Raw genomic sequence first — 228,522 nt, 5'->3', positions numbered from 1 at the left:
CCCGGCGCTTTTGTTCTCCTTGTTCCAGCCCAGCAGAATGCGCTCCTGGTTAGTGCCGGAGCCGACAATCACCTTTTTGCCTGAGAGATCGGCGGCGCTTTTAATCGATTGCACCTCGCTGGTGGATTTTACCGAGAAGGCCAGGTTATCGACGCGATAGGTGGCAAAATCAAACTTCTCTTTACGCTGCTCGGTCACCGCAATGTTCACCAGCGCCACGTCGTAACGCCCGGAGGTGATGCCCAGCGGCCAGTCCTCCCACGCCGTCGGTACCAGCTTCAGCTTCAGGCCGAGGCTGCCCGCCAGCAATCGGGCGATATCCGGGTCGCTGCCGATGCGGGTGCGGTTGTCGCTGGCCAGCAGCGCCAGCGGCGGGGAGTTGAGCGCCGAAATGGCCACCGTCAGGGTGCCCGGTTCGACAAATTTATAGTTAGCCGGGATCTTCGCCACCGCCTGCTTGTCCACCGTCACCGGCAGTGGCTGTTCGTTGGCCTGTAAATCAATCGCGGCGTGGCTTGTGGATGCCACCATGAGTAACGCCAGTACGCCCTTTTTCATCTTCACTCCTTACAGCACTTTGGACAGGAACTGCCGCGTTCGGGCGTGGGACGGTCGGTTCAGCACCTCGTCGCTGCTGCCCTGCTCCACGATTTTGCCGTCGACCATAAACACCACCTGGTCCGCCACTTCCCGGGCGAAGCCGATCTCATGGGTCACCACCACCAGCGTAGTGCCGGAGCGGGCCAGCTTTTTGATCACATCCAGCACCTCGCCAACGAGTTCGGGGTCCAGCGCCGAGGTGGGTTCATCAAACAGGATCACCCGCGGACGCAACGCCAGCGCCCGGGCAATGGCGATGCGCTGCTGCTGCCCGCCAGAAAGATGACGCGACCAGGCGTCGGCTTTATCCCGCAGCCCCACCACGTCCAGCAGTTCGTAAGCCCGCTCGATGGCCTCTTTACGGCTCAGCTGTTTGTGGGCGATGGGCGCTTCGATCAGATTCTCCAGCACCGTCAGATGCGGGAACAGGTTGAAGTTCTGGAACACGTAGCCGACATTGACCCGCTGTTTGAGGATCGCCTTCTCTTTCAGCTCGTATAGCGTATTGCCCTCCCGGCGATAGCCGATGTAATCCCCGTCAATCTGAATAAAGCCCTCATCGACCCGCTCCAGGTGGTTAATGGTGCGCAGCAGGGTCGATTTACCCGAGCCGGACGGGCCGAGGATCACCGTTACCGAGCCGGGCGGGATCTCCAGCGAGACGTTATCCAGCGCCTTGTGGCGGCCAAAGAACTTGCTCACACCGGTAATGGAAATATGTCCTTCAGGAGAGGCTGGCATGGACGGGCTCCTGTGTGGTTGGAGTGGTGACTGAACGGGTGCGGGTGGCGCGGGAGCTGTTCACTGCCGAGCGGCGCTCGCTGCGGGCCAGGCCTCGCTCAACCAGGTGCTGAATGGCAGACAGCACGGTGGTGATCGCCAGATACCAGACGGCACCGACCATCAGCAGCGGGATCACCTCCTGGGTGCGGTTGTAGATCATCTGGATGGTGTAGAACAGCTCCGGCATCGCCAGGACGTAGACCATCGCTGTGCCCTTGGCGAGGCTGATGATTTCGTTGAACCCGGAAGGCAAAATGGTGCGCAGCGCCTGCGGCAGAATGATACGCAGGGTACGGCGTGAGGCCGGTAAGCCCAGCGCCGCTGCCGCTTCATACTGGCCGTGATCGACCCCTAAAAAGCCGCCGCGAATGATCTCCGCGGTATAGGCGCTCTGCACCAGCGTCAGCCCGACCACCGCCGTAGAGAACTGCCCCAGCACGTTGATAGTTTCAAAGCTGCCCCAGGTGATGCCGGTAAACGGCACGCCGAGCGACAGCCTGTCGTAGAGATAGGAGAAGTTGTAGAGAACGATCAGCACCACAATCAGCGGCAGGGAGCGGAAGAGCCAGATGTACCCCCAGGCGAGGCTGCTCAACAGCCACGAGGAGGAGAGCCGCGCCAGGGCCAGCACGCCGCCAAACACCACGCTAAGGAGGGTCCCGATCAGCGTCAGGAGCAATGTCTGCCCCACCCCCTCGAGGATCACCGGGTCGAAGAACCAGCGGGCAAACACGCTCCACTCCCAGCGGGGGTTAAAGGCGACCGACTGAATGACCACCGCCAGCACAAACAGCGCCACAATCGCCCCCACCGTGCGCAGCGGATAGCGCGCCGGGACCACTTTGATGGTTTCAACGTTGTTCATCGTCGTTCCTCAAGCTGATTTGCTGAACGCTTCGCGTACCAGCGTTTTGGTGAAGCGCAGCCGTCCGTCAAACGGCGGCTGGCTGTACTCTTCCGGGTCGCGGTTAAGATCGAACTGCGCCGCGTAGCCCTGGCTCAGGTAGAGCCGCACCGCTTCCGGCTGGCGGAAGCCGGTGGTGAGATAGATCTGGCTGTAACCGGCAAGCCGCGCCCGGCGCTCCAGCTCCTGCACCACCCGGGCGGCAAGCCCCTGCTGGCGCAGGGATTTGTCGGTCCAGATACGTTTGATCTCGGCGGTTCGGGCATCGAAAGGCTTGTAGGCCCCGGTGGCGATAATCTTTCCGTCGCGCTCCAGCACGATAAACAGCCCCTGGGGCGGCAGATACCACTCGGTCAGTTCCACCTCGGTATCTTTAGAGAAGTAGTCCCCGTAGCGCGCCGCGTATTCACCGAACAGCCCGTTAATAATGGGCTGAAGATCGGCATCCTCCGGTGAAACGTCACGAAAAAGGTCGCTCATAGGATCTCCTTAGTCGCCAAGACCAGCCGGGTTAACTTCGGAGTACGGGATGCGCTCCACCCCTTCACCCCAGCGGTTCAGTACCTTGTCGTAGTCGCCGTTCTTGATCACGCCGTTGAGCGCGGTCTGCACCGGCTCTGCCAGGCCACTGCCTTTTTTCAGGGTGACGGCGATGTGCGCCGCTTTCGGCCAGCCGCCGTCCACGCTGCCCACGAGTTTGGTTTTCCCGTTCAGGGCCGCTTTCCATGCGCCGATCACGTTCGGGCCAAAGTAAGCGTCCGCGCGACCGGACTGTAACGCCAGGGTCTGGGCGGCTTCGTCTTTGGTGTAGATGGGGGTGAACGGCTTCAGCCCCTTCTTCTGGTTCTCCGCATCCCACGCCAGCAGGATCGCCTCCTGGTTGGTGCCGGAGCCCACAATGATCCGCAGCCCGACGATATCCTCAGCCTGCTCAAGTTTCTTGATCGGGCTGGTGGATTTGACGTAGAAGCCCAGCGAATCTTTCCGGTAGGTGGCGAAATCGAACTTCTCTTTGCGCGCTTTAGTCACGGTGATGTTGCTGATCGCCGCGTCGTATTTCCCGGAGGAGACCCCCAGCGGCCAGTCTTCCCAGGAGGTGGGCACCACGTTCAGCTCCAGACCGAGGCTGTCGGCCACCAGACGGGCGATATCCGCCTCGCTGCCAATCAGCGTTTTGTTGTCATCGGCGAAGACCGTCAGCGGCGGCTGGCTCAGGCCTGCAATCGCTACGGTGAATTTTCCCGGTACCACCGGTTTAAAACTGGCGGGCAACTGGGCGATGGCCTGGGGATTTTTTGCCGTGTTGATCGGCGTTTTATTGGCCTCGAGGCTCACCCCGGTGCCGTTAATTGTGACGTTCTCTGCCCAGACGGCAGGGGTAAAGGCCAGCGCGAGCGCCAGAATAAGCGATGATTTTTTCATGGCAGGTTCTCTTATTGTTTTGTGAACTGATTAACGGGCTGCGCTAAACCCAGGCTCTCGCGCAGGGTGGTGCCGGGGTATTCAGTGCGGAACAGGCCGCGCGCCTGCAACAGCGGCACCACCTGGTCAACAAAGCGCGGGAAGGTGTCCGGCGTGCCGCCCTGAATAATGAAGCCATCCGCCGCATGGCCTTCAAACCACTGCTGTAACCCATCGGCCACCTGCTCCGGGGTGCCGGAAAAACGCGGGCGCGGCGAGGCGGCTTCCAGCGCCACCTGACGCAGGGTTAAGTTGCGCTCCCGGGCGTTGCGCTTGATCTCATCGGTGGTACTGCGGAAGCTGTTTTTGCCCAGCTCGCCAATGTCCGGGAAGGCTTCATCCAGCGGATACTGGCTGAAATCGTGATGCTCAAAGTAGCGGCCAAGATAGTTCAGGGCATCGTTGATGGAGACCAGCGCGGCGGTGGTCTGGTACTGCTGCTCCACATCGTCACTGTCTTTCCCGACGATGACGCTTACCCCCTGGAAGATGTGCAGTTCGTCCTCGCGACGGCCATGCTGTTTAAGCTGGCTTTTCACGTCGTGCCAGAACGCCCGGGCCTCATCAAAGGTGTCATGGTGGGTAAAGATGGCGTCGGCATGTTTCGCCGCCAGCCTTTTGCCATCGTCCGAGGCGCCGGCCTGGAAGACAATCGGCCTGCCCTGCGGTGTGCGGCCAATATTCAGCGGCCCGGCCACCTTAAAGAAATCCCCGTGGTGATCGAGGGTGTGCAGCTTTTGCGGATCGAAGAACTGCCCGGTCTCTTTGTTACGCACAAAGGCGTCGCCCTCCCAGGAGTCCCACAGCCCTTTCACCACGTCGAGATATTCGTCGGCAATCCGGTAACGCAGGGCGTGCTCCGGGTGCTTATCCCGGGAGAAATTTTTTGCTGACCCCTCCAGCGGCGAGGTGACCACGTTCCAGCCCGCCCGGCCATGGCTCAGGTGATCGAGGCTGGCGAACTGGCGCGCCACGGTGAACGGCTCGCTGTAGGAGGTGGATAATGTCCCCACCAGCCCCAGTCGGGAGGTGACGGTCGCCAGCGCCGACAGCACGGTCAGGGGCTCAAAGCGGTTGAGGAAGTGCGGGATCGACTTCTCGTTGATGTAGAGGCCATCCGCGACAAAGATAAAGTCGAGCTTGCCCGCTTCGGCCTTCAGGGCCGTCTCTTTGACGAAATCAAAATTGATGCTGGCATCGGCGATTGCTGCCGGGTGGCGCCAGGCCGACATATTCCCCGACGCGCCATGCAATATCGTGCCCAGACGCAGCTGTCGTGTTGCGGTCATAGTGACTCCTTCCCCTTAAAGTTGATTCAGTGCTTTTTCTGCAAGCCGGGCGAAATAGCGCGCGGCGGGTGCGATGAGGGCTTCGTCCGGGTTAAAAGCCGGATGATGCAATCCATAGGGGCTGGCGCTGCCAATGCTGACGAAGGCGCCGGGGATCTGCTGGAGGTAGACGGCGAAATCCTCCCCGCCCATGTGTAGCTCCGCCTGCTGCGTCTCGTAGCCAGTTTCCCGCGCCACCGAGGTGGCAAACTCGGCCCAGGTGGCGTCGTTGACCAGCGCGGTAGGCCCGGCATACCAGGTGATATCGATCTGCGCATTAAAGGCGCTGGCGAATCCGGCGGCGATCTCAGCTACCCGGGCCTTCACGTTCTGCTGCACTTCGGTGCGATGGGTGCGCAGGGTCCCTTCCAGCTCGACGTGCTCCGGCAGCACGTTCCAGGTGTTTCCCCCGGTAATGCGCGTCACGCTCAGTACCACCGAGTCGAGGGTGTTGACGTTGCGGCTGGCAACGCTTTGCAGGGCCGTCACCAGCTGACTGGCGGTCACGATGGCGTCGTGACCTTCATGAGGACGGGCGGCGTGAGCGCCTTTACCGGTAATGCGCAACACGAAGCGATCAACGTTGGCGTAAAACGGGCCGCCGCGGGTGGCAAAGTGTCCGACCGGTAAACCGGGTTCGTTATGCATGCCGAAGATGGCGCTGACGTCGCGCAGGGCCCCGGCGCGCACCAGGCTTTTGGCGCCGCCAAAGTTCTCCTCCGCGGGTTGGAACAGGATCCGCACCCGGCCATTGAGCGCCTCTTCCCGGGCTTTCAGCTGCAAGGCGGCGCCGAGGATCACGCTGGTGTGTATGTCGTGGCCGCAGGCGTGCATCACCCCGGCACGCTGAGAGGTGAACGCCACCCCGCTGCGCTCCTCAATCGGCAGGGCGTCGATATCGGCGCGCAGGGCAATCTGTTTTTCACCCCTCCCCACCTCGGCGACCACGCCGGTTTGCAGATCATAGGGAAGGATGGCGATCCCGGCATCACCCAGCCACTGGCGCAGGCGAGCGGTGGTTTCTACCTCCTCGCCGGAAAGCTCCGGGTTCTGGTGCAGCTCGCGGCGCCAGGCGATCAGCTGTTGCTCCAGGCTCATGCCGCCACCTCCCGTTGCTGTCGGGCCTGGGCCAGCAGGCGCAGGGACTGCACCCGCGCAGCGCCGTCAGCCACCGGGGTATCGATGATGAACTCGTCAATGCCCCACTGCTGATGCAACGCCTCCAGCTGTTCCAGCACCGACTCCGCAGTGCCCACCAGCAGGGACTGGGCGCGACGGGCGATGCGCAGCGGCTCGCTGTTCGCCTGGCGGGCAAAGGCGTAGGCCTGCTCTTCGCTGGCGACGGTCACCCGCTGGCCGTTGGCCAGCTCAACGCCCCATACTTCTACTGCGCTTGCCAGCGCCCCGGCCTGCGCCTGTGTGGGGGCAACGATGGCCTGCACCGCGACAATGACCTCCCGGGCGCTGTGGGCGCGCCAGGTCTCAATGACCTCACGCAGAAGTTCGGGGTCACCATTCAGATGGGCGGCAAAGACAAAGTCCCAGTTGAGACGGGCGGCGAGACGCGCGCTCTCCACGCTGGCACCGAGCAGAAAACCGGCGGCAGGCACCTGCGGCCGCGGGGTGGCACGCACCGCCTCCTCCTCTGAACCTGGGTTGATCCAGCCATCCAGCTGCGCCAGCTGTGCGGCGAAATCGCCCTTCTCCTGCTGGCTGAGGCCGAGCTGTAATGCCCGGGTCGACAGCGGCAGCCCGCCGGGCGCCTTGCCGACGCCCAGATCCACACGCCCTGGGGCAATCGCCGCCAGCAGGTTGAAGTTTTCCGCCACTTTGTAGGGGCTGTAGTGTTGCAGCATGACCCCGCCGGAGCCGACGCGAATGCGCCGGGTCTGCCCGAGGATCCAGGCAATCAGCAGCTCCGGGGACGGGCTCGCCAGTTGCGGGGTGTTGTGGTGTTCGGCAATCCAGAAGCGGTGATAACCCAGCGTCTCCGCCTGCTGCGCCAGGCTCAGGGTGCGGGCCAGCGCATCGGCGGCCGTTTCGTGTTCTGCGACAGGACTTTTATCCAGAATGCTGATTCGCCAGGACATGTTGCAATCTCGTTTGACTAAACATGTCGCCATTATTAAGGGGCGATTTCACCGCTGAGAAACAATTAATTTACATTTGGTTTGCCATATTTCAGAAATACCGCGGCGGGTTAGCGCGCTGCACGTAGCTCCGCGAGCAGCGCTTCGGCCTGTTGTCGGGTGGTAATACGGACGAAGCGGATATGGGCATAAGAGGGGTTGCGCATATCCGCCTCGTAGCGCGCCCGGTTGCTGCGCCAGGTTTTAAGCGTCCAGAGCAGGATCGACTCGCGGCTGAAAAAGGAGCGGCGAAAGCTCTCCCGGTTGCCGGTGCCGGGCCACAGCTCCTGCTGCGTCCAGGCGCGTTTTACCGCCCGCGTCACCGCCTGACGCAGGGTGCGGGCCAGGCCGTAATCCACCCATACCACCAGATCCACGTCGCGCCATTTCAGGGGCCGGGTGCGGTTATAGTTGCCGTCCAGCACCCAGCCAGGTGTCGCGCTGAGGGCGGCTTCCAGTTTCGCAAAGAGAACATCGTCCGGGGTACCCTGCCACTCCGGGAGCCAGTAGAGGGTATCCATTTCGATACAGGGCAGCGCCAGTTCAGTGGCGATCCGGCGGGCGAGCGTGCTCTTGCCGCTGCCGCTGGTGCCAATAATATTAATTTTCATCGTCTCACCTGTTAAGCGGATAACCGTGGTCAACCATGATAATGTTTTATCATTGTTAATGAAACGCTATTTCGAAGAGTCCGGTTTCGGTCAGGTATCCATTACTTTCTTTATATTTGGCTTAAGTCAATTTATTCCCCGCCACCCCCAACCTTTTCTCCTTGTTGATGACATTTTTATTACGCGCGCCACCCATAACCAATAAAAAATAGTTAATGGCGATACTTTCTAATTATCGGGAATTTGTGGAGAATACGCCGTCCGGACTATTTAAAATAATATACAACCTTACCTGAATCTTTTTTGGGTGGCTTTTATTTACGCAGACATCAGCCTGGAGTAATTTATGAGGCGTAACAATCACGTTACACAAAACGAGTATTTGCTTAACGAAGGCTCGACCTTAATGTCGACCACCGATATCCAGAGCCATATTACTTACGCGAACTCGGCCTTTATTGATGCCAGCGGTTATAAAGAAGAACATCTTATTGGTGAACCTCATAATGTGATCCGCCATCCGGATATGCCCGCAGAGGCGTTTGCCGATATGTGGTTTACCCTGCAAGCGGGTGAAAGCTGGACGGGACTGGTGAAGAACCGCCGTCACAACGGGGATCACTACTGGGTGCGCGCCAACGTGACGCCGGTTTATCAGAATGACATGCTTACCGGCTATATCTCGGTGCGCAATATTCCCGCGCGCCATGAGATTGATGCCAGTGAAGCGCTCTATGAGCGGGTGCGTAATAATCAGGTAAAAGGCCACCGCTTTTATAAAGGGGTGCTGGTTCGCCGGGGACTATTTTCCTTTCTCTCGCTTTTCAAACGTCTCAGCACGGCAAAACGGATTAATTACTCCCTTGGGATAACCGCCCTGCTCGCCTTTGCCGTTTCTTTATCTCTCCCCGGCGGATTAATTCAAATTGCGGCGCTGGGGCTCCTCTTTATTTTGCTGGGGTTGTTTCTTAATGCCCAGATTTGTCGCCCGTTAAAAACCATCGTCAAAAAGATGCAGTGCGTGGTTTCCGGGCGCAAAACGGACTCTACCCATTTTGAACGTGTCGACGAAATAGGCTTAATGATGCGACTGGTTAACCAGTCCGGCTTAAACCTCAATTCGCTGGTGGATGATGTGGGAACGCAAATCAGCGGCATTCGCGCTATCAGCCAGCAGGTGGCGAAGGAAGGCGATGCCCTGCAGGCGCGATCCGAAGAGACGGCGGACGATCTCCAGCAGACGGCCGCGGCGGTGGAAGAGATAGCCAGCGCGGTTCAGCAGACCGCAGAAACAGCAGAGCAGGCTATTCAGATGGCGGACCAGACCAGCGCCAGCGCGTACCGTGGCGAAGCCGTGATGAAGCAAACCATCGGCGTGATGCAGTCGGTATCAAAGGATAACGGTCAGATCGTCGATATTATCGCAGTGATCGACCGGATCGCCTTCCAGACCAATATTCTGGCGCTCAATGCCGCGGTAGAAGCGGCCCGCGCCGGAGAAGCCGGACGCGGTTTTGCGGTGGTGGCCGCCGAGGTGCGTAATCTGGCCCAGCACTCGGCGTCAGCGGCAAAGGAGATCGCCGCGCTTATCGAGAAAAACGTCGCCAGCGTCAATGCCGGGGTGGATATGGTAGCGCAGACCGAAGCGCAGCTGACCACCATGATTGGCAACGTACTGAATATGTCATCGCTTATTAAGGAGATAGGACATGCTACCCAGGAGCAGACCCAGGCCCTGAGCCTGATTAATGAGTCCATCTCCCGTATCGGGGTAATGACCCATAACAATACCGGGATGGTCGAGCATGTCACTCAGGCGGCCAACCACCTCACCCAGCGCACCACCCGCCTGCAACAGGCGATTGCGGTGTTTGGCGGCTAAAAGTGATGGGGTAAGACGATAAAAAACAGACGGTGGTCGCACGCCAACTGAAGATGACTTGATGGAAAGCGCATCTGGGTTAAGAATATGTTAAACCATGCATAATCAGACAGATACCTGTCGCTGTTTTCCACAAGGGCAACCTGAATGAGTGATAGACTGCCAGACGAAAGAGTGAATACCCGTTCCGCCAGAAATAGCGGCTTAATCATTACGGCCAGGTTTATCTCTGATTTTGGTGCTTTCCTGAATATGGTGGTGCTGTCCACCTATGTCTATTTGCTGAGCCAGAGCGTAACGCATGTGAGTATCTTTCTGGCCTGCCGGGTGACAGGAGGCATCATTGCAAGTGCTGTCGGTGTGCCTTTTTTTCGCCGCTTTCATGGCCGTCTGCCTTTAGTGGCTTTTGATGTAATACGCGCTGCGCTGTTAGCCTCGCTGTTAATTTTGCCTGCGGCGACTCAGCTTTATATCTTGCCTTTGATTGCACTGGGTATTGGACTGGGAAATTCGATGTTCGCTATCGGGCTTAACAGTCAGCTGCCCTTGTGGATTGATGAGTCCCGACGTGTATCCACAAACGCCTGGTTAACCTCTGCCTCTGCGACGGGGGCGGTGACGGGAAGCCTTGTATCCGGTATTCTTCTGGCGACCAGCGGCTACGAGATTGTGTTTGCTGCGAATATTGTGACTTATCTGGTGGCGGGTTTGTGCGTACTGCCGTTACGCTTTTTGGTGCAGCCTGTTGCTGATGAGTCAACACAGCAGCGTAAAGAGTGGCGTAATCTGGTCACAGGGCTGCGGACGGCTCCGCTGTTAGCAGGCATGTTGCTGGTAACCATGGCCGATACCCTGGGCAGTGCTGCCCATAACGTAGGCTTTCCCATCATTTCTGCGCTTTTTACACCCGCATTAGCCGGGAAAACAATGGGTCTTTTGCTGGCAGTCTGGGCCAGTGGAAAATTCGCCGGGGCGCGTCTGGCAAACTACCTGTTAGTGCGCTGCGAGATGCGTACAGATCGGCTGTTTTTTTATGGCGTGGCGTTTATGTCCCTTGGTTTTATCTTTACCTTTCAACAGACAGCCCTTCCGCTGGCACTGCTGTTTATCGCAGTGGCCGGAGTGGGAGATGGTCTGGCGGACGTCAGTCTGATCTCGCGTATTCAACGCGAGCCTGAATCATTACGGTTGCCTGTTTTTAGCCTGATGACGCTGCTACAGATGACCGGATTTGGCGTGGGTATGTTAATTGTCGTGCCATTCTATATCTGGTTTACCCCCGCGCTGGTTATTGTCATTTTTCACGGTATTCCGTTACTGACATTAGCTGCCGTATTGCTGTCTCTCCGACGCCCATCCCCCAAAAAGGCAGAACAGCACTCTGATATTTGAACAACACGCGTGAATATCGGGTGCAAGACATGAGATCGGGGGTTTGACTAATACGCCTTACCGATCACCGCAAAAATGGCTAACCCGGCGAAAAGGTCATATCTTTTTAAAGCGATAACCGCCGCCGGGAGCCTGGATGAAAGCAGCGAAACTGACGTCAGCGTATTCCTTACTCGCCTGGGGTGCCCTCTACTATCTCCTGGGATGGCTGTCGCTCTGTCTCGACGGCCCCGACATCCGGACGGCTTTTATCTGGCTACCTTCAGGTGTTGCCGTCACCGCCTTTCTGCTGAGTCCAAAAAAGCAATGGCTCGCGCTGTGGCTGGTTCTGTTTATTGCCCGTCTGGTGCTGGGGCTCACCTTTCACCATACTTTTCACGTCTCCCTGGCGCTGGGGGCGTTTTCACTGACCAGCCATCTGGGGATTGCCTGGTCGGTGCATTACTTTTCACGGAATTACGATCGGCTGCATAAGATCGTCACCTGGACGATTGCCACGGTCGTCTTCAGTACCCTGAACGCGCTCGCAGGGGCGATCTGGCTCTCTTCTCTTGCCGGCACCCTTCAGATGAGCTGGTTCTGGCTCGCCTGGGGCGCCAACGTCACCGGCACGCTGTTTGTCACCCCGCCGCTGATGGGCCTGCTGGCCCCGGGGGATAAAGCAGCGCGGCGCGAGTCGCTGTTCGGGGTCTGTTTAGTGTTTGCAATACTGCTGGCGACCCTGTTCATCTTTAGCGATGTGCCCGATCGCGGCGACAATATCGCCCTGATTTACTCCCTCGCCTGCCTGCCGTTGATCCTGCTGACTGCAACCACCGTGGTGTGCGGTAATCGTCTGGCGTCGCTGGCCTTTATTCTCTTTAGCGCGGTGGTTATCTACGCCTCATGGCGGGAGACCGGCCCCTTCTATTTTGCCCGCCTGATGCCGGAAGAGTCGATATTGCTGGCACAGTGCTACCTTTCCGCGGCCGCCCTGCTGCTCGTCTTTATCCGCGCCCAGAAAACACACCGTCCAGGGGATGGCCGTTTTCAGGGCGTGGCGTACTCTTTGGATCCTGAAAGCGGTCGTCTGGTCTGGGAGTCTCATGCCGACCCGCGCCTCAGTGCCGTATTAGCCCCTCTCACCAGCCGGGAAGCCCTGCTCGCCCGGGTTCCCGATGCAAAGCAGAAGCAACAGATGGTTGCCCGCTGGCAGGCGGTGGCGCAGGGTCAGCCCGTAACCGAGCCCTTTCGTTTCAGCCTGGCGCTGGCGGACCGCCCACCGCTATCGATAACAGAGCGCAATATGCTGCTGATGGCGGATAAGGATCGCCCGGTAATTGTCGCCTTCTGGTCCGGCGAGAGAGGAAGCCTGTTCCAGACCACGCCGCAGGAGGAGGTTTAACGATGCTGCAGATCGCCTTTTTGCTCGCCGGTGCGACATTTGTCCGTAAAGCGGCACCTTACTTTATGCTGGCAGGCGTGCTCTGGGGCGGGCTTGGGCTGGCCATTTTTATCGATGGCTTGCAGGGCGGGCTGCACTTTCCGCTGCATATCTTTGGCCTGTTTCTGCTGCTCGACAGTCTGGTATCCCTGACATTGGGGTCGGCGGCGAAAGGAACCCAGCGCGGCATCTTTTACTTCAAGGGCGGCCTGTTCCTGCTCATCGCCATGTTGATTTTATCCGGACGCCACGACGGCACGCTGGCGCTGGCCATCGTCTTTGGGCTGGCGTACTTCATTACCGGCCTGTTCACCATCGCCTCTGCCGTGGTGGTGCGTTTTACCCACTGGCGGCGAGCGCTGCTCGCCGGGGTGGCACAGATCCTGTTCGCCATTTTTCTGTTCCTGCCCTTTCCAACGCAGCATGATGGCACCGTCTCGCAGTTTATCGGCATGGTCATGCTCACCGGCGGGGTGCAGTCGGTGCTCCTCTCCCTGCGGATGCGGCAGGTCCGTCATGGCCGCTCGGTGTTTGATATACTCGCCCCGCAGACGTTGATCCCCGCCCCGCGCGAGGCGCTGCCCCCCACCGTGACAAACACGCCGGGCAATCAGCTGATTGTGCATGTCTGGACCCCGGAAGGATCGGCAAAACAGCAGACCCTGCCGCGCCCGGTCATTAACCGCTATATCGCCGCCGTGGATGCCAACGGGGTGATATCCACCGGCCATGCGGCGCTGGAGTGCCCTCCCCACCTCTACATCAGCCTCTATCCGGCAGCGGAGATCGACCGTTCCCCCTCCGAGTTTTTTAATCTGCTCAAAGCGGTGGAAGCGAATACCGTGGCGGGGAAATACCAACCTGACTATCGCTATGAGGCGGGGATCTGGTGCGAGTCTAACCGCAAAATCCACTTCTCCATTTTTAATGCGGCGTCGCTTAACAGTTTCTGGACGCAGTACCGCCAGACCGAAACCTATAACCTCACCTGGCGCAACTGCTCCAGCAGCGTGGCGTATGCCCTTGAAGCGGCTCTGGATGGCGTGTTGAAAGAGCGCTGTACCCGGGGCGGTTTTTTGCGGCTGCTGCTCATTCCGGAGCTGTGGATCGCCGCGCAGCTGCGCAAACGCGCCACCAATATGGCCTGGACGCCCGGGCTGGTGCTGGACTATACCCGGGCGCTGCACGCCATCGTGCATCCCAATGGCGTTTCGCTGATCGCGTTTATCAAAAACAGATTTTCTACATCTGCGGATAGTGCTCGTCGGTGACTTTCTCCAGCCAGTCCACCGGGCTGCCGTTCACCGCTTCGACGATGGCGATATGGGTCATCGCGGCCTCATTATGCGCCTGCCACACATGTGGTCTGTATGCCTGGGCGTTTATCGTTCAGGAACAGGTAATCCGCATCCAGTTGGACGCAAATAATCATTCCATCTGCATCACTTTCACGCCGTTATTTTTTGCGTCGTTTATTAATTGCAGGTAGGATGCTTCGCCATGTTTTGCCTTATCCATACGCAGAATGACTGGAAAGGCAGAATATTTCCGCGCGAGAGCAATCGTTTGTATTGCCTAGCGCCGGTTATGGACACGATGTTCTTGATTCAGACAGGCAAACAGGTAACTCAATGAAAACAAGCAATAAAAGCGCAGCCGATCATCACGCTGCGAAACGTCGCTGGTTGAACGCCCACGAAGAGGGCTATCACAAGGCGATGGGCAACCGTCAGGTGCAGATGATTGCCATCGGCGGCGCTATCGGTACCGGGCTGTTTTTAGGTGCAGGCGCACGTCTGCAGATGGCTGGCCCGGCTCTGGCACTGGTCTATCTGGTGTGCGGGATCTTCTCCTTCTTTATTCTGCGTGCGCTTGGCGAGCTGGTGTTACACCGTCCGTCCAGCGGCAGCTTTGTCTCTTACGCTCGCGAGTTTCTCGGTGAGAAAGCCGCTTACGTGGCGGGCTGGATGTACTTTGTAAACTGGGCGATGACCGGGATCGTGGATATCACCGCCGTGGCCCTCTATATGCACTACTGGGGCGCGTTTGGCGATGTGCCGCAGTGGGTGTTTGCCCTTGGCGCGCTGGCGATTGTCGGCACCATGAACATGATCGGCGTGAAGTGGTTCGCTGAGATGGAGTTCTGGTTTGCGCTGGTAAAAGTGCTGGCGATCGTCATCTTCCTGGTAGTGGGCACCGTGTTCCTCGGCAGCGGTAAAACGCTGGATGGCAACATGACCGGCTTCCACCTGATCACCGATAACGGCGGCTTCTTCCCGCACGGCCTGCTGCCTGCCCTGGTGCTGGTCCAGGGCGTGGTGTTCGCCTTTGCCTCCATTGAACTGGTGGGCACCGCGGCGGGCGAATGTAAAGAGCCGGAGAAAACGGTACCCAAAGCGATCAACAGCGTGATCTGGCGTATCGGCCTCTTCTATGTCGGCTCCGTGGTGCTGCTGGTTCTGCTCCTGCCATGGAACGCCTATCAGGCGGGCCAGAGCCCGTTCGTGACCTTCTTCTCGAAGCTCGGCGTGCCGTACGTGGGCAGCATCATGAATATCGTGGTGCTGACCGCGGCGCTCTCCAGCCTGAACTCCGGCCTTTACTCCACCGGGCGTATTCTGCGCTCCATGTCGATGGGCGGCTCTGCGCCGCAGTTTATGTCGAAAATGAGCAAACAGCAGGTGCCCTATGCGGGCATTCTGGCGACGCTGGTGGTCTACGTCTTCGGCGTATTCCTGAACTATCTGGTGCCGTCCCAGGTCTTTGAGATCGTCTTAAACGTTGCGGCGCTGGGCATTATCGCCTCCTGGGCCTTCATCGTGGTGTGCCAGATGCGTCTGCGTAAGGCGATCAAAGAAGGCACCGCCGCCCCGGTAAGCTTCAGAATGCCGGGCGCGCCGGTCACCTCCTGGCTGACCCTGCTGTTCCTGTTCAGCGTGCTGGTGCTGATGGCGTTTGACTACCCGAACGGCACCTACACCATCGCCACCATCCCGCTGCTGGCGGTTCTGCTGGTTGCGGGTTGGTTTGGTGTGCGCAAGCGCGTGCATGCGGTCCACAGCACCGCGCCAAAGCACCCGGATGAAGAGAAGCATGACGCTCCGCTGGTGGAAGAGACCGCGCGTTAATCGCTTCAATAAAAAAGGGAAGGCAGATGCCTTCCCTTTTTTTTGCCCCGGAACCTACGCAACCGGAGCAGGAATGCGCGCGATGACCTTAATTTCGAAATCAAATCCGGCAAGCCAGGTGACACCAACGGCGGTCCAGTTCGGATAAGGGGCCTGCGGGAAAATCGCCTGTTTGACCTGCATGATCGTTGGGAACTGATTCTCAGGATCGGTGTGGAAGGTTGTCACATCAATCAGATCGTCAAAGGTACACCCCGCCGCGGCAAGGGTCGCTTTCAGATTATCAAACGCAAGCTGCACCTGAGCGGCGAAATCGGGCTCGGGGGTGCCATCGGCGCGGCTTCCCACCTGACCCGAAACAAACAGCAAATCGCCGGAACGGATGGCGGCAGAATAACCGTGTGCTTCATAAAGAGCATGACGGTTGGCGGGGAAAACCGGTTCGCGCTGAATCATAAGGTATCCTGTATTGTATTAACGTTGGAAAAGGCAACGCGCAGCGCGTAAAGATGATTTAATATACGCGGCGTATGTGAAATTAATATCACATACGCCGCGTATGTCAAATGAAATTGGAGAGCTTATGGTTGCCAGACGCCGCAGCGAAACGATGGAAGAGAACCGTGCAAAACTGCTGATGGCTGCACGGAAAGCCTTTGCGGAAAACGGCTTTGCCGCCGCATCCATGGATGAATTAACCGCAAGCGTCGGCCTTACCCGCGGGGCGCTGTACCACAATTTTGGTGATAAAAAGGGGTTGCTCGCCGCCGTTGTCGACCAGATAGATCGAGATATGGCGCAGCGTGCGAAGGCTGAGGCCGCCGGGGTGGAAGATGACTGGGAAAGACTGCTGGCGGAGGGGATCGCCTATATCAAAATGGCGCTTGATCCGGAGGTGCGACGCATCGTGCTGCTTGATGGCCCTGCTTTTCTCGGCGATCCCGCCCAGTGGCCCGGTCAGTTGAGCTGCCTTGAATCCACGCGCCAGACCATCCTGAAGATGCTCGAACGCGGTGTGATTAAGCCTGTGGATGCGGGCAGTGCAGCCTATATGTTAAACAGCGCCGCCATGAATGCCGCGCTGTGGATCGCCGCCAGCCAGGACCCGCAGAAGGCGCTGCCGGACATTATTAAGGTGTTTACGCACCTGGCAAGCGGCCTGTGCCAGCGCCCTGCTCCGTAGGCCGGGTAAGGCGCAGCCGCCACCCGGCATGAAGACCGCACTCGTCCTCATTGCCCGGCGGCGCTGCGCTTGCGCGGGCCTACGGTTTGGCCGTTGGTAGGCCGGGTAAGGCGCAGCCGCCACCCGGCATAAAGACCGTACCCGTCCTCGTTGCCCGGCGGCGCTGCGCTTGCGCGGGCCTACAAAACCCGCATACATTCGTAGGCCGGGTAAGGCGCAGCCGCCACCCGGCATAAAGACCGTACTCGTCCTCATTGCCCGGCGGCGCTGCGCTTGCGCGGGCCGACGGTTTGGCCGTTGGTAGGCCGGGTAAGGTGCAGCCGCCACCCAGCATAAAGACCGCTCTTGTCCTCGTTGACCGGCGGCGCTGCGCTTGCGCGGGCCTGGGGTTTAACATCCATCGGGCGGCATAACCAACCTTACAGCGCGATACGGATCACATCATCCGGCTGGGTGGCTTCCTGCTGGCGGGTCGACTTCTGCTTCACCGTCACGTACAGGGTTTTGCCGTCGGCGGAGAGCGCCAGGCTGTTCGGGAAGGTCGGCGTGTCGTGCGTTTTGGTCACTTTGTAGGTTTTGGCGTCAATCACGCTCACCTTGCCCGCTTCACGGTGGGTGACGTAGGCTTCGTCCCGGGCCGGGTTAAACAGCACCGCCAGGGATTCCGGGGCTGCCACCTTGCTGATGATGCTGCCATCTTTCAGGGAGACAACCAGCACTTCCGGCTGTTTAGAGTCGGTGATGAACGCACGCTGGCCCTTAACATCCAGGCTCAGGTTCAGGTAGAAGTGCTCTTTCCCGTCGTCCTGCAGCTTCTTACGCGCGATGATTTTGTGGGTCGCGGTGTCGATGGTCACCAGCTCGCCGTCGCCGTTGGTGGTGTAGAGACGCTTCGCCTGGGCATCCAGCGCCAGACCGGTGCTGAATTTGCCGGTGCCGGTGATGGTCTCTTTCAGCTTCAGCGTTTCGCCGTCCACCACCCAAATCACGCTCTCTTTGCCGATACCGGTGATATAGACAGTGTTCGTGGTGTCATCCGCCACCAACTCACGCGGTTGCAGCGGTTTCACAGTCTCGCTGCGCTTACGATCGTCAAGCACCAGACGGCCCTTCACGTCACCGGTTTTGGCATCAATAGCCGTTACCGCGCTGTTGGTGGTATTGCCAAACCACAGGGTCTGGGTGGCGTTATTGATGGTGGCGCCAAACGGCTTCAGGTCGCTATGAATGGCCTGCGTCACTTCCAGTGTCAGCGGATCGAGGCGGTAGACCACCCCACCTTTATCCATTTTGCGGCTCTGGGTGGTGGCAACCCATAGAGCATTTTCCTGCTGGCTGACGGCCATTTCATATGCGCCTTTGCCCACCGCTTTACGCAGCATCTCTTCTGCGGCATGAACATTAAAAGAACCGGCTACCAGCAAAGACCCCAACAGCAGTGAGCTACGCAGACGCGGCGAGCACAGGTGACGTAAATTCATAACAACTCCCTTCGAGTAAATGGTACCGCTGACATCGCTTCCGGCTGGCAAAGTCATCGCTTCGCCTGATTATGGATGAGAATAGTAATCATTATTTATCTCAATGTGGAGTAATTCTTGATCGCATCAAGCTTATTCGCTGATTTAACCTACACTTGGGTTAACGCTATGTGCTGTTTTGGTTTTCAAAATATTTACAAAAGATTTACCATACCCGCACATGTTCCATTTGGTTCGTCTCTCTTTTAAGCGGTTTTTTAATTCATGAAAATCTTTTCTGCCCGCAGGGCAACGCTCCCCCTGCTGTTGGTTCCTGCTGTTTTAACCCCTGTCGCGGCGATGGCGGCCGACGAACAGACCATGATCGTCAGCGCGTCCCCACAATCGCTCTCTGAGTTAGATACCCCCGCAGCGGTCAGCGTGGTTAACGGCGAGGATATACGTCATGCGACCCCGCGGATTAACCTCTCTGAATCCCTCGGCAGCGTGCCGGGATTACAGATCCAGAACCGACAGAACTACGCCCAGGATCTGCAGCTTTCAACCCGTGGTTTTGGCGCCCGCTCCACCTTCGGGGTGCGCGGCATTCGCCTCTATGTGGACGGTATCCCGGCGACGATGCCGGATGGTCAGGGGCAAACCTCGAATATCGATCTCAACAGCATTGAGAGCGTAGAAGTGTTGCGCGGGCCGTTTTCCGCCCTCTATGGCAACGCCTCCGGCGGGGTGGTTAACATGACCACCGAAACCGGGCGTGAGCCGAACACCGTCGAGGCCAGCAGCTATTACGGCAGCTACGGCAGCTGGCGCTACGGGCTGAAGGCCACCGGCGCGATGGGCGACGGCACCCAGCCGGGGGATGTGGATTACACCGTCTCCACCACTCGCTTCACCACCCATGGCTATCGCGACCACAGCGGGGCGCGTAAAAATCTCGCCAACGCCAAGCTGGGCGTGCGCATCGACGACGCCAGCAAGCTGAGCCTGATTTTCAACAGCGTGGATATGAAAGCCAACGATCCCGGCGGGCTGGACTATCAGGAGTGGCGGGACAACCCGCGCCAGTCGCCGCGCGGCGATCAGTACAACACCCGCAAAACCATCAAGCAGACCCAGGCCGGCCTGCGCTATGAGCGCCAGCTCACCGCGCAGGACGACCTCAGCGTGATGGCCTACGCCGGTGAACGTGAGATGACCCAGTACCAGTCGATCCCGTACCAGCCACAGCTGCGCCCTACTCACGCTGGCGGCGTGATCGACATGCAGCGTCACTACCAGGGCATCGATACCCGCTGGACCCACCGCGGGGAGCTGCTGGTGCCAATGACCTTTACCACCGGCCTGAACTACGAAAACCTGAGCGAAGATCGTCGCGGGTATGAAAACTTCGTGATGAACAACGGGGTGCCGGACTACGGCGTCAAAGGGGCGAAGCGTCGCGATGAACGTAACCTGATGTGGAACGTTGACCCTTATCTGCAAACTAACTGGCAACTGACGCAAAAGCTCTCTCTCGATGCGGGCGTGCGCTACAGCTCCGTCTGGTTCGACTCGAACGACCACTATGTGCAGGGCGCTAATGGCGACGACAGCGGCGAGGCCAGCTACCACAAATGGCTTCCGGCCGGGGCGCTGAAGTACCGCGTGACCGACGCCTGGAACCTCTATGCCGCCGCAGGCCGCGGGTTTGAGACCCCGACCATCAACGAGCTCTCCTACCGTTCCGATAACCAGAGCGGCCTGAACTTTGGCCTCAAGCCGTCGACCAACAATACCTATGAAGTGGGGAGCAAAACGCGGATCGGCAATGGTCTGTTCACCGCGGCGCTCTTCCGCACCGATACCGACGATGAGATCGTCGTTGACGCCAGCGCGGGCGGCCGCACCAGCTACAAGAACGCCGGTAAAACCCGCCGTCAGGGGGTGGAGCTCTCTCTGGATCAGCAGTTTGCTGAGAACTGGAAGCTGAAAATGGCGTGGACCTATCTGGATGCCACCTACCGCACCAACGTCTGTGGCGATGGCGACTGTAACGGCAACCGGATGCCGGGCATTGCCCGCAATATGGGCTATGCCTCCTTTGGCTGGCAGCCGGTCGAGGGGTGGTATGCGGGATCGGATGTACGCTATATGAGCGACATCGAAGCCGATGACGAAAACACCGCCAAAGCGCCCTCTTATACCGTTGTGGGTCTGAACACCGGCTATAAGCTGAACATGGGCAACTGGGGCATGGACATCTTTGGTCGCGTGGATAACCTGTTCGACAAAGAGTATGTCGGCTCGGTGATTGTGAACGAATCCAACGGGCGTTACTACGAACCGGCTCCCGGGCGTAACTACGGGGTGGGCCTTTCCGTCTCGTATCGCTTCGAGTGATAAAAAACCGGCAGCCGAGGCTGCCGGTTTTTTTTACGCCATCTGTGCGCGCTGTTCCAGACGGAACGCCGCCACCAGCGACTCCAGCAGACGGGCCTGATCTTCCAGCGCTCCTGCCGCCGTCGACGAGGCGCCTACCAGCGAGGCGTTCTGCTGGGTAGTGGTGTCCAGCTCCATCACCGCCCGGGAGATCTGCTCAATACCACGGCTCTGCTCTTCCGAAGCCGAAGAGATCTCGCCCATGATGTCATTTACGCGGGTGACGGAATCCACCACCTGCTCCATGGTCTGCCCGGCTTTCGCCACCAGCTCGCTGCCGGTAGAGATGCGGGAGACCGACTCGCTGATCAGCTGCTCGATATCCTTCGCCGCCTGAGAGCTGCGCTGGGAGAGGCTGCGTACTTCGCTGGCCACCACTGCAAAGCCCCGCCCCTGTTCTCCCGCCCGCGCCGCTTCCACGGCTGCGTTGAGGGCCAGAATATTGGTCTGGAAGGCGATGCTGTTGATCACCGCGGTGATATCGGCGATTTTTTGCGAGCTGGTGTTGATATCGCTCATGGTGCTGACCACGTCGCGCATCACCCGTCCGCCCTGGGTCGCAGTCTGCGAGGCCTCTGCCGCCAGCTGGCTGGCATGACGGGCGTTATCGGCGTTGTTCTTCACCGTGGCGGTGAGCTCCTCCATGCTGGCGGCGGTCTGCACGACTGCCGCAGCCTGCTGCTCGGTGCGCGAGGAGAGATCGGTATTTCCTTCGGCAATTTCGCTGGCGGCTAGCGACACCTGCGCCACGCTGCTGCGCACCTCGCCAATCATCAAGCGCAGTTTATCGTTCATCCGCCCCATCGCTCCGGTCAGTTTGCCCAGTTCGTCTTCTCCTTGCGGGTGGATATCGGAGCTGAGATCGCCGCTGGCGATACGCTCAGCCAATTGCAGGTTCTGTTTTACCGGACGGGTGATCTGGCGGGTCACCCACCAGGAGACCAGAATGCCGAAGAGGATCGCCGCCACGCCAATAATAGCGGTGATGGTACTTGAGCTGTAGGCCAGCGAATCGTTATGGGTCTTGACCAGGGCAATGATCTCGCGGATTGAAGCGCTGCTGTCGTCGCCAGCGGTTTTGACTTTGTCTTCCGCAGCTTTCAGCGCCGCGGTGGCCGCCGGGTCGTTTTTGTTGGCGTTCCAGGCTATCATCGCGCTCTGCATTTCCGTCACGCTGCTGCCAAAACGGGCCAGGTGCCCGGCAATGGCGTCAACGATGGCCTTCTCTTTTGCCGTCCACTCCAGCTCACGGGCCTCTTCGGTCAGTTCCACGGCGTGTTTGACATAATTCGCCATCAGCTGGCCAGATTTTTCATCACCGGTATAGAGGAATTTAAGGCGGTTGATCTTGGCCTGGAAGACTTAGATATTAATGTTGTAGATCAGGTTGGTTTGCTGGTAAACGTCGCGAATTTCTTTAAAGCGCATCACGCTGAGCAGGGTCGATACTGCAACCAGCAGCAGTACCAGACCAAAACCCGCCGCGAGCTTTCTGCTCATTTTTATATTACGTAATCGTTGACTGACACTCATTCCTGGCTCCTTAAAAGGCGAATGTGCCTTTTAAGGTTATCGGCAGAGGTCAGGGTTATTTCATAGTTAAGCTGGTCTTATCAGTAGGCTAATAAATAAACTTTCCGGCAGCAGCACGTCTGCCGGAAAAAAGAACAGGTCATATTTAGTGAAATTACCGCTTCGTTTATTTATGGCGCGGTTAGTTCACAAACTGCCTGATTAATATCTCATTCGCTTCGTCGATCACTTTATCAATCGCCGCACGGCTGGCCTCCTGATCGCCCTTCGCAAGGGCATCAAGCAGTTCATCATAACGATAGGAGCGGCTCGGCAGCACAATGTCTGGATTGTACAGACAGTTGAAGCAAGGCCCTATGCGCACCCAAAGCTGTTCGATAAGCGACATCAGCGTGGGCATATCGGCATAATGATAGAGCGTAAAACGAAAAGCACGGTTGGTGTGAAGCGCCCGCTCCACCTCACCATTGCTCATCGCCTCGTGAAATTTTTCTGAAAGATCGCGCAGCGTCTCTAACTTCTCGTCGGACATTTGATTGCATGCCGCCGCGACAGCCATGCATTCCAGCTCCTTACGGATGGCATTGACTTCGCTATAACGCTCTAAACTGACTTCCGGCACCAGAAAAGCCTGCGCCGGGGTCGCGTGCAGCGCGCCCGCGGAGACCAACCGCAGCAGCGCTTCACGAACAGGAGTAATACTGGTACCGAGTTTATCCGCAATATCTTTGGTGACGAGCCGTGCGCCTGGCTTTAACGCGCCGGCAATCAGCGCGCTTTTCAGACTCACCTCAACCTGCATCGTCAGACTCATTCGTTGAGCTTTTTCTAAATTATCCAAATCCAGCATGTTCTATTCCTGTTACCCACACTTAACTATATTTCACAGACGGTTAAATAAGGACCGCTGAGTATTTGATATATCCTGTATCGCATGCCTGATTTACGTCAAAAGATAACCTTCAATCATAACTTTGTGTGATTGAAAAAATAATAGACCCCGATTTGTATACCGCGTTTCGTTTATTCTATGCCTGTATAATTAAAGACGTTATTTTGGAATTTGCACAGTTTAGTATGGCGGAATAATCCGCCATACCCGGTACTATTCGTTATTGTTCGCGACACGTATCACGACTTTGCCGAAGTTTTTCCCCTCCAGCAGGCCAATCAGCGCATCGGGCGCATTTTCCAGGCCATCCGTCACATGTTCGCGATAGTGGATGTTGCCCTCTTTGACCCACTGCCCCATCTGCTGCTGAAACTCTTCGATGCGGTGGCCGTAATCCTGGTTGATGATGAACCCCTGCATGCGGATGCGTTTTTTCAGGATAGTGCCCATCAGCAACCCGAGACGATCCGGCCCTGGCGGCAGGTCGGTGGCGTTATATCCGCTCACCAGACCGCACACCGGCACGCGCGCGGCGGTATTTAGCAGCGGCAGCACCGCGTCAAACACTTTACCGCCGACATTTTCGTAGTAGATATCAATCCCCTGGGGACACGCCTGTTTAAGCTGTTCGGCAAAGTCATCCGCGTGATGATCCAGGCACTGGTCGAAGCCCAGCACCTCGGTGGCGTGACGGCACTTCTCCGCCCCACCGGCAACGCCTACCACCCGGCAACCTTTCAGCTTGCCAATCTGCCCAACGGTGGAACCTACCGGGCCGGTCGCCGCGGCCACTACCAGGGTCTCACCCGCTTTCGGTTGGCCGATATCCAGCAGTCCCATGTAGGCGGTAAAACCTGGCATGCCCAGAATACCTAACGACCATGAAGGGTGCTCCGGGTTCTCACCCAGTTTCACCAGCCCGTTGCCGTCGGAGAGTTCATACTCCTGCCAGCCGCTGTAGCCGAGCACCCATTCACCCGGCTGATAGTCAGGATGGTTCGAGGCCTCAACGCGGCTGACGGTGCCGCCCACCATTACGGCACCGATCTCTACCGGCGGCGAATAAGATGGCGCATCGCTCATGCGGCCACGCATATAAGGGTCCAGAGAGAGCCACATCGTGCGCAGCAGGAGCTGGCCGTCGGCGGGCTGAGGGATGTCGGTGGTTTCTAAACGAAAGTTATCAGCGGTGGGGGCACCATGGGGACGAGAAGCCAGAACCCATTGACGATTTTGCGTTGAAGATTGACTCATACCTCACTCCTTTTTATAGAAACGTCCTTAGAGCCTAGCCTCATCTTCCCCTGCCCGCTTTAACATTATGAGCCGGACTGGTTAAGCCTGACGACAAGGTAGACGCACGGCTCGCCGCTTTCGTTAATAAACCGGCAGTCGTTCGGCGGGCCTAATTCCAGACAATCTCCGGCCCGCATTTCATGGCGGGTATCCCCCTCCTGAAACACCAGCTCCCCCGACTGAAGCCAGATAAGCTGGCGCGCAAGGGCATAAGAGGAGGCGGGCATCGGTACATCGCTGTTGCCGGGCAATTCAACCTGCACCAGGTCGATAGGCAGATCGGTACGCGGCGAGACGTGTCGACGCAGATAGTGGGTTTGTGGGTCGCGCCAGACAGGCTGGCTTTCAAAGCGCAGCAGCTTGCCCTCCTGCATCTCGGCGCGGGCGATAAGGGTCGACATGCTGATGCCAAACGCGCCAGAGAGACGGGCCAGCAAGGTGGCGGTCGGGCTGCTGTCGCCGCGTTCGATTTTATGGATCATCGCCCGCGACACGCCCGCCCGCTCGGCAAGCTCGCTCAGGGACCATCCGCGCGACTCGCGTTCAAGCCGAATGCGCGCGCTGATCCGTTGATTCATATTGTCTGACAGAATATTCATCACGCCATACTATAGACAAAGTAATGGATTACAACTGGCATTTCTCATAACGAAAAGATATGTGTTATGCCGTAGCGTTTTCAGCGACTGTTTGTGTAATATTGTGACACTGCGTACCACTATAGTGAACAACACACCCCGAGGTTTCAGATGCTTATTCGTCACGCCACTAAAGAGGATTGCGCCGCTATCGGCGAGATCTATAACCACGCCGTACTGCATACCGCCGCCATCTGGAACGACACCACCGTGGACACCGATAACCGCATCGCCTGGTTCGAGGCGCGCCAGGTGATGGGCTATCCGGTGCTGGTCAGCGAGCATGATGGCGTAGTCACGGGATATGCCTCTTTCGGCGACTGGCGCGCCTTTGACGGGTTCCGTCATACGGTTGAGCATTCGGTGTATGTGCATCCGGATCATCAGGGCAAAGGCATCGGGCGGGCGCTGATGGAACAGCTGATTGTTGAGGCCCGACGCATCGGCAAGCACGTGATGGTGGCCGGGATCGAAGCGCAGAATCATGCCTCTGTACATCTGCATGAGACGTTAGGTTTTGTCACCACTGGCCAGATGCCGCAGGTGGGGACTAAGTTTGGCCGCTGGCTGGATCTGACCTTTATGCAGCTTCAGCTCGATGAGCGCAGCGAACCGGATAACATCGGATGAACCAGTCCCTGACGCTGGTATTTCTGGTGGCGGCGGGCATTGGGTTGGTGGTGCAGAACACCCTGATGGTACGCATCACCCAGACCTCAAGCACTATTCTTATCGCCATGCTGCTCAACTCGCTGGTGGGGATCGTCTTGTTTGTCTCGATTTTGCTGATTAAAAACGGCGTCGCCGGGTTCAGCGAGCTGGTTCACACCGTGCGCTGGTGGACCTTAATTCCCGGCCTGCTGGGCTCATTTTTTGTCTTCGCCAGCATCAGCGGCTATCAGTATGTCGGGGCCGCGACGACCATCGCCGTGCTGGTTGCCAGCCAGTTAATCGGGGGTCTGGTGATGGATGTGGTGCGCAGCCAGGGGGTGCCGCTCAAGGCCCTGATCGGCCCGGTATGCGGCGCGGTGCTGCTGGTGGTTGGCGCCTGGCTGGTGGCCAGACGCCAGTTCTGAATCAGAGGATCACGCCGCCTTTGGTCAGGCTGTCATGGCGGGCCTCCTGGTCCTCTTTATACTGTTTACCGTGGTGGGCGATGGCGTTACGCAGGCGCTGCTGCTGGGTATAGCGATCTTCACGGGTTAACTCGCTATCCTCGCTAAGCTCGATCAGCAGTTCATTCATATGCGCAATCACGCTTTCGGCTATCGTCGCGTCAACGCGGGCGGTAACATCCTCTAAATGTGACATTGTCACTCCTTCTCAGCTTGCCCGGCGGCGCTACGCTTGCCGGGCCTACGGGTGCCATAAGCAGGCCGGGTAAGGCGCAGCCGCCACCGGGCGCTCTGTCAGTTTACTTTCGCCTTCGAGAAATCACTTCCCATCAGGCTCACGCTGTATCCGCTAATGTTGCTGCGGGTAGCAAAGAAGGTTTTGCCGTTGGCCAGCGCAATCCACGGTGCCTGCTGATAGAAGATCTCCTGCGCCTGGCTGTAGAGCTTCGCACGCGCGCCGGGATCGCTGGTGAGCTTCGCCTTCTGCACCAGGTCATCATAGCCCTTGTCGCACCAGCGTGCAGCATTGGAGCCGGTTTTGATGCTGTCGCACCCCAGCAGCACGTCGGCAAAGTTATCCGGGTCGCCGTTATCCGACATCCAGCCAAACAGGGCGCTGTCGTGCTCGCCTTTACGCATGCCGGAGAGGTATTCGCCCCACTCATAGGAGACGATTTTCGCTTTAACACCCACCTTCGCCCAGTCGCTCTGGATCATCTCCGCAATGCGGCGCGAGTTTGGGTTGTAAGGGCGTTGTACCGGCATCGACCAGAGGGTCACTTCCGCGCCCTGCTCCAGCCCCGCCTGTTTCAGCAGCGCTTTCGCTTTTTCCGGATCGTAGCTGTAGTCCTGCACATCTTTATTAAAGCCCATCATATTCGGCGGGATCGGCGATTTTGCCACCGTGCCGGAGCCCATAAATACCGCGTTGATAATGGCCTTTTTGTCGGTGGCGTAGTTCAGGGCCTGGCGCACCAGCACGTTATCAAACGGTTTTTTCTCGGTGTTAAACGCCAGATAGCCGACGTTCAGCGCATCGACGCTGTGCAGGGTCAGGTCTTTGTTCTTCTTGATCACCTCAAACTGCACCGGCGATGGGGCAGGAATAATCTGGCACTCGTTGGTTTGCAGCTTGGCGAGGCGGGTTTCGACGTTCGGGGTGATGGAGAAGATCAGGTGTTTGGTCGGCACCGCGCCATCCCAGTAGTTCGGATTGGCGATATAGCGGATAAGGGAGTCAACCTTATACTGCTGGAGCACGTACGGTCCGGTGCCGATCGGCCAGGTATCGACATTTTCTGGGGTGCCTTTTTTCAGCATCGCGTCGGCATATTCCGCCGACAGGATCGAGGCGAAGTCCATCCCCCAGTCGGCGAGGAAGGCGGCGTTCGGTTCGCTCAGCACAAACTGCACGTGGTTGTCGTCGATCTTCTTCACCTCCTGGATCAGCTTATCCAGGCCGACGTCGTTAAAGTATTCGTAGTTGCCCTGAGAGACGTTGTGGTATGGATGGTTAGGGTCTTTCTGACGCATTACCGAGAAAATAACGTCATCGGCGTTAAAATCGCGGGTCGGTTTAAAGAATTTGTTGCTGTTGAACTTCACCCCTTTGCGCAGGGTAAAAGTATAGGTTTTGCCATCCGGCGAAATGGTCCAGGATTCAGCCAGTGAAGGCACCGGGGTATTTTTGACCGGATCGAAGTTAATCAGGCGGTTATAGAGCACCTGTGAGCTGGCAACGAAGCTCGGGCCGGAGCTGGCGATCTGCGGGTTAAACGACTCCGGTGACGCTTCAGAGCAGTAGATAATGGTATCGTTATTGGCCGCCCATGCGGCACCCGCTGGCAGTAATGCGCTTAACGCCAGCGCAAGAAGAGTTTTCCCTGTAGACATGTTAATTACCTGTTTGGTTTTATTATATAGAACGATAATAACAGCACAGCACCTGCCCACAGGCAAATAACGAAACACTATCAGGTTATTCTAAAGCAGTTATTTCCGCTGATTTTCCCGCCAATCGCCAGACGGTGATTTGCCTTAAGGTACATTCAACGTCAAGCACTTTCGACCGCCGCAATGCTGCAAGAAATCGCCCCTTTTGCCGTCTCTTCTGCCGTTTGTTTGCCGGCAGATTTCGTAAAGTAGACGCGTGAAAAAGTCTATGGGACCAAATCGTGGCAAAAACCCTTTTACGCAGCGGCAATCTGGATGATTTTCAGGCCGTTGGCGGCGGCGGACAGGCCGTTTTTGAATCAGCATTGCAAATCCGTGAGGCGCTGCGTCTGCGCAAACAGCAAGCCATTGTCGATTGCCTTGCCATTCCGCAGGTCAATGACGAGGGCGACCGGGTGGACTGGTACTCACCGGTTGAGGGCGCCGTTAAAAGCTGGAAAGCCGCCGATGAAGATGCGCGTTTTCGGGCGCTGCGCCTGCTGGAAGGCACCCTGTCGAGTGTCGAATCCCTGAGCAAAAAATCGCTTCAGTCGCCAAAAACCGCCCAGCAGCTGTTTGGTTCCCTGCTTTCCAAAGCATTTCAGTTCCCCGGTGAAAACTTCCTCTTCCTGGTTGATGGCAAGCCGGTGATCACCTTCTGGGGTTTTGTGAACCTCAATGAAAACGCGCGGGAGGATATTCTCGACTGCCTGCGCGCCTCGCTGCTGCCGGACCCGATGCCCGCGCCGGTGGCTGAGCCCGACCCCGAGCCTGAAACGGCCCCGGCCATCGTTTTCGAAAAAGCCGATGAACCGCTGGTTGCCGCCCCGGCGACGGTGAAGATCACCGCCAATGACCTCTACGAAGCGCAGTCCGCGCCGGTAATGAGCGCCAGCGAGCCAGAGCCAAAACCGGAGCCTGCCGCGCCGGTGGTGCAGGCGAAAAAACGTCGCGTTCCGCTGTGGCCGCTGCCGGTTGCCGCCGTGGTGGTGGCCGCCGTTGCCGCCCCGCTGCTGTGGCCGAAACAGGCACCTGTCGCCGAGCCGGTCAAAACCGCTGTTGCTGCCCCGGTGGCGATTGAGCCCAAACCCGTTGCCGCGGTTGAGCCTCTGCCACTGAATCTGCCGCTGCATCAGGCTGAAGTGGTGGCCGTTAAAGCCGAAGAGCCAGCCCCTGCGGAACCGGTGGTGATTGCCGCCATCCCGAAAGATGCGCTGGTCATGGACGCCGGGCAGGTGAAAGCCGGTTCAACCCGTTTTCTCAACGGTAGCTGGCGGGTCATGCTGGATGTCACCGATCCGATCACCGGCAAGCCGCCTTCACTGCGCTATCAAATCCAGAACAACAAAGGCACTGCCCGCGTGGTGCACGGCGACAACGTGGTCTGCCGCGTGGAGGTCTTCTCCGGGCTGCACAGCAACGGCGAGCTGCTGATCAAAACCCGGGGCCATGCCCGCTGCGCTGACGGCTCGCGCTACCCGATGCCGGAAATTACCTGTAAGGCCGGCACCAGTGATGTGGCGGAATGCAGCGCGCGCTACGACGCGAAGACCGTGGTTCCATTGACATTCAGGAAGGCAGGTGCGTGATCCTATGCTGGTAAACCTTTGCGACTACAAACAGAGCGTGACGCTGATTGCGAACAGCGGCGTACAGTTTCTTGATTTTGGCCTGACGCCGCAGGACTCCGCCCAGAGCGGGCGGTTTGTGCGTAAAACCGCCAACGGCCCCCTGCTGCGCCTCGATTTTGATCTGGTGAATGGCCGCTATACCCTGCCCGCCACCAACGGCGGACAGCCAGAAGTGGTGAAACCCGAAAGCACCATTCCGCTTCAGCAGTCGCTGGCGGTGCTCGACGGTGTCTGGCTGCCGGTGCCGTTCCTGCGCTTTAACCCGCCGCGCACCTTCGTTGAAGGCCCGGACAACTGGGCCCGCGTGCAGGTGCGTAAGCTGGAGACCCCGGATAACGCCGGAAACAGCCACCGCGTGACCCTGGCGCTGGACAGCCAGATCGCCGCCCACGCCACCAGCGCCCTTTCACCGGTGGAGAACGACATTCTCAACGGCACCCGTTTCGCGCTGGCCTGGCGCGACGACGAGGTGGCGAACTTCCTCGACCAGACCTGGATTGACGGCTGGCTGCGGGAAGCCTTCACCCAGTACGCCACCGGCGTGGAGAACCGCGCCGAGCGCGATTTACAGCTGGCGATGCGCAATTTTGAATACCAGGCGCACTGGCTGAACATTCTGGCGATGCTGGGCGAACAGCTCACGGTGCCGGAAGTCAAATTTGTCACCCACACCCTCAGCACCCCGGCTATCCCGGTGGATCTGATCCTCGATGTCGGCAACACCCATACCTGCGGGGTGATCATTGAAGATCACGGCGACGCCAACGACGGCCTGCGCCAGACCGCCGAGCTACAGGTGCGCTCGTTAAGCGAGCCGCAGTTCCTCAACGAGCCGCTGTTTACCAGCCGCCTGGAGTTTTCCGAAGCCCGCTTCGGCAAGCAGCACTTCTCGGTGGAGAGCGGCCGCGAAGACGCCTTTGTCTGGCCCTCTATCGTGCGCGTCGGCGACGAGGCGCGCAAGCTCGCTACCCAGCGGCTGGGCACCGAAGGCAACAGCGGTATCTCCAGCCCGCGCCGCTACCTGTGGGATGAAACCCCGGTGGTACAGGACTGGCGTTTCAGCCAGATGAACAGCAAAACCCAGCGCGAACCGCTGGCGACCGCCTTCCCGCTGATGAACCTGATGAACGATGACGGCCAGCCGCTGTTCACCCTACCGCAGGATGAACGTCTGCCGGTCTTCTCCCCGCAGTACAGCCGTAGCACCCTGATGACCCACATGCTCTGCGAGCTGCTGGCGCAGGCGCTGGGGCAGATCAACAGCGTCGCCACCCGTCTGCGTCTGGGCTTCCCGGCGTCACCGCGCCAGCTGCGCACCCTGATCCTCACCCTGCCGTCGGCGATGCCGAAGCAGGAGCGCGAGATTTTCCGCCGCCGTATGTTTGAAGCCATCGCCATCGTCTGGAAAGCGATGGGCTGGCACCCGCAGGATGAGGACTTCTCCAGCCGTAAACAGCAGGAGAAAAGCGTGGTGCCGGTGCCGGAAATCCAGATGGAGTGGGATGAGGCCAGCTGCGGCCAGTTAGTGTGGCTCTATAACGAGGCCATCTCCCATTACAACGGTCAGACCGAAGCCTTTTTCGCCGCCCTTGCCCGCCCGGATCGCGAGCCGGAGCCGGGTTGTCAGCCGGGCCGGGCCCTGCGCGTCGCCTCGATTGATATCGGCGGTGGCACCACCGATATGGCCATCACCCATTACCAGCTCGACGACGGTTCGGGCAGTAACGTCAAGATCGCCCCGCAGCTGCTGTTCCGCGAAGGCTTTAAGATCGCAGGGGATGACACGCTGCTGGATGTGATCCAGCGCTACGTGCTGCCCGCCCTGCAAACCCAGCTGCAGAAATCGGGCATTGCCGACGCGTCTCTGCTGATGGCCTCGCTGTTTGGCGACTCCGGGCGCATCGACACCCAGGCGGTGCTGCGCCAGCAGACGGCTTTACAGCTGTTTATGCCGATTGGACATGCGATCCTCGCCGCCTGGGAAGCCAGCGACGTTGACGATCCGCTCGACGGACTGCACGCCACCTTTGGCGATCTGCTGACCCGCAAGCCGACGCGCAACGTGATGAACTACCTGCAACAGGCCATCGAGCACGCCCTGCCAGCCGGGTCGGCACCGTTCGACCTGTTTGCCGTCCCGCTGCACGTTAACTTCCGCGAAATGCAGGACGCGATGCTGGCCGGACACTTTACCCTGGCAGCACCGCTGCATGCGGTGGCAGAGGCGATCTCCCACTATGCCTGCGATATTCTGCTGATCACCGGGCGTCCTGGCTGTCTGCCTGGCGTTCAGGCGCTGATCCGCCATCTGCAGCCGGTGCCGGTCAGCCGGATGGTGTGGCTGGACAAATACCGGGTACATGAGTGGTATCCGTTCAGCCAGCAGGGGCGCATTGGCAATCCGAAATCCACCGCGGCGGTTGGGGCGATGCTCTGTAGCCTGGCGCTGGATCTGCGCCTGCCGCGCTTTAACTTTAAGGCGGCCGATATCGGCGCTTACTCCACGGTGCGCTACCTCGGGGTACTGGATAACACGGTAAATACCCTGCGCGAGGAGAACGTCTGGTATCAGGATATCGACCTCGACAAGCCGGGGGCGAAGCTGGATACACGCCTGCACTTCCCGCTGCGCGGCAATGTGACGCTGGGCTTCCGTCAGCTGGCGAACGCCCGCTGGCCTGCCACCCCGCTCTATACCCTGAGCATTAACTCGGCGGAGCTGGCGAAATCCATTGCCGGAGACGGGGTGCTTAACGTGCGCCTGAAGCTCTGCGGCGGCAATAAACAGGATGGTCCGGAAGCCTTTGAGCTGAGCGATGCCTGGCTGCAGGACGGTACGCCGGTCCCGGCCGATGCCCTGACCTTTAAACTGAATACTCTGGCCGATCGCCGACACAGCGGTAGCCATTACTGGATCGACAGCGGGAGCGTATACCTGAAATGAGAGCCACGACGACCACGACTCAGGCATTAATCGGGTGGATCAACGCAACGCGTCAGCACGCCCCGCTCCTCGACAATGACGCCGATGCCCTGCTGGCGAGACTGGCGGTTGCCGACGCGCGGGAAAAGGCTATTCAGCGGGCGCTGAGCGCCGGGAGCACCATCGGGTTATATGGTCACTCCCAGGCGGCGAAAGCCCACCTGCTCGCCACCCTGTGCGGCAGCGACAATCAGCGAATGAACGTGATTGTCGGCCAGCGAACCTTTGACTACTTTTCGCACATCAATCCCGGCCACGCCCTGACCAACATGGCGTTGCGCTTTACCCCCACCGCAACGGAGGTGGCCGATGACGCGTTTCCGCTGCGCCTGAGCCTGCTCACCGAAGCTGAACTGGTGCAGGTGTTTCTGGCCCGCGCCACGCTCCCGGCGGTGGATAAATCCGTTATCGAGGCGCGTCTGGAGAAATGGCGCGCCCTGCGCCAGCCTCAGAGCGTACCGGGGATCACCGCCGCCGACGTCGGCACTATCGCCCGCTACTGGCGCGACACGGTGCCCGCCGCCGCCCAGCAGATGGACGATGCCCTGTGGCATCAGTTTGCCCTGCTGCTGCCGTCGCTGGATCTGAGTACCCGCGCAAGCGTCTGGTCCTTACTGTGGGGCGAACAGCAGGAGCTGACCCAGCAGTGGCTCAAGCTGGCGCAAATTCTGCACCAGACCAGCCACGCCCAGGCGCTGGCCGCGCCGCTGAGCCTGCTGGTGGATAATTTTGGCCTGCCGACCGAAGGGTTCCTCACCCGGGGTGATATCGCCCTGCCGGAGGTCCAGCAGGCGGTACTGCACCCGCTGCACAACGGCGAGCTGCTTAACGCCATCAGCATCCCGCTGGACGTGCTGGCCCTGCTCACCCGGGAGCTGATCCTGCCGGTAGAAAATAGCGCGCTGGCCGGAGTGGATATTATTGATATTCCGGCCCCGTCAGCGCAGCCCGATTCACCGCTGGCCCAGGCGAAACTGCAGTGGCTGCTGGAGCACTATCGCCAGCAGCTGCAGCCGGATGTCCTGGTGATCTGCAATGCCACTGCCCATCACGGCCAGACCGCCCGCACCGCGAAAATGTTGCTTAACTGGGTGAAAGCGACCCAGCAGGGCGACGATGCCGCCCTGCCAGGGCTGGTGTGGGCGATTACGCCCCAGGATGCGCGCTTTACCCGCCGTTCCAACCTCGACGAAGCGGTGCAACAGCTGCTCGGCAAACCCGGCCAGCACTGGGGAACGTTGCAGGCGCTGGACAGCAGCAGTATGCAGCGGGTGATTGAGTGGTTATCCCAGGCGACGCTGCCCGCCCAGCGCGAGACGCGTTTGCAGGGGTTACGCCAGCAGCATCAGCGGGAACTGCATCAGCTGATGCGGGGGTATCTGGCCCCGCTGACTCAGGATCCTGACGCCCAGCGCGGCACCGCCGAAGCGATGGTGCGTGCCCTGCAGGGGAGCGCCGCCCGTCACGGCGAGCTGCTGGAGGGATTACTCCCGCCGCTGCGCGCCTTTGAGACGCTGCTCGCCGTGCAACAGCCGCGCGAAGAGCAGGTTAACGGCCTGTTTACCGATACCATCGACCTGTTTGCCGACAGCGCCCAGGATAGCGATGAAATGTTGCAGCCGACGGACAAAGCGCGTCTGGCCCATCAGGTGTGGATCAACCATCTGCGCCAGTGGAGCCGGGATGAAGCCGTCGCCAGCCGTCTGGGGCTGGATACCGCGATCCTGCAGCAGATTGGCGATGTGCTGGTGATTGCCAGCTATCGTCTGAATCTGCTGGCGCAGCTGAAAAAGATTGTTGATACCGATAAAAGCAGCGCTGCACAGCTGCATGCCGCACTCGGCAATTTTGTGGGATGGGTCGGCTACGCTCAGACACCAGCTTCCGCCCGCCCGGCCAGCCGCATCCGCAAAGGGCAGCCGGTGTTTGTCACGCCTGTGGTTAACAGCACTGCGCCACGCTTGACCCGTCTGGGAGAGCAGCCGGTGCATGCAGCCACGGCCTATGTCTATGACTGGCTGGTGGCGCTCTATACCCAGGCGATTGATAACATCGGGTATCAGCATCCGCATGATATTACCCATGACGATCGCAGAGCGTTGCAGGCTTTGCTCGCCTGATACGGTGCAAGAACTTTAGCCGGTAACACTGGGTACAGGAGCGGTCTGTACCCCCCTCATTCCAGGCTTGTCTCGGTGGGGTGAGGGGAATATGCGGCAGTGGCGGTGCTTCCGTTCACCATACTTTCCTTGCTTCTCTGTAAACCGCGTCACTCGTGAACGTGTTAAGGGGGCTATCGCCGCCCCCTTAACAATCCCGGCTCCCGGCAAGAAAATCGCCGCTTCGCGGTGGCCCTCAGCTTATTCCTTCAGGCTTTCGGGTCGGGTTTTTTAGGCCGGGTAAGGCGAAGCCGCCACCCGGCAGTGTTGCGCCGGGCGGCACTGCGTTTGCCCGGCCTACAAACAGTGGTTAACAGCCCTGCGCCACGCTTAATCCGTCTGGGAGAGCAGCCGCATGATATTACCCATGCCGATCGCAGAGCGTTGCAGATCTTGTTAGTCTGAAACAGACGTTTGATGGCACTGTCCTGCAACCCTGCGGCTCATCATAGACGGATCGCTATTCCTGATGCATACAGTCGAACAACGCCTTCGCCAGCGCTGACGGGTTCTCCCACGACATCGAATGTCCAGCATCAGGGATCATTTTCACTGCGACACCCTGCTGGCGCATCTCATCCAGATCGGTATCCGGCAGCGAAAGCTCGCCAAAAATCAGCCATATCGGGCAACTCAGCTGCAAATAGCGCTCGCTCCAGCTGGGCTGTACCCCATTAACCAGGCTCGTTGCTCCGCGCCACACTGCCCAGGGGGCAGTGCTTTGGAGGCAACCCTTCCAGGGTGAGGTTTCCGCCGACAGCATGGCCTGATAACCGGCACTGACAAACTCCTCCTCCGTCTGAGCAGTGATACCCCGGCTGAACATGCCCCCGCCAGCATGAAAATTGGGTTCAGACACGATCAATCCTGACAGACGATCCCCGGCCAGTTCAGCCGTTTCTATTGCTATGCTGCCGCCCATGCTGTGGCCATATAACCAGAATGAGGTTAGGGCTAAATGGTTGAGCAGTTCGATGACCACCTGCGCCTGCGCTGAGGTCTGATAGGTATAAGCTTCCGGTTTATCACTGTAACCACTACCGGGGAGATCGATAAGAATAGCCCGGCGGGAGCCGAACTGAGGGTCGCAAACTATCCGGGGATACTCGTAGGAAGAGGCGCAGCCGAGACCGTGGATGAAGACCAGCGGTTCCCCCTTCCCGGGCAGTTCCTGCCAACGCACCAGGCAACGGGCCTGTTGCGAATAAAAGCTGTTCATAAGCACTCCTTTTCAGACGACTGTGTTTTTATACAGCTCATCAAAGAGGAATGCTATCGCCGTAACGTAAAACGGGGGGCGTTGTCAGAAAAGCGAAATCAGCAGCGCAACCGGAAAACTCATCGGCCAGGTGGAGCCCACCAGAAAGGCGCTCAGGAAGCGGATACGTTTGCGATCTTTAGAGAGAAACCAGGTGATAAGCGCGCTGATGGCCGCCATGACGGCGTAAAACATTAACATCTTTTGATACAACGTCATTTCAAATACCCAATGTGCTGTTCAATAACCGCGCGCAATATGCGACATATGTTGATATGGATCAAGTATTTTTGTTACACATTATCCACAGTTTTTGCGTGGTAATAACAGTTAGGTATATTTTGCTACAACTTTTTGGCGGGAGCTGGCGGGACAAACGCTGACCAGGACCGCATTTTGCGGCCCTGGAAGTCCGGTTCTACTTCTTAACCGGTTGAGGCTTTTTGTTACCCGAATCGGGTACTTTGCGGGATTTGTCTTTATCGACTTGTAGCATCAGACTCTCCTTTGTGGCCTTCGGCGTAGATAAGTATAGCCTGGAAAAAGCCCCCCCTTTAAAGTTGCATTTAAAATGCAATTTATGATACAAAATAGCCATCACCCGAGCTGTAATGACCTCATCCACAGGGAGGACGTTATGCTGCGTATTCCGCAACACTCTATTCACACCCGTTCCACACCGTTCTGGAACAAAGAGACTGCCCCGCCGGCCATTTTTAAGCGTCATCTGGATACCGGCACCCGTCCCGGCGTTTATCCGCGTCTTAGCGTGATGCAGGGTGCCGTGCGTTATCTGGGTTATACCGATGAAACGTCACCCGATCCGGACACCACATTGATCATTGAAAGCGGCCATTTTGCTGTTTTCCCGCCTGAACGCTGGCATCACATCGAGCTGATGAGTGACGATACCCTCTTTAATATCGATTTTTTTGTTGAACCCGAGGTTCTAAAATTTGCCGGGCGTTCTCACGCCTGAGGAGCTAACGATGTTACGTATTCCTGCCAATTTTGTGCATACCCGTGCCACTCCCTTCTGGACTAAAGAGACTGCACCTGCCGCGCTTTTCACCCATCACAACACCAAAGCAGGCATCTATGGCCGTCTGTCCGTGATGCAAGGCGCCGTAAAATATTTTGGATTTCCGGACGGCGACGCCACCGAATCTGATATGGAGCTGTTGATTGAAGCCGGAAGTTTCGGTATTTCCCCGCCGCAAAAATGGCATCGTATCGAACTCATGACCGAGGACACCGTGTTCAATATCGACTTTTTTGCCGACCCTGAGGTGACGCTGAATGGCGCAGGCTTGGGTAAAGTCGTTAATACTCACAAGGAGTAACGTCATGGGCAAAGCAACGTATACCGTTACCGTCACCAATAACAGCAATGGGGTGTCGGTGGATTACGAGACGGATGCCCCCATGGAGCTGCTCGTCCCGGATGTCGCTGCCGACGTGGTGAAAGAGCTGGTGAACACCGTGCGCGCCTACGACACGGAAAACGAGCACGAGGTGTGCGGCTGGTAGTTTGCCGCTCCCTTCTTACATTTTGAGCAGTTCAAGCACCGTTTGCGGCGCCTGATTCGCCATTTTCAGGGCCGCATTCTGGCTCTGCGCCAGGATCTGCGCCCGGGCAAGCTGGCTGGCCTCGGCGGCATAGTCGGCATCCTGGATGCGGCTGCGGGCGGCCTGCATCGCCACACCCTGCTGTGAAAGCACCGCTTTGCTGGATTCAAACCGGTTCATCATTGCGCCATACTGCCCACGATAGCTGCTCACTTTCTCCAGCGCGGCATCCAGTAATCCCATACATTTTCTGGCCCCCGCCTCGGAGGCCATATCGCTATTTTCCAGCTGCAGCGTCTTTAAATCCGTCGGGGTCGGCTCGATGGTGGTGGTTTGCATCTGCTCCCCAAAATTGGCGCTGGTCACCACCTCTATGGGACGGCTCTGCTTCGGCGGAACCGCCGGGGTCATTGTCGGCGTCGGCAAGGTTCCCCAGGTAATGTTGCTGGTAAAGGAGCCGCTCCCCACCACCATCACCAGCAGATCTTCGGAGACGGTATCCAGCGTCATGCGTTCGATGCGGTTCGAACCGTTAGCCCCGTCGTTCCAGGCGCCAATCGCTTTATCTTCATAGCGATCGCCATCGCCGCTGTAGGTAATGGTCATCCCGTTATAGTTAAGCGATTCCCCGCTGAGGCTCCAGCTCGGGCCGCCCTCAATTAGCTGGCTATCGTCATAGACCGCCCCGCTGCTAAAACCGTTTTTAGCCGTCAGTACCGATGCGGTGGCTTTGGTGCCATCAGTGATGCCGCGGCTGACCCAGGTATAATCCGCATCAGGGCCGGATAAAGGTGTCCCGGCGAGATGTTTTCCATCCCGGGTAAATAACTGTAGATCGTCATCCAGACCCAGCGAATCAATGGTAATGGTGATATTCGTCGACCCGGCCGGAATATAGGCCAGCGGAATAATTCCAGAACTGAATGAATAATCGGTTCCGGCTAGCGGGAATTTGTTGTTTAACGGCGGTACGTCGCCGATTAATTGCGGCGGTAATACCGGCTTATCGGTCGCCAGCGGATATTGACCGAAGATCTCAGTCTGCTCCGAGACCTGGGTAATGGTCGCCAGGATCTGCTGATACTCCTGGTTGATACTCTCCCGGTCAGACGGCGACAGGGTGCCGTTCGCCGCCTGGATCGCCAGGCTTTTGGCTTTAATCAGCATATTCCCGATATCGCTCAGGCTCCCTTCCGCCGTCTGCGCCAGGCTTATGGCGTCATCGAGCCCGCGGGAGATAACGCTATCCGCATTGATATTTGAAAACATCCGGTTGGCAATGGCCTGCCCGGCCGCGTCATCCTTCGCGCTATTGATACGCAAGCCGGATGACAGGCGTTCAATGGTTTGAGAAAGCATCGTCGTGTTTGCTTTCCGGGACTTAAGCGAGAGCCCGGCAATCTCGTTATGATTAATTGCAAGCATGATGAACAGGGCCGTTTGTCTGGTCTGACTACTCTATCGGCCCGCTCAAAATTTTATTTAGGAAATATTTTATAAAACCAAACGATATATTTTCCCCCTGAGATAAGGGGCAGCAAAATATATTTCTAAGTTAATGTATTCAATAAAATATATTATTGCGCGCCGGTTACCGTGCAGTAACCGGCGCTGGGCACAGATCAGTGCTTAAACATGATATGACGAACCACGGTGTAGTCTTCCAGACCATACACCGACATATCCTTGCCGTAGCCTGACATTTTCATCCCGCCGTGGGGCATTTCGCTCACCAGCATAAAGTGAGTGTTAACCCAGGTGCAGCCGTACTGGAGATGGGCGCTGACGCGGTGCGCGCGGCCCACATCCTGGGTCCACACGGAAGAGGCCAGCCCATACTGCGAATCGTTGGCCCAGTTCAGCACCTCCTCTTCGTCGTCGAATGGCGACACGCTCACCACCGGACCAAACACCTCCCGCTGGACGATGGCATCTTCCTGCCTCGCCCCTGCCAGCACGGTGGGCTGGAACCAGTAACCTTTACCGTCGTGCTTGCTGCCGCCGGTGATCACCTGTACATGTCCCAGGGCTTTCGCCTCATCCACCGCTTTGCACACCCGGTCGAGATGCGCCTGGGAGCTTAACGGACCCAGTTCGGTGCTCTCGTCATTCGGATCGCCGATCTTCAGGCTGGCGACCGCGGCCCCCAGTTTTTCCACCAGCGCGGCGTATATCCCTTTTTGGGCGTAGATACGACAGGCGGCGGTACAGTCCTGCCCGGCGTTGTAGAAGCCGAAGGTGCGTACTCCCTCCACCACCGCGTCGAGATCGGCATCGTCAAAGACAATCACCGGCGCTTTGCCGCCCAGCTCCATATGGGTGCGCTTAATCGTCGAGGCGGTATGGCCGATGATATGTTCGCCAGTGGCGATAGAGCCGGTGAGCGACACCATGCGCACCTTTTCGTGCCCGGTCAGCGGGTCGCCCACGGTTTTACCCCGGCCAAACAGCACGTTAATGACCCCGGCCGGGAAGATATCTTTTGCCAGCTCCGCCAGCTTCAGGGCGGTGAGCGGCGTGATTTCAGACGGTTTCAGCACCACGCAGTTACCGGCCGCCAGCGCGGGCGCCAGCTTCCACGCCGCCATCATCAGGGGATAGTTCCACGGTGCAATGGACGCGACAACGCCAACCGGGTCGCGGCGGATCATGGAGGTGTGCCCTTCCAGATATTCTCCTGCCGCCGAACCATGCAGGGTACGCGCCGCCCCGGCAAAGAAGCGGAACACGTCGGCAATCGCCGGAATCTCATCCCCCATCACGCAGTGCAGCGGTTTGCCGCAGTTCTGCGACTCCAGCTGGGCTAAGGTGTCGGCCTGAGCGTCGATGGTGTCCGCCAGCTTCAGCAGACACTCGGCGCGGCTTTTTGGCGTGGTCCGCCCCCAGCTGGCAAACGCGCGGTCCGCGGCCTGCACGGCTGCGTCCACCTGGGCGGGAGAGGCCTCGGCGATCTCCAGCAGCACCTCGCCGGTGGCAGGGTTATAGACCGGCTGCTTTTCCCCTTCGCCGTTGACCAGTTCACCATTAATCAGCAGTTGAGTTTGCATAGCTTTGTCCTGTTTCAGTCAAGGTTATTTCCCGCTTCCGGCTACGTTTTCGCCGTCGCGGGTCAGCCACCAGGCCCCCAGAATGGGAATGGCGGTCACCAGCATAACCAGCAGTGCCACCACGTTTGTTACCGGTACATCGCGCGGACGCCCAAGCTGGTTTAACAGCCACAGCGGTAACGTGCGCTCATGTCCGGCGGTAAAGGTCGTCACGATAATCTCATCGAACGACAGGGCGAACGCCAGCATACCCCCCGCCAGCAGCGCCGACCCCAGATTGGGCAGCACCACGTAGCGGAAGGTTTGCCAGCCGTTAGCGCCTAAATCCATCGAGGCTTCAACCAGGCTCCAGGAGGTGCGCCGGAAACGGGCAATCACATTATTGAACACCACCACCACGCAAAACGTGGCGTGACCGAGGATGATGGTGAAGAAACCAGGCTCCAGATTAATGGTCTTGAACGCCGTCAGCAGCGCCAGACCGGTGATGATCCCCGGCAGGGCGATGGGCAGGATCAGCATCAGCGATACCGCGTTCTTGCCAAAGAACTCCCGCCGCCATAGCGCCGCGGCCGCCAGAGTGCCCAGCACCAGCGCAATGGCCGTCGACAAAGCCGCGATTTTCAGTGACAACGTCACAGCTTCAATAATGTCGCTGCGCGTCGCCGCGGCACTGAACCACTTCAGCGTCAGCCCCTGTGGCGGAAAACTGAACGCCGCGTCCTCGGTATTAAAAGCATAGATGGCAATAATCAGCAGCGGAAAGTGGAGGAAGATCACCCCGCCCCAGGTGGCGATTTTCAGAAACAGCGGTGCGCGTTCAGAGTGCATCAAACGCTCCCAGACGTTTCACGAACGCCAGATAGAGGGTAATGAGAACAATCGGCACCAGGGTGAAGGCCGCCGCCATGGGCATATTGCCAATCGCCCCCTGCTGGGAGTAGACCATCTGGCCGATAAAGTAGCCCGGCGGCCCCACCAGCTGCGGCACGATGAAGTCGCCCAGCGTCAGGGAGAAGGTGAAGATCGACCCGGCCGCGATGCCCGGGATCGCCAGGGGCAGCACGACATAGCGGAAGGTCTGCCGCGGCCGGGCGCCGAGATCGGCTGAGGCTTGCAGCAGTGACGGCGGCAGACGCTCCAGCGCCGCCTGCACCGGCAGGATCATAAACGGCAGCCAGATATAGACGAATACCAGAAAGCGCCCCAACCCGGAGGTGGAGAGCGTACTGCCTCCCACGCCCGGCACCGTCAATAGCGAGGTGAGCAGCGGCTCCAGCCCCATATGGCTGAGAAACCACTGCGCCACGCCATCCTTGGCCAGCAGCAGCGTCCAGGCGTAGGCCTTGACGATATAGCTGGCCCACATCGGCAGCATCACCGCGATATAGAAGAAGGCTTTCCACTTTCCGTGGGTGTAGCGCGCCATATACCAGGCCATCGGGAAGGCCAGAATCGCGCTGCCGATGGTGACGGCAATCGCCATCGTCAGGGTACGCAGGATGATGTCGTAGTTGGCGGGATTAAACAGCGCGCGGATGTTGGCGAAGGTCAGATCCGGCGTGACCGCCATGGTGAAGTCATCGAAGGTGTAGAATCCCTGCCACAGCAGGGTGAACAGCGACCCGAGATAGACAATGCCAAACCACATCAGCGGCCCGAGCAGGAGTAAAAACAGCCCCAACGACGGCCTGCGCCAGAACAGCGCCGACAGACGTCCCGACAGGCCGTGCGAAGCCGGTGGCGGCGAAACGCTCATCTCCATTTCACCTCTCCTCATGCAGCGGCACCATAGCGTCGCGCGCCCACGAGGCGGTCACCTGCTGCCCGGCCTCAACCCCCGGGGCCAGCGCGGAGCCGGTCAGGTTGGCCTGGCTCACCAGCAGTTTCTCCCCCTCGGCAAGCCGCAGCTCGTAACGGGTCGCCGCCCCCTGAAACTGCACCGCCTGCACCTGGCCCAGCACCTGAATTTCACCCTGCCCGTCCAGACGAATATGCTCCGGACGCAGGGAGTAGCTACCGGCCATGCCGCAGACGCGCCGGGCGGTGGCGTCGGTAAAGACGTTCGAGGTGCCAACGAAGCTGGCGACGAACGGGGTGCGCGGACGCAGATAGAGCTCCCGCGGGGTATCCACCTGCTCGATTCGCCCGTTGTTAAAGACCGCCACCCGGTCAGACATCGACAGTGCTTCCCCCTGATCGTGAGTGACGAAAATAAAGGTGATGCCCAGCTCCTGCTGCAGTTTTTTCAGCTCAAACTGCATCTGCTCCCGCAGCTTGAGATCCAGCGCGCCGAGGGGTTCGTCCAGCAGCAGAACACGGGGCTGATTGACCAGCGCCCGGGCAATCGCCACCCGCTGACGCTGGCCCCCGGAGAGCTGGGAAGGCTTGCGCGCTTCGGCAAAACTGAGGCCGACCTTCTCCAGCGCCTCGCGGGCCTGGGCCTGGCGGGTAGATTTGTTGATCCCCTTCACCATCAGCCCGTAGGCCACGTTCTCGAGGATAGTCATATGGGGAAACAGGGCATAGTCCTGAAAGACGGTATTGACGTCGCGCTCCCAGGGAGGGAGTTCGCTGGCGTCTTTGCCAAAGATAGATATAGCGCCGCCGCTCAGCTGTTCGAAACCGGCAATCAGGCGCAGGCAGGTGGTTTTGCCGGAGCCCGAAGGCCCCAGCATGGAGAAAAACTCCCCGTCACGGATCCGGATCGTTACCCCATCCACCGCACGCACATCCCCATACAGGCGGGAGACATCGTTAAACTCTACTGCGTAGGTCATATTCCGCTCCCTGCGCTTAACGACCGCCCATGATGGCGATATAGTCCTGAACCCAGCGGCTGTAAGGGACAAATTTGCCACCGTTGGCGACAGGGGTTTTCCAGAACAGGATCTTGTCGAAATAGGTGTAGCCGTTGGTTTCACAGCCTTTATCGCCGAGCAGAGTGCTGGCTTTACAGCCTTCTGCCACCACTGGCAGGGAACCGAACCATCCCGCCAGATCGCCCTGCACTTTTGGCGTCAGGGACCAGTTCATCCACTTATAGGCGCACATCGGGTGTTTGGCATCGGCGTGCAGCATCGTGGTATCCGCCCACCCTGTCACCCCCTCTTTCGGGAAGACGGTGCCTATCGGCTGATTCTCGCCTTTGAGGGCGTTGGCCTGATAGGGCCAGGCGCTGGAAGCCACCACCCCTTCGTTTTTGAAGTCACTCATCTGCACCGTCGTGTCGTGCCAGTAGCGGTGCACGAGTGCATGCTGATCTTTCAGCACGTTTAACACCGCCGTGTACTGCGCTTCCGTCAACTGGTAGGGATCGGTGATGCCCAGATCTGGCTGGGTGGCTTTGACATAGAGCGCCGCATCGGCAATGTAGATCGGCCCATCGTAGGCCTGCACGCGCCCTTTGTTGGATTTGCCGTCCGGCAGGGTCTGTTCTTTAAACACCACGCCCCACGTATCAGGCGGGGTCGGGAAGGTTTTGGTGTTGTACATCAGCAGGTTTGGCCCCCACTGATAGGGCGTGCCGTAGGCCTTGCCGTTAACGTTGAACCACTCCCCTTTGACGATCCTGGGGTCGAGGGTTTTCCAGTTGGGGATCAGGTCCGGGTTGATGGGCTGAACGCGTTTGCCCATGATCAGGCGCAGAGAGGCGTCGCCGGAGGCGGTCACCAGATCGTATCCGCCCTTCGCCATCAGGCTCACCATCTCATCGGATGTCGCGGCGGTTTTGACGTTAACTTTACAGCCGGTCTCTTTTTCAAACTGGGTGACCCAGTCGTAGTTTTTATCGGTCTCGCCCCGTTCGATATAGCCCGGCCAGGCAATGATATCCAGACGACCTTCGCCATTGCCGATCTCTTTTGGCGGCTCTGCCGCTTGCGCAGTCAAAATAGTCATGCCGAGCGCGCACAGGCTGCTACGGGCAAATGTTTTGCTCATACGTATTACTCCTGTCGTAATGAAATCAGAAGGCAGCCGTGCCGGTAGAATATCTCCTTAATTAAACGTAGACCGCGCCATTGCAGCGCACCCGGCAGGCCTGAGAAATTTCGCCAGGTTGTGACCGGGGGCGCATTCCCCGGTAACTGGATTATAGACAAGGGGTTAGCAGGCGAAGAGGTTATGCATATTTCCTATGAGCGATAATAAAAAACGCCGCAAATTAATTGCGGCGTGATTAAGGGGATAAGAAATGATTATTTAGCGGCTACGATCAATAGCGAGAAAAACTTATTTTTGCGTTTTTAACATCCCGCTAATTATTTGCCCTAACTGGTTCACCGCCTGCTCCTCCCGCTCTCCCCAGGCCCACGAGGTATTAAAGCGGAAAAATGGCGTCCAGGTATCGGAGGTGGAGAACATTTTGCCTGGCGCAATGCTGATGTGGTGCTTCAGCGCCCGGGCGCTGAGCTCACCGGCGTCCAGCGGCGCGGGCAGCTCCAGCCATAAAAAATAGCCGCTGTCGCTGTGGTGAATTTTCACCTCATTGGGCAGATGGCGCAGCAGCGCCTGCCACGCCTGCTGCTTGCGCTCAGCCAGGGTGCGGCGCAGGCGCCTGAGATGAGCGTCGTAACGTTTGGTGGCGAGATAATCCACCAGCGCCAGCTGCATGGGCGAACTGGTGGACAAGGTGCTCATCAGTTGAAGCTGCTGGATGCGGCGGGCATGTTTCCCGGCGGCGACCCAGCCAATGCGGAACCCGGCCACCAGACATTTGGAGAAGGAGGAGCAGTGCAGGGTCATGTCGCTGCGATCCCAGGCTTTCGCCGGGAGCGGCTTTTCGCGGCCATAATAGAGCTCGCTGTAAACATCATCTTCAATCAGGGTGACGTTGTGCCGGGCGAGTAATGCGACAAGCTGCGCTTTTTTGTCGGCGCTGAGGGTAAAGCCCAGCGGGTTCTGCGCGTTGGTCATCAGCCAGCAGGCTTTTACCGGGTAGTCGTTCAGCGCCTGCGCCAGGGCGTTGAGATCGATACCGTCGCGCACGTCGGTCGCCACCGACAGCGCCTTCAGCTTCAGCCTCTCCAGCGCCTGCAGCGCGCCATAGAAGCAGGGATTCTCCACAATCACCCAGTCGCCCGGCTCGGTGACCGCCTGCAGGCTGAGGTTCAGGGCTTCCAGCGCACCCGCGGTAATCACAATTTCATCCGGGGAGATGTTCATCCCCTGTTGGGCATAGCGGCGGGCGATGGCGTGGCGCAGATCGACGTTGCCCGGCGGCAGGTTCTCGATCACGCTCATGGCGGTGGCGGTTTTGCTGACGTTTGCCAGGGAACGGTTCAGCTGCTGTAAGGGAAAGAGACGCGGGTCGGGAAAGGCCGAGGCAAAGGGCACCACCGCGGGATCGCGGCTGGCCTGCAGCACATCGAAGATATAGGTATTGATATCCACCGACTCGTCGCGCATCACCTGCGCGGGCGGCATCGGCTGCTCTCCGCTGGGACGGGCGGCGACGTAATACCCCGACTGCGGGCGCGCCACAATATGCCCCTGGCTCTCCAGCATCTGGTACGCATGGCCGACGGTCATAAAGCTCAGCCCGCTGCTGGTCACCTGCTCACGCAGGGAGGGCAGCTTATCGCCGGGCTGCCAGACGCCCAGGTCGATCTGCGAAATGATTTGCTGCGCCAGGCGCTGGTATTTTTTCATCGGGTTCTCCTTGCTGCGTTACATAGTATATCAGCAGGAGAAAAAAGGCAGAATTAATAAACTGTTATAGGTGAGAGAGGAATGTCAGCAGGCGTGACGGCGCCTGACTGAATTACTTGCGCAGCTCAAACGGGACCTGGCGGGCATGACGGGAGGCCGCTAAATGGTCGAGGGTGATCATGGAAGATTTGCAGAAAATGCACTTCGCACCGTGTGGATTTTTTTCAGACACGTCGAAAATGGAAGTACGGAACTGCGAACCATGACAGCATGGGCAACGAAAATGGATAGTAGAACTCATGTAAATCTCCTGTACGTATACACGTAAAAACTAATGGGCCTTAAAGGCAATAAGGGTCTGAGACAAAACTAATCAGAGCGTAAAGATAAAACCCAGGAGCGACTGTGGAGAGGCACAACGTGATGAGATTGCTTTAGGAACTGCTTCAGATATTTTTGGATTTCAAACCGAAAGAGCATTAACGCATTAATGATGGAAGGATGCAAGCGGTATTTACACTATCCTTCCATAAAACAAGCAGAGCCGCTGAATTCATTCAAATTTTTTGACCTCATCTGTGAAATAAACGCCATTTCTTCTCATCGGGTAATCCGTAAAGTAAGGGTTATGTTGTTTCTCAGAAATCAGGAATCCCCGGAATGAAAAAGATCGGTTTTTTATCATTTGGTCACTGGACGCCCTCACCGCAGTCCGGCACCCGCAGCGCCGCTGACGCGCTGCTGCAGTCTATCGATCTGGCGGTCGCCGCCGAAGAGCTGGGCGCGGATGGCGCTTATTTCCGGGTGCACCATTTTGCCCGCCAGCTCGCCTCCCCTTTCCCGCTGCTGGCTGCCATTGGCGCAAAAACCAGCCGGATTGAGATCGGCACCGGCGTAATCGATATGCGCTATGAAAACCCGCTCTATATGGCGGAAGATGCGGGCTCAGCCGATTTGATCTCTGGCGGACGCTTACAGCTGGGGATCAGCCGCGGCTCGCCGGAACAGGTGATCGATGGCTGGCGCTACTTTGGCTATGTGCCCGCGGAGGGCGAAAACGAGTCGGACATGGCGCGCCATCACACCGAAGTGCTGCTGGACGTGCTGCGTGGCGAAGGGTTTGCTAAACCCAACCCACAGCCGATGTTCCCTAATCCGCCGGGCCTGCTGCGCCTGGAGCCGCACGCCGAAGGTCTGCGGGAACGGATCTGGTGGGGCGCAGGCTCTAACGCCACCGCCGTGTGGGCCGCGAAGCTCGGGATGAACCTGCAAAGCTCTACCCTGAAAGATGACGAAACCGGCGAGCCGTTCCATATTCAGCAGGCAAAACAGATCCGCGCCTACCGTGCCGCCTGGGCCGAAGCGGGACATACCCGCACCCCGCGCGTCTCGGTCAGCCGCAGCATTTTCGCCCTGATGGACGATCGCGACCGGATGTACTTCGGCTCCAGCCGTAACGAAAGCGACAGCGTGGGCTATCTGGATGAGAAAACCCGCGCCATCTTCGGGCGCAGCTATGCCGCCGAGCCAGACAAGCTGATTGCCCAGTTGAAGCATGACGAAGCGATTGCCGAGGCGGATACACTGTTACTGACGGTGCCGAACCAGTTGGGCGTGGAGTACAACGTGCATGTGATCGAGTCGATCCTGAAGCATGTAGCACCGGCGATGGGGTGGCGGGACGCGTAAAATAATAGAGGTCCCGTGAAATAGATAATACACGGGACGTTTACTCACACCTTTAAATTGATTTAATTTGTATAACTGCAAAATATATTTGCCATGACTATGGCACGATATGCCTGGTCTTTATTAAACATCCGATGTTAAGTAATGGCTGTTTTTAAGCTGGCTGACAAAAGGAGTTTGAGATGGCAATTCCTGCGTATTTGTGGTTAAAGGACGACGGAGGAGCGGATATCTGCGGGTCTGTGGATATCCGCGATCGTGAAGGCAGTATAGAAATACTCGGATTTGGTCACGGTCTGCATTTACCTACGGATAGTAATACTGGAAAGATAACCGGTACACGCGTCCATAGCGCACTTGTGTTTGAGAAAGAGTTCGACTCTTCCAGTCCTTATCTTTATAAAGCTGTTGCCAGAGGGCAAACGCTAAAATCCGCCGAGTTTAAATGGTACCGGATCAATCATGCCGGGCAGGAAGAAGAGTACTTTAATATGTTTCTTGAAGGGGTCAAAGTCGTGTCTGTTTGCCCTCTCATGCATGATATAAAAAACCCTTCGACGGAAAAACATAATCATCTTGAATCAATCTCCCTGCGCTATGAAAAAATCACCTGGAAACATTGCGATGGGAATATTATTTTTTCTGATGCGTGGGATGAGAGATGATTCGTTGTACATTTCATTTAAATGGTGGGCAGATGTCTACTCTAAGTTGTCCTGGCGTTGGTTTCTTTCCGGCTTATTCTGGACACGCCGGTGCCAACCGAAATAATCCAGAGTCTATTGCTATGAAAAAAAAAGGGCCATTGCCGCCTGGAAAATATTTCATTGTTACGCGTTCCCGTGGAGGGCTTCGCTCCCGCTGGCACGATATGCTTAAAGAACTCGAGAGCGGTTCAAACCGGGACTTTTGGTTTGCATTATACCGGGACGACGGGGCTATCGATGATTCAACTTTTATAGACAACGTAGAGCGCGGAGCTTTTCGCCTGCATCCCGCAGGCAGTTCTGGGATTAGCGAAGGATGCATAACATTGCCAAATCATTCCCACTATCAAATCCTCCATCACGCATTGTTAAGCGCAGGTTCTTTACCCATTACGGCCGAGCTTAAAGCATTTGGCACCATACAGGTATATTAATGAAACCCAGTACTACTGTAATGATATGGTTGATGGAGTTAGCTCTACTGTGTCTGGTTTATTCGTTAGTTTGTATCGTTATGCCCGATATCTGGCTATATGACCTTTATACAGATAAATTTGGTTTTTTGACCGAGGCCGAATGGTACGATCGCTACATTTTTGCGTTGTCTCTGTTATCGCTGCTTTTGACCACGCTTTTAATCTGGCTGATCTCCCACTGTATGCGAAAACGTAAGGCACACTAGCAATAAAGGGGCTCACGCCCCTTTATTGCCTTACCCGGCCTACAAAACCTCTGCCCGTAGGCCCGTGCAAGCGAAGCGCCGCCGGGCATCATGCCGGGTGGCGGCTAACGCCTTACCCGGCCTACAAAGTCCCTGCCCGTAGGCCCGCGCAAGCGAAGCGCCGCCGGGCGTGGTGGCAACTAACTTTAACACTTCCGGATAACGCCCTGTTTTCCTGAAACTGTTATACAAAAATTCCCCTTTTCTGTCTCTGATACTGATTTTCGCGCTGATTTACCATAACAGTCACACCGATTGACCTTGAGGTTGTGCATGTTTGGTTTAGATGCGTTTGTACTTGCGAGGATCCAGTTTGCTTTTACTGTCTCCTTCCACATTATTTTCCCGGCGATCACCATTGGCCTCGCCAGCTATCTGGCGGTGCTGGAGGGGCTGTGGCTGAAAAGCAAAAACCCCGTCTGGCGCTCGCTGTACCATTTCTGGTCGAAGATTTTCGCCGTTAACTTTGGCATGGGCGTCGTCTCCGGGCTGGTGATGGCCTACCAGTTTGGCACCAACTGGAGCGGTTTTTCCCAGTTTGCGGGCAGCATTACCGGTCCGCTGCTGACCTATGAAGTGCTCACCGCCTTCTTCCTCGAAGCGGGTTTCCTGGGGGTGATGCTCTTCGGCTGGAACAAAGTCGGGCCGGGGCTGCACTTCTTTGCCACCTGCATGGTGGCGCTGGGCACGATTATCTCCACCTTCTGGATCCTCGCCTCCAACAGCTGGATGCAGACTCCGCAGGGCTATGAGATCGTCAACGGCCAGGTGGTGCCGGTGGACTGGTTGGCGGTGGTGTTTAACCCCTCTTTCCCCTATCGCCTGCTGCATATGTCGATTGCCGCGTTTCTCAGCAGCGCGCTGTTTGTCGCGGCCTCGGCGGCCTGGCATCTGCTGCGCGGGAACAATACCCCCGCCATTCGCCGCATGTTCTCAATGGCGCTCTGGATGACGCTGATCGTCGCCCCCCTACAGGCGCTGGTCGGGGATATGCATGGCCTCAATACCCTGAAGCATCAGCCGGCCAAAATTGCCGCTATTGAGGGTCACTGGGAGAACCCGCCCGGCGAGCCGACGCCGCTGCTGCTGTTTGGCTGGCCGGATATGGAGCAGGAGCGCACCCGCTATGGCCTTGAGATCCCGGCGCTCGGCAGCCTGATCCTCACCCACAGCCTGGATAAGCAGGTTCCGGCGTTGAAAGAGTTCCCGAAAGCGGATCGGCCCAACTCAACCATCGTCTTCTGGTCGTTCCGCATTATGGTCGGGCTGGGCCTGCTAATGCTGCTCCTGGGCGCGATCGCATTGTGGCTGCGCTACAGGCAGCGGCTCTATTACTCCCGGCCTTTCCTGTGGTTTGCCCTGCTGATGGGACCGTCGGGCTTAATTGCGATTCTCGCCGGGTGGGTGACCACCGAAGTGGGCCGTCAGCCCTGGGTGGTCTACGGACTCCAGCGCACCAGAGATGCCGTATCGGCCCACGGCGATCTGCACATGAGCGTCAGCCTGCTGGCCTTTATCGTGGTCTACACCTCGGTCTTTGGCGTCGGCTACAGCTACATGGTGCGCCTGATTAAAAAAGGGCCGCAGGAAGAAGAGAGCTTCCCGACCGAAAACGATGGCCGCCCGGCGCGCCCGCTCTCGGCTGCGAGCGCTGAATTCACTCACAAGGAGACACCATAATGGGCATCGACCTCTCCCTGATCTGGTTTGTGATTATTGTCTTTGCCACCCTGATGTACATCGTGATGGACGGCTTCGATCTCGGTATCGGTATTCTGTTTCCCGCCATCAAGGACGCGGACGACCGGGACGTGATGGTCAACAGCGTCGCCCCGGTGTGGGACGGGAACGAAACCTGGCTGGTATTAGGCGGAGCCGCGCTGTTTGGCGCCTTTCCGCTGGCTTATGCGGTGATCATCGATGCCCTGACCATTCCGCTCACCTTAATGCTGATCGGGCTGATTTTCCGCGGGGTGGCGTTCGAGTTCCGCTTTAAGGCGACGCCCGCACATCGTCCTTTCTGGGATAAGGCGTTTATTGGCGGTTCACTGCTCGCCACCTTTACCCAGGGGATGGTCGTGGGCGCGGTAATCAACGGCTTTCCGGTCAGCGGCCGCGCTTTTGCCGGGGGGCCGTTCGACTGGTTTACCCCGTTCAGCCTCTTTTGCGGCCTGGGGTTGGTAGTGGCCTACGCCCTGCTGGGCGCCACCTGGCTGGTGATGAAAAGTGAAAACCCGCTTCAGGGCCGGATGCGTCAGGTATCGAAGCGCCTGCTGCTGGCGCTGCTGGTCATCATTGCGGCGATCAGCCTCTGGACACCGCTGGCGCACCCGGCCATTGCCGATCGCTGGTTTAGCCTGCCGAACCTGTTCTTCCTGCTGCCGGTTCCGCTGCTGGTGGCGCTGCTGGGCCTGTGGCAGTGGCGCTGCCTGGATAACCCGCATAGCCACCATCTGCCGTTCGTGCTGACTCTTGGGTTAATCTTTCTCGGCTTTAGCGGGCTTGGGATCAGCATCTGGCCGTATATCATTCCGCCAGCCATCACCCTCTGGCAGGCCGCTGCGCCTGCACAGAGCCAGGGCTTTATGCTGGTGGGGGCGTTGTTTATTATCCCGATCATCCTTGTCTACACTTTCTGGAGTTACTACGTATTTCGCGGAAAAGTCCAGCCTGGGGAGGGCTATCATTGATGAATCAACCTGTCTGGAAACGTCTGATGTGGATGGTGATTATCTGGGGCGGCAGCGTGCTGGCGCTGGCGCTGGTGGGGTTTTTCTTCCGTGTGCTGATGACGGCGGCGGGGTTTAAGTCACACTAGCCAACTTAAAGCGATAATTTGGCCGCTACATAACACTCAATTTACAGCGGCTCCCTGGTCCGGCTGAAAATCGCCGAAGCGTTGACCGCAGGCCGGGGCGAGGCGCATGGATGCGCCGAGAGGGGGCGACCTACAGGGATGTAGGATCGCCCCCGACCCGATAGCCGGAGGGAATAAGCTGAGGGCACCGCGAAGCGGCGATTTTCTTGCCGGGAGCCGGGATTGTTAAGGGGGCGGCAATAGCCCCCTTAACACGTTCACGGGTGACGTGGTTTGCAGAGAAGCAAGGAACGCAAGGTGAACGGAACTCCCTCAACCGCCGCATATCCCACCTTCCCCATCCCTACAAATCCCAACAAATCCTTTCCCGCCTTTAAAAACCCGAATAATAACCTCACGAAACTATCGGCATCATACTGCGTAAACGTAATCAACCGGTGGCAAGATGTTTAAAAAAACGTTATCAACAATAATGCTCACCTGCGCCCTTTTCTCCGGCCAACTGATGGCCAACCATAAAGGACATGAATTTTTTTGGGTGAAGAACGTCGAGCAGCAGCTGCGCCACGAGGCGGATAGCGATGAGTTACGGGTGGTGGCAGAAGAGTCGGCAGACGGCTTGCGCGAACATCACCACTGGCAGAAGTCGCGCAAACCGGATACACATTTTCGTTAATTACGCGCCTTTACGCTTCGGCAGCGTTTTGAGCAGATCGTCAGGGCTGACGGAAGCCACCACGCTGCCCGGCTGAGGCATTTTAAGGATGTGATTTTTCATCTTGCCGATGACGTGCATCTCGCATGGACGGCAGTCAAATTTCAGGGTTAACACCTCATCACCATTCACCAGCTGCATCGGCGTCGCCTTCCAGCTCTTGATATTGCCTTTGGCCTGTTTTGGACAGAGGTTGAAGGCGAAGCGCAGGCAGTGCTTGGTGATCATCACCGGTACGTCGCCCTTCTCTTCGTGGGCTTCATACGCAGCATCAATGAGTTCCACGCCATAGCGCTGATAGAATGCCCGCGCCTTGTGGTTGTAGACGTTCGCCAGGAATGAGAGATGCGTTTCCGGGTAGACCGGCGGCGGTACAGAGACCGCTTTGCGGCTGCCACGCGGGTAGTTGGCCAGGCGCGCGGCGTCCAGCATCTCGGCCGTTTCACGACGGAACTGGTTCAACAGGCTGTTCGGCACAAAGAGCGCGCCAGGCAGGTTGACCTGAATATCCCGGGCGTAATAGATAGTCTGACCCAGCTTAGCGACGCCATCCTTCAGGTTGTTCAGCGCTTTTTCGGCGTTGTTCGCCACCTCAAACTGCCCGTCCAGGGTATGGGTGACGCTGGTACCGTCTTCGCTGGTCATGGTCAGGATCAGCTGCTCTTCCCAGCCGCCCAGCTCGATGTCCACCGCAACGCGGCGCTCGCTGGAGGTTTTCAGCAGCGCCTGCTGCCAGTTATGGTCCAGGTTACGGTTCAGGGGGGTATGCGGACGCACTTTATGCAGGTCGGCAGGCATTTCGTTTGGCCAGACGCGGTAGCGATTTTCACCGGTTTTCTCCACCGTGTTGGCGCGGAAGCCGACCACTTCACGTTTGATCATCACGTTCAGGCCATCGCCATTCGCCAGCGGTTCGGTCACTTCCACATCCAGATGCTCTTTGGAGACTTTAAGCACTTCACCCACCGGCAGGCCGATAAACTTCGGCGAGTCGAACGCGCCGATATCTCCTTTGCGCGCATTCACAAAGTAGTCGGTACTGCCGCGATGGAAGGTCTTGTCGGTAGACGGAATAAAGAAGTGCTCGGTACGTCCGGCGGAGCTGCGGGCCAGATCGCCGCGAGCTTCAATAATGGCATCGAGCATCTGGCGGTAATGGGCGGTGATGTTCTTCACATAGCTCATGTCCTTGTAACGCCCTTCAATCTTGAAGGAGCGCACGCCCGCGTCGATCAGCGCGCCCAGGTTAGCGGTCTGGTCGTTGTCTTTCATCGACAGAAGGTGTTTTTCAAAAGCCACCACCCGGCCCTGATCGTCTTTCAGGGTATAGGGGAGACGACACGCCTGGGAGCAGTCGCCGCGGTTGGCGCTGCGCCCGGTCTGGGCGTGGGAGATGTTGCACTGCCCGGAGTAGGCCACGCACAGCGCGCCGTGGATAAAGAACTCGATGGTGGCGTCGGTCGCCTGGTGGATATCGCGGATCTGGTTGAGGTTCAGTTCACGGGCCAGCACGATCTGGGTGAAACCGGCATCCGAGAGGAACTTCGCCTTTTCCACGGTGCGGATATCGCACTGGGTACTGGCGTGCAGCTCGATCGGCGGGATATCCATCTCAAGGACACCCATATCCTGGACGATCAGCGCATCAACGCCGGTCTGATACAGATCGGTAATCAGACGCTGCGCCGGTTCCAGTTCATCATCATGAAGAATGGTGTTCAGGGTCACGAACACTTTCGCCCCAAAACGGTGGGCGAACGGCACCAGGTCGGCGATATCGCGCAGGCTGTTGCTGGCATTATGGCGGGCGCCAAAACCAGGGCCGCCGATATAGACCGCATCGGCACCGTGAAGGATCGCTTCACGGGCAATGGCGGCGTCACGAGCCGGGCTTAAAAGTTCAAGATGATGGGATGGCAGGCGCATACTTCGTCGTTATCCGTTATGGTCAAAATGGCGGCTATTGTAGTCAGAAGTATGGGCCAGTGAAACAGTTTTGCGTGTCTTTATCGGGGATAATGGATGAGTGAGTGAAAGTGCACCGTCTGGCCGCTGCTGTTGCGGTAGGCGTGCGGTTTATCTCCGGCAAAACGCAGGCCGGTATCAGGTAAAAGCGTCTGCCAGACGCCGTCGATCTGCATCTCCAGCTCACCGCTTATTACTACCACATGCTCAATTACCCCGGCCTCGTGCGGGGTGGATTCACTGAGGGCGCCCGGCGCGAGGGTAATCGAGAAATGATCGTATTTCAGCGCCTCATCCCAGGGAAAGAGCGGTTTCACCACCATCGCCTGCTGCTGGGGATCGAATACCGGCGGGTTTTCCGCTTCGGGGGTGATAAAGGTGGAGAACGGCACGTTGAGTCCGGTAGCGATTTTCCACAGCGTCGAGACCGTCGGGCTGGATTCGTTCCGCTCGACCTGGCCGAGCATTGCTTTTGACACCCCGGTCTCTTCAGCCAGCTTCGACAGGCTCCAGCCGCGCGCCTGGCGCAGCGTTTTCAGCGTAATTGCAAGATGTTGCGTAATGTCCATAGCCCCTCCTCTTGCCGCGAGTGTACCACTTGCATGCTATAACGCACAGTGCTACATTCACGGCTGTTATAACGCACAACGGAGTTCTCATGCGCGCATCCTCGCTCACCTTTCCCACCCTCTTATCCGGTTTCGTTGCCGTACTGGTGGGCTACGCCAGCTCTGCCGCTATTATCTGGCAAGCTGCGGCAGCGGCAGGCGCAACGGCCCCGCAGATTGCAGGCTGGATGACCGCCCTGGGTCTGGGGATGGGGATCAGCACGCTGGGGCTGTCGTGGTGGTATAAAGCTCCTGTGCTCACCGCCTGGTCGACACCGGGTGCCGCCCTGCTGGCGACCAGCCTGCAAGGAGTCACGCTTTCAGAAACCATCGGCATCTTTATTTTTGCCAATGCCCTGATCGTTATCTGTGGCGTCAGCGGCCTGTTTGCCCGACTGATGAAGATCATCCCCCATTCACTGGCGGCGGCGATGCTTGCCGGGGTGCTGCTGCGCTTCGGGTTACAGGCCTTCAGCAATCTGGAGGGGCATCTGCTGTTATGTGGCAGTATGCTGCTGGCCTGGCTGCTGACCAAAGCCTTTGCCCCACGCTATGCCATCGTCGCCACCCTGCTGGTGGGTGGATTAGTCGCGGCGCTGAAAGGTGACGTTGTCACGGACAGACTCACTTTCGCGCTGGTGATGCCGCAATTTATCGCCCCCACCTTCAATCTCACCACGCTTATCAGCATCGGCCTGCCCTTCTTTTTAGTCACCATGGCGTCACAGAATGCGCCGGGGTTCGCCACGATGAAAGCCTCCGGCTATCCGGTGGCCGTCTCGCCGCTCATCATTGTCACCGGCGGGCTGGCGCTGCTGCTGTCGCCGTTTGGCGTCTACTCCATTTGCATTGCGGCGATCACCGCCGCCATCTGTCAGAGCCCGGATGCGCACCCGGATGCCGGTAAACGCTGGCTGGCTGCGGCTGCGGCGGGAGTCTTTTACCTGCTGGCCGGCATTTTTGGCGGCTCAATTAGCGGACTGATGGCGGCTCTGCCGCTAAGCTGGATCCAGACGCTGGCAGGTCTGGCGCTGCTGGGCACCATCAGCGGCAGTCTGCATCAGGCGCTGCATAATGAGGCCGAGCGCGATGCCGCCATCGTGACCTTTCTGCTGACCGCCAGCGGCGCAACCCTTGCGGGGATAGGCTCGGCGTTCTGGGGGCTGGTGGCGGGCGGCGTCTGCTACGCCCTGCTGCTACGTACTCGCCGCTCGTAGCTGGGACGGCGTAAGCCCGGTTGCGGCGCGAAAGCGGTTGCTGAAATGGCTGGCGGAGCTGAATCCGCAGGCTAGCGCAATGTCGGTGAGCGGCTGGCGGGTGGTTCGCACCAGGGTTTTGGCCTTCTCCATCCGCCGCTGCATCACATACTGGTGTGGCGCCATCTGCATCGACTGACGGAACATGCGGGCAAAATGAAACTCGCTTAAGCTGGCCTGGGCGGCCAGATCCGCCAGGGTCAGCGGCTGGGCCAGATTCTCTTCGATAAAGGCCAGCACATTACGCAGGACGAACGGCGACAGGCCGCCCGTGACCGTTGGCAACGCCCACTGCACGTTACTGTAATGCTGCACCAGATGGGTCAGGAGCAGCGTGGAGGCGGTACTCAGCGTGAGCTGGTTAGCAGACTGCTGCCAGTCGCAGCCAAGGATAAAATGGCGATACAGGGCGGTGATGCTGGCATCGTCACCAAACAGATTTTCGTCAAGGGTAAAGCTGTAGGGGCTTTTGTCCCACACCTGCTCCCCGACGTTACGCAGGTGGTCATCGGTACAGTAGAGATGCACAAACGACAGATCGTCGCGAATATCCCAGGTGGACTCGCTCTCTTTGGGCATCAGGCAGAAACGGTCCGGACCGCCGCCATTTTTCCAGCCGGCGGTGGTTTTGTGATAGCTCTCGTAGCCGTCGGCGATATAGAGACTGAGCGTATGGTGATCGCAATACTGGGTGATGGTGTCGCGCTTATTCGACCAGGCCGCCAGCTGGATCCCTGAATTCAGCGCCACGGCATTGTGCAATACCGCTTTATGTTTGCGCAGATTTTCAAAGGCACCGTAGGTCTCAGCCATAACCACTCACCCGGTTGTTAATAAGAGTTAACAAGTCTAAAAAGTTCTTCGCCTCAGTGCCAGTCCTCTTCCGCGCGGGTCAGGAAAAAAGCGCAAGATTATGCAAGTCCACCGCAAGCCTGTGAAAGAAGACCCGTTTCCCTGCCGCCATACTGACCCCAGACTTTGCTGAAAAGAGAAATAGGATGAACGCATTTTTGTACGCTCTGGTCGTCATTATCTGGGGAACCACCTGGATTGCCATCTATCTACAACAAGGGCCGGTCCCCGCGCCGGTCTCTATTTTCTGGCGCTTTGCCGTCGCCACCGCCACCATCATGGCGGTGCTGCTGATTCTGCGCCGCCTGCGTCCGCTGGCCTTGCGCGACCATCTGTTTTGCGGCCTGCAAGGATGCTGCGTCTTTTGCTTTAATTTCTGGTGTTTTTACACCGCGGCGGCGTATATCAATACCGGGCTGGAGTCGGTGATTTTCTCCATGGCGGTGCTCTATAACGCCCTGAACAGTTTTCTCTTTTTTGGTCAGCGTCCGCCCGCGCGTTTTTATCTGGCGGCGGCGCTGGGGCTGCTCGGCATCATAACACTCTTCTGGAACGACCTGCTGGCCAGCGGCTGGAGTGCCGGTCTGCTGTTTGGCATTGCCCTCTCGGCGCTGGGCACCTACGGTTTTTCGCTGGGCAATATGATCAGCCTGCGCCACCAGCGCAACGGTCTGGAGACCATGACCACCAACGCCTGGGCGATGCTGTACGGTACGCTGGTGATGGGGGCGATTGCGCTGATCCGCGGGGATGACTTTACGCCGGTCTGGTCGGTAAGCTACATGGGTGCGCTGCTCTATCTGGCGCTCTTTGGCTCGGTGATTGCCTTTGGCGCCTACTTCACGCTGGCAGGAAGAATTGGCGCAGGCAAGGCGGCTTACAGCACCCTGCTGTTTCCGCTGGTGGCGCTCTCATTTTCTACGGTGTATGAAGGCTATGTCTGGCACAGCAACGGGATTGCGGGGCTGCTGCTGATCTTAACGGGGAATCTGGTGATGTTTGCCCGCCCGGAGAGCTGGTTCCGACGGCTACGAACGGCGTAACAAAACCGGCCTGCACGCGGCAGGCCGGCCTGATATTATTGGGTTTTATGCACATCAAACATGGTGGCATCGGTCGCCATGTCATCCACAACCTGCTTCAGGGTTGCGAAGGTCATTGGCGTACTTTCGTTGCTCAGCTCTTTACCTTCCCCTTTACGCACCACTTTAATCACCGGCTTGTTGGTCTGGGCGTCAATCAGCTCGCCTTCAAAGTAGAGATGGGTATCCATGGTTCGGTGGCCGGTTGCCATCTGCGTACCCGCCACGACCAGCGCAACAGGAACCACTTCATAGAACTGCAGACCTTCTTTCTGCGAGCTGACGCCCGTGATGGCACCGCGGAAAATCAGGCTGTGCTTACCAGGCGACGCAACAACAGGTTTGCGCTGGCCGATAGCGGTCTTCATTTTGGTGTTGGTATAAGCTAACAATTCATCCAGAGTGCGCTTACCGATTTGGGTGGTCGGTCTTGGCTCCGGATAGTAGGTAATATTGTTCCAGATAATGCTGTCATATTTCGATTCGTCATAAGACGGATCGACCCAGCGCAGCGTTGGTTTGCCCGATGCGGAAGTTGTTTCTTTAAGCCCTGAGTAGTCTTTTAAAAAACCTGAATATTGATCAGGCTCCGCCACTTTTGACGCACAGCCAGCGAGAAGCAACAGGCCGGAGAGCGCGGCAACTTTAAATAAAGTAGTAGTACGCATAATGGGTGTATCCCTGTGAAGTGCAAATATGCAAGTGAAGTTATAGCAAAAGTTGGCCGGAAAAAAAGTGACAAAAAATGAGGAAAACAGCACAAATTGAAAAAAGAGTGCCCGTAACGATAACGGGCAGCATTAAATGATTATTTTATATCCACTTGCCAGAATAAATGTTTACCGAACGGGTCTATTTCATAGCCAGTCACCTCTTTACGGACGGGTTCGAAAATAGTGGAGTGCGCAATCATTACCGCAGGCATTTGATCGTGCATCATTTGTTGCGCCTGTTTATATAACGCCACCCGTTTATCGTGATCGGTAATAGATTTAGCTTCAGCAATAATTTTATCAAATGGTGGATAGCACCATTTCGCGGAATTAGAACCGCCGTTGGCCGAGGTACAGGTAAAGAGCGGACCAAAGAAGTTATCCGGGTCGCCCGTGGCCGTGGTCCAGCCCATCAGGGCCGCCTGATGCTCGCCCCCCTTCACCCGCTTAAGGTATTCCCCCCACTCGTAGGTGACGACTTTGGTCTGCACGCCAACTTTTGCCCAGTCGGCCTGAATCATCTCGGCCATCCGTTTGGCATTGGGGTTGTACGGACGCTGCACCGGCATCGCCCACAGGTCGATGGTCATCCCGTTGGCAAAGCCGGCCTCTTTCAGCAGGGCTTTGGCCTTTTCAGGATCGTAATCGTAGTCCTTCAACTCGCTGTCCGCGCTCCACACGCCCGGCGGCAGCAGATTTTTAGCCGCCGTTCCGGTCCCCTGGAATACGGCCTCGATAATAGCCGGTTTGTTAATCGCCATCGCCAGCGCCTGGCGCACTTTGACATTATCCAGCGGCGGTTTCTGGGTGTTAAACGACAGGAAGCCGGTATTCAGCCCGGCCTTACTCATCAGGTTAAGATCTTTGTTGGCCTTCATCCGCGGCAGGTCGGCGGGGTTCGGGAACGGCATCACCTGACATTCGTTTTTCTCCAGCTTGGCGAAGCGCACTGAAGCGTCCGGGACGATAGTGAACACCAGACGATCCAGTTTTGCTTTACCCTGCCAGTACTCCGGGAAGGCGGTGAACAGAATGCGCGAGTCTTTCTGGTATTTCGCCAGCTTAAACGGCCCGGTGCCAATCGGCTCCATATCCACCTTCTCTGGCGTGCCGGCTTTCATCATCGCATCCGCATACTCAGCGGAGAGGATCGAGGCGAAGTACCACGCTAAGTCCGCGACAAACGGCGCTTCCGGATGCGCCAGGGTGAAGCGCACCGTGTGATCGTCCACTTTATCAATGGCGGTAATCAGCTTGCCAAACTCCAGGCTTTCGAAATTCGAATAGTTACCGTTAGAGACGTTGTGATAAGGATGCTTCGGATCTTTCTGTCGCATAAACGAGAAGATCACATCATCGGCGTTAAAGTCTCGCGTTGGAGTGAACAGCTTGTTGCTCTGGAACTTCACCCCCTTGCGCAGATGGAAGGTGTAGACCTTGCCGTCTTCGCTCACTTCCCAGCTTTCGGCCAGGCTTGGCACCAGATCGGTAGTGCCCGGCGTAAAATCCACCAGCCGGTTATAGACCGGCACCGCGCTGGCATCCACGCTGGTGCCGGAGGTATAGAGTTGCGGGTTAAAGTTCTCAGGCGATCCTTCGGAACAATAGACCAGCGTTTTAGCGGCAACGGTGGAACTGACCGTCAGCGCGGCGACGGTTAGCGCCAGTTTTGTGAGGTTGCTTTTCATCGCGTTTTCCTGTCTTTTAATTTGACGGCTAATGAATTTTTTGTCGTGCCAAACCATAAATATCATTAAAGTGATTTCGCAAACACCTGATAACTCAAATAAAGAAGGATCCACCATGGCTTCTGCGCTCGCCAGACAATTAACCCAACGCTTCTTTCGCTACCTGGCTGTCACCAGCCAGAGCGACCCAAAGGTGAAAACCCTGCCCTCCACACCCGGCCAGCATGAGATGGCACGGATGCTGGCCGCAGAGCTGCAAACGCTGGGTTTGTCGGAGATCGTGATCGACGAATTTGCCACCGTCACCGCGGTAAAAAAGGGCAATGTTCCCGGCGCGCCGCGAATCGGTTTTATCACCCATATCGATACCGTTGACGTCGGTTTGTCACCGGATATTCATCCACAGATCCTCACCTTTACCGGAGATGATCTCTGCCTGAATGCAGAAAAAGATATCTGGCTGCGGGTCAGCGAACATCCTGAAATCCTCGCTTACCCCAATGAAGAGATCATTTTCAGCGACGGCACCAGCGTACTGGGCGCCGACAACAAATCGGCGGTGACGGTGGTGATGACGCTGCTGGAGAACCTTACCGCTGAGCATAAGCATGGCGATATCGTGGTGGCCTTTGTGCCGGACGAAGAGATTGGCCTGTGCGGGGCGAAAGCGCTGGATCTGGCCCGTTTTGATGTCGATTTCGCCTGGACCATCGACTGCTGCGAGCTGGGGGAGATTGTTTACGAGAACTTCAACGCGGCGGCAGCGGAGATTCGCTTTACCGGCGTGACGGCGCACCCCATGTCGGCGAAGGGCGTGCTGGTGAACCCGCTGCTGATGGCAACCGACTACATCAACCATTTCGATCGCCTGCAAACCCCGGAGCATACCGAGGGCCGGGAAGGTTATATCTGGTTTAACGGCATTCAGGCCGGACAGAACGAGGCGCTGCTGAAGGCGAGCATTCGTGATTTCGACCGTGAGAGTTTTGCCGCCCGTAAGGCGCAAATTGGCGAAGTGGCGGAGAAGATTGCCGCTCAACACCCCACCGCGCAGGTAAGCTGGCATATCGAAGATACCTACAGCAACATTAGCAATGCGGTAGGTGACGATCGCCGGGCAATCGACCTGATGTTCGAGGCGATGGAAAGTTTAGGCATCACGCCAAAACCGACCCCAATGCGCGGCGGCACCGACGGTGCAGCGCTCTCGGCGAAGGGGCTGTTAACCCCGAACTTCTTCACCGGCGCCCATAACTTCCACTCAAAATTTGAGTTTTTACCGTTGAAATCATTCGAGGCGTCGTACAACACGGCGCTGCGGCTCTGTCTGCTGGCGGCACGTTAAGCGGGTTGGCGTTTTATTCGGTTTTCACTTAGCGTGCGCAAACTGGAGAACCCGGTCATGACATGACCGGGTTAATTTTTTATTTAACCTGACGGTTATTATCTGCTTTAAGCTCTTCCCAGGATGCTTCGAGTATCCAGAGACATTTAGCGCCATCGCTCGTTTTCAGTAACGCCTGCCGCGTACGCTGGTAGAACGCCTCGATCTCTACCGCTGATTTCTCGGTCGGAGGGGTACAGATGATGTCGCTACCAATCATGTGCGGCCATTTTCCAGCATCAATGGTTTGCAGCACCCGGAGCGTAACGGTGGTGTTCGTTGACAAGGCTAAGGCCATCGCGTCTTCAAGTTGTTGAGCCTGCTTAACGTCAGCCATTGCAGCCAGCACCGGGATCTGTTCAATCCACTCCGCCTCGCCAGCAGCCACGCCGTGCAGAGCGGAAGGCCAATCTGTTTCTTCAGCCATTGCCGGAAGTGAGATAATCGCTAGCAGTAAAACGGCCAGCCACTTCATCGCACCACCTCCAGATCGGTGCTGTCGCGGATTATCTGCCGACGTGTCGACAACGAAAGAATAATACAGCCTGCAGATGCGAACCCTGCAGGTCCTTCGATTCGTTCGCCATGTATACGAAACGCTGAGCGACCAAAGCTCTCGCCGGTGACTTGCTCAAGAATGATAGTTACCGGTCCTTTTGAATTTGAATGCCCTGAGATTTTATAGGTCCCTCTTGGTATAGGTCCCAATCCCCTGACATGCTGACGGTCAGGATTGTTTTTATTGGTGAGTGCGCCGGAGTAGCCGGTCTCGATTAGCTTGCCATCTTTATACATCTTGCCAGTCGACTGCTCATACTTCCATCCCATTACCTTCTCCTTATGCCGTCTTACGGTCGTTCCAGCTGTCTGCATGCATAATGTTACCATCGGCATAGCGCCACGTTATTTTTTCATACAACAGCTCCACCAGCTCAATGTGATTATGTTTCTCATAATCTGGATCTTTGACATCCAGCATCATTGGGCAGACGCTGACAACCTTTACGCCCTCCATAAGAGTTGAAAAGTATTCCACCTCTTGTCCTGCGTCATTAATGCGGTAAAACTTCAACTCAGCGGATTTAAGCTTCTGGCCCGTGCTAACGGCCTTGTAGAGATAGGGACTGGAGGCGTCGATCTCTTTATCGAATGAGTAGGGAGAATGTACACGCAGGCTGGTTGCCTTGCCGTTGTGCTTGTCGGTGGGTTGCATTACGCCATGATTGAGGCCGATGACTTCTATGCTGCCTTCACGCCCGTAGACGTCGACAGAACCTTTAATATCTGCACCACCGTCGTCTTTAAGCCATAAATACGCCGGAATTGCCATTTGAGTTAAACTCCATTTAAGAAAATCCTGTAATGTTATGCACTTACATGCCAGTCCACGCTATAGCTTAAAAAATCATCCGTCAACTTTTGTGCGACGGTACATAAAACGATCTGATGTTTCCTTGATGCAAATAAAAAAGACCGGAAAAACCTGACCGGGGTCTGATAACGAACCTATTTACTATTGTATTCGCGGATAGGCCGGGTGGCGGCTGCGCCTTACCCGGCCTACGGTATTACAGGCCCGTGCAAGCCCTGCGCCGCCGGGCAAGAACGGTTACGTCGGCTTACGCGCCAGCATCGTGGCAAAACGCAGCTTAATGCGGTTCCCCTGGGCGTCGGTGCGGTGCAGCTCGCCCACCTCCTCGTTATATTTCAGCAGTTCCCAGCCCGCATAGTAGTCGCTTAACTCGCCGGTTTTAAACGCGAACGGGAAGCCGACGTTGCACGGATAATCGTCGGTATCCATTGCGGCCACAATCAGGTTATAGCCGCCGGGTTTCGTGCAGCGCTGCATGTTGTCGATAAGATTGGGGATGGTTTCCGCCTGCAGGAACATCATCACCACGGTAGAGAGAATAAAATCGTATTCGCCGTCAAAGCGCAGGATGTTGATATCCTGGACCGCCGTCTGCAGGTTAGTGATCCCCTCTTTCGCCTTGATGCTCTCGATATTCTCGATGCCCATCGGACTTTTATCCCACGCGGTGACGTCAAAGCCGTTCGCCGCAAGGTAGAGGCTGTTTCGCCCGTTGCCGCAGCCGAGATCCAGCGTCTTGCCCGGCTTAACAATCCCGGCGCTGTAGAGCACTTCGGAGTGGGTACGGGTCAGGCCATATTTTTCGGTAAAGTAGTTCTCATCAAACACAGTCATTCTTTTTCCTCAGCTTGCATAAGCGTTGCTTTGTCTGCACGAACCAACAGTTTCCCCTGCATCAACAGGATAAACGTACGCACCAGTAATAGCGCAATGATGGCATTGGTAAAAATAAAGAGCGGAATGGCGATGGCGTGAAAGAAACCGGACGGGCTACTCTGCCCCAGATGCAAGCCGGTGGTGGCCAGCGCCGAGACGCCGAACGAAAAGCTCCAGAATGAAGCATTAAAGGGCTGCGACAGATACCAGGGCATCAGCCGCAGGGTAAAGAGTAATTGCAACAGGCCATAGCCGAACAGCATTTTGGCAAAGGTATCCGCCTCGCCGCCGTTGACGCTGAGCCACGCGCTACAGGCCACCAGCGCAGGGGCCAGCTGAATACCGAGAGATGAGCGCATTGGCGCAGGCAGTTCACCCGCGCTGCGCAGCCGTTGCAGTATCACTGGTTCCAGGCTCAGCCAGGAGAAGACCCCCGCGCCGAGAAACACCAGCCCGGCATCGTGAAACCCGAGTGCGCCGCAGGCCATGGCGCTGATAAAGTTGTTAGCCACCGTCGGCAGGTAGAGCCCCGGGGTGGTCGCCTCCTCCGGATGTTTGCCGCGCCACAGCCCGGCGGACTGCCACGCCGCATAGCTCAACTGCACCACCACGCCCACGCTGAACAAGGCCAGCGCCAGCGGGCGATACCAGGGCACAAAGCCAATCGCCACCAGCATGGTGGTGGCCGGGAACAGACTCACAAAGCTGCTCATTACCGGATGACGCATCTCCGCCAGGACGCTGCCGGGAAACCGCACCGCGCGGGTGATAAACGCCACGGTTAACAGCAGCCAGATCGTCATCGCCAGCAACACCAGCATCTCCCCCGGCCAGTGCGGCACCGGCCAGATGGTGCTGGCATAGCGCCAGGCGAAGCCCATACCAATCGTACCCAGCACCATACCGTAGTAGCCAGCGGGCAAATTAAGAACGCGTTCAGCGGGTTGAGTCTTGTACATTTTTTTTAAGCTATAAATTATATTTGAAATGCTAGTTTAAGGAGTTTCATTTGCCGATGCCACTCTTTCGATCAAGCCAAAGTTTGCTACGGTTAGTAAAGAGGACAACTGCGGACACAGTGATGAATAAATATCAACTCAGCGAAGAGAGCCGTCTGCACCACTGGCAGGATGGCGAGACCAAAACAGCGGTAAAAGTACGCCAGATTATCGCCGCGCGTGATTTCAGCGATGTGAAAAGCGGCACCCGGGGGGGCTGGATCGATGACCAATCGGCGCTCTCGCAGGAGGATGACTGCTGGATCTACGACGAGAACAGCGTGGTCTTTGCCGGGGCACAGGTGAGCGGTAACGCGCGCCTTACCCGGCCATGCGTAATTAGTCATCAGGCGTCTGTCGGCGATAACGCATGGGTTGACGGAGCCGAGATCGGCCACGGCGCGCGCTTAAGTGACAACGTCACCGTTCAGTCTTCGGTGGTGCGTGGTGAATGCCATCTGTTTGGTAATGCCCGCATCCTGCACAACAGCATGGTGATCGCCGCTAAAGGGTTAACCCCGGACAATGAGCAGATCCTGCGTATTTTTGGCGAGGCCACGGTCAGCCAGTCGCGGGTGGTACATCAGGCGCAGATCTACGGCAACGCCAATGTCAGCTACGCCTTTGTTGAGCATCGCGCTGAAATTTTTGACAACGCGCTGATCGAAGGCAACGAAGTGAACAACGTCTGGGTATGCGACTGCGCCAAAGTGTACGGCAACGCGCGCCTGCTCGCGGGGCTGGAGGAGGATGCCATCCCTACCCTGCGCTACAGCTCCCAGGTGGCGGAAAATGCCCTGGTTGAGGGCAACTGCGTGATTAAACACCATGTGCTGATTGGCGGCGAAGCCTGGCTACGCGGCGGACCGATTTTAATAGATGACAAAGTGGTGATTCAGGGTCGGGCACGCATTCGCGGGGAAGTGCTGATCGAGCATCATATTGAGATTACCGATGACGCGGTGATTGAGGCGGCGGAAGGCGAGATGATCCACCTGCGCGGTGAGAAGGTGATTAACGGCGCGCAGCATATCACCCGCACGCCGCTGATTGGTGCATTATGAGGTGCAGATCCGGGCATAGATGTTCTGGTCGTCATAGCCTCCGTTGAGGAATTCCGCCTCTTTCAGACACCCTTCCAGCACAAAGCCGTTGCGCAGCGCCACCTGATTGCTGGCGGCGTTGTCAACGCGGCACTTGATGACGAAACGGCGGATCTCTCCGCGTCCGGCGTAGTGGCGGATAAAGGCCTCCAGTGCCTGGGACAAAATACCCTGCCCCTGATGCGCTTCATCCAGCCAGTAGCCGATATAGCCGGTTTTATTCAGCGGCTCGATGGCGTTAAACGACAGCACCCCCACCAGCGCATTATCGTGAAAAATCAGGAACATCTTGGCGTAACCCCGTTGATGCAGCATCTGGTTGCTCTGAATGTTCTGGCGGGTGTCCTCTTCGGTGCCGACATATTGCGGCCAGTTAAGGTAGTCCTGTAACCACGCCCGGTTTTTGATCACCAGATTATGCAGCTCGGAGGTGTAACGCTCGTCGGCGGCACGCAGTTCGATATGCGCATTGACGGGAATGATCTCTTCAGTTGGTGTGGTCATCGTGCTTCCTCTGCAACGCCGGGCGGCGCATGCGCTTGCCCGGCCTACGGTTTGGTGCAGTTCGTAGGCCGGGTAAGGCGCAGCCGCCACCCGGCAAAGGCTTAACGCATTACGCGGTCGTCTACATACTGACGTTTATCCGGCGCGGGCGGGAAATAGTGATACAGCCAGGTTTCGCTGATCGCTTCGCCCTGACAGCGCAGGAACATCCGTATATCCACCGTATCGGTCGAATCGCTGGTCGGGTACCAGTCGAACAGGATGCGATAGCCATCGAACGGCTCCACATAGAGGATCTCAATCTGCTTCGCTTCGCCACTGGAGAGGGTGATTACCGGCTCGATCCCTTTTGGCGCGGCCGCTTTCAGATCGCCGCCGACAAAATCGACCGCAAAACGGCGCGCCCACACCTTCGGATAGTGCTCGCCAGGGGCCCAGCCTTCCGGGAAGCCGCCCATGCCGGTACGGGTGGCCAGCACGTTTGCCAGCGGGGAACGGACCGGCGGCCTGGCGCTCCAGTAGAGACGGTACTGGAAGTTCAGTTTATCCCCCGCCTTCACCGGTTTTTCCGGCTGCCAGAAGCAGACCACGTTATCCAGGGTTTCGCCGGTGGTCGGGATCTCCATCAGCCCGACGGTGCCTTTGCCCCACTGGTTACGCGGCTCAACCCACAGGCTTGGGCGCTTGTTGTACCAGCCCATGATGTCCTGATAGTGGGAGAAGTCGCGGTCAAGCTGGAGCAGACCAAAACCTTTCGGGTTTTTGTCGGTATAGGCGTTGTATTGCAGCTTTTGCGGGTTATTCAGCGGGCGGCAAACCCATTCGCCGTTGCCGCGCCACATCGCCAGACGATCGGAGTCGTGGATCTGCGGATGAATGGTGTCGCAGACGCGGCGCTCGTTGTTGCCGCAGGCGAACATGCTGGTCATCGGGGCAATACCCAACTGCTGGATCTCTTTACGGGCGTAGAGATGGTTTTCGACATCCATGATCACCTGGGTCTTCTCGCAGTGGATCACAAACTTATAGGCCCCGGTGATGCTCGGGCTGTCGAGCAGGGTGTAGACCGTGAAGGTGGTCGCCCCGGGTTTAACGGTTTCAAACCAGAAGGCGGTGAAGTCCGGGAACTCCTCGGTGCTGTCGGCGTAGGTGTTCAGCGCCAGGCCGCGGGCGGAGAGCCCATACTGATAGGTGTCGTCAACCGCGCGGAAGTAGCTCGCGCCGAGGAAAGAGACGATATCGCGGCGCGCCAGCTCCGGCGATTTAAAGGCGCGGAAACCGGCGAAGCCTAAGTCGCTCTGCCCTTCCAGCTGCTTAGTATCGACCCCCGCGTCGTGGTAGTTGAAGAGTTCCGGGCGGAAGTGGATCTCACGCGCCTGGGCGGTCTGGTTATCCAGGGAGAACATGCGCACCCGACGGCGGAAGCCCATCCCGACGTGGAAGAACTGCACATCAAGCTGGCGGTTTTCGATGTTGTTCCACAGCGACTGCTTTGGATCGTACTGGATGCTGTTATAAGCCTGCGGTGTCAGTGTTGCCAGCGTATCCGGCAGCGGACGCGGCGCACCACCCCACGGTGTTTGCGCCAGGTCGTGAGCCATGGATTGCAGCACAGAAAAGTCGAAACGGCGGCTGGTGCCGTCCGCAATATCCGATTCAGCTGCACTGGCCGCCTGGGAAAAGAGTGCGGCGAAACCGGAAGTTCCGCTTACTGCGGCGACGGCCAGAGATCCTTTTAAAAAACGTCTGCGATTCATGCCTGGAAAAACGTCCTTATGGTCGTGGGGTGGTGGGTTTCGCTTAAGGCGAAACAACGGCAAGAAAGAACATCATTAAAAGGGCACAGCCTAAACAAAAACGGTTAAGAATCCAATTGTTGGCAGGCGAGAATATGAACAAAGCGCGAAAGAATTTTCTGTCGAGGGGAATTGCCTGAAACGGAGGTAAAGTTATGTTTAAAAAAGCCCCCGACGGACATCATCGTCGGAGGCTTAGCGTAAGATGATTATTTCACGCTGACATCGATGCCCGGGAAGTACTTCTGCGCAAGCTTGTCGATAGTGCCGTCAGCACGGACTTTATCAATGGCGGCATCAAGCTGCTTTTTGGTGGCCTCATCGCCTTTACGCAGGCCATAGCCGATCCCGCTGCCCAGGATGGTGTCATCGGCGACCGGCTTACCGATAAAGCCAAAGCCTTTCCCCTGTGGCTTGCTCAGGAAGCCCGCCTGTCCGGCGGCAGACATCACCAGCGAGGCGTCAATACGGCCATTCAGCAGATCGCCCCAGGCCATGTTCTGATCTTTATACGACACCACGGTGACACCCTGTTTTTCCCAGTGCTCCTTGGCGTAGGTTTCCTGAATGGAGCCCTGCAACACGCCCACGGTCTTGCCCTTCAGCCCTTCCGGGGTGGCGTCCACCGCGCTACCGGTCTTGCCCACCAGCTGAGATGGAATACGGTAGATCGGCTGGGTGAAGTCGATGCTCTGGCGACGCTGGTCGGTGATGTTCATCGCCGAGTTGATGGCGTCGAATTTCTTCGCCACCAGCCCCGGGATCAGCGCGTCAAACGAGGTTTCAACCCAGCTGCACTTCAGGGCCGCCGCCGCGCAAATTGCGTTCCCCAGCTCAATATCAAACCCTTCCAGTTCACCCGAGGCGTTACGGCTCTCAAAAGGCGGATACTCAGCTTCTACGCCGTAACGTAATTCGGTTGCGGCAAGTGAGGAAAACGAACACAGCAACCCCAGGCCGACAACGAAGGCTTTTACTTTCATATCTGAACTCCTTAGCGTGGTTTTACCCGACACAGGGCCTGCGCACCTGCCCGTAATGTCGCCTCATCTTTGGCAAAAGAGAGACGGATTAATTTGTTATCTGTCCCGTCGGTATAGAACGCCGAGAGCGGGATCGTGGCAACACCGTAATCAACAATCAGCCGTTTCACCATCTCGCTGTCGCGTTCATCGCTGAAGTGGCGGTAATCCGCCAGCAGGAAGAAGGAGCCTGCGCTCGGCAGCAGGCGGAACGGTGAGTCGGCCAGCAGGTTGACCAGCAGATCGCGTTTGCGCTGGTAGAACGCCGCCAGCGACAGCCAGGTTTGCGGATCGGCCATATGTTCAGCAAACGCATACTGCATAGGGGTATCGGCAGAGAACATCAAAAACTGATGGATTTTGCAGATCTCATCCATCAACGGCGCCGGGGCGACACAGTAGCCGACGCGCCAGCCGGTGACGTGGTAGGTTTTGCCAAACGACGAGACGATCACGCTGCGCTCCGCCAGCCCCGGATGGGTAGCCATGCCGTGATGCGGCACGTCGTCAAACACCACGTGCTCGTACACTTCGTCAGAGAGAATAATGATATCGGTGTTGCGGGTGATCGCCGCAAGCTGCGCCAGATCCTCCGCCGAGAAGACCTGCCCGCTCGGGTTATGCGGCGTGTTGACAATAATCATCCGGGTGCGCGAGGTAATAGCGGCGCGCACTTCATCCCAGTTAACGGCAAAATCCGGCACCGTCAGCTTGATGGCTACCGGCGTGGCGCCCTGCAGACGGACAATCGGCGCGTAGCTGTCGAACGACGGCTCAAAGTAGATCACCTCATCACCAGCATGCACCAGCCCGCTGATGGCCGAATAGAGCCCTTCGCTGGCGCTGGCGGTAACTAACACTTCGCTGGCAGGATCGTACTGCGTACCGTAGAGGGAGGCGATCTTATCGGCGATGCGTTCCTTCAGCGACGCCAGCCCGGTCATGGACGCGTACTGGTTGTGGCCCGCCTGCATGGCGCGGTGGACACCTGCCACCAGCGCGGGATCGCAGTCGAAATTCGGCGCCCCCTGAGAAAGGTTGATGGCATTGTGTTCAGCGGAGAGCTGACCGATAACGGTAAAAATCGTGGTGCCAACGTCCGGCAGTTTGGATCGGGGTTGTATCGGAGTACGCAGCGTCATCGGAATTTCCTCTGGTGAATAGTGCATAACTATTCAACCTGAACGCTATTGTGGCGACAATCGAATTGTTGTCATAATAGCCATGATAAAAAATCATACCTGGAGGTTCTGTGTCGCATCGCGCATTCCCGCTCACTGCCGTTGAGGCGTTTATTGTTACCGCCCGACATCTGAATCTGACCCATGCGGCAAAAGAGCTCTGCCTGACCCAGGGGGCGGTGAGCCGTAAGATCGCCGCGCTGGAAAGCTGGTTTGGTTTTCCGCTGTTTGAGCGCCACGCCCGCGGGCTGCGTCTCTCCTCTCAGGGCAGCGCCCTGCTGCCGGATTTGCGCGCGTCGTATGAACACTTTCTCACGGTGGCGGACCAGGCCCGGGCGCAACAAACCGTGGTGCGCCTGAAGGTGCCCACCTGCGCCATGCGCTGGCTGGTACCGCGGCTGTTGCAGGTGGAGCGCGAGCAGCCTGAATTGCAGATTGCCCTGACCACCACCAATGAACACAGCGTCAACTTCAAAACCGAATCCTATGATGCCGCCATTGTCTTTGGCACCCATCTGAGCGCGGGCGATCTGCTGTTTGAAGAGGCATTAACACCGGTATTAAGTCCCCTGCGCCAGGGCACAGCGGTGGAGTCGCTTACCTACCTGCACCCGACGCGGGATAAAACCGACTGGTCGCTGTGGCTGGAGAAACAGGCCGTACAGCCGCCTGCCATGCACAAAAATCAACACTTCGACACCATGGATCTGGCGATCACTGCCGCTATTCAGGGGCTGGGCGTCGCCATTGCCGACGAGACGCTGGTGGCGGAGGATATCCGCGCCGGGCGGCTGGTGCGGCCCTATGCCAGCAGCGTAAGAACCGGCGCCAGCTACCGGCTGGTGCTGCGGGAGTCGCGCGGCAAAGCGGCGGGGCTGGCCGCCTTTCGCGCGTGTCTGCTTAATCCAGGCTGACGTGGTGTTTCATCACCCGTTTAAACAGCACCATGCGGGCGCGCATAAATCGGTTTTCAAGCTTAAATCCCGCATGTTTATTCACTCCGATACGTAGCAAAACGTCCCGCCTGCGGTGACAGGCAGGCCAGCGCGTCGGGCCATTCAGCGTGTCGCACTCCCGGCTGGCATGGCGGGCAAAGTTGACCCAGTAGTCGGCAACCTGGGCGGCAAAGGCCAGGTCGTTGGCATTAACATACTGTCGGGCAGGCTCGGCGAGGGTAAGCGTATCAAACACATACGGCACCTCGTTGCCATGCCAGGCCCCGTTGATGTAAGTGGCATGTTCGGCTTCGGCTACATAATCGAACCAGTAGCGCCAGCACGGCTCCCCTACCCGCTGCTGGGCCTGCATCACGACAAACCCCAGGGTGGTGAAGGCCATATCGCGGCATACCTGACGCCCCAGTTCGGTATCGTCTTTGACGCCGGGATAGAGCAGCTTGATCAGCCCCAGTCCCAGCCGCCGCTCCCGGCGCAGCTTCTGGATCTGTCCGGCGAGATCGATGCCAAACACCGCCATCACGCTCGCTTCATCGCTGTTGGAACCGACCATGATCGGCACCGGATGGTGGCGGGCGGCAAAAAAGACCTCCAGCATCGGCTCCGGCAACACACAATCCCCATGGATCGGCGCGGGGGCTATGTTGTGCGGTGCCGTCAGCGGCCAGAAAGCCTCAGGTGGGATCGCCCGCAACTGCTCTGCGGTGGCGTTTTCCAGCCCAAAATGGGCCGCCAACGCCTCGCCTTTTTTAAGCGCCTGCTCCCGGGGCGTGTCCGGCAGGGTGTAGCCGCTCTGGATTATCGCCTTATGAAACAGCCCCTTTGCCAGCGGCGAGGCGAGCAATGACAGCACGCTCCGCGCCCCGGCAGATTCACCAAACAGGGTGATGTTCGCCGGATCACCGCCAAAGGCAGCAATGTTGTCGCGCACCCACTCCAGGGCCGCTATCTGATCGAGCAGGGCAAAATTGTGTACCACCCGCTCCTCTTCTCCCGCCAGCGCCGGATGGGCAAAAAAGCCCAGGTGGCCGAGCCGGTAGTTGAGCGTCACCACCACGACCCCGCGCTGGGCCAGCGCTTTACCATCGTAGGGTGGCAGCCCGCCTGCGCCAATGGTAAAGCCGCCGCCGTGCAGCCAGACCATTACCGGCAGCGGCGCGGCACGTTCCATCGGCGACCAGACGTTCAGATAGAGGCAATCCTCCGAGAAACGGCCCGGATCGCCCCCACCCAACTGCTGGCAGTACTCGCTGCTTTGCCAGCTTGAGGGCGAAAAGGTGGTGGCCTGGCGCACGCCCTGCCAGCTTGCCACCGGCTGCGGCGAACGCCAGCGTAATGTGCCCACCGGCGGCGCGGCATAGGGAATGGCGCGCCAGACCTGTACATCGCCATCGGTTATGCCGCAGATATCGCCCTGGCACGTGGTCACTATCGGGGAAGAGACGTTTTCCATATCGACCTTCAGTTGCTATCACATCCCCGCAGAGTACCGTTTTTAAAGCAAACCGCAACGTCGCTTGCTGCGCTCTTCCGCCTCCTGATAGAGGGTGAACTCGTCCAGCACCGGGCAGCCCAGCGCCTCTTCAAAGGCATCACGGCTGGCATTGCCGCGGGTGCGGGCCTGGGTTTCGTTACCAAGGTTGGACTGGAAGATCCCGGCGGCACTCACCGGCAGGAAATCTTCATAGGTGATGGGCTGGGCGACCACCCAGCCGCGCTCGATGAGCGGCTGCGGATCGTCACCGGGTCCAAAGGCGTGGCGGTGCGCCTCTCCTGCCGGGGTCAGGCGGTAGCGGAACCACGCCAGTCCCTGGCGACGCAGGAAGATATCGCTGTCGGGAAAGGCCTGGAAAACCTCCTGCAGATGCAGCTGGTGGGTCAGATTATCCTTGCCGGTCCCGGCCTCCGCCAGCAGGCGGTCATAGAGCTCGCGCCCTTTCGGGGTTAACGCCACGCCGCGCTGTTCAATTTCGCCAAAACGCGCGGTATGGGTTCCGCGCGCTTCTCCGGCAAACAGTACCGGCTCCTCCAGCGCCTTAAAGCTGGTCTGACGCAGCAGAAGCGGCGTCTCCCTGCGCGGCGGCCCCTCGATGAGCATCTTCGGCTCGATGCCATATTCCGGCATTAACGCCTGCACCCGGTCGATATCCAGCGTGCGCGGCGTCAGGTGGTTGATATGGCAGCCCGGGAAGCAGACCACGTCGGCAATCAGCCGGTGTTCGTTGTGCAGCGCCAGGTATGTCTCATGATCGACCGTGGCGTGACGATGCCAGCGGAAGGTTTCCAGCGCCTCCTGAACAAACTCGTCGGCCTGCGCCGGGGTGAACGCTCCTTCCGCCTCGTGCAGGTCAATCAGCGCCAGGCAGCGGGGAGTAAAGATGTTACGCCGGGCGAGGATCTCTGCCGCTTTTTCGCGCAGGGCCACGTTGTCGATCAGTTCCAGGCGCAGCAGCGAGGTAAAGATACGAAACGGGTTACGGCACAGCGCGGCATCGTCTACCGGGCGAAAGGCGGTGGAGTGGACCGGCACCCCGGCCTGGGAGAGATCGTAATAGCTGACCGGGAACATCCCCATAATGGCGAACATACGTCGCAGGGTCGCCAGCTCCAGGGCCGTACCAACACGGATCGCCCCGTGGCGTTCGAGGTTGAGACGGGCGAGTTCATCCGCGTTGGCCAGTTGTTCGTGCAGCTTCGGGTTATTTTCCAGTACCGCCAGATTCACATCCGCTACCAGCTCCAGCAAAGTGCCGTACTGCGGAACTTCCTGCTGGTACATCGCCGACATAGCCTGCGAAAAGTTTTCCCGAATATCATCAGCCGTGATGGTGTTCGCCATGATGTCATGCCTCCAGTGAATATTACCTGGAGTGTAGAGAAGGCCGTTGCTGCTGTTTGGAAGAATTTACGAATTGTGATCTGAGTGGTTGGCTGCCTGTTTTTCATGCTTCGCTGTTAAAGAAGGATTAAAGCCCCGATCTGAAGTGAAACGAAAATATCCGCTAACAAACATTTATATCCTGCATTATTAATAGTGGCAGCACTGTACATATTTTAACTTTTATTATTCTGATTATTTATTGAAATTCCCGCTGTCATTAACCCCATAGCAAAATTATTCGCTCATTTTCCGCACTATGAATAAATGATAATTATTATCGCAACAGTGTGAATTTTCCGCCGTTAAATCTGGTTAATGACCCTCTTTGATAAATATCAACCACCTCTTTTAAAGCATCAGGGAAAATAATGACATTTTTTATGAGGGAATAATATGTCTGTACCTGAAAACAATGAAGATGCCTTCCCGTCCGGGGTGTCGCGCAGAAGTTTCCTGAAGGCGGGTTCCGCCGCCATCGCCTTGCCTTTTTTGACCTCCGGGCGTGCAAGCGCCTCTACCCCTGGCGCAGAGGCCCCTGCGGTGGGTACGACGCCTGCCGCACGGGTGGTGCAAACCTGCAGTACCTTTGACTGCGGCGGTAAATGCGATATTCGTGCGCATATTGCCGATGGCGTAGTGACCCAAATTACGACCCGGCCGGATGCCGCACTCGATCCCGATATGCCGGTGATGCGAGCCTGTGTGCGCGGTCGTAGCTATCGTAAATTTGTTTATCATCCCGATCGTCTGAAATATCCCATGAAACGGGTAGGTAAGCGTGGCGAAGGTAAATTTGAACGCATATCCTGGGATGAGGCGACAACCCTGATCGCGGATAATATTACCCGCATTACGAAGAAATATGGTCCTGAATCCCGCTTCGTGCACAATAATACCGCAGTCAGCGGCGGCACTTTTTCCGGCGATAAAATGATGCGCCGTTTATTGAACCTGACCGGCGGGCATCTGGAATATTACCACTCCGTCAGTATGGGCAATACCGCCGCCGCCACACCTTATACCTACGGTACGGTCGCTACCGGCAATTCCCTTGATACGTTGCAGGATACCCGCCTGGTGATCCTCTGGGGGCATAACCCGACGGAAACCATTTTCGGCCATACCAACCACTATTTTCAGCAGATGAAGCAGAACGGCACCCGCTTTATTGTCGTCGACCCGCGCTACTCCGATACCGTGTCGTCGCTGGCCGATGAGTGGGTTCCGCTTTTACCGTCAACCGATAACGCGTTGATGGATGCGATGATGTACGTCATCGTCAGCGAAAACCTGCACGATAAAGCCTTTATCGATCGCTATACCCTGGGCTTTGATGAGGAGAACATGCCGGAAGGGGTGCCCGCTAACGAGTCGCTGGTAGCCTATCTGATGGGCAAAAAAGATGGTGTGGTGAAAACGCCGGAATGGGCAGAAAAAATCACCCACGTCCCGGCCCAGACCATTCGCCAGCTCGCCCGCGACTACGCCACCACCAAACCCGCGGCGCTGATCCAGGGATGGGGGCCGCAGCGCCATATCTGCGGCGAGCGCACCGCCCGTGGCTCCACGCTGCTGGCGACCATCACCGGTAACGTCGGCGTAAAAGGCGGCTGGGCAGCGGGCTACGGCGGCATCGGCAACCGTAAGTTTGCCACCGGCCCGGAGATGCCGGACAACCCGGTGAAAGAAAAAATCTCGATCATGAACTGGGTGCAGGCCGCCGATGATGCCAGCAAGGTGACGCCGGAAGATGGCCTGACGGGGGCAACGCAGCTGAAGAGCAATATCCGGCTCCTGTTCTCGCTGGCGGGCAACTATCTCGCCAACCAGAACCCGGATATTCATCAGGCGGTGAAAGTCCTGGAAGATGAATCCAAAATTGAGTTTATTGTCGCAAGCGATCTCTACCTGACGCCCAGCGCCCGCTATGCGGATCTCCTGCTGCCGGAAACCAGCTTTATGGAGCGCTGGAACATTGGCGAAAGCTGGGGTACCGGCAGCTATCTGATTCTGTCCGAAAAGATCGTTGAGCCTGAGTTCGAACGTCGCTCTGACTATGACTGGCAGCGGGAAGTGGCGGCGAAGCTGGGTATCGAAGCGCAGTTCAGCGAAGGCCGCAGCGAGAAAGAGTGGATTGAGCACATCTGGGAGCAGACGCGCCTCTCCATGCCAGATGAACATCTGCCTACCTTTAGCGAGTTACAGCAACAGCGTCAGCATCTGTTCAAAAGCAAACCGCTTATCGCCTTCGAAGCGAACATCCGCGACCCGGAGAATAACCCGTTCCCGACACCATCGGGCAAAATTGAGATCTTCTCAAAGCGGCTCTATGACATGCATAACCCGGACATCCCTGCCCTGTCGCACTACGTTCCAGCCCAGGAAGGCCCTGAAGATGAGCTGACGAAACAGTTCCCGCTGCAGCTCATCACCTGGAAGGGCAAAAACCGCGCTAACTCCACCCAGTACGCCAACCCGTGGCTGCAGGAGGTGCAGGTTCAGAAGCTGTGGATCAACCCGCTGGATGCGGAAAAACGCGGCATTCGCCAGGGTGACACGGTCCGTATTCATAACCAGCGCGGCATCTGCCAGGTGCCGGCAGAAGTGACCGTCCGGATCATGCCTGGGGTCGTCGCCATGCAGGCTGGCGCCTGGTGGCTACCGGACGCTAACGGCGTCGATCTCGGCGGTTGTCCAAACGTTCTTAGCTCGGCGCGTATCACTCCGCTTGCTAAAGGTAATGCTCATCAAACCATGCTTGTGGAGGTCGCAAAGTATGACGCAGCAGTTTAATGATTTTCCACCCGTCAGCGATAAACAGCTGGGGTTCTTTATCGACTCGTCCCGCTGCTCAGGCTGTAAAGCCTGCCAGGTGGCCTGCAAGGATAAACATAATCTCGAGGTGGGCCGTCGCTTCCGCCGCGTTTACGAGGTGAAAGGCGGCGGGTTTATCCCAACCGGACAGGGCGGCATGGCGCAGAACGTCTTCGCCTATACCCTGTCGATCTCCTGCAACCACTGCGCAGATCCGATCTGCACTAAAAACTGCCCGACAACGGCCATGCACAAGCGGCCCGGCGACGGCATCGTGCGGGTTGATACCCGCAAATGTGTGGGCTGCGGCTACTGCGCCTGGTCGTGTCCTTATGGCGCGCCGCAGATGAATGAAGAGACGGGCCAGATGTCCAAATGCGATTTTTGCGTCGATCTGCAGGCCAAAGGAGAACAGCCGATCTGCGTCGCTACCTGTCCGCTGGGTGCCATCAAGTTCGGCCCGATTGACGAACTGCGCGCCCGCTACGGCAGCGTCTGTGATGTGCAGGGACTGCCGGATTCATCCATCACGCATCCTAACCTGGTGATCAAGCCACACCAGGGCGCTGAGAAAGAGGAGCAACCGCATGCATGAGTTGCCGTTACTGATATTTACCCTTCTGGTACAGGGTTCCGTTGGCATCACGCTGTTCCTCACGCTCAGCGCGGGTGCGGCAAAACCGCTCCCGCAGGCAACGCGCCAGCTGCTGCCGGTGTTGCTGACAGCCTGCGTGATGGGTGGCCTGGGGTTAATCGCCTCCACCCTGCACCTGGGCTATCCGCTGAACGCCTTTAACGCGCTGCGCCACGTCGCCAGCTCGTGGTTAAGCCGTGAAATCGTCTTTGCCAGCTTCTATCTGGCTGTGCTGGGGCTGTGTACGCTGATCCTGCTGGTGAAAAAGCGACTGGTCAGCGTCCTGTTGCCCGTTGCGGCGCTGCTGGGGCTGATTGACGTCTGGTGCATGAGCGCCATTTACGCCAACAGCTCTATCATCACCTGGATGCACTTCAACACCTGGCTGATGTTCTATGGTGCGGTGGGCATCCTCGGCGCGGTGGGGATGGCCTGGCTGCCGATCCTCAACACCGGGCCGGTAATGCAGACGCGCAATACCCTGTTACGCCTGGCGGTGGTGTGCGTGGTGGGCATTGTCGCGATCCGCCTGCTGGCGCAGCCGGCATACATGGATTATCTGGCCAACGCGCCGCTGAAGAGCGTGGTGACCCTGCCTCATCAGCCGCTGGAGGCATTTGCCCGGCTTGAAGGGCTGCGCCTGGTCTGCTGGGTCGCCTCTGTCGTCGGAGCGGTACTGTTTGCCGTAAGCGGCTGGCGCAACCGCAGAACCGGGCTTCTGGCCGGTGGCGTGCTGCTGGTGCTGGCGGAGATCGCGTTCCGCTTTGTTTTCTTTAACATTCACTGATGGCTATTTTTCGCCTTAACGCTAAGCCCCCTGCGCCCCCCGGCGTGGGGGCTTCTTGTTTGCGCCGCACCTTCCCTCGCCACCCCTGCCGCGCCTGCGCAGACGCGTGCCCGGTGGCGGCTATTACCCTTTCCGCCGCCGGGCAGACGATCGATGACGCAAGCTGTCTGCGCTGCGGTAACTGCCTCTTTCCGTGTCCCACCGACGCCCCGGAAAATCTGACTCCCACGCTCAGGAACTATCAGGCCGATCGCTTAGTCGCGCCGTTTTCAGCCTGCATAACCGCCGATGAATTATTGATGTGGCATTTCCAGTACGCCATCCGGGGCGTGGCGCTGGAGAGCGCCGATCATCCGGTGTGGGTCCGGGTCGTCGCCGAATTAAACCTCACCCTGCGGCAGCTCCGGGAGCCGGAGTGGCAGATTTTTCCGCCGACGCCCCGCGCCGTTAACCCGCTACGTCGTCACTGGCTGCACATCCCCGAGGAGAACGTCCAGTCAGGCCGGGTCAGCGCCGGTCGCCGCGCCCGCAGAGCGTTATTATCGTCCTTCAGCGAGTATCAGTTCTCCTTGTCGTTGTCCCTGTGTATGGCCTGCGGCGCCTGCGCCAGAGCCTGCCCTGAAAATGCGCTTCAAATAACTGAGACGGCGCTGGCGTGGGACCCTGCCCGCTGTACGGGCTGTAACAGTTGTACCGCGGTCTGTTTTTCCGCTGCGATCCGCATTGAGCACCAGCTACAGGCCGCAACGCCACAACGCTATCCGTTTGCGGTAAAAACCTGTCGTAGCTGCCATCACACCTTCTACACCTTCTCCCCTGAGGCGGATCGCTGTCATATCTGCCAGCGCCACGCTTTCGCAATGCGGGAAGCGTAACCCCTTTAATGTTGCCATTTTGTTATGCAAAATGGCTCTCTCCCCCTACATCTTCTCACCAGGTCTCCCCTGATAGCGCATGTAAGCGACAGATTTTATTCGATGCTTTACTAAAACTGATGAAATGTTAATGATATTTTGCTATCAAGTTATCAAAATTAAATAACTTTTCTTGTCACGCTGAAGGCTCTGTTTTTAACATCGCTTATGGAAAAAAATGGCTTGTTTTCTCAGCGCATTCGTCTGCGCCATCTTCATACTTTTGTGGCCGTCGCTCAGCAGGGTACGCTTGGGCGCGCGGCTGAAACCCTTAATCTGAGCCAGCCTGCGCTTTCAAAAACGCTGAACGAGCTGGAGCAGCTCACCGGCACGCGGCTGTTCGAACGCGGGCGCCTGGGCGCGCAACTGACGCTCATGGGCGAGCAGTTCCTGACTCATGCCGTCAAAGTCCTGGATGCCCTGAATACCGCGGGCCAGTCGCTGACGCGGCGTAACGATGTGGTGCCCGATGTCGTGCGCATTGGTGCCCTGCCCACCGCGGCGCTGGGCATTTTGCCGGCGGTCATCGGCCAGTTCCACAAGCAGCAGCGCAACATCACCTTGCAGGTCGCCACCATGAATAACACCATGCTGCTGGCGGGCCTGAAGTCGGGCGAGCTGGATCTGGGGATCGGCAGAATGTCGGACCCGGAGCTGATGAGCGGCCTGAACTATGAGCTGCTCTTCCTGGAGTCCCTGAAGCTGGTGGTCCGTCCGCGCCATCCCATCCTCAACGATACCGTGACCCTCAGCCGGGTGATGGAGTGGCCGGTGGTGGTGTCGCCGAAAGGCACCGTGCCGCGCCAGAATGCCGAAACCTTGCTGCAAACCCAGGGATGCAAACTGCCACCAGGCTGCATTGAAACCCTCTCGGCCTCGCTGTCGCGTCAGCTGACGGTCGATTATGACTATGTCTGGTTTGTCCCGTCCGGGGCAGTGAAAGAGGATCTGCGTCAGGGCACGCTGGTGGCGTTGCCGGTGACAACGCCCGGTCCAGGCGAACCGATTGGGGTATTAACCCGCGTGGACGCCCCGCTCTCCGCCGCCACCCAGACGCTGCTGAGCGCGATACGTAAATCGATGCCAGTCTAATCTCACCCCTCTCCAGCCCGTCGTGATGACGGGCTTTTTGTTTCCATTACTCAAATAATGCGAAATCATTCATTAACAATTGCACTAAACAATTTAACAGATTTATCATACCCGCCGATTTCACCAAATGGTTCATTTTAATAACACAGCGGTGATCTCTCAGGCGCCACAATGGCGTCATGCCCGACATTTTCATTAAGGATCTTCTCTTCTGTTACCCATTTGGTTCAGGTTTGAATCTACCCTGGCCAGAGAAGAGGCGATTATTTCAGGAGACAGAAATGGCTATAGGTAATTCGCTACGTGGGTTCCCCCGGTTCCTGCAGTGGCTACTGGTTGGTCTGATGGCGATCATCGGGCTGGCCGTCGGTGGGCTGGGCTTTAAGCTCGCCACCGTAGGGGGAAGCTGGTACTTCCTGATCATGGGCGTGGTGATGCTGATCGCCGCATTCCTGATCGCACGCGGGCGCACCAGCGGTATTCTCCTTTACGCGGTGGCGTTTATCGCCTCGCTGATCTGGGCCGTAAGCGACGCAGGCTGGGATTTCTGGCCGCTCTTCTCACGCCTGTTCACTTTTGCGGTGCTGGCGTTCCTGGCCGCCCTTGTCTGGCCGTTCCTGCGCGGCGCAGATCGTCCGGTCAATAAAACCCCGGCGTTCGGCGTTGCCGCCGTGCTGGCGGTGTTGATGCTGGTGAGCCTTGGCTGGATGTTTAAACCGCAGACCCTGGTTGCCGCTAACGAACCCGTACCGGTAAAACCGGTGGCCGCGGGGCAGCAGCAGAAAAACTGGGCGCACTGGGGTAACACCACCCACGGCGACCGCTTTGCCGCCCTGGATCAGATTAACAAGCAGAACGTGAGCGATCTGAAAGTAGCCTGGGTTGCCCACACCGGCGACATTCCCCAGAGCAACGGCTCCGGGGCGGAAGATCAGAACACTCCGCTGCAGATTGGCGATACGCTCTACGTCTGTACGCCCTACAGCAAGGTGCTGGCGCTGGATGTCGACTCCGGCAAAGAGAAGTGGCGCTATGATTCCAAAGCCACCGCGCCAAACTGGCAGCGCTGCCGTGGTCTGGGCTATTTTGAAGAGAGTGCAAATGTGACAACGTCACAGGCTGAAACCCAGCCTGCCGCCTGTCCGCGTCGTCTGTTCCTGCCGACCACCGATGCCCGTCTTATCGCCATCAACGCCGATACCGGCAAGCTGTGTGAGGACTTCGGCGAGCATGGCGTGGTCGATCTCAGCGTCGGTATGGGTGAAGTGAAGCCTGGCTACTATCAGCAAACCTCCACCCCGCTGGTGGCGGGCAACGTCGTGGTGGTAGGTGGCCGCGTGGCGGATAACTTCTCCACCGATGAGCCGCCGGGCGTGGTGCGTGCCTATGATGTGCACAGCGGCAAGCTGGCCTGGGCCTGGGATCCGGGTAACCCGAACATCACCGGCCTGCCACCGGAAGGCCAGACCTATACCCGCGGGACGCCGAACGTCTGGTCAGCCATGTCCTATGACGCGAAGCTGAACCTGATCTACCTTCCGACCGGTAACGCCACCCCGGACTTCTGGGCCGGTCAGCGTACCGAACTGGATGATAAATACAGCTCCTCCATTGTGGCAGTGGATGCCACAACCGGTCAGGTACGCTGGCATTTCCAGACCACCCACCACGATCTCTGGGACTTCGACCTGCCGTCGCAGCCGCTGCTGTACGATCTGCCGGATGGTAAAGGCGGCTCCACGCCAGTGCTGGTGCAGACCAGCAAGCAGGGCATGATCTTTATGCTCAACCGCGAAACCGGCCAGCCGGTGGCGAAGGTGGAAGAGCGTCCGGTGCCTGCCGGAAATGTTGAAGGCGAGCGTTACTCCCCGACCCAGCCATACTCCGTCGGCATGCCGATGATTGGCAACCAGACCCTGACCGAATCGGATATGTGGGGCGCTACGCCGGTTGACCTGCTGCTCTGCCGCATCCAGTTTAAAGAGATGCGCCACCAGGGCGTCTTTACCCCGCCGGGTCTCGATCGCTCCCTGCAGTTCCCGGGCTCGCTCGGCGGCATGAACTGGGGCAGCGTCTCGGTTGACCCGAACAACAGCCTGATGTTCGTGAACGACATGCGCCTGGGGCTGGCGAACTACATGGTGCCGCGCGCCAACGTAGCCAAAAATGCCAGCGGGATTGAGATGGGGATTGTGCCGATGGACGGGACACCGTTCGGTGCGATGCGCGAACGCTTCCTGTCGCCGCTGGGTATTCCGTGCCAGAAACCGCCGTTCGGCACCCTGTCTGCCGTGGATCTGAAGTCCGGCAAGCTGGTGTGGCAGGTGCCGGTAGGTACTGTGGAAGATACCGGTCCGCTGGGCATCCGCATGCACATGCCAATCCCGATTGGCATGCCGACGCTGGGCGCGTCGCTCTCCACCCAGTCTGGCCTGCTGTTCTTCGCCGGTACGCAGGATTTCTACCTGCGCGCGTTCGATACCGCCAACGGGAAAGAGATCTGGAAAGACCGCCTGCCGGTGGGCAGCCAGTCCGGGCCGATGACCTACGTGTCGCCGAAAACCGGCAAGCAGTACATCATCATCAATGCGGGTGGCGCGCGTCAGTCTCCGGATCGTGGAGATTACATCATCGCCTATGCGCTGCCTGATAAGCAGTAATCGCCTTTAACCGTCGAGCCGGCTACCTTTGTGGCCGGCTTTTTTATTTCTACGGCTTAGCGGAGAGAGAATTTTCGATCCAGGTTGCCGTCTTGCCGTTCTGGTAACTGACCACCAGGTTCTGATGGACGCCTGCTGGCCAGCAGCTGCGTAAGACGGCGCGTTTTGTCTCATCAAAGAAAGGTTTATCCCCTGCGGCCCGGTAATCCGTCGCGCGGCCATTGAGCTTGACGTTAAACGAAACCGTCACCCTGCCGGAGTAGTTCTGCGCCGCGGCCTGCTCAGGATAGCGCGGCTGCACCCGGTATACGTCGCCGTCGCAGTCCGCCTGCCCGTTATCGACGGTCGATGTGCTGCCGCCCACCGGGAAAGATAACCCGACCCCCACTCCGCTGCTCCCCCCGCCGCCGCCGATCCCGATGCCGCCCACCCCCACGCTGCCGCCGGAGGCACACCCGGCCAGTAACCACGCTGTGCAAACCACCTGCGTAAATCGTTTCATCGTCCTGTTCCTCTTTAGCCCTTACATCCATCATAGCGGGGAATAAAAAAAGGGTTCATGTCGAAACATGAACCCTTTTTTGCCCGGCGGCGCTTCGCTTGCACGGGCCTACGGTTTTGTAGGCCGGGTAAGCGCAGCGCCACCCGGCAGGATGCGGCTGGGGATCAGAAGGTTTCCCAGTTATCCCCATCGGCAACCGCCGGACGCAGCGGTGCGGCTGGCGCGACAGGCGCCGCTTTACTGCTGCTGCGGGCCTGGCCCATACCCTGCAAGCGGAAGGCGCCTACCGCTTCGGTCAGACGGGCAGCCTGATCTTCCAGCGAGGCCGCCGCGGCGGAGGCTTCTTCCACCAGCGAGGCGTTCTGCTGGGTCACTTTATCCATCTCCGAGATCGCCTGGCTGACCTGCTCAATGCCCCGGCTCTGCTCGTCGGAAGCGGCGGCAATCTCCAGCATGATATCGGTGACGCGTTTAACCGCTTCCACGATTTCGCTCATGGTGTTACCTGCGGCAACCACTTCCCCGGAGCCCTGATCGATGAGCGAAACCGACTCGCTGATTAGCCCTTCAATCTCTTTCGCAGCGTTGGCGCTGCGGCTGGCCAGGGTGCGGACTTCGCTGGCGACCACCGCAAACCCGCGCCCTTGCTCACCGGCACGGGCGGCTTCCACCGCGGCGTTCAGCGCCAGGATGTTGGTCTGGAAGGCGATGCTGTTGATCACCGCGGTGATTTCGGAGATTTTCTTCGAGCTGCTGGAGATGTTGCCCATGGTTTTCACCACCCCGGAGACCATCTGGCCGCCGCGGCTGGCTTTACCGGAGGCATCTTCCGCCAGCTTGCTGGCGTGGTGCGCGTTATCGGCGTTCTGCTTCACGGTGGCGGTCAGCTGTTCCATGCTGGCAGCGGTCTGCTCGATAGCGGCGGCCTGCTGTTCGGTACGTGATGAGAGATCGGTGTTACCGGCAGAGATTTCGCTGGTGCCGCGGTAGATCTCTTCCGCGCCCTGACGCACGGTGCCCACGGTATTCACCAGCGAGCGCTGCATGGTTTGCAGATCGTGGGTCAGACGGCCAATTTCACTGCGCCCGGTCTGCTCTTCTGGCAGCGTCAGATCGCCTTTCGCAATATGTTCAATGCGGGTTGCCGCACGTTGCAGCGGGTTAATCACCGTGCGACGCAGAACGATAAAGGTGATCACCGTCAGCACCAGGGCCAGACCAAAGGCACCGATCATAAACATTAGCCCCAGCTGGGTGCGGGTGTGCGCCTGTTCGGTGAGCATATTCGCGCGTTCGGTACGGATCTTGATCGCTTTCAGCAGCACCTCGTTATAAGCATCATCCAGCGGACGCGCCGTCTCATTTTCGTGGTTGATGATGGCTTCAAACATGCCGTTTTTGGCATATTTCAGCATCGGCTGCATGCCATCAATGTAGGCCTGGTAGTTGGTCTTCAGATCGCCATCCAGCGCTTCGTCCGCCGGGGTGCGAACGCCACGGCTCATGTAGGCGGCAAAACCGGCCTGGGACTGTTTAAGGCGCTGCTCTGCTTCCGCGATGTTCTTTTTCATCTCATCCATTTCGGCGATACGGCTGGCAGCGCCCGCATGGATCATGTTGATACGCGCCGTGCGCAGATGGTTTGAACTGTTTGACAACCCGGTACGGACCTGGATCTCAGCCGTTACATCCTGCTGATCTTTATCTGCCTGGAGTAAAAAATAACCTGCCAACCCCGCGCTCAGGGCAAACAGCAAAATAATGCCACCCAAAATCGAGGAGAAAAGCGGAAGCAGCCTGATGTGATGCAGGAAGCCCAGCTTATGTTGCGCCCGAACTGTTGTTGTTTTGTCCATAGCCGTAGACTCTCTCATAGGTAAGATGCGTGGAAACACGCCTGTAAAGTAGTCATCGGCACGACAGAGAATTTGATTACGGCTAAAATCGCAACACTGGTCACACTTTCGCAATGATTTTTAAAGAGATGTCGTCCCGCTGCCCATAAAGGCGCAGCGGGAGAGAGAAGGTTTATCAGTTATCGCCGAAATGGATAACGGTACGGATGGATTTCCCTTCGTGCATCAGATCGAAAGCCTCGTTGATCTGATCCAGCGGCAGGCGGTGGGTAATGAACGGATCGAGCTGAATTTTGCCCGCCATCGCGTCCTCTACCATACCCGGCAGTTGGGTGCGCCCTTTTACGCCGCCAAACGCGGAGCCACGCCATACGCGGCCAGTCACCAGCTGGAACGGACGGGTTTTGATCTCCTGACCCGCACCGGCCACGCCGATAATCACGCTTTCGCCCCAGCCCTTATGGCAGCACTCCAGCGCGGCACGCATGACGTTGACGTTACCAATGCACTCAAAGCTGAAGTCGACGCCGCCGTCGGTGAGTTCAACAATGACGTCCTGAACGGGCTTGTCGTAGTCGTTCGGGTTGATGAAGTCGGTCGCGCCCATTTCACCCGCCAGCTTGAATTTTTCCGGGTTGGTGTCCACCGCCAGAATGCGTCCGGCTTTCGCCTGTACCGCCCCCTGGATCACTGCCAGACCGATGCCGCCCAGACCGAATACCGCCACGGTATCGCCCTCTTTCACTTTGGCGGTGTTGTGGACGGCACCAATACCGGTGGTGACGCCGCAGCCCAGCAGACAGACCTTATCCAGCGGCGCCTGCGGGTTCACTTTTGCCAGCGAGATTTCAGCGCAGACGGTGTATTCGCTGAAGGTGCTGGTGCCCATGTAGTGATAGATCGGCTCACCGTTGTATGAGAAACGGGTGGTGCCGTCCGGCATCAGCCCTTTACCCTGGGTGGCGCGCACCGCCTGGCAGAGGTTGGTTTTGCCGGATTTACAGAACTTACACTCGCGACACTCAGCGGTGTACAGCGGGATGACGTGATCGCCCGGTTGCAGGCTGGTGACGCCCTCGCCGACTTCCACCACCACGCCACCGCCCTCATGACCGAGCACCGCCGGGAAAACGCCTTCCGGATCGTCACCCGACAGGGTAAACGCGTCGGTGTGACACACGCCGGTGTGGGTGATTTTGACCAGCACTTCACCCTTCTTTGGTGGCGCCACATCAATTTCAACGATTTTCAACGGCTGGCCTGGGCCAAATGCAACAGCAGCACGTGATTTCATCTTGCTTTCCTTTTAGTGATGTCAGGTGTTTATTTTAGATAAGAGCGCAGCAAATGGCCGACTTCCGCCATTCTTACAGCCCGCTGATCGGCGGTGGTATCGCCCGTCACCAGCTCATCTTTGAGGTGAATTTCAACCATCTCGCCCATCAGCCCGTTTGCGGCGCCGCGCACCGCGGCGATTTGCTGCAGGATAGCAAGGCAAGGTTCGCCGGACTCAAGCGCCCGCTCCAGGGCATCGACCTGTCCGCGAATGCGGCGCACGCGCGTCAGGACACGTTTTTTGTCTTCAGGTGAATGTGGCATCGGAGGGCTCCTGGATACTGTAGGGGGGTATACTATTTTATTTTACACGGAGCTGCAAACGGGAATGTTCAGAGAGGTGTCGCAATGAGACGGGGAAGTCAGGGTGGGGCAGGTGTGAGGATACTTCAGAAGATGCTGCTGCCCTGGTTAAGGGCAGTTTGCGTCGGCTATTTTACCAGACCTTTATTATGCGGGTGCCACCGGCGTAAGTGATGCTTAAATATCATCCTGCGTGAAACCCACAACAATTTCGAGCGTATTGCGTATGACGTCGGCAGCTTCCTGATCCGCTGTTTGTTCAAGCGCGTAAATTAGCTGAAGAATAATTTGCTTATTAGTGAGGTTATCACCACTGAGAATAATACATCTTATCGCTGAACCTAAGATGGCAGACTCCACGGACAAGGCACCGCCGGCTGAACGGAAGTAGGATGCCAGCGCCTGATCCTGAAGGGCATTGAAATGCGGTGTGTGCTGAGAAATATTAGGTTGCATATTATCCACCCAAAGATTAATGTTTTTTATCGTATTTATGCTGAGTATCATTCACCATAAGATGGTGCATTCTGTTGACATAACAATGACTTCTGTATTCTGTCTGTACGCCACGACTGGATTTAACCTTTTGCTCAACCTCTAATGCTGCCGCCGACAGTGCACTTCGTCGTTCAACATCACGCTCTGTGCTGGCCATAATTTTCAGTTTTACTGCCAGCGTCTTAAAATTTATCGGACCGTTGTCTTTTAAAATTAACAACACAGCTTCGCCAATAAGATCGTCCCTCAGCTTTTCAGATTTCGTTCTATGCATAACTGTTCTCACGCGACTGAACGTAGCCGGGCTACCTCTCATCGCTATCAATATACTATTTTGCGTAAGATGCTTTTCCACTTTGCGCAAACGCCTATATCGACTGCTTTAAGACACAGAAGCGCTAACACTCTCTATCGTTCAAAAAACAGTGCGATCAGCTCATTATAGTGGGCAATTTCTGCTTCATCTTCCGTCTCTTCTACCCGGCGTAATAACCTGGTACAGATAGCCAGTCGGCTCAGGTTACGTCCCTCATTCAGAATCTCACCGACAATGAGCCCCAGCGTCTCCTGCTGGCTACGCAGACTGGCTTTATTAAAATAGGCGGTGATTGCCTCAGCTGAACTTTGGCGCGAACTGTTACCTCGCATAGATGCTCCGGATTGACATTTAGGTTAGGGGTTAAAGTGATGTTAAAATATACCAAACCGCTATAGTTGTACATGGTGCATGTACAAGTTTTTGCGATTTTACATAGCAACCTAAGTTAATTTTAAAAATATCAACGCCTTAAAAGGCATTAAAAATTATCTGGCGTTCAAAGCTTACAAAAAACTATTTTCAGTAAGCGATTAATTAATAAGACTTAAGAATCCCCCATTAATCATGGAACTCCGCTTGAAAACAGCGCTTCCCGCGCATCATAAACTGCCCTACTAACCGCTCAGTTCTACATCCAGGTTGTACAGCTTCGGCCACGTCAATGACACTTTAATGATTAACATGATTCCGGGAGAGTGGAGGGGGAAAAGGCTGAGCGTAACCTGACGCTTTTCAGCATAACCTTAAGGCAATATTTGCAATCCCCTACCATGCTTAGGCTTTTTGTCTATAAGGAGCCCACGCTATGAGACGCCTGTTTACCTCAATTTTCTCCAGCCCTGAGTCGCTGCTACAGGTGATGAGTCAGCAGGAGATTATTGAGGCCGTGGAGGACGGGGACCGCATCATTATCGATCAGGATGGTAACGCCTCGGTCAACTATAAAAGTAAAGAGGTGCGACAGGACTTCCTGCGCCATGTTAACGCGCTGAAGAGGGCCTGATATGGGAACAGCGATCTTTATGGTACTGATGGTGAGCGGATACTGGTACACGAGTCGCGACCTCTCCACCCGGTTTAAAATTAAGCGCTCCTTTGGCTGGGATGTCTATTTTCTGGTCGCGCTGTACGGCTGTATCTTCGTATTGCAGGGCGTGATCGCCACCGGCCTGCTTTGGCTGTTACTGCTCGGGCTCTCTTACACTGCCAATACCTTCCACTTAACTGCGCAGGACAACGCCAACTGGCAAGTGGATTTTATGAACTGGAGCTTCCTGGGCATCCAGGCGCCGGTAGTGGTGATGCTGGCTTTTGCCATCCTGTTTTGTCTCTACCGCTCGAACTGGGCGGGCAGCGCCAGGCTGGACGGCGAAGGTCGCAAGCAGCTTTACAAGCGCCTGTCACAAGCAAGCGGGATTGAGCAGTTGCTTTATCAGTGCATGGAGGAAGGCGAACTGGCGCTGGTGACGCTGAAATCGCGGCGGATTTATATCGGGATGATCCATACCGCAACCCTGGAATATGAAAAGACCGCTAACATCGTGCTGATCCCGATGCTGAGCGGCTACCGCGACGGCGAGACGCTGAGCCTGCGCATTGAGCATAACTACAGTAAATGGTATGCCGACCACGATATTACGCTCGATTCACAGCCTAAAAGCGCCATGGCGTTTCGCAAGGTCATCATGCTGGATCAAATTGAAAGCCTTTCACTTTTCGACCCCGCCAGCGCCAGTGCGCTGGATCTGGAACGGCATGCGGAGAGTGCAGAGTGAAATTTTTTCACCATCATGAAGATGACTCATGTTGCAATGAAATTTAGTCGCTTTCACTCCCTCCCCGGCTCTGGCATAACTTAAGCCATATTAACGTATTAGCAACATACAGACTGACTTCTGTAACCGCGAGGGGATTTCAGTCTTTATGTCAGAGCCGGGAAACATCACCATGAATAACGCTTTCACCTTCACGATTACCCACAGTCGTTTCGATGAAAATTACAACCCATCCGAAAACACGCGGATCACCACTAACTTTGCCAACCTCGCCCGCGGGGAAAGCCGTCAGCAGAACCTGCGCAATACGTTAGTGATGATTGACAATCGTTTCAACGCCTTAGCGCACTGGGACAACCCGAACGGCGATCGTTATTCCGTAGAGCTGGACATCATCTCCGTAGAGATGAATATCGCGGGAGAAGACAATCACGCCACCTTCCCGGCGATTGAAATCTTAAAAACCAACATCATTGATAAAAAAACCAACGAGCGCATTGAAGGGATCGTCGGGAATAACTTCTCCTCTTATGTCCGGGATTACGATTTCAGCGTTCTTCTGCCGGATCATAATAAACAGCAGACGACCTTCACCATTCCGGCTAATTTTGGCGAACTGCACGGCAATATCTTTAAGCACTTCGTTAATTCCGATGAATATAAGGCCAATTTCAGCAAGCCGCCGGTTATCTGCCTCAGCGTCTCCAATAAAAATGTCTATCACCGCATCGGTAATGCCCATCCTGTTTTAGGCATTGAGTACCAGCAACAGGGCTCTTCGTTAACGGAAGCGTACTTCAAAAAGATGGGTCTGCAGGTGCGCTACTTTATGCCGCCACACAGCGCCGCGCCGCTGGCGTTTTTCTTCACCGGCGATTTGCTGAGCGACTACACCTTCCTGGAGCTTATCGGCACCATCAGTACGATGGAGACATTCCAGAAGATTTATCGTCCGGAAATTTACAACGCGAATTCGGTCGCCGGGCACTGTTACCAGCCCAGCCTGACTAACGAGGATCACTCCCTGACCAAAATTGTTTACGACCGCGAAGAGCGTAGCCAGCTGGCCATTGAGCAGGGGAAATTTACCGAGAAACACTTTATCAAACCGTACAAAACTCTTCTTGAGCAATGGTCTGCTCAGTACGCGCGTTGATTCCATTAAAACGATAAGGTCACCTGTTATGAAAACATTGCTCCCCACCTCCACTGCCGGCAGCCTGCCGAAACCCTCCTGGCTGGCACAGCCGGAGACCCTCTGGTCGCCGTGGAAATTGCAGAACGAAGAACTGCTCGCCGGTAAACAGGATGCGCTGCGTTTGTCCCTCGACGATCAGCTGCGGGCTGGCATTGACATCGTCAGCGACGGTGAGCAAACGCGCCAGCACTTCGTCACTACCTTTATCGAGCACCTCAGCGGCGTCGATTTTGAGAAACGCGAGGTGGTTAAAATCCGTAACCGCTATGATGCGAGCGTACCGACCGTCGTCGGCGCCGTGGCCCGTCAGAAGCCAGTGTTCGTTGATGATGCGAAATATTTACGCCAGCTCACCACCCAGCCAATCAAATGGGCGCTGCCGGGTCCGATGACCATGATCGACACGCTCTATGACAACCACTACAAAAGCCGGGAAAAACTGGCCTGGGAGTTTGCAAAAATTCTCAACCAGGAGGCCAAAGAGCTGGAAGCGGCCGGGGTCGATATTATCCAGTTCGACGAACCCGCCTTTAACGTCTTTTTTGATGAGGTGAATGACTGGGGGATCGCCGCCCTGGAGCGCGCCATTGAAGGGCTGAAGTGCGAAACCGCCGTCCACATCTGCTACGGCTATGGCATCAAAGCCAACACCGACTGGAAGAAAACGCTGGGTTCAGAGTGGCGCCAGTACGAAGAAGCGTTCCCCAAACTGCAGACCTCGAATATCGATATCATCTCGCTGGAGTGCCACAACTCGCGCGTACCGATGGATCTGCTGGAGCTAATCCGCGGTAAAAAGGTGATGGTCGGCGCCATTGATGTGGCAACCCATACCATTGAGACGCCAGAGGAAGTGGCCGCTACGCTGCGCAAAGCGTTGCAGTTTGTGGATGCAGACAAGCTCTACCCGTCGACCAACTGCGGAATGGCTCCCCTGTCCCGTCAGGTGGCTAACGGCAAGCTCCATGCGTTAAGCGCAGGGGCGGAGATTATCCGCCGGGAGCTGGCGGCGCGATAAGTTTTCAGGCCGGGCAAGCGCAGCGCGCCCGGCTTTTCCCCTCTCATCTCTCTGCTTCGCCTGCATTAATCAGCTTTCAAGTGCAGCGACGATAGCAGCCTCCATTTTCTCCGGGGTGGTCATCGGTGCAAAACGTTTGAGCGGTTTGCCGTCGCGTCCGATAAGGAACTTAGTGAAATTCCACTTGATTCGTCCCCCCAGTACGCCGGGCAACGCCTCTTTCAGATAACGAAACAGAGGATGCGCTGTTGCGCCATTGACCTCCACTTTCCCGAACATCGGGAAGCTGACGCCGTAATTGACGTGACAGGTCTGGGCAATGTCGTCCGCGCCGCCAGGCTCCTGCTTACCGAACTGATTGCAGGGGAAACCCAGCACCACCAGCCCCTGGTCGGCATACTTTTTGTAGAGTTTTTCAAGACCAGCGTACTGGGGTGTAAAGCCACACTGGCTGGCAGTGTTCACCACCAGCACCACCTTCCCCGCATAGTCGGCCATAGAGATGGGCTGACCGCGCAGGCTGGTGGCCGTAAGTTGATGAAAGGTCGTCATCGGGGATCCTCAGTGCAGAACGTTTTCAGGCGTGGAGGATTATAGGGCCTCATCCTGGATATGTCCGCTTCTGACCGGTATCGAATCTGCCAGCAATAAGAAAAATACCCGGAAGATAATGACAAATGAAAAATGCGATCTAAGATTTTTACCAAACAAAACTGAGAACATGGAGTCGAGGATGACGATTGTTTTATTCACCGCGCTGGCCTTTGTGCTGATTTTGGCCGGGCTTATTTGCCTTCTGAAGCAGTTAGTCGATGGATTTTGTCATCCGGAGGGGTCTTAAACCCGCCTGAGATGCCCGATGCTTGACGCAGCATCATCCCGGTAGATATTCCCGTCAATACGCCTGATTCTGGTGTTATTCCATCTACTCGTTTTTCGGTTACCGGGCAGCCAAATCGCTTCACCTTTACCGATGTGGTGGTGACGCGTTAATCGCTCTTAGCACAACCGTCCGCCGCAGAGGTTACGGTTCCGGGAAATTCACCCTCTATACTTAAGAAAACCACCGGAGGTAACTATGTGCGGACGTTTCGCCCAGGCGCAGACCCGGGAAGAATATCTTGCTTTTCTGGCGGATGAAGCAGACTGCGATATCCCCTACGACCCGGAACCCATCGGGCGCTATAACGTTGCGCCCGGCACCAAAGTGCTGCTGCTCAGCGAACGCGACGATCTGTTGCATCTCGACCCGGTATTCTGGGGTTACGCCCCTGGCTGGTGGGATAAAGCCCCGCTGATTAACGCCCGACAGGAGACCGCCGCCACCAGCCGGATGTTTAAACCGCTATGGAACCATGGCCGGGCGATTGTCTTTGCCGACGGCTGGTTCGAGTGGAAAAAAGAGGGGGAGAAAAAACAGCCCTACTTTATCTACCGTGCCGATGGACAGCCCATTTTTATGGCCGCGATCGGCAGTACGCCGTTCGAGCGCGGGGATGAAGCGGAAGGATTCCTGATTGTGACTGCGGCAGCGGACAAAGGGCTGGTGGATATTCACGACCGACGGCCGCTGGTGCTGACGCCGCAGGCGGCACGTGAATGGCTCCGCGAGACGGTAAGCAGCAAAGAAGCTGAAGAGATAGCGCAGAGCGGCGCCGTTCCCGCAGATGATTTCCACTGGCATCCTGTCACCCGGGCGGTGGGAAACGTAAAAAATCAGGGGCCAGAATTAATCAATAAAATAAGCGAGCCGTAAAAATAAAGCCCGCTATTTTTCAGAAATAACGAAACGGCAGTTAATATAAAAGCGTCGTCAACGTAGCGGCAAAATCATTTATCGGGAGGGCCAGCATTAGCCCCCCTTTAACACCTAAACCACCTGTTTTGGCCAGCGTCTTCTTTTTGGCATTGGCACGCATGAGTGTGCGGTGAGTCGGGTTCCACAGACGGAACAGACAGCACCATGAGGTTGGGTTTGCGTAGGGCTAAAAGAGGTAAAACGAAACCGCTTGCTCGTGCAAACCGGGCACTCAAATTTTATGTTAGGAATAGCCCCTCCGGGCAGGTGTGTGCTGAGCCACCACCATAGCGCAATTATTGATCGTCCAGGGATATATCTTTCCTGTTCGACAAATATTTACTTTCAGGCTTTGCACTATTTTGGTGAAAGCGATTTATTTAACGCGCAGTAAATCCGAAAAACGTGTGGTATATCGCGGAGACAACATCTCCCTTTTCATTTGCCACTGCTGCTCTATTCCCTGCCCCGCAAACCAGATTGTTCCGCGCCCTTGTTCATTTAATTTGTCGACGAGAGCCATCAGCTTTTCGCTATTGCGCCGCGGCGGATTTTCATCAAATAAATTAAGCTGCGCGACGCCAGAGCTGAAAAAGTCTCCCAGCATGACGCCCGCTTTTTGATAGCGTAGCCCCTCTCGCCAGATGAGATCCAGACAGCGCGTCGCCGCGTTAATGATGTCCCGGCTGTCTTCGGTTGGCGTCAGCAGTTTGACGGAGGCGCTATTGCCGTAGTAAGGCTCGTTCAGCGCAAACGGCGAAGTCTTCACGAAAGCCGAAATAAACCGGCAGTACTGGTGCTCGGCCCGCAGCTTCTCGGAGGCGCGAGCGGCGTAGCTACAGATGGCCTGGCGCATCGCCTCATAGTCTGAGATCCGCTCCCCGAACGAGCGGGAGCAGATGATCTCCTGCTTGTGCGGGGCAAACTCTTCAAACCCCAGGCAGGACTCGCCGCGCAGCTCGCGGACGGTGCGTTCCAGCACCACGCTGAAATGCTTGCGGATCAGGTCGGTGGGAGTGTTCGCCAGATCCAGCACGGTATGAATGCCCATCGCACTGAGCTTTTTACTCAACCGTCGCCCGACGCCCCATACCTCTTCGACGGGCAGCGCCGCCATCAGCTTGCGCTGACGCTCAACGCCGGATAAATCGACCACGCCCCCGGTCTGCCGCTGCCATTTTTTTGCCGCAAAGTTTGCCAGTTTGGCGAGGGTTTTGGTGGGCGCGATCCCTACCCCGACGGTGAGGTGTGTATGTTGCAGTACCGTTCGGCGGATTTCGCGGCCAAAGGCGTCCAGATTGTAGCAGTTACTGACTCCGGTAAGATCGCAAAACGCCTCATCAATCGAGTAGATCTCGACCCGCGGCGTGAGCTCTTCCAGGGTGGTCATCACCCGATGGCTCATGTCAGCATACAGTTCATAGTTACTGCTGAAGGCGACAATCCCGTGGCGGCGGAAGATCTCTTTCTGTTTGAAATAAGGCGCCCCCATCGTCACCAGCCCTTTCGCCTCGGCGCTGCGGGCAATCACGCAGCCATCGTTATTCGACAGCACCACCACCGGGCGCCCTTTCAGATCCGGGCGAAACACCGTCTCGCACGAAGCATAGAAACTGTTCACATCGACAAGCGCAAACATGATTATTTGCGCCCTTTAACGAACGCAGCAATGCGCGGGAAGGTGAATAGCATAGTCTCAAATCCGTTTAACTGTATATATATACAGTATCAGTGATTTTACGAACAAATCAAGGTGCTTACCGGCACAACGGTTGAGACTATGGTTCAGGTTAATAACCAGAGACGGTTATTTACAGGCCACCAGATCGGCCATCTGCTTAGCATCCGGCAAGCCGACGATCTGCTGCAGGGCGCGATCTTTATTCAGGTAATAGATGGCAGGCGTACCGCTGGCGCCGAGCTGCGTCATCAGCTGCTGGTTATGCTCTATCTGCTTAAACACCGCAGGCGGCGTATTACTCGTCAGCGCCGGTTTGGTTTTACCGTCGCTGCTCTCCATCTCATACCACACTTTAGCCGGATCCTTCGCGGAGAGGATGGCCGCCGCATACTGCGCGCTGTCCGGGCGGATCACGCCCACCAGCAGGGTTGTGGTGTTGATGCTTTTATCCTTGATAAAGGGCTGCGCCTGATGCCAGAACTTATTGCAGTAGGGGCAGAAAGGATCGGCGAATACCACTACCTGACATTTCGCGTCCGCGCTGCCCTCTTTGATCCCCGGCGCGGCGGTGAGCTGTTTCCACATTTCGCGCCCGGCGGGAATATAGATCTCCTCGTTGATGATCTTCTCGCTCAGGTTATTGCCCTGGGCATCATACATATAGCCTGAAACAACATGTTTTTTATCCGGCGTGAGATAGAGCGTGACGCCCATGTCCTGATATTTGCCCAGCCACCCTTCTACGCCGCCGGGCGCGCTGAACGGCTTGATGATTTCAATGCCCTGTTTCTGGATTTGCTTAACAGGTTCGGGTAAATCACCGGGCTGCGCCTGCGTGGCGGCGCTGAACGTCAGAATCAACAGGGACAGGATCTTCTTCATTATTTTTCCTCAGTAAAATCAGATGGTGTAGCCGCCCCGGCCTTCGCCAGCGCGGTCAGTAAGGCCTCTTTGCTCAGCAGGGAGGGCAGAACATGCCCCTGCGGAAGTGAAGGACCAAAAATGGCGTTAAAGGGGATACCGCTGGCGCCGTAGCGCCTCAGGAACTGCTCGATTTCCGCCGAGGGCTGGCTCCAGTTACCCTGCAACAGGACCACGTCGTCGCGGTTTAAAGCCGCCACTACCTCAGGGCGATGAAGCACCATAACCTCATTAACCCGGCAGTTCAGACACCAGTCAGCGGTGATATCTACCAGCACGCGCTTTCTGGCAGTCAGGGCCTCGCTGAGCGCGGCCTCACTCAGCGGCTGCCAGTTGAGGGGAGAATCATCCTTCCCCTGAGGTTGCGGCGCCAGAAACGCATACAGCCCGGCGCCAAACAGGACGCCAAACGCCAGGCTGCGCAGATTCTCTCTGTGATGCGGCATGGCCTTTGCGCAGCGGTAGAGGAACAACGCCACCATCAGGCCGCCGCCAATCAACACATAGCGTGCGCCCCACTCTTTGACCAGCAATGACATCAGCCAGATGCAGGAGCCCAGCATCAGGAGCACCAGCACCAGACGCAGTTTGCCCATCCAGGGGCCGGGCTTCGGCAGCCAGCGCGCCACGCCGGGGGCCATGGCGATCGCCAGCCAGGGAAGGCTCATCCCGATACCCAGCACCAAAAAGACCAGCCACAGTTGATGGACAGGTGCCGCCAGGGCGAAGGTGACGGCCGTGCCGAGGAACGGCGCCGTACAGGGCGTGGCGAGCAGGGTTGCAAACGCGCCTTCCAGGAAACTCCCACCGATGCCGTTCCCACCGGCGGTAGCCAGCCGGGTAGTGAGCGTGGAAGGCAGGCGGATTTCCAGCAGGCCCGCAAGGCTGAAACAAAAAATCCACGTCACCAGCACCATCGCGCCAATAAACCACGGATTCTGGAACTGAAAGCCCCAGCCAATCCAGGCCCCGGACAGCCGAAGACCGGTAACGACCGCCGCCAGCACCAGAAACGAGAAGATGATCCCGCCCGCCGTCGCCAGAAAACGCAGCCGTGTCTGGCGTCGTGTGCTCCCGGCCAGGGTCATCAGCGACGCGAGCTTGATCCCCAGCACCGGCAGCACGCAGGGCATCAGGTTGAGGATCAGGCCACCCACCAGCGCCACGGCCAGGATCTGCCAGAACGTGGTGGAGGGACCGGGGCTGAGCTCAACCGTAAGCTGCTGGCTCTGCGCACCGTCGCTGACCAGCAGTGCGATCTGCTGTAAACCGTCGGCCGCCAGCGGCTCTCCCTGGCTGTCGCTGACGCTAAACCGTGCGGTCAGGGTGTCGCCCTGAACCGCTGTCTGGAGCGGGGCAAGCGTCGCCTCCGTCGGGTTATCGGTGAAGAGTTCGGGCCGGGACCAGCCTTGCGGCGAGGTCAGTTTCACCGTCAGGGTGTCGCGGTCCGTGGCGACGGATTTAACCGCTATCGCGCCGTGTGTCGCAGGAACCGCCCGCATCGCCTCATCCCAGGCGCTGGCAAAGTCCGCCGACGGACCGGCGGCAAGATTGATATCCAGCGGGAACGTGTTAACCACGCAGAGGTTACTGCACAGCGAAAGCGTCAGTTTCCCGCGCAAACGCTGCACCTCATCGGTGGTGATTTCCAGCGGAAACACCACCCGACGGTCGTAGCCGACCGAGCTAAAGCCAGCGGAAGTAAAGCGCACGGGACGCGGCCAGTGCCACTGGGTAGTGGCCCTGGACGCCCACTCTATTACAGGCCGAAAGCCGCCGTCGCCGGGGGTTCGCCAGTAGGTTTTCCACCCTTCATCAGGGGTAACATCCAGCAGCAGGCGAACTTTTCCCTCTGCTGGCGCATCGTGCCAGACCTGCACCTGAGCGTGGGCATTGTCAGGCGTCATCGGCCAGCCCGGTACCGCAGCGCAGGCCGCGGACAGGCTGAACAACAGGAACCACAGGCTCCTGAAAAGCGTTTTCATAGTTTTCTCCGTGAAAAATTGACTAAACAGGCACTGCCATGTCAGTCATTCACGGAAAACGCAGTTTTTGAGATGTATTCGAAGGAGCGGAGGACGGAACAGGATCACCGGCCTCGGCAGGACGCTGATTTTGATCAGCACCGCTAAAACGAGAACCAGCAGACCGGGTAACAGCAGAAGGTTATCAAAATGAAGAGGTTGGGCGGAGAGCAGCGAGTGGGCGCTCAACTCGCAGGGGGACAACCCAGGGGAGGAAAGTTCCTGCGGGCTATGTTCAGTACTCAACGAGAGCGTGGCGGCTTTGACCTGCATGTGATGCAGGATAGCGGCCCGCTGGGTCAGACAGATCAGCATGACAACACAGGCAACGAAAAGCAGCGCGAGGGCTCTCAGTTGCCTGTTTTTATGTTGAGTCGGACCGGTCAGGATAGTCATGGGCAATGAGAATAGTGAGCGACGCCTCTGCGGGCAAGGGGCAATTTGTAAAGTAATGCCAACCGGCGCGCCGCTTCACCAGTAAGTCGCCCAACGCCTGACGCCCCTTTACCCGACCGACATCTCTACCCGCCTGCCCAATTTACGGGCTAACCCTTGTGCGCCGTCGCGCATTACCCGGTGATGATTCCAGCGAAAAACGGGAGCGGCCAGCGGCGCGAGCAGGTTCATCCAGCGGGTAGTGGTGCGAATATCCCAGTCATACCTGACGAGCGTGTTGCCCTCGTGCTCAGAAAAAGACCACACACCGCGCCCTTCCACCTCACCGCTGGCTTCCCCTTCCAGCAGCGAGAGGGGCTGAATGGTGAGCACGTGGATATCAAAGGTTAACCGATACGGAAGCGCCCCCTTCCAGGTATAGCGATGCAGGGCGCCAATTCCCCGGGCATCCCCTCTCTTTAGCTCGATAACCTGCTCCAGGCTTCCCCACCATTCGGGCCACACATCGGGATGCGATAAAATCGCCCAGACCTCCTGGAGCGAGGCCTCCACCCGCCAGAGTGTGGAAAAGGTATAATCAGCCATAGGGCACGCCTTCCAGTGATTGTCTCCTGCATTACGCTTCAGTATGTCGGATAACCGCTAAACGTGCAGGATTGACTGTGGCGGATTCTACATGAGATGCGCCGCCATCTGCCGGGCATCCTCTCCGGCCGGTAAACGGATCGGCGTATCCGGATCCGTTGCCATCTGCCAGATGGCTTTTGCCACATCCTCGGGTAAGGTTACGCTCGCATGCGCATCCTGCATGCCCTGAAAGACACGCTCGCTCAACGCGGCATACTCTGCGGGAATCGATCCCATGATCCGTTGCGCATTTTCGCCGAAACGGGTCGCAGGCGAACGCCCGGGCAGCACCAGGCCCACGCGGATATTAAACGGCGCAAGCTCAATTGCCAGAGATTCGGTGAACGCATTAACCGCCGCCTTACTGGCGGTATAGACCGCAAGCAGCGGCAGCGGTTGAAGGGTGACCGCAGACGTGACATTCACGATCACCCCTGAACGACGTTGTCTGAATTGTGGGAGTACGGCCCGGGTCATGGCGAGAGTGCCAAGCGTGTTGGTTTCAAAAATGTCTCTGACCGCCTCCGGGGAGACACCTTCCAGGGCGTTTAACATCCCCACCCCGGCGTTGTTGACCAGAACATCGATGTCGCCGGCGTCAGCGATCGCCCGATCTATGCTCGGCTGCGAAGTGACATCGAGGCTCAGGAGACGTAAACGCGCGCTCCCGGGAAGAAGATTCTCCTGCGGTGTGCGCATCGTCGCAATCACCTTCCAGCCCTGCTCAAGAAAATACCGTGCGGTTTCCAGACCAAAACCTGATGAACAGCCGGTAATCATAACCGTTTTCATAATCACTCCTGCGTGTGGTTTACCTGAGCACATAATAGACAGCCCTGACTGGACGATATATATTCAAACGTCCGTCATTCTTTAGCAGGAGTCCGGAAATGAGCGATCCGTTAGCCGAAGCCATCGCCATGTTAAAGCTCAAAGCGGTGCTGACAAAAACGGTGACCGGCGCGGGCGCCTGGCGGGTCCGCCGTTCGGATGAGGGGTTGTCATTCTATTGCGCTGTGCTTGAAGGGGCGTGCCGCCTTGAGCGCGAAGGCGATGAGCCCCTCACGCTGCATGCCGGTGACTTTGTTTTAATACCCGCAGCCTACAACTTTGCGTTGACGAGCCTCGTCCCGCCTGCTTCGCCAGGTGTCGATACTATCCCCATCGAAGTGGCAGAGAGACATTTCCGGCTCGGCGATCCCCATGCTGACCCTGAAATGCTGGCGCTGGTTGGTCACTGCATGTCTGAATCACCCGATGCGGGTTTGCTGGTTTCATTGTTGCCCGGGCTTGTGTTTGTGCGTGATGAAAAGCGTCTTTCGCTGCTGGTCGGATTGTTAAAGGATGAAGCCCAGGCGCAACGCTCCGGAAAAGCGTTCATGCTGGCGCGCATGCTGGAACTGCTCTTTATCGAGGCTATCCGCTCTGGCACATCCCTCGCCACGCCCGGATTAGTGCGTGGTCTGGCCGATCCCCGTATCGCCCAGGCGATACGGCTGATACATCAGGAGCCTGCCAGAAAATGGACGGTGCAGGCGCTGGCCAGTCGCTGCGCCCTCTCCCGCTCGATGCTGTTTGAGCGCTTTACGGAGATGACCGGGGTCACGCCGATGGGATACCTGCTCTCCTGGCGCATGACCCTCGCCATGCAACTGCTGTGCGATACCGGCGTCACGGTCGCCGAAGTGGCAGAGCGCACGGGTTACGGCTCCGCCAGCGCATTCAGCGTGGCGTTTACCCGCTATGTCGGTGTGCCGCCGGGGAAATATGCGCAGCATCGCGCGGCGGTTAAACATGTCGGGCTCGCCGACACCGGTTAATCACAGAGCGGGGATTGTCTGAGCTGGGCATCAATTTTCAGGCGGCTCTCCTCTGTCGCCGGGTTAAACACCAGCATCGCCAGATCCGGCCGCCCCTCCACCGCAAAGGTTGAGAATTCAAGCTCTATCGCGCCGGCCTGGGGATGATAGATACGCTTCACCCCCTCACCGTGACTGGCGACATCGTTACTCTGCCACCAGGCAGCAAATTCCGGGCTCTGACGGGAAAGTTCGGCAATCAGGCTGGTGGTTTCCGGCGATGTTCCCGCGCGCGCCACGTCAGCACGAAACGCGTAAACCACCAACCGCGCCACCGCCTGCCAGTCATCCTGCGCCCGGCGTACTGCCGGATCGGTGAACAGGCGGCGCAGAACGTTACGCTCTGTTGCGGGCAGACGCGCATAATCGGTTAAAACGCATGCGGCGGCGCGATTCCAGGCAATGACGTCCCAGGTAATGGTTTTGACGATGACAGGGATGCTCAATGCATCCAGAACCCGCTGTAATCGTGGCGCGATTTCGGCAGAAACGGTGAAACGGGTGCCGGGCGGATGGCCGAATGCCAGCATAAACAGGTGCTTGCGTTCCGGTGAGGTCAGGCGTAGCCCGCTGGCGATACGGTTAAGTACCTCCCGCGACGGCGCACCGCCGCGTCCCTGTTCAAGCCAGGTGTACCAGACCGGGCTGATACTGGCGAGCTGAGCTACCTCTTCACGGCGCAAGCCGGGCGTGCGTCGCCTGCCCGGGCTAAAGCCAAAGGTGGCCGGATCGAGGCGTAAACGTCGCGCCCGCAGAAAATCGCCCAGTGACTGCATAGCAGTGTGCATCGTCGTCATCCTGTTAAGGTTTATACCCTGATAATGTCTCTACTTTTCTCGTCTGACTATAGCGCTACTCTGTTCCGGAACCCTACTCTGGAGGTGTGTTATGCGAGTTTTTCTTACCGGCGCAAGTGGCTTTATTGGCTCCCGGATCCTCACTGAACTGCTGGCGGCCGGACATCAGGTTACCGCGCTCGCCCGCTCGGAGAGCAGCGCGCAGGCGCTCAGGAATACGGGGGCGGAGGTTCATCGCGGAACCCTGGATGACCCCGATACGTTAGCGGCGGGCGCACAGCATGCGGAAGCGGTGATCCATACGGCTTTTGATCATGATTTTCACCGTTTCGTCGAGAACTGTGAAAAGGATCGGCGGGCTATCCATGCCATGGGCCAGGCGCTGAAAGGCAGCGATCGCCCGTTGATTATTACGTCAGGAACCGGCATGGGCGATGACACCGCCACGGCATTAGCGCAGGAAAAGCACTTTAACGCCGGGAACAGCCATCCCCGGGTGGCAACAGAAACTGAAGGCAATGCGCTGCTTGCTGAAGGTGTTAATGTGCAGGTTGTGCGTCTGCCACAGGTGCATGATACCCGGCGCCAGGGCCTCATCACCTGGTATATTCAGCATGCGATTGAGAAAGGCGTTGTAGCCTGCATCGGTGAGGGCGATAACCGCTGGTCAGCGGCGCACGTCAGCGATGTCGCCGCGCTCTACCGACAGGTGCTGGAGCGTGGCGAAAGCGGTAAACGCTACCACGCCGTTGCCGAAGAAGGGGTACCCCTCCGGCAGATCGCCGAAATCATTGCCCACAAGCTCGATCTGCCGTACATCTCGCTCCCCTCCTCAGAGGCTGAAGCGCATTTTGGCTGGTTCGCTATTTTCGCCGCCATAAACCTGCGCGCATCCTCCGCCTGGACACGTCAGCAGTTGGGCTGGCATCCCACCGGCCCCGGCCTGCTCGAGGATCTGGAGAACATGGATTACGCGCCGCTGTTATCCTCCCGCTAGCCACCCCGCCCGGCGTCACCGTTGTGACGCCGGGAAAAGCCCTACCGGTTATACGCCCAGTCAGCCGTTGTTAAGCAGCGCATTCGCGACCGAGCCGCCCTGCTGGCCCGTCGCGCCAAAAACCAGAATCACAGAAGCGTTGTTCATTGTTGCGTACTTCCGAAAAAGGTTGGCGTGTCATTCGCCTCAGTCCAGCGATAGTGCCCATGTTCATCAACACTCAGCCAGCCGCAGGAGGAGCCAGCGAAATGGGCGCTACACCACAGGGCGTTATGTTCCGCACACCATGCCATCGCCCGACGCCGTGACTTTTCCGCCTCGTGATGGTCGCTGCAAAACACCGAATTCCATTCCGGGTGGCTAAACTGCCACGGTGAATGTGCAATATCCCCGGCAAAGAAGGCATATTCGCCGCCCGCAGAGAGGATCAACGCCGCATGATCAGGGCTGTGCCCGGGCATGGGGGTATAAGAAATTCTGCCGCTAAATACCGGCTGCGCGGCCACATCAACGGTTTCCAGCAGGCCCGCGTCAATCACCGGCAACAGGCTGTCGAGCCATAAATTCCGGTAGCGGTCACTGTTTTGTACCCGAATAAGCTCTTTCTCAGAGCAGATATAACGCGCGTTGGGAAACATCGGCACCCAGCGGTTATCCCGCCAGAGAGTGTTCCAGCCAACATGGTCAGTGTGCAGGTGAGTCAGTAATACCAGGGTCACCTCTTCCGGCTTAATGCCCGAGGCCAGAAAATTCTCCAGGTAGCCTGTGTGCAATTGATGGTAAAACGGATTACCACCGCGTTCGCGACCATTACCGGTGCCGGTATCAATCACAATAATATCGTCGGGAGTACGTATGACCCAACTGTGGATCGACAGCGGTACGCTCTGACGGGCCCATTCTGCGTCTGCGGGCCGGAGATAATCAGGATATAACTCCGCTGTTGGTATTTTAATTTCTCGCTCCATGATCTTAAAAATAACCGTGTCGCCTATCCGGTAAGATTGCATAACGCCCTCCGCCTGTTCTCGGCATAGTTGATTTACCAGGTTGAGATTCACTATGCTGCTGGGATAAATAACATTCAAATTGATTAACATGATGAAGAAAATCATTGAAAATGATTTTAACCGGATAGATTTGAATCTCCTGACGGTGTTTCTGGTGTTATACCGGGAAGCGAGCGTCACCCGTACCGCAGAGGTGCTGCATCTTGGGCAACCGGCCATCAGCGGGGCGTTGAAAAGACTACGGGAGATGTTTGATGACCCGCTGTTCGTTCGCGCGGCCCGGGGGATGCTGCCGACACCGCGCGCCGAAGCCTTGATGGTTCATATGCAACCGCTGATGGAAAACCTGCATACCGTCATTTTTGGCGCTCAGGACTTCTCTCCCGCCACGGCAAAACGGACCTTTCGCCTGGGCATAAGCGACTGGAGCGAGCACTGGCTGATGCCGGATCTCCTGCCCGCCATCGCCCATCAGGCACCTGGCGTGGCGCTGCATAGTCTCCCCGCCGATCCCTTTCAGGTACGTCGATTACTGGAGGAGGATGCCATTGATATTGCCGTTTCGCTGAACAAGCAGAGCACGGGAGAGATCGTGAGCGAGCCCGTCATGACAATGGGCGTTTCGACGCTCTGGTCAGCTGAGCAGATCCCCTGTGAAGGGCCCTTGTCGGTAAACCACTTTATCGCTTATGAGCATGTTATGGTGTCGTATCGCGAATCAAGCCACAGTGAAATTGACCGGCAGCTTGCCAGCCAGGGGTTGCAGCGGCGCGTGCGTTACGTGACGGCCAATTTTTCCACCTTTCCTCTGCTGTTAACCACGATGCCCGTTTTCGCCACGGTTCCCGACGGACTGGCCCGACGATGGCAGCAGCATTTTGCTTTACGCACCAGCGCCACGCCCGTGAATTATCCCTCGTTTACGTTGTGTCTGTTGCGCCACAAGCGCCGGGCGCAGGATCCGGCGCTGAACTGGCTGGTGGAGCAGTTAAAAAGAGCCATTCTGCGCGTTTAAGCCCCCCTCACAGGTTGTTGCAGCACCGCGCGGCTCCAGTCATAAAATGCGCGCACCGAAGGCGGTAAATACCTGTTTTGCGGATAGACCAGCGAAAGCGGCAAATCAAAAGAGAGGTTATCCATGCAGGCGATGAGCGCGCCGTTTTGCAGGTAAGGCGCAACCAGATAGCTGGCGACACGGATTACCCCAAGCCCCTGTATACCGGCCTGAATATAGGCGTCGGTATCATCGACAACCAGCGTCTCCTTCATCCGGATCGCGCAATCGCCCTCCTCAAGGGTAAAAAACCAGTCGGTGGTGCGTCCGGTGCGATGGTTGAGATAGCCAACGGCGTAATGCCTTTCCAGATCATCAATATTTTCCGGCTTACCATGGGCGGCAAGGTATGCCGGAGAGGCCAGAACCACCCACTTAAAGTTCGCGAGAGGTCGGGCCACCAGCGTGGTTGAATCGTCGATTCTGCCGGTACGAATCACGCAGTCATACCCTTCCTGAATGATATCTTCGACGTTATCGCTGGAACACAGGATCAACTCCAGCTCAGGATACAGCTGCAGAAACTCCGCTAGCCTCGGGAGAATGCAGTGCCGGGCCAGCGACTGCGGCATCCCCACCTTGAAACGCCCTTTGGGCTGCGCCGCCCGGCCAGGAAAAGAGGATTCTATGGCGGCAATATCAGCCAGCACGCGTTTGCACTCCTCATAGTACCGTCGGCCATCGGCGGTCACGCTGAGTGTGCGGGTGGTTCGCTGCAGAAGCTTGATCCCGAGCCAGGCTTCCAGATCCTTAATCACGCGGGATACCGTTGAACGCGGCAATCCCATCGCTTCGGCTGTCCTGGCGAAGCTATGGGTATCCACCACGCCGACATAGACCTGCATTGCTTCCAGCTTATCCATATTGCCCTCCAGACCGACTGATTATGCCATTTTCACGAACAGTCTAACCCGTCCTCAGCCTCTTATCGCATAAACCACCCTGCCATAAAATGGCCTTAATAGCAGCAAACAAGCTGCTGACAAAGATGAGGAATAAAAATGACAGAGCGCAATGTTAATCAGGGCGAAAAAGTATTGGTGCTGGGAGCGGGACAACTGGGCACCGCCGTACTGGATTTTCTGATCCCGGCAGTCACACGGCGAAACGGCAGCGTCTCGGTTATCGTCTCGCCCGGGTCACTGGATCAACAGGGCAACCTGCTGGCCGATGATCATCAGCGACTGGCTGATTCAGGCGCAACATTTATGGCCGTTGACGTTGCAGCCAGTACGATTGAATCGTTAAAACCCCACTTTGCTGGCTTTGATACGGTGATCAACTGCATGGGTTTTATCGCCGGTGCAGGCACCCAGATAAAAATTACCCGCGCGGTGCTGGAAGCGGGCGTGAGACGCTACTTCCCCTGGCAGTTTGGCGTTAATTACGATGTGGTCGGCAAAGGAAGCGGCCAACCCGTCTGGGACGAGCAGTATGAGGTCAGAACCCTGTTGCGGGAACAGCGCGCGACGGAGTGGGTGATTGTGTCAACCGGTATGTTTACCAGCTTTCTCTTCGAACCGGCGTTTGATGTGGTGAATTTAGCCAACAGAACCCTTCATGCTCTCGGAGGATGGGACACCCAGGTCACCGTGACCTCACCCGCGGATATTGGCCGGCTGACCACGGCGATCTATTTGCAGCAGCCGCGTATCGTCAACGAGGTGGTCTTTGTCGCGGGGGAAACGACCTCCTATGGCAAACTGGCGGAAACGGTTGAACGCGTGACAAAACAGACCTTCGCGAAAAGCGTATTCACGCTGCCCGCCTTACAGGAAGAACTGCGTTTACAGCCGGATGATCCGATGCTGCGCTATCGCGTCGCCTTTGCCCGGGGAGAGGGAGTGTGGTGGCCGATGAGTGAAACCTGGAATGCGCGGAACAATCTGCCCACGCAGGATATTGCCTCCTGGCTCAAAACGGCCATTTAACGTTTGTCTTCCGGCCTCAGGCGCTGGCTTTAGCCAGCCGCCTGTCACGCCCCGGCGGCACGCCATACATCCGGGCATATTCCCGGGTGAACTGCGACACGCTGGCATAGCCTACCCTGTAGGCCGCCTGGGCAATGGCAGTTCCTTCTGTCAGCATCAGCCGACGGGCGTGGATCAGGCGCAGCTGTTTCTGAAACTGTAACGGCGAGGTGGTGGTGATAGCCCGGAAATGTTGATGGAACACGGAAACGCTCATTCCCGCCACGCCGGCAAGCTCTTCAACGCTTATCGTGCGGGTAAAATCCTTACGCAAAACCGCGACCGCGCGGCTGATGCGTGCGGAATAGCTCTCTGCTGCGCCAAGGGCACGGATAGCCGCCCCGTGTACGCTGCGAAGTAGCCAGTAATGCAGCTCTCTGCGTAATCCCTCACCCAGGACCGCCAGCGCAGGCGGGTCGTCAAACAGTCTTGCCAGCCGGTAAGCGGCATCCGCCACCCCGGCATTCATTGGTTCAATGCCGACGTAAGGCCCGTCACCCTGCCCTGCGGGTGCCAGCGCCTGAAGCTCACGCAGGATGGCAGTATCCAGCTCGAGCACCAGGGAATAGTAGGGATGGCGAAGGCTGGCCTGGGTAATCTGGCTGATCGTCGGCACATCCGCAGCAATCACCATCGCCTCGCCCGGGCCATAGTCAAAACGTTCAGTACCGGTTGTGACGCATTTGCGTCCCTGCAACAGCATCGCAATCAGCGGTCTGTTGATGGCCGCCTGCAAATCGCCGGGATGCAAAGCCCGGACAATCGTCAACCCCGGAACCGGCGTAACAGCAACCCCGCTACGGTCAGCGTGCGTATCAGCATAGCGGCGGCAAAGCTCGAACAGTGCAGCAGGCATAGGATCCTTTCGGGCAAGTTTTTTAACGATAGTATGTGATAACTGGCGACAGAACACCCCCTGGAAGAGAAATGGGCAAAACTTCACAAGGATCGGGCAATGGCCACAGAGGGGCTTCTCCTACTGTAGTGATACCACTCAACAGACAGGAGCTGTCATGAATAAAATCGCACTTATCACCGGCGCCAACCGTGGCCTCGGCCGTCGTACCGCCCTCGCCATTGCACAACAGGGGGGTGATGTCATTGTCGCTTACAGAGGAAACACCGAGCAGGCTGAAGCGGTTGTCGCGGAGATCCGCGCGCTGGGACGCAAAGCGATTGCCCTCCAGCTTGATATGGCGCAGACGGCAAGTTTCCCGCGCTTTGCTGAAACATTGCGCACGCAGCTTGCTGAAGTCTGGGCGCGCGACACCTTCGATCATCTGATTAACAACGCCGGTCACGGTGAGTTTGCTACCCTGGCCGATACCACCGAAGCGCAGTTCGACGGGTTGTTCGACGTTCACGTCAAAGGGGTGTTTTTCCTGGTGCAGGCGCTGCTGCCGATGCTGGCCGACGGCGGGCGGATCGTTAACTTTTCGTCCGGTTTGACCCGGGTTTCCTACCCGGGATTCTCGGCCTACGCCGCGGCAAAAGCGGCGGTTGAGATGCTGGGCGTGTATATGGCCCGCGAGCTGGGCGGGCGCGGTATCACCGTCAATACCGTCGCGCCAGGGGCCATTGAGACCGATTTCGGCGGCGGCCTGGTGCGCGACAACGCCGATGTTAACGCACAGTTTGCCGCCATGACCGCGCTCGGGCGTGTCGGCGTTCCCGATGATATCGGACCGATGGTCGCCAGCCTGCTGCGTGACGACAACCGGTGGGTGACTGCCCAGCGTATCGAGGTGTCGGGCGGACAGACCATCTGATCCCCACGCCATAAGAACCGGGTCTGGCCTCAGCGCGGAAGTAACGGCGCCAGGGCCAGCCTCGCCAGGCGCACGGTCTCCTGCAGACGCGCCAGACTATCCCCTGCCCGTGCTTTCGCCGACAGTCCCGCCATCAATGTGCTGATAAAGTCGGTCAGCCGAACGGCTTCGTGCGGATAGTATTGGGCAATATAGGCCCGGATAGTCTCTTCTGCGGCAGCGTGCAATTCGCTTGCCGCCTCGCGGGCAGGCCGATCGTTGCAATGGATCCCTTCCAGCACCAGGCACCCGGCCGCCGCCGGATCGTTCACATAGCGTTTTGCCGCGTCGTGCAGAACATCCATCAGGCACTGCACCACCGGGCGGTCGTGACGCAGGAGTTCAGTAAAGGGGATCGCGCCAGTATGGCTATACCGCTCCAGCACCCGGGTGTAAAGCCCCAACTTGCTGCCAAAAGCGGCATAGAAGCTGGGGGGATTAATGCCGAACGCCTTCGTCAGATCGGCCACACTCACCGCGTCATAACCCTGCGAGTGAAAGAGGTGTTGGGCAGTTTCAATGGCCTGCTCAGGATCGAACCGGCGAGGTCGTCCTGGGGTACGGCTCTTTTTTGTAGTGATCACTACATTACTCCTTGACGGCACATGTAGCCGACGCATATTGTAATGACCACTACAATATCATAAGGAACGTTTTATGGCTGCACTGCAAAAGAGATCGGTACTGGTTTTAGGCGGAAGTCGTGGCATTGGCGCGGCTATCGTCAGGCGCTTTGCCTCCGAGGGCGCATCGGTGGTGTTCAGCTATGCGGGATCGCCAGACGCCGCCGCGCAGCTGGCCGCTGAAACCGGAAGCGTGGCGGTACAGACCGACAGCGCCGACCGGGATGCGGTAATTAAACTCGTGCGTGACAGCGGGCCGCTGGATGTTCTGGTCGTCAACTCAGGCATTGCGCTCTTTGACGATGCGCTGGAGCAGGATAGCGACGCCGTCGATCGCCTCTTCCGGATCAACATTCACGCGCCTTACCATGCCGCGGTTGAGGCGGCCCGGCAAATGCCGGACGGCGGACGCATTATTGTCATCGGTTCCGTGAATGGCGATCGCATGCCCATTCCGGGGATGGCCTCTTATGCGGTCAGTAAATCGGCACTGCAAGGACTGGCGCGCGGCCTGGCGCGTGACTTTGGCCCACGCGGGATCACGGTTAACGTCGTACAGCCCGGCCCCATCGATACCGATGCGAATCCAGAGAATGGCCCCATGAAGGAGCTGATGCACAGCTTTATGGCAATTAAACGACACGGGCGTCCTGAGGAAGTGGCGGGCATGGTCGCCTGGCTGGCGAGCCCGGAGGCGTCATTCGTGACAGGCGCCATGCACACCATCGACGGCGCCTTTGGCGCATAATCTTTCAGAGGGAGGGGTCAGCGAGGCGCTTGACGAAGCGCTCGGAATAATGTTTGCCGGCGGTAATACGCAGGATAAATCAAAGCATCATCATCATTTCATGCCATGCCATCCCGCCGTGATCGGACTCCGACGGCCTGATATAGCGGTAGCCAAAATGGGCGTACAGATCGACATGGCGATCTTTACACATCAGGTGAATGGTCTTTTTATGCATTGCCTTCATGCGTGACACGAATTCACGCATCAGCAATGACGAATAGCCTTGTCCCTGAAAATCCGGATGTACCACCACGGACATGATTACTGCGTTTGGGGCATCCGGATCGTGGCCCACCAGTTCTTTAAACGCTTCGTCGGACATCACCACGTCCCATGCACAGCCCGCATTAATGAATCCAATGACTTCGCCCTCCAGCGTTATGCACAGAAAGCCTTCCGGGTAGCGATTAATGCGGGTTGCAATTTTTTCGCGCGTTGCCGCTTCATCCCCTTCATAGGACATCCTTTCAATCTCATGGCAACGATCAATGTCAGCTGCGGTTGCCTGGCGGAATACCGGGGTAGTCATATTTTTGCCTCTTCGTCATGTTGTGGGCGACAGAATACCTTGTTCCCGGCATGTTTGTGCTGCATGTTATGCAATAATAAACTGCATAATATGCACTTAACCGGATTCCGGGAAAATATGTATTCACCCCTACGTAAGCTCGATATGAATCTACTGCTGGTTTTCGATTCACTCTACCGGCACGGTAGCGTCACGGCTGCCGCCAATGAGCAAGCGCTTAGCCCTTCGGCGCTGAGCCATGCCCTGAACCGCCTGCGGGTCGCGCTTGCAGATCCGCTGTTCGTGCGTACCGGCGGTCGGATGGTGCCCACGGCCAAAGCGGAAAGCATCGCGGCGAAGGTTTCCGGGGCGTTAGGCAGCCTCTCTTCCTGCCTGCTCGAGTCTGGGGATTTCGAAGCGGAAAAAAGCCGGGAGACATTCACCTTTGCCGTAACGGACTACACCGCCGCGGTGATCCTGCCCGCGCTGGTGGCACGGGTCAATCAGCTGGCGCCAGGCATCACCCTTAAGCTTGTCTATTCGCGGGATTTTAATGCCGATGACGATCTGCTGTCGGGTAAGGTCGATTTTGCCCTGGGGTTCGAAGAGGAGCAAAAGCCCTCCCGACGCGGCATCGAATCCATGACCTGTTTTACCGATGACTATGTCGTTGCCGTGCGCCGTGGTCATCCGCATATCCAGGATTTGCTGACGCAGGAAGGTTACCTGAGTGCCGGGCATGTGGTGGTGCGCCCGTGGCTGGAAAGCCGCGGGATGATCGATCGTTATCTGGAAAGCCAGCAGGTACGTCGCCGGATCGTCGTGGAACTTCCCAGTCTGATGATCGCCCCTCTGATTGTTTCCCAGTCCGATCTGGCGATCACGCTGCCCAAAAGAGGAATAGCGTCGATCTTTGATATGAAAAACCTGATGGTTTTTGCTCCCCCTTTCCCGACACCGCAGTACATCCTGAAGGCCTATTACAGCCCTACGCTGGGTAACTCACCCGGACATGTGTGGATGAGGGAGCAAATTCTGGCGATATGCGATCGGTAAGATCCGGTGTATGCAGCCTAATCCGCCGACTTCACGATATAGGTCACCACGCCAAAGATATCGAGCGACTCTTCGCTGCTCACGAGGATGGGCGAATAAGCGCTGTTCATCGGGTTAAGCTGTACCCGGGGCCGGAGCTGCAGGCGTTTTACCGTAAATTCCCCCTCCACCGCGGCGATAACAATATCCCCGTGCTGCGCCGTTCTGGCGCTGTCGACAATCAGCAGATCGCCGTCGCCGATCCCGGCGTCAATCATCGAATCCCCGGCCGCCTTCACAAAGTAGGTCGAGTTGGGATGCTGAATAAGTAATTTGTTTAAATCGATACGCTGTTCAACATAGTCCTGGGCCGGACTGGGAAAACCGCACTGCACCACATCGCTGAAAAGGGGGAGCGCAATCACCTCGCGCAGCGCTGAAAGTTGGTAAAACTCCATGATTCGTTCCTCGAATACTGTTTTTATATACAGTAGTCGTGGCGCGAAGCGCAATCAAGTCGCAGGCCGACAACGGCGGTTTATTTCTTAACCGCTTCGCTTACAAGTGATTATTGCAATTAGAAATATTTGTTTTGTAAATGTTTTCTGGCCTGGAGGTCTTCAAACAGGCTGATGAAGGATACAGAGGGTGCGGGCACGCTCCCGCTTCTCTGCCATCAGTTCGGTGATATCGCCTGGCCGCCCGCGCATTGCCCGGCGGCGCTTCGCTTGCACGGGCCTACAAAACCCGCTCTGCCACCTCCTGCAACGCATCCCGCTCCGCCCCCGCCAGCGTCTGCAACGGAAAAGGCAAACACGGCGCCGCAGCCCTTCCCCGCAGCTCCGCCACCGTCGCGATCACCCGCAAACTCCCGTATCGACGGAAGAATCTCCATAACGGCTCCAGCGCGCCGTTAAGCCGCCGGGTCTCCTCCACATCCCCCCGCAGCGCCGCCTGCGTCAACCGCAGGCAATAATCCGGGAAAAGTCCGGCCAGCACCGAGTACCAGACGTCGCACCCTGCCAGCAGACCGGCAGCCGACTGCGCATCACCGCTGATGCCAATCGTCACCCCCGCCGCCACCTGGCTTTTCAGCTTCGCCACACGGGCTAAGGCGTCAGCCGGATCGGCAGGCAGATCGCCGAGCTTGATGGAACCCATGTTGGGTAAAAACGACAGCGCCTCCAGCAGTTCATCATTAAATTCAAAGCCGCTGGTCGCCGGGTTGTCGTAGATACAGAGCGGAACGGAAATTTCACCGCAGAGGCGCTCGTACAGACGGAACACTTCCTCCGCCGTCAGTTTCTGGTAACAGAGCGGGGCCAGCAGCAGACCGCTCACCCCGGCCTTTTGCGCATCCTCTGCCAGTCTCACGATCTCTTCTGCGTTGACGCTGCCGATACTGGTCATCACCGGCACGCCCGCGGCGGCACTCACCGCCAGCCTTGTGGCGGCGAAACGCTGCTCCCGGGTTAAGTAGGCGTAACTCCCCGTGGAGCCCAGCGCGCCGATGGAATTTACCCCCGCTGCCGCCAGCGCCTCAATCAGCGCAACAAAGGCGTTTTCATCAATCTCCCCCTTTACCAACGGCGTGAGAGGAAATGCGCTCAGACCTGTAAACATCCTGAATCCCTTATAAAATTAGCGGCCAAATTTTCGTGATTCCACGACATAAAGAATCACGTCAAAGATGATAAATACCATTAACGGGCTCACCCTCTCATGCAGCAGCGTGGCGGGAGCCCCAGCCCGAAAAGCCTGTCCCATGCAATGATGCAGGCATTGTCAGCAGAGCGGCAACCACCATGAAAGGTAGTGCGATAATCAGCGCCCGGCTGATCACCTGCCAGCCACCCGATTTACGGGCCATCGCGGGCATTGAGCCTGAGCAGAGCCGCTAAGACTTATCTTAAATTCCCTCAGAAAGGGAATTATTTTATGAATCTGCAAACACCCTTTACCACCCGGAAATTATTCGTCAGATATATAAGAAATGCTAACTTATTTATTAGCGAGGATATATTCCCTGGAGCCGGTGAAAAAATAAAATTTGTTAGCCATGAGCAAGGAAAAAACGCATCGGGAGGCTTATTGACGTTTGTTCCGTTCTGTCTAGATTTATTTGTGCACGCATTTGAGGAAGTTAATTTTCCTTAAAAGTATTCTCAACGAAAAACTGGAGACAAGTTATGGCTAATCATCGAGGCGGTTCCGGCAATTTCGCAGAAGACCGGGAGCGTGCATCCCAGGCGGGCCGTAAAGGCGGACAGAGTAGCGGCGGTAACTTTAAGAACGACCCGCAGCGGGCATCCGAAGCGGGAAAAAAAGGCGGACAAAATAGTCGCGGTGGCGGACGCAAACCCGCAGCGTAATCCGCTGCGATATATCTTCCGCTAACGGCGATATGTCAGACAATATATTCATGGACGTACCGAGCGGCAATTTTGCCACACCATGCAAACGCAGCCCGATATATTATACGGAGGTTAGAGTATGCATTTGAGACGAAGAGTTCGTAACGCACGCAATAATCATCGCACCCGTGATGATGTTGGCTGGATAATTCCGGAGGATGCAGAGTGTACGCGTTCGCCGGATAGCGGCGGCCCGGCGCTCAATATCATCAAGCGTGATGACGCTGACCGTGAAGTGAGGCTCAGTCAGCGTCAGTCGTACCTGGTCAACGCCATGGCGCACCGCGATCTGAAGTAATCAGCTGTTAAGTGATGCAAATTTGTTGTGTTTATTTTTTTGCCCGGCCTTCCCCGCCGGGCTTTTTTATGCCGCCCCTAGCGACGCAACGGCAATCCGGCGCTCTCTTTCGCCCGTAACACCGTCAGGAAGGTGATCAGGGCGGCCATCATGACAAACAGCGCGGGGGCGAGCGGATTGCCACTCTTCAGAACCAGCCAGGCCGAGAACCACGGCGTGATACCGCCAAAGAACGCCACCGCCACGTTATAGGCGATAGCGATACCGCCAAAGCGAATCCGGGTAGGAAACAGCTCCGCGATAGCCGCGCAGCAGGCCCCGTCAAAGGCGGCAATGCAGATCCCCAGCAACAGCATCGCCAGTAGCGCGGAGACGACATCGCCCTGCGCCATCAATCCCATGGCAGGCCAGCTCAGGAGGATAAACCCCATGCAGCCCGCCAGCATCAGCGGCCTGCGGCCAAACCTGTCCGACAGATACCCCATAAAGGGCACCATCACCGCCACAGCTAACAGCCCGAGCGTGGTAATAAGGTATGCCTGCTGCGTCGGAAAGCGCAGCGCCGTCGTCAGGTAGCCGGGAATAAAGGCCTGTAGCATCCAGTGCCCCACCGCCTTGATGACCACAAAACCGATGCAGAAGCCCAGCGCGCGCCGCTCGGTGGTGACCGCCACCTGCAGCGGGGCGGCCTCGGTTTTATGGCTTTGCTTCAGCGCCAGGAATTCGGGAGAGTCTTCAAGATGGGTGCGCAGGTAGAGGCCAATCCAGCCCAGCGGCCCGGCGAGCAGGAAGGGAATGCGCCAGCCCCACGCATTCATCGCCGCCTCTCCCAGCACCGTGGTGAGCAGCACCACCAGGCCAGAGGCGGCAACAAAGGCCAGAAAGCCGAAGTTATCGATCCAGCTGGTAAAGTAGCCCCGGCGGCGGGCGGGAGCATATTCCGCCAGAAAGGTGGTGGCTCCTGCGCTTTCGCCCCCGGCGGCAAATCCCTGAACCAGACGCACCAGCACCAGCAGCACCGTGGCGAGAAGCCCCACCTGCGAATAAGTGGGCAGCAGTCCGATCAGAAAGGTGGCGCCCGAGGTCAGCATGATCACCGACGCCAGCACCCTCCGGCGTCCGATGCGGTCCCCGAGGGAGCCAAACCACAGCCCGCCCAGCGGACGCATCACAAACCCGGCGCCAAAGACCGCGAACGACGACAGCAGCGCCAACGCCGGATCGTCAGCCTGGAAAAAGTGCAGGCCAATAAACGCGGCCAGCGTGCCGTAAAGCCCAAAATCGAACCATTCAACAAAATGGCCGACACCGGTGGCAAACAGCACTTTGCGCAGCTTACGGGACACAGGATCCCCTTAGCGTTTTTTCGGCATCATGCGCAGGAGGGTATTGTCTTTCCAGTAGTAGTGGTGAAGCAGCGCGGCAAAGGCGTGGATCCCGATAACGAAATAGCCCAGCTTCGCCAGGGTGACGTGCCACGCTTTCAGCGTGTCCACGAGATCAAAATTGGACTCGGCGGCGTGCGGCATCCCCAGCCCGAACGCAAACCAGGTATTGCCCCGGTTATACATCATCACCAGCCCAATCAGCGGCAGCGCAATAAACAGCAGATAGATGGCGAGGTGCCCCAGATGCGATAAGCCGATATACATCGGTTTTGGCTTAGGCACAATCGGCGGCGCGGGATACTTAAGACGCACCAGCAGACGCGCGACCATCAGCACCAGTACAGAGATGCCGCATGAAACGTGGACCATATTGATCAGTGGGCGGTCGCTGCGGGGGAACCAGCCGCGAAACTCCATGGCACAGTAGGCCACGATCACCAGCAGAAAAACCAGCCAGTGGATCGTGATTTGCAGGCCGGTGTATTTATTGCGCATAGTCTTTCCTGAACAGAAGGCTAAAAAACGTAAAATAACCCAGCTTCAGTTAAAAATTCATTATTTATTCTCCCGGACTTTTCAAAAACTTCCGTGCAGATGAGCCATCTTCAATTGCCTCGCTGGGCTTCATGGTCTAATCCTGGATGAGTTCAACGTCCCGTACATCACACAGGAGAAGATCATGAGTAAGATTGGCATTAACGGTTTTGGTCGTATTGGCCGACTGGTTCTCCGTCGGTTGCTGGAAACGCAGGACAGTAATAGCGTGGTGGCGATTAACGATTTGACGTCGCCAAAAGTGCTGGCCTACCTGTTAAAACATGACTCTAACTATGGCCCCTTCCCCTGGAGCGTCGACTTCACTGAAGACGCGCTGATCGTCGACGGGAAATCCATTTCGGTTTACGCCGAGAAAGAGGCGAAAAACATCCCGTGGCGATCTGCGGGCGTGGATCTGGTAGTGGAGTGCACCGGGTTCTACACCTCGCAGGAGAAATCCCAGGCCCATCTGGACGCGGGCGCCAAAAAAGTGCTGATCTCCGCCCCGGCCGGCGAGATGAAAACCATCGTCTTTAACGTTAACGACGACACCATCGAGGCCAGTGACACCATTATCTCTGTCGCCTCCTGCACCACCAACTGCCTGGCCCCGCTGGCGAAAGTGCTGCACGACGCCTTTGGCATCAAGGCGGGCACCATGACCACCATCCACGCCTATACCGGCACCCAGGCGCTGGTGGATGGGCCGCGCGGCAAGGATCTTCGCGCCTCCCGCGCCGCGGCGGAAAACATCATTCCGCACACCACCGGCGCGGCGAAGGCCATTGGGCTGGTGATCCCCGCCCTGAGCGGCAAGCTGAAAGGCCACGCCCAGCGCGTGCCGGTTAAAACCGGCTCCGTCACCGAGCTGGTCTCTATTCTGGATAAAAAAGTGAGCGTGGATGAGATCCATCAGGCGCTGAAAAAGGCCACTGAGGGCAACGAATCCTTCGGTTATACCGACGAAGAGATTGTCTCGTCCGATGTGATCGGCAGCCACTTTGGGTCGATATTCGATGCCACCCAGACCGAGGTCACCGAGGCGGGCGATGTCCAGCTGGTGAAAACCGTCGCCTGGTACGACAACGAATATGGTTTTGTCACCCAGCTGGTGCGGACCCTGGATAAGTTCGCGGCGCTGTAATCACCCTGCGGACAGCCAGGCTGTCCGCAACCTGTGAAACTGTTCAGGTTTTCATTCCGTTAACCCTGCTATAACAAACGCTTTCCAGAGAGGGAGCGTTAACATGGAAGCACTCAGCCGTGAAACACTCGAACAGAATATGGCCCACGCTGTTAGCCGTTCGGCCACGTTGACCATCTGGCCCGATAATGAAGCCCCGGGCGCACAGACCAGCGACACCGTCTTTACCCCGGAACCCCACCACACCGGTACCTCCCACTTTGATCGCGCCGTCACCGGCATCCGCGCCCCGGAGATAACCGTCTATGCCCCGAGCAAACCTAACGGGGTGGGCATCCTGGTGACGCCGGGCGGGTCATACCGCCGCGTGGTGCTGGATAAAGAGGGCAGCGCGCTGGCCTCCTTCTTTAACGCCCGCGGCTACACCCTGTTTGTGATGACCTACCGCATGCCGGGGGATGGTCATGAAGAGGGGGCCGACGCGCCGCTGGCCGACATCCAGCGCGCCATGCGGGTGATCCGCGCCAGTGCCGGGGAGTGGCAGCTGGATCCGGCGCGGATTGGGGTACTGGGCTTCTCGGCGGGCGGACACGTGGCGGCGAGCCTCGGCACCCGCCATGACGAAACGGTATACGCCCCGCTCGACGCCGCCGACGCGCTATCCGCCCGTCCGGCTTTTATGGCGCTGGTCTATCCGGTGATCACCATGCAGGGCGAACACTACCACCCGGGCTCGCGCCTGGAGCTGATGGGTGACAACCCTGGCGAAGAGCTGATCCGCCGCTATTCGCTGGAAGCGCGCGTCACCCGCGATGCCCCGCCGACCTTCCTGCTGCATGCCGCCGACGATCCGGCGGTGAAGGTCGAGAACAGCCTGGCGATGTTCACCGCCCTGCGCCGCGTTGGGGTGCCGGTTGAGATGCATCTGTTTGAGCGCGGGAGACATGGCTTCGGCATCCGCGATGCCCAGGGGCTGCCGGTGGCCCTCTGGCCGGAGCTGATGATGAACTGGATCGCGAAGAAGGTGTAAGCGGAAGGGTGCAGTCTGGATGCCGGGTGGCGCTGCGCTTACCCGGCCTACAAAACCGGCAAACGGCATCGGACACGTAGGCCGGGTAAGGCGAAGCCGCCACCCGGCAAGCCTCGCGCCACCCGGCGTCTCTATCACGACTGCAAATAGACCACCTGGGTCTGCAAATACTCGTGCAGACCGTGTTTGCCATCCGCGCCGCCGATCCCCGATTTACGCCATCCCGCGTGGAAGCCCTGCATCGCTTCAAAGTTCTCGCGGTTGATATAGGTTTCACCGAACTTCAGCCCTTTAATGGCCTTCATCGCCACGTTCAGATCCTGGGTATAAATCGAAGATGTCAGACCATAATCGCTGTCGTTGGCCATCTTCAGCGCCTCCTCCAGGGTGTCAAATACCACCACCGGCAGCACCGGTCCGAAGGTCTCTTCGTGCATGATGCTCATCTCCTGACGCACGTCCAGCAGCAGCGTTGGCGGATAGAAGTAGCCCTTCCCTTCCACCGCTTTGCCGCCCAGCACCACTTTCGCTCCCTGCTCTACCGCCAGCGCCACCTTCTGCTCAACACGCGCCAGCGCCGCGGCGTTGATCAGCGGGCCCATGGCGATGTCGTTACGCTCGGCCGGGTTGCCAAACTGCACCGCTTTCATCGCTTCGCCCAGACGGTTTGCAAAGCGGTCGTAGATCCCCTTCTGCACATAGACGCGCTCGGCGCAGTTACAGACCTGCCCGGTGTTGATCACCCGCGAGTCAACAATCGCCTTCACCGCCAGCTCCAGATCTGCGTCGTCCATCACGATAGCCGGGGCTTTACCGCCCAGCTCGAGGCACACTTTGGTGATGTTCTTCGCGGCGGCGGCCATGATCTTCTCGCCTGCGGCCACGCTGCCGGTCATGCTGACCATCGCCACTTTCGGGTTGCCCGCCAGCTCCTGGCCCACGGTTTCCCCGCGACCCAGCACCAGGTTAAAGACCCCTTTCGACAGGCCGATCTCGTCGACGATTTTGGCAAAGGCGATGGCGTTATTTGGAGTGAATTCGCTCGGCTTAATCACGATGGTGTTGCCGGTCAGCAGCGCAGGCGCCAGCTTGCGGGCAATCAGGAAGAAGGGGAAGTTCCACGGCAGGATGCCGGTGGTAACCCCCAGGGCGCGTTTGAACAGCAGGATGTTTTCGCCCGGACGATCGCTCTGGATAATTTCGCCCTCGTAGCGGCGGGCCCACTCCGCCATGTAGTCGAGATAGTCGGCGGTGAAGGCGACCTCAACCTCCGCGAGCTGCTGGATCTTACCGCCTTCAGCAACAATCAGGGCGCTAATCTCACTGGCGCGCTCGCGAATGCCTGCCGCGATTTTACGCAGCCAGCCTGCGCGCTGGATGGCAGGCAGCGCCTCCCAGGCCTCCTGGGCGCGTTCGGCTGCGTCTATCGCCTTACGGGCATCTTCGGCACTGCCGTCGGGAATACGGGAAATGACCTCTTCGGTGGCCGGATTGATGACATCAATCCAGGCATCACCCTGCCAGGCTACAAACTGTCCATCGATATACATAGGATGTTGTACGGGTACTGTCATGACTCGCTCCTGTAATTACACTGTTTTTAACAAGTAAAATTATTGTTAAAAACTACAGTTCCCGATCCTCAATCCCAGCGTATCGCGCTGTTTTTGTGAGATATCTCATAAAAGAAACGGGTCAGCAGGAGGAAAACATTACATTCCGGCAACAGAGAGTTGCCCGTTTGCGTCAAACTCATCGCAAACGGGCAACGCGTTACAGCAGCGCGCGGCTGGCCAGCGCTTCGGTGAGCACCGCATCATGACGCAGGATCTGCCAGGCGGCCTCTACCTCGGCAGGAATATCCACATGCACGATAAAATCGCGGCCAAGCGGACCGTAGCCATTGATGTCATCCCGCAGGCGCGGGAGCTCGCCCAGCACCAGCGACAGATAGCGCTCGACGGGCCATAGCCCCTCGCCGCCGCCGCGAAACACCAGACCGTCATCACTGTTTTGCAGCTGCGGCACAATGCCAGGATGGCTGGTCCACGCCGGGGCATCCGGCTTATCACGATATATACGGGCAAAGGTCGCCATCGTCCGCCGCTGCATGGTCGGGTCCTGCACCACAATCCCGCGCTTCACCGCCAGAGGATGGTGCTGGATCATGGCGGCGCTGAAGCGGGCATTTTCACCGCAGTTGGTGGACTGATCTTCCACCAGCAGCCGTTCCGGCGGAACAGACCAGAACTCCCGGGCGATCTCCGCCAGAATGGTGGCTTCCGCTTTGCCAGTGGTGCGCACCTTGTTATAGCGGGGATGCTGCGCGATGGCGGCATATAAAAAGGTGGTGGAATGGCCTATCCCGCCGCTGATCAGCAGCGGCACGGCAAGCTCCGATGCCAGACGGCAGGCTGCGTCGATGGAGGGGATCACCGCATTACCGGCCAGCACCACCAGATCCGGCTGTAGCGCGGGCGGATTGTAAGGCAGATTGTCTTCAGCGAGCCAGGCGCCGACTGTATTGACCGCAGACAGGGTTTTATCCGGCAGAGACGGGAAGATTGTGAGACTCATCGTTACCTCCTTCCAGCAAGTAAGTTCAGGGTAACGCGCGGGCCGTCGGTTAACAGAGGATCCCTCTGAAAGCGAAATCGGCAGTTACCTTATAAGAATAGTCATTAAACTGAAATAACCAGAAACGTCCAAAAATCAGGCGGTTGCACCTGCATTATATGCTGTAACTTAGGCCATTAAAAAAATTAAGCGCCAGAAATATCGCCATTAAAAGCAGTGATTGCTGCTTATTTCAGCGTGATCTGACCAGTTTTCACCTCGTCCTGCTTGCCAAAAGTAACAGCTCTCCCTAAGTTGCTTAACAATTCGACAACCTTTTACTCTTATCGGGTTGCACCCGAAGCGCGCCGGGTGTCACCCGCTTCATCATCCACTGGGCGGGATCACGGTATGACACAACAACACGAAAGCAGTACCGCAGTTTTACGCAAAAATAAAAAGGTGCTGGTCGCCAGCCTCACCGGCAGCGCCATTGAATGGTTTGACTATTTTCTTTACGGCACAGCCGCGGCGCTGGTGTTCAACAAGATCTTCTTCCCGATGGTCGACCCGGTCATCGGCCTGATTTTGTCCTATCTCTCGTTCTCGTTAACTTTCTTTATCCGCCCCATCGGGGGGGTGATATTCGCCCACATCGGGGATCGTATCGGGCGCAAAAAAACGCTGGTGTTAACCCTATCGTTGATGGGGGGTGCAACCGTGATGATTGGGCTGTTACCTACCTATGAGCAGATTGGCCTCTGGGCCCCGGCCCTGCTGATCCTGATGCGCATTATTCAGGGAATGGGAATTGGCGGCGAATGGGGCGGTGCTCTGCTGCTGGCTTATGAGTACGCGCCGGAGAAGCGTAAAGGTTTCTTCGGCAGTATTCCACAGGCGGGGGTGACCATCGGCATGCTGATGGCGACCTTTATCGTCTCGCTGATGACGCTCTTCAGCGAAGAGGATTTCCTCTCCTGGGGCTGGCGTATTCCGTTCCTGCTGAGTTCGGTGCTGGTGCTGCTCGGCCTGTGGATCCGTAAGGATATCGACGAAACGCCGGAGTTTAAAAAGGTGAAATCCTCCGGCAAGGTGGCCAAAGCCCCGCTGCGCGATACGCTGAAATACCACTGGCGCGAAGTGCTGATCGCCGCCGGGCTAAAAGTGGTTGAGACCGCGCCCTTCTACATCTTCTCCACCTTTGTGGTCAGCTACGCCACTACCACGCTCAGCTATCAAAAATCGCAGGCACTGGAGGCCGTGACCCTCGGGGCGCTGGTCGCCACCATCATGATCCCGCTGATGGGATTGCTGTCGGATAAGGTTGGTCGCCAGCGAATGTATGCCGTCAGCGTCTTTGTCCTCGGCCTGTTTATCGTGCCGTGGTTTATGCTGCTCAACACCGGCACCACGTGGGGCATCGTGCTGGCTACCGTCATCGCTTTCGGCGTGCTGTGGGCGCCGGTCACCGCGGTACTCGGCACCCTCTGTTCAGAAATTTTCACCGCCAACGTGCGCTACACCGGCATCACCCTCGGCTATCAGCTGGGCGCAGCCCTGGCGGGCGGCACCGCGCCGCTGATTGCCACCGGCCTGCTGGCGAAATATAACGGCGACTGGGTGCCGGTGGCCTGGTATCTGGCGGTCACAGTGACCATCTCCCTGATTGCGATCTTCTGTGCCAGCCGGGTTAAACGCGCCCCGGTCATCAACGCACAAACCCACGAACTCTGATCCCCAGGCGGCCAGCACTTGCTGGCCGCTGTCATACTTACCGCTCACATTTGATTAACCCGCTATTATCATATTCACTTGAAACAGACTTTGCGTCAGACGTAGAATCATTAGCCCACTAACTATCATCAATGCGACAGGTAATAAACGCTATGCGACTGCCCCAACGCGACCCTTATGCTCCTCGCGAGTGGCAGCCTCACGAAAAGCCAATGCTGTTAGGCTCCCCCTCCACCCCGATCCACAGCACGCCCAAACGGGTGGCCTACGGTGTGGTGGGACTGCTGGTATGCCTTACCGGCGCGCTGGGCAATGCCATGGTTTCGGCCAACCTGCAAAATCTGCAGGGCACCTTTGCCGCCTGGTCCACCGAGATCGCCTGGCTGCCCGCGGTGTACGTGATGACTAACGTGTCGATAAACCTGCTGCTGGTGAAGTTTCGCCAGCAGTTCGGCCTGCGCGCCTTTACCGAAGGGTTCCTGGTGCTCTATGTGCTGGTGACCTTCTTTCACCTCTTCGTCAACGATCTCAGCTCGGCCCTGATGGTGCGCGCCGCCCACGGCATGGTGGCCGCGGCGCTCAGCTCGCTTGGGATCTACTATCAGATCCAGGCCTGGCCGGCGAAACACCGCCTGAAGGCCCTGACCATTGGTATCACCGGTTCCTCGCTGGCGATCCCCATTGCGCGGCTCTTTTCCACCGAGCTGCTGCAGCTGGACGAGTGGCGCGGGCTCTATCTCTTTGAGCTGGGTCTGGCGCTGATCTCGCTGGGCTGCGTCATCGCCCTCAAGCTCCCCCCTGGCGACCGGCGCAAGGTGTTCGAGAAGAAAGATTTCATCACCTTTATCCTGCTGGCTCCGGGGATGGCGCTGCTCTGCGCGGTGCTCTCCCTTGGGCGGCTGGAGTGGTGGTTTGAAACGCCGTGGATCGGCTGGGCGCTGGCAGGTTCGCTGGTGCTGATTGTCTCGGCGGTGGTCTTCGAACATAACCGCAGCAACCCACTGCTGAATACCCGCTGGCTCTCCAGCGGCAGCATTCTGCGCCTGGGGCTGATTATGCTGCTGATCCGCATCGTGCTGGCGGAGCAGAATACCGGGGTGATTGGCTGGTTGCAGTATGTCGGGTTGCAGAACGAGCAGATGACCCACCTGGCCTGGGCGATTTTTGCCGGCATCCTCTGCGGCATCGCCGCAAGCTGCCTGACCATCAAACCGACAAAGCTCGCCTGGCCGATTGTCACCTCGCTGGTGCTGATGATTATCGCCTCGCTGCTCGACAGCCAGTCCAGCAGCCTCACCCGCCCGGATCAGCTAATGCTGAGCCAGTTCCTGCTGGGTTTCGGCAGTGCATTCTTCCTGGCCCCGGCGATGCTGGCCGGGATTGGCGGGGTGATTGCCGATCCGCGCAACCTGGTCAGTTTTTCGGTGCTGTTCGGCATGAGCCAGAACATCGGCGGGCTGTTGGGTTCCGCCATTCTCGGCACCTTCCAGACCTGGCGTGAGAAGTACCACTCCAGCCTGCTGGCGGAACAGCTCACCAGCCTTAATCCGCTGGTGAACGAGCGCCTGCAGATCTACAGCCAGATGTACCGGAGCCTGATTGGCGACAGCGCCCTACTGAGCACCCAGTCGGCGTTGCAACTACAGAACGCCAGCACGCTGCAGGCAAATATTCTCGCTTACAACGATACTTATCTTCTGACGGCTGGCATTGCCAGCGCCACGCTGGTGTGGATCCTGTGGCGTTTGCTGCGGCTTCGTATCACGGCCCGTCTGGCGCTGAGAAAGGCCACCGGCAGTAAATAATGGTTTATACAATAATGATGATTGTGCGTTCCCAGGAGTGGTTATGAGTCAGCAGGATGCCGCTAAAGAGCAGGCCAGTACCCGTAATAATCTGCGCGTGGTGTCAGTGTTCGCCGCTGCCGCCATCGGCATCGTTGGCGTGTTGGTGATCCTCTACGCCTGGCAGTTACCGCCGTTTACCCGCCATACCCAGTTTACCGATAACGCCTACGTGCGCGGCCAGACCACCTTTATCAGCCCGCAGGTGAACGGCTATATCACCGAGGTCAGGGTGCAGGATTTTGAGCGCGTCAGGAAGGGTGACCTGCTGCTACAGATTGACGATCGTATCTACCGCCAGCGGGTACACCAGGCTGAGGCCCAGCTGGCGATGAAAATTGCCGCGCTGAACAACAACCTGCAACAGCGCAAAAGCGCCGAGGCGGTGATCCAGCGTAACGAAGCGGCGCTGAAAAACGCCCGGGCCCAGAGCCAGAAGACCCAGGCCGACTTAAAGCGGGTGAAGGACTTAACCGCCGACGGCTCGCTCTCCATTCGTGAGCGGGATGCGGCGCTGGCGAGTGCCGCCCAGGGCAGCGCCGACATCGACCAGGCGAAGGCCACGCTGGAGATGTCGCGCCAGGATCTGCAAACCGCCATCGTTAACCGCGCCGCGCTGGAGGCTGACGTCGAAAACGCGAAGGCGGCCCTAGAGCTGGCGCAGATCGACCTGCAAAATACCCGTATCGTGGCGCCACGCGACGGCCAGCTCGGGCAAATTGCGGTGCGTTTAGGCGCCTATGTGACCGCCGGAACCCACCTCACTACCCTGGTGCCGCCGCAGCACTGGGTGATCGCCAATATCAAAGAGACCCAGCTGGCAAACCTGCGCGTTGGCCAGCCGGTGAAATTCACCGTCGATGCCCTGAACGACAAAGCCTATGAAGGCCGGGTGCAGAGCATCTCCCCCGCCACCGGGGTGGAGTTCAGCGCCATTACGCCCGATAACGCCACCGGGAACTTCGTCAAGATTGCCCAGCGTATTCCGGTGCGTATTGAAGTATTAGGCAAGCCGGAGGAGTCGGCCCTGCTGCGTCCTGGCATGTCGGTGCAGGTGACCATTGATACCCGGGAGGCAGAATGATCCGCCGCCCGCTAACCGCCCTGCTGATTGCCGCCGCCCTGAGCGCCTGCCAGTCGGTGGATGTTGAGCCAGCGAAGCCGACGCTACAGATCCCCGCCCAGTGGCGCGCCAGCACCGGCCCTGCCAGCCCGGCTGAGCAGATGTGGTGGCGCAATTTTCACGACAATCATCTCAACGCTTACGTTGACCAGGCCCTGCGTAACAACAGTGACGTGCTGATTGCCCGGGAGCGAATCAACGAGTACCAGGCGCGGGTCTACGCCAGCGAGGGTAACCTGTTTCCGACCCTGGATGCCGATCTCAATGCGGGTCGCGCCCGTTCTCAGTCGGCGGCAACCGGTCTGCCAACCTATGGGGCGCTCTACAAAGGCAGCCTGACTGCCAGCTACGACGTAGACATCTGGGGGGCGAACCGCCGCACCACCGATGCCGCCCGGGCGAGCCTCGAGGCGCAAAAGGCGGCCGCCGCCGCGGCCGATCTGACGGTGGCCTCCTCGGTGGCCTCGGGGTACGTCACCCTGCTGGCGCTGGACGAGCAGCTTAAGGTCACGCAGTCGACCCTCAAAGCGCGGGAAGAGGCCTTTAACCTGGCACAGCGGCAGTATCAGACCGGCTACAGTTCGCGCCTGGAGCTGATGCAGTCCGACTCCGAGTTGCGCTCGACGCGGGCGCAGATCCCGCAGGTGCAGAACCAGATTGCCCGTCAGGAGAATGCGCTCAGCCTGCTGCTGGGGGGTAATCCGGGGAGTATCGCCCGCAGTGACGATTTCGATGCTCTGACGCCGCTGCGTATCCCGTCGCAACTGCCCTCAACGCTGCTTAATCGCCGCCCGGATATTGTGCAGGCGGAACGCCAGCTCATTGCCGCCGATGCCTCGCTTGCGGCTTCGCGCGCCAGTCTGCTGCCATCGATCAACCTGACCGCGAGCGGATCGATCCAGGATCGCACCCTGCCCGGTCTGCTGGACAACCCGCTGGAGCTGTGGAGCATCGGCGGCAGTATTCTGGCCCCGCTGCTGAACCGTCAGGCGCTGAACGCCCAGGTGGATATCGGCCAGTCGCAGCGCAACCAGGCGCTCTACAGCTATGAAAAAACCGTGCGCAATGCCTTTAAAGAGGTGAACGATAGCCTGGATGCCATCGCCCGCTATGGCGAGCAGTTGACCGAGCTGGTGGCGCAGCAGGCGGTCGCCCAGGAGACGCTGCGTATCGCCCAGAATCGCTACCGCAACGGCTATTCATCCTATCTGGACGTGCTCGACGCCCAGCGCACGCTGTTCTCGGTGCAGACCAGCGTGGTGCAGGCGAAAAATAACCTGCTGCTGGCGCAGATCGATCTGTATAAGGCACTGGGCGGCGGCTGGTCGGCATCGTAAACGCCGGGCGGCGCATGCGCTTGCCCGGCCTACAGGTTTCATAGGCCCGTGCAAGCGTAGCGCCGCCGGGCAATATACGTACTAAGGGGTCAATCTATGCAACAACAGTGGTCTGCCGTAGATAATTACATGATTTCCGAGCTTATTCCTCAGGATGAGGTGCTGCAAAAGGTCCTTGATAATAACCAGCGCGCCGGGTTACCAGCCCACGACGTCGCCGCCAATCAGGGGCAGTTACTGGCGCTGTTTGTGCGCATGACCCAGGCGAGGCGCATTCTGGAGATTGGCACCCTCGGGGCTTACAGCAGTATCTGGATGGCGCGCGCCCTGCCCGCGGATGGCAAGCTGATCACGCTGGAGGCCGACCCGGTTCACGCTCAGGTCGCCCGGCAGAACATTCATCTGGCGGGACTGGAGCAGCGTATTGAGCTGATCGAAGGTCCGGCCCTGCTCTCCCTTGAGCGCTTCGATGCGATCCCGCCTTTTGATCTGATCTTTATCGATGCCGATAAACCGAATAACCCGGGCTATCTGGAGTGGGCGCTGCACTACTCCCGGCCGGGGACGGTGATCATCGGCGATAACGTGGTGCGGGATGGAGAAGTGGTTAACGGCCAGAGCGACGACGCCCGGGTACACGGGGTGCGGCGGTTTATTGAGATGATCGGCGATAATCCGCGCCTGACCGCCACCGCGTTACAGACGGTGGGTGTGAAAGGATGGGATGGGTTTACGCTGGCGATGGTGAACGGTTAAAGAAATGCCCGGTGGCGCTACGCCTACCGGGCCTACAACAACTTCATGGCAGGATTGTAGGCCGGGCAAGCGCATGCGCCGCCCGGCGATGTTAAGCCGAGATCTGCTCCATCGCCTGCAAAATCCGCTTATCGGAGATGGGGTATGGCGTCCCCAGCTGCTGGGCAAAGAAGCTGACGCGCAGCTCTTCAATCATCCAGCGGATCTCCTGTACATCTTCGTCATCGCGGCGGGCCGGTGGCAGCTTGTTCAGCCACTGCTGCCAGCGCTGCTGCACCGCTTCCACCTTCAACATCTGCGCCCGGTCGCGGTGCGGATCGATCGCCATCTTCTCCAGACGTTTTTCAATCGCCTGCAAATAGCGCAGCGTATCGCCTAAACGCTTGTACCCGTTGCCGGTCACAAACCCGCGATAGACCAGCCCCGCCATCTGGGCCTTCACGTCCGACAGCCCCAGCGCCATGGTCATATCTACCCGCCCTTTCAGGCGCTTGTTGATATTGAACACCGCGGTCAGGATCTGCTCGACCTGCTTCGCAATGTTGACCACCGTCTCGTTGAGCTCAGCGCGCACTTTTTCGTGCAGTTGCGCAAACCCCTCTTCGGTCCAGACCGGGCCGCCAGCAGCGTTGATCAGCTGATCCACGCCGCAGGAGATGCAGTCGTCGATCAGATCCAGCACCTTGCCGTACGGGTTAAAGTAGAGCCCCAGCTTGGCCTTGTTCGGTAGCTTCTCGTGCAGATATTTGATCGGCGACGGGATGTTCAACAGCAACAGACGGCGCAGCCCGCGCCACATCGCCTGCTGCTGCTCCTGCGGATTATCGAACAGCTTGATCGCCACGCTCTCGCGCTCGTCCACCAGCGCGGGCCAGGCTTTCACCTTGTAGTTGCCGCGCTTCTGCTCGTAGCTTTCCGGCAGCTGACCAAAGCTCCAGATATGCAGCCCGCTCTGTTCGATACCGTCGTCGGCCACGGCAGAGAGGGTCTCCTGGACCTTGCCTTTTAAGGCCTCTTTCAGTTCGGTCAGGGAGCGACCTTCCTGCAGCTTTCTGTTTTTATCATCCACTACCCGGAAGCTAATTTTCAGGTGATCGGGCACCTGATCCCAGTGCCACTCTTCCCGGTCGATGGTGACGCCCGTCATGCGACGCAGCTCGCGCTCTAGCGAATCCAGCAGCGGCAGCTCCAGCGGCGTGGCGCGGCCTAAAAACGCCTCGGCGTAGTTCGGCGCAGGCACAAAGTTGCGGCGCACCGGTTTTGGCAGCGATTTAATCAGGGCGATAACCAGCTCGCGGCGCAGGCCGGGGATCTGCCACTCAAACCCGCTCTCCTCCACCTGGTTGAGCAGCGGCAGCGGGATATGCACGGTCACGCCGTCGGCATCGGTGCCCGGTTCAAACTGGTAGCTCAGACGCAGCTTGAGGTTGCCCTGGTGCCAGAAGTTCGGGTAGTCGAGCTTGCTGACCTGCTCCGCCCCCTCTTTGATCAACATGCTCTTTTCAAAGTTGAGCAGGTCCGGGGTCTCGCGGCTGACTTTTTTCCACCAGCTGTCAAAGTGGCGGGAAGAAATCACGTCGTGGCTGATGCGCTGGTCGTAAAACTCAAACAGCGTCTCGTCATCCACCAGGATGTCGCGGCGACGGGTTTTGTGCTCCAGCTCTTCCACTTCGCTGCGCAGCTTGAGATTTTCCCGGAAGAAGGCGTGGCGCGTCTGCCAGTCCCCCTCCACCAGCGCGTGGCGGATAAACAGTTCGCGGCTGAGCGCCGGGTCGATCTGGCTGTAGTTGACCTTACGCGCCGCCACCACCGGCAGACCGTAGACGGTGACCTTCTCGGTGGCCATTACCGCCCCCTGCGCCCGCTCCCAGTGCGGCTCACTGTATGAGCGCTTCAGCAGATGCTGCGCCACCGGTTCGACCCACTCCGGATCGATGCGTGCGGCAATGCGGCCCCACAGACGGCTGGTCTCCACCAGCTCGGCCACCATCGTCCACTTCGGCGGCTTTTTGAACAGGCCGGAGCCGGGGAAGATGGCGAAGCGGGCGTTACGCGCCCCGGTAAATTCCTGCTTATCGGCATCTTTCATGCCGATATGCGACAGCAGACCGGTCAGCAGCGCGATATGAATTTCGCGGTACTCCGCCGGCTCGCTGTTGACCGGAATGCCCAGCTCTTTCACCACCTGGCGCAGCTGGGTGTAGATATCCTGCCACTCGCGCACCCGCAGGTAGTTAAGGAAATCGACCCGGCACTGGCGGCGGAACTGGTTTGAGGAAAGCGCTTTCTGCTGCTCGCCGATGTAGTTCCACAGGTTCACAAAGGCAAGGAAGTCGGACTCTTTATCGTGGAAACGGCGGTGCTTCTCGTCGGAGGCCTGCTGTTTGTCCATCGGGCGCTCGCGCGGATCCTGGATGGAGAGCGCCGAGGTGATGATCATCGCCTCGCGCACGCAGCCATGTTTTTGCGCCTCCAGCACCATCCGCGCCAGGCGCGGGTCAACCGGCAGCTGGCTAAGCTGGCGGCCCATGGGGGTCAGCTTGTAGACAGTGGCCTGCTCGTCGGTGGTGATCGCCCCCAGCTCCTCCAGCAGGCGCACGCCGTCCTGGATGTTGCGCTTGTCCGGCGCTTCCACAAACGGGAAGGCGGCGATATCGCCCAGCCCGAGGGCAGTCATCTGCAGAATAACCGACGCCAGGTTGGTACGCAGAATTTCCGGGTCGGTAAACTCCGGGCGTGACAGGAAATCGTCTTCCGAATAGAGACGGATACAGATCCCTTCCGATACACGTCCGCAGCGGCCCTTACGCTGGTTGGCGGAGGCCTGAGACACCGGCTCGATCGGCAGTCGCTGCACCTTGGTGCGGTAGCTGTAGCGGCTGATACGCGCCGTGCCGGGGTCGATCACATATTTAATGCCCGGCACGGTAAGGGACGTTTCCGCCACGTTGGTCGCCAGCACGATCCGGCGGCCGCTGTGGGCCTGGAAGACCCGATTCTGCTCGCTGTTGGAGAGACGTGCATACAGCGGCAGGATCTCGGTATGGCGCAGGTCGCGTTTGCTCAGCGCGTCGGCGGTGTCGCGGATTTCGCGCTCGCCGCTCATAAAGATCAGGATATCGCCCGGGCTTTCATTTCCCAGCTCATCCACCGCATCGAAAATGGCCTGGAGCTGATCGCGCTCGGTGTCGTCGGCGTCTTCCACCATCGGACGATAGCGGACCTCAACCGGATAGGTGCGCCCCGAGACTTCGATAATCGGCGCATTGTTGAAATGACGCGAAAAACGTTCCGGGTCGATGGTGGCCGAGGTGATGATCACTTTCAGATCCGGGCGACGCGGCAGCAGCTCCCGCAGGTAGCCCAGCAGGAAGTCGATGTTCAGGCTGCGCTCGTGCGCTTCATCGATGATGATGGTGTCATACTGCATCAGCAGCCGGTCCTGCTGGATCTCCGCCAGCAGAATGCCGTCGGTCATCAGCTTGACCATGGTGTTGTCGCTGACGTGATCGCTGAAGCGCACCTTATAGCCGATGCAGCCGCCCGGCTCGGTTTGCAGCTCTTCGGCAATACGGTTCGCCACCGTTCGCGCCGCCAGACGACGCGGCTGGGTGTGGCCGATCAGGCCCTTGATCCCGCGCCCCAGCTCCATACAAATTTTTGGCAGCTGGGTGGTTTTGCCGGAGCCGGTCTCCCCCGCCACAATCACCACCTGGTGATCGCGCACGGCTTCGAGGATCGCCTGTTTTTTCTGGCTGACGGGCAGGTTTTCCGGATAGGTAATGGCCGGGCGCACGGCTTCGCGCAGCACAACCTTACCCGCCGCCTGTTCAATCTCTTTCGCCATCTCCTGGAAAATGGCCTGTTGTGCATCAGGATTTTTAACCTTCTTTACCCCATGCAGGCGGCGGGCAAAGCGCTGTTTGTCACGCAACATCAGCGGATCCAACTGTTGCATAAGCATCGGGAAGGTTAATTTCTGTTGTTCTGTCATAGCGTTAACGGGCAGTGCACTGCCGGATAAAATCTCTTTGTAATGATTGCTATAGAGTACCACATCGCGGGTTTTTGCGCCTTATTCAAAAAATTCGAACATAGACTTCGATATATTGCGCTATCCCTGCGACAGGATTGTGAATAGAGTGTCAGCAAGCAACGGGGCAACCCCCTCATCAAATACAACAAAGGAATCACCCATGAGCAAAGTATTAGTTCTTAAATCCAGTATTCTGGCAGGGTACTCTCAGTCTGGTCAGCTGTCTGATTATTTCGTTGAACAGTGGCGTGAACAGCACAGCGGTGACGAAATCACCGTCCGCGATCTGGCCGCTCAGCCTGTTCCGGTACTGGATGGTGAGCTGGTGGGTGCCCTGCGTCCGAGCGATGCGCCACTGACGCCACGTCAGCAGGAAGCGCTGGCGCTCTCCGATGAGCTGATTGCCGAGCTGAAAGCCCACGACGTGATCGTGATTAACGCGCCGATGTATAACTTCAACATCCCGACCCAGCTGAAGAACTACTTCGACCTGGTAGCGCGTGCGGGCGTCACCTTCCGCTACACCGAGAAAGGACCAGAAGGTCTGGTTACCGGTAAACGTGCGATTGTGCTTTCAAGCCGTGGCGGTATTCACAAAGATACCCCAACTGACCTGGTAGCGCCGTATCTGACCCTGTTCCTGGGCTTCATCGGCATCACCGACGTGAACTTCGTCTTTGCTGAAGGTATCGCTTACGGTCCGGAAGTGGCGGCCAAAGCGCAGAACGACGCGAAAGCGGCTATCGACAGCCTGGTCGCGGCGTAAGATCCAACGCTGAAATCTCGCCGGGGAGTGGTGCATGCATCACTCCCCGGCGCTTTTATGTCTCCTGCAAACGAGCCAGCATCCGTGCCCGGCTGAGATAAATAATCGCGCACAGCAGCAGGCTGAGCAAGGCCGTGCAGATAAAGACCCCCGCCCCGGTCATGGCGAGCATCACCCCGCCGATTAACGGCCCGACCGCAACCCCCAGCGTCGATAACGTTGAGGCCCCCAGATAGGCACCCCGGTGCTCCGCCGGCGCGAGCTGATCGAGCAAAATATTCAGGTTTGGCATCAGAATCGCCTCCCCCATACTGAAGACGGCGGTAAAGGTCAGCCAGATCCACACCTCCGTTGAACGGGTGGCAAAAAAGCAGAGCTGCGATAAGGCGAAAATGGCACCGCCCAGAAGTATCCGTTTCGGCAGGTTAATCTGCGCCATAAACCGCACAATCAAGCTCTGAAACACCAGCACGGTGCAGGCATTGGTGACCAGGATCAGGGTGATGAGCTTCACCGCCCCGTTGCCATCCAGTAACATCAGATACTGCGGCAGGACGGCTTCATAATGGATAAAAACGATACTGCACAAGATGCTACACAGCAGCGCCGCAACATAAATTCGGTCTTTGGCGATAATCCCCATCATCTGATGCAGCCTGATGGCCGGCGCGCTGCCGGACTGCGGCTCGCCCACCAGTTTCCCTGCCGGGATAAACAGCAGTACATAGACGAAAAATGGCAGATAGGTTAAGCCCGTGATCAGGAATGTCCCCTTCTGGGATGTCAGGCCAAAGACCAGACCCACCAGCGGGCCAAACACCGCCGCGACGTTGATCAGGTAGTAGCGCATTTGCAGGGCCAGCGCTCGGCGACGGCGATCGCCCAGCAGATCGCTCATCAGCGCGCGCACCGGGGGATCGACCCAGGCAAAACAGACCCCGATGATCATCAGGCCGGTGATAAACAGCCCCATCCCGCTCGCCTGCGCCAGCGTGATATAGCCCACGGCGGAGAACCCGCACCCCAACAGAAGGATCACCCGCCGCCCCATGCGGTCCGAAATCTGCCCGCCGTACATGCCGAGCACCACCGAGATCAGGGCGCTGCTGGTCATCGCCACGCCAATGGCGATGGGAGACATATGGTAATTCTGGGTCATGATGACGGCGATAAAGGGCCATGCCATAAAATAGCTAAACCGTATAACGAAGGTAAAAAAGAGCAGCGCGTGTACGGTTGCAGGAAATGTTTTTAGCGTCTGAAAAAGCCCCGGTGCCGCGCAGATTTCAGCGGCGGGTTTGGTTGTCATAGGTTGTCCTGTTGGTTATTTTTAATTGTTCTGTTGGCCACGAAATATAGCTGGCTAACTAGTAATAAATTCAATTACCCGCAGGCGCAATAAAAAATTTAACAAAAATTTAATAGGTTTTTTGATCTTGAAATTGTGAATTTTTCTTTTGCAGGATTTTTTCAGTGGTGCTTGACTCGCGTTCAGCGTGAAGTATTATCTCTCATTAGAGAATTTTGTCTCACATACGGGAAGCCAGTATGAACAATCAGGACTACAGGGAAAAGCTGGCGGCACGTCTGGCCGCGCTACGCCTACAGCATAACCGTTCGCTGGAGGACCTCTCTGCGGCGTCGGGGATAAGCAGAGCCTCACTGTCACGCATTGAACGGGGTGAAGTCAGCCCCACCGCGGAAGTGCTCAACCAGCTCTGTAGCGTATACGGTATGACCATGTCCCGGCTGATCAGCGAGGTTGAGCAGGTCGCCGATAACCTGTTCCGGGCCGGGGAGCAGAGCCTGTGGCATGATGAGCTCAGCGGGTTTGAGCGACGCCTGTTAATACCGCCGTCTAACGCCTTCCGCTGCGAAATGATTGACGGGAAATTACGTCCGGGTGCTTATATTGAATATCTTCAGCCGCCGGTTCAGGGGCTGGAGCAATATATCTGGTTACATGCAGGGGAGTTGATTATTACCATGAATGCGGAAACATGGCATCTGAAAAAAGGTGACAGTTTACGTTTTCATTTATCGGGAACCTCATCATTCAGGGCACATGAAACTCTCGGCGCCCACTATATTCTGGTGGTATGTAAATCATGATTGAATATAAACGTCTTACTGCTGACGAGGCACGTCAACGCTTCTCAGAATTAGGTGATGTTTTGCAGGCGTGCGTAAAAGATGGCGCGAGTGTCGGTTTTATCGATCCCACCGACCGTCCTGCCATCGATCGTTTCTGGCAGGAAAACATAGATAGCCTTGCGCGCCGCGATTGCGATCTTTTCATCGCCCTGGATAACGGCACGGCAGCCGGTACCGTCATGGTTAACTATTGCGCCACGCCTAATGGCCGCCACCGGGCAGAAATTACCAAGCTGCTGGTTCACCCTCAAGCACGTCGCCAGGGAATTGCAAGCGCGCTGATGATGCAGGCAGAACAGTTGGCCTGGGAAAAGGGACTCGTTTTGCTGGTGCTGGATACACGCAGTGGTGACGTGGCCAGCGACCTCTACCGCTCGCTTGGCTGGCAGACCGCGGGGTCGATTCCGTTTTATGCGCAGTCGGTTGAAAACACCCTGGATTCGACCACATACATGTACAAAGTTAACGAAAACGCCAAAGCCGCTATCGCCAGCCCGGCGATCGCGTAAGTTTGCCCCTCTCACCGCCCGGTGGGAGGTTTTGCTTTTCAGCCCTCACCACCCTTTTTCCAGCACCGCAATATTCTTTCCGTCCCGGCGTTCGAGGTCAAAACTGTCTACCGACAGCAGGATCAGTCTGAGCCCCCGGCCACTTTCTGCGAGCAGCGTGTCGTCATCAAACGCCTCATCACGCGCCGCAGCCAGGCGTTCAGCGGGAAAAGGCGTCCCTGCATCGGTAAAGCGCAGGGTCACGCCAGCGTCGGCGGCGATAAACGTCACGTTAAAAAGCTGGCGTTGATCTTCGTGCAGCGCATAGCGGATGATATTGGTCGCCGTCTCGCAGGCGGCGAGATCCAGCGCAAAGCGCCAGGTTTCGTCCACGGGCAGCGAGGCCATCTGCTGCGCCAGCCACTCCGCCAGCGGCGAGAGCGAGCTTAACGCGGCCGGAAGCGCAATCTCGTGAGCCACGGCCATATTATTGATTCAGCTGCGCCAGCGCTGCGGCGCGGTCCGGGCAGATGCGGAAAATGCGATCCATCCGGGTCAGGCTAAACATGTTGCGGATGCCGGGGTTCAGCGCGCAGAGCACCATATCGCCTTTACCGTTCATCATTTTCAGCAGGGAAACCAGGGTTCCCAGACCGCTACTGTCGATAAAATCGATTTTGCTGAAGTCGACGATCAGGGCTTTGCGATCTTCACCGATCTCGCGGGTAATCGCCTCCTTAAACGCCCCCGCCACCGAGGCATCCAGCCGACGCACCGCCGGGGTCATAATGTTCACATCGGGCTGCCGCTCTGTATCAATATTCATTGCTCTTCTCCTTTACGCTCAATCACTAAGAGTGAAACATCATCGGCCATCGTTGGCTGCTCCTGGTTTTCCCCGCTGCGCCAGTGAATAAGGTGCCGGGCAAACTGCGCCAGGAGATCGTTCAGTCCGAGGGCGGCCCCGTGCCGCAGCGCCTCCTGCAGCCGCTGCGGGCCAAACTGTTCCCCGGCGAGGTTTTCACATTCGGTAATGCCGTCGCTGAACAGGCAGAGCCGCTCGCCAGCCGCCAGCGTGAAGTCGACATCCGTCCAGCTGAGATCCGGCATCAGTCCCACCGGTGCTCCGCCGCTGCCAACGGCTCTGACCTCACCGTCCGGGCTGACGATAAAGGGGGTCGGGTGACCGGCCTGGCACAGTTTCCCCTCGCCGGTGTCAAGATCGATGACGCCGTAAATCATGGTGAAATAGCTGACTATCTCTACCTCATCGCTGCAAAAACGGCCGTTGAGGATGCGCACCACCTCGGCGGGGGACGCCACCTCGTCGTCGGCAGTAAAGAGAAAGCGCTCTACCGCCCTGCCGTGCAAAAACTGGCGGGCCACCGCAAGGGACATCATTGCCGCCCCCACGCCGTGGCCGGAGACGTCCACGCAGTAAAAGCCCAGATGGTTATCCAGCGGGAAGACGTTAAAGATATCCCCGGAAACCCAGGCCGAGGGCAGAAAGAGCCAGTCGGAAAAGTAGTCCCGGTAGCGCTGCTGGTGCGCGGGCAGCACCGACTGCTGGATACGCGCCGCCACCTCGAGATCTTGTTCAATCTGGCGTAGGGCCTCACTAAGGCGGGCGTTGCGGGCGGCGAGGGTCGCCTCCAGGGAGAGAATACGCGCCCCCGCATGCAGCCGCGCCCGCAGTTCGCTCTGCTCGACGGGCTTGCTGAGAAAGTCATCCGCGCCGGCGTCAAAACCCAGCGTCAGATCGTCTGGATTTTCACGGGCGGTAAGCAGAATGACATAGATATAGTGACCAATCTGGCGGCTGCGGATCTCCCGGCACAGCGTCAGGCCGTCCATCTCCGGCATTTCCCAGTCGCTGATGACCAGGCTGACCGGCTGGCTTTCGAGGATCTGCAGCGCGGCGAGGCCGTTTTCCGCCTCGCTGACCTTATAGCCCCACTGCGCCAGCATCCCGCTCAACAGCCGCCGATAGAGCCGTGAATCTTCCACAATCAGTACATGCTGCGTCACTCTCTCGCCCCCTAAAGCGGTAAGAACCAGATAAGGCTAACCGTTCCTTCACGAAACTTTCCGTTGCCGCTCTGGTGGCCGGGATAACGGGTGCCGGAATAGTTGGCATACTGAACGGAGAATGAGCCTGGCGTATAGCCCGCATAGCCGAAGCTGTAGCTGTAATCGCCGTTCCAGGGCTGCTGCTGGCTGCTGTCCGGGAACCAGAACGCCGTGGCGCGCACAAAGAAATGTTGTTTGAAGGTGTAACCGCATCCGCCCAGCATCACGTTTTTGTTTTTGCGGATATCGTTGCTCTCCAGATCGTAGTAGCGCGGCACCCAGCTGTAGCCCACCTGGCAGATAATGGCGTCTCCTTTGTTGATCAACAGCGTATTCTCCACCGGTTTCGGCAGCGAGAATTTGTAGGCCAGGGTTACCGCCCCCTGCTCGAAGTAAGTGTGACGACCGCTGCCCGAGGTCCAGAAGCGGTTATCCCCGTAGTTGCTGTACACCAGGCTAAGGGTATTCGCGTGCCAGTCGTCGTAGCCAAAGCTGTAGCGGAAGTCAGCGGTGTAGCGGCTGGTGTCGGTGACCGGTAGACGCGACGTGACGTTGGCAAACCAGTAGCTGTAGGGGGAATATTGCAGGCTCAGGTTCAGCGTCTGGTTATATTTTCGCTTCTGCTCCGCGCTGTCTGAGCTGTTGAGGATAGTCATCCACTGCTCTTTCAGGCCCGAGCTAAAGCTCAGCGCGCCGGAAAAAACATCCTCATTGCCAGAGAAAAGCCGCCCCCAGCGGCTGGTAAATACCCCCGCCTGCACCGGCTCGCCGTTGTTGTCGCGCAGTGTCCCGGCATCCTCCTTCGGCGCCGCCTCTGCGCCGGTGGCAATGCACAAGAGTGCGCAGGCCAGCAAATATCTCTCCCGCATCTCCCCTTCCTTAGTTAGGTATCCAGCGTGCGGCGACGTTATATTTCGCCAGTAGCCACAGCACACCAAGCGCCGCTGCATGTACAACGGTGTTCACTATCCACTCCTGACGCCACAGATCGAAGGTCACAAACTGGCTTACCGCGAGCACGACGTAGACGTGCAAAATAAAGGTATAAAGCGAGCGCTGGCCGAGCGGGATAAGAAACCAGCCCGCCAGCCGGTAAAGAGGTTGCCAGCACCAGGTCAGGAGGAGATAGACCGTCACCATCAGGCAGATATCGTTCAGCACCCTCACCGGGCCCAGACCGTTTTTTGCCGCCCAGGTATGGTAAAAAGCGTTAAAGTCCGCCGCGGGGAGGGTATGCATCAGGAGCGCGGGCGGCATAAAGGGGTTGGTATGATTCTGGGCGACAAAGCCGAGGACCAGCGCAACCACCACCAGCGCCGCGACCACCACTTTGCCGGCGGGGGTGCGAGCGAAAGAGAGCAACTCCTCTTTATACCAGCCGCAACTCATCCCCAGCACAAAAATAAACTGCCACGCCAGCAGCGGAAAGGCGAACTCAAACTGCGACGGGGTTATCCGTACCGGCCATCGCTGCCAGCAGCAGTAAACCAGCAGCGAAAGGCCCAGTAGCCAGTACACCTTATCCCTTTGCAACATACCTAAAAACAGGGGGCTTAACAGCAGGAGAAAGATATAGAGCCCTAAAATTTGCGTCTGGTGAGGGCCAATTTGCAGATAGAGAACAATGTTAAACCAGGTCTCTTTTATCTGCGGCGTCACCGGATAAAGGGACCAGGTGGTGCCCGAAAAACGGTCGGTAAAATGGGTCACTTCAAAAACGTTTATAAAAGGCAAATACCCCAGCAACAGAAAAGATAAAATGATAATAATATTTACCCGATATATTTTCCACGCTCTGAGGTAAAGCCCCCAGGAAATAGTGAGCAAGACAGCTTTTTGTAATCTGGCACGATTTAACATCCCCAGCATAAATCCGGAAAGAATGACAAATCCTTCCGCACCGGTCGTCAGACCAAAACGCTCCCAGGTAAATATATTAAATATCGACATCACTTCTGTATGCGCCACCACCATCATTACCAGCGCAATTCCGCGCATAAAATCAATACGCAGATCGCGATTCCCGGCAAGAGAATAACGCCATGTTCTTGATTTTATGTTTTCTTCTTGCGGTATTGCAGGCGCAATCTGGCTCATAGGGAGTCCTGTTAATGATCCTGAAAAAGCATCGTGCTAATAATTTAGATAGCGTAAATGCCTTCATCTGGCAATTATTGCGGTACACAGGGTAAAACCTTATTAATAATTAACTTTTATTTAAGCGCCCCTAAACTGTTGCAATTTAACCTGCTGGAATATTTTTATCCGCGTTCTACACTTACCTTAAATTATGTTTTTGTGAGCGTTATTCCCGTGGCGTTCTCCCTGTCGGTAACAGGCTTTTAATTTATTGTCATCGTGGAATCAGGATATCCTTCGCTATGGATTTTTATTTTTCCCGTTTTGAACATCGTCGTCCGCCTGAACCGCTTAAAACGCCGCGCTGGGTCATGATGACCTGGCAGGTATTAGCGGTGGCCGCACTTATTCTTGGTGCCAACTATATTTACTGGCGCTGGACGGCCTCATTAAATACCGACGCGCTCTGGTACGCCATTCCGCTGGTGCTGGCGGAAACCCTGGCCTGGATCGGCACGGTGCTGTTCACCATTAACTTGTGGAAGGAAGAGGATCCGCCGCAAACGCCCCCGCCGTCTGAGATCAACGACTGCCTGCGGCCGGAAGATGCCGAGGAGACCAGGCCGATAAAGGTCGATCTCTTTATCGCCACCTACTCCGAAGATGTGGAGCTGGTGCGGCTCTCCATCCGCGACGCCATGAAAATGGCCTACCCTGTACCGCTGGATTACAAGGTACATGTGCTGGATGATGGCCGGCGTCCGGAGATGAAAGCCGTATGCGAAGAGGAAGGCGCTAACTACATTACCCGCCAGACCAATATCGGCTTTAAGGCGGGCAACCTGCGTAACGGACTTGAGCAGACCGACGGCGATTTCCTGATCATCTGCGACGCCGATACCCGCGTTTTCCCCACGCTGCTCAGCCATACGCTGGGTTATTTCCGCGATCCGGACGTCGCCTGGGTGCAGACGCCCCAGTGGTTCTTTGACCTGCCGGAAGGGGAGAATCTGGCGCACTGGCTCGGGCGCAGGGCGGGTAAAGCGGGATACGGCCTGGGCTGGCTCGCCCAAAAATTTATCGGCCCGGTGACCCTTGGCCGGGATCCCTTTTTCAACGATCCGCGCATGTTCTACGACGTGATTTTACGCCGCCGCAACTGGGCTAATGCCGCCTTCTGCTGCGGCGCGGCCTCGGTACATCGACGCGAGGCGGTGATGCAGGCGGCGCTGCGCAGCTACGTCTGGACCGTCGAAGAGGAGATCGACCGCCATACCCGGGACATACGCGATCCGGCGATGCGCGAAACCCTGCAGGAGGCCATGCGTCCTCATGTAGCCTTCGATACAGAGCTGACCCCATATAAATTCCACGTTTCCGAGGATATTTACACCTCTATCCTGCTGCACGGCGATGCCGCGCGCCGCTGGCGCTCGGTCATGCACCCGCGCATTGAATCCAAGATGCTCTCCCCGCAGGATATGCTGACCTGGATGATCCAGCGTTTTAAATATGCCGCCGGCTCGCTGGATATTCTGTTTCACGACAATATCTTCAGCCGCCGCCGCTTTAAGCTCTCCCTGCCGCAAACGCTGATGTATGCCACCACCTTCTGGTCCTACATGGCCTGCGTATGGAATACCATTTTCCTGATCTCGCCGATTATCTATCTCTTTACCGGTATTCCCCCGGTGTCGGCCTGGTCTGAGCCCTTTTATCTCCACTTTTTGCCCTTTTTCATCGTCTCCGAGCTGGCGTTTATGTTCGGCACCTGGGGCATATCAGCCTGGGATGGCAGGGCATCGTATCTCTCGTTTTTCTCCATGAATCTGCGGGCGCTCGATACGGTGCTGCGCGGCGAGCAGATAAAATTTCACGTCACCCCCAAAGAGCGGCAGACGGGGCGTTTTCTCTACCTGGTGAAGCCGCAGATCGCTATCGTCGTGCTCACCCTGGCGGGCCTCATCTGGGGCGGAATACAGGTAGCCCGCGGCCAGGTTGACGACCCTTCCGGCTACGTCATCAATATTTTCTGGGGTGCGGTGAATATTGCCGCCATGCTGCCGCTGATTCTGGCCGCCGTCTGGACCCCGGCCGAAGAGGAGGCGAGCCAATGAGAAAACGCGATGCGCTGCTGTCGGCCCGCAGCTACCTCACTATTCTGATCGGTTTCCTGCTGGGCTTCGCCATCGTCGTCTGGGTGGAGAAACAGATGCCTTCGCGCGTGGAGAGCAGCGCGGGCATGACCCTGAGTAAAGATTTCCCACCCCTGCCCGCCACGCGTGAACTCACCTTCGATGAGGCGATCTGGGCCCGGGTAGCCTGGCAATATTATGTCAACAATACCCAGCCGAACGGCCTGGCCAACGCCCACGATGGCGAGCCCTGGTTCAGCCTGTGGAGCATCGGCAGCTATCTTTTTGCCTTGGCGGCGGCAAAACAGCTCAATATCCTGACCACCGGCGAGTTTGATGAACGCATCACCGCGGCGCTGTTTACGCTGGGGCAGCTCCCGCTAAATCCCGAAGGGCTACCCGCCGCTTATTATCATGCGGACACGCTGCAAATGCTGGGCAAGCCAGACTCCTCCGCTATCGGCATGGGCCGCCTGCTCAATGCCCTGCAAACCCTGCTGTGGCGCTATCCCCAGCACGCCGCCGCCGTGCGCGACCTCTTTAACCAGTGGAAGGTCGGAGCCCTGATCGCCAGTAATCCCGCGACCCAGGCCGCAGCGCCGCTCCACCACTGGGCACTGGCGGCGGACGAGCCCAGAAACAGCTTCGGTTATCGTCTGTATGCCAGCCATACGCTTCGGCTGATCGACAGCGCGGCGGGGCTGGCGGTGACCAACCCGCCGGAGGGGCAGCAGATGATCGATATCGACGGCATTATGGTGCCCGACGAGGGGCTACGTACCCCCTGGGGCCGACAGCCATCGCTTATCAGCCTCCCCTACCTGTTAACCGGCCTTGAGCTGGGCTTCGACGCCCAGAGCGCGGAGATCGCCTGGCGCATTATGCAGATCCAGCAGCGCCGTCACGGGCTGCGCGTGAGCAAGCCGCCCATCAGCACCGACTACGCTGAGCCCGCGCCGGACTACGTAAACGATCTGCCCGATCGCCAGCCGCTGCAAACCAGCGCCCTGCGCGATGCCACCCCGGAACAGACCGCGATCACCTCCACCCGCTCCGCCTTCGCCTGGTACGCCCTGTTCCGCAACGGCTGGAGCGAAGCGCTGCGCCAGCAGGTTCAGACGCTGCAGGTGCCCGGCAAGGGGTGGCAGCGCGGACTTAACCTGAACAGCAGCGTGAATGACGTGATTGACGCTGATACCAACGCCATCGTGCTCGAAAGCCTGGCCTATATTGCCCACGGCCAGATGCTCTGTCTGGCCTGTCTGAGTCTGACGACTTCCCCTACTTCTTCAGCAGGAGCTACGCCATGAAGCTGAAATTTCTCCTCTTTTTTCCTCTTCTGGCCGGGCTTATGGCGTGCTGGCTCACGCTTTCCGCTGCACAGGCCGCCAGCGGGCTGCCGGCCTCGGAGTACGAACCGCGCAGCGGCGAGCTAACTCCCAGGGAGATGGCTATCGCCAAAAACGCCTGGCAATATTTTGTCGCCAACTTCCAGCCCACCACCGGGCTGGTCAATGCGGTAAATAAATACCCCTCCACCACTATGTGGGACAGCGCCTCCTATATGGCCGCCATGACGGCGGCGCGGGAGCTGGGGATCATTGATAAAGCCGAGTTTGACCGCCGGATGCTGAAATTGCTCGCCACCCTGAACAAGCTGGATCTTTTCCGCAACGAGCTGCCCAACAAGGCCTACAACACCATTACCGGCCAGAAGGTGAACTACCAGAATAAACCGGGGGAGATTGGCTTCTCGGCGCTGGATATCGGCAGGATGCTGATCTGGCTAAAAGTGATCAAAGAGCGTTACCCGGAGTATGCCAACAGCATCGATAACGTGGTGCTGGGGTGGGACTTCAGCCACGTTATCGATCCTTGCGGCATGATGTACGGCGCCTACCTGGAGAACGGCCAGCCGAAATATGTGCAGGAAGGACGGCTGGGCTATGAAGAGTATGGCGCGGCAGGTTTCCAGCTCTGGGGGTTTAGCACCTGTCAGGCCAGCCGCCCGCAGCCTTACGAGCTGGCGGAGATCTACTGCGTGCTGGTGCCCTACGACTCGCGCGATCCGCGTCAAACCAGCCAGCATAACTACGTGGTGACCGAATCCTACGTGCTGTACGGCATGGAGTTTGGGTATGACAATCCGCTGGACCGGAATAACAGCCCGCGCGACTACTCCCATCCGTGGATGAAAAACTTTGCCGACCGGGTCTATCAGGCTCAGGAGAACCGCTACGCCATTACCGGGATACTGTCCGCCCGCTCCGAGCACCAGCTGGATAAGTCGCCCTACTTTGTGTATGACACCGTCTTTAGCGACGGCTTTAACTGGAACACCATCACCGACAAAGGCCAGTATGTCCCCAACACCGCCGCCGTATCCCTGAAGGCGGCGCTGGGGATGTGGGTACTCTGGAACTCGCCCTACACCGACCGCCTGCTGGACACCATTGAAAACGCCAACGAAGAGGGCAAAGGCTACTACGAGGGGCTTTACGAAAACGGCGACGGCCCGATTAAAGAGTTCACCGCCAATAACAACGGCATCATGCTGGAGGCGCTGCTGTTCAAGAAAGAGGGCAAGCTGCTGCGGTTTAATACCGACAATCCGAAAAACCGCGATTTCGCCCCTTCGCTCTGGGACAAAAAGCTGGTGGATCTTTTCGAGCCCAATAATACCCCGCGCAACCGCCCCTTCCTGAGCAGCACCCCGGCGGTTAAGAGCTGGTGTGAACAGACCGGGACCACCCAGCGCACGAAACCCGCCTGCCAGGCCTGCCAGTGCGCCGCCTGTAGTGCAGACGAGCCTGTCAAACTGCCGCCGGTGACCGCGCAATGCTTAAAACCGTAGCCCGCTGGCTGGCGGTCGCCCTCCTCCTGCTGCTTATTGCCCTCGCCCTCTTCAGCCGGGAGGGCGCAGGGTGGCGCTGGCTGACGAAGGGCGGCTGGCACACCACCGCGCGCATCGACAGCCTGACGCCGCAGGAGCAGGCGTGGGCCCGCATCGCCTGGCGCTATTTCGAAAATAACACCCAGCCGCAGACCGGGCTGGTGAACGGCAGCGACAAACAGCCGCGGGTCACCCTCTGGCAAATGGGCGACACCCTCATCGCCCTGCTCGCCGCCCGGGATCTGGGGCTGGTGCAGGAGCCTGAGTTTGACGCCCGCCTGACGCGCCTGCTCGGCACGCTTAACCGGCTGACCCTGACCGAAACCCGCACCCCGGGCAGGCTTTACTCCAGCCGGACGGCGACCCCCATCGACTTTACCGGTAAACCGGCAAAGAGCGGCTGGTCGGCAAAGGATATGGCCCGACTGATGCTGGCCCTGCGGCTTACTGCCGAACGCGCCCCCCAGTATCGCGAGTATCTGGATAAGATCATTCTGCGCTGGAACTTCTGCCGGGTGATGGATAACGAGGGGGAACTGTGGTCCGCCTCCGTTCAGAACGGCCAGCCGGTGCTGCGCGAGGAGCTGCGTCTGGGTGAGAGTGAGTACGCCGCCAGCGCGTTTCGCCTGTGGGGATTCCCGGCAGGAAAGGCGTTCACTCCCCCTTCGCGTAATGTGATCCTCTTTCAGCGCAGCCTCGCCGTAGATGCCCGGGATCCGCGCACCACCTGGCAACCCTCGCTGCTGACCACCCTCCCCGCGATGCTGCCGGGAGTGGAGTTCGGCTGGCAGCCGCCCGGCGTACCGTCCGATGTGCAAAAAGCGCTGCGCACCCGGGCAGAAGGGATATGGCTCTCTCAGAAATCGCGCTGGGAGCAGGACAAAGTGCTCACCGCGCGGGCCGATTTTTATCTCTCCCAGGCGCCCTGGCACGTTGAGGACACCGTCTGGGGAAACGGCTATGCCTGGAACACCCTGGGGGACGACGGCAAATACTACCCCCGGCTGGCGCAGGTCTCTACCAAAGCGGTCTTCCTGCTCTGGGCGCTGTGGGAAAACGACTATACCGATGCTCTGATGGCGGTCACCCGCCATCTCAACAACCCGCAGCAGGGCTGGTTTGAGGGACGTGTTGAGGCGACCGGCGATATCAACCCGACCCTGACCCTCTCCACCAACGCCATGGTGCTGGAAGCCCTCTATTACAAACACAACGCCGGGCCGCTGTTTGAAAACGGCCTTACGGATGAGAACAGCTATTTCTCCCGCCGCACGACGGATGAATTTAACCCGCCCGGCCTCTGTCTGCCCGGCGAACGGGCCACGAGGGGTGCACCATGAAGTTTTATCGCGATCTCTTTGAGGCAAGCCTGAATCGCGTCTTGCCGGAGAACGACAAAAAGCGCTTTTTTGAGGCCTTCCGGGAGACATTTATCCATATGTCTCCTGAAACGGAGCAGCACTTCGCCCGGCATCCGGAGGCGGAGGGCCAGCAGATGCTCTTTAAGAGCTTTTTCGCCATGCTGGCCGTCGATGGTGCGCTCTTCGTGCCGGACTTTCTGGAGCGGCTGGCGCGAGAGCAGAGCCATGAAGGGCTGCGCCTGCCGCCGCGGTTTTTCGCCCTCTGGCGGGAAGCGATGCTCAGAACCGTTCGCGCCTGCGATCCCCTCTGCGACGAGGAGATCCTCACCGCCTGGGCGATGGCGATCGCGCCCGGGCTGGAGTACCTGCGTCGCCAGGCGGAGCTGCACTATCAGGCGGGAGGCCAATAACCATGCAAGAGCGATCCTGTTTCGATCTTAACGCGCTGCCCATGGGTGTAATGATCTACGATCCGGCGGAGCGCCTGCTGGCCTGGAACGACCCGGTGACGCGCTTTTACCCGGTCATCACCCCCTGGCTGGCCGTCGGCGCCACCCTGGAGAGCCTGGCGGAAAAATTTATCGATGCGGGCTATAACATCGATCCTGGCCGCCGCCAGACCCTGCGCGAAGCGATTATCCGCAACTGCCGTCAGCCGAGTCATCGCGAAGTGCGGCAGTCGGGTCAGCGGCGGCTCTACGTCCAGCATCAGCGGCTGGCGGACGGCGGCATTATCAGCCTGCATACGGACATCACCGAGCTGGATGAGGCCCAGCGCTCGCGCCACCAGCTGCACGACGATTTTTTACTTACCGCGGAGTCGATCCAGATCGGCATCTGGGACTGGCAGGTCTCCCACGACAGCCTGCAGGTGAACGATACCCTGCTGGCGATGGTGGGCGAGTCGCGCACGCAGTTGCTCTATCCGCTGCGCTTTTTGCTTAACCTGGTGCACGAGGAGGATCGCGCCACCCTGCGCCAGGCGATGATCGCCTCTCGCCAGGCGCATATGCCGGTATTCGAATGCGAAATTCGCGTCCAGCACGCCGCCCGGGGCTGGCGCTGGATGTTGATTTCGGGCCAGGTGGTGACTCTCAACATGCAGCAGCAGGCCGAGCGGGTGATCGGCACCCTGCAGGATATTACCCGTCGTAAAGAGGCGGAACTGCTGGCCATAGAGGCGGCGAAGGTGGCCCGGGAGGCTAACGAGGCGAAGAGCGCCTTCCTCGCCAACATGAGCCACGAAATTCGCACCCCGATGAACGGCATTCTGGGCATGACCCAGCTCTGTCTGGACACCCCTCTTAACCCGGAGCAGCGGGAGTATCTTTCGCTGGTCATGAGTTCGGCCCAGTCGCTACTGCATATTATCAATGACATTCTCGACTTCTCCCGCATCGAGTCGGGCAAGATGTCGGTGGATGTGGAGCCGCTGGAGATCCGCCCCTTTATTCAGTCGCTGATCCGCCCCCACATGCCCGCCGCCAGCGAAAAAGGCATTGAGCTGCTGGTGGATATTGCCCCCGAGCTGCCGGAGGTGCTGGTAGCGGACGGTCCCCGGCTGCGCCAGATCCTTACCAACCTGCTGGGCAACGCCCTTAAGTTTACCCACCAGGGTGAAGTGCTGCTGGCGATAGCGCCCGCTGACGATGAAGGTCGGTGGCGTTTTCGCATCCGCGACAGCGGCATCGGCATTCCGACGGATAAGCAAAAAGCGATCTTCGAGGCCTTCAGCCAGGCCGACAGCTCCACCACCCGCCGTTACGGCGGCACCGGACTGGGGCTGACCATCTCGGCCCGGCTGGTGAGCCTGATGGGTGGGGAGCTGACGGTTGAGAGCCAGCCCGGCGTGGGGAGCGAATTTGCTTTCACCCTGCCGCTGGAGAGCCAGCAGGCCGCCGCGCCTGTGGGGCGCTTCAATGGCGAACGGGTGCTGGTGGTGGATGACAACAGCACCAACCTGCGCCTGCTTGATACCATGCTTCACCAGATGGGGCTGGCGCCAACCTGCGTTAATAACGCCGCCGAGGCGCTGCGGCGCGCAGCCGAAGAGAGGCGCTGGGCGCTGATCCTGCTGGACGCGCAAATGCCGGATATGGACGGCGTTTCGCTGGCGCTCGAACTCTCCGTGCTGCCCCAGACCGAACAAAGCCATATCATTATGCTCAGCTCCATGAGCCGCCATTTTGACGCCAACATGCTTAAGCGCATCGGCATTGCCCACTATCTGCATAAGCCCATTGCCCAGCGCGAGCTGCATCAGGTGATTGCCAGCGTGCTTGAACCTGCCCCAGTCCTGACCCCGGCCCCCGTAGCGGCGCCCGCCGTGCCGCAGGCCGGGCTGCGCATTCTGCTGGCCGAGGATAATCTGGTGAACCAGAAAGTCGCCCGGCGCCTGCTGGAGCGGCTCGGCCACCGGTGCGAAGTGGTCAATAACGGGCGCGAGGCGCTGGAGCGCTGGCGGGAACACGCCTGGGACATTCTGCTGATCGACCTGCAAATGCCGGAGATGGACGGCGAAACCGCTATCCGCCTGCTGCGGGAAGAGACGCAGGACAGGGGGGGCGCCCACCAGCCCGCCATCGCCATGACCGCCCACGCCATGCAGGGAGATAAAGAACGCTGCCTGGCGATGGGGTTCGACGGCTATATTGCCAAGCCGGTGAGCCAGGAGGCGTTGCAGCAAGAGATTGCGCGCGTCGGCCCGGAGAGTCATAACCCGCAGAGTGATAAAGGGCTGCCGGACGAAGCCCGGCTATTAAAACAGTGCGCGGACGATCCCGCTCTGGTACAGGAGCTGCTGGATCTGTTCGGCGAGGGGCTCGACGAGGCGGTAGCAACAATAGCCCGGGCGATCGACAGTGACGACCGCGAGGCTCTGGGCCGGGCGGCGCACCGGCTTCGCGGCGAAGCCGCCACCCTCGGCTTTACCGGACTGGCAGAGCGGCTCCAGCAGTTAGAGAGCCAGGCGACAACGCTGGACCCGGCCGGGCTTAAGGCGCTGCGCGGCGAGCTCTTCAACGAGGCCGGACGCGGTGCCGCCTGGCTGCACCACCGGGCGCAGGAGATAAATCATGATCCCTAAACTTATTCTGCCGCTGGTCGTCTGGCTTCCGCTGGCGCAAGCGGCGCCTGTGCCGGTCACCTGGTCGCTGGCCGGGCAGTGGCGCGTGCATGATGCCAACGACAACACTTTTAACGGGGCCAGCGCCCCTGACAGCAGCTGGCGCACGCTCCAGGTGCCCGCCAACTGGTACAGCGCCGGATACGATCATCAGGGCGCGCTCTGGTACCGTCACGAATTTACCCTGCCGGAGCGCGCGCCGGATACCATGGCTACCCTGGTGTTTGACGGCGTGGATTATTTCGCCGACGTGACGCTCAACGGCAAGGCGCTTGCCCGCCACGAAGGCTATTTCCAGCGCTTCCCGGTGGATATAAGCGACGCCCTGCGCCGCCATAACCGGCTCGCCGTTCGGGTGGAGAGCCCGTTCGAAGATCCGAAAACCATCTGGCCGCTGCACAAAACCCTGGTCAAAGGGGTGCTTAACCAGCACGACACCCGCCCCGGCGGCGCCTGGTCCGAGCACGGTCAGGATGCCAACTCCGGCGGCATCTGGGCGCCGGTGAAGCTGCACCTGAGCCGCGGCGTGACGATTGACGAGGTGATCCTGCGCCCGGACTGGCGCGAGGGGCTGCAAAACCCCATCTTGCGCGCCGAGATTCGCTACCGGGCGCTGGCGGATGGGCACGCCACCCTGCGCCTCTCCGCCGCGCCGGACAATTTCAGCGGCCCGGACTTTCAGCAGGACTTCCCGGTCACGCTCAACAGCACCGCCGGCACCCTGAACGTCTCGCTACCAATGCGCTCCGCCAGGCTCTGGTGGCCGGTGGGCGTCGGCAAGCCGAACCTCTACCGGGTGCGAGCCTCGCTGCGGGATGACCAGGGGCTGATGGATACCGCCCTCACCCGAACCGGATTACGCAAGCTGGAGGAGCAGCCGGACAATAAAGGCTGGCTCATCAACGACCGTCGGCTGTTCATCAAGGGCAGTAACTATATTGGCTCCCCCTGGCTCGGCACCATGACGCGGGCAAAATACCGCCGGGATTTCGAACTGGTGGAGGCGATGAACGCCAACGCCATTCGCGTCCACGGGCATGTGGCAGGCCGCGCGCTCTATGATGTAGCGGATGAGATGGGGCTGATGATCTGGCAGGATGTGCCACTGCAGTGGGGCTATGATGACAGCGTCGCCTTTGCCGATAATGCGGTTCGCCAGACCCGTCAGATGGTTGAGCAGTTCGGTAACTCGCCGGCCATCATCGTCTGGGGCGGGCACAACGAGCCGCCCTGGAACTCACCGTGGATGGAAAAACGCTTCCCGGACTGGAACAAAAGCTTAAACCAGTCCCTGACGAAACGGGTGGGCGACACGCTCGCGGAAGATAGCTCCCGCATCGTGCACCGTTTTTCCGCCGTGGAGGAGCACTACTGGGCGGGCTGGTACTTCGGCACGATACGCGATCTGCTGGCGCCCGCCAAAACCGGGATTATCACCGAGTTTGGCGCCCAGGCGCTGCCGAGGCTCTCCACCCTGAAAACCTTCATCCCTGAGAGCCTGATGTGGCCGAAGAGTACGGCGGCGGACGATCCCGGCTGGACGCACTGGAAGTACCATAACTTCCAGCCCTTCCAGACCTTTAAATTCGCCAATATTCCCCGGGGCAATACTATCCAGGAGATGATTGCCAATACCCAGGCGTATCAGGCGCAGCTGGTGGCGACGGCGGCGGAGAGCTATCGCCGACAGCGCTATCAGCCGGTGACGGCCCTCTTCCACTTTATGTTTGTCGAAACCTGGCCCTCGATTAACTGGGGGGTGGTGGATTACCTGCGCAAACCGAAGGCGGGTTACTACGCCCTGAAGCGCGCCTACCAACCGATCCTCCCCTCCATCGAACCCGTTACAGATGTCTGGCGTCAGGGACGCGAGGCGACGGTCCGCCTTTGGGCGATCAACGATACCTGGTCAGCCTGCGAGGAATGCCGCCTGACGTGGCAGGTGAAGCAGAGCGGAAAACGGCTTGCTGAAGGCGAGACGATCATGACCCTACCGCCCGACTCGGGGACCAGGGTAAAGGAGATTACCGTCACGCCGACCAGCGTTGAACGAGTGACCATTGAGTATCGCATTGAGAATAACGCGCGAGAAACGGTGGGCAAAAACCGGCGTGAAGAGTCTGTCGAGGCGTCGCCCGCCGGGAAGTAAAGCATAAATTTCCTGATAACCCTCTCCTCTGAGAGGGTTTACCTTCTGATATACCCTGCAATTTTACGAGACGCCTCGTAGCGTCAGCACGCGTTTCAGCACACTCTCGCCATGCTCCTTACAATGCCGACCAGTGCCAGCGCGCATTTCAGTTCACGCGTTCCCTGGCAGCAAAATAATTCTGGATCTGTACTATGTACACCTTAAGGTGTACATGGTACCTTACATGGAGAGAGAATCGTGTGCCATGCGATAAAATTTATCGAGACGTCACTGTTTACGCGGCAAATCAAACAGATCGCGACTGATGATGAACTCCTGACGTTACAAAGAGAGCTCATTGCCTTTCCGGACAAAGGTGATGTTATTCAGAATACCGGCGGGCTGCGAAAAGTCAGGATGGCCACGGGTGGCCAGGGTAAAAGCAGCAGCGCCAGGGTAATTTACCTTCTGGCAACACGGGAGATTATCTGGCTGGTGCTCGCTTATCCGAAAAGCGCCAAAGAGAATCTCACTGATGCGGAAAAGGTTGAACTAAAAAAACTGACAACCTTACTGAAAAACGAGGTGTGAAATGCATTTTTTTGACGAACTCAAAACGTCCCTGGAAGAGGCGGTTGACATCAAAAACGGGACCAAAGCCCCTTCCCGAGTTACCCGCTATGAGATTGCCGATGTCAAAGCGATCAGAGAGCAGCTCAACGTCTCCCAGGCAGAAATGGCAAAAGCGCTGGGCACCAGCGTGGATACCATCAAAAGCTGGGAATCCAGAAGACGTAACCCCACCGGCCTGGCAGCAAAAGTGCTGGCCACGATTAAGGCGAACCCGGCATTCTTTTACGAACTGGCTGCGCATTAATAGGTCGTATTGGGGATGCCAACAGCGACAGGTAAAATAAAAACGCAGAAACAAAGCCCCAGCGACAGCGTGCCGGGGCTTTTAGGGTGCCACTAAATTAATCCTTAACATCCTTCAATCTACACAAAGATGGCCTCACGCAGGATTAAGGGGTTTGCCGCTCAGCGGGCCGACTTCGGCCGCAGATTCTCGTCAAACACCAGCCGCTTGCGATCCGGTTCCACCTCGTGTAACGGCTCCACCTGATGCATCGTCTGTTTGCAGCGCTCCACCAGCGTCTGGTACTCGCGGGTGCCCTGCTTTTTCCACGCCATCTCCTGCTCGCTCAACACGCGGATCGCTTTCGCCGGGCTGCCGATAATCAGATGGTCGGCAGGCATTTCCGCTTTCGCTTTCACAAATGCCGCCGCGCCGACGATGCTGTTCTCGCCGATCACGGCGCCATCCATGATCACCGCATTCATCCCCACCAGCGCATTGCGGCGGATCACGCAGCCGTGCAGAATGGCGCCGTGCCCGATATGTCCCTCTTCTTCCACCACCGTGTCCTGCTCGGGGAAGCCATGCATGATGCAGTTATCCTGAATATTGGCCCCGTCTTTCACCACGATACGGCCAAAATCCCCACGCAGGCTGGCGTTGGGGCCCACGTAGACGCCCTTACCGAGGATCACGTCGCCAATCAGGACCGCTGTCGGGTGGACATAACTCTCCTCAGGAACAACCGGTGTCAGACCATCAATTTGATATACAGGCACATAACCTCCGTTACGCGGGCGTCAGGCCGCCGAAGCGCTGCCAGTAGGAGGAGCCCGGCGACGGCAGTTCGCCGACCGAGGTCTCCCCTTTCTCACTGACAAACGCCAGCGCACCCGGCGCGACGCGCTGATAAATGTTAATGCACAGCTGGCGGGCCGTCTGGCCTGCCCAGTGCGACGGGAGTAACTCTTCCGGCAGGAGCGGATCCTTAAGCACCACCCGGCGATAAAAATGGATCAGCAAGAGCTGGATATGGAAACAGCGCGCCGGCGTCAGCTCCTCCGGCGTGGCCTCCCGCAGCAGGGGCAGCAGGGGCCGGAACGAGTCGATAAAGGTTTCATACATCAGGTTCTGCTCGCTGAGCTGCCAGCACTCCTCCACCCGGGCGCGCAGCGCGGCGCGGGAGAGCGCCAGCGGCGAATGCGCCTCAAAGCAGATGACGTTTTCCGCCACGCCCGCTTCATGCAACAGGGTCTGTACGTCTGCCAGCTGTTGCGACGGCGAGGCCATCAGGCTCGGCGCCAGGGTGCCGAAGCCCTGCCAGATCAGCTGCTTTTTCACATCCGCCAGCGTGGTTTTGTCCATTCCTTCAGAGAGCAGCAGCAGCCATTTGCCGTCCCAGGCCGGTAGCTCTGCGCGATAAATTTTGGTTTCGGCCCGGCGGGTTAAACGCAATCCTTTGTCGCTCAGGCGGTAGAAGCTGCGTCTGCCGATGCGAACCACATCCAGCCAGCCCTCTTTATTAAGACGGAACAGCGCGGTACGCACGAAGCGCTCGCCGAATCCCATCCCTTCCAGCAGGGCCGCCAGGCTTCCCAGCCAGACTTCGCCGCCGCGATGGGACAGGGCATCACCGTACAGGGAGGAGATCAGCGAGGTGCCGCTGACGGGAACGGAGCTGACAGCGTGCTGGATAAAGGCGTCGAGTTTACTCATGTGATTCATTCTGTTGTGATTATTTTCGCGGATGAATCATAGCATAGCGCTAAAAGCGCGACCCTCCCTAATACGCAGAGGGTCGCGGACGGCCTTAGCAGTTGGCTGCGGCCTTACGCAGATCGAAGACGCGGCAGGCTTTGCCTTCGGAACGCGGAATGCTGCCGCAGTTGACGATCGTCACGTCGGTAGAGATCCCCACCATCGACTTAATGCGGTGGCGCAGCTGGTGGCAGACGTTGCAGCGCTGTTCGTGGGTCAGCGACAGGCTGCTCTCTTTCAGCTCCACCTTCACCGAAAGTGAATCAAGATGGCCCCGACGGTTCACCTCCAGCTGGTAGTGCGGCGACAGGTGCTCAAACTTGACGATCTCCTCTTCCAGCTGGGACGGGAAGACGTTGACGCCGCGGATGATCAGCATATCGTCGCTGCGGCCGCTGATCCTGTCCATGCGGCGCATGGTGCGGGCGGTGCCCGGCAGCAGGCGGGTCAGGTCGCGGGTGCGGTAGCGGATCACCGGCAGCGCCTCTTTGGTGAGGGTGGTGAAGAGCAGTTCCCCCTGCTCGCCATCGGCCAGGGGCGTGCCGTCGTTCGGGTTGACGATCTCCGGGTAGAAGTGATCTTCCCAGATGGTCGGTCCGTCGGCGGTTTCGATGCACTCCATCGCCACCCCCGGCCCCATCACTTCGGAGAGCCCATAGATATCCAGAGCGGTAATACCGAGGCGTTTTTCAATTTCCCGGCGCATCGCCAGGGTCCAGGGCTCAGCGCCAAAAACGCCCACGCGCAGGGAGCACTGGCTGGCATCGCCCCCCATCTGGCGCTCAAGCTCTTCGATCAGGTTGAGGCAGTAAGAAGGCGTCACCATGATCATGTCTGGCTGAAAATCGCGGATCAGCTGGGCCTGTTTCTCGGTCTGTCCGCCGGACATCGGGATCACCGTGGCGCCTAAACGCTCGGCGCCGTAGTGGGCGCCCAGCCCGCCAGTGAACAGGCCATAGCCGTAGGCGACATGAATTTTGTCCCTGGCACTGCCGCCCGCGGCGCGCAGCGAGCGGGCCACGATGTTGGCCCAGTTATCAATGTCGTTCTGCGTGTAGCCGACCACGGTCGGTTTACCGGTGGTGCCCGAAGAGGCGTGTATACGCACCACCTGCTCCATCGGCACCGCAAAGGTATCAAACGGATAGTTGTCACGCAGATCCTGCTTGGTGGTGCACGGGAACTTGCGAATATCCGCTAACTCTTTGAAATCGTCAGGATGCACGCCCGCCGCATCAAACTTGCGTTTGTACATGGGGACGTTGTTATAAGCGTGTTCTAACGTCCACTTCATACGCTCGGTTTGCAGGGCCTGCAGCTCATCAAGGGAGGCGGTTTCGATGGGGTCAAGATGCGTTGCCGTCGTGGTTGCAGTTGACGTTGCGGTTGTCGCTGTATTTATCATTGTCGTAGTCATCGTAGGGTACTCGCTTTTTATAATTGTTCAGACACGCTCAAGGATCATGGCAATGCCCTGACCGACACCAATGCACATCGTACAGAGCGCATAGCGCCCTTTACGACGATGCAGCTCGTTGCTGGCGGCCAGCGCCAGGCGGGCCCCGCTCATACCCAGCGGATGGCCTAAGGCAATTGCCCCGCCGTTGGGGTTAACGTGCGGCGCATCATCCGGCAGCCCCAGCTCACGCAGCACCCCCAGCGCCTGGGAGGCGAAGGCTTCGTTCAGCTCGATAACGTCCATGTCGTTGATGCTCAGCCCGGCGCGCTCCAGCACCCGACGGGTGGCAGGCACCGGGCCCAGCCCCATCAGACGCGGCTCAACGCCAGCGGTCGCCATCGCCACGATGCGGGTACGCGGGATCAGGCCCTGGGCTGCCGCCATCTTCTCGCTGGCGACAATCAGCGCCGCAGCGCCATCGTTCACGCCAGAAGCGTTACCGGCGGTAACCACACCGCCCGCCCGGAAAGGGGCTTTCAGCCCGGCCAGCATTTCGAGGGTGGTGTCCGGGCGCAGATGCTCGTCATGCACCACTTCGGTGACCGCCCCTTTTTTGCCTTTAATGACGACCGGCACGATCTCCTGCGCCAGAATACCGTTAGCCTGGGCCTGAGCGGTACGCTGCTGGCTGCGCAGGGCGAAGGCGTCCTGATCCTCACGGGAAATCTTTAACAATTCCGCTACATTCTCTGCCGTTTCCGGCATGCTGTCAGAACCAAATTGCTGCGCCATGAGCGGGTTCACAAAACGCCAGCCGATAGTGGTATCGAAAATTTCATTCTGCCGCTGGAAGGCGCTGGTCGCTTTGCCCATCACGAAAGGCGCGCGGGACATCGACTCCACACCCCCGGCAATCATCAGGTCGCCATCACCGGCGCGAATCGCGCGGGCAGCAAAGCCCAGCGCATCCAGACCGGAGCCGCAAAGGCGGTTCAGGGTAGTGCCGGAGACGGTCTGCGGCAGCCCGGCTAACAGCAGGGACATTCGCGCCACGTTACGGTTGTCTTCCCCCGCCTGGTTCGCGCAGCCAAAGATTACATCGTCGATGCGCTCCGCATCCAGACCCGGGTTACGCGCCAGCAGTTCGCGCAGCGGGATGGCGCCCAGGTCGTCCGCGCGCACACCGGACAGCGCACCGGCATAGCGACCGATTGGGGTTCTGATCCCGTCACAGATAAAGGCGTCACGCATCATGCTTCTCCTGTCACAGTGCCGCCGATGCGGTGGGATTTCCCACGGAACAGGGCAACCGTTTTCTGTTGTTGATTAACGATTTCAATGTCGTATACGCCGGTCTGTTTCCCCTGATGGCGCACCTGCGCCGTGGCGGTGAGCTTATCGTGGGCAAACGCCGGACGGACAAAATCAATGGTGCAGCCCGAGGCCACCGCCGCCAGCCCCTGGCTGTTGCAGGCGTAGGCGAAAGCGGTATCGGCGAGGGTAAACAGCTGTCCGCCGTGACAGCTCTTGTGGCCGTTGAGCATCTGCGGCGTGACGGTCATGGTCAGTACTGCCATGCCCTCATCCATCTCAATAATGTCGATGCCATAAGCCTGGGCGCAGGCATCGTTTTCATACATGGCGCGGGCGTTGCGCCAGGCGTTATGACTCATAGCTACTCTCCAGAAGCGCGCGCTGGCGCAGCAGGGATGAAGGACGGTAACGCTCTTCGCCGTAATGGCGTTGCAGGTTTTCCAGCAGGCACAGCAGACGCTGCCAGCCAAGCTGTTCTCCCCAGGCCAGCGGGCCGCGCGGGTAGTTCACCCCGAGGCGCATGGCGGTATCGATATCCTCTTCACTGGCGACCCCTTTTTGCAGGGCGTCGAGGGCTTCGTTGACAATCATCGCTACCGTGCGCCAGATGAGCAGGCCGGGATAATCCGCCACCTGCAGCACGCGCTTGCCCTGCTGTTGGAAGTAGCGCACCGCTTTCCGTGTCGCGGCTGGCGGGTTGCTGGCCGCGGCGGCAATCACCGCCACATCGCTCTCCTGTCTGTCGAACACCACCACCGGCTGTGCGTAGCGGTTCGCCAGCGCCTGGGCGGTCTCACCCCGGGTTTCGATCAGCAGTACGCCGTCAATTTCAGTGACACCGTCACTTTTTTTCTGCTGATGCGTGACACTGTAACTATCGTTCACCTCTGCCAGCCAGCTCACCGCTGGCTTTTCGTTACGCCAGTTGTAAACGCCCTGCCCACTCTTCTTGCCGAGACGCCCACCCAGCACCAGCTCCTGCTGCACCAGTGACGGCAGGAAACGGCGTTCCTGCCAGAAGGCGTTAAATACTGAGCAGGTCACGGCAAAGTTGACGTCCTGGCCGATCATGTCGGTCAGCTCCAGCGGCCCCATCGGGAAGCCTGCGCCTTCGCGCAGCGCCGCGTCGATGACTTCCGGGGCGGCAACCTGCTCTTCCAGCGCCCGCCAGGCTTCGGCATAGTACGGACGCGCCACGCGGTTAACGATAAAGCCCGGCGTGGACTGGCAGCGCACCGGCTGTTTGCCCCAGCGCGTCGCCAGCTCGCTCAGCTGTTCGACCACTTCCCCGGAGGTCGCCAGGCCGCTTACCACTTCCACCAGCTTCATCACCGGGGCCGGGTTAAAGAAGTGCAGCCCCGCTACGCGCTCAGGATGGCGCAGGTCGGCGGCAATGGCGGTAATGGAGATGGACGAGGTATTGCTGGTCAACAGCGTGTTAGCCGGGCAGATCTCCGCCAGTTGGGCAAAGAGCGCCTTTTTAACGGCCATTTGCTCAGAGGCGGCTTCAATCACCAGGTCAGCCTTCGCCAGCGCGTGGATGTCGGTAACGGGCACCAGACGCTGGAGCGTCTGTTCGGCGTCATGCGGGGCGAGCTTGCCGCGCGCCACGCGGGATTCGAGACGGCTGCGAATGGCGTCAATGGCGCGGGAGATGGCCTCAGCGTTGATGTCATAGACCAGCACCGGGTGGCCGTTGCTCGCCGCCACTTCGGCGATCCCGGCTCCCATGATGCCGCTGCCAATCACCGCCACGGTATGAATTGTCGTCATCTTATTTCCCCGTAAACTGCGGCGCGCGTTTGTTGAGGAAGGCGCTGACCCCTTCCCGGTAGTCGGCGCTGCGCCCGGCCAGGCGCTGATAGTCGCGCTCCAGATCCAGCTGCGCGTCCAGGGTATTGGTTTCGGCGGCATTGATCGCCCGCTTGATCAGCCCCAGGCCAAAGGTCGGCTGGGTGGCGAGATGCACGGCCAGCTGACGGGCGGTGTCGGTCAGTTCGGCATCATCCACGACCTGCCAGATCATCCCCCAGGCGTGTGCCTGCTCAGCGCTGATCTTCTCCCCCAGCAGGGCCAGGCCCATCGCCTGGGCGCGCCCGGTCAGACGCGGCAGCAGCCAGGTACCGCCGGAATCCGGCACCAGACCGAGCTTGCTGAAGGCCATCACAAAGTTCACCGAACGGGCGGCGATAACGATGTCGCAGCCCAGCGCCAGGGTCGCCCCCGCTCCGGCGGCCACGCCGTTCACCGCGCAGATCACCGGCTTGGGCAGTTTTGCCAGACGGCGTACCAGCGGGTTGTAAAATTTCTCCACCGACATGCCGAGATCCGGCGCGGGGCTGTTCGGGTCAACGTTACGGTCGTTAAGATCCTGCCCGGCACAAAAACCGCGTCCGGCGCCGGTAATCAGCAGACAACGCACGCTCTCGTCGCGCTCGGCCTGGGTCAGGCACGCCGCCAGCTGCTGATGCATCTCCTCATTGAAGCTGTTGAGCCGCTCCGGGCGGTTCAGGGTTAGGGTCATGACCCCCTGCTCAACGTGACTCAGAATAAAATCCATGGTTAGCGTCCTTTAAATTCAGGGGTGCGTTTTTGCAGGAAGGCGTCGATCCCTTCCCGGCGATCCTCGGTGGCCGCCAGCAGGGTGAAGAGCTGACGCTCCTGGGCCAGCCCGGCGGTGAGGGCCACCTCCTGAGACTGGCGTAACGCCTGCTTCGCCGCCTGCAACGCCAGCGGGGAGTGACGCGCCATCAGTGCCGCCTGCTTGAGAGCATATTCGAGGGTCAGGGCGTCGGGATGTACATCGCTTACCACCCCGGCCGCCAGCGCCTGACGGGCGGTGATACTTTCCCCGGTCAGCACCATTTTGCTGGCAAGGGATTTGCCGACGCTGCGGATCAGCCGTTGCGTGCCGCCCGCGCCGGGCATAATGCCTAAGGTGATTTCCGGCAGGCCGAAGCGGGCGTTTTCCCCGGCAATCGCCACATCGCAGAGCAGCGCCAGCTCGCACCCTGCGCCCAGGGCGTAGCCATTGACGGCGGCAATCAGCGGCTTACTGAAGGCGTTGATGCGCGCCCACAGCTGCGGGCGAATGTCGTTGAGGGTGGCGGCCAGATCTTTTTCCGCCATCTCGTTCAGATCGGCTCCGGCGGCAAAGAAGCGTTCGTTGCCGGTAATCACGCACACCGAAATCTCGCTGTCTACGGCGGCAGCTTCCAGGGCGGTTGCCAGCTCGCTCAGCAGGCCATTGTTCAGGGCGTTACGGGCCGCCGGGCGGTTAAGGGTCAGGAGCAATACCCGACCGTGACGGGTGACAATCAGGTCGCTCATGCCATCCCCTTCGCATCAAAGTCCACCACCACGTCGCCGGTCAGCGGCAGGGCCTGGCAGCTCAGCACGTAGCCTGCCGCCAGTTCATCCGGCTCCAGACTGTAGTTGGTCACCATATCCACCTTGCCGCGCACCACTTTGCATTTGCAGGTGGCGCAGACCCCGCCTTTACAGGCGTAAGGCAGGTCCGCCCCCTGGCGCAGCGCGGCATCCAGAATGCTTTCGTCTTCGGCGGTGAGGGTGATCTCGCGGTCGCGCCCGTCCTGGCGCACCGTCACCTTTTGCCCCCCGGTCTGTACCGAATGGGTGCGTTTAATGGTTGTGCCCGGCGTGTTGAAGCGCTCAAGATGCAGCGATTTCTCCGGCATCCCCAGCGCCTTAAGCGTCTGTTCGGCCTGGTCCATCATCGCCGCCGGGCCGCAGATAAAGGCTTCATCAAACTGGCTGAAGTCAATTAAGTGCTTCGCCAGCGCCTGCAGTTTTTCGCCGTCGATGCGCCCGTGCAGTAGCTCGCTGTCCAGCGTCTCCTGGCTGAAGATGTTGACCACCTGCAGGCGGGTCGGGTAGCTGTCCTTCAGGTCCGCCAGCGCCTGGCGGAACATCATGCTCTGGCTGCTGCGGTTACCGTAAATCAGGGTGAACTGGCTGTTCGGTTCGGTTTTCAGAGTGCTGGAGATGATCGCCAGCATCGGGGTGATGCCGGAACCGGCGGCAATCGCCAGATAGCAGCCTTCCCGTTCGGCCAGCGGCTGATAGCCAAAATGACCCTGCGGCACCATCACCTCCAGCGCCATCCCCTGCTTGATCTCATCCCGGGCATAGCGCGAGAAGCGCCCGCCGTCGATGGCTTTTACCGCCACGCTGATTTCGCCCGGCTGAACGCTGCGGCAGATGGAGTAGCAGCGGCGCAGCTCTTCGCCCGCGAGATGGGCTTTCAGGGTCAGATGCTGGCCCGGACGGAAGCGATAGGCCTCCTGCAAAGGCTGGGGAACCGCGAAAGTAATGGTCACCGCATCGCGGGTTTCGGGTTCCACTTTTGCCACCGTTAAGGAATGAAACGTTGTCATGGCGACCTCAGATACATTTGAAATAATCGAAGGGTTCACGGCAGCTGTCGCAGCGCCAGAGCGCTTTGCAGGCCGTGGAACCAAATTCACTGATCAGCGTGGTGCGGGTGCTGGCGCAGCGCGGACAGGTCACCTCGGCGGGAAGATGCGCGTGGCAGCTATGACCAGCCGGAGGGCTGATACCGTACTGGCGCAGGCGCTCACGGGCGTCAGGGGTCATCCAGTCGGTGGTCCACGCCGGGTCGAGCTGGATCGCAATCTGCACCGGGCCATAGCCGTGGGCGGTCAGGGTGTCGCGGATCGCCCCCATCAGATGATCGGTGGCCGGACAGCCGGAATAGGTCGGCGTAAAACCGATGGCCCAGCCCTCATCCTGCGGCGTCACGCTGCGCACCATCCCTAAGTCGGTGATGGTCAGTACCGGGATCTCCGGGTCCGGGATCTGGCTTAACAGAGACCAGATCTGCGGGACGGCGGCGGGGGTGAGTTGGACGGCGTGTTGCATGGCGCTCTCCTGGATTACCACTGCTGGCCGGGATAGACGCGCTGCAGATATTGCATCTCTGCCAGCATCGGCCCCAGATGTTCGGTGTGTAGCCCTTTACGGCCACCGGTGCGGTAGGCGGACTCGCCCGGCACGCTCAGCGTCGCCTCGTTCAGCCCGGCAAAGACTTCCGCTTCCCACGCGTCGCGCAGGCTGCGCGGATCGACGGCGATACCTTCGGCAGCCAACGTCAGGTCAATCTCGTCCGCCTCGAACAGCTCGGCGGTGAAACGCCACAGGTCATTGACCGCCTGCTGCATTTTTTGCGCAGAGATCTCCGTGCCGTTGCCCAGGCGTTCCAGCCAGCCGCGGCTGAAGCGCAGGTGGTAGCGGGCTTCTTTGATGGATTTCGCGGCGATGGCGGCAAGCTGACCGTCGCGGCTCTGGGTCAGACGGGTAAAGAGCGCCACGTGCCAGGCGTCGATAAAGTACTGACGGGCGATGGTGTCGGCGAAGTTGCCGTTGGGCTGCTCCACCAGCAGAAGGTTGCTGAACTGGCGCTCGTCGCGCTGAAAGGCCAGCGTGTCTTCGTCGCCCTCGCCTTCCAGCTCGGCGGCGTAGGTTAAGAAGTTGCGCGCCTGGCCCAGCAGGTCGAGGCCGATATTGGCCAGCGCGAGGTCAATCTCCAGCTCCGGGGCGTGACCACACCACGCTCCCAGACGCTGGGAGAGCACCAGCCCGTTATCACCCAGGCGCAGAGCATATTGCGTTAACGTTTTCATCCGTGGCCTCACATGTGCTCGATGCCATCAGGGATGGTGTAGAAGGTCGGATGGCGGTAGACCTTGCTCTCCGCCGGGTCGAAAAACTCACCGCGCTCTTCTGGCTGGGAGGCGACGATTTCGCTCGCCTTCACCACCCAGATGGAACAGCCTTCATTACGGCGGGTGTAGGCGTCGCGCGCGTTTTCCAGCGCCATACGGTCATCGGCGGCATGCAGGCTGCCCACGTGACGGTGGGATAATCCCTGCTTGCTGCGGACAAAGACTTCGTACAACGGCCAGTATGTTTTGCTCATCTTGATTCCCCTTATGCGACCTTGCGGGCGTGTTGTTTTTCGGCGTGCGCCAGTGCGGCTTCGCGCACCCACGTTCCCTCTTCCCAGGCTTTACGCTTGGCGGCCAGACGTTCGTGATTGCAGACGCCGCGCCCGTTAATCACCTCGTCAAACTCCTGCCAGTCGATCTCGCCAAAACGGTAGTGACCGCTTTCGGCATCGAACTGCAGATCCGCATCCGGCACGGTCATGCCGAGCATTTCCACCTGCGGCACGGTGTTGTCGACAAAGCGCTGACGCAGCTCGTCATTGCCAAAACGTTTGATCTTCCAGGCCAGGCTGCGGGCGCTGTTCGGTGAGTTGTCGTCGTTCGGGCCAAACATCATCAGCGCTGGCCACCAGAAGCGGTTGATGGCGTCCTGCAACATCTGGCGCTGGGCTTCGCTACCCTGGGCCAGGGCCATGCAGGCCTCAAAGCCCTGACGCTGGTGGAAGCTCTCTTCTTTACAGATTTTCACCATCGCCCGGGCATAGGGGCCGTAGGAGGTCCGGCACAGCGCCACCTGGTTAACGATGGCCGCGCCATCCACCAGCCAGCCGATCACGCCGATATCCGCCCAGCTCAGGGTCGGGTAGTTGAAGATGGAGGAGTATTTCATCTTGCCGTCGAGCATCTTCTGGTAGATATCTTCCCGGGCGCAGCCCAGCGTTTCCGCCGCGCTATAGAGGTAGAGCCCGTGCCCGGCTTCGTCCTGCACTTTCGCCAGCAGGATGGCCTTACGGCGCAGCGTCGGGGCGCGGGTGATCCAGTTCCCTTCCGGCAGCATGCCGACAATTTCGGAGTGCGCATGCTGACCAATCTGGCGGATCAGCGTTTTACGGTACGCGTCAGGCATCCAGTCCTGCGGCTCGATGGCCGTCTCTTGCGCGATGCGCTGCTCAAAGCGTTGTTCTTCCGTCACGTCATCACCCTTTTGATTCGTTTAACTGCTAAATATCATTCAATGATGAATCACTTTGTTTTATAAAAGTTACACAAAGGTTAATGAATAACCCAAGAATCGTTTATTCGTTTTGTGATGAGGCTCGCAAGAGATTTCCACACCCCAGATACGACGCGGCCTCCGGGAATTAAGAAGATTAAGCGAGATCACAATGTTAATAAAACATTAACAAGTCACTTGCTTTTTATGATTCACAAACGAACTATTTATAGTGAAATCACGAACCATCTGGAGAGAAAGATGCAGCAGTTAGCCAGCTTCTTGTCCGGTACCTGGCAGTCAGGCCGGGGCCGTGAGCGCACCATTCAACACGCCATCAGCGGTGAATCCCTCTGGTCCGTTACCAGCGAAGGGCTGGATATGGCCACCGCACGTCGCTACGCCATTGAGAAAGGCGGCGAAGCGCTTCATGCCATGACCTTTATCGAACGTGCCGCCATGCTGAAAGCGGTGGCGAAACATCTGCTGAGCCAGAAAGAGACCTTTTATGCGCTGTCGGCACAGACCGGGGCGACCCGCGCCGACAGCTGGGTGGATATCGAGGGCGGGATCGGCACCCTCTTTACCTTCGCCAGCCTGGGCAGCCGCGAACTGCCGGACGATACCCTGTGGCCGGAAGATGAGCTGATCCCGCTTTCAAAAGAGGGCGGATTTGCCGCGCGCCACGTGCTGACCTCGAAGTCCGGCGTGGCCGTCCACATCAATGCGTTCAACTTCCCCTGCTGGGGAATGCTGGAAAAGCTGGCCCCGACCTGGCTGGCGGGGATGCCTGCCATTATTAAACCGGCCACCGCCACCGCCCAGGTGACCCAGGCGATGGTGAAAGCGATCGTCGACAGCGGCCTGGTGCCGGAGGGCGCCATCAGCCTGATCTGCGGCGGCGCGGGGGATCTGCTCGACCAGCTCGACAGCCAGGACGTGGTGACCTTTACCGGCTCCGCCGACACTGGCCAGAAGCTGCGCGTCCATCCGAACATCGTGGCAAAATCGATTCCCTTCACCATGGAAGCGGACTCCCTGAACTGCTGCGTGCTGGGGGATGACGTCACCCCGGAGCAGCCGGAGTTTGCCCTTTTCATTCGCGAAGTGGTGCGGGAGATGACCGCGAAAGCCGGGCAGAAATGTACCGCGATCCGCCGCATCATCGTTCCGCAGGCGCAGGTGGAGGCTGTCAGCCAGGCGCTGATCGCCCGGCTGGAAAAAGTGGCTGTAGGCGACCCGGCTCAGGAAGGGATCAAAATGGGCTCACTGGTCAACGCCGAGCAGTGCGCTGACGTGCAGGAGAAAGTGGATACTTTAGTCACGGCGGGCTGCCAGATTCGTCTGGGCGGGAAAGCCGACCTGAACGCTGCCGGGGCCTTCTTCCCGCCGACGCTGCTGTTCTGCCCGCAGCCGGATGAAACCCCTGCCGTCCATGCCACCGAAGCCTTTGGCCCGGTCGCCACTCTGATGCCGTATCAGGATCGCGAGCACGCCATGGCCCTTGCCCGCGCCGGGGAAGGCAGTCTCGCCGGGACGCTGGTCACCGCCGATCTGCGCCTTGCGCGTCAGTTTATCGCCGGCGCCGCCCGCGCCCACGGCCGTATCCAGATCCTCAACGAAGAGTCGGCCAAAGAGTCCACCGGCCACGGCTCCCCGCTGCCGCAGCTGGTGCACGGCGGCCCGGGCCGCGCCGGGGGTGGTGAGGAGCTGGGCGGCCTGCGGGCGGTAAAACACTACCTGCAACGCACCGCCATCCAGGGCAGCCCGAGCATGCTGGCCGCCATCAGCCAGCAGTGGGTACGCGGCGCGCAGGTGCAGGAGGATCGCGTTCATCCGTTCCGCAAATACTTCGAGGAGTTACAGCCGGGCGACAGCCTCCTGACCCCGCGCCGTACCCTGACCGAAACCGACATCGTTAACTTTGCCTGCCTGAGCGGGGATCATTTCTACGCCCATATGGACAAGATCGGCGCGGCGGAGTCGATTTTCGGCGAACGCGTGGTGCACGGCTACTTCCTGATCTCCGCTGCGGCGGGTCTGTTCGTCGATGCGGGCGTCGGGCCGGTGATTGCCAACTACGGTATGGAGAACCTGCGCTTTATTGAGCCGGTGAAGCCGGGCGACACCATCCAGGTGCGTCTGACCTGTAAGCGCAAGACGCTGAAGAAACAGCGCACGGCGGAAGAGAAACCGACCGGCGTGGTGGAATGGGCGGTTGAGATTTTCAACCAGCACCAGCAGCCGGTGGCGCTCTACTCGATCCTGACCCTCGTCTCCCGTCAGCGCGGAGATTTTGACGCCTGATCCCCCTCCATCCGGGTAACGTCGCGCACGTTACCCGGCTTCTGGCACATCTGACAAAACATCTGGCAAATGCAGGCAAACGGTACTTAACGCGTTATTGCTATGTTGGCAATGAATAAACCGCGCGCAGAACAGCGGTCCCGAGTGGATAACAACACATACAACAGAGGTTAATCATGGGAAGCTCCTCCATTTTTTCTCCACGTAAAACGGTGCTGGCGTTGGCCGTTGCCTGTCTCTTTTCCGGCCAGGTGCTGGCGCACGGTGGTGCAGCACATATGGTCGAAATGGATAAAACCCTGACCGAATTTGGCGCTGATGTGAAATGGGACGACTATGCCCAGATGTTCACCATCAGCAAAGATGGGGCCTTTATCAAAGTGAAGCCGGGTGCCACAACCGCTATGGTCAACGGTAAACCGCTCACCCTGCAGGCGCCGGTGGTCATGAAAGACAATAAGGCCTGGATCGCCGATACCTTTGTTAACGATGTGTTCCAGTCCGGCCTTGACCAGACCTTCCAGGTCGAGAAGACCCCGCACCCGCTGAACGCCCTCTCCGCGGATGAGATCAAAGAGGCCGTCGGGATTGTGAAAGCCTCGCCGGACTTTAAACCGAATACCCGCTTCACGCAGATCGCGCTGGCCGAGCCGGACAAAGCCAAAGTGTGGGATTTCGTGCTGAACGGCACGGCGGTAGATGCGCCGCGTCAGGCCAATATCACCCTGCTGGACGGCAAATTTATCGTTGAAGCGCTAGTGGATCTGCAGGAGAAGAAAATCCTGCACTGGGAGCCGATCAAAGACGCCCACGGCATGGTGCTGCTGGATGACTTTATGGCGGTGCAGAAGATCGTCACCGGCAGCCCGGAGTATGCCGAGGCGCTGAAAAAACGCGGCATCAACGACCCGGCAAAGGTGATGACCACCCCGCTGACCGTCGGCTACTTTGACGGTAAGGATGGTCTGAAGCAGGAAGATCGCCTGCTGAAGGTGGTGAGCTACCTGGATACCGGCGACGGCAACTACTGGGCGCACCCGATTGAGAACCTGGTGGCGGTGGTCGATCTGATCGAGAAGAAGATCGTCAAAATTGAAGAAGGCGCTGTCGTACCGGTGCCGATGCAGTCCCGCCCCTATGATGGCCGCGACCGCGAACCGGTGGTGCACAAACCGCTGGAGATTGTGGAGCCGGAAGGCAAGAACTACACCATTACCGGCAATATGATCCACTGGCAGAACTGGGATTTCCACCTGAGCCTCGACTCCCGCGTCGGGCCGATCATCTCCACCGTCACCTTTAACGACAACGGCAAAAAACGCCAGGTGATGTACGAGGGATCGCTGGGCGGGATGATTGTCCCTTACGGCGACCCGGACGTGGGCTGGTACTTCAAAGCCTATCTGGACTCCGGCGACTACGGCATGGGCACCCTCACCTCGCCGCTGGTGCGCGGTAAAGATGTGCCCTCCAACGCCGTGCTGCTGAATCAGACCATCCCGGATTACACCGGTGCGCCGATGGAAATCCCGCGGGCGATGGCGATTTTTGAACGCTACGCCGGGCCGGAGTATAAGCACCAGGAGATGAATCAGCCGAACGTCAGCACCGAACGCCGCGAGCTGGTGGTGCGCTGGATCAGCACCGTGGGCAACTATGACTACATCTTCGACTGGATCTTCCACGAAAACGGCACCATCGGCATCGATGCTGGGGCAACCGGTATCGAAGCGGTAAAAGGGGTGATGGCGAAAACCATGCATGACCCGAGCGCCAAAGAGGATACGAAGTACGGCACCCTGATTGATCACAACATTGTCGGCACCACCCACCAGCACATCTACAACTTCCGTCTGGATCTGGATGTGGATGGCACCAGCAACAGCCTGGTGGCGATGGATCCGGAGGTGAAGCCGAACACCGCTGGCGGCCCGCGCACCAGCACCATGCAGGTTAACCAGTACAACATCGACAGCGAGCAGCAGGCGGCACAGAAATTTGACCCGGGCACCATTCGTCTACTGAGCAACACCAGCAAAGAGAACCGCATGGGCAACCCGGTCTCTTACCAGATCATCCCCTATGCGGGCGGTACGCACCCGGTGGCAACCGGCGCGAAATTCGCCCCGGATGAGTGGATCTATCACCGCCTGAGCTTTATGGATAAACAGCTGTGGGTGACCCGCTACCATCCGAACGAGATGTACCCGGAGGGCAAATTCCCGAACCGCTCCTCCCATGACCAGGGGCTGGGCCAGTTCAGTAAGGATAACGAGTCGCTGAATAACCAGGATAACGTGGTGTGGATCACCACCGGTACCACCCACGTGGCCCGCGCCGAAGAGTGGCCGATCATGCCAACCGAGTGGGTGCATGCCCTGCTCAAACCGTGGAACTTCTTTGACGAGACGCCGTCGCTCGGCAAGAAGAAAGAGGGGCAGTGATAAACAGCCGGGCATATTGCCCGGCTTTTTCTTGTCGGTGCGGTTTGATGTCGGGTGGCGGCTGCGCCTTACCCGACCTACGGGACCGTAGGCCCGTGCAAGCGCAGCGCCGCCGGGCATTGTCGGGTGGCGCTGCGCTTACCCGACCTACACCGCTATTGAATTTAGTTTAAGTCGTTTATTTTCTGAACAGCTTTCCTTGCTTATAGTTAATCATACCCATGCCGTCCGGGTTGCCTTTCTTAAAACGTTTTTTATGGACATCACACGAAGTTCTCCCTTACGTCGTTGTATGAACATTGAGAGGTTTTTAGGATGAGATTCAACTTGATAGCAAGAAGCCTTGCGCTTGCAGGCGTTTTTATCTCTGCCGGCACTCCTGCATTTGCCGCAGAAGCGCCAAAAGAGGCTGCCGCCGCCACTCAGCAAGCCAATAATGCCCTCTTCAGCCAGCTGCCCTTCTCCGACAATGCCGATTTCACCGATGCCCATAAAGGCTTTATCGCTGCACTTCCGACCGAGGTGATCAAAGGCGAACAGGGCAATGTGGTCTGGGATCCCCAGCAGTACGCCTTTATTAAAGAGGGGGACAAAGCGCCGGATACCGTCAACCCCAGCTTATGGCGTCAGGCGCAGCTGATTAATATCAGCGGTCTGTTTGAGGTCACGGATGGGGTCTATCAGATCCGAAACCTTGACCTGTCAAACATGACCATTATCGAAGGGGCGACCGGTATCACCGTGGTCGACCCGCTGGTCTCTGCTGAAACGGCAAAAGTCGGGATGGATCTCTATTACAAAAACCGCGGGCAGAAACCGGTGGTAGCGGTGATCTACACCCACAGCCACGTTGACCACTACGGCGGCGTGCGCGGCGTGGTGGATGAGGCCGATGTCAAAGCCGGGAAAGTCAAAATCTACGCCCCGGCCGGCTTTATGGAAGCCGCCGTGGCAGAAAACATTATGGCCGGGAACGTCATGAGCCGCCGCGCCAGCTATATGTATGGCAACCTGCTGAAGCCGGATCCTAAAGGTCAGGTGGGCGCGGGGCTTGGCACCACGACCTCCGCCGGGACCGTAACCCTGCTTGCGCCGACCAATATCATCGAAAAAGATGGACAGAAAGAGACCATCGACGGCCTGACCTATGACTTTATGCTGGCGCCGGGCTCAGAAGCGCCGTCCGAAATGCTCTGGTACATCGAAGAGAAAAAACTGATCGAATCCGCCGAGGATGTCACCCACACCCTGCATAACACCTACTCCCTGCGCGGGGCGAAGATCCGCGAGCCGCTGCCGTGGTCAAAATATATCAACGAAGCCATTGTGCGCTGGGGTGATAAAGCCGAAGTGCTGATGGCTCAGCACCACTGGCCAACCTGGGGCAATGAAAACGTCAATAAATTGTTGAAAAGCCAGCGAGACCTGTATCGCTACATCAACGACCAGACCCTGCGCATGGCGAACCAGGGCATGACCCGGGATGAAATTGCGGCAAACTTCAGGCTGCCGGATTCGCTGGCGCACACCTGGGCTAACCGGGGCTACTACGGGTCGGTAAGTCACGACGTGAAAGCCACCTACGTGCTCTATCTCGGCTGGTTCGACGGCAACCCGGCGACCCTGGATGAGCTGCCGCCGGAAGAGGCTGCGAAGAAATATGTAGACTATATGGGCGGCGCCGACGCCATTCTGCAGAAGGCCAAAACCGACTTCGACCAGGGTAACTATCGCTGGGTGGCGCAGGTGGTGAGCAAGGTGGTCTTTGCCGATCCGAACAACCAGGCGGCCCGTAACCTGGAGGCGGACGCGCTTGAGCAGTTAGGCTATCAGGCGGAATCGGGCCCGTGGCGTAACTTCTACCTCACCGGCGCGCAGGAGCTGCGTAACGGCGTGGTGAAAGGGCCGACCCCGAACACCGCCAGCCCGGATACGGTGCGGGCGATGACCCCGGAGATGTTCTTCGACTATCTGGCGGTTCACATTAACGGTGAAAAAGCCGGAACCGCGAAATCGGTGTTTAACATCGACCTCGGCAGCGACGGCGGCAAGTACAAGCTCGAGCTGGAAAATGGGGTGCTGAACCACACCGCCAATGCCGAAGCGACCGACGCCGACGCCACCATCACCCTGAGCCGCGACACGCTGAATAAAATCATCCTCAAGGAAACCACCCTGAAACAGGCTGAGGAGAGCGGCGCGGTGAAGGTTACCGGTGACGGGGCAAAACTTGATACCATGCTGGGCTATATGGATAAATTTGAGTTCTGGTTCAACATTGTTACACCGTAAACCCACCAGCCTGCGGGCGGAGCCTTTCGCCCGCAGGGATATGGTCACCCGCGGACTGACTCTCAGCATGCCGTGGCTGGCGCTCGTCAACATCGGCTTTGCGCTGATGGTCTTATTGCGTAATGGGCTGTTCGACGGCATTGACGCGCTGTATCAGGTGAACGCCTTCAGCGCCAGGATGATCGATTGGCTGATGCTGGCGGTCATTGTTCTGTTTAGCCTCTCCCTGCTGCTGGTCTGGCAAAAAAAACGCGGGCTGAGCCTGCTGTTGCTGCTGGCAGGCCTGATCTGGGCCTGCTGCGCCGTCTGGTTTATCGCCCATCTGAAACTGCCCTTCGCCTGGCCGCTCTGCACCACCCTGCTCCTGACGGCGCTGGCAGGGCTCTATTTTTTTCCGGTTGGGCTGATGAGCTATGCGCTGCCGCTGTGGGCGGCGATGCCGGCTGCCAGCCTGGTGCTGAACGAGGGCATCAGCCTGCGTTTCGTCGTGGTGTGGCTTATCTTTACGGTAGTGCTGGTTTACGGGCGGTTTATTTTAGTGCGCTGGTTTGATGAAGCCTGGCTGCGTCAGCAGCAGAACCAGGCGCTGATTGCCCGGCTGGATGCCCTTGCGCACCAGGATCCGCTCACCGGTACCGCTAACCGCCGGGCGATGGAGAACGTGCTGGAAAACGCGGTCAAACAGGGGAACAATTTTGCGCTGATTATGCTCGATGTCGATGAGTTCAAACGCTACAACGATCGTTACGGGCATCAGGCCGGGGATGAGTGTCTGGCGGCGGTGGCGCAGGCGCTGAAACAGGTGGTGCGCAGCCCGGACGATGTGGTCTCACGCTACGGTGGCGAGGAGTTTCTGCTGATCCTGTTTGATGCGACGGAAAAAGTGGCGGAACAGGTGGCGGCGCGCATTCAGGAGAGCCTGCGCGCTGCGGCTATTCCGCATGCTGCCTCAACGGTCAGCGACAGCGTTACGGTCAGCATGGGGATCGCCTCGCTGACCGCTGGTCAGACGGCCAGCGAGGTGATCGCCCAGGCCGATGCCGCGCTCTACCGGGCAAAAAATGCAGGACGAAATCGCTGGTCCTGCTAAGGGTGCGGTTTTGTTGGCACGGTGCGGTCTGATGTCGGGTGGCGGCTCTGCTTAACCGGACCTACGGTGCGGTGCGGCAAACCGACCAGACCGTAGGCCCGTGCAAGCGCAGCGCCGCCGGGCGTCAGTAGCGCACGCACACCGATTTGGTTTCACACCAGCCATCCAGCCAGTCCGGGCCGAAATCACGGCCTGTGCCGGACTGCTTCATCCCGCCAAACGGCAGGTTGGCGTCGATCAGGGTATGGCTGTTCACCCACACGGTTCCCGCCTGCAGGCGGTCGGTGTACTCCAGCGCTTTGCTGATGTTTTGCGTCCAGACGCTGGCGGTCAGGCCATATTCGGTATCGTTCGCCAGGCGCAGCGCCTCTTCGCCGTCAGCGACGCGCACCAGGTTGACCACCGGACCAAACACCTCTTCGCGGGTCAGGCGCAGGCTGGCGTCCGGGTTCACCACCAGCGTCGGCGACACGTAGTAACCCTGATCGTTCGGACCACGGTTGCCGGTAATCAGCTCCGCCTGGCGCGACTGCGCTTCATCAAGGAAGGTCTGCACTTTGTCGCAGTGGGCGCGGGAAACCAGCGGGTTGATGTGCGCCTCCTGGGACATCCCCGGCCCGACGCTGAGGGATTTCACCGCCTGCTCAAAACCGCTCACCACGGTATCAAACAGCGGCGCTTCGACGTAAATACGCGAGCTGGCGGCGCACACCTGGCCCTGGTTCAGGAAGCTGCCGGTCATCAGGCCTTCGATCACCCATGCCGGATCGGCATCTTTCAGGACAATCGCCGGGTTTTTACCGCCCAGCTCCAGCGTCACCCCCATCAGGCGATCGGCGGCGGCGCGCGCAATCTGTTTCCCGGTGGCGGTAGAACCGGTAAAGCTCACCCTGGCGATATGCGGATGGTTGGTGAGCGCAGCGCCACACACCGCCCCGCTGCCGGTCACTACGTTAAAGACGCCGTCCGGGACCCCGGCCTCGGTTGCCAGCTCCGCCACGCGCAGCAGGGTCAGGGGCGTGGTTTCGGACGGTTTGATCACGATAGAGCCGCCGGCCGCCAGGGCGGGCATCACTTTCCACATGCCAATCAGCAGCGGGAAGTTCCACGGCACGATCCCGGCCACCACGCCAATCGGCTCTTTGCGCGTCCACGCCTGGTAGCGCGCTCCCTGCGGCATCGGAATAGAGAGATCCAGCGTCTTACCGGCGATTTTGGTGGTCAGCCCCGCGGTGTAGCGCATCCAGTTCAGAGTGCAGCCCACTTCAAAGGCGCGGGAGATGTTAATGGATTTACCCTGCTCCAGGGTTTCGAGCTGGGCCAGCTCCTCGGTGTGCTGCTCCACCAGATCGGCGAAGCGCAGCAGAATACGTTCGCGCTCCGCCGGCAGTTTGCCGGACCAGCTGCGGGCCACAAAGGCGCGCCAGCCGGACATCACCGCGCGATCCACATCTTTCGCGCTGGCATCGGCGGTAGAGGCAATCACCTGACCGGTTGCCGGGTTAAAGATATCCAGACGCTTTTCGCTGTCGGAGGCGGACGGTTGTCCCTCGATCCAGAGGCCATGTTGGCGATCCAGAAATTGCTGCACGCTGTGCAGTACTGCGACCTGTGTATCAGACATAGCGATTCCTTATTATTCGCAGGGTGTCATCGCAGTCTAAGATGGGTTTGCGCAGTGCGCTTTTATCTCTGTGACATTCGCTTTGCCCCCTGTGACAGGTGCCGCAAAACGCGACAATAGTGCCGTTTCGCTCTGTTACACCGTGGTGTTCTTGCCTATATTTCGCCCCATGTCACGGGTAATTAGAAACATAAATGCAACAATGTTTAAACATTCACGACGTAGCAGGTCAGACGATGGCGAGTGCAAAGGAAACGGACAATTATCAGCAGTGGCTGGCGCAGATTAATCAGGCTTGCGGAAGTTTTGCGGCCCGGCCCATGAGCGGCGAGTTTTACGGCGAGCTGGAATCCACCTGGACCGGCACCCTGAAGCTCAGCACCGTCACCGCTGGCGGCGTGAATCTGTTTCGTACCCGCCAGGAGATTAAGACCAGCAACGATGCCTGGTTCTACACTGTCTTTCAGCTGGAAGGTGAAGCGGGACTGGAGCAGGACGACCGGCAAATTATGCTCAACGCGGGAGATATCACCCTGATCGACGCCTCCCGCCCCTGCTCGATCTACTGGCCGGAAAAATCCCGGCAGATCTCATTGCTGCTCCCGCGCCAGATCCTTGAGCAGCACTTTCGTTTTCAGGAAGTGAGCTGCGCGCAAAAACTCTCCCACAGCCTGCCTACCGTCCAGCTCAGCTATCGTCTGCTGCAGGAGAGCATGAACAATCCGCGATTGAGTGAAACCGAGAGCGAAGCCGCGCTGGAGGCGATGGTCTGTCTGCTGCGCCCGGTATTGCAGCAGCGTGAAAGCGTGCAGCCGCGCAAGGCGCGCCAGTTCAGCCACGTTCTGACGCTCATCGACGATCATATTCAGGCGGAACATTTGCGACCGGAGTGGATTGCGGCGGAGTGCGGGATGTCGGTGCGTAGCCTGTACCGGATGTTTGCCGAGAAAGGGCTGGTGGTGGCGCAGTACATCAAGAACCGTCGGCTGGATCTCTGCGCGCAGATGCTACGTAGCGCTCGTGACGATGAGAAACTGGCGGGCATTGGCTACAGCTGGGGCTTTACCGACCATAGCCACTTCTCCACGGCATTTAAGCAGCGCTTTGGGATCTCCCCTGGCGAATACCGCAAACGCCACCGCTAATCACTTCTGTAACCATCTGCCGTTGACGCCCTGGACATACTCGCCGGGGCGGGCGCGGGCAACCAGTTTGCTTCCCGCCATTTTGGCCACCTCATCGACCGGAAGGTTATTGCTGTCAGCAAGCCGCTGATAACTCTCGGTACGAGCCTTGTTGATCTGCTCCACCAGCGCCAGGGTTTCGCGATCCTGGCTGCGCGGGGCGATATAGCCGCTCAGCGTTTCCCCCACGCGCCCCTCGGTGCGGGCTTCGTTGAGGGTCAGGGCGAACGCGGGCGCACAAAGCCCCAGCGTCAGCAGAATGAGCGTGAAGTATTTTCTCATGGCGGCCTCAGAAGAGATCGCTGCGCGATTTCAGCAGCGATTCCACATCTTTATCCACTTTGATGTGGATTTCATGTTCAATTTTGACGTTCATGTTGATGGTGATGGGCTCCTTCGACGCCGCCACTTCTATCCTCGGCGTGCAGCCTGTCAGCGTCAGTATCACAATCGCGGTGAAGCCACCGGCCAGCTTTTTCATGGTTGTTCCTTACATTCCTTGCCTGTCGGACAGCGGTTATCCGGTAGTGCCGCGTGCTCCTCCAGCCACGTCTGCAGCTTGTCGCCAAAACGCAGGCTGCGCCAGAGGGTAAACACGTTCTCCTGATGGGTATAGTTGAGGTTGACGGCCTGTGTCTGGCCCTCCACGCGGCTGGCGCCACGCAAGGTCGACGCCAGGGTTAATTCACCCAGATTATCTAAATTGAGTTTCGTCCACGACTGCGAAATTTCCATATAGCGAAGCCAGTTAATCGCGCCGCCCGCCGCCCCGTTCTCTTTCACCAGCGCATCGGCAGTCTCTTTATCGAGACGCAACGTCATCGGACCCGCGTTGGTCAGCCAGCCATCTTTGATGATCCACTTGTCGTTGTCCAGCCACAAGGGCAGCGCCCCGCTGAACGGCCCGGACAGGGCAAACTGTTTGGGATTTATCGCACTGATAAGCTCGCTGGCGGAGAGATTCTGCACCCGCAGCAGGGCCGCATCGTGCTGGGGCATGCGCAGCTGCTGCAGGGTCACTTTACCGCCCAACAGATCGACGCTGACGTCGCTCAGCAGCAGCGGACTGGCATCGCTCCAGGGGTAATCGCCCTGCAGATCGGCGGTGATGTTGCGGGCCGTGACCTGGTTTTTCACCTCGCCAATGCGCAGCGTCACCGGACCGCGGGTTCCCAGCGACCAGGTGCCCTGGCTGAAGCGGAACGGCAGGACAAAGTCGACCCCGTTGATTTTGTTGTCCGGCATCCAGACGCTACCGCTCTTCAGCACGCCGTGGCCTCCGGCCTCAAAGCCCTGATCCGCCGCTGCGGAATAAGCCACCTGGGCATAAAGCTCCCCCTCCCTGAGGGTCATCTTCCAGTCCGGTGGGATCAGCGGCTGAAAAACGGTCAGGGATTGCTTCGGCCACCAGGCCTGGCCGCGCAGACGCTCCCCGTCCCAGCGCCCGTTCAGCTGCACCGGGCCGATGGCTCTGGCGTTAAGGGTGCCTTTGTACTGGAAAAATGTTGGATCGCTACCCTCCACGCTGAATTTGATCGTTGAGGGGGGTAATACACTGCCGCCGGTAAAGGTGGTCTCTCCGGCATCGAAGGAGAGCGCGCCGCTGAAGTGCGGATCGGCAGGGTCGCGCTGCCAGCGGATTGGGCGCTCAAGCACCATGCGCGGTGCGCTGGCATGCAGGGTGCCATATTTCAGCTGATCGAAGCCGGTGGAAAGCGCGCTCAGCTCAATCACGCTGTCGCGCCACTCCCCCCTGCCCGCCACGTCCCAGCGGGCCTGCATCGGGGTAAAGTTGCCCTCCCCCCAGTAGCGCCATTGCCACAATCCGTAATCCGGCAGAAAATTGCTGGCCCGGCCATCCAGGTGCAGGGTGAAATCCCCCATCTCCTGTTCATGGGCGCGTAAGATGGCCTGCAGGCGGCCATCGATGCCGTTAAGGGTGAGCGCCACGCCAGCCAGCGGCCAGCGCACCTCGTCGATATTCAGGGAGTCGATAACCCGCCCCCGGGAGCGCAGCAGCGCCCCCGGGGCAAATGCCAGCCGGGGCTCGGCAAGGCTGCCGGTCAGCGTGGCGGGTAGCTTCGCGTAGAGCGTCAGGTCGTTCTGTTTGGCAATGCCGGTGAGCTGCATCGGCATGGCGGTGTTGTCCATGCTTAGCTTGCCGGGGCCGAAGGTGAGCACCGCGTTGCCCTTCCCGGCATCGCCCTGAGTCAGCACGTTCATTCGCCCGCTGACGATAGCCTTCTCCGTGCCCTGTTGCCAGTTATCGATCTTAAGCCCCAGCCGTCCGCTCAGGGGAACACCGGCCTGAACCCAACGCCAGCGCCCGTCGCTGATGGTGAACTGTTCCGGGGTGATCTGCCAGGGGAGATCCAGCAGCGGCTCGCCGCTCTCCCGGGCAATCATCACCAGCTGGCCCTGGTTGTCCTGCCACTCAAGCTCGGCATCCACAAGGGTTGAGATCTGCGGCACGGTAAAGGTCGCCACCGTGTGCCCCTGCACCGGCAGGCCATCCGGCACCAGCGGCAGAGTAAATTCCCCCACCAGTTTTACCGGCTGGGGATTATCGGGGAGGTTAAGCGTGACATCGCTTACCGTCAGCGAGCGGCCGCGTAGTTTTCCCCGCAGGCTAAACTTATCTCCGTGGTAGACAATTTCTTGCAGGGACGGTGTCAACGAAGCGGTTAATTTCCCCTCCCACACCTGCCAGGGGGAGAGTGTCAGGCGGTCGATGTTAAGCCAGGTGTTGGGTAGCAGGGCTTGCCATTCGGCCAGGGAGCGCGGCGCGGTGGGCGTGGGCTCGCTGGCGGGGATTTTGCTCAGGCAGGCGCTGTTGAGATCCAGCGCGCCGATGTCAAGCTTCCAGCGGCTTGGGTGGCTGAGGGTAGCGTCTTTGACGCGGGCGATTTCGCACTCCTCCACCAGATAGCGCAGATCGGGGATGACCAGCGCGCTGCGGGTCAGGCGCGGGCTCTCTTCAAAGGCGATGCGGGTCCCGGCGGGGAGCCAGATCCCGGCAAGCGTAGGCACCCACTGCGCAAGCGTCAGTAGTAGCGTCAGCGGCAAAAGAACGATCAGAAGCAGTAGCGCGATCGAGGCTTTGTATGTACCCCTCATGGGCAGTTAATATCCTGATTTAGCGAAAAAATTAGCCGACAATATCGAATATTGTGGCATGTTTAGCCGATCAGTTGAAGCGAACGCCACTTTTAAGGATAGTTGCTACATAATTATCCATAGAACTTATTGAATTCAATAAAATTTTATAAATTGTAAGATTATTTTAATCATGCTACCGTAATTGAAAACACACTGGAGAAAGTCTTATGAAACTCGCGGTATACAGTACAAAGCAATACGACAAAAAGTATCTGCAGCACGTTAACGAGGAGTATGGCTTCGAACTTGAATTTTTCGACTTTCTGCTTAATGAAAAAACAGCCAAAACCGCCCACGGGTGTGACGCGGTCTGTATTTTCGTTAACGACGACGGCAGTCGTCCGGTGCTGGAAGAGCTGAAAAAACAGGGTGTGAAGTACATCGCCCTGCGCTGCGCGGGCTTTAATAATGTGGATCTGGATGCGGCAAAAGAGCTGGGTCTGCAGGTGGTGCGCGTGCCCGCCTACTCCCCGGAAGCGGTGGCTGAACACGCCATCGGCATGATGATGTCCTTAAACCGCCGTATTCACCGTGCTTATCAGCGCACCCGTGATGCCAACTTCTCCCTGGAAGGGCTGACCGGTTTTACCATGTACGGCAAAACCGCCGGGGTGATCGGCACCGGTAAAATTGGCGTAGCGGCCCTGCGGATCCTGAAAGGGTTTGGTATGCGCCTGCTGGCGTTTGACCCTTACCCAAGCGCCGCCGCGCTGGATCTGGGGGTGGAGTATGTTGACCTGGCAACCTTGTACGCAGAGTCAGACGTGATCTCCCTGCACTGCCCGTTAACCGCTGACAACTACCATCTGCTGAACCAGAGCGCCTTCGACCAGATGAAAGATGGCGTGATGATTATCAACACCAGTCGCGGTGGGCTGATTGACTCTCAGGCCGCCATCGAAGCCCTGAAAACGCAAAAAATCGGCGCGCTGGGGATGGACGTCTACGAGAACGAACGCGATCTCTTCTTTGAAGACAAATCCAACGATGTGATTCAGGATGACGTCTTCCGCCGCCTCTCCGCCTGCCACAACGTGCTATTCACCGGCCACCAGGCGTTCCTGACCGCTGAGGCGCTGATCAGCATTTCGGAGACGACGCTGGGTAACCTGAGTCAGCTGGAGAAAGGCGAAGCCTGCCCGAACGCGTTGTTCTGAGGAAAGAGCCTTTAACTTAAAGCAGCTCATATCCTTAAGGGAATAATTAGCCTACAGCGGCTCCCTGGTCCGGCTGAAAATCGCCGAAGCGTTTCCGGAAGGCCGGGGCGAGGCGCATGGACGCGCCGAGAGGGCATAGCCTGCATGGATGCAGGCTGGTGCCCGACCCGAAAGCCTGGAGGAATAAGCTGAGGACAAAATTGCCGGGAGCAATTTTGGACAGCGCTTGCGCTGGCCCCGGAGGGGTGAGCCCCAGGGATGGGGCGAACAATCCGCGAAGCGGCGATTTTCTTGCCGGGAGCCGGGATTGTTAAGGGGGCGGCGATAGCCCCCTTAACACGTTCACCGGTGACGTGGTTTACAGAGAAGCAGCGAACGCAAGGTGAACGGAACCACCTCCACCGCAACATATTATTCCGTGCATTGCCCGGCGGCGCTACGCTTGCACGGGCCTACAAACCCCAAACCCCAAACCCCAAACCCATCCCCCCACATTTCAGATTAACCCGCAAGACAATCCCCGCCAGCGCAATAGACTATGCATTAGCTATTTATGAAGTGAATATATTGAGAAGAAACATGAAAACGTTCGTCGCAGTAACGCTCCTCAGCATGGCGCTGACAGGCTGTGTTAACCCAGGGAAAGCCTCTGTCCAGGAAGAACAGCTCCAGCAGCACCGCTTTGTGCTGCAAAGCATCAACGGCGCCGCCGTCGCCCCGGTCACCACGCCGCCGGAAATCACCTTCGGCGAAAAAATGGCGGTCTCAGGGGTGATGTGCAACCGCTTCAGCGGCCAGGGCAAGCTCTCCGATGGCGAGCTGAAGGTCAACGATCTCGCCATGACGCGTAAGCTCTGCACCGAACCCCAGCTCAATGAACTGGATCACGCCATCGGAACGATGCTGCGCAGCGGCACAGAGGTGGATCTGACGGAAGATGTATTAACCCTGGCGACGGCCGAGACGACGCTGGTCTTCAAACGCGCAGAATAATCAGTAACTGCCGCACGATCCCACGGCAAGCGACTGTTCACTGCAGCGTTTGCCGTTGGGCAGCGCGCACATGCCGATGGCGGAGCCATCCAGCTGACGCGCAACGGACAGCGAACCGCCAATCATGGCGCAATTTGCCTGGCCGGAACTGGACATCGCCGCCTTCATCCCCGGCGCGACGTGCGCGGCGGTTGCCTGCTGAACAGGTTCATTGCTGCAGGCCGACAGTAACAAAGCGGCACACCCAACCCAAAATGCTGCGCGCATAATCTCTCCCCTCGTTGAATTGCAAAACCTATGCATAATAGGCACCCCGTCCGCGTCCGTCGAGAGCGAAACCACGATTTTCCACGTTGTAAAACGTTTTGTTCGCTATTTTTACGCAAAAGTTTGATCGAGCCATTGGTAGCGTCAATAAGCAGGACACAAAAGCGAAAATCGTTTCAGCGCCCCTTTGCTAAACTCACAAGATAATTACAGGACCCGCCGATGCGTTACGGGTCCCTCTTTCTTTGCGCAATGTAAGGGTGTCATATGCAAACTATTGACGGCAATGGCGCAGTCGCGTCCGTCGCGTTTCGCACCAGTGAAGTGATCGCCATCTACCCCATTACACCCAGCTCGACCATGGCGGAACAGGCCGATGCCTGGGCCGGTAACGGGCTGAAAAACGTCTGGGGTGATACCCCTCGCGTGGTTGAGATGCAGTCGGAGGCCGGGGCGATTGCCACCGTCCACGGCGCGCTGCAGACCGGCGCGCTCTCCACCTCGTTTACGTCGTCGCAGGGTCTGCTGCTGATGATCCCGACGCTCTACAAGCTAGCGGGACAACTCACGCCATTCGTGCTGCACGTCGCGGCGCGCACTATCGCCACCCATGCCCTGTCGATTTTTGGCGATCACTCTGACGTGATGGCCGTCCGCCAGACCGGTTGCGCCCTGCTCTGCTCTGGCAGCGTGCAGGAGGCGCAGGATCTGGCGCTGATTTCACATATGGCGACGCTCAAAAGCCGCGTGCCGTTTATCCACTTCTTCGACGGCTTCCGCACCTCCCACGAGATTAATAAAATTGTCTCGCTCTCAGATGAGACGATCCGCAACCTTCTTCCCCAGGCGGAGATCGATGCCCACCGCGCCCGGGCGCTGAACCCGGAGCACCCGGTGATCCGCGGCACCTCCGCTAACCCGGATACTTACTTCCAGTCCCGCGAGGCGACCAACCCGTGGTATGACGCGGTGTATGACCATGTGGACCAGGCGATGGCCGACTTTGCCGCCGCCACCGGGCGTGAGTACAAGCCGTTTGAGTATTACGGCCACCCGCAGGCAGAACGCGTGATCGTCATCATGGGGTCCGCCATCGGCACCTGTGAAGAGGTGGTGGATGAACTGCTGCGCCGGGGCGAGAAGGTGGGCGTACTGAAGGTGCGTCTCTACCGTCCGTTCTCGGCCAAACATCTGCTGGCGGTGCTGCCGGAAAGCGCGCGTTCTGTGGCGGTGCTGGACCGTACCAAAGAGCCCGGCGCGCAGGCCGAACCGCTCTATCTGGACGTGATGACCGCCCTGGCGGAAGCCTTTAACGGCGGCGAGCGCGAGACGTTGCCGCGGGTGATTGGCGGGCGCTACGGGCTGTCGTCGAAAGAGTTTGGCCCGGATTGCGTGCTGGCCATCTTTAACGAGCTGAGCGCCGCGAAGCCGAAGCGGCGCTTTACCGTTGGTATCTATGACGATGTGACCAATCTGTCGCTGTCGCTACCGGAAAATACCCTGCCGTCAACCGCGAAGCTGGAAGCCCTCTTTTACGGGCTGGGTAGCGACGGCAGCGTGTCGGCGACCAAGAACAACATCAAGATCATCGGTAACTCCACGCCGTGGTATGCCCAGGGCTATTTCGTCTATGACTCGAAAAAAGCCGGGGGGCTGACGGTATCCCATCTGCGCGTCAGCGAACAGCCGATCCGTTCGGCATATCTGGTGTCGCAGGCCGATTTCGTCGGCTGTCATCAGCTGCAGTTTATCGACAAATACCAGATGGCCGAGCGCCTCAAACCGGGCGGGATTTTCCTGCTCAATACCCCCTACAGCGCCGATGAGGTCTGGGCGCGCCTGCCGCAGGAAGTGCAGGCGGTGCTGAACCAGAAAAAAGCGAAGTTCTGGATCGTTAATGCGGCGAAAATCGCCCGTGAATGCGGCCTGGCGGCGCGGATTAACACCGTTATGCAGATGGCCTTTTTCCATCTGACCCACATCCTGCCCGGCGACAGCGCCCTGATGGAGCTGCAGGGGGCCATCGCCAAAAGCTACAGAAGCAAGGGCCAGGAGCTGGTGGAGCGTAACTGGCAGGCGCTGGCGCTGGCGCGGGAGTCGCTGGCGGAAGTGCCACTGCAGCCGGTCAACGCCCGCAGCCCGAACCGCCCGCCGGTGGTGTCGGACGCCGCACCAGACTTTGTGAAAACCGTCACCGCCGCGATGCTGGCCGGGCTGGGCGATGCTCTGCCCGTCTCCGCCCTGCCGCCGGACGGCACCTGGCCGATGGGGACCACCCGCTGGGAAAAACGCAATATCGCTGAAGCGATCCCAATCTGGAAAGAGGAGCTGTGCACCCAGTGTAACCACTGCGTGGCGGCCTGCCCGCACTCCGCTATCCGCGCCAAAGTGGTCTCCCCTGAGGCCATGGAAGCTGCCCCCGCCAGCCTGCACTCGCTGGATGTGAAATCCCGCGACATGCGCGGCCAGAAATATGTTCTGCAGGTCGCCCCGGAAGACTGCACCGGCTGTAACCTCTGCGTGGAGGTCTGCCCGGCGAAAGACAGACAGAATCCGGAAATCAAGGCCATTAACATGATGTCGCGCCTTGAGCATGTGGAAGAGGAGAAAGTGAATTACGACTACTTCCTCGACCTGCCGGAGATCGATCGCAACAGCCTCGAGCGCATCGACATTCGCACCTCGCAGCTGATCACTCCGCTCTTCGAGTACTCCGGCGCCTGTTCCGGCTGCGGCGAGACGCCGTACATCAAGCTGCTGACCCAGCTCTATGGCGACCGGATGCTGATCGCCAATGCGACCGGCTGTTCGTCGATCTATGGCGGTAATCTGCCGTCAACGCCGTACACCACTGATGCCAACGGGCGCGGCCCGGCGTGGGCGAACTCGCTGTTCGAAGATAACGCCGAATTTGGCCTCGGCTTCCGCCTGACGGTGGATCAACACCGCGTACGGGTGATGCGTCTGCTGGAACAGTTTGCCGATACGATCCCGGCGGAGCTGAACAGCGCCCTGCACAGCGAGGCAACGCCTGATGTACGTCGTCAGCAGGTGGCCGAGCTGCGTCAGGCGCTGGCGGGCGTGGAAGGTGCAGAAGAGCTGTTAACCGATGCCGATGCGCTGGTCGAGAAATCGATCTGGCTGATTGGCGGCGACGGCTGGGCCTATGACATTGGCTTTGGCGGTCTGGACCATGTTCTCAGCCTGACCGAGAACGTGAACATTCTGGTGCTGGATACCCAGTGTTACTCCAATACCGGGGGCCAGGCCTCGAAGGCGACACCTCTGGGGGCGGTGACCAAGTTTGGCGAGCATGGCAAACGCAAGGCGCGTAAAGACCTGGGCGTCAGCATGATGATGTACGGTCATGTTTATGTGGCGCAGATCTCGCTGGGGGCACAGCTGAACCAGACGGTGAAAGCGATTCAGGAGGCGGAGGCCTATCCTGGCCCGTCGCTGATTATCGCCTACAGCCCTTGCGAAGAGCACGGATACGATCTGGCGCTGAGCCACGATCAGATGCGCCAGTTGACCGCGACGGGCTTCTGGCCGCTCTACCGCTTTGATCCGCGTCGTGCCGACGAGGGCAAACTGCCGCTGGCGCTGGATTCCCGCCCGCCGTCTGACGCGCTGGCAGAGACGCTGTTGCAGGAACAGCGGTTCCGCCGTCTCAATGCTCAGCAGCCCGAGGTGGCTGAGCAGCTGTGGAAAGACGCCGCCGCCGATCTGCAAAAACGCTATGACTTCCTGGCCCAGCTTGCCGGGAAAGCCGAAAAGTCGGCCAGCGAATAACCCGAAGCCCGGCCTGTCCGGGCTTTTCTTTACCGATAAAAAAAGCCCGCCAGAAAGTGTCTGGCGGGCGGCTCCTGTTTAGCGATAAATAACAGTACCTATATTAAAAAGTTATTTATGCGATAAACGGAAAAATAACTACAGGCATATAACACCGCTGATTTTACTGGTTTCAGGGGAGAATGGATAATTTTAGTTTTATATGGATTAATTAAACACATTCACCAAAATTATGACCATTTCTACAGCAGTAATTTCTTTAGATTTTACTTACCTGGTAACAATTATGTTTTATCGCTAAAAGAGAGAGTGATTTAGCATGGGACATCTTTCCAGCGCAGGAAGTTCCGTGGAAAGTTAAAAAATATTTAAATAAAAATAGCGTAAGGATTAGTCACAATGAAAAGAAAAGTACTGGCTCTCATGATTCCAGCTCTTTTAATGGCTGGCGCAGCAAATGCAGCAGAGGTTTATAATAAAGACGGCAATAAATTAGATCTGTACGGTAAAGTAGACGGTCTGCATTATTTCTCCGACAACAGCGGTGCTGACGGCGACCAGACCTATATCCGTATGGGCATTAAGGGCGAAACCCAGATTAACGATACCCTGACCGGCTACGGTCAGTGGGAATACAACGTCCAGGCAAACAACACGGAAGACTCTGGCAATCAGTCCTGGACCCGTCTGGCGTTTGCCGGTCTGAAAGTCGGCGATTACGGTTCATTTGATTATGGCCGTAACTATGGCGTGCTGTACGACGTGGAAGGCTGGACCGATATGCTGCCAGAGTTCGGCGGCGACTCCTACACCAAAGCCGATAACTTCATGACCGGCCGTGCGAACGGCGTTGCAACCTACCGTAACAGCGATTTCTTTGGCATGGTTGAAGGTCTGAACTTTGCCCTGCAGTACCAGGGTAACAACGAAGGCGATAATAACGGTAACGAAGGCACCAACAACGGCCGTGACGTGCGTTATGAGAACGGTGACGGCTTCGGTATCTCTACCTCCTACGACTTCGGCATGGGCCTCAGCGCAGCGGCGGCCTACACCTCTTCTGACCGTACCAACGACCAGGTGAGCAATACGACTGCGGGCGGCGACAAAGCGGATGCCTGGACCACTGGCCTGAAATATGACGCCAATAATATCTATCTGGCGGCCATGTATTCTGAAACCCGTAACATGACCCCTTATGGTGACGGTAAAAAAGCCAACACGGTAGCCAACAAAACCCAGAACTTTGAAGTTACCGCACAATACCAGTTCGATTCTGGCCTGCGTCCGGTTGTCTCTTACCTGCAGTCGAAAGGTAAAGATCTCGATAACGGCCAGGGCGATCAGGATCTGGTTAAATATGCTGAAGTGGGTGCGACTTACTACTTCAACAAAAATATGTCCACCTATGTGGATTATAAAATCAACCTGCTGGATGAAGATGACCAGTTCTACAAAGACAATGGCATCAGCACCGATGACATCGTCGCATTAGGTCTGGTTTACCAGTTCTGATGAAATGAGCCCGCGTTACGGCGCGGGCTACCTGAGACAAGATAAATGGCCTCTCTGCTGTATAGCGATCACTTCTCCGCTTTCCCCGTTGCGCTATAGCGCAGCACTCCGGCCACCCCTCCGCCGCCATCATTGGGATGAACGCGCCCTTCCATTACCAGAACCTCCGGGAAATCAAACGGCGAGACGCCTTCAATGCAGGCAACGTTAACACCATACTGATCCGGATTTGAGCGACGCTGGTGGAAAGTGTAAATCCCGCAGACAGAACAAAAATAGTGCACAGCCGTCTGGGTGTTGAAACGATACTCGGTCAGCAGCGACTCGCCCTGAATAATCGTGATACCGGATAACGGCGCCGAGACCGCAATCGCCCCACGCATCCGGCAGAATGAACAATTACAGCGGCGGATAGTATTGAACCCGTCAGAGAGCTCAACGGTGAACCGGACCGCACCGCAGTGACACTGAGCAGAAACTCTATTCGACATTACAGGCTCCTTGCGTTAACCATGCCCTCACAGGCGGCGTGACGGCACGCCGCGTCCTGGCTAAGTGTACGCCAGGCTTCCCGTCAGCGCCGGATATATTCCTCCGCGCTCTTTTTCAGATACGCCTCCTGAAAAATCTGTTCTGAATAGGTGAGCTTCATGACGGACGATAAATAGGGGGCGTCGAGTTCGATTAAATCTTCGTCATTCTGGTATTTGGCGTATTTATCACCGGCGAAAGAGATCTGTTTTTTCACCACCACATATTTATGCGCCAGCATACTTTCGACTTCATCAAAACGGCTCTTATCCAGCTCCAGCATAATGGCGGTAATTTTTCCGCTCTTATTGAAGATCACCGCGTTATTTTTCACCCCCTCTAAACCCAGCTCCCGGTTCGGAATGGAGAATATATCGCCGTCGCTCCACTTACTGCGCCCTTCATGCAGGGACGAGGGATAGGCTTTAATAAATTGTTGTAGCGTGGTTTTACCTAACGTCAGCCCCATTGCGGTGGTGTTCGCCCGGGCGACTGAAGACATTGCGATTAAAATGAATATACTCACGATCAGTTGCCACTGTTTGCCCATCGTTATCACCTCATCGTATTAGTCTGTTTTTGCTCACCATCGTCTCTGTTACCTGGCACTCCTCAATCGTACAGGGTCAATTATTAATGGCCTATGCCTCTTTCTGGTGAGTGCACGGCACAGATACAGTACGAGTTACTGAGCGGCAGTGAGACATGTCGCGAAGGTATGTGACGGGGAAAGGCGATAAAAAAGCCACCAGTAAATACTGGTGGCGCGGGTATTACTCACGGTCAGCTATTTTTTGACGGGTTGGGGTTTTTTATCACCCGATTCCGGCGCCTCGCGCGGGTCATCTTTTTCAACATACTGCATGAGTACCTCCCGTTGTTGTGGATGGACTACTACTATAGCGTTGGTTGCCAATATACAGCCAGGCGGCAAACGGTAAAAAAACCCAACGCGTGGAACAGGATGATTACGCGCTGTAAAACGTGCTGACATTCATCGCCGTAATCCGTACCATACACGCCATACTTTTTCATGTTGACCTGCTGCCCCCCTTTTAATGGGGGAGCCGCCTGAGCTGCTTTAGCCACAAACGAATTGAGCCACTATTAAATGTCGCAAAATCAAGATATTACCAAGAAAGAACAGTATAACCTTAACAAGCTTCAGAAGCGTCTTCGCCGCAATGTGGGTGAAGCCATTGCCGATTACAACATGATTGAAGAAGGCGACCGCATCATGGTCTGCCTGTCTGGCGGCAAAGACAGCTACACCTTGCTCGAAATTTTGCGCAATCTTCAGCAAAGCGCGCCGGTCAATTTTTCGTTAGTGGCCGTCAATCTGGATCAGAAGCAGCCGGGCTTCCCGGAGCATATCCTGCCGGAATATCTGGAGAAGCTGGGCGTCGAATATAAGATTGTTGAAGAGAACACCTACGGCATCGTTAAAGAGAAGATCCCGGAAGGGAAAACCACCTGCTCGCTCTGCTCTCGCCTGCGCCGCGGCATTCTTTACCGTACCGCGACAGAGCTGGGTGCAACCAAGATCGCTCTGGGTCACCACCGCGATGACATTTTACAGACGCTGTTCCTGAACATGTTCTACGGCGGCAAAATGAAGGGTATGCCACCGAAGCTGATGAGCGACGACGGGAAGCACATTGTGATCCGCCCGCTCGCCTACTGCCGCGAAAAGGATATCGAACGTTTTGCCGAGGCCAAAGCCTTCCCGATCATTCCGTGCAACCTGTGCGGCTCACAGCCAAACCTGCAGCGTCAGGTGATTGCCGACATGCTGCGTGACTGGGATAAACGCTATCCTGGCCGAATCGAAACCATGTTCAGCGCAATGCAGAATGTGGTGCCTTCGCACCTCTGCGATATCAACCTGTTTGATTTCAAAGGAATTCAGCACGGTTCTGAAGTGGTAAACGGCGGCGATCTGGCGTTTGACCGCGAAGAGATCCCGATGAAACCGGCGGGCTGGCAGCCTGAAGAGGATGACACCCAGCTTGATGAGATGCGCCTGAACGTTATCGAAGTGAAATGATTTTTAAGCGTCTCAGCATCCACGCTGAGACGCTTCCCGCCCGCTTATTTCAGCAGACGAACCCGGCAGCTTTTGCCTTTAATCTTGCCGTTTTGCAGCTGTTTCCACGCTTTCTGCGCCACAGACTGACGCACCGCCACATACACGTGCGCCGGATGCACCGCGATTTTACCAATGTCTGCCCCGTCCAGCCCGATATCACCGGTCAGCGCCCCCAGTACATCGCCGGGACGCATTTTGGCTTTTTTACCGCCGTCGATACAGAGCGTTGCCATCTCTGCCGCCAGCGGCGTAATGGTGACGTTAGCCGGGGCATCAACCCAGTTCAGTTTGATTTGCAGCATTTCCGCCAGGATGTTGGCACGCTGTGCCTCTTCCGGCGCGCAGAAACTGATCGCCAGACCGCTGTTACCGGCTCGCGCAGTACGGCCAATACGATGAACATGTACTTCCGGGTCCCAGGCCAGCTCGAAGTTCACCACCAGCTCCAGGGATTTAATGTCCAGGCCGCGGGCGGCGACGTCGGTGGCGACCAGCACGCGGGCACTGCCGTTGGCGAAACGTACCAGGGTCTGGTCACGGTCGCGCTGCTCAAGATCGCCATGCAGCGCCAGGGCGCTCTGTCCCGCCTCGGCCAGCGCATCGCAGACCGCCTGGCAATCCTTTTTGGTGTTACAGAACACCACGCAGGAGGCAGGCTGGTGAATGCTGAGCAGTTTTTGCAGCAGCGGGATTTTGCCCCGCTGGGTGGTATCAAAAAACTGCTGCTCAATGGCGGGCAGCGCGTCCACAGAATCAATTTCAATGGCGAGCGGATTTTGCTGCACGCGTCCGCTGATGGCGGCGATCGCCTCCGGCCAGGTAGCGGAGAAGAGCAACGTCTGGCGCGTTGGCGGCGCAAAGCGGGTCACTTCATCAATGGCGTCGCTAAAGCCCATGTCGAGCATCCGGTCGGCTTCATCCAGCACCAGAGTTTGCAGCGCATCAAGCGAGACGGTGCCTTTCTGCAGGTGGTCGAGCAAACGCCCCGGCGTAGCAACAATAATGTGCGGGGCATGCTGCAAAGAGTCACGCTGTGCCCCGAACGGCTGTCCGCCGCAGAGGGTCAAAATTTTGGTGTTTGGCAGAAAACGCGCCAGACGACGTAACTCTCCTGCGACCTGATCCGCCAGCTCGCGCGTCGGGCAAAGTACCAGCGACTGCGTCTGGAACAGCGTGGCGTCAATCTGCTGTAACAGCCCAAGACCGAAGGCAGCCGTTTTACCGCTGCCGGTTTTGGCCTGTACACGGACGTCGCGTCCTTCCAGGATCGCTGGCAGCGCGGCAGCCTGTACAGGGGTCATGGTCAGATAACCCAACTCGTTCAGGTTATCGAGTTGGGCGGCAGGCAGTACGTTCAGCGTTGAAAAAGCAGTCACAGTTATTCTCGCGGTAAAAGACTCACAGTCAGCAGGCGCGTATCCTCGCAGATCTCCGCCTCTGATGCGACATTTTAATCGGCACTTCGTCCGGTGGTGGATCCGGCATCGGTTGTGGGCGTGGAATCGGATCGGGAACCGGCACCGGATCAGTAGGCACCGGGTCCGATTGCCGCAGGGGTTGCAGCAGCAGTGATAAAAGCATGGCCATATAACCCTCCAGAAGAACGCGTTTGTCTCTTTTAGGTTAGTCGCTGCTGAGTTGCAGGCAAAAAAAAGCCGACTTATTTAAGTCGGCGTCGTACGAATCAATTTTGCTATGCAGTAATTCAAAAAAGGAAGTAAGACAATATGGAGCGCAACGCCCATCGCTTGACGTTGCATTCACCTGCGGAAGAGATATTGCACCTTATGGGTAAATCGTTTTTTGACTTCGCTCAATTAAAATAGCGTTTTAAGAAATTCATGGCGTCGAAAAAATGTAAATTTACAACCATTTACTGCGATGCAACCACCATGCAACACCACCAATCAAAACGACTAACATGATGCAAAACAGTGAGAAGCCGAAGCGGAAATCGCCGCCGGGGATCCCCCCCAGGTTGACGCCAAACAGGCCTGTCAGGAAGGTGCTGGGAAGAAAGACCATCGCCATCAACGACATGGTGTAGGTTCTGCGCGAGAGCGACTCCTGCATCACCTGCGAAATTTCATCGGTCATGACTGCCGTTCGTGCGATACAGGCGTCAATTTCATCCAGCCCGCGCCCCAGTCGCTCGGCGATATCCTGCATTCTGCGACGGTGATCGTCACTCATCCAGGGAAACCGTTCGCTCGCCAGCCGGGCATAGACATCCCGCTGAGGCGCCATATAGCGGCGCATAACAATCAGCTGCTTTCTTAATAACGCCAGAAAACCGCGGGGGGGGATTTGCTGGTCGATGAGATTATCTTCCAGATCGATAATCTTATCGTGCAGCTCTTCGATAAACTCGCTGGCATGATCGGTCAGCGCGTCGCAGACGTCCACCAGCCAGCCTCCACAATCTTGCGGACCGGTGCCCTCTTTTAAATCGCCGACGACATCATCCAGCGCCAGCACTTTGCGCTGCCGGGTCGAGACAATAAGCCGCTCGTCCATATAGAGGCGCATCGCCACCAGCTGGTCCGGGCGCTCATCGGTGCTGCCGTTAATGCAGCGCAGCGTAATCAGTGTCCCCTCGCCCATGCGGGTGACGCGAGGCCGCAGGCTCTCCCCGGCCAGCGCGTCGCGCACGTTATTGGGTAACAACGGCGTAGAGGCCAGCCAGTTGGCGCTCTCCGGGTGGGTATAGTTCAGATGTAGCCAGCAGGGATGCTGCTGATCGATAGTATCGTCGTCGGTGAGCGGCCGCGCCCCGCCTTTTCCATCCAGTAACCACGCAAATACTGCGTCAGGAACGTTAACTTCCGATCCTTTTATGCCTTCCACAGCGCCTCCGCCAGTAGCCTTTCTTTGCTGTCAGTCTAGCCACCCTGCCAGCTTAAGCAATATTTTCTCCCGGCATCGCGCTGAATTTATTCATAAAAGAGATTAATCCGGTTCCCTGGACACGATGAGAAAGCCTGGCGAACCAGGCTTATTATCAGGCTCGTGCGGGTAAGGCTCCCCCCTCGTACAGGGGCGCCGTGGATGCCGCTTCCAGACGGAAGTTACGGGTACGGGTTTGCAGTTCAACAACCTGATTTTTCAGCACGGCTGATGAACCCGACAGCTCTTCAACCATCACCACGTTACTCTGGGTCACCTGCTCCAGGTCGCTCAACGCCTGGGTGATCTGGACGATGCCCTTTTCCTGCTCGTCGGTAGAGGTGGAGATCTCATCCATCAGTTTGCTGACCTGCCCGGAGCCGCTGACGATGTCGTGCATGTTTTTCTCAGCCTCCGCTACCACCATCGCCCCCTGACTGACGTTGCTGCTGGTGACGTCAATGAGTGACTTGATATTTTTAGCCGCTTCGGCGCTGCGATGCGCCAGGCTACGAACCTCACCCGCCACGACGGAGAAGCCTTTACCATGATCCCCCGCGCGGGCGGCTTCAACCGCGGCATTCAGCGCCAGAATGTTGGTCTGGAAGGCGATGCCATCAATCAGCGTGATGATCTCCGTCATCTGCTGGGCACACTCAGTAATGGAGTGCATGTTGTTGGCAACCTGCCCCATCAGCTCGCCACCTTTTTTTGCCTGAAGAGTGGCGGCACTGGCCTTTTCATTGGCCAGTCGGGTGTTATCTGCCGTATTTTTAGTGGTGGCGGCCATCTGTTCCATGCTTGCGGAGGTCTGAATCAGGGACGCCGACTGTAGCTCGGTTTTAGCGGCCAGCGCCGTGCTGCGGGCGGCGAGCTGTTCCGACAGGGTCATTGCGGTATGGGAAGAAGAGCGGATCTCACGCACCAGCGTAGCGAGATTGCTGGACAACGTATTGATTCCCGGGATCAACCGGCCTGCACAGTTATTACCAAATTCAGGGATGCTCACCCCCAGGTTGCCCGAGATAACCTCTTCGATGCTCCTTTTCACGGTGTTGATTGGCACAACCAGATATTGCGTCATGTAAATCCACAGAAAAACCCACGCGACGAGAAATAAAGAGTTTAGCAAAATTAACAAAGATGTTTGCGGTGCTAAAAATATAACCAGGCCATCAATAACGATAAACACAACCAGCAGATAACTCAGAATAAAAGTCCTCACACTTATATTTCTAAGCATAATAGATCCTACAACGGTATTTTCAGAAGGTAACCACTATATAGCATTCAGTTTTTATTTTTTCACTCTGATTTCGCAGAGGCAAAGTTTTAATATTTAACATTTTATAATTTGCGTTAGGGAGAAACTTAATTTCACAAACACTCCTGTAAACAAATACGCTTTCAAAATCAGCCTGCTCTTATGACCATTAGCGCTACAAATGGTTGGTATCGCTATTTAAACCTTTATACTTAAGCCACAAATCAGTTTCGACAGAGAATATTTAGCTATGCTTAAATAACGTAGCGTGGATAAAAAAATTGTATTAATACTTTTAACAGCAGCGATCTGATAGTGAATTAAACAGTTGGTTTCACGTGACAGCAGCGAATGAAAATTTACCAGTTGGTAAATTTAATACGAAATTCATACGGATATCACAAAAAAATCCTGTCCGATCGGATGAACTAGAGTATGTTTCAGAGAAGCCCACGCGTACCGCTCCGTCGTGGTCCTCAGGTATTTGAAGTGCCGATAAATGAGACTGACCTATGTCGCCTTCAGGGTTTGATGCACTGGACATGCTTAGAACGCCCGTATGGTTGGTATCCCCGGTAACGGAGGATGTGCTGTTCGCCAATACGGCAGCCAAAATGCTCATGCAGAATGCGACGCTGGATGTCATGCGTAAAGGCGTTTGCTCGGCCCATGCGCAGGCGACGCTTGCGATGTATGTTCCCGATTTAAAGGCACGTCAGGAGATCGTCGAAGTCTGGAGCGTGCGGGTCGATGACCAGCCAACCAGCCTTACCTGTCACCTCTCGTTGGCCGTTTTTGACACGATCGGTGAGGTGATTGTCTTCGAAGGCGTCGCCCGACAGCCGGTAACGGGACTTAAAGCCACTCGCTCAGGCACCTATCAGCGCAAGAAACAGGGCTTCTACGCCCGCTTTTTCCAGACCAACAGCGCCCCGATGCTGTTAATCGACCCTGCCCGCGACGGCCTGATTGTGGATGCGAATCTCGCAGCCCTCAATTTTTATGGCTACAGCCACGAAGAGATGTGCAGCAAGCACACCTGGGAGATCAACACGCTGGGACGCAATATTATGCCGGTGATGATGGAGATCGCGCGCCTGCCCGGCGGCCATAAACCGCTCAACTTTATCCATCGCCTTGCCGACGGAACGACCCGGCACGTACAAACCTATGCCGGCCCCATTGAGATATACGGCGATAAGCTAATGCTCTGCATCATTCATGATATCACCGAGCAAAAACGGCTTGAGCAGGAGCTGGAACACGCCGCGCTGCGCGACTCGCTTACCGGGCTGCTCAACCGCCGCCAGTTTTATCACCTCACCGATCAAACCTCACCAAACCATCTGCCGGCACAGCAGGAGTTCAGTCTGTTGCTGGTGGATACCGATCATTTTAAGCGTATCAACGATCTGTTTGGGCATCAGAAAGGCGATGAGGTGTTGATTGCCCTCGCGCGGATGCTGGAAAGCGGTAGCCGTAAAGATGATTACGTGTTCCGCTGGGGCGGCGAGGAGTTTGTCCTGCTGCTGCCCCGCACGTCACTGGATGCGGCCATGCAGATCGCAGAGACCCTGCGCACGGCAATCGCCCGCATTGCCATTCCCGGTCTACCCCGCTTTACTGTAAGTATTGGCGTTGCGCGGCATAACCCGGACGAGAGTATCGACGATCTGTTTAAGCGCGTGGACGATGCGCTCTATCGCGCCAAAAATGATGGTCGTAACAAAGTGCTGGCGGCGTAACTGCGCCTGCTGGCGTCCTCTGTTTTTCACTTTATTTTTGAGGAGTGGTGATGATGAGCAAGAAGATCCTGATGCTGGTCGGCGATTACGCGGAAGATTATGAAACCATGGTCCCCTTTCAGGCTTTGCAGATGATTGGCCATCAGGTTGATGCGGTCTGCCCTGATAAAGCTAAAGGCGATTTTATCATGACGGCGATCCATGATTTTGACGGTGCCCAGACCTACAGCGAAAAGCCCGGCCACCGCTTTGTTCTCAATGCCGATTTTACTACGGCGAAAGAGGCAGATTACGATGCCCTGTTAATTCCCGGCGGACGCGCGCCGGAATATTTACGCCTGAATAAGAAGGTACTCGAACTGGTGCGGGCCTTTGACAAGGCAGGTAAGCCGATTGCCGCCGTTTGCCACGGCCCACAGCTGCTGGCTGCCGCTGGCGTTCTTAAAGGACGAACCTGTAGCGCCTACCCGGCCTGCGCGCCAGAGGTCCGCCTCAGCGGTGGCGAGTATGCCGATATTGGCATCGACCAGGCGCACGTCGACGGCAATCTGGTTACCGCGCCCGCCTGGCCTGCCCATCCGCAGTGGCTGGCAAAATTTGCTGAGGTATTGCAGCAGTAAGCGGCTAAAGAGAGCCGTGACAGGCTGGTGGTTTCAGGCCAGCCTGTCGATATAGTTATTAATTGCTGACATCCATTTTTTAGCTCTTTATTTCAGAAGCAGATGTCACCATCGTCACCCACAATGGTCGGTCAACGACGCCTTCGCCACTTATAGTAAGCTGCGGTTTACCCTCGGAAATGTGTTCAACTGCACACGCAATCACTGACCAGGGTGCAGCAGGACCAGGATAGCCCAGGCTAGTGTCCAGATTGTACAAATCCTGTCCTATGTTTACAGGGCTCGACATGGCCATCAGTCCTGTAGCGATAGCCTGACTCCACTTCGCATTAACCCCTACCAGCCAGCCCACTGAAACGTCTTTAGCCTGGATCGGAACCCAATCTAACGCGCGTTCAAGAGCATAATGAAAATCTTCGTTACTCATCCCATGCATACGCTCCGGGCGATGTAAGAGAGCTAGCGGCTTCAGGCTATCAGCTTCCTGTGGATGGCTTCTCAACAATAAACCAACCACAACCTCTGCTGTCCCTTCAATCTCTTCGGGAGCCACCTGCACCGCGACGATCAATAACATCGCCCGGCTATCCATATTACCGTCCAGCCATTCATCCACCACCTCAAGCCCTCTGCCTTCAATATACGTTACTGGTTGCCGGATCTGGCTTGCAGCCCAGCACCGGTGCCAGATTAACTGTATCTGACGTTGAGACAATCGACTGTTGCTCTCCACAAGCACTGTGAGGGGTATATCGGCTGGAACAGATGCGAGCGCGTGACTCATTTCCTCGAGGGTATCACTTAATTCTCTACTCATAAGCTGTTCTGGCGTCTCGTCATCAATAAGAGCCAGCCGGCTATGACGTTTACCTTCATCACTTTGCCAGGAGGCTTGAGTTCTTAAAGCCTGATTCTTACCCTGCAGAGCCTTCCTTTGCATTTGGCCATCTCTATCGCCATGCTCACGCAGAGCAGTGCGCAGACTGACATCTAAAACAGCCAGGCAACGTCGCCCCCTTTGGATTTGGTGTTGAAGAATTTGTTCACGTACTTCATTACTCCCATCAGCCGTTGCTTGTACTCCTCTATACCAGACGATGCGTACCAACAGCAGGCTCATCCAAATCAGGGCTGGAAATACAAGCGCCGTTTCCCAAAACTCTGCTGCATCAATTACAGATTTCCCTTGGTTGTTCAGAATTGCCCAGGCCGTACCGACCAGGCATCCGCCCAGCAGTAATAACAGCCATAGCCACCATTTGGGCAATTCGGGCTGGGGAGCGGGTGCAGGATTTTGTTTCAGATTTACAGGCATATTTAACGTACCGCCGCTTGTGGCAAGCTGGAAATTAACTGGCAGCCACAAGCGCACCGGTGGCCATGGAATGCAACGGGTACACCGTGATCCATAAAAGTGGGATGCCCTTCAGCAATAACATTTTGTCCATGACCTATGATTGGGCAAAATACAGGATCCCCCAACCGCGCCACGCCGATGCCCCCAAATTTCATATTAAGGGAGCCACTTAGCACTTTACCTCCACCGGTATGCGTATCGCCTATACGAATGATTCCTTTCATGGGTTTACTCCCCTTAGTTGCGTTAACAACGCTGCGATCGCTTACTGCTCATAATAAAGAGCAGTAAGTGATGCATTTGTTTTGGATAAAAATCGATTAGCTGCAGAAACGCATAGCCGCTTATGGAGCTCAACTTGCCGCTGCGACACAGCAGCCGGGCTAGGCTGGTTTAGTCGAAATCAGGGGATTCGGGCAGCGGCCTGCCCGTCTCCGGGTTGAGCTGCTTCGCTTTCGCCAGCGCCGCTATCAGCGCCGCGCTGGGTTTTGGCGGTGGCACATTGGCCTTCCACGCTTCCAGCCATTTAAGTCTGCCATCCCACTCCGGGAGCGGCGCAGGTGGCAGTGGAACGATATCGTTGATATCCGGGACCGTCGGGTGTGCCCAGGAGTATTTTGCCAGGATACGCCAGATTACCTTGTACCTACGAGCACGTTCAGTATCTTTTTGCTGCCCCATGTAATCCAGAGAATCCCCGGGATCCGGTCCAAGAAAGGTATCACTCAACCAGGCCGCCGATGTTTCATCTCCGGCAGCGACACCCAGCTGGAAAACCTCTAGTGCCTCCTGATATTGCTTGCTAATTTTCAGATCAACCCCCAAAGCCCTTGCAGCCTCACCATTACCCTGTTCAGCAGCACAATTGAACATCTGTCGGGCAATATCAGGCGCCATATCCGCAGGTGCCAGTTTACCCCCCACATAAGCTTGGGCCTGGGGATTGCCCTCATCTGCCGCCTTGCGGTAATAGCGCAGCGCCATCTCCGGATCCTGCGCCAGTCCTGCCGCACCGTGCTCCAGATAGATGGCAATAAAGTAGTATCCGGTCGCTATTTTTGCATCGATCAGTTGCTGACTCAGGCGCAGGCGCTCAGGACTGCTCAGCGAAAATCGCCCGCGCAGTGCCCCGTTCTGCAGGTTGATACTGGCTTTGTAATGCCCGTTTTCTGCCGCGATACGATACAGTCGCGCAATTTCCACATCCACCGTTTTATCCCGGTTAATCAGATTGTTTTTCTGCAACCAACGGGCATAGTTAAACAGCACATCTGTATCAGCCGACGCCTCAGGAATAATCTGATGTTTACAGGTAAACGCCAGCCGGGCGTTAATATCGGTCAGCGGGTCCATGGGCGCATCCTTGTGGGTATTGTTCTGGTCACAGGCGACCAGAAGCAGGCAGAATTAAATTAAGAGTCGTTTCATCAGTCCAGGTCACTCAGCGTCGGTTTGTTATAGAAGAATTTAATCAGTGAAGCTTCGGGACGTTTTTTTCCTGAGCCCTGATATTTTTCATTTTTATCCAGAAGATCCCCCCATTCCTTAAATGCCTTCGCCGGATCATCCTGCCCCCCTTTCCCATTAGTATGCAGATTCCATAACCGCCGCCGTAGATCCCGCGTCACGCTGGCCCACTCATGGGCAATATTCATTTCACTGTCGACCTGCATACTGCGCGTATTGATATTGGCTGAGCCATGTGTGGTAAACACATCATTCACAATCATTAATTTGGAATGAATATAAACAGGCATCCATTCATCCGCCGGCGAGTCTGGTGCGACTAATGAACAGATATGAACCTTCAAGCCGGGGCGTTCTTCAGGCAGTATCTCACTGTTTTGAATTTCATCCGCCCTCTTTTTAAAATCAGCGATTTTCTCACTTACCTCGCGGTTATATTTATTTATTTCGCCCGGGTCGATATACCCAGGCGCACTACTGAACCTTTCTTTACTAAGTTGGCCGACCTTACGCAGTCTGGTCACTTCAGGAATAGTATTAGCCTGGCCGAGCGTCTCCAGCATGCGCTGGGTATTAACGGTTCCGGCGCCAATACCTTCATCTGTTACGTTAGTCACAACAAAAAGATATAATTCGCGTCCCGCTTTACTTTGTCTTTTCGCAATCTGATTAATTAAATCTGCCAGCGGCGGCCAGCGGAAATACTGATTTTCGATATAGATAAATTGTGTCGCATTATTCACAGCCTTCAGGTAGAGCGTTTCAATATCCTGTTTTCCTGCCTGCGCCTGAGTTCGTAATAACTGTGCCAGCAGCGGCGTACCTTGATCAGGTCTTGGTTTCAGATTTTTAGCCACAACAGCAGCATTGCGGATAGTCAGCAGATCCTGACCGGTTTCTTTATACCACGCCGTGGCAAAATTATGGTGAAGATGCTCCAGAATCGGGCCGGTGACCTGGCTGGAAATATCCTGCCGCGGCAGTTTACCATTCTGTCTGTAAACCAGTTACTGATGCCCTGACGCTGAATATGGCTTTCGGAAGAGTGAAGTTACGTAACTTCAGCAGCGCCAACGGCCCTTCGCCAGCCTCGGTTCGCAGGGTATAGTTCAACGGCCTGCCGTCGTGCGCTCGCCAGCTCAGACTCCAGCTGCTTCCCGATCCGGCATAACGACTTACGGTGGCCTGATCAAGCAGGCGAATCCAACCCCAGACGCCGGACATGTCAGCATACTGCCGTGTTCCGGCCTGGGTGCTTACCCAGCTGAGGGCCGCACCTGGACCCTCTGTATCAGCAGGCCAGTTAATCCTTTTCCAGGTGGGCATCTGATTCATATAGGTGAGCTTCTGGCTGTCGATCACCAGCGTGGTTTGCATAATGCCATCGGCCGTACCGGGGCGAAGCTCAAACGACAGCCCGGCCTCCCCTCGAGTAAACACCACATCAGAAATGTGGCTCAGGGTATCCACTGCCTGTAAGAATTCCGGATTAAAGGTCAGGCCCTGAGCGTTGATGCTGTCCGGTACCCAGTGACTCCCCTCTTTATGGAGCACGCCATTAAGTCGAGTCTGCAAAAAGCGGGTGATACGCCCGGAATCGGCATTAAGGTATTTCGCCAACAAAGGAAGCGACACCTCGCCGCTCGCATCTTTAAACGGATATCGTCCACCAAAAGCCGTATTCCAGTCATTTACCACTGCACTTTGCCACTGCGAGTTAAGGCTTTCTGCTGCAGGCGTCAGTACCTGTTGCCAGGCCTGCTCCATCGGACGCACAAATACCGTCTGCCCGAAACCACTCCACTCCTGGCCGAGCCCCGCCGCCACCAGACTGCCGTAATCGCGGGTTTCGGTTAAATCCACCGCCTTACCCTGGAACACCGTCTGCGCCAGCGCCTGGGTCATTGCCTGTGGGTCGGTGGCATTGGTCACCTGCTGCAGGCGCAGGCGCACCTGAGTGACGCGGGTGAGGAAGGTCTGCAGGTTCAGACTGCTGGTCTGTGTTCCCCCCTCGCGATTGTCCATCAGCGCCAGCACCGGCCCGAAGGTGGCATCCAGCGGACCGTGTGTCCCCCGGCTCTGGTCAATGACCGGCTGTTTATTACTGTCGAGCAGGTTTCTTGCAGATTTAACCAGTGAATCCGCTATCGCCTCGCCGGTCTCACCGGTACGTCCCTGAACGTTAAGCGTGTTCATCAGCGCCACCAGAGGCGACTGACGGACATCCGCCATCAGGGTGAGTTGGTCAATGGCATCTGACAGGGTGGCAGTTTTTCGAAGCCGCAGGCTGTTGAGAAAATCCAGCCAGGCGCCGCTGTAATCCGCGAAATAGCGTGCCGTCAGGCGTTGTTTCAGCGCCTCCGGCGAGACCTGCTGCGTCATGCGTTGCTGGCTGTCACTCAGCACCCAGTCCATTTCTTCGCGACGTTCCTTTACTATCTTATCGATGGCGGGCAGTACCGCTTCGTCCCAGGCCTGTCGGGTAAACATGCCCGGTACCACCTCATCGGTGGTGAACAGGCGCTCGGCGTCTGTGTCACCGGTCATGTCCGCCAGACGCATATCGGCATACTGGTTCGCCACCTGAGCGAGCATCTTCTGGTAGAGCGTGGACTCGCTGTTGCGCCTCCCCATCTGGCCTATTAACAGAGTGCGAGCCTGGCTCACCAGCATATCGTCGGCATGCAAACGCCACTGAGGATGTGACGCAAGGCTGGCACCGTAAAATTCCAGCAACGATGGCCCACTGCCCTGCCAGATACTGCTGGTTGAGCCTGAAGGCTGCGGCCAGTTACGCATCAGCGTGGCGGAGAACCACGCGGCGTCCATTTTTTCCGGACGTGCGAGCATCAGGTACAGCTTTAACTGATCGTAAGCGGATTTTGCCAGCCTTTCACGCAGCGGGCTTTCTGGAGGGAGTTGCACGAATGCATACAGCTCCTGGTGAAGATGCTTTGCAGCCGCATCGCGCAATAGCGGCTGTGCCAGTTCCCCGTAGCGCGGATAGAGTGCCGACAGCAGAGCATTGTTCTGGCTCAGGCCGCCACGGGTGTACCAGGGTACGCCGTGCCGTGAGCGGTATTCCAGCCGGGCAAGGGTCTTCTGTAGTTCAGTCAGGGCCTGCAAATGTGCTACCGGCGGCTGCTTTTCTGCCGACGCCTTCTGCAGTTGCTCCTGTGCAGTTGCCACCAGACTGCGGTTTGCAATAAATGAGACAGCCATCGACGCGCCCCAAAGGAGGAGCAGAGCAGCAGCGGTGAGGGCATATGCCTTCGTCCAGGAAAACCCCGTTTTCTGCGCCTGTAGTCCAGCGGGTAAAGAGAGAACAGAATCCTGAATGATATCCCAGCGGTTATCACGTCCCCAGTGATGTTTCACGCTGCGTTCACCGCCGACAGTCGCCGGGCTGAAGACCACGCCGGCCAGCGGCAGCGGACGGTACGGATTAACCAGCACTGATAACGGCTCCGCTACCGTTTCCGGTTTACGGGTAAGCTGGTCGGCCAGGCTGAGCAGGAAATGATATTGTGGGTCAGTGCATGCCTGCTGTATCCCCTGCCCGGTCAGGTGCGGTATCAATCCGGCCAGTTGTGCGGCGAGCGTCTGCGGAGAGCATTTTGCGGGCAACAGGCAGCCCACTGGCTGAGTGATGCGTCCCGGCTGGTCACCGGAACAGGAATGCAGCGACCAGACATACAGGGGAAGTTTCCAGCCCAAGACTACATAGCGGCGGCTCAGGGCATGGGATAGTAAATCCATGGTGTCCAGTGAGAGTGCGGGACTCGCGCTGCCCTCTATATCTGGCAGTCTGTCCAGACCTGACGTCACCCAAACCATACCGTCCGCGGGGCGACGGCGCAGTTTACGTAGAGCAATCAGCCAGTCGGAATCCAGATGGGTCGCCGGATCACCCCCCCACAGCAACAGTGTTCCCTGATCTTCCTGCCAGAGTTCCTGCGTGAGTTTTGGGGTGAGCCGCTCAATATCAACCACGCTTCCGGTAACGAGCAAAATACGGGTTTTGCGTGACCATGTGCGACCGTAAATATGGCGAAGATACAGACGAATACTCTTGAGCTCCTCATTGTATTTGCCCACTTGAGCAGATAATAAATCGTCCCGATGAGGTCTTTTGCCTGACAATTCCCGGAGTTGCTGGATAAAGCTCTGTGAGATGAACCACTGCCCCAGCCGGGCAAATACATCGTCAAAGAAAAGAATAAATAAACAAGCACCAGCTACAGCCAGCGATAAAGCCAGTTTTTCCTCTGTAGTAATAAGATGAACGAGAGGGTTTTCAATCCAGATAAGAAAGCCACCGACGACCACAATCAGCAGGATAATTAACCATGAACTGAGGCGCTTTTTCTTTTTCACATCGCTTTCCTTTGCGTAAGATTAAGCGGGACGGACAATCACCATTTGTATGGTTTTAGCGTCAGCTATCAGCCATTGAGCCAACCCTGAAACAGTAGCGTGCTCACAAGCGCAAATTAACATGATGTTGCCTACAGCCGTCCCCGGTTTGCCAAAAACATCATCCAAAATCATTTCTCCTTTCTTTCCTTTCAAATAGCCCTGCTTATCCATTGATTGAAGAAGGTTAACCAGCACATCGCCATTTACCTGCGAGCGCCATAAATACCAGGGTGAATCGGGGATCATCTTTCCCCAGCAAGCCACATCAGTAACAGATTCGTCATTTCTATCAACAACAACCGGACGATGTATCCAAATTTGCGGCTTTGTGTGCTGCCGCTCCAGCCATGAGGGAGATGCCAGCAATAGGGCAGATACTGATTCCGCTTGTTGATTGCGGGGCTGGAGAAACAAATTGATCTCAATGGAAAGAACAAGCGATGCATCTTTCCTGTCAAGCCATTCATCTATCCACATCACTCCATCGTTATGCTTAACAATATTGACTCTATGTACAGCAACTGATGCCGGAAATATCTTTTGCCAGATATCGAGAATATGTTCATTGTCCAGCGTGCCATCATGAAGAAGGCGGACAGACAGATTACCGGTAAACTGAAGCAACTCAGCATTCAGTTGGCTGACAACATGTTTAAGTAATGACTCAAGCCGTGACTGATATCCTGTTTCAAGGAATATTGTTAATGGAGGAGAAAGTGAGGCCGTAGTCAGCACAGACTGGTGGGTCAGAGAATACTGTGTCTGAAGGGCTGTCCCACCTCGTAAAAGCGCTACAACAAGTTTGTTACTGGCAATCGGTGTAACATAGCTCATTCCCAGTACGCCAACTGCTCGTTGACCCAGAATAATTTGCTCGTCATACTGTTTCTGATGTAAATGATTCCACCAAAGTATGCGATCGCGTTTGTTCTCATAGTGCCGCAACCGGATAATGTAACCTGCCAGCCCAAAAGCGAAAGGGGTCACCAGCGTACAGTACCAGAACCAGGCAGAATGCGTGGATAGCCCCCTGGGCCAGAGATAAAGCGCCAGTGTTGCCCCCGCAACCACACATAATGCAATTACAATTAACCAGCGCGACTTATCCGGAGGAAGAGGTAGCTGCTTCATCTTCGGGTTTTGTTTAAGATCAACTGGCATAAATTAGCGCTTTCCGGCATTGGGTAATGAAGAAATCAACGTACAACCACAGCCACAACGATGACCATGCAGAGCAACTGGCTTTCCATTAATCTTTGAGCCTTCATCACCCTCTATAATATAAGTCTCGCCATGTACGGGACAGAATACTTTATCCATTAGGCAGGCTACTTCCAGCCCCATAAATTTCACACCGGAACTACCTTCAAGTACGGTGCCACCATGGGTAGTTTTATCATAAATACGAATAACACCATGCATAATCCCTCCTTATGCCAGAAAATACATCGTCCCGAATAAGACTATCAATATAAGAATCGACCAAGCCAAATTGAAACAATACTTACCAACAAAGCTTTTTTCGATCCACCAACCGGATTTATTAATCACCTCAAAAACAGGGTTTTTCTATCTGCGTTACTAAATTCATCAGAGTGTTGTTCTCCAATCGTACCATCCGTTTTTATTCCCCATGATTTTCCGAAACTAAACTCCTTGCGCCTTCCCCATTGCGCTTGTTTCTTGAAACCAACTCGGCCTGTACTTATCCCCGCTTTGATTGTCGGGTATTGACTCAGATCACAGCTCGCGCAACTGATTAATAAACCAGAAAAACCACTGTTCAATAAAACAATTTTTAATGATCTGTCCCTGACACCCGAACTCGCTCAAGAACGGTTCCGCCAGGGGAGTTTTTTCATTAATACGAATGCATAAAAATCTACCTGCAAAATTAATGCTCGACTGGTTCAGAAAGGTTGACCACACAACGTGCTGTTTGGTTAGGTAAAACTATACTGTCTTCAGGAACACGCGGTGAACGAAAGGTTCGTCCCACTGTTGAACCAACTATTCCATTGTAGGTATCTGAAGACCTCGCCACTTTCTGATATCCCTTTCCTTTGTATTTGAACTCAGGTTTTTCAGGTCCCTGAGGATCCTTTGTGGGTGAGTTTTTATAATAATCAGGATCATACCAGTCACTGACCCATTCGAAGCCGTTTCCGGCCATGTCGTAGATACCAAGGGGGTTGGGTGGAAAAGCATCACCCGGTAAGCTGGAGTAAGACCTCAGATGGGTTCCACTTTTTAAGGCATATTGTTGCCTGTCAAATTCAGTACCAAGATTGATGCCCCTGTTTTTTCCGCCGCTGTGAAATTCAATGTCTGCTTTGCCCGTATTGGTGGGTAAAACCACAAATTGTCCGCGGCTTCGGGCGGCGTACTCCCACTGCGCTTCGGTTGGCAGGGAGAAAGGCAGGCCCGTCATTTTCCCCAGCCAGGCGCAGTAATCTGCCGCCTCATACCAGTCAATTTGAGCTGGTGTTTGAGGCGTCGAATTAAAATCAGACCACATTTTTTTATAAGCTTTGGTGACTGCTCTCTTCGTTAAATAATTATAAAGAATATAAAAATCAAAATCACTATTACTTATTTTGAACTTGCTCATTGAGTAACTGGTCAGTTCCACCCTGTGCAGGGGTTTGCTGTCCGGATAAGGGTCAATCTGACCGCCATATAGTTTCTCGCCAAAGTCCCCCATTTCAAAATCACCGCCTTCGACAAAAACGAGGTTTGTTTTTATACTTTTAATAAAGTTATTTAGTTCTGCCTGGCTCACCTTTTTATCATTTTCCGGCGATTCCGGTTTATCACAACCAGTTAACAACAACACAGATATTATTATGCTAAGTAATTTTTTCACAGATATCATTCCTCAGGCCAGTGCCTGATGATCAGAGAGTGGGCCAAATTCACCCATCCGGGGATATAACGGGTTAGTGCCCTGCGCCAGTTTATAATCGAAGGTATTATTCATTGCCAGATCATAGCCCCACGCGACCTGATCACGAATGCGGGACTTAATGATGTCCAGCTCATCATCACGGTTCAGGCCTTTCTGTAAAAAACTAGTTATTGACGGAAACGGGAGAGTTGACCACACAACGTGCTGTTTGACTGGGTGGAATACTGTCTTCAGGAACACGCGGAGAACGAAAGGTTCGTCCCACTGTAGAACCTGTTATTCCGTTATAGCTGTTTGAAGATCTCATGACTTTCTGATATCCCTTTCCGTCATATTCGAATTCAGGCTTTTCAGGTCCCTGAGGATCCTTGGTGGGTGAGTTTTTATAATAATCAGGATCATACCAGTCGCTGACCCATTCGAAGCCGTTTCCGGTCATATCGTAGATACCAAGGGGGTTGGGCGGATAAGCATCACCCGGTACATTTGATAATTCTTCAAGATGCGTATTATTCTTTCTTGCGAATAATTTTCGATCGTAACTGGTACTTATGTTTATTCCACGATCTTTTCCTCCGCTGTGAAATTCAATGTCTGCTTTGCCCGTATTGGTGGGTAAAACTATAAATTGTCCGCGGCTTCGGGCGGCGTACTCCCACTGCGCTTCAGTTGGCAGGGAGAAAGGCAGGCCCGTCATTTTCCCCAACCAGGCGCAGTAATCTGCCGCCTCATACCAGTCAATTCTGACGGGTGTTTCGGGCGTACTGTTATACTCTGTCCAATCATCCTTCAATGCAGCGCGCACTTCTCTTACTGAGTGGTGATGATAATCCAGAAACAGATGATAATCCCGGTTACTGATTTTGAATTTGCTCATTGAGTAGCTGGTCAGTTCCACCCTGTGCAGGGGTTTGCTGTCCGGATAAGGGTCAATCTGACCGCCATATAGCTTCTCGCCAAAGTCCCCCATTTCAAAACCACCGCCTTCGACAAAAACCAGGTTTGTTTTTATATTTTTAATAAAGTTATTTAGTTCTGCCTGGTTCACCTTTTTATCATTTTTCGAGGATTCCGGTTTATCACAAGCAGTTAACAACAACACAGATATTATTATGCTAAGTAATTTATTCACAGATATCACTCCTCAGGCCAGTGCCTGATTATCAGAGAGTGGGCCAAATTCCCCCATCCGGGGATATAACGGGTTAGTGCCCTGCGCCAGTTTATAATCGTAGGTATTGTTCATTGCCAGAGCATAGCCCCACGCGACCTGATCACGAATGCGGGACTTAATGATGTCCAGCTCATCATCACGGTTCAGGCCTTCCTGTAAAAAGGTCCGAAGCTCGGATTCCTGCCAGGATACCAGTGCGTCCTCACTCATCGGATGCGACAACGCCAGATCCGTTCCATCCTTCGAACAGTGGGTCATCACTTTTGTCCATTCACGTCTGGTCTGGATAGTAGACAGAATATTGATAATAGCTTTCTTGCGGTCATGATAAATATCCGGAATAAAGCCATCACCTCGATTGTTAATATCAACATGATCCCAGAACCCATGTCGTGTAAGCAAATACAATAAGTTCCCCTTTGCTTCGGGAGTAAAACTCAATAACCTTTCAGGAATGGTGTTTAATTCTTTTGCAAGTTGGTTTCGCTTTGAAGATGCATTGACTCCATCAGTCATATCTTCCTGGAACTCTTTAAAAGTAGTACGAATAGTGTCAACCATCGTGTCTATTTTATCAAGCAACTGTACAACCTTATCCTTCATATCAGAAATCAGCATGACACATATTTTGCTATACGCTTTAAATGCATCCTCGACAATCAATTCAAAGAAATGATAATCCAGCCCATATAGCTGATAGGCCAGCCAGGCACCGAAATCTGCCAGCTTTTCGTAACCCACCTCGCATAAAAAAGCCCCTTTGGCTCCAAGACCACAACACAAGCTGGCTGCGATTTTAAAGCAAAACTTACCGTTCAAGAATGTACAATAAAAGGTTGCCCCTCCCCCCAGGCCAGCCATACCGGTAATGCTGGAGCCTATGGTACAAAAATCAACGTATTCAGCGGCAGCTTTTGCCTCCTCTCCCATTTTTCCCTGGTACGCTGTCGCGGCAACAGGCTTTAACCACTGAACACCGCCCTTCAGACCAGCTTCTACTTTCGCCCCGCCAAATAGCTCGGCGCTGCTGGTTACACCTTCATCGCCTTCCTTCATCTTCTTGTGGAATGCCTTGCCGGAAATACGACGCTCATTAAAACGAGGAAGGGTATTTTCGGGATCGCGTTTTCCCATCAGAATCTGTTTTGCACCAATTGTGGTGACCTGTAACTGGCTTTCTATCTGGGCAGAGGCACCAACAAATCCAATCAGTTCGGTTTCTAAATACAGGCGAAGCATGCCCATATTCAGAATATCAGCGTTTTCAGGTGTGTACGCCAGCGGCCAGCCCACGCGGTCAGGAAGGTAATAGGTTGCACTGGCAGAGCCTTGTGCAATAGCAAGAACAGCGGAAGCTTCTCCTTTTATAGATAACTTTCCATCTTTGGCATCCCATTCTCCGCTGGCACCAGCGTTGGCAGTAAAGCGCATGAATTGTGCACCGGCAGACACATCAACATGATTACCAATTTCTTTCCCGTCAACAATCAGGCTATTATTCCAGCAATCCGCCCAGTCTGTCAGCGTTTTATCGATTTCTCCGATATCTTCTTTATCCAGGCTGAATAACTCAATACTGGTATCAGGTTTCGGAAATTCTGCTTTCGTGAGCTGTTCTTTTAGCTTTTGGGTATCAATACCTTTCCGGTTACCGTTTATATCATAAATAAAAATGCTTTCGGCAGCAGAGGCTTTGTCTTTTGCCTTGAGTGAAACGGTATGTTTCTTTCCGGCTCCCAACTGGTCGTAGTATCCCTTTTTTACGTACACATATTTACTACCGGGGCCGGAGCGCCGCCCGTGCTTCTTCTTTGTAATAACCGGTATCAGTTCGACAACGGTCTCATAGCCTGCCGGAGTGAAGTCTCCCAGTTTGTCCCGCAACGCAGCTTTTTTCTCATCCAGAATTTTTTGCTGCGTTGTAGCACTGTCCTCAAGCTCAAATTCCGCAGCGTTTTCGGAAGGGGTACTGAATGCATTGCCATAATTTTCAACAGCTGAAGAGTAGGCCTTACCAGCCTCATGTACATCATTCACTGCTGACAGTAACTCACCCCAGTGACGATCAAAATCATCGCAGGCCTCTTCAGCAAGGATTATCAGTTCTTCAGTATCCGGTCTAAAATAAACAGTGGCAGAAGCGTGGTACACATCCACAGCATTACCATTTTTCTTGCTTAGTGTATTTTGTGCTACAGGTTCACTTTTTCCGTTCATTTTTGTCAGTCCCTTTACTCAAAAAACAAATTAATTGAGTCTGGATCGAGGCCATAATGAGATTGTGTTATGCCATTTTCATCCGTCACTCCCCGGATAAGTTTTCCGTCCGCAGTTTCGATACGGTAAGGCACATAAGGCTTAGGCTGTTTAGTGGATGTATCCAGAATCCTGAACCCCCCATTCATCGGATTATGAAATTCAGGATCGCTAACCGATACTGGAGAAAGTGCCTGTTCTAATGAAGCACTGCCTCCCCATAAAATATTTGCACTTTTTAGATTTATTTTACCTGGTGCACCAATTTCCACCGAGCCATCTTTGATTTTGATATACGCCCCACCTTTACTGGTCAGCGTAATACCCTGAGCAGCGTTCAGTACAATTTCACTACTGACACTATTAATGTTCATTGTCTTATTAGATTGAAGACGCAGAGCACCGGTCTGTGCCTGAATATCCACGGTACCTTTGGCGGCAAATAACTTCATTCCCATTTTCTGGGCAAACAAACTGATAGCTTCACCTGCCGCAACTGTAAACTTCTTAATTATACTTATATCCGCATTCCCACCCGCTGTCGCGGTCAGAGTATGGCCTGCGGAAAGCTGAATAGTTTTCGGTGTAACCAGACCAATACCCGCCGGAGCGGAAGCCAGTAGCCCCGCATCTTTTAACTGTGCAAGCATATTGCCAAGCTGCTGTTGAGAAGCTATATCGGCTTCCAGCGCACCTGATACACTCGCACTCTGCGCTAGCGCTGTCACCAGTTGCAACGCACCCTGTAATTGAGCGATCGCCGCGTTCATATCCAACATCTGTCCCTGTGCTTTCGGCTGAGCATCGGCACTGAGAAAGATCCCTTTCCCCCCTCTTATTGTGACCCAGTCATCGGTGCGCAGCTCAGCACCTTCTCCCCGTAATCCCCTCGACGCATCCACATTATGTCCCAGGTTCAGCTGCGTCTTGCCGCCATATTCGGTGCTGAGCTTGATATGCTCCTCGCCGCGCTTGTCCTCCATCCGCAGCTTATTATTGGTCGGCGTGCGGATTACATTGCGCGTGCTGTTCTTCTCCGTTACGTGGTCAACATGCCGCGAGTCGTGCAGCGCATGGGCGATATACGGCCTGTCAGGGTCGCCCTCATGGAACGCGATCGCCACCTCCGTTCCCTGGATCAGTGGAAAGTGGAAGCCGTACACGTCGCCACCGTAAGGTTTGGCGAGACGCACCGGCATGCTCTCCTGCCCCTGCGCCTTACCGTCCCGGTCAGCATCGAATTTCACCCGGTACAGGCCGGAGGCATCCTGCCAGGCATAGATATCATTGGCTTTAGCGCTGGTGACGCGCGCCGTCATGGTGCCCGTCACCTTGGGGCGCGGCAGTAGCGGCGGACGCCAGCACACCGTTTCGCTGTATGGCACGCCAAAAATATCTACCTGAAGAGCGCTCTTGCGGCTGGCGGTAAAATGCGTGCTGATGAGCAGCACCGGTTCCTGTAATAGAGCTGGCAGGGTTGGAGGCAAATTGTCGGTAATGGTCAGAACCTGAGCGGGAGCCAGCCACGCCGCAGTGCTGTGGCCTGTAATTTGCGACTGGTCTGCCATAAAACGTTCATGATCGAGGCGGGCATAAAAGTTGGCAGTCTCCGCCTGCGGGTCGATTTTGTCGCCACGCGCAAGATGACGTAGACGGTAGTGATAGGCATCGCCATAAGTCACCCCTTCGCCGTCCCCATGGGTCATATCCGCAGGCGCAGACTGCAATATGCTCTGTGCATCACGGTGGTTGTAATCCCGGGCTGTGACACTGGCTTCCACCACATTATGGGTAACATTCAGTCCCCACACCGATTCAGCACCGTTGTCGCTCATCCCTGACGGGCTGTTGACTGGCAGGGTTTTACCAAACATCAGCGACCGCTGCGCATCGGCAAAATGCACCACCTCGCTTTGTGCGTCTTCCTGCAAGGTGAAGAAATAAAAAATCCCCACCTCAGCCAGCAGACGCTGGATGAAAGCCAGGTCGCTCTCCTGGTACTGGTTTATCTGCTCACGCTTCGGGTAGTTTTGTTTAAGATTAAATTCATATTCCCAGCCGTGCAGACCGTGCTCCTGCAGTATCAGCTCCACCACCTCCGGCACTGATTTATTGACAAAGAAACGGTGGGAGCGGAACTGCCTGTCCAGCAAGGATATAAAAGGTTTCAGGGTGATGCGGTACAGCGTCTGGTCGGCAGAGCCGGAGATACGTCTGAAATCCGTGATGACGCCGTGGACCTTTTTTTGCTCAGGCAACACCTCCAGTAACCCGGCCCCCATCGTCAGGGTTGCGGGTTTACGTAAAAACTCGCTGGCGTCAAGCTGCCTGTTAGTGCTGGTAAATATGATGTCATAGGCGTATATCCGGCTCATCCCTTCCATACCACTGAACTCTTCAACATCCAGCGGCCAGGTACAGGAGGGAATATCAAGGCGATAACGGTTCAGGGTTCCCGGCGTCGCAAGAGCGTTTTGCAGAGAGTCTTTTAAAGTCATTATTTTCATTCCATGAATTTAATTAAGAGGATCTGAGGTATAGGGGTATTCACAGGATCCAGCATGGTTGCCCTGAACAGGCGTAATATCAGTATTTTTCATTTCGCTATAGGGCCGTATTATCTCCATATCCGTAAGAGGAATATTGAAAATGCACCCACGGCTAATTTCCACTCCAGAGACCATTCTTCGTGGCGTGTCTTTATGGCGTTTTGATTGCAGTACATAGGAAATGATGAACTGCCCTTTTTCCGGAAAATGATAGAAAGAGGGAGGAAGGCATAACTGACCCTTTTCTACCCTGAGGGGTGGGAGAAAGATAATTTTCTTTTCACGTGGTAGCGTCCCGCGCGGATTAATAGCAATATTTACCGGTTGATAATCCTCTGCATCCGGTATATCAAAACAGATATCTCCTCCTCTTGTACTGACTGTTGTTTCTTCGTCGAATCGCCATCGGTCTCCAGGACAACCAGTAAGCACAGGGAGACAGAATAATAAAAAAAAGGCTGAAAAATAATGTTGCCGGATCATGCTTACCATGGAAACCCCCGCAACGTATTTTCATACTGCTTCTCAAGCACCGGCTCACTGATATTCCCATCAAGTGTAATGACATGATGATCCCGGAGCCCACACCATTTTGTGTATCCCTCCGAAAGCAGAATAAAATGGTCAGAGATAATCTGTGCCTGCTGTTCCATAGAATATTCACTTAAGAGTCGTCCATCCAAAACATAACGATAACTCACCGCCCAACTCACCAGTCCCCGACCGATGACATTCATTCCCTTTTCCCGCTGCCAGACATGAACCATTTCATGAATAAACATATGTTTATAGAAAGGAACACTGAGCGAATAATCTTCCCGGTAATGCTCACGGAAATAAATTTCTCCATTTGGTGCCATAGCCGTATTTTTGTTCTGTAGCCCAAAGGGAAGATAGCTGTCATGATGGATCCAAACCTTATGATACGGGATCGTCGATCTGAATACCGACTTCGCCAGTTCAACTTCCCCTGTCGTCAGTAACCGCAGTGAGCCTTCTTTCTCTTCTTTTTGCTCAGTTTTCTTTTTTTTATCATGGATAGTCATCACTCACTTCCCTGCCGTAGCTCAATCACAATCCCCTCCTCTTCATCCCAGCCAAGGATCAGGTGCCGTGGCTTTTGCCCCACCGCCATATGCGTTAGCAATTGCTGGCTCAGCACCGGCAGTATCTGCTGGTTAAGCAGGCTGTCGATATTGCGCGCCCCGGTATCCGGCAGCAGGCAGGCGGCGGTCAGCGCGTCGTACAGGCTTTCGCCTATCTCCGTCGTCATTCCGTAGTGTCGTTGCAGACGTGAGCTCACCTGTGCCAGCTTCATACCGACGATGCTGCGCATTGCGGCTTGTGCCAGCGGACGGTAAATCACGGTCTGGAAACGCGCCAGCAATGCGGGCTGGAAGTGGTCGCGCAGCAACGGGCGCAGCAGTTCGTGCAGGTCACCTTCGGTGGCTTCCGGCTGCTCTTCCAGCATCTGCATGATAGGGTCGCTGCCGAGGTTGGAAGTCATCAAAATCACCGTGTTACGGAAGTCGATTTCCCGCCCCTCGCCGTCGCGCATAAAACCGCGGTCAAAGACCTGATAGAACAGGTTCATCACGTCCCGGTGCGCCTTTTCCACTTCGTCCAGCAGCACCACGCTGTATGGACGCTTGCGTACCGCTTCGGTGAGGATGCCGCCCTGGCCGTAGCCGACGTAGCCCGGAGGCGCCCCCTTGAGCTGGGAGACGGTGTGCGGCTCCTGGTATTCGGAGAGATTGATGGTGATAAGGGATTTCTCGCCGCCGAACAGTTCATCGGCAAGCGCCAGCGCGGTTTCGGTTTTGCCGGTGCCGCTTGGACCGGTCAGCAGGAACACACCCTGCGGGCCATTCTCCGGCGCAAGCCCGGTTTTTGAGGCGCGCAGGCGCTGCGCAATAGCGTTCAGCGCGGCATCCTGGCCCACCACACGTTTGCTCAGACTGGCTTCCAGACTCAGCAGTTCCGTCTGCTCATCCTTCATTAATGAAGAGAGCGGCACGCCGGTCCAGTCGGCAATGACGGTGGCGACAGTACGCGTGTCCACGTCCAGCCCAAGCAACGGGTTACCCTGCTGAACTTCTCTCAGTTGCTGTTGCAGGTCGGCAATCTCCGCCTGACGCGAGATATCCGCGCGGCAGGCGAGCAGTTCTTCTGTGAGTTTCAGCTCCTGGCCGTACTGCGTTTCCAGCGCGTCGAGCTGCAGGATAATGTTGATTTCGTCCTGTTCGATGGCGGCCAGGCGCTCTCCATGGGTGGCGTGACCCACCGCCATATCCTCCAGCAGGGCCTGCTTTTCCATCGCCAGGGCCGTGAGCTGCGCCTTCATCCGGGTTAGCGGTTCCGGCACAGTGTCAAGGCTCATGCGAATACGCGCCGAGGCGGTGTCCAGCAGGTCCACCGCCTTGTCCGGCAGCTGACGGCCGGTGAGGTAACGCCTGGAGAGGATAACGGCGGCTCTAACGGCTTCATCCGTAATGTGCACCCCGTGGTGATGCGCATAGCGGGATTTTAGCCCCCGGAGCATCAGGCAGGCGGTGTCGTCGTCCGGCTCGTCAACCTTAACCATCTGGAAGCGGCGCTCCAGGGCAGCATCGCGTTCGAAGTACTGCTTGTACTCGCTCCAGGTGGTGGCGGCGATGGTGCGCAGTTCACCGCGGGCCAGGGCCGGTTTCAGCAGGTTGGCTGCATCCGCCCCGCCCGCCTGATTGCCTGCGCCGATAATGGTGTGGGCCTCGTCAATGAAAAGGAGAACCGGCAGTGGCGATTGCTGCACCGCGTCTATGATGTTTTTCAGCCGCTGTTCGAACTCACCCTTCACACCTGCACCCGCCTGCAGCAGGCCAAGGTCAAGGGTGCGCACCGAAACAGGTTTAAGCGCATCCGGCACATTGCCTTCCGCAATGCGCAGCGCCAGCCCCTCCACCAGCGCGGTCTTGCCGACACCCGGCTCGCCTACCAGAATCGGGTTGTTCTTGCGGCGTCTTGAGAGAATGTCCACCATCTGGCGGATTTCATTATCCCGGCCAAACACCGGGTCGATTTTACCCTCGCGAGCGCGGGCGGTGACGTCGAGGGTGAACTTATCCAACGCGTTCTGCAGGGCCGGATTCAGTTCCCCTTCTTTTACTCCGGCATCAACCGGCCGGCCGATAAATTCCACCTCACCGCCCTGCGTCATCTCAGCCTCCTGCTGCACCTCCGGTCGCTCGTCCGACTGCGCATCCAGCAATGGACGTAAACGCTCCAGCTGACTCTGGGCCAGCGTTAACAGCGGCCACAGACCATCGCAGCGGGCCAGACTCTGTTTTTCCACCAGCGCCATCAGCAGGTGAATGCTGCGAATGTGCTCCTCCCCTGCCAGCGAGGCGCGCAGCCAGGCATCCTGCATTAACAACTGCACCGCGTCCGAAAGCTGCGGACGGCTGCGCACTGAGCGCGGCAGTGAATCCATGAACACCAGCAAATCCTGCCAGATGGCGTCCATATCCCATTCATAGCGCCGCGCCAGTACCGTCAGATCGCCCTCGCCCTGCTCCAGCAGTTTCAGCAGCCAGTGCTCAGGCAAGATTTCCGCATGGGCCCGGGTCTGGCACAGGGAGGCAGCGCCCTCCATCGCACGGGCACAATAAGGATTAAGACGACGTAACAGGATGGCTGGATTTTCCATGAGATTCTCTCTTTATCAGTTCCGGACACGCTACCGCCCGTCGCTTTTCCTCATTTAAGGAACCCAAAGCGCATTCGGTCAGGCTGGCAGATTGTTTTTTTCTTTGCTGAATACCCGGAGGACCAGGTACTCAGCAAAAAAAGCAGACGGAGAACCGTCTGCTCAGGAAATCAGGCAGTAGCGCGTTCATTCCAGGAATCGGAATGAATGATGTTGCCGTCTTTATAGGTCCAGGTGATTTTTTCGTAGCGCAGCTCAATCTGTTCCAGATGGTTGTGTTTCTCTTTGGAGGGATCCTTGATGTCGTGCATCAGCGGGTTGACCTTCACCACCTTCACGTTCTCTAGTTTCGTGTTGAAGTACTCCACTTCCTGACCCGCATCGTTGATTTTGTACCACTTGAATTCCGCAGACTTCAGGGTCTGACCGGTGGTCACCGCCTTGTACAGGTACGGGCTGGAGGAGTCGATTTCCTTGGTGAACAGGAACGGGGTGTGGATACGCGTGCCGGTCAGCTTGCCGGTGTTATTGTCGGTCGGGATGTACAGATTGTGCTCCTGCGCGACCACCTCGATGCTGCCTTCACGGTCCTTCACGTCTACGGAACCTTTAATGTCCGCGCCGCCGTCATCCTTCAGCCACAGATAAACTGGAATTGCCATGTTAATTACTCCATTTCATTTTTTGATACGTCATCATCCTGAGATGACGCAGGGGTGTTGCCCGGTAACTGACAGGCATTTGCCTGCGGTACCAGACTGATTTCGACACGGCGATTAAGCGCGCGGCCTTCTGTCGTGTCGTTGGTGGCGACGGGTCGGCTTTCGCCGTAGCCCTGCACCGCAAAACAGCTCTCCGGCACGTCGCCGGTGTCGCGCATCCAGTCGCGAACAGATTCGGCGCGTTTCAAGGAAAGCGACTGGTTGGATTTTTCATCACCCACGCTGTCGGTATGGCCCGCCACCACGATAAGCCAGCCGGGCTTCGCCTTAATCCCGACCAGGGAGTTCACCAGTAGCCTGGTAGATCCGGGTTTCAGCGCCCATTTGCCGGTGTCAAAGAGAGACATACTGTCGAGGCGGATGGTCTGCGGCCCCTGCACTATTTTCTTTATCACCGGACGTGGCGGTGGCGGCGGCGCCCAGTCATTAATGGCCGCTTCCACAAGTGGTATCAGATGCATGCCCTGGTACAGTCCCAACCCGTAGCGCGGCGGTTCACCGCGACGCTGCCAGTCATCCAGCTGGTGGCTGTCGGCGCGAAGACGGTGTTGCGCCTGCTGTTTTGGCGCGACTGGCGTGCCGCTGAGGCGGTGATAAACGGCAAGATGGTCCCCGACGCTACGCACAAGGCGCTGGTTGTTAATAAAAGACGCCAGCATCGCCAGTACGATGAACACAAAACAGATACCAGCTGCCAGACCTATATCCTGCATTCGGCGGCTGATGCCCTGACGGTGCGGCAAATACGGTAGAAGAACATCCGGGAGGGAGAGAACCTCCGGCACAGGCTTAGGAACGCAAGCCGGAGAGAGCGTGGTGGTTTCCGTTATCTGTTGCTGCCAGAGATTGTTCGCAACGGCGGTGACTGGCGCCAGGCAGATACCGGCGGCACAGAGTTTCAAAGCCGGCAGCTCTCCCTGTCGGCTCCCGAGCGGACGGATCACATGACGCTCAGTCAGGGCCAGCACGCTGTCCAGCCAGAGCGCCTGACAGAAGCGCGAGGTGTTGTCTGACGCCTCCCGCTGCCAGTCATCAACCGGGAGCGGGACATGGTTGTTCTGCCGTACCCGGATACCCGGTAAGTCCGGTGTCACGGTAAACCAGCTCCCGTTTTCAGGAGACCCACCGTCCGGCGGTGATACCCAAACCACACTCCATACGGGTGGCAGTCCGTTCAGCCAGCCCCGGCACTGCGCAATGCTCCGTCGCCAGCCCGTCAGGGACTGCGCCAGTGTCTCTTCCGCATTGTGCTGTTCCGGTGTCACCGCCAGCAGTACGGAGACCTGTGGCACCAGTGCCGGGCGCATGGTAGACAGGCGCTGCGCCAGCAACGGCAGTTGTTCTATACTCTCTGCCCGCAGATACCAGCCCTGACGCGTTTCACGATATACCGTTTCCGCAGGAAACAGGGAAGCGGTATCACCACAGACCACTATCACCGCACCCTTAAACTCTTCCGGCGGCAGGAGGTTCTCTTCAGGATGTGGGCTGACTTCATTATCGTGCTGAAACCGTCGCCATTGACTCCACAGCATCGCAACGCAAATCAATGAAATACCGAGGCAAAATGCAAACCGGCTTCCACGGGAAAGTGGCCAGTAACCCATCACCAGCCACAGCGCCAGAACTGTTGCAAACATGGTCAGCAACACACGGGGAAATTCACGCATCCCTTATCCCCGCCCGGCTATTTGCGACACCATCTGCGCCAGCACAGAGGAGAGCGTCAGCCACAACGCCGCCAGCACCACAATGCCTGCCGCCCAACCGAGCCAGTAAATCCAGCGTCCGCTACGCAGGCCGGATGCCCTGACAATAACAGGCGCGTCCTGCGTAAGAGTAAACGGCGGAACCCGCTCGCTGAGCGCGCGCACCACATCCTCACGCCTTTCATCGTCCTGCGCCCGGTACTGACCGACAAAGCCCAGTTGCAGAGTGCGGTACAGGCAGGTCAGCACCGCCACGTCCGGCGCGGGCTCGCGCAGGATGGTCCGAATACGTTCCCACAGTTCTTCACCCGCATTCAGGGTGCTGAAAAAACGGGCCTGCAGCGGGTCCTTCCGCCATTTACGATAACCATCATCCTGTTTATCGCGGTTGAGCACGCTTTCATCAAGCAGAGCGCAGTAGGCATACAGCATCCGCTCACTGCTCGTTTCACTGTACCCGGCCTGCGCCAGAGACTCACGGGCATCGTTCACCCACCGGCAAGCGCGGCGGTAGAGCGCTTCGCCGTCCTTGATTTCCTGACCACTACGTAATTGACTGACCATCAGCCAGCCAGGATAAAAAGTTCTATTTATCAATTCGGTATCAGAGGTATTCATGAGCCCAGCACCGCAAACAGTTCAAGTTTTATCTCACCCAGCGATTCGGGTGTATAGAAGGTGCAGTTGCCTGCCTCCAGCATGGCGCGGGCCGCATCTGTGGACAGATCCAGCGCAAAATACTGGTTCTCAAGACGCAGCGGTATCGCCGCAGGGACGTGACTCAGCGGTTTAATCACCATTCCGCTCAGGGCGATATTCACCACCTCGGAAACATCATCGTGGCTACCAGCTTTACAAAGCTGCGGGAAGCGGGTCTGCAGTTCGTGGTTTGGCATGGAAGAGCGCACGGAGAGATAAAAATCCGCTCCTTCACGCAATCGCGCATCGAGCAGCTTGCCACGCCAGATCTCCCTGTCATCGCCCTGCTCCAGCGCGATAGCAACAACCCGCGACGGCAAACTGGCCTCAAGAAGTTTGTCCAACAGGGTAAACAGCGGCGGAAAGACTTGTTCTGGCGCATCATGCCGGTAAAGCGGAATATCGTCAGCGTTATGCTCAAGTGAAAAGGTCAGCAGACTGCCCGCCAGCCTCGCCAGCTCCCGGTACAACAGTTCAGGATGACGAGACGGTGACTGGTGCAACTCTGTCAGTACGGGTTCGGTACTGTTCAGGGCATGAAGTAGCCAGAACAGCGACACATCCGCCACGGCAAAGTCCGCCATCCGCTCATTACTTTCGCGTCGCATTGCCATCAGTCGCTTACGTCGGGCCGACAGGCGGTGCAGAAGATCCCTGAGATCACCGTTTAGCACGGGACTGGCATCCAGCGACAGCAGCGGCGGGATAAAGCTGGGATCGCGCACCCACTGTCCCTGGGCGTTGCGGATCAGCCTCGCCACCGGGCAGGTCAGATAAGCGCTGTTTTCCTGGGTGGACAGCCGCAGCGTCATCGAATGACGCAGTACAGCCAGATCGCTGCGCTCATGTCCGGCAAGCTCCTGTACCGTCACCCGTTCTGCCTGCCAGCGGCGCGGACGGGCACTGTCGCGCCCGTCATCCAGATTACCGCCGTTCGCGCTGAGCAATGGCAGGCACAGCAGCACCTCCATACTCTCCTGCACCACCGCGGATATATCACAGACCGGTGGCAGGTTATCCGCGAGATCCGTGTCGACCAGCGTCCCGTCAGCAAAGCGTACGATCAGACGGGTGGCATTGAGCCGGGAAAGCGCCAGTGCGCTGTCGTCAAACTCAGCGCACAGCACACCCCAGGGGTGCGCCAGCGCCATTCGTGCAACAGTATCTGCAACGTGTGCATCCCAGCGGGCCTGCTGCTGAAACTGTTGGGGGGCCAGGAAAGCCCCGTCGCTCCACAGCGGACGATAAATTTTCATCCCTGCTCCCGCCTTATGCTTTCGCTTTCGGCATCTGGCTCACCAGCGACAGATTCACGTCCATACCTTCCACCTGGAAGTGTGGTACGGCGTACAGTCGCACGCGGAAGAAGCCCGGGTTGTCCTCAATGTCTTCCACCACCACTTTTGCGTCGCGCAGCGGGTGAGAAGCCTGCAGTTCATCGCCCGGATCGGTCATTTCAGTGACCAGACCTTTCACCCAGGTGTTGAGCTCAAGCTCCAGCAGACGGCGATCTTTCGTGGTCCCGATGTTTTCGCGCTGAATCAGCTTCAGATAGTGGGCAATGCGTGACAACAGGAAGATGTACGGCAGGCGCGCGTTGATGCGGCTGTTGGCCGTCGCATCGGCAGTATCGTACAGGGCCGGTTTCTGGGCTGAGTTCGCCGAGAAGAAGCAGGCGTAGTCGCGGTTTTTGTAGTACGACAACGGGATGAAACCGAGATTCGCAAACTCAAATTCGCGGGTCTCCGGGATCATCACCTCAGACGGGATCTTCACCTGGTTGCCGGTGCCGAGATCGTACAGGTGGATCGGCAGATCTTTCACCGCCCCGCCCGCCTGCGGACCACGGATCTGCACGCACCAGCCGTTGTTGATAAAGCTCTTCACCATGTTGGAGGCGAAGGAGAATGACGCGCTGGTCCACAGGTATTTTTCGTGATCCGGGCCTTTCACCTGCTCAACGTAGTTGAAGCTGCGCACCGGTACGGTGTCCGGACCATACGGCAGACGCCCCAGCACCCGCGGCATGACCAGGCCAATATAGCGGGCGTCGTCGGTGTCGCGGAACGATTTCCACTTGATGTACTCGGCGCGGTCGAAGTAGTTGCCGATATCTTTGATCGCAGCCACCTCTTCCATCGACTCTTTCAGGAAGAACTTCGGACCGACGGAGCCGATAAACGGCATATGCGCTGCGGCAGATACTTTGGAGATGTTGCGTAGTAGCGCCACGTCCTGCGGGCTGGCGTCAAACTCATAAGCCGATATCACCGAGCCAATCGGTTCACCGCCCGGGGTGTCGTATTCAGCTGTATAGGTGTGCCAGTAAAGCCCGCTCTGAATGAGCTCCGGTGCGTCTTCAAAGTCCTGGCGCAGAGCGTCTTTTGAAACATCCAGAATTTCGGTTTTCACATTCTGGCGATAGTCTGTGTTATCCACCAGCTGCTTCAGGCCACGCCACAGGGATTCCACTTTCTGGAATTCGGTATGGTGCATCACCGCATCGAGCTGGCGGCTGATCTGAAAATCAAGTTCTGCGATATGGTGGTCAATCAACGTTTTGTCGAGCTTTTCCACCTGTTGTCCGGAACGGCGGATGCACTCCATAAACACCTGCATCGCCGCAGTCAGACGTTCACCTGCTGACGCATCAGCCAGCGCGGCGTCATCCAGAAACGTATTAATATCGCCCAGGCTGGAGGCTGGGGTCAGATTGATTTTTTCAAACAGAGAGGCGTAAACACCCTCTTTTTCCAGTACAGTCGTTTGCCCCTGAGCAGAGCCATTTTCAGTATTTAAAGACATCAGCATATTCCCGGTTAATCCATTAAAAGAGACTTCCACACATTATTTCGGGGCAAGCGCACTCATTTCGTCACGTAACTCCTGAGTTAGCGCCGGATCCTTAAGAATTTTCTCGAGCTCTTTTCTGAAAGTGGCGTTATCCAGCAGGTTAGATTTGAGGTCGCGTAATAAATTACGCATGGCCAGCATCGCGCGAAGTTGAGGAATTTGACGGGCAACCTGTTCTGGTTCGAAATCCTTCATGGAGGAAAACTGCAGGCGGATGTTTTCTTCACCGTCGCCAGAAAGCGTATTCTGTACGGCCAGATTAATCTCGGGGTTAAACTCTGCAAGTACGCTATCGAAGTTGTTTTTATTGATGTTTATTTTTTCCCGCTCCGATAACATGCGGGTCTCCTTACCGTTACTGAAATCGCCAACAGTAAGAATTTTAAGGGGTAATTCAACTTTCTTCTGTGCGCCTCCTGTGTGTAAAGCCAATTTTAAATTTATTCGTGCCTTAGGCACTTCATTCTGAAACGAATCAGCCATAGCGGTCCCTTTTCCTTAAGGAATAGTTGTCGAGTAAAACCACGTTTATTAACGGACAGATAGTAGAACAAAAAATTACACTGGATCAACTAACTATTAATCCAAAGCGAGACTTTACACATACTCTTGTCCTCAATTCGATTAGCAAGTACTGATATCTGACCTGCACATATTTAAAGGAGAATTCTCACGTAAATAAACAGAAGCGAATACATAACAAATATGCATATTATATTTATTTTAAATGATATATATAAATTAAATTAACTCAAACCATGAATTAATGATAATTACGCGTGAGAGCGAAAAAAATGGCGCCTCAATCAGCGCCATTTACAAGGTGGGCAATATTCATCGCACGAAACGCCACATACAGAGCATACACCGCCCATCCGGTAATCTTCGGGCAATTTTGCCGTACCATACGCCCTTCGGCGTTAAGGCCTTCTTTCGGTGTTCAGGACCCAAAGCGAACAGGCGTGGTGATTAATTACACAGACTCTGGCCGTATCACTCCCGTCACATCAGTCCTGTTCAATGACCGAAAGCACGATTTTCCCCTGAATATGTCCTCGAGCCGCCCGCTCATGCGCTTGTTGCGCGTGCGCAAGCGGGAACGTACTGTCGACAGCTACCTGAATCACCCCCTTATCCATCAATTCGGCAAGCTGGGCGAGCTGTGCGCCGTTGGATCGCACCTGGGTAGCCGAGACGACAACGCCCAACTGCCGGGCCTCGTCAGCGCCTGAAAATCCCAGAGGATAAATCGGAAACAGCGCGCCGCCGCGCCTGAGAGCGCGCAAGAAGCGGCTTGCTGAAGGGCCGCCAACCGCATCGATGACGAGATCTGCATTGCGTACTACATCTTCGGCAGCCTGTTTCGTGTAATCAATAAATTCATCAGCGCCCAGGTTAAGCAGAAACATTTCATGTTCACCGGAGGCCACCGCGATAACATGCGCGCCCTGCCATTTCGCCAGTTGTAAGGCGAAATGGCCGACACCGCCTGCCGCGCCGTTAACCAGAACGGTTTGTCCCGCCAGCGGCACCGGCTTATGCGGGGTTGCCTGTAGCGGATTGGGCACATCATGCCCTTGATCAATCATAAATTGCCATGCGGTCAGCAGCGACATGGGTGCGGCAGCGGCGTGGATATGGTCAAGACGACGAGGTTTACGCGCCACCTCCGTTGCCGCTACGCTGACATATTCGGCATAGGCCCGGCTACCGCCAGCCGCCCCGTCGGGGAAGCGCACCATCGAATAGACTTCATCCCCGACAGAGAACGCCGTGACGTTGTCGCCCACCGCAACGATCACCCCCGAAATATCCGTTCCCAGGATCACGGGGAAAGTGACTTTGGGTTGCCATTCCGGCGGCAACATTCGGTAGCCATCGCGAAGATACCAGTCAGGAGGATTGAGGCCGACCGCATACACGCGGACAAGCACTTCGTTGGGCTGAAGATCTGGCACAGGAACCTCTTCATAGCGAAGTACCTCCGGCCCACCGAACGCGTACTGCTGCACTGCCTTCATCACTTTAATCGACATGGCTTTCTCCTCGGACGTAAATGCGGTATATTTAACGGAGCACTGCTCCGAATATATGGAGCACTGTTCCGCTTGTCAAGGAGACACCATGCGAGCCGATGCGAGAAAAAACTACGACCACCTGATTGCCGTCGCGCGCGACGTCTTTATTGAGCAAGGCGCCGATGCGTCATTGCGCGACATTGCCCGCAGAGCCGAAGTCGGCCTGGGTACACTCTACCGCCACTTCCCGAGCCGCGAAGCGTTGCTTGAAGTCCTGCTGCGTTCAAGCTTTGATGCACTGGCGACCAGAGCCGAAGCCCTTCAGACCAGGGCCGATTCAGCCGAAGCCCTGACGTTGTGGTTGCAAGAGATTATCGCCTTCACCTATGAACATCGTGGCGTTATTGAGCCGATGATGAGCGCCATCGAAGATCCCGATTCCGCGCTCCACACATCGTGCGTCGCCCTTCGCGCTGCCGGGGCAGCGCTCCTTGCCCGCGCTCAGGCCGATGGTAAGGCGCGGGCTAATCTTGATGGTGCGGAATTGTTTGATCTGATTGCTGCGCTGGCCTGGCTGCGTGGACATCCCTCGCACGCTCCCCGCGCCGAACGGATTTTCAGCGTGATTGCAGATGCTATCCTGGTGACAAAAACAGCCAACGCTACAGATAAAAAATGACTTCAATGAGCGCCGATGCCATTCAGAAACAGATCAACCAGATGGGTAATGCGCGGTTCAGGCTCATTATCCTGCTCAGTCGCAGTTAAAATCGCGGTGGCCACAAACACGATATCGTCAAAGGTACCTTTCCCCCTGACCGTCTGAGTATCCCCGGTACGCGCCAGTGCGGTGAAGAACACACCGATCTTTCGTTCGCTTAATGCCCGTTCTTTTGGACGAGGCTATCACGCATTTCTTCGTAAAGGGGGAGAAACTGGCGCTGCAAGTCGCGCCAGCTCTGGGTTTAGCGATGGTATCCTGCCGTCAGCAGGATGTCAGTACGCGTCAGTGCTTCACGATATACATCGTGCGGCTATACGCCACATCTTCCGGGTTGTTAATCGGATAGCCTTTCACCCACGGCTTGATTAACCGCCCGTTGGTGTACTGGTAGATCGGCGCAATCGGGGCTTTTTCCGCAATGATTTTTTCTGCGGTATTGTAATCCGCATTGCGGGCCTGCTCGGTGGTCTCCAGGGATGCCTGGTTAATCACCTTGTCATACGCCGGATCGTTGAAACGCGAGATGTTGCCAGTATGCGTTGAGGTCAGCAGGGAGAGGAAGGTCGAGGGCTCATTGTAGTCACCTACCCAGGAGGCGCGGATCACGTCAAAGTTGCCGGTATTACGGCTGTCGATATAGGTTTTCCACTCCTGGTTCTGCAACTTCACATCGACACCCAGGTTCTTTTTCCACATTGACGCCACCGCGATAGCAATCTTCTGGTGGTTCTCTGAGGTGTTATACAGCAGCGTCAGCTTCAGCGGTTTCTGCGCATTGTAGCCAGCCGCCTGCAACAGCGTTTTGGCCTGCGCGTTCATCTCTTCCTGGCTCATCTGCTCAAAAGGCGATTTCTCCGGCGTAAATCCTGCGGTCACGTCCGGGGTGAAGTGCCAGGCAGGTTTTTCGCCGGTACCCAGTACTTTTTCAGCCATGATGCGCCGGTCGATAGTCATGCTGAGCGCCAGACGCACTCTCGCATCCGCAGTCGGGCCTTTTTGGGTATTAAAGGCATAATAGTAGGTGCCCAGCTGCGGCGGGGTATAGACCTGGCCCGGGATCTCTTTCATTAACTTCTGGTAGAGGTTTTTCGGGAACGATTCGGTGATGTCGATATCATCTGCCAGATAGCGCTTGGTGGCTGAGGACTCCTGGTTGATCGGGATAAAGGTCACTTTCTGCAGAACGGTTTTGTCGTTATCCCAGTAATGGCTGTTACGCTCAACCACCAGCTTCTCGTTGACCACCCGGTCTTTGAGGATATACGCACCGTTACCTACCAGCGCCCCAGGACGAGTCCACTCCGGGCTGCTCTCCACATTCGCTTTTTGTACCGGATAGAAGGCGAAGCTCGCCGTCAGATTGGCAAACCACGGCAGGGGTTTATCGAGCTGCACGCGCAGGGTTCGGTTATCCACTGCCGTTACGCCCAGTTTATCCGGCGTTGCCTTACCGTCGATGATCGCCTGCGCGTTCACGATCCCGGCCAGGGCCGCAAACCAGGCGAAAGGCGAGGTCGTTTTGGGATCAACCAGACGCTGCCAGCTGTAGACAAAATCCTGGGCAGTGACGGGGGTGCCATCAGACCATTGCGCGTTCTCGCGCAGGGTGAAAGTCCAGACGCGGTTATCATTACTCTGCCAGCGGGTCGCCACGCCTGGCACCAGTTCGCCCTTTTCATTCTGATTCACGAGACCCTCGAACAGATCGCGGATCACCTGAATTTCAGGCAGACCCACCGCTTTAGCGGGATCAAGCGAGGCAGGTTCATCTTTGATATGACGCACCAGCTCCTGTTTGGATGCCAGCGTTGTCCCGGGGGGAACATCCGCCGCGAAGGCGTAAGAAGAGAGGCCACACAACAATAAGGCAGAACAGATCAACGAAACCGGATGCTTCATGAGATCCCCTTTAAAATGATGGGTAACGAGCAGATGGGTAATTATTTGTTTCGGAACAGTGAAATGCAAACAACTTCCGCCGGAAAGTTGATATCTGCCGGTTTTACCTTCTGGCTGAAACTATTTGATTAACCGTGTTTTTTGCACAACACTGCCAGTAATACAATCTGATTCAGGAACCTCTATGTCACTTACCCGCCCAAGAACGGAACGTGGCGCTTTCCCGCCCGGGACCGAACATTATGGCCGCTCATACCTCGGCGCCCCCTTAATCTGGTTCCCTGCCCCGCAGGCCGATCGCAACAGCGGCCTGATCATTGCCGGAACCCACGGAGATGAAAATTCTTCGATTGTGACCCTCTCCTGCGCCCTGCGTACCCTTTCCCCTCCGCTGCGCCGCCACCATGTGGTATTAACCGTTAACCCGGACGGCTGTCAGTTGGGTTTACGCGCCAATGCCCGTGGTGTGGATTTAAACCGTAACTTCCCGGCGGCCAACTGGCGGGAAGGCGAGACAGTCTACCGTTGGAACAGCTCCGCCGAAGATCGCGATGTGGTGTTGCTGACGGGCGACAAGCCCGGTTCAGAGCCAGAAACCCAGGCGCTGTGTCATCTGATCCACAAACTGCATCCGGCCTGGGTTGTCTCGTTTCACGATCCGCTGGCCTGCATTGAAGATCCCGCCCACACGGCTCTTGGGCGCTGGCTGGCAGATGCCTTTTCACTGCCGCTGGTCACCAGCGTCGGCTATGAGACGCCAGGCTCATTCGGCAGCTGGTGTGCCGATTTAAGCCTGCACTGCATCACCGCTGAATTCCCGCCGATCTCCTCCGACGAGGCCAGCGAGAAGTACCTGAAAGCGATGACCGATCTGTTGCGCTGGGAACCTCAGAGATGAACAACGCCGGTGCTGTAGTGCAGCGCCGGAGAGACATCCACGGCAAGCCAGGTAGGGCCGTCGAGATCGGCAAATTTCACCTCATTCGCCAGCGGCAGTGCGGCACCAATCGCTCGCGAGGTGCAGAGCATACAGCCGAGCATCAGGGCAAAACCGCGCCGACGTGCCTCGGCGGCCAGCGCCAGCGCTTCGGTGATACCGCCGGTTTTATCCAGCTTAATATTCACCATATCGTAGCGTCCCTGCAGGGCCGTGAGACTTTCCCGGGTATGGCAACTCTCATCGGCGCAGATGGGCAGCGGATGAATAAAGTTCGCCAGCGCGGCATCTTCCCCTGCGGGCAAAGGCTGTTCGAGCATGGCGACGTTCAGATCCGCCAGCAGCTGGCAGCGGGCAGCCAGTCCTTCGCTGTGCCAGGATTCGTTGGCGTCGACGATAAGCGTCGCCTGCGGCACGGCCCCGCGAATGGCGACCATCCGCTCGCTGATCAGACGATCGTCCAGCTTCACTTTCAACAGGCGCGCCCCGGCGTCATAGAGCGCTTTGGCGCTGGCGGCCATCTGAGCAGGCTCACCGATCACCACTGTTTGCGCGGTGACCACCGTTTGCGGCAGGGTCGTGCCCGCCAGCGTCGCCAGAGAGATCCCTTGCTGACGCGCGGCTAAATCCCACAGCGCGCAGTCCACCGCGTTACGTGCGGCACCGGCAGGGAGTAACCGCTGTAGCGCTTCCCGGGTAAGGCCGCGCTCCAGTTCAGGCGCCAGCGCCATGATCTGCGCCATTACCGAGGCGATGCTTTCGCCATACCGGGGATAAGGCGTACACTCCCCCACCCCTTTGACGCCCTCTTCTTCTATTTCTACCACCACCACACTGGCCTCGCTCCGGGTCCCCCGGGAGATCACAAACGGCGTATGCAGTGGCCAGGCTTCTTCGTAAACCTTGAGGGTTCTCATCACTCACTCCTGTATAGCGGCTTCGCGCAAATAGGGTTTGCTGTGCTATCGGCTGATGACATACACTAACGACGACGTTAACTATATGTAAACAGGAAGATAACTATGTCACAACTCGTTCATTTCCAGGGCAACCCGGTTTCTGTTGCAGGATCCATTCCTCAGAAAGGCAGCAAAGCGCAGGCGTTTACGCTCGTGGCAAAAGATCTGTCTGACGTCGTGCTGAGCCAGTTTGCCGGCAAGCGTAAAGTGCTGAACATTTTCCCAAGCATTGATACCGGCGTGTGCGCCGCGTCTGTGCGTAAATTCAACCAGCTGGCGACCGAAGTGGACAACACCGTTGTGCTGTGCATCTCAGCCGACCTGCCGTTCGCTCAGTCCCGTTTCTGCGGTGCTGAAGGTCTGAGCAACGTTATCACTCTCTCTACCCTGCGCAACCCGGAATTCCTGGAGCAATATGGCGTGGGCATCTCTGAAGGCGCACTGAAAGGTCTGGCGGCGCGTGCCGTTGTGGTGATCGACGAAAACGACACCGTCGTGTTCAGCCACCTGGTGAATGAAATCACCACCGAGCCAGATTACGCTGCCGCGCTGGAATCACTGAAGGCGTAACGGCAAAAATGACATGAGCCTGTACAGCATCGGCTCATGTCATTCATCTGACAAGTTCTCATATACCTCGTCACGTTCCTTCCGATACTCTACT

At 57.3% G+C, this 228,522-nt stretch carries 205 protein-coding genes and 5 pseudogenes (2 of these 210 cut by a window edge); 81 read left to right on the top strand and 129 right to left on the bottom strand.

What is annotated here, in order from left to right; genetic code table 11:
* From ACT3IC_RS20250 to ACT3IC_RS20215, 8 genes and pseudogenes are all read right to left on the bottom strand, one after another.
* On the bottom strand, positions 1-558 hold the 5' portion of the coding sequence (locus ACT3IC_RS20250; protein ID WP_473478834.1) for a transporter substrate-binding domain-containing protein. The gene continues 330 nt to the left of window position 1, outside the view; 558 of the gene's 888 nt are visible here — the first part of the coding sequence; it begins with the start codon at positions 556-558; the stop codon falls past the left edge of the window.
* A gap of 9 nt (positions 559-567) precedes the next feature.
* Complete coding sequence (locus tag ACT3IC_RS20245) at positions 568-1,341, bottom strand: amino acid ABC transporter ATP-binding protein (RefSeq protein WP_103179674.1); 774 nt, start codon at positions 1,339-1,341, stop codon at positions 568-570.
* Positions 1,325-2,248 carry an amino acid ABC transporter permease gene (locus ACT3IC_RS20240; RefSeq protein WP_263950800.1) on the bottom strand — a complete coding sequence of 308 codons (924 nt, stop codon included), beginning with the start codon at positions 2,246-2,248 and terminating at the stop codon, positions 1,325-1,327. Before ACT3IC_RS20240 ends, ACT3IC_RS20245 begins: the two co-directional genes overlap by 17 nt.
* A gap of 9 nt (positions 2,249-2,257) precedes the next feature.
* Positions 2,258-2,767: a GNAT family N-acetyltransferase gene (locus tag ACT3IC_RS20235; protein WP_473478830.1), complete on the bottom strand. Its 510-nt coding sequence runs from the start codon at positions 2,765-2,767 to the stop codon at positions 2,258-2,260.
* 9 nt (positions 2,768-2,776) lie between these two features.
* Positions 2,777-5,037: pseudogene (locus tag ACT3IC_RS20230) on the bottom strand (NtaA/DmoA family FMN-dependent monooxygenase).
* Between the two features lie 15 nt (positions 5,038-5,052).
* Complete coding sequence (locus ACT3IC_RS20225; protein WP_103179679.1) at positions 5,053-6,174, bottom strand: amidohydrolase; 1,122 nt, start codon at positions 6,172-6,174, stop codon at positions 5,053-5,055.
* Entirely contained in the window at positions 6,171-7,166 is a 996-nt protein-coding gene (locus ACT3IC_RS20220) for an LLM class flavin-dependent oxidoreductase (RefSeq protein ID WP_103179680.1), read from the bottom strand. The genes ACT3IC_RS20225 and ACT3IC_RS20220 overlap by 4 nt, the downstream gene beginning before the upstream one ends.
* A 110-nt stretch (positions 7,167-7,276) precedes the next feature.
* Complete coding sequence (locus ACT3IC_RS20215) at positions 7,277-7,816, bottom strand: P-loop NTPase family protein (protein ID WP_103179681.1); 540 nt, start codon at positions 7,814-7,816, stop codon at positions 7,277-7,279.
* A gap of 346 nt (positions 7,817-8,162) precedes the next feature.
* Here ACT3IC_RS20215 and ACT3IC_RS20210 point away from each other — a divergent pair, with 346 nt between their 5' ends.
* The 4 genes from ACT3IC_RS20210 to ACT3IC_RS20195 all read left to right on the top strand — a co-directional run bounded on the left by ACT3IC_RS20210 (position 8,163) and on the right by ACT3IC_RS20195 (position 13,784).
* Positions 8,163-9,698, top strand: a complete 1,536-nt coding sequence (locus ACT3IC_RS20210) for a methyl-accepting chemotaxis protein (RefSeq protein WP_473478825.1) — start codon at positions 8,163-8,165, stop codon at positions 9,696-9,698.
* A 147-nt stretch (positions 9,699-9,845) separates the two neighbouring features.
* The gene (locus ACT3IC_RS20205; protein WP_473478822.1) at positions 9,846-11,090 is read left to right on the top strand and encodes an MFS transporter; all 1,245 of its coding nucleotides are present in this window, start codon (positions 9,846-9,848) and stop codon (positions 11,088-11,090) included.
* 136 nt (positions 11,091-11,226) lie between these two features.
* Entirely contained in the window at positions 11,227-12,474 is a 1,248-nt protein-coding gene (locus ACT3IC_RS20200) for an MASE1 domain-containing protein (RefSeq protein ID WP_473478819.1), read from the top strand.
* A gap of 2 nt (positions 12,475-12,476) precedes the next feature.
* Positions 12,477-13,784 carry an HdeD family acid-resistance protein gene (locus ACT3IC_RS20195; RefSeq protein WP_473478816.1) on the top strand — a complete coding sequence of 436 codons (1,308 nt, stop codon included), beginning with the start codon at positions 12,477-12,479 and terminating at the stop codon, positions 13,782-13,784.
* Here ACT3IC_RS20195 and ACT3IC_RS20190 read toward each other — a convergent pair.
* Positions 13,756-13,854: pseudogene (locus ACT3IC_RS20190) on the bottom strand ((R)-mandelonitrile lyase); the annotation flags it as partial. The gene ACT3IC_RS20195 and the pseudogene ACT3IC_RS20190 overlap by 29 nt on opposite strands.
* 290 nt (positions 13,855-14,144) lie before the next feature.
* Here ACT3IC_RS20190 and ansP point away from each other — a divergent pair.
* Complete coding sequence (gene ansP, locus ACT3IC_RS20185; protein WP_159339348.1) at positions 14,145-15,641, top strand: L-asparagine permease; 1,497 nt, start codon at positions 14,145-14,147, stop codon at positions 15,639-15,641.
* Between the two features lie 54 nt (positions 15,642-15,695).
* Here the strand turns inward: ansP and ACT3IC_RS20180 are convergent, their stop codons facing one another.
* On the bottom strand, positions 15,696-16,097 hold the full coding sequence (locus ACT3IC_RS20180) for a RidA family protein (RefSeq protein WP_103179686.1): 402 nt from the start codon (positions 16,095-16,097) through the stop codon (positions 15,696-15,698).
* A 127-nt stretch (positions 16,098-16,224) separates the two neighbouring features.
* Here ACT3IC_RS20180 and ACT3IC_RS20175 point away from each other — a divergent pair, with 127 nt between their 5' ends.
* Positions 16,225-16,824, top strand: a complete 600-nt coding sequence (locus ACT3IC_RS20175) for a TetR/AcrR family transcriptional regulator (protein ID WP_473478813.1) — start codon at positions 16,225-16,227, stop codon at positions 16,822-16,824.
* Between the two features lie 419 nt (positions 16,825-17,243).
* On the opposite strand, the gene yncE is transcribed toward ACT3IC_RS20175, so the two are convergent.
* A complete protein-coding gene (gene yncE / locus ACT3IC_RS20170) occupies positions 17,244-18,305 on the bottom strand; it encodes a 7-bladed beta-propeller protein YncE (protein WP_114314888.1) in 1,062 nt (353 codons plus the stop codon).
* 264 nt (positions 18,306-18,569) lie between these two features.
* Here yncE and pqqU point away from each other — a divergent pair, with 264 nt between their 5' ends.
* Positions 18,570-20,684, top strand: a complete 2,115-nt coding sequence (gene pqqU, locus ACT3IC_RS20165; protein WP_473478810.1) for a TonB-dependent receptor PqqU — start codon at positions 18,570-18,572, stop codon at positions 20,682-20,684.
* 33 nt (positions 20,685-20,717) lie between these two features.
* On the opposite strand, the pseudogene ACT3IC_RS20160 reads toward pqqU, so the two are convergent.
* From ACT3IC_RS20160 to ACT3IC_RS20145, 4 genes and pseudogenes are all read right to left on the bottom strand, one after another.
* Positions 20,718-22,256, bottom strand: a pseudogene (locus tag ACT3IC_RS20160) (methyl-accepting chemotaxis protein).
* A 181-nt stretch (positions 22,257-22,437) separates the two neighbouring features.
* Entirely contained in the window at positions 22,438-23,106 is a 669-nt protein-coding gene (locus ACT3IC_RS20155; RefSeq protein WP_103179692.1) for a GntR family transcriptional regulator, read from the bottom strand.
* A gap of 255 nt (positions 23,107-23,361) precedes the next feature.
* Entirely contained in the window at positions 23,362-24,402 is a 1,041-nt protein-coding gene (locus ACT3IC_RS20150; protein WP_473478807.1) for an NADP-dependent oxidoreductase, read from the bottom strand.
* Positions 24,403-24,467: 65 nt separating this feature from the next.
* The gene (locus ACT3IC_RS20145; RefSeq protein WP_103822044.1) at positions 24,468-25,043 is read right to left on the bottom strand and encodes a helix-turn-helix domain-containing protein; all 576 of its coding nucleotides are present in this window, start codon (positions 25,041-25,043) and stop codon (positions 24,468-24,470) included.
* A gap of 150 nt (positions 25,044-25,193) precedes the next feature.
* Here ACT3IC_RS20145 and ACT3IC_RS20140 point away from each other — a divergent pair, with 150 nt between their 5' ends.
* Both ACT3IC_RS20140 and ACT3IC_RS20135 read left to right on the top strand, forming a co-directional pair.
* On the top strand, positions 25,194-25,712 hold the full coding sequence (locus ACT3IC_RS20140; RefSeq protein WP_156654548.1) for a GNAT family N-acetyltransferase: 519 nt from the start codon (positions 25,194-25,196) through the stop codon (positions 25,710-25,712).
* Positions 25,709-26,158, top strand: coding sequence for a DMT family transporter (locus tag ACT3IC_RS20135; protein WP_103179696.1), 450 nt, complete (start codon positions 25,709-25,711; stop codon positions 26,156-26,158). The genes ACT3IC_RS20140 and ACT3IC_RS20135 overlap by 4 nt, the downstream gene beginning before the upstream one ends.
* Position 26,159: 1 nt before the next feature.
* Here the strand turns inward: ACT3IC_RS20135 and ACT3IC_RS20130 are convergent, their stop codons facing one another.
* Both ACT3IC_RS20130 and ACT3IC_RS20125 read right to left on the bottom strand, forming a co-directional pair.
* A complete protein-coding gene (locus tag ACT3IC_RS20130; RefSeq protein WP_156238843.1) occupies positions 26,160-26,393 on the bottom strand; it encodes a YdcY family protein in 234 nt (77 codons plus the stop codon).
* A 98-nt stretch (positions 26,394-26,491) separates the two neighbouring features.
* A complete protein-coding gene (locus tag ACT3IC_RS20125; protein ID WP_103179698.1) occupies positions 26,492-28,090 on the bottom strand; it encodes an ABC transporter substrate-binding protein in 1,599 nt (532 codons plus the stop codon).
* A 281-nt stretch (positions 28,091-28,371) separates the two neighbouring features.
* On the opposite strand from ACT3IC_RS20125, the gene ACT3IC_RS20120 reads away from it, so the two are divergent.
* The 3 genes from ACT3IC_RS20120 to ACT3IC_RS20110 are packed head-to-tail and all read left to right on the top strand — an operon-like array spanning position 28,372 to position 34,863.
* Positions 28,372-29,718: an SrfA family protein gene (locus ACT3IC_RS20120; protein WP_159339352.1), complete on the top strand. Its 1,347-nt coding sequence runs from the start codon at positions 28,372-28,374 to the stop codon at positions 29,716-29,718.
* Between the two features lie 4 nt (positions 29,719-29,722).
* On the top strand, positions 29,723-32,704 hold the full coding sequence (locus tag ACT3IC_RS20115) for a virulence factor SrfB (RefSeq protein ID WP_473478956.1): 2,982 nt from the start codon (positions 29,723-29,725) through the stop codon (positions 32,702-32,704).
* A complete protein-coding gene (locus tag ACT3IC_RS20110; protein ID WP_473478800.1) occupies positions 32,701-34,863 on the top strand; it encodes a virulence factor SrfC family protein in 2,163 nt (720 codons plus the stop codon). Before ACT3IC_RS20115 ends, ACT3IC_RS20110 begins: the two co-directional genes overlap by 4 nt.
* A gap of 499 nt (positions 34,864-35,362) precedes the next feature.
* On the opposite strand, the gene ACT3IC_RS20105 is transcribed toward ACT3IC_RS20110, so the two are convergent.
* Both ACT3IC_RS20105 and ACT3IC_RS20100 read right to left on the bottom strand, forming a co-directional pair.
* Positions 35,363-36,121 carry an alpha/beta fold hydrolase gene (locus tag ACT3IC_RS20105; RefSeq protein WP_473478797.1) on the bottom strand — a complete coding sequence of 253 codons (759 nt, stop codon included), beginning with the start codon at positions 36,119-36,121 and terminating at the stop codon, positions 35,363-35,365.
* 84 nt (positions 36,122-36,205) lie between these two features.
* A complete protein-coding gene (locus ACT3IC_RS20100; protein WP_032610845.1) occupies positions 36,206-36,379 on the bottom strand; it encodes a GhoT/OrtT family toxin in 174 nt (57 codons plus the stop codon).
* Positions 36,380-36,797: 418 nt separating this feature from the next.
* On the opposite strand from ACT3IC_RS20100, the gene ACT3IC_RS20095 reads away from it, so the two are divergent.
* Genes ACT3IC_RS20095 through ACT3IC_RS20085 form a run of 3 tightly spaced genes read left to right on the top strand, consistent with a single transcriptional unit; the run spans position 36,798 to position 37,690 of the window.
* On the top strand, positions 36,798-37,139 hold the full coding sequence (locus ACT3IC_RS20095; protein WP_103179702.1) for a TehB family protein: 342 nt from the start codon (positions 36,798-36,800) through the stop codon (positions 37,137-37,139).
* 10 nt (positions 37,140-37,149) lie between these two features.
* A complete protein-coding gene (locus ACT3IC_RS20090; RefSeq protein ID WP_103179703.1) occupies positions 37,150-37,503 on the top strand; it encodes a TehB family protein in 354 nt (117 codons plus the stop codon).
* 4 nt (positions 37,504-37,507) lie between these two features.
* Complete coding sequence (locus tag ACT3IC_RS20085; RefSeq protein ID WP_103179704.1) at positions 37,508-37,690, top strand: DUF1869 domain-containing protein; 183 nt, start codon at positions 37,508-37,510, stop codon at positions 37,688-37,690.
* Positions 37,691-37,705: 15 nt separating this feature from the next.
* Here ACT3IC_RS20085 and ACT3IC_RS20080 read toward each other — a convergent pair whose 3' ends face one another.
* The 8 genes from ACT3IC_RS20080 to ymcF (ACT3IC_RS20045) all read right to left on the bottom strand — a co-directional run bounded on the left by ACT3IC_RS20080 (position 37,706) and on the right by ymcF (ACT3IC_RS20045) (position 46,729).
* A complete protein-coding gene (locus tag ACT3IC_RS20080) occupies positions 37,706-39,154 on the bottom strand; it encodes a flagellin N-terminal helical domain-containing protein (protein WP_103179705.1) in 1,449 nt (482 codons plus the stop codon).
* A 197-nt stretch (positions 39,155-39,351) separates the two neighbouring features.
* A complete protein-coding gene (patD, locus tag ACT3IC_RS20075) occupies positions 39,352-40,776 on the bottom strand; it encodes an aminobutyraldehyde dehydrogenase (RefSeq protein ID WP_473478792.1) in 1,425 nt (474 codons plus the stop codon).
* Between the two features lie 24 nt (positions 40,777-40,800).
* Entirely contained in the window at positions 40,801-41,607 is an 807-nt protein-coding gene (locus ACT3IC_RS20070; protein WP_103822054.1) for an ABC transporter permease, read from the bottom strand.
* On the bottom strand, positions 41,597-42,541 hold the full coding sequence (locus ACT3IC_RS20065; protein ID WP_263950777.1) for an ABC transporter permease: 945 nt from the start codon (positions 42,539-42,541) through the stop codon (positions 41,597-41,599). Before ACT3IC_RS20065 ends, ACT3IC_RS20070 begins: the two co-directional genes overlap by 11 nt.
* A 1-nt stretch (position 42,542) precedes the next feature.
* A complete protein-coding gene (locus ACT3IC_RS20060; protein ID WP_156654559.1) occupies positions 42,543-43,556 on the bottom strand; it encodes an ABC transporter ATP-binding protein in 1,014 nt (337 codons plus the stop codon).
* A 16-nt stretch (positions 43,557-43,572) separates the two neighbouring features.
* On the bottom strand, positions 43,573-44,718 hold the full coding sequence (ydcS, locus tag ACT3IC_RS20055; RefSeq protein WP_103179710.1) for a putative ABC transporter substrate-binding protein YdcS: 1,146 nt from the start codon (positions 44,716-44,718) through the stop codon (positions 43,573-43,575).
* Between the two features lie 291 nt (positions 44,719-45,009).
* Positions 45,010-46,428 carry an aminotransferase-like domain-containing protein gene (locus ACT3IC_RS20050; RefSeq protein ID WP_103179711.1) on the bottom strand — a complete coding sequence of 473 codons (1,419 nt, stop codon included), beginning with the start codon at positions 46,426-46,428 and terminating at the stop codon, positions 45,010-45,012.
* A gap of 112 nt (positions 46,429-46,540) precedes the next feature.
* Positions 46,541-46,729, bottom strand: a complete 189-nt coding sequence (gene ymcF / locus ACT3IC_RS20045; protein WP_039028652.1) for a cold shock small protein YmcF — start codon at positions 46,727-46,729, stop codon at positions 46,541-46,543.
* 359 nt (positions 46,730-47,088) lie between these two features.
* On the opposite strand from ymcF (ACT3IC_RS20045), the gene ACT3IC_RS20040 reads away from it, so the two are divergent.
* The 7 genes from ACT3IC_RS20040 to ACT3IC_RS20010 all read left to right on the top strand — a co-directional run bounded on the left by ACT3IC_RS20040 (position 47,089) and on the right by ACT3IC_RS20010 (position 53,039).
* A complete protein-coding gene (locus ACT3IC_RS20040) occupies positions 47,089-48,117 on the top strand; it encodes an LLM class flavin-dependent oxidoreductase (RefSeq protein ID WP_473478784.1) in 1,029 nt (342 codons plus the stop codon).
* A 182-nt stretch (positions 48,118-48,299) separates the two neighbouring features.
* Complete coding sequence (locus ACT3IC_RS20035; RefSeq protein ID WP_312348621.1) at positions 48,300-48,782, top strand: Hcp family type VI secretion system effector; 483 nt, start codon at positions 48,300-48,302, stop codon at positions 48,780-48,782.
* Complete coding sequence (locus ACT3IC_RS20030) at positions 48,779-49,258, top strand: DUF2778 domain-containing protein (protein ID WP_473478781.1); 480 nt, start codon at positions 48,779-48,781, stop codon at positions 49,256-49,258. Before ACT3IC_RS20035 ends, ACT3IC_RS20030 begins: the two co-directional genes overlap by 4 nt.
* Positions 49,259-49,818: 560 nt before the next feature.
* Positions 49,819-51,225, top strand: a complete 1,407-nt coding sequence (locus tag ACT3IC_RS20025) for a cytochrome ubiquinol oxidase subunit I (RefSeq protein ID WP_180209956.1) — start codon at positions 49,819-49,821, stop codon at positions 51,223-51,225.
* A complete protein-coding gene (gene cydB, locus ACT3IC_RS20020; RefSeq protein ID WP_473478779.1) occupies positions 51,225-52,235 on the top strand; it encodes a cytochrome d ubiquinol oxidase subunit II in 1,011 nt (336 codons plus the stop codon). Before ACT3IC_RS20025 ends, cydB begins: the two co-directional genes overlap by 1 nt.
* Positions 52,235-52,363: a DUF2474 domain-containing protein gene (locus tag ACT3IC_RS20015; RefSeq protein WP_103822063.1), complete on the top strand. Its 129-nt coding sequence runs from the start codon at positions 52,235-52,237 to the stop codon at positions 52,361-52,363. Before cydB ends, ACT3IC_RS20015 begins: the two co-directional genes overlap by 1 nt.
* Before the next feature lie 445 nt (positions 52,364-52,808).
* Positions 52,809-53,039 (top strand): DUF2554 family protein, encoded by a 231-nt coding sequence (locus tag ACT3IC_RS20010; RefSeq protein WP_103179716.1) that lies wholly within the window; start codon positions 52,809-52,811, stop codon positions 53,037-53,039.
* Here the strand turns inward: ACT3IC_RS20010 and ACT3IC_RS20005 are convergent, their stop codons facing one another.
* Complete coding sequence (locus ACT3IC_RS20005) at positions 53,040-55,004, bottom strand: peptidase U32 family protein (RefSeq protein ID WP_473478776.1); 1,965 nt, start codon at positions 55,002-55,004, stop codon at positions 53,040-53,042. It abuts the gene before it with no gap.
* Between the two features lie 80 nt (positions 55,005-55,084).
* On the bottom strand, positions 55,085-55,612 hold the full coding sequence (locus ACT3IC_RS20000; protein ID WP_103179718.1) for a helix-turn-helix domain-containing protein: 528 nt from the start codon (positions 55,610-55,612) through the stop codon (positions 55,085-55,087).
* Positions 55,613-55,680: 68 nt separating this feature from the next.
* On the opposite strand from ACT3IC_RS20000, the gene ACT3IC_RS19995 reads away from it, so the two are divergent.
* Positions 55,681-56,868, top strand: a complete 1,188-nt coding sequence (locus ACT3IC_RS19995; RefSeq protein ID WP_255410822.1) for a benzoate/H(+) symporter BenE family transporter — start codon at positions 55,681-55,683, stop codon at positions 56,866-56,868.
* On the opposite strand, the gene ACT3IC_RS19990 is transcribed toward ACT3IC_RS19995, so the two are convergent.
* The gene (locus tag ACT3IC_RS19990) at positions 56,848-57,720 is read right to left on the bottom strand and encodes an AraC family transcriptional regulator (RefSeq protein ID WP_473478773.1); all 873 of its coding nucleotides are present in this window, start codon (positions 57,718-57,720) and stop codon (positions 56,848-56,850) included. The two genes, ACT3IC_RS19995 and ACT3IC_RS19990, sit on opposite strands and share 21 nt — an antisense overlap.
* 185 nt (positions 57,721-57,905) lie before the next feature.
* On the opposite strand from ACT3IC_RS19990, the gene ACT3IC_RS19985 reads away from it, so the two are divergent.
* Positions 57,906-58,802, top strand: a complete 897-nt coding sequence (locus tag ACT3IC_RS19985; RefSeq protein WP_156654567.1) for a DMT family transporter — start codon at positions 57,906-57,908, stop codon at positions 58,800-58,802.
* 35 nt (positions 58,803-58,837) lie between these two features.
* On the opposite strand, the gene ACT3IC_RS19980 is transcribed toward ACT3IC_RS19985, so the two are convergent.
* Positions 58,838-59,509 (bottom strand): DUF3313 domain-containing protein, encoded by a 672-nt coding sequence (locus ACT3IC_RS19980; RefSeq protein WP_103179722.1) that lies wholly within the window; start codon positions 59,507-59,509, stop codon positions 58,838-58,840.
* Positions 59,510-59,649: 140 nt separating this feature from the next.
* On the bottom strand, positions 59,650-61,242 hold the full coding sequence (locus ACT3IC_RS19975) for an ABC transporter substrate-binding protein (RefSeq protein WP_156654568.1): 1,593 nt from the start codon (positions 61,240-61,242) through the stop codon (positions 59,650-59,652).
* Between the two features lie 115 nt (positions 61,243-61,357).
* Here ACT3IC_RS19975 and pepT point away from each other — a divergent pair, with 115 nt between their 5' ends.
* Entirely contained in the window at positions 61,358-62,587 is a 1,230-nt protein-coding gene (gene pepT / locus ACT3IC_RS19970; RefSeq protein WP_159339364.1) for a peptidase T, read from the top strand.
* A gap of 79 nt (positions 62,588-62,666) precedes the next feature.
* Here pepT and ACT3IC_RS19965 read toward each other — a convergent pair whose 3' ends face one another.
* The 5 genes from ACT3IC_RS19965 to tehA form a co-directional block, all read right to left on the bottom strand.
* Positions 62,667-63,101 carry a hypothetical protein gene (locus tag ACT3IC_RS19965; protein WP_159339365.1) on the bottom strand — a complete coding sequence of 145 codons (435 nt, stop codon included), beginning with the start codon at positions 63,099-63,101 and terminating at the stop codon, positions 62,667-62,669.
* Positions 63,098-63,454 carry a tlde1 domain-containing protein gene (locus tag ACT3IC_RS19960; protein ID WP_103179726.1) on the bottom strand — a complete coding sequence of 119 codons (357 nt, stop codon included), beginning with the start codon at positions 63,452-63,454 and terminating at the stop codon, positions 63,098-63,100. Before ACT3IC_RS19960 ends, ACT3IC_RS19965 begins: the two co-directional genes overlap by 4 nt.
* Positions 63,455-63,464: 10 nt before the next feature.
* Positions 63,465-63,956, bottom strand: coding sequence for an Hcp family type VI secretion system effector (locus ACT3IC_RS19955; protein WP_103179727.1), 492 nt, complete (start codon positions 63,954-63,956; stop codon positions 63,465-63,467).
* 279 nt (positions 63,957-64,235) lie between these two features.
* A complete protein-coding gene (gene tehB / locus ACT3IC_RS19950) occupies positions 64,236-64,832 on the bottom strand; it encodes a tellurite resistance methyltransferase TehB (protein ID WP_159339366.1) in 597 nt (198 codons plus the stop codon).
* Positions 64,829-65,833, bottom strand: coding sequence for a dicarboxylate transporter/tellurite-resistance protein TehA (gene tehA / locus ACT3IC_RS19945; protein ID WP_103179729.1), 1,005 nt, complete (start codon positions 65,831-65,833; stop codon positions 64,829-64,831). Before tehA ends, tehB begins: the two co-directional genes overlap by 4 nt.
* Before the next feature lie 122 nt (positions 65,834-65,955).
* Between tehA and ydcK the strand changes: the two genes are divergently transcribed.
* Positions 65,956-66,936, top strand: coding sequence for a YdcK family protein (ydcK, locus tag ACT3IC_RS19940; RefSeq protein WP_159339367.1), 981 nt, complete (start codon positions 65,956-65,958; stop codon positions 66,934-66,936).
* On the opposite strand, the gene rimL is transcribed toward ydcK, so the two are convergent.
* The 4 genes from rimL to ACT3IC_RS19920 all read right to left on the bottom strand — a co-directional run bounded on the left by rimL (position 66,931) and on the right by ACT3IC_RS19920 (position 71,439).
* Positions 66,931-67,479 carry a 50S ribosomal protein L7/L12-serine acetyltransferase gene (gene rimL, locus ACT3IC_RS19935; RefSeq protein ID WP_103179731.1) on the bottom strand — a complete coding sequence of 183 codons (549 nt, stop codon included), beginning with the start codon at positions 67,477-67,479 and terminating at the stop codon, positions 66,931-66,933. The genes ydcK and rimL overlap by 6 nt on opposite strands.
* A gap of 101 nt (positions 67,480-67,580) precedes the next feature.
* On the bottom strand, positions 67,581-69,236 hold the full coding sequence (locus tag ACT3IC_RS19930; RefSeq protein WP_103179732.1) for a glucan biosynthesis protein D: 1,656 nt from the start codon (positions 69,234-69,236) through the stop codon (positions 67,581-67,583).
* A gap of 248 nt (positions 69,237-69,484) precedes the next feature.
* Positions 69,485-70,258 (bottom strand): ABC transporter substrate-binding protein, encoded by a 774-nt coding sequence (locus ACT3IC_RS19925; RefSeq protein ID WP_103179733.1) that lies wholly within the window; start codon positions 70,256-70,258, stop codon positions 69,485-69,487.
* 11 nt (positions 70,259-70,269) lie between these two features.
* Positions 70,270-71,439: a pyridoxal phosphate-dependent aminotransferase gene (locus tag ACT3IC_RS19920; protein WP_156654573.1), complete on the bottom strand. Its 1,170-nt coding sequence runs from the start codon at positions 71,437-71,439 to the stop codon at positions 70,270-70,272.
* A 110-nt stretch (positions 71,440-71,549) separates the two neighbouring features.
* Between ACT3IC_RS19920 and ACT3IC_RS19915 the strand changes: the two genes are divergently transcribed.
* Positions 71,550-72,392 carry a LysR family transcriptional regulator gene (locus tag ACT3IC_RS19915; RefSeq protein WP_156654574.1) on the top strand — a complete coding sequence of 281 codons (843 nt, stop codon included), beginning with the start codon at positions 71,550-71,552 and terminating at the stop codon, positions 72,390-72,392.
* Here ACT3IC_RS19915 and ACT3IC_RS19910 read toward each other — a convergent pair.
* Both ACT3IC_RS19910 and hglS read right to left on the bottom strand, forming a co-directional pair.
* Complete coding sequence (locus ACT3IC_RS19910; RefSeq protein WP_103179736.1) at positions 72,379-73,887, bottom strand: carboxylesterase/lipase family protein; 1,509 nt, start codon at positions 73,885-73,887, stop codon at positions 72,379-72,381. The two genes, ACT3IC_RS19915 and ACT3IC_RS19910, sit on opposite strands and share 14 nt — an antisense overlap.
* Positions 73,888-73,929: 42 nt before the next feature.
* Positions 73,930-75,273, bottom strand: coding sequence for a 2-oxoadipate dioxygenase/decarboxylase HglS (hglS, locus tag ACT3IC_RS19905; RefSeq protein WP_156654575.1), 1,344 nt, complete (start codon positions 75,271-75,273; stop codon positions 73,930-73,932).
* A 435-nt stretch (positions 75,274-75,708) separates the two neighbouring features.
* On the opposite strand from hglS, the gene ACT3IC_RS19900 reads away from it, so the two are divergent.
* From ACT3IC_RS19900 to ACT3IC_RS19875, 6 genes are all read left to right on the top strand, one after another.
* Complete coding sequence (locus tag ACT3IC_RS19900) at positions 75,709-78,108, top strand: DMSO/selenate family reductase complex A subunit (protein ID WP_159339370.1); 2,400 nt, start codon at positions 75,709-75,711, stop codon at positions 78,106-78,108.
* Positions 78,092-78,724, top strand: a complete 633-nt coding sequence (locus ACT3IC_RS19895; protein WP_103179739.1) for a DMSO/selenate family reductase complex B subunit — start codon at positions 78,092-78,094, stop codon at positions 78,722-78,724. Before ACT3IC_RS19900 ends, ACT3IC_RS19895 begins: the two co-directional genes overlap by 17 nt.
* Positions 78,717-79,550, top strand: coding sequence for a dimethyl sulfoxide reductase anchor subunit family protein (locus ACT3IC_RS19890; protein WP_103179740.1), 834 nt, complete (start codon positions 78,717-78,719; stop codon positions 79,548-79,550). The genes ACT3IC_RS19895 and ACT3IC_RS19890 overlap by 8 nt, the downstream gene beginning before the upstream one ends.
* Positions 79,550-80,425 carry a 4Fe-4S binding protein gene (locus ACT3IC_RS19885; protein ID WP_328797669.1) on the top strand — a complete coding sequence of 292 codons (876 nt, stop codon included), beginning with the start codon at positions 79,550-79,552 and terminating at the stop codon, positions 80,423-80,425. Before ACT3IC_RS19890 ends, ACT3IC_RS19885 begins: the two co-directional genes overlap by 1 nt.
* Before the next feature lie 207 nt (positions 80,426-80,632).
* On the top strand, positions 80,633-81,556 hold the full coding sequence (locus ACT3IC_RS19880; RefSeq protein WP_103179742.1) for a LysR substrate-binding domain-containing protein: 924 nt from the start codon (positions 80,633-80,635) through the stop codon (positions 81,554-81,556).
* Positions 81,557-81,837: 281 nt separating this feature from the next.
* Complete coding sequence (locus tag ACT3IC_RS19875; RefSeq protein ID WP_159339372.1) at positions 81,838-84,216, top strand: glucose/quinate/shikimate family membrane-bound PQQ-dependent dehydrogenase; 2,379 nt, start codon at positions 81,838-81,840, stop codon at positions 84,214-84,216.
* A 49-nt stretch (positions 84,217-84,265) separates the two neighbouring features.
* Here the strand turns inward: ACT3IC_RS19875 and ACT3IC_RS19870 are convergent, their stop codons facing one another.
* From ACT3IC_RS19870 to ycgZ, 7 genes are all read right to left on the bottom strand, one after another.
* Complete coding sequence (locus ACT3IC_RS19870) at positions 84,266-84,718, bottom strand: energy transducer TonB (RefSeq protein ID WP_159339373.1); 453 nt, start codon at positions 84,716-84,718, stop codon at positions 84,266-84,268.
* 164 nt (positions 84,719-84,882) lie between these two features.
* A complete protein-coding gene (locus ACT3IC_RS19865) occupies positions 84,883-86,574 on the bottom strand; it encodes a methyl-accepting chemotaxis protein (protein ID WP_103179745.1) in 1,692 nt (563 codons plus the stop codon).
* Between the two features lie 175 nt (positions 86,575-86,749).
* Positions 86,750-87,868: an S-(hydroxymethyl)glutathione dehydrogenase/class III alcohol dehydrogenase gene (locus tag ACT3IC_RS19860; protein ID WP_103179746.1), complete on the bottom strand. Its 1,119-nt coding sequence runs from the start codon at positions 87,866-87,868 to the stop codon at positions 86,750-86,752.
* Positions 87,869-87,897: 29 nt separating this feature from the next.
* Positions 87,898-88,173 (bottom strand): metal/formaldehyde-sensitive transcriptional repressor, encoded by a 276-nt coding sequence (locus tag ACT3IC_RS19855; protein WP_103179747.1) that lies wholly within the window; start codon positions 88,171-88,173, stop codon positions 87,898-87,900.
* A gap of 216 nt (positions 88,174-88,389) precedes the next feature.
* The gene (locus ACT3IC_RS19850; protein ID WP_156654579.1) at positions 88,390-88,668 is read right to left on the bottom strand and encodes a biofilm development regulator YmgB/AriR family protein; all 279 of its coding nucleotides are present in this window, start codon (positions 88,666-88,668) and stop codon (positions 88,390-88,392) included.
* A 16-nt stretch (positions 88,669-88,684) separates the two neighbouring features.
* A complete protein-coding gene (locus ACT3IC_RS19845) occupies positions 88,685-88,984 on the bottom strand; it encodes a hypothetical protein (protein ID WP_139156343.1) in 300 nt (99 codons plus the stop codon).
* A 134-nt stretch (positions 88,985-89,118) separates the two neighbouring features.
* Positions 89,119-89,358, bottom strand: coding sequence for a regulatory protein YcgZ (ycgZ, locus tag ACT3IC_RS19840; protein WP_103179748.1), 240 nt, complete (start codon positions 89,356-89,358; stop codon positions 89,119-89,121).
* A 476-nt stretch (positions 89,359-89,834) separates the two neighbouring features.
* Here ycgZ and ACT3IC_RS19835 point away from each other — a divergent pair, with 476 nt between their 5' ends.
* The 4 genes from ACT3IC_RS19835 (at position 89,835) to ACT3IC_RS19820 (ending at position 93,020) form a co-directional block, all read left to right on the top strand.
* Entirely contained in the window at positions 89,835-90,032 is a 198-nt protein-coding gene (locus ACT3IC_RS19835) for a hypothetical protein (RefSeq protein WP_103179749.1), read from the top strand.
* Between the two features lies 1 nt (position 90,033).
* A complete protein-coding gene (locus ACT3IC_RS19830; protein WP_103179750.1) occupies positions 90,034-90,804 on the top strand; it encodes a hypothetical protein in 771 nt (256 codons plus the stop codon).
* 172 nt (positions 90,805-90,976) lie between these two features.
* A complete protein-coding gene (locus ACT3IC_RS19825) occupies positions 90,977-91,960 on the top strand; it encodes a DUF1852 domain-containing protein (protein ID WP_103181086.1) in 984 nt (327 codons plus the stop codon).
* Positions 91,961-91,988: 28 nt separating this feature from the next.
* Positions 91,989-93,020, top strand: coding sequence for a methionine synthase (locus tag ACT3IC_RS19820; protein ID WP_103179751.1), 1,032 nt, complete (start codon positions 91,989-91,991; stop codon positions 93,018-93,020).
* Between the two features lie 69 nt (positions 93,021-93,089).
* Here ACT3IC_RS19820 and ACT3IC_RS19815 read toward each other — a convergent pair whose 3' ends face one another.
* A complete protein-coding gene (locus ACT3IC_RS19815; protein WP_103179752.1) occupies positions 93,090-93,572 on the bottom strand; it encodes a glutathione peroxidase in 483 nt (160 codons plus the stop codon).
* 526 nt (positions 93,573-94,098) lie between these two features.
* Between ACT3IC_RS19815 and ACT3IC_RS19810 the strand changes: the two genes are divergently transcribed.
* The gene (locus tag ACT3IC_RS19810; RefSeq protein ID WP_103179753.1) at positions 94,099-94,776 is read left to right on the top strand and encodes an SOS response-associated peptidase; all 678 of its coding nucleotides are present in this window, start codon (positions 94,099-94,101) and stop codon (positions 94,774-94,776) included.
* A gap of 114 nt (positions 94,777-94,890) precedes the next feature.
* Here the strand turns inward: ACT3IC_RS19810 and ymcF (ACT3IC_RS19805) are convergent, their stop codons facing one another.
* From ymcF (ACT3IC_RS19805) to ACT3IC_RS19775, 7 genes are all read right to left on the bottom strand, one after another.
* Positions 94,891-95,061: a cold shock small protein YmcF gene (gene ymcF, locus ACT3IC_RS19805; protein ID WP_473478953.1), complete on the bottom strand. Its 171-nt coding sequence runs from the start codon at positions 95,059-95,061 to the stop codon at positions 94,891-94,893.
* Between the two features lie 133 nt (positions 95,062-95,194).
* Entirely contained in the window at positions 95,195-96,457 is a 1,263-nt protein-coding gene (locus ACT3IC_RS19800; protein ID WP_103179754.1) for a Y-family DNA polymerase, read from the bottom strand.
* 168 nt (positions 96,458-96,625) lie between these two features.
* Positions 96,626-97,381, bottom strand: a complete 756-nt coding sequence (dsbG, locus tag ACT3IC_RS19795) for a thiol:disulfide interchange protein DsbG (RefSeq protein WP_103179755.1) — start codon at positions 97,379-97,381, stop codon at positions 96,626-96,628.
* Entirely contained in the window at positions 97,381-99,405 is a 2,025-nt protein-coding gene (locus tag ACT3IC_RS19790; protein WP_263950761.1) for a protein-disulfide reductase DsbD family protein, read from the bottom strand. The genes dsbG and ACT3IC_RS19790 overlap by 1 nt, the downstream gene beginning before the upstream one ends.
* Positions 99,406-99,450: 45 nt before the next feature.
* The gene (locus ACT3IC_RS19785; RefSeq protein ID WP_197431802.1) at positions 99,451-99,840 is read right to left on the bottom strand and encodes a copper-binding protein; all 390 of its coding nucleotides are present in this window, start codon (positions 99,838-99,840) and stop codon (positions 99,451-99,453) included.
* A gap of 108 nt (positions 99,841-99,948) precedes the next feature.
* Positions 99,949-100,425: an SRPBCC family protein gene (locus tag ACT3IC_RS19780; RefSeq protein WP_103179757.1), complete on the bottom strand. Its 477-nt coding sequence runs from the start codon at positions 100,423-100,425 to the stop codon at positions 99,949-99,951.
* Positions 100,426-100,512: 87 nt separating this feature from the next.
* A complete protein-coding gene (locus ACT3IC_RS19775; protein WP_156654587.1) occupies positions 100,513-101,259 on the bottom strand; it encodes an SDR family oxidoreductase in 747 nt (248 codons plus the stop codon).
* A gap of 98 nt (positions 101,260-101,357) precedes the next feature.
* Between ACT3IC_RS19775 and ACT3IC_RS19770 the strand changes: the two genes are divergently transcribed.
* Positions 101,358-102,287, top strand: coding sequence for an AraC family transcriptional regulator (locus ACT3IC_RS19770; protein WP_103179759.1), 930 nt, complete (start codon positions 101,358-101,360; stop codon positions 102,285-102,287).
* On the opposite strand, the gene ACT3IC_RS19765 is transcribed toward ACT3IC_RS19770, so the two are convergent.
* A complete protein-coding gene (locus ACT3IC_RS19765) occupies positions 102,284-103,114 on the bottom strand; it encodes a helix-turn-helix transcriptional regulator (protein ID WP_420193839.1) in 831 nt (276 codons plus the stop codon). The two genes, ACT3IC_RS19770 and ACT3IC_RS19765, sit on opposite strands and share 4 nt — an antisense overlap.
* 100 nt (positions 103,115-103,214) lie before the next feature.
* Between ACT3IC_RS19765 and ACT3IC_RS19760 the strand changes: the two genes are divergently transcribed.
* The gene (locus tag ACT3IC_RS19760) at positions 103,215-104,120 is read left to right on the top strand and encodes an SDR family oxidoreductase (protein WP_214422034.1); all 906 of its coding nucleotides are present in this window, start codon (positions 103,215-103,217) and stop codon (positions 104,118-104,120) included.
* Between the two features lie 63 nt (positions 104,121-104,183).
* Here the strand turns inward: ACT3IC_RS19760 and ACT3IC_RS19755 are convergent.
* Positions 104,184-104,267, bottom strand: a pseudogene (locus tag ACT3IC_RS19755) (hypothetical protein); the annotation flags it as partial.
* Positions 104,264-105,130, bottom strand: a complete 867-nt coding sequence (locus ACT3IC_RS19750; RefSeq protein ID WP_214422599.1) for an MBL fold metallo-hydrolase — start codon at positions 105,128-105,130, stop codon at positions 104,264-104,266. The pseudogene ACT3IC_RS19755 and the gene ACT3IC_RS19750, both read right to left, overlap by 4 nt.
* A 91-nt stretch (positions 105,131-105,221) precedes the next feature.
* Here ACT3IC_RS19750 and ACT3IC_RS19745 point away from each other — a divergent pair, with 91 nt between their 5' ends.
* A complete protein-coding gene (locus tag ACT3IC_RS19745) occupies positions 105,222-106,145 on the top strand; it encodes a LysR family transcriptional regulator (RefSeq protein WP_420193844.1) in 924 nt (307 codons plus the stop codon).
* Here the strand turns inward: ACT3IC_RS19745 and ACT3IC_RS19740 are convergent.
* The gene (locus ACT3IC_RS19740) at positions 106,142-107,047 is read right to left on the bottom strand and encodes a LysR family transcriptional regulator (protein WP_156654590.1); all 906 of its coding nucleotides are present in this window, start codon (positions 107,045-107,047) and stop codon (positions 106,142-106,144) included. The genes ACT3IC_RS19745 and ACT3IC_RS19740 overlap by 4 nt on opposite strands.
* 138 nt (positions 107,048-107,185) lie before the next feature.
* Between ACT3IC_RS19740 and ACT3IC_RS19735 the strand changes: the two genes are divergently transcribed.
* Positions 107,186-108,115, top strand: a complete 930-nt coding sequence (locus ACT3IC_RS19735) for an aromatic alcohol reductase (RefSeq protein ID WP_159339380.1) — start codon at positions 107,186-107,188, stop codon at positions 108,113-108,115.
* A 16-nt stretch (positions 108,116-108,131) separates the two neighbouring features.
* Here ACT3IC_RS19735 and ACT3IC_RS19730 read toward each other — a convergent pair whose 3' ends face one another.
* Positions 108,132-109,010 (bottom strand): AraC family transcriptional regulator, encoded by an 879-nt coding sequence (locus ACT3IC_RS19730; RefSeq protein WP_220436198.1) that lies wholly within the window; start codon positions 109,008-109,010, stop codon positions 108,132-108,134.
* 157 nt (positions 109,011-109,167) lie between these two features.
* Between ACT3IC_RS19730 and ACT3IC_RS19725 the strand changes: the two genes are divergently transcribed.
* Positions 109,168-109,923, top strand: coding sequence for an SDR family NAD(P)-dependent oxidoreductase (locus ACT3IC_RS19725; protein ID WP_103179765.1), 756 nt, complete (start codon positions 109,168-109,170; stop codon positions 109,921-109,923).
* 29 nt (positions 109,924-109,952) lie between these two features.
* Here the strand turns inward: ACT3IC_RS19725 and ACT3IC_RS19720 are convergent, their stop codons facing one another.
* Positions 109,953-110,543, bottom strand: a complete 591-nt coding sequence (locus tag ACT3IC_RS19720) for a TetR/AcrR family transcriptional regulator (protein ID WP_159339649.1) — start codon at positions 110,541-110,543, stop codon at positions 109,953-109,955.
* Between the two features lie 76 nt (positions 110,544-110,619).
* Here ACT3IC_RS19720 and bdcA point away from each other — a divergent pair, with 76 nt between their 5' ends.
* Positions 110,620-111,333: an SDR family oxidoreductase gene (gene bdcA / locus ACT3IC_RS19715; protein ID WP_159339381.1), complete on the top strand. Its 714-nt coding sequence runs from the start codon at positions 110,620-110,622 to the stop codon at positions 111,331-111,333.
* Positions 111,334-111,412: 79 nt separating this feature from the next.
* Here bdcA and ACT3IC_RS19710 read toward each other — a convergent pair whose 3' ends face one another.
* Positions 111,413-111,904, bottom strand: coding sequence for a GNAT family N-acetyltransferase (locus tag ACT3IC_RS19710; protein ID WP_103179767.1), 492 nt, complete (start codon positions 111,902-111,904; stop codon positions 111,413-111,415).
* 117 nt (positions 111,905-112,021) lie between these two features.
* Between ACT3IC_RS19710 and ACT3IC_RS19705 the strand changes: the two genes are divergently transcribed.
* Positions 112,022-112,939 (top strand): LysR family transcriptional regulator, encoded by a 918-nt coding sequence (locus ACT3IC_RS19705; protein ID WP_159339382.1) that lies wholly within the window; start codon positions 112,022-112,024, stop codon positions 112,937-112,939.
* 17 nt (positions 112,940-112,956) lie between these two features.
* On the opposite strand, the gene ACT3IC_RS19700 is transcribed toward ACT3IC_RS19705, so the two are convergent.
* The 3 genes and pseudogenes from ACT3IC_RS19700 to ACT3IC_RS19690 all read right to left on the bottom strand — a co-directional run.
* Positions 112,957-113,376, bottom strand: a complete 420-nt coding sequence (locus ACT3IC_RS19700) for a translesion error-prone DNA polymerase V autoproteolytic subunit (protein WP_103179769.1) — start codon at positions 113,374-113,376, stop codon at positions 112,957-112,959.
* 280 nt (positions 113,377-113,656) lie between these two features.
* Complete coding sequence (locus ACT3IC_RS19695) at positions 113,657-114,541, bottom strand: dihydrodipicolinate synthase family protein (RefSeq protein ID WP_159339383.1); 885 nt, start codon at positions 114,539-114,541, stop codon at positions 113,657-113,659.
* A gap of 18 nt (positions 114,542-114,559) precedes the next feature.
* A pseudogene (locus ACT3IC_RS19690) lies at positions 114,560-114,788 on the bottom strand (hypothetical protein); the annotation flags it as partial.
* A 319-nt stretch (positions 114,789-115,107) separates the two neighbouring features.
* Here ACT3IC_RS19690 and ACT3IC_RS19685 point away from each other — a divergent pair.
* Both ACT3IC_RS19685 and ACT3IC_RS19680 read left to right on the top strand, forming a co-directional pair.
* Positions 115,108-115,290, top strand: a complete 183-nt coding sequence (locus ACT3IC_RS19685) for a con-10 family general stress protein (RefSeq protein ID WP_103179772.1) — start codon at positions 115,108-115,110, stop codon at positions 115,288-115,290.
* 121 nt (positions 115,291-115,411) lie between these two features.
* On the top strand, positions 115,412-115,630 hold the full coding sequence (locus ACT3IC_RS19680) for a hypothetical protein (protein WP_103179773.1): 219 nt from the start codon (positions 115,412-115,414) through the stop codon (positions 115,628-115,630).
* Positions 115,631-115,707: 77 nt separating this feature from the next.
* Here the strand turns inward: ACT3IC_RS19680 and ACT3IC_RS19675 are convergent, their stop codons facing one another.
* Positions 115,708-116,976 carry an MFS transporter gene (locus ACT3IC_RS19675; RefSeq protein WP_233210451.1) on the bottom strand — a complete coding sequence of 423 codons (1,269 nt, stop codon included), beginning with the start codon at positions 116,974-116,976 and terminating at the stop codon, positions 115,708-115,710.
* Between the two features lie 9 nt (positions 116,977-116,985).
* Entirely contained in the window at positions 116,986-117,513 is a 528-nt protein-coding gene (cybB, locus tag ACT3IC_RS19670; RefSeq protein ID WP_103179774.1) for a cytochrome b561, read from the bottom strand.
* A gap of 184 nt (positions 117,514-117,697) precedes the next feature.
* On the opposite strand from cybB, the gene gap reads away from it, so the two are divergent.
* Together gap and ACT3IC_RS19660 are read left to right on the top strand one after the other, a co-directional pair.
* Complete coding sequence (gene gap, locus ACT3IC_RS19665; RefSeq protein ID WP_103179775.1) at positions 117,698-118,699, top strand: type I glyceraldehyde-3-phosphate dehydrogenase; 1,002 nt, start codon at positions 117,698-117,700, stop codon at positions 118,697-118,699.
* A 103-nt stretch (positions 118,700-118,802) separates the two neighbouring features.
* Positions 118,803-119,729, top strand: coding sequence for an alpha/beta hydrolase (locus tag ACT3IC_RS19660; protein WP_473478739.1), 927 nt, complete (start codon positions 118,803-118,805; stop codon positions 119,727-119,729).
* A gap of 134 nt (positions 119,730-119,863) precedes the next feature.
* Here the strand turns inward: ACT3IC_RS19660 and aldA are convergent, their stop codons facing one another.
* Together aldA and ACT3IC_RS19650 are read right to left on the bottom strand one after the other, a co-directional pair.
* Positions 119,864-121,303 carry an aldehyde dehydrogenase gene (gene aldA, locus ACT3IC_RS19655; protein WP_473478736.1) on the bottom strand — a complete coding sequence of 480 codons (1,440 nt, stop codon included), beginning with the start codon at positions 121,301-121,303 and terminating at the stop codon, positions 119,864-119,866.
* 199 nt (positions 121,304-121,502) lie between these two features.
* Positions 121,503-122,306, bottom strand: coding sequence for a YdcF family protein (locus ACT3IC_RS19650; protein WP_420193834.1), 804 nt, complete (start codon positions 122,304-122,306; stop codon positions 121,503-121,505).
* Between the two features lie 390 nt (positions 122,307-122,696).
* Between ACT3IC_RS19650 and ACT3IC_RS19645 the strand changes: the two genes are divergently transcribed.
* The 5 genes from ACT3IC_RS19645 to ACT3IC_RS19625 all read left to right on the top strand — a co-directional run bounded on the left by ACT3IC_RS19645 (position 122,697) and on the right by ACT3IC_RS19625 (position 129,079).
* Positions 122,697-124,019 carry an MFS transporter gene (locus tag ACT3IC_RS19645; RefSeq protein ID WP_103179779.1) on the top strand — a complete coding sequence of 441 codons (1,323 nt, stop codon included), beginning with the start codon at positions 122,697-122,699 and terminating at the stop codon, positions 124,017-124,019.
* A gap of 152 nt (positions 124,020-124,171) precedes the next feature.
* Positions 124,172-125,824 carry an MFS transporter gene (locus tag ACT3IC_RS19640; protein WP_409201126.1) on the top strand — a complete coding sequence of 551 codons (1,653 nt, stop codon included), beginning with the start codon at positions 124,172-124,174 and terminating at the stop codon, positions 125,822-125,824.
* A gap of 43 nt (positions 125,825-125,867) precedes the next feature.
* Entirely contained in the window at positions 125,868-126,947 is a 1,080-nt protein-coding gene (locus ACT3IC_RS19635; RefSeq protein ID WP_103179780.1) for an HlyD family secretion protein, read from the top strand.
* Positions 126,944-128,323, top strand: coding sequence for an efflux transporter outer membrane subunit (locus tag ACT3IC_RS19630; protein WP_103179781.1), 1,380 nt, complete (start codon positions 126,944-126,946; stop codon positions 128,321-128,323). Before ACT3IC_RS19635 ends, ACT3IC_RS19630 begins: the two co-directional genes overlap by 4 nt.
* A gap of 96 nt (positions 128,324-128,419) precedes the next feature.
* Complete coding sequence (locus tag ACT3IC_RS19625) at positions 128,420-129,079, top strand: O-methyltransferase (protein ID WP_103179782.1); 660 nt, start codon at positions 128,420-128,422, stop codon at positions 129,077-129,079.
* 91 nt (positions 129,080-129,170) lie between these two features.
* Here ACT3IC_RS19625 and hrpA read toward each other — a convergent pair whose 3' ends face one another.
* Positions 129,171-133,073, bottom strand: coding sequence for an ATP-dependent RNA helicase HrpA (gene hrpA / locus ACT3IC_RS19620; protein ID WP_473478731.1), 3,903 nt, complete (start codon positions 133,071-133,073; stop codon positions 129,171-129,173).
* A gap of 202 nt (positions 133,074-133,275) precedes the next feature.
* Here hrpA and azoR point away from each other — a divergent pair, with 202 nt between their 5' ends.
* Positions 133,276-133,881 carry an FMN-dependent NADH-azoreductase gene (azoR, locus tag ACT3IC_RS19615; RefSeq protein ID WP_103179784.1) on the top strand — a complete coding sequence of 202 codons (606 nt, stop codon included), beginning with the start codon at positions 133,276-133,278 and terminating at the stop codon, positions 133,879-133,881.
* 55 nt (positions 133,882-133,936) lie between these two features.
* On the opposite strand, the gene ACT3IC_RS19610 is transcribed toward azoR, so the two are convergent.
* Positions 133,937-135,190, bottom strand: coding sequence for an MFS transporter (locus tag ACT3IC_RS19610; protein ID WP_220436213.1), 1,254 nt, complete (start codon positions 135,188-135,190; stop codon positions 133,937-133,939).
* 239 nt (positions 135,191-135,429) lie between these two features.
* Between ACT3IC_RS19610 and ACT3IC_RS19605 the strand changes: the two genes are divergently transcribed.
* Entirely contained in the window at positions 135,430-135,993 is a 564-nt protein-coding gene (locus ACT3IC_RS19605; protein WP_103179786.1) for a helix-turn-helix domain-containing protein, read from the top strand.
* Positions 135,990-136,544, top strand: coding sequence for a GNAT family N-acetyltransferase (locus tag ACT3IC_RS19600; protein WP_420193832.1), 555 nt, complete (start codon positions 135,990-135,992; stop codon positions 136,542-136,544). Before ACT3IC_RS19605 ends, ACT3IC_RS19600 begins: the two co-directional genes overlap by 4 nt.
* Positions 136,545-136,589: 45 nt before the next feature.
* Here the strand turns inward: ACT3IC_RS19600 and ACT3IC_RS19595 are convergent, their stop codons facing one another.
* From ACT3IC_RS19595 to opgC, 5 genes are all read right to left on the bottom strand, one after another.
* Positions 136,590-137,009 (bottom strand): ATP-binding protein, encoded by a 420-nt coding sequence (locus ACT3IC_RS19595; RefSeq protein ID WP_103179788.1) that lies wholly within the window; start codon positions 137,007-137,009, stop codon positions 136,590-136,592.
* Between the two features lies 1 nt (position 137,010).
* Entirely contained in the window at positions 137,011-137,349 is a 339-nt protein-coding gene (locus tag ACT3IC_RS19590) for an STAS domain-containing protein (RefSeq protein ID WP_103179789.1), read from the bottom strand.
* Positions 137,346-138,491 (bottom strand): PP2C family protein-serine/threonine phosphatase, encoded by a 1,146-nt coding sequence (locus ACT3IC_RS19585; RefSeq protein WP_409454952.1) that lies wholly within the window; start codon positions 138,489-138,491, stop codon positions 137,346-137,348. Before ACT3IC_RS19585 ends, ACT3IC_RS19590 begins: the two co-directional genes overlap by 4 nt.
* Before the next feature lie 71 nt (positions 138,492-138,562).
* The gene (locus ACT3IC_RS19580; protein WP_473478725.1) at positions 138,563-139,462 is read right to left on the bottom strand and encodes a hypothetical protein; all 900 of its coding nucleotides are present in this window, start codon (positions 139,460-139,462) and stop codon (positions 138,563-138,565) included.
* Between the two features lie 10 nt (positions 139,463-139,472).
* Positions 139,473-140,690: an OpgC domain-containing protein gene (gene opgC, locus ACT3IC_RS19575; RefSeq protein ID WP_159339393.1), complete on the bottom strand. Its 1,218-nt coding sequence runs from the start codon at positions 140,688-140,690 to the stop codon at positions 139,473-139,475.
* Positions 140,691-140,974: 284 nt separating this feature from the next.
* On the opposite strand from opgC, the gene ACT3IC_RS19570 reads away from it, so the two are divergent.
* The 9 genes from ACT3IC_RS19570 to nadS all read left to right on the top strand — a co-directional run bounded on the left by ACT3IC_RS19570 (position 140,975) and on the right by nadS (position 153,193).
* Entirely contained in the window at positions 140,975-142,789 is a 1,815-nt protein-coding gene (locus ACT3IC_RS19570) for a glycosyltransferase family 2 protein (RefSeq protein WP_420193830.1), read from the top strand.
* Positions 142,786-144,117: a DUF3131 domain-containing protein gene (locus ACT3IC_RS19565; protein ID WP_473478720.1), complete on the top strand. Its 1,332-nt coding sequence runs from the start codon at positions 142,786-142,788 to the stop codon at positions 144,115-144,117. The genes ACT3IC_RS19570 and ACT3IC_RS19565 overlap by 4 nt, the downstream gene beginning before the upstream one ends.
* On the top strand, positions 144,114-145,661 hold the full coding sequence (locus ACT3IC_RS19560; RefSeq protein ID WP_103179794.1) for a DUF3131 domain-containing protein: 1,548 nt from the start codon (positions 144,114-144,116) through the stop codon (positions 145,659-145,661). The genes ACT3IC_RS19565 and ACT3IC_RS19560 overlap by 4 nt, the downstream gene beginning before the upstream one ends.
* Entirely contained in the window at positions 145,646-147,040 is a 1,395-nt protein-coding gene (locus ACT3IC_RS19555) for a DUF3131 domain-containing protein (RefSeq protein WP_103179795.1), read from the top strand. The genes ACT3IC_RS19560 and ACT3IC_RS19555 overlap by 16 nt, the downstream gene beginning before the upstream one ends.
* The gene (locus ACT3IC_RS19550; RefSeq protein ID WP_159339396.1) at positions 147,037-147,471 is read left to right on the top strand and encodes a globin family protein; all 435 of its coding nucleotides are present in this window, start codon (positions 147,037-147,039) and stop codon (positions 147,469-147,471) included. The genes ACT3IC_RS19555 and ACT3IC_RS19550 overlap by 4 nt, the downstream gene beginning before the upstream one ends.
* A gap of 2 nt (positions 147,472-147,473) precedes the next feature.
* The gene (locus ACT3IC_RS19545; RefSeq protein ID WP_473478717.1) at positions 147,474-150,146 is read left to right on the top strand and encodes a response regulator; all 2,673 of its coding nucleotides are present in this window, start codon (positions 147,474-147,476) and stop codon (positions 150,144-150,146) included.
* Complete coding sequence (locus tag ACT3IC_RS19540; RefSeq protein WP_473478716.1) at positions 150,136-152,334, top strand: glycoside hydrolase family 2 protein; 2,199 nt, start codon at positions 150,136-150,138, stop codon at positions 152,332-152,334. Before ACT3IC_RS19545 ends, ACT3IC_RS19540 begins: the two co-directional genes overlap by 11 nt.
* A 240-nt stretch (positions 152,335-152,574) precedes the next feature.
* Positions 152,575-152,907, top strand: coding sequence for a type II toxin-antitoxin system RelE/ParE family toxin (locus tag ACT3IC_RS19535; protein WP_159339399.1), 333 nt, complete (start codon positions 152,575-152,577; stop codon positions 152,905-152,907).
* A gap of 1 nt (position 152,908) precedes the next feature.
* Complete coding sequence (gene nadS / locus ACT3IC_RS19530) at positions 152,909-153,193, top strand: NadS family protein (RefSeq protein WP_103179800.1); 285 nt, start codon at positions 152,909-152,911, stop codon at positions 153,191-153,193.
* 161 nt (positions 153,194-153,354) lie between these two features.
* Here the strand turns inward: nadS and paaY are convergent, their stop codons facing one another.
* The 13 genes from paaY to paaA all read right to left on the bottom strand — a co-directional run bounded on the left by paaY (position 153,355) and on the right by paaA (position 164,543).
* Positions 153,355-153,951, bottom strand: coding sequence for a phenylacetic acid degradation protein PaaY (paaY, locus tag ACT3IC_RS19525; RefSeq protein WP_156654613.1), 597 nt, complete (start codon positions 153,949-153,951; stop codon positions 153,355-153,357).
* Positions 153,952-153,961: 10 nt separating this feature from the next.
* A complete protein-coding gene (paaX, locus tag ACT3IC_RS19520) occupies positions 153,962-154,897 on the bottom strand; it encodes a phenylacetic acid degradation operon negative regulatory protein PaaX (RefSeq protein WP_103179802.1) in 936 nt (311 codons plus the stop codon).
* A gap of 85 nt (positions 154,898-154,982) precedes the next feature.
* Positions 154,983-156,335, bottom strand: a complete 1,353-nt coding sequence (gene paaK / locus ACT3IC_RS19515; protein ID WP_473478948.1) for a phenylacetate--CoA ligase PaaK — start codon at positions 156,333-156,335, stop codon at positions 154,983-154,985.
* A gap of 39 nt (positions 156,336-156,374) precedes the next feature.
* Positions 156,375-157,580 carry a 3-oxoadipyl-CoA thiolase gene (gene pcaF / locus ACT3IC_RS19510; RefSeq protein ID WP_103179804.1) on the bottom strand — a complete coding sequence of 402 codons (1,206 nt, stop codon included), beginning with the start codon at positions 157,578-157,580 and terminating at the stop codon, positions 156,375-156,377.
* Positions 157,580-158,002, bottom strand: a complete 423-nt coding sequence (gene paaI, locus ACT3IC_RS19505; protein WP_103179805.1) for a hydroxyphenylacetyl-CoA thioesterase PaaI — start codon at positions 158,000-158,002, stop codon at positions 157,580-157,582. The genes pcaF and paaI overlap by 1 nt, the downstream gene beginning before the upstream one ends.
* The gene (locus ACT3IC_RS19500) at positions 157,992-159,416 is read right to left on the bottom strand and encodes a 3-hydroxyacyl-CoA dehydrogenase (RefSeq protein WP_263950739.1); all 1,425 of its coding nucleotides are present in this window, start codon (positions 159,414-159,416) and stop codon (positions 157,992-157,994) included. Before ACT3IC_RS19500 ends, paaI begins: the two co-directional genes overlap by 11 nt.
* 1 nt (position 159,417) lies before the next feature.
* Positions 159,418-160,203 (bottom strand): 2-(1,2-epoxy-1,2-dihydrophenyl)acetyl-CoA isomerase PaaG, encoded by a 786-nt coding sequence (paaG, locus tag ACT3IC_RS19495; RefSeq protein ID WP_473478712.1) that lies wholly within the window; start codon positions 160,201-160,203, stop codon positions 159,418-159,420.
* Positions 160,204-160,205: 2 nt separating this feature from the next.
* Positions 160,206-160,973 (bottom strand): 2,3-dehydroadipyl-CoA hydratase PaaF, encoded by a 768-nt coding sequence (gene paaF, locus ACT3IC_RS19490; protein WP_473478709.1) that lies wholly within the window; start codon positions 160,971-160,973, stop codon positions 160,206-160,208.
* Positions 160,970-162,040 carry a 1,2-phenylacetyl-CoA epoxidase subunit PaaE gene (paaE, locus tag ACT3IC_RS19485; protein ID WP_473478706.1) on the bottom strand — a complete coding sequence of 357 codons (1,071 nt, stop codon included), beginning with the start codon at positions 162,038-162,040 and terminating at the stop codon, positions 160,970-160,972. Before paaE ends, paaF begins: the two co-directional genes overlap by 4 nt.
* Positions 162,041-162,047: 7 nt before the next feature.
* A complete protein-coding gene (gene paaD / locus ACT3IC_RS19480; protein ID WP_473478703.1) occupies positions 162,048-162,545 on the bottom strand; it encodes a 1,2-phenylacetyl-CoA epoxidase subunit PaaD in 498 nt (165 codons plus the stop codon).
* Between the two features lie 14 nt (positions 162,546-162,559).
* Complete coding sequence (gene paaC / locus ACT3IC_RS19475; protein ID WP_159339405.1) at positions 162,560-163,306, bottom strand: 1,2-phenylacetyl-CoA epoxidase subunit PaaC; 747 nt, start codon at positions 163,304-163,306, stop codon at positions 162,560-162,562.
* 8 nt (positions 163,307-163,314) lie between these two features.
* A complete protein-coding gene (paaB, locus tag ACT3IC_RS19470; protein WP_103179812.1) occupies positions 163,315-163,602 on the bottom strand; it encodes a 1,2-phenylacetyl-CoA epoxidase subunit PaaB in 288 nt (95 codons plus the stop codon).
* Positions 163,603-163,613: 11 nt separating this feature from the next.
* Positions 163,614-164,543, bottom strand: coding sequence for a 1,2-phenylacetyl-CoA epoxidase subunit PaaA (gene paaA, locus ACT3IC_RS19465; RefSeq protein ID WP_103179813.1), 930 nt, complete (start codon positions 164,541-164,543; stop codon positions 163,614-163,616).
* A 282-nt stretch (positions 164,544-164,825) separates the two neighbouring features.
* On the opposite strand from paaA, the gene paaZ reads away from it, so the two are divergent.
* From paaZ to ACT3IC_RS19445, 4 genes are all read left to right on the top strand, one after another.
* A complete protein-coding gene (gene paaZ, locus ACT3IC_RS19460; protein ID WP_473478698.1) occupies positions 164,826-166,871 on the top strand; it encodes a phenylacetic acid degradation bifunctional protein PaaZ in 2,046 nt (681 codons plus the stop codon).
* Positions 166,872-167,047: 176 nt separating this feature from the next.
* Positions 167,048-169,315: a primary-amine oxidase gene (gene tynA / locus ACT3IC_RS19455; protein WP_156654617.1), complete on the top strand. Its 2,268-nt coding sequence runs from the start codon at positions 167,048-167,050 to the stop codon at positions 169,313-169,315.
* A 315-nt stretch (positions 169,316-169,630) separates the two neighbouring features.
* Positions 169,631-171,607, top strand: a complete 1,977-nt coding sequence (locus ACT3IC_RS19450) for an alkyl/aryl-sulfatase (RefSeq protein ID WP_180210942.1) — start codon at positions 169,631-169,633, stop codon at positions 171,605-171,607.
* Between the two features lie 40 nt (positions 171,608-171,647).
* Complete coding sequence (locus tag ACT3IC_RS19445; protein WP_159339651.1) at positions 171,648-172,697, top strand: GGDEF domain-containing protein; 1,050 nt, start codon at positions 171,648-171,650, stop codon at positions 172,695-172,697.
* Between the two features lie 124 nt (positions 172,698-172,821).
* Here the strand turns inward: ACT3IC_RS19445 and ACT3IC_RS19440 are convergent, their stop codons facing one another.
* Positions 172,822-174,321 carry an aldehyde dehydrogenase family protein gene (locus ACT3IC_RS19440; protein ID WP_473478694.1) on the bottom strand — a complete coding sequence of 500 codons (1,500 nt, stop codon included), beginning with the start codon at positions 174,319-174,321 and terminating at the stop codon, positions 172,822-172,824.
* A gap of 236 nt (positions 174,322-174,557) precedes the next feature.
* Here ACT3IC_RS19440 and feaR point away from each other — a divergent pair, with 236 nt between their 5' ends.
* Complete coding sequence (gene feaR, locus ACT3IC_RS19435) at positions 174,558-175,466, top strand: transcriptional regulator FeaR (RefSeq protein ID WP_159339410.1); 909 nt, start codon at positions 174,558-174,560, stop codon at positions 175,464-175,466.
* On the opposite strand, the gene ACT3IC_RS19430 is transcribed toward feaR, so the two are convergent.
* The 3 genes from ACT3IC_RS19430 to ACT3IC_RS19420 are packed head-to-tail and all read right to left on the bottom strand — an operon-like array spanning position 175,467 to position 178,622.
* A complete protein-coding gene (locus tag ACT3IC_RS19430; RefSeq protein WP_103179820.1) occupies positions 175,467-175,787 on the bottom strand; it encodes a YdbL family probable chaperone protein in 321 nt (106 codons plus the stop codon).
* A gap of 7 nt (positions 175,788-175,794) precedes the next feature.
* On the bottom strand, positions 175,795-175,986 hold the full coding sequence (locus tag ACT3IC_RS19425) for a YnbE family lipoprotein (protein WP_039028506.1): 192 nt from the start codon (positions 175,984-175,986) through the stop codon (positions 175,795-175,797).
* Complete coding sequence (locus ACT3IC_RS19420) at positions 175,983-178,622, bottom strand: YdbH family protein (protein ID WP_473478690.1); 2,640 nt, start codon at positions 178,620-178,622, stop codon at positions 175,983-175,985. Before ACT3IC_RS19420 ends, ACT3IC_RS19425 begins: the two co-directional genes overlap by 4 nt.
* A 209-nt stretch (positions 178,623-178,831) precedes the next feature.
* Between ACT3IC_RS19420 and ACT3IC_RS19415 the strand changes: the two genes are divergently transcribed.
* Both ACT3IC_RS19415 and hslJ read left to right on the top strand, forming a co-directional pair.
* Positions 178,832-179,821, top strand: coding sequence for a 2-hydroxyacid dehydrogenase (locus ACT3IC_RS19415; RefSeq protein WP_103179822.1), 990 nt, complete (start codon positions 178,832-178,834; stop codon positions 179,819-179,821).
* A 579-nt stretch (positions 179,822-180,400) separates the two neighbouring features.
* Entirely contained in the window at positions 180,401-180,814 is a 414-nt protein-coding gene (gene hslJ / locus ACT3IC_RS19410; RefSeq protein ID WP_103179823.1) for a heat shock protein HslJ, read from the top strand.
* Here the strand turns inward: hslJ and ACT3IC_RS19405 are convergent, their stop codons facing one another.
* A complete protein-coding gene (locus ACT3IC_RS19405) occupies positions 180,815-181,081 on the bottom strand; it encodes a putative hemolysin (RefSeq protein ID WP_103179824.1) in 267 nt (88 codons plus the stop codon).
* Positions 181,082-181,348: 267 nt separating this feature from the next.
* On the opposite strand from ACT3IC_RS19405, the gene nifJ reads away from it, so the two are divergent.
* Both nifJ and ompC read left to right on the top strand, forming a co-directional pair.
* Entirely contained in the window at positions 181,349-184,873 is a 3,525-nt protein-coding gene (gene nifJ / locus ACT3IC_RS19400) for a pyruvate:ferredoxin (flavodoxin) oxidoreductase (protein WP_473478687.1), read from the top strand.
* Between the two features lie 399 nt (positions 184,874-185,272).
* Positions 185,273-186,388 carry a porin OmpC gene (gene ompC, locus ACT3IC_RS19395; protein WP_103179826.1) on the top strand — a complete coding sequence of 372 codons (1,116 nt, stop codon included), beginning with the start codon at positions 185,273-185,275 and terminating at the stop codon, positions 186,386-186,388.
* 68 nt (positions 186,389-186,456) lie between these two features.
* Here the strand turns inward: ompC and ACT3IC_RS19390 are convergent, their stop codons facing one another.
* The 3 genes from ACT3IC_RS19390 to ACT3IC_RS19380 form a co-directional block, all read right to left on the bottom strand.
* Complete coding sequence (locus ACT3IC_RS19390; protein WP_420193818.1) at positions 186,457-186,879, bottom strand: GFA family protein; 423 nt, start codon at positions 186,877-186,879, stop codon at positions 186,457-186,459.
* Between the two features lie 83 nt (positions 186,880-186,962).
* Positions 186,963-187,469 carry a hypothetical protein gene (locus tag ACT3IC_RS19385; RefSeq protein WP_103179828.1) on the bottom strand — a complete coding sequence of 169 codons (507 nt, stop codon included), beginning with the start codon at positions 187,467-187,469 and terminating at the stop codon, positions 186,963-186,965.
* 237 nt (positions 187,470-187,706) lie between these two features.
* A complete protein-coding gene (locus ACT3IC_RS19380) occupies positions 187,707-187,784 on the bottom strand; it encodes a hypothetical protein (protein WP_225759512.1) in 78 nt (25 codons plus the stop codon).
* Positions 187,785-188,030: 246 nt separating this feature from the next.
* Here ACT3IC_RS19380 and ttcA point away from each other — a divergent pair, with 246 nt between their 5' ends.
* Positions 188,031-188,966, top strand: a complete 936-nt coding sequence (gene ttcA / locus ACT3IC_RS19375) for a tRNA 2-thiocytidine(32) synthetase TtcA (protein ID WP_103822179.1) — start codon at positions 188,031-188,033, stop codon at positions 188,964-188,966.
* A gap of 44 nt (positions 188,967-189,010) precedes the next feature.
* On the opposite strand, the gene dbpA is transcribed toward ttcA, so the two are convergent.
* From dbpA to ACT3IC_RS19355, 4 genes are all read right to left on the bottom strand, one after another.
* Positions 189,011-190,384, bottom strand: a complete 1,374-nt coding sequence (gene dbpA, locus ACT3IC_RS19370) for an ATP-dependent RNA helicase DbpA (protein WP_103179830.1) — start codon at positions 190,382-190,384, stop codon at positions 189,011-189,013.
* A 28-nt stretch (positions 190,385-190,412) separates the two neighbouring features.
* Positions 190,413-190,589: a proline-rich small protein YnaL gene (gene ynaL, locus ACT3IC_RS19365; RefSeq protein ID WP_269776161.1), complete on the bottom strand. Its 177-nt coding sequence runs from the start codon at positions 190,587-190,589 to the stop codon at positions 190,413-190,415.
* 282 nt (positions 190,590-190,871) lie between these two features.
* Positions 190,872-191,855 carry a zinc transporter ZntB gene (zntB, locus tag ACT3IC_RS19360; protein WP_103179832.1) on the bottom strand — a complete coding sequence of 328 codons (984 nt, stop codon included), beginning with the start codon at positions 191,853-191,855 and terminating at the stop codon, positions 190,872-190,874.
* A 154-nt stretch (positions 191,856-192,009) separates the two neighbouring features.
* The gene (locus ACT3IC_RS19355; protein WP_473478681.1) at positions 192,010-192,978 is read right to left on the bottom strand and encodes a methyl-accepting chemotaxis protein; all 969 of its coding nucleotides are present in this window, start codon (positions 192,976-192,978) and stop codon (positions 192,010-192,012) included.
* A gap of 692 nt (positions 192,979-193,670) precedes the next feature.
* Between ACT3IC_RS19355 and ACT3IC_RS19350 the strand changes: the two genes are divergently transcribed.
* Both ACT3IC_RS19350 and ACT3IC_RS19345 read left to right on the top strand, forming a co-directional pair.
* Positions 193,671-194,903, top strand: a complete 1,233-nt coding sequence (locus ACT3IC_RS19350; RefSeq protein ID WP_325941015.1) for a sensor domain-containing diguanylate cyclase — start codon at positions 193,671-193,673, stop codon at positions 194,901-194,903.
* A 53-nt stretch (positions 194,904-194,956) separates the two neighbouring features.
* Positions 194,957-195,523: a DJ-1/PfpI family protein gene (locus ACT3IC_RS19345; protein ID WP_159339652.1), complete on the top strand. Its 567-nt coding sequence runs from the start codon at positions 194,957-194,959 to the stop codon at positions 195,521-195,523.
* A 79-nt stretch (positions 195,524-195,602) separates the two neighbouring features.
* On the opposite strand, the gene ACT3IC_RS19340 is transcribed toward ACT3IC_RS19345, so the two are convergent.
* The 21 genes from ACT3IC_RS19340 to ACT3IC_RS19240 all read right to left on the bottom strand — a co-directional run bounded on the left by ACT3IC_RS19340 (position 195,603) and on the right by ACT3IC_RS19240 (position 223,357).
* Positions 195,603-196,838: a hypothetical protein gene (locus tag ACT3IC_RS19340; protein ID WP_473478678.1), complete on the bottom strand. Its 1,236-nt coding sequence runs from the start codon at positions 196,836-196,838 to the stop codon at positions 195,603-195,605.
* Positions 196,839-196,840: 2 nt separating this feature from the next.
* A complete protein-coding gene (locus ACT3IC_RS19335; protein ID WP_103179835.1) occupies positions 196,841-197,104 on the bottom strand; it encodes a PAAR domain-containing protein in 264 nt (87 codons plus the stop codon).
* Between the two features lie 169 nt (positions 197,105-197,273).
* Complete coding sequence (locus ACT3IC_RS19330) at positions 197,274-198,233, bottom strand: SEL1-like repeat protein (RefSeq protein WP_473478675.1); 960 nt, start codon at positions 198,231-198,233, stop codon at positions 197,274-197,276.
* A gap of 74 nt (positions 198,234-198,307) precedes the next feature.
* Complete coding sequence (locus tag ACT3IC_RS19325) at positions 198,308-199,204, bottom strand: phospholipase D-like domain-containing protein (RefSeq protein ID WP_473478672.1); 897 nt, start codon at positions 199,202-199,204, stop codon at positions 198,308-198,310.
* 127 nt (positions 199,205-199,331) lie between these two features.
* Positions 199,332-202,724, bottom strand: a complete 3,393-nt coding sequence (locus tag ACT3IC_RS19320; RefSeq protein ID WP_473478670.1) for an ImcF-related family protein — start codon at positions 202,722-202,724, stop codon at positions 199,332-199,334.
* 21 nt (positions 202,725-202,745) lie between these two features.
* Positions 202,746-203,927 carry a hypothetical protein gene (locus ACT3IC_RS19315; RefSeq protein ID WP_473478667.1) on the bottom strand — a complete coding sequence of 394 codons (1,182 nt, stop codon included), beginning with the start codon at positions 203,925-203,927 and terminating at the stop codon, positions 202,746-202,748.
* A 3-nt stretch (positions 203,928-203,930) separates the two neighbouring features.
* Positions 203,931-204,188: a PAAR domain-containing protein gene (locus ACT3IC_RS19310; RefSeq protein WP_103179839.1), complete on the bottom strand. Its 258-nt coding sequence runs from the start codon at positions 204,186-204,188 to the stop codon at positions 203,931-203,933.
* A 472-nt stretch (positions 204,189-204,660) separates the two neighbouring features.
* Positions 204,661-205,641, bottom strand: coding sequence for a formylglycine-generating enzyme family protein (locus ACT3IC_RS19305; RefSeq protein ID WP_473478663.1), 981 nt, complete (start codon positions 205,639-205,641; stop codon positions 204,661-204,663).
* A 196-nt stretch (positions 205,642-205,837) separates the two neighbouring features.
* On the bottom strand, positions 205,838-206,806 hold the full coding sequence (locus ACT3IC_RS19300) for a formylglycine-generating enzyme family protein (protein ID WP_236560458.1): 969 nt from the start codon (positions 206,804-206,806) through the stop codon (positions 205,838-205,840).
* Between the two features lie 12 nt (positions 206,807-206,818).
* Positions 206,819-209,065, bottom strand: a complete 2,247-nt coding sequence (locus tag ACT3IC_RS19295; RefSeq protein ID WP_473478660.1) for an ATPase — start codon at positions 209,063-209,065, stop codon at positions 206,819-206,821.
* Between the two features lie 14 nt (positions 209,066-209,079).
* A complete protein-coding gene (locus tag ACT3IC_RS19290) occupies positions 209,080-211,602 on the bottom strand; it encodes a type VI secretion system Vgr family protein (protein ID WP_473478657.1) in 2,523 nt (840 codons plus the stop codon).
* Between the two features lie 18 nt (positions 211,603-211,620).
* The gene (locus ACT3IC_RS19285; protein ID WP_199184420.1) at positions 211,621-212,145 is read right to left on the bottom strand and encodes a putative T6SS immunity periplasmic lipoprotein; all 525 of its coding nucleotides are present in this window, start codon (positions 212,143-212,145) and stop codon (positions 211,621-211,623) included.
* Positions 212,139-212,699, bottom strand: coding sequence for a type IV secretion protein Rhs (locus ACT3IC_RS19280; protein ID WP_214422077.1), 561 nt, complete (start codon positions 212,697-212,699; stop codon positions 212,139-212,141). The genes ACT3IC_RS19285 and ACT3IC_RS19280 overlap by 7 nt, the downstream gene beginning before the upstream one ends.
* Positions 212,699-215,338 carry a type VI secretion system ATPase TssH gene (tssH, locus tag ACT3IC_RS19275; protein WP_473478653.1) on the bottom strand — a complete coding sequence of 880 codons (2,640 nt, stop codon included), beginning with the start codon at positions 215,336-215,338 and terminating at the stop codon, positions 212,699-212,701. Before tssH ends, ACT3IC_RS19280 begins: the two co-directional genes overlap by 1 nt.
* A gap of 170 nt (positions 215,339-215,508) precedes the next feature.
* On the bottom strand, positions 215,509-216,000 hold the full coding sequence (gene hcp, locus ACT3IC_RS19270) for a type VI secretion system effector Hcp (RefSeq protein WP_103179849.1): 492 nt from the start codon (positions 215,998-216,000) through the stop codon (positions 215,509-215,511).
* A gap of 5 nt (positions 216,001-216,005) precedes the next feature.
* Positions 216,006-217,730, bottom strand: coding sequence for an OmpA family protein (locus ACT3IC_RS19265; protein WP_159339425.1), 1,725 nt, complete (start codon positions 217,728-217,730; stop codon positions 216,006-216,008).
* Positions 217,731-217,733: 3 nt separating this feature from the next.
* The gene (gene tssL, locus ACT3IC_RS19260; protein WP_159339426.1) at positions 217,734-218,387 is read right to left on the bottom strand and encodes a type VI secretion system protein TssL, short form; all 654 of its coding nucleotides are present in this window, start codon (positions 218,385-218,387) and stop codon (positions 217,734-217,736) included.
* Complete coding sequence (gene tssK / locus ACT3IC_RS19255) at positions 218,384-219,724, bottom strand: type VI secretion system baseplate subunit TssK (protein WP_473478649.1); 1,341 nt, start codon at positions 219,722-219,724, stop codon at positions 218,384-218,386. The genes tssL and tssK overlap by 4 nt, the downstream gene beginning before the upstream one ends.
* Positions 219,725-219,737: 13 nt before the next feature.
* Positions 219,738-221,273, bottom strand: a complete 1,536-nt coding sequence (gene tssC / locus ACT3IC_RS19250; protein WP_290561715.1) for a type VI secretion system contractile sheath large subunit — start codon at positions 221,271-221,273, stop codon at positions 219,738-219,740.
* Between the two features lie 42 nt (positions 221,274-221,315).
* Complete coding sequence (gene tssB / locus ACT3IC_RS19245; protein WP_103179853.1) at positions 221,316-221,804, bottom strand: type VI secretion system contractile sheath small subunit; 489 nt, start codon at positions 221,802-221,804, stop codon at positions 221,316-221,318.
* A 524-nt stretch (positions 221,805-222,328) separates the two neighbouring features.
* Positions 222,329-223,357, bottom strand: coding sequence for an NADP-dependent oxidoreductase (locus ACT3IC_RS19240; RefSeq protein WP_159339429.1), 1,029 nt, complete (start codon positions 223,355-223,357; stop codon positions 222,329-222,331).
* Positions 223,358-223,445: 88 nt separating this feature from the next.
* Here ACT3IC_RS19240 and ACT3IC_RS19235 point away from each other — a divergent pair, with 88 nt between their 5' ends.
* Positions 223,446-224,018, top strand: a complete 573-nt coding sequence (locus ACT3IC_RS19235) for a TetR/AcrR family transcriptional regulator (protein WP_103179855.1) — start codon at positions 223,446-223,448, stop codon at positions 224,016-224,018.
* A gap of 2 nt (positions 224,019-224,020) precedes the next feature.
* On the opposite strand, the gene ACT3IC_RS19230 is transcribed toward ACT3IC_RS19235, so the two are convergent.
* Entirely contained in the window at positions 224,021-224,200 is a 180-nt protein-coding gene (locus tag ACT3IC_RS19230) for a hypothetical protein (RefSeq protein WP_103179856.1), read from the bottom strand.
* Between the two features lie 145 nt (positions 224,201-224,345).
* Complete coding sequence (locus tag ACT3IC_RS19225) at positions 224,346-225,962, bottom strand: peptide ABC transporter substrate-binding protein (RefSeq protein ID WP_159339430.1); 1,617 nt, start codon at positions 225,960-225,962, stop codon at positions 224,346-224,348.
* Between the two features lie 184 nt (positions 225,963-226,146).
* Here ACT3IC_RS19225 and mpaA point away from each other — a divergent pair, with 184 nt between their 5' ends.
* Complete coding sequence (mpaA, locus tag ACT3IC_RS19220; protein ID WP_103179858.1) at positions 226,147-226,860, top strand: murein tripeptide amidase MpaA; 714 nt, start codon at positions 226,147-226,149, stop codon at positions 226,858-226,860.
* Here mpaA and ycjG read toward each other — a convergent pair.
* Positions 226,851-227,816, bottom strand: coding sequence for an L-Ala-D/L-Glu epimerase (gene ycjG / locus ACT3IC_RS19215; protein ID WP_103179859.1), 966 nt, complete (start codon positions 227,814-227,816; stop codon positions 226,851-226,853). The two genes, mpaA and ycjG, sit on opposite strands and share 10 nt — an antisense overlap.
* A gap of 105 nt (positions 227,817-227,921) precedes the next feature.
* Here ycjG and tpx point away from each other — a divergent pair, with 105 nt between their 5' ends.
* Positions 227,922-228,428 (top strand): thiol peroxidase, encoded by a 507-nt coding sequence (tpx, locus tag ACT3IC_RS19210; protein WP_103179860.1) that lies wholly within the window; start codon positions 227,922-227,924, stop codon positions 228,426-228,428.
* Positions 228,429-228,467: 39 nt separating this feature from the next.
* On the opposite strand, the gene ACT3IC_RS19205 is transcribed toward tpx, so the two are convergent.
* On the bottom strand, positions 228,468-228,522 hold the 3' end of the coding sequence (locus ACT3IC_RS19205; protein ID WP_290561714.1) for a XylR family transcriptional regulator. The gene runs 1,151 nt beyond the window's last position; 55 of the gene's 1,206 nt are visible here — the last part of the coding sequence; its start codon lies off the right edge, out of view; it ends in the stop codon at positions 228,468-228,470.

It is taken from the genome of Leclercia sp. GHBNCSD, from assembly GCF_055805075.1.
The sequence above is the reverse complement of the archived record's forward strand: the minus strand, read 5'-3'. Positions and strand labels throughout refer to the sequence as shown.

What these genes read in the sequence shown, in the direction of transcription:
- ACT3IC_RS20245 (WP_103179674.1), bottom strand. Translation starts at nt 1,341, where the DNA reads ATGCCAGCCTCTCCTGAAGGACATATTTCCATTACCGGTGTGAGCAAG.
- ACT3IC_RS20240 (WP_263950800.1), bottom strand. Translation starts at nt 2,248, where the DNA reads ATGAACAACGTTGAAACCATCAAAGTGGTCCCGGCGCGCTATCCGCTG.
- ACT3IC_RS20235 (WP_473478830.1), bottom strand. Translation starts at nt 2,767, where the DNA reads ATGAGCGACCTTTTTCGTGACGTTTCACCGGAGGATGCCGATCTTCAG.
- ACT3IC_RS20225 (WP_103179679.1), bottom strand. Translation starts at nt 6,174, where the DNA reads ATGAGCCTGGAGCAACAGCTGATCGCCTGGCGCCGCGAGCTGCACCAG.
- ACT3IC_RS20220 (WP_103179680.1), bottom strand. Translation starts at nt 7,166, where the DNA reads ATGTCCTGGCGAATCAGCATTCTGGATAAAAGTCCTGTCGCAGAACAC.
- ACT3IC_RS20215 (WP_103179681.1), bottom strand. Translation starts at nt 7,816, where the DNA reads ATGAAAATTAATATTATTGGCACCAGCGGCAGCGGCAAGAGCACGCTC.
- ACT3IC_RS20210 (WP_473478825.1), top strand. Translation starts at nt 8,163, where the DNA reads ATGAGGCGTAACAATCACGTTACACAAAACGAGTATTTGCTTAACGAA.
- ACT3IC_RS20205 (WP_473478822.1), top strand. Translation starts at nt 9,846, where the DNA reads ATGAGTGATAGACTGCCAGACGAAAGAGTGAATACCCGTTCCGCCAGA.
- ACT3IC_RS20200 (WP_473478819.1), top strand. Translation starts at nt 11,227, where the DNA reads ATGAAAGCAGCGAAACTGACGTCAGCGTATTCCTTACTCGCCTGGGGT.
- ACT3IC_RS20195 (WP_473478816.1), top strand. Translation starts at nt 12,477, where the DNA reads ATGCTGCAGATCGCCTTTTTGCTCGCCGGTGCGACATTTGTCCGTAAA.
- ansP (WP_159339348.1), top strand. Translation starts at nt 14,145, where the DNA reads ATGAAAACAAGCAATAAAAGCGCAGCCGATCATCACGCTGCGAAACGT.
- ACT3IC_RS20180 (WP_103179686.1), bottom strand. Translation starts at nt 16,097, where the DNA reads ATGATTCAGCGCGAACCGGTTTTCCCCGCCAACCGTCATGCTCTTTAT.
- ACT3IC_RS20175 (WP_473478813.1), top strand. Translation starts at nt 16,225, where the DNA reads ATGGTTGCCAGACGCCGCAGCGAAACGATGGAAGAGAACCGTGCAAAA.
- yncE (WP_114314888.1), bottom strand. Translation starts at nt 18,305, where the DNA reads ATGAATTTACGTCACCTGTGCTCGCCGCGTCTGCGTAGCTCACTGCTG.
- pqqU (WP_473478810.1), top strand. Translation starts at nt 18,570, where the DNA reads ATGAAAATCTTTTCTGCCCGCAGGGCAACGCTCCCCCTGCTGTTGGTT.
- ACT3IC_RS20155 (WP_103179692.1), bottom strand. Translation starts at nt 23,106, where the DNA reads ATGCTGGATTTGGATAATTTAGAAAAAGCTCAACGAATGAGTCTGACG.
- ACT3IC_RS20150 (WP_473478807.1), bottom strand. Translation starts at nt 24,402, where the DNA reads ATGAGTCAATCTTCAACGCAAAATCGTCAATGGGTTCTGGCTTCTCGT.
- ACT3IC_RS20145 (WP_103822044.1), bottom strand. Translation starts at nt 25,043, where the DNA reads ATGAATATTCTGTCAGACAATATGAATCAACGGATCAGCGCGCGCATT.
- ACT3IC_RS20140 (WP_156654548.1), top strand. Translation starts at nt 25,194, where the DNA reads ATGCTTATTCGTCACGCCACTAAAGAGGATTGCGCCGCTATCGGCGAG.
- ACT3IC_RS20135 (WP_103179696.1), top strand. Translation starts at nt 25,709, where the DNA reads ATGAACCAGTCCCTGACGCTGGTATTTCTGGTGGCGGCGGGCATTGGG.
- ACT3IC_RS20130 (WP_156238843.1), bottom strand. Translation starts at nt 26,393, where the DNA reads ATGTCACATTTAGAGGATGTTACCGCCCGCGTTGACGCGACGATAGCC.
- ACT3IC_RS20125 (WP_103179698.1), bottom strand. Translation starts at nt 28,090, where the DNA reads ATGTCTACAGGGAAAACTCTTCTTGCGCTGGCGTTAAGCGCATTACTG.
- ACT3IC_RS20115 (WP_473478956.1), top strand. Translation starts at nt 29,723, where the DNA reads ATGCTGGTAAACCTTTGCGACTACAAACAGAGCGTGACGCTGATTGCG.
- ACT3IC_RS20110 (WP_473478800.1), top strand. Translation starts at nt 32,701, where the DNA reads ATGAGAGCCACGACGACCACGACTCAGGCATTAATCGGGTGGATCAAC.
- ACT3IC_RS20105 (WP_473478797.1), bottom strand. Translation starts at nt 36,121, where the DNA reads ATGAACAGCTTTTATTCGCAACAGGCCCGTTGCCTGGTGCGTTGGCAG.
- ACT3IC_RS20100 (WP_032610845.1), bottom strand. Translation starts at nt 36,379, where the DNA reads ATGACGTTGTATCAAAAGATGTTAATGTTTTACGCCGTCATGGCGGCC.
- ACT3IC_RS20095 (WP_103179702.1), top strand. Translation starts at nt 36,798, where the DNA reads ATGCTGCGTATTCCGCAACACTCTATTCACACCCGTTCCACACCGTTC.
- ACT3IC_RS20090 (WP_103179703.1), top strand. Translation starts at nt 37,150, where the DNA reads ATGTTACGTATTCCTGCCAATTTTGTGCATACCCGTGCCACTCCCTTC.
- ACT3IC_RS20085 (WP_103179704.1), top strand. Translation starts at nt 37,508, where the DNA reads ATGGGCAAAGCAACGTATACCGTTACCGTCACCAATAACAGCAATGGG.
- ACT3IC_RS20080 (WP_103179705.1), bottom strand. Translation starts at nt 39,154, where the DNA reads ATGCTTGCAATTAATCATAACGAGATTGCCGGGCTCTCGCTTAAGTCC.
- patD (WP_473478792.1), bottom strand. Translation starts at nt 40,776, where the DNA reads ATGCAAACTCAACTGCTGATTAATGGTGAACTGGTCAACGGCGAAGGG.
- ACT3IC_RS20070 (WP_103822054.1), bottom strand. Translation starts at nt 41,607, where the DNA reads ATGCACTCTGAACGCGCACCGCTGTTTCTGAAAATCGCCACCTGGGGC.
- ACT3IC_RS20065 (WP_263950777.1), bottom strand. Translation starts at nt 42,541, where the DNA reads ATGGAGATGAGCGTTTCGCCGCCACCGGCTTCGCACGGCCTGTCGGGA.
- ACT3IC_RS20060 (WP_156654559.1), bottom strand. Translation starts at nt 43,556, where the DNA reads ATGACCTACGCAGTAGAGTTTAACGATGTCTCCCGCCTGTATGGGGAT.
- ydcS (WP_103179710.1), bottom strand. Translation starts at nt 44,718, where the DNA reads ATGAGCAAAACATTTGCCCGTAGCAGCCTGTGCGCGCTCGGCATGACT.
- ACT3IC_RS20050 (WP_103179711.1), bottom strand. Translation starts at nt 46,428, where the DNA reads ATGAAAAAATACCAGCGCCTGGCGCAGCAAATCATTTCGCAGATCGAC.
- ymcF (WP_039028652.1), bottom strand. Translation starts at nt 46,729, where the DNA reads ATGAGTTCTACTATCCATTTTCGTTGCCCATGCTGTCATGGTTCGCAG.
- ACT3IC_RS20040 (WP_473478784.1), top strand. Translation starts at nt 47,089, where the DNA reads ATGAAAAAGATCGGTTTTTTATCATTTGGTCACTGGACGCCCTCACCG.
- ACT3IC_RS20035 (WP_312348621.1), top strand. Translation starts at nt 48,300, where the DNA reads ATGGCAATTCCTGCGTATTTGTGGTTAAAGGACGACGGAGGAGCGGAT.
- ACT3IC_RS20030 (WP_473478781.1), top strand. Translation starts at nt 48,779, where the DNA reads ATGATTCGTTGTACATTTCATTTAAATGGTGGGCAGATGTCTACTCTA.
- ACT3IC_RS20025 (WP_180209956.1), top strand. Translation starts at nt 49,819, where the DNA reads ATGTTTGGTTTAGATGCGTTTGTACTTGCGAGGATCCAGTTTGCTTTT.
- cydB (WP_473478779.1), top strand. Translation starts at nt 51,225, where the DNA reads ATGGGCATCGACCTCTCCCTGATCTGGTTTGTGATTATTGTCTTTGCC.
- ACT3IC_RS20015 (WP_103822063.1), top strand. Translation starts at nt 52,235, where the DNA reads ATGAATCAACCTGTCTGGAAACGTCTGATGTGGATGGTGATTATCTGG.
- ACT3IC_RS20010 (WP_103179716.1), top strand. Translation starts at nt 52,809, where the DNA reads ATGTTTAAAAAAACGTTATCAACAATAATGCTCACCTGCGCCCTTTTC.
- ACT3IC_RS20005 (WP_473478776.1), bottom strand. Translation starts at nt 55,004, where the DNA reads ATGCGCCTGCCATCCCATCATCTTGAACTTTTAAGCCCGGCTCGTGAC.
- ACT3IC_RS20000 (WP_103179718.1), bottom strand. Translation starts at nt 55,612, where the DNA reads ATGGACATTACGCAACATCTTGCAATTACGCTGAAAACGCTGCGCCAG.
- ACT3IC_RS19990 (WP_473478773.1), bottom strand. Translation starts at nt 57,720, where the DNA reads ATGGCTGAGACCTACGGTGCCTTTGAAAATCTGCGCAAACATAAAGCG.
- ACT3IC_RS19985 (WP_156654567.1), top strand. Translation starts at nt 57,906, where the DNA reads ATGAACGCATTTTTGTACGCTCTGGTCGTCATTATCTGGGGAACCACC.
- ACT3IC_RS19980 (WP_103179722.1), bottom strand. Translation starts at nt 59,509, where the DNA reads ATGCGTACTACTACTTTATTTAAAGTTGCCGCGCTCTCCGGCCTGTTG.
- ACT3IC_RS19975 (WP_156654568.1), bottom strand. Translation starts at nt 61,242, where the DNA reads ATGAAAAGCAACCTCACAAAACTGGCGCTAACCGTCGCCGCGCTGACG.
- pepT (WP_159339364.1), top strand. Translation starts at nt 61,358, where the DNA reads ATGGCTTCTGCGCTCGCCAGACAATTAACCCAACGCTTCTTTCGCTAC.
- ACT3IC_RS19965 (WP_159339365.1), bottom strand. Translation starts at nt 63,101, where the DNA reads ATGAAGTGGCTGGCCGTTTTACTGCTAGCGATTATCTCACTTCCGGCA.
- ACT3IC_RS19960 (WP_103179726.1), bottom strand. Translation starts at nt 63,454, where the DNA reads ATGGGATGGAAGTATGAGCAGTCGACTGGCAAGATGTATAAAGATGGC.
- ACT3IC_RS19955 (WP_103179727.1), bottom strand. Translation starts at nt 63,956, where the DNA reads ATGGCAATTCCGGCGTATTTATGGCTTAAAGACGACGGTGGTGCAGAT.
- tehB (WP_159339366.1), bottom strand. Translation starts at nt 64,832, where the DNA reads ATGACTGTGTTTGATGAGAACTACTTTACCGAAAAATATGGCCTGACC.
- tehA (WP_103179729.1), bottom strand. Translation starts at nt 65,833, where the DNA reads ATGTACAAGACTCAACCCGCTGAACGCGTTCTTAATTTGCCCGCTGGC.
- ydcK (WP_159339367.1), top strand. Translation starts at nt 65,956, where the DNA reads ATGAATAAATATCAACTCAGCGAAGAGAGCCGTCTGCACCACTGGCAG.
- rimL (WP_103179731.1), bottom strand. Translation starts at nt 67,479, where the DNA reads ATGACCACACCAACTGAAGAGATCATTCCCGTCAATGCGCATATCGAA.
- ACT3IC_RS19930 (WP_103179732.1), bottom strand. Translation starts at nt 69,236, where the DNA reads ATGAATCGCAGACGTTTTTTAAAAGGATCTCTGGCCGTCGCCGCAGTA.
- ACT3IC_RS19925 (WP_103179733.1), bottom strand. Translation starts at nt 70,258, where the DNA reads ATGAAAGTAAAAGCCTTCGTTGTCGGCCTGGGGTTGCTGTGTTCGTTT.
- ACT3IC_RS19920 (WP_156654573.1), bottom strand. Translation starts at nt 71,439, where the DNA reads ATGACGCTGCGTACTCCGATACAACCCCGATCCAAACTGCCGGACGTT.
- ACT3IC_RS19910 (WP_103179736.1), bottom strand. Translation starts at nt 73,887, where the DNA reads ATGGAAAACGTCTCTTCCCCGATAGTGACCACGTGCCAGGGCGATATC.
- hglS (WP_156654575.1), bottom strand. Translation starts at nt 75,273, where the DNA reads ATGGCGAACACCATCACGGCTGATGATATTCGGGAAAACTTTTCGCAG.
- ACT3IC_RS19900 (WP_159339370.1), top strand. Translation starts at nt 75,709, where the DNA reads ATGTCTGTACCTGAAAACAATGAAGATGCCTTCCCGTCCGGGGTGTCG.
- ACT3IC_RS19895 (WP_103179739.1), top strand. Translation starts at nt 78,092, where the DNA reads ATGACGCAGCAGTTTAATGATTTTCCACCCGTCAGCGATAAACAGCTG.
- ACT3IC_RS19890 (WP_103179740.1), top strand. Translation starts at nt 78,717, where the DNA reads ATGCATGAGTTGCCGTTACTGATATTTACCCTTCTGGTACAGGGTTCC.
- ACT3IC_RS19885 (WP_328797669.1), top strand. Translation starts at nt 79,550, where the DNA reads ATGGCTATTTTTCGCCTTAACGCTAAGCCCCCTGCGCCCCCCGGCGTG.
- ACT3IC_RS19880 (WP_103179742.1), top strand. Translation starts at nt 80,633, where the DNA reads ATGGAAAAAAATGGCTTGTTTTCTCAGCGCATTCGTCTGCGCCATCTT.
- ACT3IC_RS19875 (WP_159339372.1), top strand. Translation starts at nt 81,838, where the DNA reads ATGGCTATAGGTAATTCGCTACGTGGGTTCCCCCGGTTCCTGCAGTGG.
- ACT3IC_RS19870 (WP_159339373.1), bottom strand. Translation starts at nt 84,718, where the DNA reads ATGAAACGATTTACGCAGGTGGTTTGCACAGCGTGGTTACTGGCCGGG.
- ACT3IC_RS19865 (WP_103179745.1), bottom strand. Translation starts at nt 86,574, where the DNA reads ATGGACAAAACAACAACAGTTCGGGCGCAACATAAGCTGGGCTTCCTG.
- ACT3IC_RS19860 (WP_103179746.1), bottom strand. Translation starts at nt 87,868, where the DNA reads ATGAAATCACGTGCTGCTGTTGCATTTGGCCCAGGCCAGCCGTTGAAA.
- ACT3IC_RS19855 (WP_103179747.1), bottom strand. Translation starts at nt 88,173, where the DNA reads ATGCCACATTCACCTGAAGACAAAAAACGTGTCCTGACGCGCGTGCGC.
- ACT3IC_RS19850 (WP_156654579.1), bottom strand. Translation starts at nt 88,668, where the DNA reads ATGCAACCTAATATTTCTCAGCACACACCGCATTTCAATGCCCTTCAG.
- ACT3IC_RS19845 (WP_139156343.1), bottom strand. Translation starts at nt 88,984, where the DNA reads ATGCATAGAACGAAATCTGAAAAGCTGAGGGACGATCTTATTGGCGAA.
- ycgZ (WP_103179748.1), bottom strand. Translation starts at nt 89,358, where the DNA reads ATGCGAGGTAACAGTTCGCGCCAAAGTTCAGCTGAGGCAATCACCGCC.
- ACT3IC_RS19835 (WP_103179749.1), top strand. Translation starts at nt 89,835, where the DNA reads ATGAGACGCCTGTTTACCTCAATTTTCTCCAGCCCTGAGTCGCTGCTA.
- ACT3IC_RS19830 (WP_103179750.1), top strand. Translation starts at nt 90,034, where the DNA reads ATGGGAACAGCGATCTTTATGGTACTGATGGTGAGCGGATACTGGTAC.
- ACT3IC_RS19825 (WP_103181086.1), top strand. Translation starts at nt 90,977, where the DNA reads ATGAATAACGCTTTCACCTTCACGATTACCCACAGTCGTTTCGATGAA.
- ACT3IC_RS19820 (WP_103179751.1), top strand. Translation starts at nt 91,989, where the DNA reads ATGAAAACATTGCTCCCCACCTCCACTGCCGGCAGCCTGCCGAAACCC.
- ACT3IC_RS19815 (WP_103179752.1), bottom strand. Translation starts at nt 93,572, where the DNA reads ATGACGACCTTTCATCAACTTACGGCCACCAGCCTGCGCGGTCAGCCC.
- ACT3IC_RS19810 (WP_103179753.1), top strand. Translation starts at nt 94,099, where the DNA reads ATGTGCGGACGTTTCGCCCAGGCGCAGACCCGGGAAGAATATCTTGCT.
- ACT3IC_RS19800 (WP_103179754.1), bottom strand. Translation starts at nt 96,457, where the DNA reads ATGTTTGCGCTTGTCGATGTGAACAGTTTCTATGCTTCGTGCGAGACG.
- dsbG (WP_103179755.1), bottom strand. Translation starts at nt 97,381, where the DNA reads ATGAAGAAGATCCTGTCCCTGTTGATTCTGACGTTCAGCGCCGCCACG.
- ACT3IC_RS19790 (WP_263950761.1), bottom strand. Translation starts at nt 99,405, where the DNA reads ATGAAAACGCTTTTCAGGAGCCTGTGGTTCCTGTTGTTCAGCCTGTCC.
- ACT3IC_RS19785 (WP_197431802.1), bottom strand. Translation starts at nt 99,840, where the DNA reads ATGACTATCCTGACCGGTCCGACTCAACATAAAAACAGGCAACTGAGA.
- ACT3IC_RS19780 (WP_103179757.1), bottom strand. Translation starts at nt 100,425, where the DNA reads ATGGCTGATTATACCTTTTCCACACTCTGGCGGGTGGAGGCCTCGCTC.
- ACT3IC_RS19775 (WP_156654587.1), bottom strand. Translation starts at nt 101,259, where the DNA reads ATGAAAACGGTTATGATTACCGGCTGTTCATCAGGTTTTGGTCTGGAA.
- ACT3IC_RS19770 (WP_103179759.1), top strand. Translation starts at nt 101,358, where the DNA reads ATGAGCGATCCGTTAGCCGAAGCCATCGCCATGTTAAAGCTCAAAGCG.
- ACT3IC_RS19765 (WP_420193839.1), bottom strand. Translation starts at nt 103,114, where the DNA reads ATGCACACTGCTATGCAGTCACTGGGCGATTTTCTGCGGGCGCGACGT.
- ACT3IC_RS19760 (WP_214422034.1), top strand. Translation starts at nt 103,215, where the DNA reads ATGCGAGTTTTTCTTACCGGCGCAAGTGGCTTTATTGGCTCCCGGATC.
- ACT3IC_RS19750 (WP_214422599.1), bottom strand. Translation starts at nt 105,130, where the DNA reads ATGCAATCTTACCGGATAGGCGACACGGTTATTTTTAAGATCATGGAG.
- ACT3IC_RS19745 (WP_420193844.1), top strand. Translation starts at nt 105,222, where the DNA reads ATGAAGAAAATCATTGAAAATGATTTTAACCGGATAGATTTGAATCTC.
- ACT3IC_RS19740 (WP_156654590.1), bottom strand. Translation starts at nt 107,047, where the DNA reads ATGGATAAGCTGGAAGCAATGCAGGTCTATGTCGGCGTGGTGGATACC.
- ACT3IC_RS19735 (WP_159339380.1), top strand. Translation starts at nt 107,186, where the DNA reads ATGACAGAGCGCAATGTTAATCAGGGCGAAAAAGTATTGGTGCTGGGA.
- ACT3IC_RS19730 (WP_220436198.1), bottom strand. Translation starts at nt 109,010, where the DNA reads ATGCCTGCTGCACTGTTCGAGCTTTGCCGCCGCTATGCTGATACGCAC.
- ACT3IC_RS19725 (WP_103179765.1), top strand. Translation starts at nt 109,168, where the DNA reads ATGAATAAAATCGCACTTATCACCGGCGCCAACCGTGGCCTCGGCCGT.
- bdcA (WP_159339381.1), top strand. Translation starts at nt 110,620, where the DNA reads ATGGCTGCACTGCAAAAGAGATCGGTACTGGTTTTAGGCGGAAGTCGT.
- ACT3IC_RS19710 (WP_103179767.1), bottom strand. Translation starts at nt 111,904, where the DNA reads ATGACTACCCCGGTATTCCGCCAGGCAACCGCAGCTGACATTGATCGT.
- ACT3IC_RS19705 (WP_159339382.1), top strand. Translation starts at nt 112,022, where the DNA reads ATGTATTCACCCCTACGTAAGCTCGATATGAATCTACTGCTGGTTTTC.
- ACT3IC_RS19700 (WP_103179769.1), bottom strand. Translation starts at nt 113,376, where the DNA reads ATGGAGTTTTACCAACTTTCAGCGCTGCGCGAGGTGATTGCGCTCCCC.
- ACT3IC_RS19695 (WP_159339383.1), bottom strand. Translation starts at nt 114,541, where the DNA reads ATGTTTACAGGTCTGAGCGCATTTCCTCTCACGCCGTTGGTAAAGGGG.
- ACT3IC_RS19685 (WP_103179772.1), top strand. Translation starts at nt 115,108, where the DNA reads ATGGCTAATCATCGAGGCGGTTCCGGCAATTTCGCAGAAGACCGGGAG.
- ACT3IC_RS19680 (WP_103179773.1), top strand. Translation starts at nt 115,412, where the DNA reads ATGCATTTGAGACGAAGAGTTCGTAACGCACGCAATAATCATCGCACC.
- cybB (WP_103179774.1), bottom strand. Translation starts at nt 117,513, where the DNA reads ATGCGCAATAAATACACCGGCCTGCAAATCACGATCCACTGGCTGGTT.
- gap (WP_103179775.1), top strand. Translation starts at nt 117,698, where the DNA reads ATGAGTAAGATTGGCATTAACGGTTTTGGTCGTATTGGCCGACTGGTT.
- ACT3IC_RS19660 (WP_473478739.1), top strand. Translation starts at nt 118,803, where the DNA reads ATGGAAGCACTCAGCCGTGAAACACTCGAACAGAATATGGCCCACGCT.
- aldA (WP_473478736.1), bottom strand. Translation starts at nt 121,303, where the DNA reads ATGACAGTACCCGTACAACATCCTATGTATATCGATGGACAGTTTGTA.
- ACT3IC_RS19650 (WP_420193834.1), bottom strand. Translation starts at nt 122,306, where the DNA reads ATGAGTCTCACAATCTTCCCGTCTCTGCCGGATAAAACCCTGTCTGCG.
- ACT3IC_RS19645 (WP_103179779.1), top strand. Translation starts at nt 122,697, where the DNA reads ATGACACAACAACACGAAAGCAGTACCGCAGTTTTACGCAAAAATAAA.
- ACT3IC_RS19640 (WP_409201126.1), top strand. Translation starts at nt 124,172, where the DNA reads ATGCGACTGCCCCAACGCGACCCTTATGCTCCTCGCGAGTGGCAGCCT.
- ACT3IC_RS19635 (WP_103179780.1), top strand. Translation starts at nt 125,868, where the DNA reads ATGAGTCAGCAGGATGCCGCTAAAGAGCAGGCCAGTACCCGTAATAAT.
- ACT3IC_RS19630 (WP_103179781.1), top strand. Translation starts at nt 126,944, where the DNA reads ATGATCCGCCGCCCGCTAACCGCCCTGCTGATTGCCGCCGCCCTGAGC.
- ACT3IC_RS19625 (WP_103179782.1), top strand. Translation starts at nt 128,420, where the DNA reads ATGCAACAACAGTGGTCTGCCGTAGATAATTACATGATTTCCGAGCTT.
- hrpA (WP_473478731.1), bottom strand. Translation starts at nt 133,073, where the DNA reads ATGACAGAACAACAGAAATTAACCTTCCCGATGCTTATGCAACAGTTG.
- azoR (WP_103179784.1), top strand. Translation starts at nt 133,276, where the DNA reads ATGAGCAAAGTATTAGTTCTTAAATCCAGTATTCTGGCAGGGTACTCT.
- ACT3IC_RS19610 (WP_220436213.1), bottom strand. Translation starts at nt 135,190, where the DNA reads ATGACAACCAAACCCGCCGCTGAAATCTGCGCGGCACCGGGGCTTTTT.
- ACT3IC_RS19605 (WP_103179786.1), top strand. Translation starts at nt 135,430, where the DNA reads ATGAACAATCAGGACTACAGGGAAAAGCTGGCGGCACGTCTGGCCGCG.
- ACT3IC_RS19600 (WP_420193832.1), top strand. Translation starts at nt 135,990, where the DNA reads ATGATTGAATATAAACGTCTTACTGCTGACGAGGCACGTCAACGCTTC.
- ACT3IC_RS19595 (WP_103179788.1), bottom strand. Translation starts at nt 137,009, where the DNA reads ATGGCCGTGGCTCACGAGATTGCGCTTCCGGCCGCGTTAAGCTCGCTC.
- ACT3IC_RS19590 (WP_103179789.1), bottom strand. Translation starts at nt 137,349, where the DNA reads ATGAATATTGATACAGAGCGGCAGCCCGATGTGAACATTATGACCCCG.
- ACT3IC_RS19585 (WP_409454952.1), bottom strand. Translation starts at nt 138,491, where the DNA reads ATGCTGGCGCAGTGGGGCTATAAGGTCAGCGAGGCGGAAAACGGCCTC.
- ACT3IC_RS19580 (WP_473478725.1), bottom strand. Translation starts at nt 139,462, where the DNA reads ATGCGGGAGAGATATTTGCTGGCCTGCGCACTCTTGTGCATTGCCACC.
- opgC (WP_159339393.1), bottom strand. Translation starts at nt 140,690, where the DNA reads ATGAGCCAGATTGCGCCTGCAATACCGCAAGAAGAAAACATAAAATCA.
- ACT3IC_RS19570 (WP_420193830.1), top strand. Translation starts at nt 140,975, where the DNA reads ATGGATTTTTATTTTTCCCGTTTTGAACATCGTCGTCCGCCTGAACCG.
- ACT3IC_RS19565 (WP_473478720.1), top strand. Translation starts at nt 142,786, where the DNA reads ATGAGAAAACGCGATGCGCTGCTGTCGGCCCGCAGCTACCTCACTATT.
- ACT3IC_RS19560 (WP_103179794.1), top strand. Translation starts at nt 144,114, where the DNA reads ATGAAGCTGAAATTTCTCCTCTTTTTTCCTCTTCTGGCCGGGCTTATG.
- ACT3IC_RS19555 (WP_103179795.1), top strand. Translation starts at nt 145,646, where the DNA reads ATGCTTAAAACCGTAGCCCGCTGGCTGGCGGTCGCCCTCCTCCTGCTG.
- ACT3IC_RS19550 (WP_159339396.1), top strand. Translation starts at nt 147,037, where the DNA reads ATGAAGTTTTATCGCGATCTCTTTGAGGCAAGCCTGAATCGCGTCTTG.
- ACT3IC_RS19545 (WP_473478717.1), top strand. Translation starts at nt 147,474, where the DNA reads ATGCAAGAGCGATCCTGTTTCGATCTTAACGCGCTGCCCATGGGTGTA.
- ACT3IC_RS19540 (WP_473478716.1), top strand. Translation starts at nt 150,136, where the DNA reads ATGATCCCTAAACTTATTCTGCCGCTGGTCGTCTGGCTTCCGCTGGCG.
- nadS (WP_103179800.1), top strand. Translation starts at nt 152,909, where the DNA reads ATGCATTTTTTTGACGAACTCAAAACGTCCCTGGAAGAGGCGGTTGAC.
- paaX (WP_103179802.1), bottom strand. Translation starts at nt 154,897, where the DNA reads ATGAATCACATGAGTAAACTCGACGCCTTTATCCAGCACGCTGTCAGC.
- paaK (WP_473478948.1), bottom strand. Translation starts at nt 156,335, where the DNA reads ATGATAAATACAGCGACAACCGCAACGTCAACTGCAACCACGACGGCA.
- pcaF (WP_103179804.1), bottom strand. Translation starts at nt 157,580, where the DNA reads ATGCGTGACGCCTTTATCTGTGACGGGATCAGAACCCCAATCGGTCGC.
- paaI (WP_103179805.1), bottom strand. Translation starts at nt 158,002, where the DNA reads ATGAGTCATAACGCCTGGCGCAACGCCCGCGCCATGTATGAAAACGAT.
- ACT3IC_RS19500 (WP_263950739.1), bottom strand. Translation starts at nt 159,416, where the DNA reads ATGACGACAATTCATACCGTGGCGGTGATTGGCAGCGGCATCATGGGA.
- paaG (WP_473478712.1), bottom strand. Translation starts at nt 160,203, where the DNA reads ATGGATTTTATTCTGAGTCACGTTGAGCAGGGGGTCATGACCCTAACC.
- paaF (WP_473478709.1), bottom strand. Translation starts at nt 160,973, where the DNA reads ATGAGCGACCTGATTGTCACCCGTCACGGTCGGGTATTGCTCCTGACC.
- paaE (WP_473478706.1), bottom strand. Translation starts at nt 162,040, where the DNA reads ATGACAACGTTTCATTCCTTAACGGTGGCAAAAGTGGAACCCGAAACC.
- paaD (WP_473478703.1), bottom strand. Translation starts at nt 162,545, where the DNA reads ATGCAACACGCCGTCCAACTCACCCCCGCCGCCGTCCCGCAGATCTGG.
- paaC (WP_159339405.1), bottom strand. Translation starts at nt 163,306, where the DNA reads ATGAAAACGTTAACGCAATATGCTCTGCGCCTGGGTGATAACGGGCTG.
- paaB (WP_103179812.1), bottom strand. Translation starts at nt 163,602, where the DNA reads ATGAGCAAAACATACTGGCCGTTGTACGAAGTCTTTGTCCGCAGCAAG.
- paaZ (WP_473478698.1), top strand. Translation starts at nt 164,826, where the DNA reads ATGCAGCAGTTAGCCAGCTTCTTGTCCGGTACCTGGCAGTCAGGCCGG.
- tynA (WP_156654617.1), top strand. Translation starts at nt 167,048, where the DNA reads ATGGGAAGCTCCTCCATTTTTTCTCCACGTAAAACGGTGCTGGCGTTG.
- ACT3IC_RS19450 (WP_180210942.1), top strand. Translation starts at nt 169,631, where the DNA reads ATGAGATTCAACTTGATAGCAAGAAGCCTTGCGCTTGCAGGCGTTTTT.
- ACT3IC_RS19445 (WP_159339651.1), top strand. Translation starts at nt 171,648, where the DNA reads ATGGTCACCCGCGGACTGACTCTCAGCATGCCGTGGCTGGCGCTCGTC.
- ACT3IC_RS19440 (WP_473478694.1), bottom strand. Translation starts at nt 174,321, where the DNA reads ATGTCTGATACACAGGTCGCAGTACTGCACAGCGTGCAGCAATTTCTG.
- feaR (WP_159339410.1), top strand. Translation starts at nt 174,558, where the DNA reads ATGGCGAGTGCAAAGGAAACGGACAATTATCAGCAGTGGCTGGCGCAG.
- ACT3IC_RS19430 (WP_103179820.1), bottom strand. Translation starts at nt 175,787, where the DNA reads ATGAGAAAATACTTCACGCTCATTCTGCTGACGCTGGGGCTTTGTGCG.
- ACT3IC_RS19425 (WP_039028506.1), bottom strand. Translation starts at nt 175,986, where the DNA reads ATGAAAAAGCTGGCCGGTGGCTTCACCGCGATTGTGATACTGACGCTG.
- ACT3IC_RS19420 (WP_473478690.1), bottom strand. Translation starts at nt 178,622, where the DNA reads ATGAGGGGTACATACAAAGCCTCGATCGCGCTACTGCTTCTGATCGTT.
- ACT3IC_RS19415 (WP_103179822.1), top strand. Translation starts at nt 178,832, where the DNA reads ATGAAACTCGCGGTATACAGTACAAAGCAATACGACAAAAAGTATCTG.
- hslJ (WP_103179823.1), top strand. Translation starts at nt 180,401, where the DNA reads ATGAAAACGTTCGTCGCAGTAACGCTCCTCAGCATGGCGCTGACAGGC.
- ACT3IC_RS19405 (WP_103179824.1), bottom strand. Translation starts at nt 181,081, where the DNA reads ATGCGCGCAGCATTTTGGGTTGGGTGTGCCGCTTTGTTACTGTCGGCC.
- nifJ (WP_473478687.1), top strand. Translation starts at nt 181,349, where the DNA reads ATGCAAACTATTGACGGCAATGGCGCAGTCGCGTCCGTCGCGTTTCGC.
- ompC (WP_103179826.1), top strand. Translation starts at nt 185,273, where the DNA reads ATGAAAAGAAAAGTACTGGCTCTCATGATTCCAGCTCTTTTAATGGCT.
- ACT3IC_RS19390 (WP_420193818.1), bottom strand. Translation starts at nt 186,879, where the DNA reads ATGTCGAATAGAGTTTCTGCTCAGTGTCACTGCGGTGCGGTCCGGTTC.
- ACT3IC_RS19385 (WP_103179828.1), bottom strand. Translation starts at nt 187,469, where the DNA reads ATGGGCAAACAGTGGCAACTGATCGTGAGTATATTCATTTTAATCGCA.
- ACT3IC_RS19380 (WP_225759512.1), bottom strand. Translation starts at nt 187,784, where the DNA reads ATGCAGTATGTTGAAAAAGATGACCCGCGCGAGGCGCCGGAATCGGGT.
- ttcA (WP_103822179.1), top strand. Translation starts at nt 188,031, where the DNA reads ATGTCGCAAAATCAAGATATTACCAAGAAAGAACAGTATAACCTTAAC.
- ynaL (WP_269776161.1), bottom strand. Translation starts at nt 190,589, where the DNA reads ATGCTTTTATCACTGCTGCTGCAACCCCTGCGGCAATCGGACCCGGTG.
- ACT3IC_RS19355 (WP_473478681.1), bottom strand. Translation starts at nt 192,978, where the DNA reads ATGACGCAATATCTGGTTGTGCCAATCAACACCGTGAAAAGGAGCATC.
- ACT3IC_RS19350 (WP_325941015.1), top strand. Translation starts at nt 193,671, where the DNA reads ATGTCGCCTTCAGGGTTTGATGCACTGGACATGCTTAGAACGCCCGTA.
- ACT3IC_RS19345 (WP_159339652.1), top strand. Translation starts at nt 194,957, where the DNA reads ATGAGCAAGAAGATCCTGATGCTGGTCGGCGATTACGCGGAAGATTAT.
- ACT3IC_RS19340 (WP_473478678.1), bottom strand. Translation starts at nt 196,838, where the DNA reads ATGCCTGTAAATCTGAAACAAAATCCTGCACCCGCTCCCCAGCCCGAA.
- ACT3IC_RS19335 (WP_103179835.1), bottom strand. Translation starts at nt 197,104, where the DNA reads ATGAAAGGAATCATTCGTATAGGCGATACGCATACCGGTGGAGGTAAA.
- ACT3IC_RS19330 (WP_473478675.1), bottom strand. Translation starts at nt 198,233, where the DNA reads ATGGACCCGCTGACCGATATTAACGCCCGGCTGGCGTTTACCTGTAAA.
- ACT3IC_RS19315 (WP_473478667.1), bottom strand. Translation starts at nt 203,927, where the DNA reads ATGCCAGTTGATCTTAAACAAAACCCGAAGATGAAGCAGCTACCTCTT.
- ACT3IC_RS19310 (WP_103179839.1), bottom strand. Translation starts at nt 204,188, where the DNA reads ATGCATGGTGTTATTCGTATTTATGATAAAACTACCCATGGTGGCACC.
- ACT3IC_RS19305 (WP_473478663.1), bottom strand. Translation starts at nt 205,641, where the DNA reads ATGATATCTGTGAAAAAATTACTTAGCATAATAATATCTGTGTTGTTG.
- ACT3IC_RS19295 (WP_473478660.1), bottom strand. Translation starts at nt 209,065, where the DNA reads ATGAACGGAAAAAGTGAACCTGTAGCACAAAATACACTAAGCAAGAAA.
- ACT3IC_RS19290 (WP_473478657.1), bottom strand. Translation starts at nt 211,602, where the DNA reads ATGACTTTAAAAGACTCTCTGCAAAACGCTCTTGCGACGCCGGGAACC.
- ACT3IC_RS19285 (WP_199184420.1), bottom strand. Translation starts at nt 212,145, where the DNA reads ATGGTAAGCATGATCCGGCAACATTATTTTTCAGCCTTTTTTTTATTA.
- ACT3IC_RS19280 (WP_214422077.1), bottom strand. Translation starts at nt 212,699, where the DNA reads ATGACTATCCATGATAAAAAAAAGAAAACTGAGCAAAAAGAAGAGAAA.
- tssH (WP_473478653.1), bottom strand. Translation starts at nt 215,338, where the DNA reads ATGGAAAATCCAGCCATCCTGTTACGTCGTCTTAATCCTTATTGTGCC.
- hcp (WP_103179849.1), bottom strand. Translation starts at nt 216,000, where the DNA reads ATGGCAATTCCAGTTTATCTGTGGCTGAAGGATGACGGCGGCGCGGAC.
- ACT3IC_RS19265 (WP_159339425.1), bottom strand. Translation starts at nt 217,730, where the DNA reads ATGCGTGAATTTCCCCGTGTGTTGCTGACCATGTTTGCAACAGTTCTG.
- tssL (WP_159339426.1), bottom strand. Translation starts at nt 218,387, where the DNA reads ATGAATACCTCTGATACCGAATTGATAAATAGAACTTTTTATCCTGGC.
- tssK (WP_473478649.1), bottom strand. Translation starts at nt 219,724, where the DNA reads ATGAAAATTTATCGTCCGCTGTGGAGCGACGGGGCTTTCCTGGCCCCC.
- tssC (WP_290561715.1), bottom strand. Translation starts at nt 221,273, where the DNA reads ATGTCTTTAAATACTGAAAATGGCTCTGCTCAGGGGCAAACGACTGTA.
- tssB (WP_103179853.1), bottom strand. Translation starts at nt 221,804, where the DNA reads ATGGCTGATTCGTTTCAGAATGAAGTGCCTAAGGCACGAATAAATTTA.
- ACT3IC_RS19240 (WP_159339429.1), bottom strand. Translation starts at nt 223,357, where the DNA reads ATGTCGATTAAAGTGATGAAGGCAGTGCAGCAGTACGCGTTCGGTGGG.
- ACT3IC_RS19235 (WP_103179855.1), top strand. Translation starts at nt 223,446, where the DNA reads ATGCGAGCCGATGCGAGAAAAAACTACGACCACCTGATTGCCGTCGCG.
- ACT3IC_RS19225 (WP_159339430.1), bottom strand. Translation starts at nt 225,962, where the DNA reads ATGAAGCATCCGGTTTCGTTGATCTGTTCTGCCTTATTGTTGTGTGGC.
- mpaA (WP_103179858.1), top strand. Translation starts at nt 226,147, where the DNA reads ATGTCACTTACCCGCCCAAGAACGGAACGTGGCGCTTTCCCGCCCGGG.
- ycjG (WP_103179859.1), bottom strand. Translation starts at nt 227,816, where the DNA reads ATGAGAACCCTCAAGGTTTACGAAGAAGCCTGGCCACTGCATACGCCG.
- tpx (WP_103179860.1), top strand. Translation starts at nt 227,922, where the DNA reads ATGTCACAACTCGTTCATTTCCAGGGCAACCCGGTTTCTGTTGCAGGA.